This is a genomic window from Streptomyces sp. NPDC020489 (assembly GCF_044386545.1).
GTDB lineage: Bacteria > Actinomycetota > Actinomycetes > Streptomycetales > Streptomycetaceae > Streptomyces.
Genome location: NZ_JBIRUZ010000004.1, coordinates 1 through 228234 on the forward strand (window position 1 = coordinate 1; position 228234 = coordinate 228234).

General features: G+C 72.0%; 200 protein-coding genes, 1 tRNA gene and 5 pseudogenes (1 of these 206 only partly in view). 116 read left to right on the top strand and 90 right to left on the bottom strand.

Translation table 11 applies throughout. The annotated features are described in order from the left end of the window. The 3 genes and pseudogenes from ACH41F_RS10435 to ACH41F_RS10445 form a co-directional block, all read left to right on the top strand. Positions 1-205 (top strand): annotated as a pseudogene (locus ACH41F_RS10435) (formyl-CoA transferase); the annotation flags it as partial. Positions 206-309: 104 nt separating this feature from the next. After that, positions 310-846, top strand: coding sequence for a beta-class carbonic anhydrase (locus ACH41F_RS10440; protein ID WP_398834296.1), 537 nt, complete (start codon positions 310-312; stop codon positions 844-846). A 240-nt stretch (positions 847-1086) separates the two neighbouring features. Then, positions 1087-1908, top strand: coding sequence for an acyl-CoA dehydrogenase family protein (locus ACH41F_RS10445; RefSeq protein ID WP_398834298.1), 822 nt, complete (start codon positions 1087-1089; stop codon positions 1906-1908). Positions 1909-1935: 27 nt separating this feature from the next. On the opposite strand, the gene ACH41F_RS10450 is transcribed toward ACH41F_RS10445, so the two are convergent. After that, entirely contained in the window at positions 1936-2625 is a 690-nt protein-coding gene (locus ACH41F_RS10450; RefSeq protein WP_391235617.1) for an FCD domain-containing protein, read from the bottom strand. Between the two features lie 297 nt (positions 2626-2922). Between ACH41F_RS10450 and ACH41F_RS10455 the strand changes: the two genes are divergently transcribed. The 5 genes from ACH41F_RS10455 (at position 2923) to ACH41F_RS10475 (ending at position 9106) form a co-directional block, all read left to right on the top strand. Beyond that, entirely contained in the window at positions 2923-3396 is a 474-nt protein-coding gene (locus tag ACH41F_RS10455) for a formate dehydrogenase subunit gamma (protein ID WP_391235614.1), read from the top strand. A gap of 2 nt (positions 3397-3398) precedes the next feature. Further along, positions 3399-5030 carry an NADH-ubiquinone oxidoreductase-F iron-sulfur binding region domain-containing protein gene (locus ACH41F_RS10460; RefSeq protein WP_391235611.1) on the top strand — a complete coding sequence of 544 codons (1632 nt, stop codon included), beginning with the start codon at positions 3399-3401 and terminating at the stop codon, positions 5028-5030. Then, the gene (gene fdhF / locus ACH41F_RS10465; protein ID WP_398834301.1) at positions 5027-7843 is read left to right on the top strand and encodes a formate dehydrogenase subunit alpha; all 2817 of its coding nucleotides are present in this window, start codon (positions 5027-5029) and stop codon (positions 7841-7843) included. The genes ACH41F_RS10460 and fdhF overlap by 4 nt, the downstream gene beginning before the upstream one ends. 1 nt (position 7844) lies before the next feature. Then, on the top strand, positions 7845-8057 hold the full coding sequence (locus ACH41F_RS10470) for a formate dehydrogenase subunit delta (protein ID WP_391235605.1): 213 nt from the start codon (positions 7845-7847) through the stop codon (positions 8055-8057). A gap of 116 nt (positions 8058-8173) precedes the next feature. Next, positions 8174-9106, top strand: coding sequence for a LysR family transcriptional regulator (locus ACH41F_RS10475; RefSeq protein WP_398834304.1), 933 nt, complete (start codon positions 8174-8176; stop codon positions 9104-9106). A 406-nt stretch (positions 9107-9512) separates the two neighbouring features. Here the strand turns inward: ACH41F_RS10475 and ACH41F_RS10480 are convergent, their stop codons facing one another. Further along, positions 9513-11123, bottom strand: coding sequence for a FadD7 family fatty acid--CoA ligase (locus tag ACH41F_RS10480; RefSeq protein ID WP_398834305.1), 1611 nt, complete (start codon positions 11121-11123; stop codon positions 9513-9515). Positions 11124-11380: 257 nt separating this feature from the next. Between ACH41F_RS10480 and oxc the strand changes: the two genes are divergently transcribed. Next, positions 11381-13129: an oxalyl-CoA decarboxylase gene (oxc, locus tag ACH41F_RS10485; RefSeq protein ID WP_398834307.1), complete on the top strand. Its 1749-nt coding sequence runs from the start codon at positions 11381-11383 to the stop codon at positions 13127-13129. 60 nt (positions 13130-13189) lie between these two features. After that, entirely contained in the window at positions 13190-14446 is a 1257-nt protein-coding gene (gene frc, locus ACH41F_RS10490; protein WP_391235594.1) for a formyl-CoA transferase, read from the top strand. 62 nt (positions 14447-14508) lie between these two features. On the opposite strand, the gene ACH41F_RS10495 is transcribed toward frc, so the two are convergent. Next, entirely contained in the window at positions 14509-14934 is a 426-nt protein-coding gene (locus tag ACH41F_RS10495; RefSeq protein ID WP_391235591.1) for a PAS domain S-box protein, read from the bottom strand. Between the two features lie 477 nt (positions 14935-15411). Between ACH41F_RS10495 and ACH41F_RS10500 the strand changes: the two genes are divergently transcribed. Further along, complete coding sequence (locus ACH41F_RS10500) at positions 15412-16089, top strand: FCD domain-containing protein (RefSeq protein ID WP_391235589.1); 678 nt, start codon at positions 15412-15414, stop codon at positions 16087-16089. A 117-nt stretch (positions 16090-16206) separates the two neighbouring features. On the opposite strand, the gene ACH41F_RS10505 is transcribed toward ACH41F_RS10500, so the two are convergent. Next, positions 16207-16407, bottom strand: a complete 201-nt coding sequence (locus ACH41F_RS10505; RefSeq protein ID WP_398834311.1) for a hypothetical protein — start codon at positions 16405-16407, stop codon at positions 16207-16209. On the opposite strand from ACH41F_RS10505, the gene ACH41F_RS10510 reads away from it, so the two are divergent. Together ACH41F_RS10510 and ACH41F_RS10515 are read left to right on the top strand one after the other, a co-directional pair. Beyond that, the gene (locus ACH41F_RS10510; protein WP_398834313.1) at positions 16394-16645 is read left to right on the top strand and encodes a MarR family winged helix-turn-helix transcriptional regulator; all 252 of its coding nucleotides are present in this window, start codon (positions 16394-16396) and stop codon (positions 16643-16645) included. The two genes, ACH41F_RS10505 and ACH41F_RS10510, sit on opposite strands and share 14 nt — an antisense overlap. 159 nt (positions 16646-16804) lie before the next feature. Next, a tRNA-Leu gene (locus tag ACH41F_RS10515) sits at positions 16805-16892 on the top strand. A 118-nt stretch (positions 16893-17010) separates the two neighbouring features. Here ACH41F_RS10515 and ACH41F_RS10520 read toward each other — a convergent pair. The 4 genes and pseudogenes from ACH41F_RS10520 to ACH41F_RS10535 all read right to left on the bottom strand — a co-directional run. Beyond that, positions 17011-17838, bottom strand: a pseudogene (locus ACH41F_RS10520) (EamA family transporter); the annotation flags it as partial. Next, the gene (locus tag ACH41F_RS10525) at positions 17835-19205 is read right to left on the bottom strand and encodes a hypothetical protein (RefSeq protein ID WP_398834315.1); all 1371 of its coding nucleotides are present in this window, start codon (positions 19203-19205) and stop codon (positions 17835-17837) included. The gene ACH41F_RS10525 and the pseudogene ACH41F_RS10520, both read right to left, overlap by 4 nt. A gap of 4 nt (positions 19206-19209) precedes the next feature. Continuing rightward, the gene (locus ACH41F_RS10530) at positions 19210-20175 is read right to left on the bottom strand and encodes a hypothetical protein (protein ID WP_391235579.1); all 966 of its coding nucleotides are present in this window, start codon (positions 20173-20175) and stop codon (positions 19210-19212) included. Positions 20176-20241: 66 nt separating this feature from the next. Next, a complete protein-coding gene (locus tag ACH41F_RS10535; RefSeq protein WP_398834318.1) occupies positions 20242-21273 on the bottom strand; it encodes a zinc-binding dehydrogenase in 1032 nt (343 codons plus the stop codon). Between the two features lie 725 nt (positions 21274-21998). Between ACH41F_RS10535 and fusA the strand changes: the two genes are divergently transcribed. From fusA to ACH41F_RS10570, 7 genes and pseudogenes are all read left to right on the top strand, one after another. Further along, a complete protein-coding gene (fusA, locus tag ACH41F_RS10540) occupies positions 21999-24080 on the top strand; it encodes an elongation factor G (RefSeq protein WP_398834320.1) in 2082 nt (693 codons plus the stop codon). A 1297-nt stretch (positions 24081-25377) separates the two neighbouring features. Then, positions 25378-26694: an extracellular solute-binding protein gene (locus ACH41F_RS10545; protein ID WP_391235571.1), complete on the top strand. Its 1317-nt coding sequence runs from the start codon at positions 25378-25380 to the stop codon at positions 26692-26694. Next, a complete protein-coding gene (locus tag ACH41F_RS10550) occupies positions 26694-27671 on the top strand; it encodes a carbohydrate ABC transporter permease (RefSeq protein WP_398834322.1) in 978 nt (325 codons plus the stop codon). The genes ACH41F_RS10545 and ACH41F_RS10550 overlap by 1 nt, the downstream gene beginning before the upstream one ends. 31 nt (positions 27672-27702) lie before the next feature. Further along, positions 27703-28542: an ABC transporter permease subunit gene (locus tag ACH41F_RS10555; RefSeq protein WP_391235664.1), complete on the top strand. Its 840-nt coding sequence runs from the start codon at positions 27703-27705 to the stop codon at positions 28540-28542. Between the two features lie 20 nt (positions 28543-28562). Further along, positions 28563-29921, top strand: coding sequence for a GH1 family beta-glucosidase (locus ACH41F_RS10560; RefSeq protein WP_391235565.1), 1359 nt, complete (start codon positions 28563-28565; stop codon positions 29919-29921). Positions 29922-30046: 125 nt separating this feature from the next. Next, a pseudogene (locus ACH41F_RS10565) lies at positions 30047-30442 on the top strand (alpha/beta fold hydrolase); the annotation flags it as partial. Positions 30443-30605: 163 nt separating this feature from the next. After that, positions 30606-32930: a DUF4132 domain-containing protein gene (locus tag ACH41F_RS10570; RefSeq protein ID WP_398834324.1), complete on the top strand. Its 2325-nt coding sequence runs from the start codon at positions 30606-30608 to the stop codon at positions 32928-32930. A 40-nt stretch (positions 32931-32970) separates the two neighbouring features. Here ACH41F_RS10570 and ACH41F_RS10575 read toward each other — a convergent pair whose 3' ends face one another. Both ACH41F_RS10575 and ACH41F_RS10580 read right to left on the bottom strand, forming a co-directional pair. After that, positions 32971-33363, bottom strand: a complete 393-nt coding sequence (locus tag ACH41F_RS10575; protein WP_391235556.1) for an SCO5389 family protein — start codon at positions 33361-33363, stop codon at positions 32971-32973. A gap of 43 nt (positions 33364-33406) precedes the next feature. Next, positions 33407-34342, bottom strand: a complete 936-nt coding sequence (locus tag ACH41F_RS10580; RefSeq protein ID WP_391235661.1) for an ATP-binding protein — start codon at positions 34340-34342, stop codon at positions 33407-33409. 133 nt (positions 34343-34475) lie between these two features. Here ACH41F_RS10580 and ACH41F_RS10585 point away from each other — a divergent pair, with 133 nt between their 5' ends. The 4 genes from ACH41F_RS10585 to ACH41F_RS10600 are packed head-to-tail and all read left to right on the top strand — an operon-like array spanning position 34476 to position 39524. Next, entirely contained in the window at positions 34476-35012 is a 537-nt protein-coding gene (locus tag ACH41F_RS10585; protein ID WP_398834326.1) for a GNAT family N-acetyltransferase, read from the top strand. A 4-nt stretch (positions 35013-35016) separates the two neighbouring features. Beyond that, positions 35017-36507 carry an ABC transporter substrate-binding protein gene (locus ACH41F_RS10590; protein WP_398834328.1) on the top strand — a complete coding sequence of 497 codons (1491 nt, stop codon included), beginning with the start codon at positions 35017-35019 and terminating at the stop codon, positions 36505-36507. Positions 36508-36510: 3 nt separating this feature from the next. Continuing rightward, positions 36511-38301 (top strand): ABC transporter permease subunit, encoded by a 1791-nt coding sequence (locus tag ACH41F_RS10595; RefSeq protein WP_398834330.1) that lies wholly within the window; start codon positions 36511-36513, stop codon positions 38299-38301. Next, positions 38298-39524 carry an MDR family MFS transporter gene (locus ACH41F_RS10600; protein ID WP_398834332.1) on the top strand — a complete coding sequence of 409 codons (1227 nt, stop codon included), beginning with the start codon at positions 38298-38300 and terminating at the stop codon, positions 39522-39524. The genes ACH41F_RS10595 and ACH41F_RS10600 overlap by 4 nt, the downstream gene beginning before the upstream one ends. Position 39525: 1 nt before the next feature. Here ACH41F_RS10600 and ACH41F_RS10605 read toward each other — a convergent pair whose 3' ends face one another. Continuing rightward, positions 39526-40284, bottom strand: coding sequence for a CDP-alcohol phosphatidyltransferase family protein (locus ACH41F_RS10605; protein ID WP_391235542.1), 759 nt, complete (start codon positions 40282-40284; stop codon positions 39526-39528). 107 nt (positions 40285-40391) lie between these two features. Here ACH41F_RS10605 and ACH41F_RS10610 point away from each other — a divergent pair, with 107 nt between their 5' ends. The 5 genes and pseudogenes from ACH41F_RS10610 to ACH41F_RS10630 form a co-directional block, all read left to right on the top strand. Beyond that, positions 40392-41372 (top strand): zinc-binding alcohol dehydrogenase, encoded by a 981-nt coding sequence (locus ACH41F_RS10610; protein ID WP_398834335.1) that lies wholly within the window; start codon positions 40392-40394, stop codon positions 41370-41372. Between the two features lie 116 nt (positions 41373-41488). Then, positions 41489-41887, top strand: a complete 399-nt coding sequence (locus tag ACH41F_RS10615) for a 6-carboxytetrahydropterin synthase (RefSeq protein WP_391235536.1) — start codon at positions 41489-41491, stop codon at positions 41885-41887. Further along, positions 41884-43074 (top strand): glycosyltransferase, encoded by a 1191-nt coding sequence (locus tag ACH41F_RS10620; protein ID WP_391235533.1) that lies wholly within the window; start codon positions 41884-41886, stop codon positions 43072-43074. The genes ACH41F_RS10615 and ACH41F_RS10620 overlap by 4 nt, the downstream gene beginning before the upstream one ends. Continuing rightward, positions 43071-44180 (top strand): trans-aconitate methyltransferase, encoded by a 1110-nt coding sequence (locus tag ACH41F_RS10625; RefSeq protein ID WP_398834337.1) that lies wholly within the window; start codon positions 43071-43073, stop codon positions 44178-44180. Before ACH41F_RS10620 ends, ACH41F_RS10625 begins: the two co-directional genes overlap by 4 nt. Positions 44181-44371: 191 nt before the next feature. Then, a pseudogene (locus ACH41F_RS10630) lies at positions 44372-45433 on the top strand (YbhN family protein); the annotation flags it as partial. 41 nt (positions 45434-45474) lie between these two features. Here the strand turns inward: ACH41F_RS10630 and ACH41F_RS10635 are convergent. Beyond that, positions 45475-46245: a creatininase family protein gene (locus tag ACH41F_RS10635; protein WP_391235527.1), complete on the bottom strand. Its 771-nt coding sequence runs from the start codon at positions 46243-46245 to the stop codon at positions 45475-45477. 41 nt (positions 46246-46286) lie between these two features. Here ACH41F_RS10635 and ribA point away from each other — a divergent pair, with 41 nt between their 5' ends. The 4 genes from ribA (at position 46287) to ACH41F_RS10655 (ending at position 50370) form a co-directional block, all read left to right on the top strand. Next, positions 46287-46946, top strand: a complete 660-nt coding sequence (gene ribA / locus ACH41F_RS10640) for a GTP cyclohydrolase II (protein ID WP_391235524.1) — start codon at positions 46287-46289, stop codon at positions 46944-46946. Between the two features lie 64 nt (positions 46947-47010). Further along, positions 47011-48156 carry an FAD-dependent oxidoreductase gene (locus ACH41F_RS10645; RefSeq protein WP_391235520.1) on the top strand — a complete coding sequence of 382 codons (1146 nt, stop codon included), beginning with the start codon at positions 47011-47013 and terminating at the stop codon, positions 48154-48156. Further along, the gene (locus ACH41F_RS10650) at positions 48153-49223 is read left to right on the top strand and encodes a saccharopine dehydrogenase (protein ID WP_398834341.1); all 1071 of its coding nucleotides are present in this window, start codon (positions 48153-48155) and stop codon (positions 49221-49223) included. Before ACH41F_RS10645 ends, ACH41F_RS10650 begins: the two co-directional genes overlap by 4 nt. Then, the gene (locus ACH41F_RS10655) at positions 49216-50370 is read left to right on the top strand and encodes a saccharopine dehydrogenase family protein (protein WP_398834343.1); all 1155 of its coding nucleotides are present in this window, start codon (positions 49216-49218) and stop codon (positions 50368-50370) included. The genes ACH41F_RS10650 and ACH41F_RS10655 overlap by 8 nt, the downstream gene beginning before the upstream one ends. A 151-nt stretch (positions 50371-50521) precedes the next feature. On the opposite strand, the gene ACH41F_RS10660 is transcribed toward ACH41F_RS10655, so the two are convergent. From ACH41F_RS10660 to ACH41F_RS10670, 3 genes are all read right to left on the bottom strand, one after another. After that, complete coding sequence (locus tag ACH41F_RS10660; protein ID WP_398834345.1) at positions 50522-51748, bottom strand: serine hydrolase domain-containing protein; 1227 nt, start codon at positions 51746-51748, stop codon at positions 50522-50524. A 65-nt stretch (positions 51749-51813) separates the two neighbouring features. After that, a complete protein-coding gene (locus ACH41F_RS10665; RefSeq protein ID WP_398834347.1) occupies positions 51814-53121 on the bottom strand; it encodes an MFS transporter in 1308 nt (435 codons plus the stop codon). After that, entirely contained in the window at positions 53118-53696 is a 579-nt protein-coding gene (locus ACH41F_RS10670; RefSeq protein WP_391235506.1) for a WHG domain-containing protein, read from the bottom strand. The genes ACH41F_RS10665 and ACH41F_RS10670 overlap by 4 nt, the downstream gene beginning before the upstream one ends. 89 nt (positions 53697-53785) lie before the next feature. Here ACH41F_RS10670 and ACH41F_RS10675 point away from each other — a divergent pair, with 89 nt between their 5' ends. Beyond that, complete coding sequence (locus ACH41F_RS10675) at positions 53786-54235, top strand: TIGR03618 family F420-dependent PPOX class oxidoreductase (RefSeq protein WP_391235503.1); 450 nt, start codon at positions 53786-53788, stop codon at positions 54233-54235. Positions 54236-54308: 73 nt separating this feature from the next. Here ACH41F_RS10675 and ACH41F_RS10680 read toward each other — a convergent pair whose 3' ends face one another. The 4 genes from ACH41F_RS10680 to ACH41F_RS10695 all read right to left on the bottom strand — a co-directional run bounded on the left by ACH41F_RS10680 (position 54309) and on the right by ACH41F_RS10695 (position 60839). Then, positions 54309-55505: an MFS transporter gene (locus ACH41F_RS10680; RefSeq protein ID WP_398834350.1), complete on the bottom strand. Its 1197-nt coding sequence runs from the start codon at positions 55503-55505 to the stop codon at positions 54309-54311. A 273-nt stretch (positions 55506-55778) separates the two neighbouring features. Next, positions 55779-58169 carry an ATP-binding cassette domain-containing protein gene (locus tag ACH41F_RS10685; protein WP_398834352.1) on the bottom strand — a complete coding sequence of 797 codons (2391 nt, stop codon included), beginning with the start codon at positions 58167-58169 and terminating at the stop codon, positions 55779-55781. Positions 58170-58619: 450 nt separating this feature from the next. Then, the gene (locus ACH41F_RS10690; protein WP_391235494.1) at positions 58620-59963 is read right to left on the bottom strand and encodes an MFS transporter; all 1344 of its coding nucleotides are present in this window, start codon (positions 59961-59963) and stop codon (positions 58620-58622) included. A 210-nt stretch (positions 59964-60173) separates the two neighbouring features. Continuing rightward, a complete protein-coding gene (locus ACH41F_RS10695; protein ID WP_391235490.1) occupies positions 60174-60839 on the bottom strand; it encodes a TetR family transcriptional regulator in 666 nt (221 codons plus the stop codon). 145 nt (positions 60840-60984) lie between these two features. Between ACH41F_RS10695 and ACH41F_RS10700 the strand changes: the two genes are divergently transcribed. Then, positions 60985-61860 (top strand): shikimate dehydrogenase, encoded by an 876-nt coding sequence (locus tag ACH41F_RS10700; RefSeq protein WP_391235487.1) that lies wholly within the window; start codon positions 60985-60987, stop codon positions 61858-61860. A gap of 25 nt (positions 61861-61885) precedes the next feature. Continuing rightward, on the top strand, positions 61886-63706 hold the full coding sequence (locus ACH41F_RS10705; protein ID WP_398834355.1) for a bifunctional sugar phosphate isomerase/epimerase/4-hydroxyphenylpyruvate dioxygenase family protein: 1821 nt from the start codon (positions 61886-61888) through the stop codon (positions 63704-63706). Between the two features lie 78 nt (positions 63707-63784). On the opposite strand, the gene ACH41F_RS10710 is transcribed toward ACH41F_RS10705, so the two are convergent. Genes ACH41F_RS10710 through tkt form a run of 7 tightly spaced genes read right to left on the bottom strand, consistent with a single transcriptional unit; the run spans position 63785 to position 72835 of the window. Further along, on the bottom strand, positions 63785-64372 hold the full coding sequence (locus ACH41F_RS10710; RefSeq protein WP_398834357.1) for a histidine phosphatase family protein: 588 nt from the start codon (positions 64370-64372) through the stop codon (positions 63785-63787). Positions 64373-64379: 7 nt separating this feature from the next. Continuing rightward, positions 64380-65258 (bottom strand): phosphogluconate dehydrogenase (NAD(+)-dependent, decarboxylating), encoded by an 879-nt coding sequence (gnd, locus tag ACH41F_RS10715; protein ID WP_391235478.1) that lies wholly within the window; start codon positions 65256-65258, stop codon positions 64380-64382. 1 nt (position 65259) lies between these two features. Then, positions 65260-66906, bottom strand: a complete 1647-nt coding sequence (pgi, locus tag ACH41F_RS10720) for a glucose-6-phosphate isomerase (protein WP_398834359.1) — start codon at positions 66904-66906, stop codon at positions 65260-65262. Continuing rightward, entirely contained in the window at positions 66906-67832 is a 927-nt protein-coding gene (opcA, locus tag ACH41F_RS10725; protein ID WP_391235471.1) for a glucose-6-phosphate dehydrogenase assembly protein OpcA, read from the bottom strand. The genes pgi and opcA overlap by 1 nt, the downstream gene beginning before the upstream one ends. Next, the gene (gene zwf / locus ACH41F_RS10730) at positions 67829-69580 is read right to left on the bottom strand and encodes a glucose-6-phosphate dehydrogenase (protein WP_398834362.1); all 1752 of its coding nucleotides are present in this window, start codon (positions 69578-69580) and stop codon (positions 67829-67831) included. The genes opcA and zwf overlap by 4 nt, the downstream gene beginning before the upstream one ends. After that, positions 69577-70722, bottom strand: a complete 1146-nt coding sequence (tal, locus tag ACH41F_RS10735; protein WP_398834364.1) for a transaldolase — start codon at positions 70720-70722, stop codon at positions 69577-69579. The genes zwf and tal overlap by 4 nt, the downstream gene beginning before the upstream one ends. A 19-nt stretch (positions 70723-70741) precedes the next feature. After that, positions 70742-72835, bottom strand: coding sequence for a transketolase (gene tkt / locus ACH41F_RS10740; protein WP_398834366.1), 2094 nt, complete (start codon positions 72833-72835; stop codon positions 70742-70744). A gap of 146 nt (positions 72836-72981) precedes the next feature. On the opposite strand from tkt, the gene ACH41F_RS10745 reads away from it, so the two are divergent. Further along, positions 72982-73875, top strand: a complete 894-nt coding sequence (locus ACH41F_RS10745) for a helix-turn-helix domain-containing protein (RefSeq protein ID WP_391235461.1) — start codon at positions 72982-72984, stop codon at positions 73873-73875. A gap of 40 nt (positions 73876-73915) precedes the next feature. Here the strand turns inward: ACH41F_RS10745 and ACH41F_RS10750 are convergent, their stop codons facing one another. Together ACH41F_RS10750 and ACH41F_RS10755 are read right to left on the bottom strand one after the other, a co-directional pair. Next, positions 73916-75301 (bottom strand): glycoside hydrolase family 16 protein, encoded by a 1386-nt coding sequence (locus ACH41F_RS10750; RefSeq protein WP_398834368.1) that lies wholly within the window; start codon positions 75299-75301, stop codon positions 73916-73918. A 722-nt stretch (positions 75302-76023) separates the two neighbouring features. Then, on the bottom strand, positions 76024-78126 hold the full coding sequence (locus ACH41F_RS10755) for an MMPL family transporter (protein ID WP_398834370.1): 2103 nt from the start codon (positions 78124-78126) through the stop codon (positions 76024-76026). 200 nt (positions 78127-78326) lie between these two features. Between ACH41F_RS10755 and ACH41F_RS10760 the strand changes: the two genes are divergently transcribed. Further along, on the top strand, positions 78327-78731 hold the full coding sequence (locus ACH41F_RS10760) for a VOC family protein (RefSeq protein ID WP_391235451.1): 405 nt from the start codon (positions 78327-78329) through the stop codon (positions 78729-78731). On the opposite strand, the gene ACH41F_RS10765 is transcribed toward ACH41F_RS10760, so the two are convergent. The 5 genes from ACH41F_RS10765 to ACH41F_RS10785 form a co-directional block, all read right to left on the bottom strand. Beyond that, positions 78728-79390, bottom strand: coding sequence for a response regulator (locus ACH41F_RS10765; RefSeq protein ID WP_391235448.1), 663 nt, complete (start codon positions 79388-79390; stop codon positions 78728-78730). The genes ACH41F_RS10760 and ACH41F_RS10765 overlap by 4 nt on opposite strands. Next, the gene (locus tag ACH41F_RS10770) at positions 79387-80568 is read right to left on the bottom strand and encodes a sensor histidine kinase (RefSeq protein WP_398834373.1); all 1182 of its coding nucleotides are present in this window, start codon (positions 80566-80568) and stop codon (positions 79387-79389) included. The genes ACH41F_RS10765 and ACH41F_RS10770 overlap by 4 nt, the downstream gene beginning before the upstream one ends. Positions 80569-80690: 122 nt before the next feature. After that, on the bottom strand, positions 80691-81482 hold the full coding sequence (locus ACH41F_RS10775; RefSeq protein WP_391235442.1) for an IclR family transcriptional regulator C-terminal domain-containing protein: 792 nt from the start codon (positions 81480-81482) through the stop codon (positions 80691-80693). Beyond that, complete coding sequence (locus ACH41F_RS10780) at positions 81479-82858, bottom strand: alpha/beta hydrolase family protein (RefSeq protein ID WP_398834375.1); 1380 nt, start codon at positions 82856-82858, stop codon at positions 81479-81481. Before ACH41F_RS10780 ends, ACH41F_RS10775 begins: the two co-directional genes overlap by 4 nt. Before the next feature lie 86 nt (positions 82859-82944). Continuing rightward, the gene (locus ACH41F_RS10785) at positions 82945-83370 is read right to left on the bottom strand and encodes a MarR family transcriptional regulator (RefSeq protein WP_391235436.1); all 426 of its coding nucleotides are present in this window, start codon (positions 83368-83370) and stop codon (positions 82945-82947) included. Between the two features lie 227 nt (positions 83371-83597). On the opposite strand from ACH41F_RS10785, the gene ACH41F_RS10790 reads away from it, so the two are divergent. From ACH41F_RS10790 to ACH41F_RS10805, 4 genes are read left to right on the top strand one after another with little or no spacing between them, the layout of a single operon-like run. Beyond that, on the top strand, positions 83598-84515 hold the full coding sequence (locus ACH41F_RS10790) for an SDR family oxidoreductase (protein WP_398834377.1): 918 nt from the start codon (positions 83598-83600) through the stop codon (positions 84513-84515). Next, entirely contained in the window at positions 84515-85390 is an 876-nt protein-coding gene (locus ACH41F_RS10795) for an amidohydrolase family protein (RefSeq protein ID WP_391235430.1), read from the top strand. Before ACH41F_RS10790 ends, ACH41F_RS10795 begins: the two co-directional genes overlap by 1 nt. A 10-nt stretch (positions 85391-85400) precedes the next feature. Next, positions 85401-86915 carry a long-chain-fatty-acid--CoA ligase gene (locus ACH41F_RS10800; RefSeq protein WP_391235427.1) on the top strand — a complete coding sequence of 505 codons (1515 nt, stop codon included), beginning with the start codon at positions 85401-85403 and terminating at the stop codon, positions 86913-86915. Beyond that, entirely contained in the window at positions 86912-87367 is a 456-nt protein-coding gene (locus ACH41F_RS10805; RefSeq protein WP_391235424.1) for a MaoC/PaaZ C-terminal domain-containing protein, read from the top strand. Before ACH41F_RS10800 ends, ACH41F_RS10805 begins: the two co-directional genes overlap by 4 nt. Here ACH41F_RS10805 and ACH41F_RS10810 read toward each other — a convergent pair. From ACH41F_RS10810 to ACH41F_RS10845, 8 genes and pseudogenes are all read right to left on the bottom strand, one after another. Next, positions 87358-88182: a PaaX family transcriptional regulator C-terminal domain-containing protein gene (locus ACH41F_RS10810; RefSeq protein WP_391235421.1), complete on the bottom strand. Its 825-nt coding sequence runs from the start codon at positions 88180-88182 to the stop codon at positions 87358-87360. The genes ACH41F_RS10805 and ACH41F_RS10810 overlap by 10 nt on opposite strands. A gap of 178 nt (positions 88183-88360) precedes the next feature. Continuing rightward, entirely contained in the window at positions 88361-90031 is a 1671-nt protein-coding gene (locus ACH41F_RS10815; RefSeq protein WP_398834381.1) for a histidinol-phosphatase, read from the bottom strand. 20 nt (positions 90032-90051) lie between these two features. Continuing rightward, positions 90052-91875 carry a LamG-like jellyroll fold domain-containing protein gene (locus ACH41F_RS10820; protein WP_398834383.1) on the bottom strand — a complete coding sequence of 608 codons (1824 nt, stop codon included), beginning with the start codon at positions 91873-91875 and terminating at the stop codon, positions 90052-90054. A gap of 35 nt (positions 91876-91910) precedes the next feature. After that, positions 91911-92557: pseudogene (locus ACH41F_RS10825) on the bottom strand (hypothetical protein); the annotation flags it as partial. A gap of 656 nt (positions 92558-93213) precedes the next feature. Then, positions 93214-94116, bottom strand: a complete 903-nt coding sequence (locus ACH41F_RS10830; protein ID WP_391235412.1) for an ABC transporter permease subunit — start codon at positions 94114-94116, stop codon at positions 93214-93216. 14 nt (positions 94117-94130) lie between these two features. Next, the gene (locus ACH41F_RS10835) at positions 94131-95081 is read right to left on the bottom strand and encodes an ABC transporter permease subunit (protein ID WP_391235408.1); all 951 of its coding nucleotides are present in this window, start codon (positions 95079-95081) and stop codon (positions 94131-94133) included. Next, on the bottom strand, positions 95081-96367 hold the full coding sequence (locus ACH41F_RS10840; RefSeq protein WP_391235405.1) for an extracellular solute-binding protein: 1287 nt from the start codon (positions 96365-96367) through the stop codon (positions 95081-95083). The genes ACH41F_RS10835 and ACH41F_RS10840 overlap by 1 nt, the downstream gene beginning before the upstream one ends. 86 nt (positions 96368-96453) lie before the next feature. Next, positions 96454-97479, bottom strand: coding sequence for a carbohydrate kinase family protein (locus tag ACH41F_RS10845; RefSeq protein WP_398834386.1), 1026 nt, complete (start codon positions 97477-97479; stop codon positions 96454-96456). Positions 97480-97617: 138 nt separating this feature from the next. Between ACH41F_RS10845 and ACH41F_RS10850 the strand changes: the two genes are divergently transcribed. Genes ACH41F_RS10850 through ACH41F_RS10860 form a run of 3 tightly spaced genes read left to right on the top strand, consistent with a single transcriptional unit; the run spans position 97618 to position 102820 of the window. Next, on the top strand, positions 97618-98382 hold the full coding sequence (locus ACH41F_RS10850; RefSeq protein ID WP_398835350.1) for a DeoR/GlpR family DNA-binding transcription regulator: 765 nt from the start codon (positions 97618-97620) through the stop codon (positions 98380-98382). Then, complete coding sequence (locus ACH41F_RS10855; protein WP_398834388.1) at positions 98379-99716, top strand: 6-phospho-beta-glucosidase; 1338 nt, start codon at positions 98379-98381, stop codon at positions 99714-99716. Before ACH41F_RS10850 ends, ACH41F_RS10855 begins: the two co-directional genes overlap by 4 nt. Positions 99717-99766: 50 nt before the next feature. Continuing rightward, complete coding sequence (locus ACH41F_RS10860) at positions 99767-102820, top strand: alpha-mannosidase (RefSeq protein WP_398834390.1); 3054 nt, start codon at positions 99767-99769, stop codon at positions 102818-102820. A gap of 165 nt (positions 102821-102985) precedes the next feature. Here the strand turns inward: ACH41F_RS10860 and ACH41F_RS10865 are convergent, their stop codons facing one another. Beyond that, positions 102986-104659, bottom strand: a complete 1674-nt coding sequence (locus tag ACH41F_RS10865) for a carbohydrate binding domain-containing protein (RefSeq protein ID WP_398834392.1) — start codon at positions 104657-104659, stop codon at positions 102986-102988. Positions 104660-104960: 301 nt separating this feature from the next. Continuing rightward, positions 104961-106094 carry an ATP-grasp domain-containing protein gene (locus tag ACH41F_RS10870; RefSeq protein ID WP_398834394.1) on the bottom strand — a complete coding sequence of 378 codons (1134 nt, stop codon included), beginning with the start codon at positions 106092-106094 and terminating at the stop codon, positions 104961-104963. Positions 106095-106371: 277 nt separating this feature from the next. Here ACH41F_RS10870 and ACH41F_RS10875 point away from each other — a divergent pair, with 277 nt between their 5' ends. Together ACH41F_RS10875 and ACH41F_RS10880 are read left to right on the top strand one after the other, a co-directional pair. Further along, complete coding sequence (locus ACH41F_RS10875; RefSeq protein ID WP_391235389.1) at positions 106372-107280, top strand: metallophosphoesterase; 909 nt, start codon at positions 106372-106374, stop codon at positions 107278-107280. Then, positions 107228-107902, top strand: coding sequence for a 4'-phosphopantetheinyl transferase (locus ACH41F_RS10880; protein ID WP_398834396.1), 675 nt, complete (start codon positions 107228-107230; stop codon positions 107900-107902). Before ACH41F_RS10875 ends, ACH41F_RS10880 begins: the two co-directional genes overlap by 53 nt. A gap of 9 nt (positions 107903-107911) precedes the next feature. On the opposite strand, the gene ACH41F_RS10885 is transcribed toward ACH41F_RS10880, so the two are convergent. Next, positions 107912-108139 (bottom strand): hypothetical protein, encoded by a 228-nt coding sequence (locus ACH41F_RS10885; protein ID WP_391235384.1) that lies wholly within the window; start codon positions 108137-108139, stop codon positions 107912-107914. Positions 108140-108358: 219 nt separating this feature from the next. On the opposite strand from ACH41F_RS10885, the gene ACH41F_RS10890 reads away from it, so the two are divergent. Then, the gene (locus ACH41F_RS10890) at positions 108359-109381 is read left to right on the top strand and encodes an alpha/beta fold hydrolase (RefSeq protein WP_398834398.1); all 1023 of its coding nucleotides are present in this window, start codon (positions 108359-108361) and stop codon (positions 109379-109381) included. Positions 109382-109601: 220 nt separating this feature from the next. On the opposite strand, the gene ACH41F_RS10895 is transcribed toward ACH41F_RS10890, so the two are convergent. Next, positions 109602-110132 (bottom strand): toxin-antitoxin system, toxin component, encoded by a 531-nt coding sequence (locus ACH41F_RS10895; RefSeq protein ID WP_391235655.1) that lies wholly within the window; start codon positions 110130-110132, stop codon positions 109602-109604. 33 nt (positions 110133-110165) lie between these two features. After that, on the bottom strand, positions 110166-110822 hold the full coding sequence (locus ACH41F_RS10900) for a helix-turn-helix domain-containing protein (protein WP_391235378.1): 657 nt from the start codon (positions 110820-110822) through the stop codon (positions 110166-110168). A gap of 237 nt (positions 110823-111059) precedes the next feature. Between ACH41F_RS10900 and ACH41F_RS10905 the strand changes: the two genes are divergently transcribed. From ACH41F_RS10905 to ACH41F_RS10935, 7 genes are all read left to right on the top strand, one after another. Next, positions 111060-111719, top strand: coding sequence for a hypothetical protein (locus tag ACH41F_RS10905; RefSeq protein ID WP_391235375.1), 660 nt, complete (start codon positions 111060-111062; stop codon positions 111717-111719). A gap of 154 nt (positions 111720-111873) precedes the next feature. Continuing rightward, complete coding sequence (locus tag ACH41F_RS10910) at positions 111874-113064, top strand: FAD-dependent oxidoreductase (protein ID WP_391235372.1); 1191 nt, start codon at positions 111874-111876, stop codon at positions 113062-113064. Then, positions 113061-113363 carry a 2Fe-2S iron-sulfur cluster-binding protein gene (locus tag ACH41F_RS10915; protein WP_391235369.1) on the top strand — a complete coding sequence of 101 codons (303 nt, stop codon included), beginning with the start codon at positions 113061-113063 and terminating at the stop codon, positions 113361-113363. The genes ACH41F_RS10910 and ACH41F_RS10915 overlap by 4 nt, the downstream gene beginning before the upstream one ends. After that, the gene (locus ACH41F_RS10920; RefSeq protein ID WP_398834400.1) at positions 113356-114765 is read left to right on the top strand and encodes an NAD(P)/FAD-dependent oxidoreductase; all 1410 of its coding nucleotides are present in this window, start codon (positions 113356-113358) and stop codon (positions 114763-114765) included. The genes ACH41F_RS10915 and ACH41F_RS10920 overlap by 8 nt, the downstream gene beginning before the upstream one ends. Beyond that, positions 114762-115652 carry a dihydrodipicolinate synthase family protein gene (locus ACH41F_RS10925; RefSeq protein WP_391235363.1) on the top strand — a complete coding sequence of 297 codons (891 nt, stop codon included), beginning with the start codon at positions 114762-114764 and terminating at the stop codon, positions 115650-115652. The genes ACH41F_RS10920 and ACH41F_RS10925 overlap by 4 nt, the downstream gene beginning before the upstream one ends. Positions 115653-115688: 36 nt before the next feature. Next, the gene (locus ACH41F_RS10930; protein ID WP_398834402.1) at positions 115689-116690 is read left to right on the top strand and encodes a proline racemase family protein; all 1002 of its coding nucleotides are present in this window, start codon (positions 115689-115691) and stop codon (positions 116688-116690) included. Positions 116691-116799: 109 nt separating this feature from the next. Beyond that, positions 116800-117489 carry an FCD domain-containing protein gene (locus ACH41F_RS10935; protein WP_391235356.1) on the top strand — a complete coding sequence of 230 codons (690 nt, stop codon included), beginning with the start codon at positions 116800-116802 and terminating at the stop codon, positions 117487-117489. A 43-nt stretch (positions 117490-117532) separates the two neighbouring features. Here ACH41F_RS10935 and ACH41F_RS10940 read toward each other — a convergent pair whose 3' ends face one another. From ACH41F_RS10940 to ACH41F_RS10970, 7 genes are all read right to left on the bottom strand, one after another. Then, entirely contained in the window at positions 117533-118342 is an 810-nt protein-coding gene (locus tag ACH41F_RS10940) for an ABC transporter ATP-binding protein (protein WP_398834404.1), read from the bottom strand. A 20-nt stretch (positions 118343-118362) separates the two neighbouring features. Next, positions 118363-119142 (bottom strand): ABC transporter permease subunit, encoded by a 780-nt coding sequence (locus ACH41F_RS10945; RefSeq protein ID WP_391235351.1) that lies wholly within the window; start codon positions 119140-119142, stop codon positions 118363-118365. Further along, positions 119139-119912, bottom strand: coding sequence for an ABC transporter permease subunit (locus ACH41F_RS10950; RefSeq protein WP_391235348.1), 774 nt, complete (start codon positions 119910-119912; stop codon positions 119139-119141). Before ACH41F_RS10950 ends, ACH41F_RS10945 begins: the two co-directional genes overlap by 4 nt. Then, entirely contained in the window at positions 119909-120880 is a 972-nt protein-coding gene (locus ACH41F_RS10955; RefSeq protein WP_391235345.1) for an ABC transporter substrate-binding protein, read from the bottom strand. Before ACH41F_RS10955 ends, ACH41F_RS10950 begins: the two co-directional genes overlap by 4 nt. Positions 120881-121117: 237 nt before the next feature. Continuing rightward, positions 121118-122053, bottom strand: a complete 936-nt coding sequence (locus tag ACH41F_RS10960) for a 2Fe-2S iron-sulfur cluster-binding protein (RefSeq protein ID WP_391235342.1) — start codon at positions 122051-122053, stop codon at positions 121118-121120. Continuing rightward, on the bottom strand, positions 122050-122220 hold the full coding sequence (locus ACH41F_RS10965; protein WP_391235338.1) for a hypothetical protein: 171 nt from the start codon (positions 122218-122220) through the stop codon (positions 122050-122052). The genes ACH41F_RS10960 and ACH41F_RS10965 overlap by 4 nt, the downstream gene beginning before the upstream one ends. Next, positions 122217-123290 (bottom strand): Rieske 2Fe-2S domain-containing protein, encoded by a 1074-nt coding sequence (locus ACH41F_RS10970; protein WP_398834407.1) that lies wholly within the window; start codon positions 123288-123290, stop codon positions 122217-122219. The genes ACH41F_RS10965 and ACH41F_RS10970 overlap by 4 nt, the downstream gene beginning before the upstream one ends. Before the next feature lie 228 nt (positions 123291-123518). Here ACH41F_RS10970 and ACH41F_RS10975 point away from each other — a divergent pair, with 228 nt between their 5' ends. The 8 genes from ACH41F_RS10975 to ACH41F_RS11010 all read left to right on the top strand — a co-directional run bounded on the left by ACH41F_RS10975 (position 123519) and on the right by ACH41F_RS11010 (position 131026). Continuing rightward, entirely contained in the window at positions 123519-123884 is a 366-nt protein-coding gene (locus ACH41F_RS10975) for an anti-sigma factor antagonist (RefSeq protein ID WP_391235332.1), read from the top strand. A gap of 304 nt (positions 123885-124188) precedes the next feature. Further along, the gene (locus ACH41F_RS10980; RefSeq protein ID WP_045556499.1) at positions 124189-124392 is read left to right on the top strand and encodes a cold-shock protein; all 204 of its coding nucleotides are present in this window, start codon (positions 124189-124191) and stop codon (positions 124390-124392) included. A 342-nt stretch (positions 124393-124734) separates the two neighbouring features. Further along, positions 124735-126225 (top strand): DEAD/DEAH box helicase, encoded by a 1491-nt coding sequence (locus tag ACH41F_RS10985; RefSeq protein WP_391235328.1) that lies wholly within the window; start codon positions 124735-124737, stop codon positions 126223-126225. A gap of 691 nt (positions 126226-126916) precedes the next feature. Next, positions 126917-127252, top strand: a complete 336-nt coding sequence (locus ACH41F_RS10990) for a MerR family transcriptional regulator (RefSeq protein WP_391235325.1) — start codon at positions 126917-126919, stop codon at positions 127250-127252. 244 nt (positions 127253-127496) lie between these two features. After that, positions 127497-127700, top strand: a complete 204-nt coding sequence (locus ACH41F_RS10995; protein ID WP_031104458.1) for a cold-shock protein — start codon at positions 127497-127499, stop codon at positions 127698-127700. Positions 127701-127900: 200 nt separating this feature from the next. Then, positions 127901-128257 carry a PRC-barrel domain-containing protein gene (locus ACH41F_RS11000; protein WP_391235319.1) on the top strand — a complete coding sequence of 119 codons (357 nt, stop codon included), beginning with the start codon at positions 127901-127903 and terminating at the stop codon, positions 128255-128257. A gap of 50 nt (positions 128258-128307) precedes the next feature. After that, a complete protein-coding gene (locus ACH41F_RS11005; RefSeq protein WP_398834411.1) occupies positions 128308-128475 on the top strand; it encodes a hypothetical protein in 168 nt (55 codons plus the stop codon). 499 nt (positions 128476-128974) lie between these two features. Beyond that, entirely contained in the window at positions 128975-131026 is a 2052-nt protein-coding gene (locus ACH41F_RS11010) for a phosphocholine-specific phospholipase C (RefSeq protein WP_391235315.1), read from the top strand. 6 nt (positions 131027-131032) lie between these two features. Here the strand turns inward: ACH41F_RS11010 and ACH41F_RS11015 are convergent, their stop codons facing one another. Together ACH41F_RS11015 and ACH41F_RS11020 are read right to left on the bottom strand one after the other, a co-directional pair. Then, complete coding sequence (locus tag ACH41F_RS11015) at positions 131033-132073, bottom strand: hypothetical protein (RefSeq protein ID WP_391235313.1); 1041 nt, start codon at positions 132071-132073, stop codon at positions 131033-131035. Beyond that, a complete protein-coding gene (locus ACH41F_RS11020) occupies positions 132070-132885 on the bottom strand; it encodes a phosphatase PAP2 family protein (RefSeq protein WP_391235311.1) in 816 nt (271 codons plus the stop codon). The genes ACH41F_RS11015 and ACH41F_RS11020 overlap by 4 nt, the downstream gene beginning before the upstream one ends. A gap of 224 nt (positions 132886-133109) precedes the next feature. Between ACH41F_RS11020 and ACH41F_RS11025 the strand changes: the two genes are divergently transcribed. After that, entirely contained in the window at positions 133110-133724 is a 615-nt protein-coding gene (locus ACH41F_RS11025; RefSeq protein WP_391235309.1) for a TetR/AcrR family transcriptional regulator C-terminal ligand-binding domain-containing protein, read from the top strand. 147 nt (positions 133725-133871) lie between these two features. On the opposite strand, the gene ACH41F_RS11030 is transcribed toward ACH41F_RS11025, so the two are convergent. From ACH41F_RS11030 to ACH41F_RS11040, 3 genes are read right to left on the bottom strand one after another with little or no spacing between them, the layout of a single operon-like run. Next, entirely contained in the window at positions 133872-134900 is a 1029-nt protein-coding gene (locus tag ACH41F_RS11030) for a DUF2510 domain-containing protein (protein WP_398834415.1), read from the bottom strand. Between the two features lie 59 nt (positions 134901-134959). Further along, on the bottom strand, positions 134960-136114 hold the full coding sequence (locus tag ACH41F_RS11035; protein ID WP_398834417.1) for an anhydro-N-acetylmuramic acid kinase: 1155 nt from the start codon (positions 136112-136114) through the stop codon (positions 134960-134962). A gap of 4 nt (positions 136115-136118) precedes the next feature. Beyond that, on the bottom strand, positions 136119-137327 hold the full coding sequence (locus ACH41F_RS11040) for an MFS transporter (RefSeq protein ID WP_398834419.1): 1209 nt from the start codon (positions 137325-137327) through the stop codon (positions 136119-136121). Between the two features lie 244 nt (positions 137328-137571). Here ACH41F_RS11040 and ACH41F_RS11045 point away from each other — a divergent pair, with 244 nt between their 5' ends. Continuing rightward, a complete protein-coding gene (locus tag ACH41F_RS11045; RefSeq protein WP_391235301.1) occupies positions 137572-140256 on the top strand; it encodes an AAA family ATPase in 2685 nt (894 codons plus the stop codon). A 112-nt stretch (positions 140257-140368) separates the two neighbouring features. Here the strand turns inward: ACH41F_RS11045 and pcaD are convergent, their stop codons facing one another. The 7 genes from pcaD to ACH41F_RS11080 are packed head-to-tail and all read right to left on the bottom strand — an operon-like array spanning position 140369 to position 146807. Then, a complete protein-coding gene (gene pcaD / locus ACH41F_RS11050) occupies positions 140369-141484 on the bottom strand; it encodes a 3-oxoadipate enol-lactonase (protein ID WP_398834422.1) in 1116 nt (371 codons plus the stop codon). Further along, positions 141481-142815, bottom strand: a complete 1335-nt coding sequence (gene pcaB, locus ACH41F_RS11055; RefSeq protein ID WP_398834424.1) for a 3-carboxy-cis,cis-muconate cycloisomerase — start codon at positions 142813-142815, stop codon at positions 141481-141483. Before pcaB ends, pcaD begins: the two co-directional genes overlap by 4 nt. Then, positions 142812-143417: a protocatechuate 3,4-dioxygenase subunit alpha gene (pcaG, locus tag ACH41F_RS11060; RefSeq protein WP_391235294.1), complete on the bottom strand. Its 606-nt coding sequence runs from the start codon at positions 143415-143417 to the stop codon at positions 142812-142814. The genes pcaB and pcaG overlap by 4 nt, the downstream gene beginning before the upstream one ends. 6 nt (positions 143418-143423) lie before the next feature. Next, the gene (gene pcaH / locus ACH41F_RS11065; protein ID WP_391235292.1) at positions 143424-144197 is read right to left on the bottom strand and encodes a protocatechuate 3,4-dioxygenase subunit beta; all 774 of its coding nucleotides are present in this window, start codon (positions 144195-144197) and stop codon (positions 143424-143426) included. Positions 144198-144208: 11 nt separating this feature from the next. Beyond that, complete coding sequence (locus ACH41F_RS11070; protein WP_398834426.1) at positions 144209-145411, bottom strand: thiolase family protein; 1203 nt, start codon at positions 145409-145411, stop codon at positions 144209-144211. Beyond that, the gene (locus tag ACH41F_RS11075) at positions 145408-146052 is read right to left on the bottom strand and encodes a 3-oxoacid CoA-transferase subunit B (RefSeq protein WP_391235288.1); all 645 of its coding nucleotides are present in this window, start codon (positions 146050-146052) and stop codon (positions 145408-145410) included. The genes ACH41F_RS11070 and ACH41F_RS11075 overlap by 4 nt, the downstream gene beginning before the upstream one ends. After that, positions 146052-146807 (bottom strand): 3-oxoacid CoA-transferase subunit A, encoded by a 756-nt coding sequence (locus ACH41F_RS11080; RefSeq protein ID WP_391235286.1) that lies wholly within the window; start codon positions 146805-146807, stop codon positions 146052-146054. Before ACH41F_RS11080 ends, ACH41F_RS11075 begins: the two co-directional genes overlap by 1 nt. A 226-nt stretch (positions 146808-147033) precedes the next feature. On the opposite strand from ACH41F_RS11080, the gene ACH41F_RS11085 reads away from it, so the two are divergent. Beyond that, positions 147034-147498 (top strand): MarR family transcriptional regulator, encoded by a 465-nt coding sequence (locus tag ACH41F_RS11085; protein ID WP_391235284.1) that lies wholly within the window; start codon positions 147034-147036, stop codon positions 147496-147498. 86 nt (positions 147499-147584) lie between these two features. On the opposite strand, the gene ACH41F_RS11090 is transcribed toward ACH41F_RS11085, so the two are convergent. After that, positions 147585-148604 carry a DUF3048 domain-containing protein gene (locus ACH41F_RS11090; protein ID WP_398834429.1) on the bottom strand — a complete coding sequence of 340 codons (1020 nt, stop codon included), beginning with the start codon at positions 148602-148604 and terminating at the stop codon, positions 147585-147587. Between the two features lie 199 nt (positions 148605-148803). Between ACH41F_RS11090 and ACH41F_RS11095 the strand changes: the two genes are divergently transcribed. Then, positions 148804-149994 (top strand): alcohol dehydrogenase catalytic domain-containing protein, encoded by a 1191-nt coding sequence (locus ACH41F_RS11095; RefSeq protein ID WP_391235280.1) that lies wholly within the window; start codon positions 148804-148806, stop codon positions 149992-149994. A 25-nt stretch (positions 149995-150019) separates the two neighbouring features. Here the strand turns inward: ACH41F_RS11095 and ACH41F_RS11100 are convergent, their stop codons facing one another. Beyond that, positions 150020-151087 carry an ATP-dependent DNA ligase gene (locus tag ACH41F_RS11100; RefSeq protein ID WP_398834431.1) on the bottom strand — a complete coding sequence of 356 codons (1068 nt, stop codon included), beginning with the start codon at positions 151085-151087 and terminating at the stop codon, positions 150020-150022. Between the two features lie 75 nt (positions 151088-151162). On the opposite strand from ACH41F_RS11100, the gene ligD reads away from it, so the two are divergent. Continuing rightward, entirely contained in the window at positions 151163-152179 is a 1017-nt protein-coding gene (gene ligD, locus ACH41F_RS11105; RefSeq protein WP_398834433.1) for a non-homologous end-joining DNA ligase, read from the top strand. A gap of 103 nt (positions 152180-152282) precedes the next feature. Here ligD and ACH41F_RS11110 read toward each other — a convergent pair whose 3' ends face one another. Together ACH41F_RS11110 and ACH41F_RS11115 are read right to left on the bottom strand one after the other, a co-directional pair. Beyond that, entirely contained in the window at positions 152283-154439 is a 2157-nt protein-coding gene (locus ACH41F_RS11110) for an OmpL47-type beta-barrel domain-containing protein (RefSeq protein ID WP_398835353.1), read from the bottom strand. A gap of 47 nt (positions 154440-154486) precedes the next feature. Next, positions 154487-156964 carry a ThuA domain-containing protein gene (locus ACH41F_RS11115; protein WP_398834435.1) on the bottom strand — a complete coding sequence of 826 codons (2478 nt, stop codon included), beginning with the start codon at positions 156962-156964 and terminating at the stop codon, positions 154487-154489. Between the two features lie 189 nt (positions 156965-157153). Between ACH41F_RS11115 and ACH41F_RS11120 the strand changes: the two genes are divergently transcribed. Further along, complete coding sequence (locus ACH41F_RS11120; RefSeq protein WP_398834437.1) at positions 157154-158128, top strand: multicopper oxidase domain-containing protein; 975 nt, start codon at positions 157154-157156, stop codon at positions 158126-158128. A 159-nt stretch (positions 158129-158287) separates the two neighbouring features. Further along, entirely contained in the window at positions 158288-159301 is a 1014-nt protein-coding gene (locus ACH41F_RS11125; RefSeq protein ID WP_398834439.1) for a LacI family DNA-binding transcriptional regulator, read from the top strand. A gap of 43 nt (positions 159302-159344) precedes the next feature. On the opposite strand, the gene ACH41F_RS11130 is transcribed toward ACH41F_RS11125, so the two are convergent. Beyond that, on the bottom strand, positions 159345-160130 hold the full coding sequence (locus ACH41F_RS11130) for a VOC family protein (RefSeq protein WP_398834441.1): 786 nt from the start codon (positions 160128-160130) through the stop codon (positions 159345-159347). Between the two features lie 203 nt (positions 160131-160333). On the opposite strand from ACH41F_RS11130, the gene ACH41F_RS11135 reads away from it, so the two are divergent. Next, positions 160334-160618 carry a WhiB family transcriptional regulator gene (locus ACH41F_RS11135; RefSeq protein WP_391235266.1) on the top strand — a complete coding sequence of 95 codons (285 nt, stop codon included), beginning with the start codon at positions 160334-160336 and terminating at the stop codon, positions 160616-160618. 65 nt (positions 160619-160683) lie between these two features. Here the strand turns inward: ACH41F_RS11135 and ACH41F_RS11140 are convergent, their stop codons facing one another. The 5 genes from ACH41F_RS11140 to ACH41F_RS11160 form a co-directional block, all read right to left on the bottom strand. Beyond that, positions 160684-160842: a hypothetical protein gene (locus ACH41F_RS11140; protein WP_391235264.1), complete on the bottom strand. Its 159-nt coding sequence runs from the start codon at positions 160840-160842 to the stop codon at positions 160684-160686. A gap of 475 nt (positions 160843-161317) precedes the next feature. Beyond that, a complete protein-coding gene (locus ACH41F_RS11145) occupies positions 161318-161503 on the bottom strand; it encodes a hypothetical protein (protein ID WP_398834444.1) in 186 nt (61 codons plus the stop codon). An 82-nt stretch (positions 161504-161585) separates the two neighbouring features. After that, positions 161586-162560: an acyl-ACP desaturase gene (locus ACH41F_RS11150; RefSeq protein ID WP_391235260.1), complete on the bottom strand. Its 975-nt coding sequence runs from the start codon at positions 162558-162560 to the stop codon at positions 161586-161588. A 215-nt stretch (positions 162561-162775) separates the two neighbouring features. Continuing rightward, positions 162776-163552, bottom strand: coding sequence for a dimethylargininase (gene ddaH, locus ACH41F_RS11155; protein ID WP_398834446.1), 777 nt, complete (start codon positions 163550-163552; stop codon positions 162776-162778). 170 nt (positions 163553-163722) lie between these two features. Continuing rightward, positions 163723-165345 carry an ABC-F family ATP-binding cassette domain-containing protein gene (locus tag ACH41F_RS11160; RefSeq protein ID WP_398834448.1) on the bottom strand — a complete coding sequence of 541 codons (1623 nt, stop codon included), beginning with the start codon at positions 165343-165345 and terminating at the stop codon, positions 163723-163725. A 367-nt stretch (positions 165346-165712) separates the two neighbouring features. On the opposite strand from ACH41F_RS11160, the gene ACH41F_RS11165 reads away from it, so the two are divergent. Together ACH41F_RS11165 and ACH41F_RS11170 are read left to right on the top strand one after the other, a co-directional pair. Continuing rightward, entirely contained in the window at positions 165713-166372 is a 660-nt protein-coding gene (locus ACH41F_RS11165) for a GPP34 family phosphoprotein (protein ID WP_391235254.1), read from the top strand. Beyond that, positions 166369-166554, top strand: coding sequence for a hypothetical protein (locus ACH41F_RS11170; protein ID WP_398834450.1), 186 nt, complete (start codon positions 166369-166371; stop codon positions 166552-166554). The genes ACH41F_RS11165 and ACH41F_RS11170 overlap by 4 nt, the downstream gene beginning before the upstream one ends. Before the next feature lie 114 nt (positions 166555-166668). On the opposite strand, the gene ACH41F_RS11175 is transcribed toward ACH41F_RS11170, so the two are convergent. Continuing rightward, complete coding sequence (locus ACH41F_RS11175) at positions 166669-167082, bottom strand: SsgA family sporulation/cell division regulator (RefSeq protein WP_391235250.1); 414 nt, start codon at positions 167080-167082, stop codon at positions 166669-166671. Between the two features lie 236 nt (positions 167083-167318). Here ACH41F_RS11175 and ACH41F_RS11180 point away from each other — a divergent pair, with 236 nt between their 5' ends. Both ACH41F_RS11180 and ACH41F_RS11185 read left to right on the top strand, forming a co-directional pair. Beyond that, entirely contained in the window at positions 167319-168428 is a 1110-nt protein-coding gene (locus ACH41F_RS11180) for a WD40/YVTN/BNR-like repeat-containing protein (protein ID WP_391235248.1), read from the top strand. A gap of 138 nt (positions 168429-168566) precedes the next feature. Continuing rightward, positions 168567-168890 carry a plasmid stabilization protein gene (locus ACH41F_RS11185; protein ID WP_391235246.1) on the top strand — a complete coding sequence of 108 codons (324 nt, stop codon included), beginning with the start codon at positions 168567-168569 and terminating at the stop codon, positions 168888-168890. Between the two features lie 4 nt (positions 168891-168894). Here ACH41F_RS11185 and ACH41F_RS11190 read toward each other — a convergent pair whose 3' ends face one another. Continuing rightward, positions 168895-169191: a YciI family protein gene (locus ACH41F_RS11190; RefSeq protein WP_398834453.1), complete on the bottom strand. Its 297-nt coding sequence runs from the start codon at positions 169189-169191 to the stop codon at positions 168895-168897. Between the two features lie 36 nt (positions 169192-169227). Here ACH41F_RS11190 and ACH41F_RS11195 point away from each other — a divergent pair, with 36 nt between their 5' ends. Continuing rightward, entirely contained in the window at positions 169228-169965 is a 738-nt protein-coding gene (locus ACH41F_RS11195; RefSeq protein ID WP_398834455.1) for an endonuclease V, read from the top strand. A 189-nt stretch (positions 169966-170154) separates the two neighbouring features. After that, positions 170155-170301: a morphogenic membrane protein MmpA gene (gene mmpA / locus ACH41F_RS11200; RefSeq protein ID WP_391235649.1), complete on the top strand. Its 147-nt coding sequence runs from the start codon at positions 170155-170157 to the stop codon at positions 170299-170301. Position 170302: 1 nt separating this feature from the next. Here the strand turns inward: mmpA and ACH41F_RS11205 are convergent, their stop codons facing one another. Further along, positions 170303-171481: a saccharopine dehydrogenase family protein gene (locus tag ACH41F_RS11205; RefSeq protein ID WP_398834457.1), complete on the bottom strand. Its 1179-nt coding sequence runs from the start codon at positions 171479-171481 to the stop codon at positions 170303-170305. 92 nt (positions 171482-171573) lie between these two features. Here ACH41F_RS11205 and ACH41F_RS11210 point away from each other — a divergent pair, with 92 nt between their 5' ends. The 6 genes from ACH41F_RS11210 to ACH41F_RS11235 all read left to right on the top strand — a co-directional run bounded on the left by ACH41F_RS11210 (position 171574) and on the right by ACH41F_RS11235 (position 179708). Further along, positions 171574-171954, top strand: coding sequence for an MmcQ/YjbR family DNA-binding protein (locus tag ACH41F_RS11210; protein ID WP_398834459.1), 381 nt, complete (start codon positions 171574-171576; stop codon positions 171952-171954). A gap of 105 nt (positions 171955-172059) precedes the next feature. After that, a complete protein-coding gene (locus ACH41F_RS11215; RefSeq protein WP_398834461.1) occupies positions 172060-173202 on the top strand; it encodes a CaiB/BaiF CoA transferase family protein in 1143 nt (380 codons plus the stop codon). Then, positions 173199-174341, top strand: a complete 1143-nt coding sequence (locus tag ACH41F_RS11220; protein ID WP_391235235.1) for an acyl-CoA dehydrogenase family protein — start codon at positions 173199-173201, stop codon at positions 174339-174341. Before ACH41F_RS11215 ends, ACH41F_RS11220 begins: the two co-directional genes overlap by 4 nt. 62 nt (positions 174342-174403) lie before the next feature. Continuing rightward, on the top strand, positions 174404-175618 hold the full coding sequence (locus tag ACH41F_RS11225; RefSeq protein WP_391235233.1) for an acetyl-CoA C-acetyltransferase: 1215 nt from the start codon (positions 174404-174406) through the stop codon (positions 175616-175618). A 43-nt stretch (positions 175619-175661) separates the two neighbouring features. Beyond that, positions 175662-177839 carry a 3-hydroxyacyl-CoA dehydrogenase NAD-binding domain-containing protein gene (locus tag ACH41F_RS11230; protein ID WP_398834464.1) on the top strand — a complete coding sequence of 726 codons (2178 nt, stop codon included), beginning with the start codon at positions 175662-175664 and terminating at the stop codon, positions 177837-177839. 240 nt (positions 177840-178079) lie between these two features. After that, complete coding sequence (locus ACH41F_RS11235) at positions 178080-179708, top strand: thiamine pyrophosphate-binding protein (protein WP_398834466.1); 1629 nt, start codon at positions 178080-178082, stop codon at positions 179706-179708. Positions 179709-179751: 43 nt separating this feature from the next. Here the strand turns inward: ACH41F_RS11235 and ACH41F_RS11240 are convergent, their stop codons facing one another. Then, the gene (locus tag ACH41F_RS11240) at positions 179752-180474 is read right to left on the bottom strand and encodes a MerR family transcriptional regulator (RefSeq protein WP_398834468.1); all 723 of its coding nucleotides are present in this window, start codon (positions 180472-180474) and stop codon (positions 179752-179754) included. A gap of 220 nt (positions 180475-180694) precedes the next feature. On the opposite strand from ACH41F_RS11240, the gene ACH41F_RS11245 reads away from it, so the two are divergent. From ACH41F_RS11245 to ACH41F_RS11265, 5 genes are all read left to right on the top strand, one after another. Continuing rightward, positions 180695-182161, top strand: a complete 1467-nt coding sequence (locus tag ACH41F_RS11245; protein WP_391235225.1) for an amino acid permease — start codon at positions 180695-180697, stop codon at positions 182159-182161. 39 nt (positions 182162-182200) lie between these two features. Then, a complete protein-coding gene (locus ACH41F_RS11250) occupies positions 182201-182362 on the top strand; it encodes a hypothetical protein (RefSeq protein WP_391235224.1) in 162 nt (53 codons plus the stop codon). Then, positions 182359-183294: a PfkB family carbohydrate kinase gene (locus tag ACH41F_RS11255; protein WP_391235222.1), complete on the top strand. Its 936-nt coding sequence runs from the start codon at positions 182359-182361 to the stop codon at positions 183292-183294. Before ACH41F_RS11250 ends, ACH41F_RS11255 begins: the two co-directional genes overlap by 4 nt. Next, positions 183291-183704: a hypothetical protein gene (locus ACH41F_RS11260; RefSeq protein WP_391235220.1), complete on the top strand. Its 414-nt coding sequence runs from the start codon at positions 183291-183293 to the stop codon at positions 183702-183704. Before ACH41F_RS11255 ends, ACH41F_RS11260 begins: the two co-directional genes overlap by 4 nt. 86 nt (positions 183705-183790) lie before the next feature. After that, on the top strand, positions 183791-184477 hold the full coding sequence (locus ACH41F_RS11265) for a DUF6766 family protein (RefSeq protein WP_391235218.1): 687 nt from the start codon (positions 183791-183793) through the stop codon (positions 184475-184477). A 19-nt stretch (positions 184478-184496) separates the two neighbouring features. On the opposite strand, the gene ACH41F_RS11270 is transcribed toward ACH41F_RS11265, so the two are convergent. Further along, the gene (locus tag ACH41F_RS11270; RefSeq protein ID WP_398834471.1) at positions 184497-185999 is read right to left on the bottom strand and encodes a M1 family metallopeptidase; all 1503 of its coding nucleotides are present in this window, start codon (positions 185997-185999) and stop codon (positions 184497-184499) included. Positions 186000-186202: 203 nt separating this feature from the next. Between ACH41F_RS11270 and ACH41F_RS11275 the strand changes: the two genes are divergently transcribed. From ACH41F_RS11275 to ACH41F_RS11285, 3 genes are all read left to right on the top strand, one after another. Then, positions 186203-188179: a Xaa-Pro dipeptidyl-peptidase gene (locus ACH41F_RS11275; RefSeq protein ID WP_398834473.1), complete on the top strand. Its 1977-nt coding sequence runs from the start codon at positions 186203-186205 to the stop codon at positions 188177-188179. Then, positions 188176-189420, top strand: a complete 1245-nt coding sequence (locus tag ACH41F_RS11280) for a M14 family metallocarboxypeptidase (RefSeq protein ID WP_398834475.1) — start codon at positions 188176-188178, stop codon at positions 189418-189420. The genes ACH41F_RS11275 and ACH41F_RS11280 overlap by 4 nt, the downstream gene beginning before the upstream one ends. A gap of 66 nt (positions 189421-189486) precedes the next feature. Then, positions 189487-191190 carry a BCCT family transporter gene (locus ACH41F_RS11285; protein ID WP_391235214.1) on the top strand — a complete coding sequence of 568 codons (1704 nt, stop codon included), beginning with the start codon at positions 189487-189489 and terminating at the stop codon, positions 191188-191190. A gap of 10 nt (positions 191191-191200) precedes the next feature. Here ACH41F_RS11285 and ACH41F_RS11290 read toward each other — a convergent pair whose 3' ends face one another. After that, a complete protein-coding gene (locus ACH41F_RS11290) occupies positions 191201-192151 on the bottom strand; it encodes an FAD-dependent oxidoreductase (protein WP_391235212.1) in 951 nt (316 codons plus the stop codon). 67 nt (positions 192152-192218) lie between these two features. Between ACH41F_RS11290 and ACH41F_RS11295 the strand changes: the two genes are divergently transcribed. Both ACH41F_RS11295 and ACH41F_RS11300 read left to right on the top strand, forming a co-directional pair. Continuing rightward, positions 192219-193241 (top strand): oxidoreductase, encoded by a 1023-nt coding sequence (locus tag ACH41F_RS11295; protein ID WP_391235210.1) that lies wholly within the window; start codon positions 192219-192221, stop codon positions 193239-193241. A 178-nt stretch (positions 193242-193419) separates the two neighbouring features. Then, positions 193420-195063, top strand: a complete 1644-nt coding sequence (locus tag ACH41F_RS11300; protein WP_398834478.1) for an ABC-F family ATP-binding cassette domain-containing protein — start codon at positions 193420-193422, stop codon at positions 195061-195063. Here ACH41F_RS11300 and ACH41F_RS11305 read toward each other — a convergent pair. The 4 genes from ACH41F_RS11305 to ACH41F_RS11320 form a co-directional block, all read right to left on the bottom strand. After that, on the bottom strand, positions 195060-196235 hold the full coding sequence (locus ACH41F_RS11305) for a serine hydrolase (protein WP_391235206.1): 1176 nt from the start codon (positions 196233-196235) through the stop codon (positions 195060-195062). The genes ACH41F_RS11300 and ACH41F_RS11305 overlap by 4 nt on opposite strands. Positions 196236-196447: 212 nt before the next feature. Beyond that, positions 196448-198835, bottom strand: coding sequence for a helix-hairpin-helix domain-containing protein (locus ACH41F_RS11310; RefSeq protein ID WP_391235204.1), 2388 nt, complete (start codon positions 198833-198835; stop codon positions 196448-196450). An 80-nt stretch (positions 198836-198915) separates the two neighbouring features. Beyond that, complete coding sequence (locus tag ACH41F_RS11315) at positions 198916-199047, bottom strand: LPFR motif small protein (protein WP_364427154.1); 132 nt, start codon at positions 199045-199047, stop codon at positions 198916-198918. Positions 199048-199188: 141 nt separating this feature from the next. Beyond that, positions 199189-200058: a hypothetical protein gene (locus ACH41F_RS11320; RefSeq protein WP_391235202.1), complete on the bottom strand. Its 870-nt coding sequence runs from the start codon at positions 200056-200058 to the stop codon at positions 199189-199191. Positions 200059-200172: 114 nt separating this feature from the next. Here ACH41F_RS11320 and ACH41F_RS11325 point away from each other — a divergent pair, with 114 nt between their 5' ends. After that, entirely contained in the window at positions 200173-201132 is a 960-nt protein-coding gene (locus ACH41F_RS11325; RefSeq protein WP_391235200.1) for a DJ-1/PfpI family protein, read from the top strand. A gap of 205 nt (positions 201133-201337) precedes the next feature. Next, positions 201338-201973, top strand: a complete 636-nt coding sequence (locus ACH41F_RS11330) for a DJ-1/PfpI family protein (protein WP_391235199.1) — start codon at positions 201338-201340, stop codon at positions 201971-201973. Here the strand turns inward: ACH41F_RS11330 and ACH41F_RS11335 are convergent. Next, the gene (locus tag ACH41F_RS11335; RefSeq protein ID WP_391235198.1) at positions 201960-202709 is read right to left on the bottom strand and encodes an enoyl-CoA hydratase-related protein; all 750 of its coding nucleotides are present in this window, start codon (positions 202707-202709) and stop codon (positions 201960-201962) included. The two genes, ACH41F_RS11330 and ACH41F_RS11335, sit on opposite strands and share 14 nt — an antisense overlap. Positions 202710-203015: 306 nt before the next feature. Here ACH41F_RS11335 and ACH41F_RS11340 point away from each other — a divergent pair, with 306 nt between their 5' ends. Continuing rightward, positions 203016-203525 carry an ATP-binding protein gene (locus ACH41F_RS11340; protein WP_391235646.1) on the top strand — a complete coding sequence of 170 codons (510 nt, stop codon included), beginning with the start codon at positions 203016-203018 and terminating at the stop codon, positions 203523-203525. A 10-nt stretch (positions 203526-203535) separates the two neighbouring features. On the opposite strand, the gene idi is transcribed toward ACH41F_RS11340, so the two are convergent. From idi to galE, 3 genes are all read right to left on the bottom strand, one after another. Next, a complete protein-coding gene (idi, locus tag ACH41F_RS11345) occupies positions 203536-204129 on the bottom strand; it encodes an isopentenyl-diphosphate Delta-isomerase (protein ID WP_391235196.1) in 594 nt (197 codons plus the stop codon). A 197-nt stretch (positions 204130-204326) separates the two neighbouring features. Then, on the bottom strand, positions 204327-205268 hold the full coding sequence (locus ACH41F_RS11350; RefSeq protein WP_391235194.1) for a cation diffusion facilitator family transporter: 942 nt from the start codon (positions 205266-205268) through the stop codon (positions 204327-204329). Positions 205269-205400: 132 nt separating this feature from the next. Continuing rightward, positions 205401-206372 (bottom strand): UDP-glucose 4-epimerase GalE, encoded by a 972-nt coding sequence (gene galE / locus ACH41F_RS11355; protein ID WP_391235192.1) that lies wholly within the window; start codon positions 206370-206372, stop codon positions 205401-205403. Positions 206373-206650: 278 nt separating this feature from the next. On the opposite strand from galE, the gene ACH41F_RS11360 reads away from it, so the two are divergent. From ACH41F_RS11360 to ACH41F_RS11455, 20 genes are all read left to right on the top strand, one after another. Further along, positions 206651-208480 (top strand): DUF5941 domain-containing protein, encoded by a 1830-nt coding sequence (locus ACH41F_RS11360; protein ID WP_398834483.1) that lies wholly within the window; start codon positions 206651-206653, stop codon positions 208478-208480. Next, a complete protein-coding gene (locus ACH41F_RS11365) occupies positions 208477-209229 on the top strand; it encodes a sugar phosphate nucleotidyltransferase (protein WP_391235188.1) in 753 nt (250 codons plus the stop codon). Before ACH41F_RS11360 ends, ACH41F_RS11365 begins: the two co-directional genes overlap by 4 nt. Continuing rightward, a complete protein-coding gene (locus ACH41F_RS11370; protein WP_391235186.1) occupies positions 209217-210278 on the top strand; it encodes an iron-containing alcohol dehydrogenase in 1062 nt (353 codons plus the stop codon). Before ACH41F_RS11365 ends, ACH41F_RS11370 begins: the two co-directional genes overlap by 13 nt. Further along, complete coding sequence (locus tag ACH41F_RS11375) at positions 210256-211035, top strand: CDP-alcohol phosphatidyltransferase family protein (RefSeq protein WP_391235184.1); 780 nt, start codon at positions 210256-210258, stop codon at positions 211033-211035. The genes ACH41F_RS11370 and ACH41F_RS11375 overlap by 23 nt, the downstream gene beginning before the upstream one ends. A 32-nt stretch (positions 211036-211067) precedes the next feature. Continuing rightward, positions 211068-211913 carry a glycosyltransferase gene (locus ACH41F_RS11380; protein WP_391235643.1) on the top strand — a complete coding sequence of 282 codons (846 nt, stop codon included), beginning with the start codon at positions 211068-211070 and terminating at the stop codon, positions 211911-211913. 100 nt (positions 211914-212013) lie between these two features. Continuing rightward, positions 212014-212949, top strand: coding sequence for an ABC transporter permease (locus ACH41F_RS11385; RefSeq protein ID WP_391235182.1), 936 nt, complete (start codon positions 212014-212016; stop codon positions 212947-212949). Further along, entirely contained in the window at positions 212942-213718 is a 777-nt protein-coding gene (locus tag ACH41F_RS11390) for an ATP-binding cassette domain-containing protein (RefSeq protein ID WP_391235180.1), read from the top strand. Before ACH41F_RS11385 ends, ACH41F_RS11390 begins: the two co-directional genes overlap by 8 nt. Before the next feature lie 384 nt (positions 213719-214102). Beyond that, positions 214103-215005 (top strand): squalene synthase HpnC, encoded by a 903-nt coding sequence (hpnC, locus tag ACH41F_RS11395; protein ID WP_391235178.1) that lies wholly within the window; start codon positions 214103-214105, stop codon positions 215003-215005. Further along, positions 215002-215952, top strand: coding sequence for a presqualene diphosphate synthase HpnD (hpnD, locus tag ACH41F_RS11400; protein ID WP_391235176.1), 951 nt, complete (start codon positions 215002-215004; stop codon positions 215950-215952). The genes hpnC and hpnD overlap by 4 nt, the downstream gene beginning before the upstream one ends. Next, a complete protein-coding gene (locus ACH41F_RS11405) occupies positions 215952-216089 on the top strand; it encodes a DUF6380 family protein (RefSeq protein ID WP_398834487.1) in 138 nt (45 codons plus the stop codon). Before hpnD ends, ACH41F_RS11405 begins: the two co-directional genes overlap by 1 nt. Beyond that, on the top strand, positions 216086-217480 hold the full coding sequence (gene hpnE / locus ACH41F_RS11410; protein ID WP_398834489.1) for a hydroxysqualene dehydroxylase HpnE: 1395 nt from the start codon (positions 216086-216088) through the stop codon (positions 217478-217480). Before ACH41F_RS11405 ends, hpnE begins: the two co-directional genes overlap by 4 nt. Continuing rightward, on the top strand, positions 217480-218607 hold the full coding sequence (locus ACH41F_RS11415) for a polyprenyl synthetase family protein (protein ID WP_391235170.1): 1128 nt from the start codon (positions 217480-217482) through the stop codon (positions 218605-218607). The genes hpnE and ACH41F_RS11415 overlap by 1 nt, the downstream gene beginning before the upstream one ends. Before the next feature lie 121 nt (positions 218608-218728). Further along, entirely contained in the window at positions 218729-220867 is a 2139-nt protein-coding gene (gene shc / locus ACH41F_RS11420; RefSeq protein ID WP_398834492.1) for a squalene--hopene cyclase, read from the top strand. 1 nt (position 220868) lies between these two features. After that, on the top strand, positions 220869-221510 hold the full coding sequence (locus ACH41F_RS11425) for a 1-hydroxy-2-methyl-2-butenyl 4-diphosphate reductase (RefSeq protein ID WP_391235167.1): 642 nt from the start codon (positions 220869-220871) through the stop codon (positions 221508-221510). Between the two features lie 5 nt (positions 221511-221515). Continuing rightward, positions 221516-222538 (top strand): adenosyl-hopene transferase HpnH, encoded by a 1023-nt coding sequence (gene hpnH / locus ACH41F_RS11430; protein WP_391235165.1) that lies wholly within the window; start codon positions 221516-221518, stop codon positions 222536-222538. Between the two features lie 4 nt (positions 222539-222542). Then, positions 222543-223700, top strand: a complete 1158-nt coding sequence (ispG, locus tag ACH41F_RS11435; RefSeq protein WP_398834496.1) for a flavodoxin-dependent (E)-4-hydroxy-3-methylbut-2-enyl-diphosphate synthase — start codon at positions 222543-222545, stop codon at positions 223698-223700. 27 nt (positions 223701-223727) lie between these two features. Continuing rightward, positions 223728-225626: a 1-deoxy-D-xylulose-5-phosphate synthase gene (dxs, locus tag ACH41F_RS11440; RefSeq protein WP_398834498.1), complete on the top strand. Its 1899-nt coding sequence runs from the start codon at positions 223728-223730 to the stop codon at positions 225624-225626. Continuing rightward, complete coding sequence (locus tag ACH41F_RS11445; RefSeq protein ID WP_398834501.1) at positions 225623-227008, top strand: aspartate aminotransferase family protein; 1386 nt, start codon at positions 225623-225625, stop codon at positions 227006-227008. Before dxs ends, ACH41F_RS11445 begins: the two co-directional genes overlap by 4 nt. Before the next feature lie 89 nt (positions 227009-227097). Continuing rightward, the gene (locus ACH41F_RS11450) at positions 227098-227715 is read left to right on the top strand and encodes a helix-turn-helix domain-containing protein (RefSeq protein ID WP_391235157.1); all 618 of its coding nucleotides are present in this window, start codon (positions 227098-227100) and stop codon (positions 227713-227715) included. Then, complete coding sequence (locus tag ACH41F_RS11455) at positions 227712-227834, top strand: DUF6126 family protein (RefSeq protein WP_391235156.1); 123 nt, start codon at positions 227712-227714, stop codon at positions 227832-227834. Before ACH41F_RS11450 ends, ACH41F_RS11455 begins: the two co-directional genes overlap by 4 nt. 27 nt (positions 227835-227861) lie before the next feature. Here ACH41F_RS11455 and ACH41F_RS11460 read toward each other — a convergent pair whose 3' ends face one another. Then, positions 227862-228234 carry the final stretch of a tyrosine-protein phosphatase gene (locus ACH41F_RS11460; protein ID WP_391235153.1) on the bottom strand. The gene runs 425 nt beyond the window's last position, so 373 of the gene's 798 nt are visible here — the last part of the coding sequence; the start codon falls outside the window, past its right edge; the stop codon is at positions 227862-227864.

Below are 228234 nucleotides of genomic sequence, written 5' to 3' on the forward strand. Positions count from 1 at the left end.
CGCCGCGAACGGGATGATCGTCGAGGTCGACCAGCCCGGGCGTGGCACCTTCACCACCGTCGGCAACCCCCTCAAACTCTCCGACTCCCCCACCCACATCACCCCCGCCCCCCTCCTGGGCCAACACACCCACGACATCCTCACCACCGAACTCGGCCTGGACGAAGCAGAGGTGTCGCTTCTCAAGGCGCAGGGCGTGATCTGAGCCGACGGCGGCCCGCGTCGCCGCTTCCACCCTGTTCCGGGGCCGCCGCGAGTGCTGCCCGGGACGGCGTCCGTGAGCACCCTGAACCAGAGAGGCAGCCCCGCATGTCGACACACGCACCCCGCACCGCCACGACCGCCCGTGACACCGTCATCGACCGGCTCGTGGACGCCAACCACAGCTACGCCGCCGGGTTCGTGGACCCGGGCATGGATTCCCGACCTGTGCTCGGTGTGGCCGTCGTGGCCTGCATGGACGCCCGCATCGATCTGCACGCCGCGCTCGGTCTGCACCTTGGCGACTGCCACACCATCCGCAATGCCGGCGGTGTGGTCACCGACGACACCATCCGCTCCCTGACGATCAGTCAGCGCGCCCTGGGCACCCACAGCGTCGTCCTCATCCACCACACCGGCTGCGGTCTTCAGACGCTGACCGAGGACTTCCGCACCGACCTGGAGATGGAGGTCGGCCAGCGCCCGGCCTGGGCCGTGGAGTCCTTCCGGGACGTCGACCAGGACGTACGGCAGTCCATGCAGCGGGTGCGCACCAACCCGTTCCTGCTGCACACCGACGACGTGCGCGGCTTCGTCTTCGACGTGACCACGGGGCTGCTGCGGGAGACGGACCCACGGCCCTGAGCCCGACCGTACATAGCCGCTCACGGGGTCCGAGTCGCTTACGGCGTCCGAGTCGCGTACGGCGTCCGAGCTGCTCGCGACCTCCGTGGCGCTTACGGCCTGCGTGCCGCGCAGCCGAAGTCCCGGAAACTGCCGCCGCCCACCCTCTGGTGCCGAACCAACAAGGCATGCAGAATACTGTATGCAATCAACGTCGCCGCCTGACAGCGGACCGGACACAGCTCCCGAGGGGGTCTCTCCGTGTCGTACCGCACCGCTCTCGCAGAAGTCCTGACCCACGCCGTCGCACCCTGTGCCGAACTGACCGCCGCAGAGGGCCGGTTCCCCCGGGGCGCCGTGACGGCCCTCGGGGCCACCGGACTGCTGGGGCTCACTGTCTCCAACGAGTTCGGCGGCACCGGCCTCGGGCTGCCGGAAGCAGCCGAGGTGGTGGCACGGACCGCGCGGATCTGCCCGGCCACGGCCGCCGTCCTCCAGGCGCACTACACGGCGGTCGCCGTCATCGAGGCGTACGGCAGCCCCTGGGTGCGCGCCGAGATCGCCGCCGGACGCCATCTCAGCAGCCTCGCCCTCGCCGAGGACGACACCGGCGGCCCCTACGAGGAGGGTCAACTGCTCGTGTCGCACTGCGCGGTGGTCCGCTCCGGTGGAGTGGTCGCGCTGCGCGGGCGCAAGCACCGGGTGGTCGCGGCGGGGGAGGCGGACAGCTATGTCTGGTCCTCCCGGCCGCTGGGCGTCCCGGACGGGCTGAGCCTGTGGGGGGTGCCGGCGCACGCCCCGGACCTGTTCGTACCGGCCCGGCCGGATGCCGGGGGGCCGTCCGGCAGCGCGACGTCCACCGTGCTCGCCGATCCGGCGCTGATCCCCGCCGACGCGATGCTCGGCGAGGACGGGGGCGGACTCGACATCGTGCTGCGCACGGTTCTGCCCTGGCTGCTGGAACTGCGGGCTGCCGCAGGCGCGGAGGGGCTCGGCCTCACCGGGGCCGGCGTTCCTCGCGTGCCCGGCGACCCCGATGCCACGGTACCGCCGCTGGCGGCGGGCTCCCTCGCCCCGTCCTGAACTCCCGCCCGGGGACGGCCGACCGGTTCAGTCCCGGTTCGATTCGGGGCCGGTCTGCCGGCGGTAGAAGTCGGTCGTGCGCTCGGTGTGCTTACGCATGACCTCGCCCGCGCGGTCCGCGTCACCCTTGGCGATGGCCTTGATGAGCTGGGTGTGCTCGTTCCAGGCCGCCTTGCCCCGGGGTTTGGCGATGGGCGTGTAGTACCAGCGCACCTTCTGGCCCACCTGCGCGAGCAGTTCGGCCAGGACGTCGTTGGCGGCCAGGGAGGTGACGAAGGAGTGCAGAGCGGTGTTGGCCGCGACGAGACGATCGACGTCGCCCTCGGCGAGCGCGTCGACGCCGTCCTGCTGCAACTCCCAGAGGCGCTCGACGTCCTCGGGCCGTGCGTTTTGGGCGGCGAGCTGGGCCGAGTAGGTCTCCAGCACCGAGCGGACGCCGAGGAGTTGGGCCGCCTCCTCCTCGGTGGGGGAGTGCACGAAGGCTCCCTGGGCGGGGCGCAGGTCGACCCAGCCCGCGGTCTGCAACCGCTGGAGCGCCTCCCGGACCGGCTGCCGGCTGACCCCGAGGTGCTCGGCCAGCTCGGCCTCGACCAGGTGCTGGCCGGGCTTGAGGGAGCCGTTGACGATCAGCTCGGTCAGGGCGTCGTACACGGCCTGGCGCAGTGGTGCCGGACGGGCGACGCGCCGGGACGCTGCGGCCGTGAGTGCCTCGCGCATGGTTGTCCCGTTCTGCCGCCGGGTCGACGGCTGTGCCAAGTGGTAGCCGCCGAGAGGGTTGCCGACGGCGGCCTGAGCATACAGGTTTTGGTATGCAACATGGCGTCGCCTGTCGACCGCGAGGGGCGGGTGGCAGCCCTTCCGGCGGGACCCGAGGTCCCTCGGGGCGCGGGCCGCTGTGCGGATCGGTGCACGCATCCTTGCGACGGTCGTCTGTATACAGAAGCCTGTATGGGGTATTGTCTCAGTCTCCTGCAACCCTCGCCGGGGACCCGTGTGACGGAAGGCGAAGCGATCATGACGACCAGCGGGAGCGATGTGACGGTCGAGAGCGTGGTCCGGAGGGTGGTGGCCGATCACCAGGGTCAGCGCGGCGCGCTGCTGCCCGTACTCCACGCCGTGCAGGCCGAGTTGGGCCACGTGCCCCAGGAAGCCGTACCGGTGCTCGCCGACGAGCTCAACCTCTCCCGGGCGGACGTCCACGGCGTGGTGACCTTCTACCACGACTTCCGCCGCGAGCCCGCGGGCCGTACCACGGTGCGCATCTGCCGCGCCGAGGCCTGCCAGGCGCTGGGCGCCGACCGCCTGGTGAGCTATACACGCGAGGCCGGACTGACCCTGGGGGAGACGTCCGCCGACGGGGCGGTCACCGTCGAGCAGGTCTTCTGCCTGGGCAACTGCGCCCTGGGGCCGGCGGTGGAAGCCGACGGACGGCTGTACGGACGGGTGAGTCCCGCCCGGCTGGGCTCGATCCTCGACGGGACGGTCTGATCATGGACAACTCCGCTGCGCACGGCCCCTCTTCACCCGACGCGGCGACGGTCTACGTCCCGCGCGACTCCGCGGCCCGATCCGTCGGCGCCGACGAGGTGGCCGGTGCCCTCCAACGGGCCGCCACGCGCGGGGACTTCGCCATCGACGTCGTGCGCAACGGATCGCGCGGCATGCTCTGGCTGGAGCCGTTGGTCGAAGTGGTCACCCCGCAGGGCCGCGTCGGCTACGGACCGGTGGCCCCCGAGGACGTCGACGGGCTTCTGGCCGCCGGCCTCCTCGACGGCGCCGCACACCCGCTGCGTCTCGGGCTCGTGGACGAACTGCCGTGGCTGGCCCGCCAGAACCGCGTCACCTTCGAACGGGTCGGCATTACCGACCCCCTGTCCCCACGAGACTACGTCGAACACGGCGGCCTCGCCGGACTGCGCGCGGCCCTCGCCCTCGACCCGGCGGACGTGGTCGCCGAGGTCACGGAGTCCGGGCTGCGGGGCCGCGGCGGCGCGGGGTTCCCGGCCGGCATCAAGTGGAAGACCGTACTGGACTGCGCTGACGAGCTGAAGTTCGTCTGCTGCAACGCCGACGAGGGCGACAGCGGGACCTTCGCGGACCGGATGGTCATGGAGGGCGACCCGTTCCTGCTCATCGAGGGCATGACCATCGCGGCCCACGCCGTCGGCGCGAGCGAGGGGTACGTCTACATCCGCTCCGAGTACCCGGCCGCGATCGCCACCCTGCGCGAGGCGATCGAACTCGCCCGGGAACAGGGCTGGTTGGGCCGGAACATCCTCGGCTCCGCGCTCGACTTCGACCTGCATGTGCGGGTCGGCGCGGGCGCGTACATCTGCGGCGAGGAGACCTCCATGCTGGAGAGCCTGGAGGGCAAACGCGGCATGGTCCGCGCGAAGCCGCCGATCCCGGCGATCGAGGGGCTGTTCGGCAGACCGACCGTCGTCAACAACGTCCTGACCCTCACCACCGTGCCGACCGTCCTCGCGAACGGCGCCAAGGCGTACCAGGACCTCGGCGTGGGCCGCTCCCGCGGCACCCAGGTCTTCCAACTCGGCGGCAACATCGCCCGCGGCGGCATCGTCGAGACCGCCTTCGGCATCACCCTGCGCGAGCTGATCGAGGAGTACGGCGGCGGCACCCGCACCGGGCGTCCGGTGCGCACCGCGCAGGTCGGCGGCCCGCTGGGGGCGTACCTGCCGGAGTCGCAGTTCGACCTGCCGATGGACTACGAGGCGTTCGCCGAGGCCGGGGCGATGCTCGGGCACGGCGGGATCGTGGTCTTCGACGACACCGTCGACATGGCGGCGCAGGCCCGCTTCGCGATGGAGTTCTGCGCGGCGGAGTCCTGCGGCAAGTGCACGCCGTGCAGGGTGGGTTCGGTGCGCGGCGTCGAGGTGATCGACAAAATCGTCGCCGGTACGCACCGGGAGGAGAACCTCGCCCTGCTCGAGGACCTGTGCGACCTGATGACCGACGGCTCCCTGTGCGCGATGGGCGGGCTCACCCCGATGCCCGTGCGCAGCGCTCTCGCCCACTTCCCCGACGACTTCCTCGGCGGTCGCCGGCTCCTGGACATCCAACCCGTACAGGCGACTGGCCCGACGACGGAGGGCACGGCATGACACTCCTGAAGGAACCCGACTTCGGAACCCCCGAGAGGCCCGGCCCTGCCACGGTGTCGGTGGAGGTCGACGGGCTGCCGGTGACCGTCCCCGAGGGCACCTCCGTGCTGCGCGCGGCGGCCCAGGCGGGCGTCGACATACCCAAGTTGTGTGCCACCGACAGCCTGGAGGCCTTCGGGTCCTGCCGGTTGTGCGTGGTGGAGATCGACGGCCGCCGCGGCACCCCGGCCTCCTGCACCACCCCGTGCACCGACGGGATGAGGGTGAGCACGCAGACGCCCAAGGTGGAGAAGCTCCGCCAGGGCGTCATGGAGCTCTACATCTCCGACCACCCCCTGGACTGCCTGACCTGCCCGGCCAACGGTGACTGCGAACTCCAGGACATGGCCGGGGTGGTGGGCCTGAGGCAGGTCCGCTACGGCTACGAGGGCGCCAACCACCTCGACGCCGAGAAGGACACCTCCAACCCCTACTTCGACTTCGACCCGGCCAAGTGCATCGCCTGCTCCCGCTGCGTGCGCGCCTGCGGTGAGGTCCAGGGCACCTTCGCGCTCACCATCGAGGGGCGAGGCTTCGACTCCAAGGTCTCGCCGGGTGCGGGGGAGACCTTCATGGACTCCGAGTGCGTCTCCTGCGGCGCCTGCGTCCAGGCCTGTCCCACCTCCACGCTCCAGGAGCGCTCGGTCGTCGAACTCGGCATGCCCACCCGGTCCGTCGTCACCACCTGCGCGTACTGCGGGGTCGGTTGCTCCTTCAAGGCCGAACTGCGCGGCGACGAACTCGTGCGCATGGTGCCGCACAAGGACGGCGGAGCGAACGAGGGCCACTCCTGTGTGAAGGGCCGCTTCGCCTTCGGCTACGCCACCCACCCCGACCGCCGGCTCAGGCCCATGGTCCGCGAACGGATCACCGACCCCTGGCGGGAGGTCGAGTGGGACGAGGCGATCGGCACCGTCGCCCGGCGGATGCGCGAGTTGCAGGACCGGTACGGCAAGGGCTCGGTCGGCGCGATCACCTCCTCGCGCTGCACCAACGAAGAGGTGTACGTCGTCCAGAAGATGGTCCGCGCGGCCTTCGGCAACAACAACGTCGACACCTGCGCCCGCGTCTGCCACTCCCCGACGGGGTACGGCCTGAAGCAGACCTTCGGCGAGTCGGCGGGCACCCAGGACTTCCGCTCGGTCGCCGAGGCCGACGTCATCATGGTGATCGGCGCCAACCCCACCGACGGGCACCCGGTGTTCGCGTCCCGGATGAAGCGCCGGCTGCGCGAGGGCGCCGAGCTCATCGTTGTCGACCCGCGCCGCATCGACCTCGTGCGCTCCCCGCACATCGAGGCCCGCCACCACCTCCAGCTGCGGCCCAGCACCAACGTCGCCGTGGTCAACGCCATGGCGCACGTCGTCGTCACCGAGGACCTCGTGGACCGGGCCTTCGTGGACCAGCGCTGCGAAGGCTTCCACGAGTGGGCCGAGTTCGTCGCCCGCCCGGAGAACAGCCCGGAGGCGGTCGAGGAGATCACCGGCGTCCCCGCCGCCGAACTGCGCGCCGCCGCACGGCTGTACGCCGGCGCGCGCAACGGGGCCATCTACTACGGCCTCGGCGTCACCGAGCACAGTCAGGGCTCCACCATGGTGATGGGCATGGCCAACCTGGCGATGGCATGCGGCAACATCGGCCGCGACGGCGTCGGCGTGAACCCGCTGCGCGGCCAGAACAACGTCCAGGGCTCCTGCGACATGGGCTCCTTCCCCCACGAGCTGCCCGGCTACCGGCACGTCTCCGACGACGCGGTCCGTACCGTCTTCGAGAACCTCTGGGGCGGAACCCTGCTCGCCGAGCCGGGACTTCGCATCCCCAACATGTTCGACGCGGCCATCGACGGCACCTTCCGCGGTCTGTTCGTGCACGGCGAGGACATCGCCCAGTCCGACCCCAACCTCCAGCACGTCACCGCCGCGCTCGAGGCGATGGAACTGGTCGTCGTCCAGGACCTGTTCCTCAACGAGACGGCCAAGTTCGCGCACGTCTTCCTGCCGGGTGCGTCCTTCCTGGAGAAGGACGGCACGTTCACCAACGCCGAACGGCGCATCAACCGCGTGCGGGCGGTGATGCCACCCAAGACGGGCAAGCACGAGTGGCAGATCGTCAGCGAGATCGCCACCGCCATGGGGTACCCGATGGCGTACGACCACCCGGCCCGGATCATGGACGAGATCGCCTCCGTGACGCCGACGTTCACGGGGGTCTCCTTCGACCTCCTGGACAAGCTCGGCAGCGTCCAGTGGCCCTGCAACGAGCAGGCCCCCGAGGGGACGCCCGTCATGCACGTCGACGAATTCGTGCGCGGCAAGGGCAAGTTCGTGGTCACGTCCTACGTCCCCACGAACGAACGCAGCACCCGTCGCTTCCCGCTGGTCCTGACCACCGGACGGATCCTCAGCCAGTACAACGTCGGCGCCCAGACCCGCCGTACCGGCAATGTCGCCTGGCACCCGGAGGACGTCCTGGAGCTGCATCCGCATGACGCGGAGGTCCGCGGCATCAAGGACGGCGACATGGTCACGCTGGCCAGCCGGGTGGGGGAGACGACGCTGCGCGCGGAGATCTCCGACCGGATGCCGACCGGGGTCGTGTACACCACCTTCCACCACCCCGTCACCGGCGCCAACGTGGTCACCACGGAGAACTCCGACTGGGCCACCAACTGCCCCGAGTACAAGGTGACCGCCGTCCAGGTCGGTCTCGCGCGAGGGGACCGGCGCGGCGCGGGTGACGTCGCCGAGAACGACCTCGTGACGGTGGTGGACTGAGATGACCGCGACCGTGCCGTCCGAGCTGAGGATGGCGAACGACATCGCCCGCAACCTCTCCCACCTTCCCGCGGAGCGGGCCGCCGAGGAGATCGCGGGGCACATCGCCAGGTTCTGGGACCCGCGGATGCGCGCCCGGCTCCGGGAGTTCGTCGATGCCGGCGCCGAGGGGGTCGACCCGCTGGTGGCGGCGGCCGTACGGCTCCCGCGCTGACCGACCACGCCTGAGCAGTATGACGACTTCCCCCTGTACATATCCAAATACTGCATACAGTATGGAACTGTGCAGGGGGGTGCGGTCACGGCGGCCCCGGGCGGAGAGGAGTCGTCATGCTGTTCCGGCAGCTCGAGTACTTCGTGGCGGTGGCCAGGGAACGCCACTTCGCCCGGGCGGCGGAATCCTGCTACGTCTCCCAGCCCGCGCTCTCGGCGGCGATCGCCAAGCTGGAGCGGGAGTTGAACGTCACGCTCATCAACCGCGGCCACAACTACCAGGGCCTCACCCCGGAGGGCGAGCGGCTCGTCGTCTGGGCCAAACGGATCCTCGCCGAACAGGACGCCTTCAAGGCCGAGGTGGCCGCCGTGCAGTCCGGCATCACCGGGACGCTGCGGCTCGGCACCGACCCCACCGCCTCGACCACCCTGGCCCTGCCCGTGGCCGCGTTCTGCGCCGCCCATCCGCTGGCCAAGGTGCAGGTGCGCTCCCGGCTGTCGACCAAGGAACTCCACCGCCAACTGCGCGACTACGAACTCGACGTGGCCATCGCCCACTTCGACCCCGGCGACCAGGAGGGCCTCCAGGTCGTACCCCTCTACCAGGAGCGCTACATGCTGCTGGTGTCGGACGACCACCTGGCGGCCCAGTCCTCCACCGTGACCTGGGCGGACGCGGCCCAGCTGCCGCTCGCGCTGCTCACACCCGACATGCGGATCCGGCAGGTCGTCGACACCGTGTTCGCGGAGAAGGGGTTCGTGGTCACCCCGCAGGTGGAGACGGACTCGATCGCCGCGCTCTACGCGCACGTGGGCGGCGGCGGGTGGGCCAGCATCGTCCCGCACACCTGGCTGCGCGCGATGCCGGTCGTCGGCCGCACGCGCGCCCTGCCGCTGGTCGACCCCGAGGCCGGCGCCCAGGTCTCGGTGGCCATCCACGCGGCGACCCCCGGCTCGGTCGCCGCCCGCGCCTTCGTCAACGCCGCCACCGGCCTCTCCCTGGACGACTTCTTCGCCCGCCCCCTCCCACCCGGCCACGCCGTGCGCTGACCGGCACCGGCACCCGCCCGGACGACCCCGCGGCCCGGGGGCTCTCCGCGCCTGTACGACCTTCAGATGGCCGCCGCCGGGACGGCCTCCAGACGACCTCCGCCCGGACGGCCTCAGGGCCCGGGGTGCCCCGTACCGCGTGACCTCCAGGCGCCCCGTGCCCGGACGCCCTCCAGGCGAGCTCCACCCGGACGGCCTCAGCGCCCGGGGGTGCTCCGTGCCCGGGCGACCGCCGGGTGATGCCCGCCCGGACGACCGGGGCGACGCGTGCCCGCACGACATCGAGGCGACCTCCACCCGGACGGCCCCATCACCCGGGGGCGACCCGTCCCGCACGCCCCCAGGCGACCCCCCCCCGCGCCCCCAGCCGTCCGCCCGCCCCCAGGCGACGCCCGCCCGACGAGCCTCACGACCCGGCCGCGAACCGTGCCTGTACCGCCTTGCGGTCCAGTGCCCCCTTGGCCGTGTACGGCAGTGAACCGACCATGTCGAGCCGGTCCGGGACCTCGAACGCGGCCAGTCGGTCCCGGCAGTACCGCAGGATCTCGTCGGCCCCGACGCTCTCACCCTCCCGCACCACAACCGCGGCGCCCACCCGCTGCCCGTACACCGCGTCCGGCAGGGCGAACACGGCCGCCTCGGAGACCCCCGGGCAGCCCGCGAGGACGTCCTCGACGTGCTCGGGCGAGATCTTCTCGCCGCCGCGGTTGATGAGGTTGTTGATCCGTCCGGTCAAGGACAGATACCCGTCCTCGTCCAGGGCGCCCAGGTCCCCGGTGCGCAGCCAGCCGTCCACGAACGTGTGCGCCGTCAACTCCCGGTCCCCGAGATAGCCGCGCGCGACGGTCGGACCGCGCACCCACAACTCGCCCTCCACGCCCGGCGGACACGCCCCGCCGCCCCGGCCCACGACCCGGACCTCGACCCCCGTGGGGCGCCCGACCGAGCCGTGCTTCAACTTCCCCCGACCGGGCAGCGGTTCGCTGGCCGCCTGGTGCGAGGACTCGGTCATCCCGTACGCGGACAGCAGCGGCACCCCGAGTGTGCGCTCCAGCGCCCGCTGTGTCGCCGGGTTGAGCGGCGCGCTGCCACTGCGCACGAACCTCAGCGGCGGCACCTGCGCAGCCGGGTACTCGCGCTCCGAACGGTCCAACAGGATCTCGTGGATGGCGGGGGCCGCGGTGAACCAGGTGGCGCCCACGGCACGCATGTCGTCCCAGAACGAACCCGCCGCGAACCGCCCCCGCTCCGGCACCAGTACGCAGCCCCCGCCGGCGAGGGACGCCAGCAGCGCCGCGAAGAGTCCGTGCCCGTGGAAGAAGGGCATCACCGCGACCGTGGCGTCGCGCGGCCCCAACTCGTAGGTGGCGCACAGCGACTGGACGGACGCGGCCACGTTGGCGTGGGTGAGCGGCACCATCTTCGCGCGCTCGCTGGTGCCGGCGGTGAACAGGACGAGCGCGTCCCGCGTCGACAACTCGCTCGCCGCACCGCCGTCCCGGGGTGCGGCACCGGCGCCGGGCGCGAACGTGAGCGCCGCCGCCCCCGCCCGGGAGACGTCCACGCGCAGCGGCCACACCGGAACAGGCAGCGTGGAGCCGTCCGAGGTGGGGGAGGGGGCGCCGGCAGGGACCCGGCCCAGCAGGACCGCGCGGGCGCCCAACGCCCGGACGCGAGCGCTGAGTTGGGTTGTCGGCAGCGACGGGTCCAGCGGAGCCACCACCAGACCGGCCCGTGCCGCCCCGAGCAGCGCCACGACGAACTCCGCCGTGTTGGCCGACACGAGGCCGATCGCGTCGCCGCGCGACAACCCCGTACCGCCGAGCCGGGCCGCCACCCCGTCCGCCAGGGCCGACAGGCCCCGGTAGGACAGCTGCACCCGCTCGCCGGTCACGACCAGGGCCCGGGCGTAAGGGCGTTCACGCACCTGGGCGTCGAGGAGGTCGACGAGGCCCGTGACCGCCGGGGGCCGGTACCCGTTCGCGTCGCGCACGGATGCCGTGGCCGGAACGGCCATGACCCCACCCCCTCGCGCCAGGTCCCGATGCATCAGTCCTCTGCGAGCCTGCGGTGACCTGCGGGGCGCGTCCAATACCTACTGGCGAACGGCCGATAGCGGGCGTCTATCAAGACAGGTGCGAAGCCCCGCACCAGCGGTCGATAGATGCTGCTTATCGGCTGGTCGCCGATGGGTCTTGGACGCGGACGAAGACGCTGCGGATGGTGAGAGCAGTAGCCGCTCCGGCAGGACCTGCCCAAGGAGGACCTCGGACCATGACCGCTCCCTCGCCACTGGAGACCGCGGCAGCAGCCGACGTTCCGACCGAGCTCACCGACGGGTACCACCTGGTGGTCGACGCGCTCAAGATGAACGACGTCGAGACCATCTACGGCGTGGTCGGCATCCCCATCACCGACCTGGCCCGCCTCGCCCAGGCCCAGGGCATCCGCTACATCGGCTTCCGTCACGAGAGCAACGCCGGACACGCGGCGGCCATCGCCGGCTACCTCAACAAGAAGCCGGGCGTGGCCCTGACCGTCTCCGCGCCGGGCTTCCTCAACGGCCTCGTCGCGCTGGCGAACGCGACCACCAACTGCTTTCCCATGGTCCAGATCTCCGGCTCCAGCGAGCGCCACCTCGTCGACCTCAAGCAGGGCGACTACGAGGAGATGGACCAACTCGCCGCCGCACAGCCCTTCGTGAAGGCCGCGTACCGGGTGAGCCGGATCGAGGACATCGGCCGCGGCATCGCCCGCGCCCTGCGCACCGCCGTCTCCGGGCGCCCCGGCGGCGTCTACCTCGACATCCCCGCGGCCGTGCTCGGCGCCATCATGCCCAAGGCGGACGGGGACAGGACGCTGAGCCGCCTCGTCGACCCCGCGCCGCGCCAACTGCCGGCGCCGGAGGCCGTGGACCGCGCGATCGAGCTGCTGGCGTCGGCCGAACGCCCGCTGGTGGTGCTCGGCAAGGGTGCCGCCTACGCGCAGGCGGACGCCAAGGTACGGGAGTTCATCGAGTCCACCGGCATCCCCTACGTACCGATGTCGATGGCCAAGGGCCTGCTGCCCGACGACCACCCGCAGTCCGCCGCGACCGCCCGTTCGCTCGCGCTGAAGAAGGCCGACGTCGTGATGCTCATCGGCGCCCGCCTCAACTGGCTGCTGGGCCACGGTCAGACGGGCTGGAACCCCGACGCCAGGTTCATCCAGATCGACATCGACCCCAAGGAGATGGACAGCAACCAGCCCATCTCCGCCCCGCTCGTCGGCGACATCGAGTCGGTGCTCGACACGTTCGCCGAACGCACCAAGCCCGGCCAGATCGCGGCCCCTTCGGCCTGGCGCGACGAACTCGGCGCCCGTTCAGCGCAGAACGTCGCCAAGATGGCCGAGCGCCTGGCGGCCGACCCGCACCCCATGCAGTTCATGGGCGCGCTGAAGGCCGTACGCGATGTCGTGCACGCGCATCCGGAGACGTACATCGTCAACGAGGGCGCCAACGCGCTGGACATCGCCCGCAACGTCATCGACATGCACGTACCCCGCCACCGCCTCGACAGCGGCACCTGGGGCGTCATGGGCATCGGCATGGGGTACGCCATCGCCGCCGCCGTCGAGAGCGGTGCGCCGGTGGTCGCGATCGAGGGTGACAGCGCCTTCGGGTTCAGCGGCATCGAGATCGAGACCATCTGCCGCTACCAGCTGCCCGTCGTCACGGTGATCATGAACAACGGCGGTGTCTACCGCGGTGACGACACCAACCCGTACGACGACGCCCCCGCGCCCACCACCCTCATGTCGGCGGCACGGCACGACCTGCTCATCGAGGCGTTCGGCGGCAAGGGCTACCGGGCCACCACGCCCGCCGAGGTCACCGCCGCCCTCACCGACGCCCTCGCCTCCGGCGGACCGGCGCTCATCGACTGCGTGATCGACCCCTCGGCCGGCACCGAGAGCGGCCACATCTCGCACCTCAACCCCAAGGGCATCACCGTCGGCAACATCGCGCCGGCGAAGAAGTGACCCCGAACCGCACCGCGAACTCCCCTTCCGTACGCGTACGTTCAGGAAAAGGAAGCAGACATGAGTGAAAAGCCGCTCGCCGGAATCAAGGTGATCGACTTCACCGGGGTCCAGGCCGGTCCCGCCTGCACGCAGATGCTCGCCTGGTTCGGCGCCGACGTGCTGAAGGTGGAACGCCCCAACGGCGGCGATGTGACGCGTCGTCAGCTGCGCGACATCGAGGACCTCGACGCGCTGTACTTCACGATGCTCAACAGCAACAAGCGCTCCCTCGCCATCAACACCAAGACCAGTGAGGGCAAGGAGGTGTTGGAGAAGCTCATCCGCGACGCCGACGTCCTCGTGGAGAACTTCGCCCCGGGCGCCCTGGACCGGATGGGCTTCTCCTGGGAGCGCATCCAGGAGCTCAACCCGCGACTGATCTTCGGCTCGGTCAAGGGCTTCAACGACCAGTCCTCCTGGAACGACCTCAAGGTCTACGAGAACGTCGCCCAGTGCGCGGGCGGCGCGGCCTCCACCACCGGCTTCTGGGACGGCCCGCCGACCATCTCCGGCGCCGCCCTCGGTGACACCAACACCGGTATGCACCTGGCGATCGGCATCCTCACCGCGATCATCGACCGGGCCAAGACAGGCAGGGGCCAGAAGGTCTCCGTCTCCATGCAGGACGCCGTCCTCAACCTCTGCCGCGTCAAGCTGCGCGACCAGCAGCGCCTGGAGCGCGTCGGTTACCTGGAGGAGTACCCGCAGTATCCCAACGGCGAGTTCACCGACGTGGTGCCCCGTGGCGGCAACGCGGGCGGCGGCGGCCAGCCCGGCTGGGTGCTCAAGTGCAAGGGTTGGGAGACCGACCCGAACGCCTACATCTACTTCACCGTCCAGGAACAGAACTGGAAGCGCACCGCCGAGGCGATCGGCCATCCCGAGTGGGCCGACGACCCGGACTACGCCACCGCGCGCGCCCGCCAGCCGCGCATCTTCGAGATCTTCGAGGAGATCGAGAAGTGGCTCGCGGACAAGACCAAGTACGAGGCCGTCGACATCCTGCGCGAGTGGGAGGTGCCCTGCGCCCCGGTGATGAGCATGAAGGAGATCGCCTACGACGAGGACCTGCGCCGCAGCGGCACCATCGTCGAGGTCGAGCAGAAGGAGCGCGGCACCTATCTGACCGTGGGCAGCCCGGTGAAGTTCTCCTCCTTCAAGCCCGAGGTCACCGGCGCCCCGCTGCTCGGCGAGCACAGCTCCGAGGTGCTGGTCGAACTCGGCTATGACGAGGAGACCATCGGCCGGCTGAAGGAGAGCGGCGTCATCGTCTGACCGGCGACCGGAAGGGGCCGTGACCTGGTGGTCACGGCCCCTTCGGCATGTCCGGCCCCTGCTCAGACGGAAGCCTCGGCCCGCCGACGCATCAACTCCCGCTCCCGCTCGCGGCGCGCGGTCACATCCCGGATGACCGCCCCGACATACGTGCTGCCGTCGGGGCCGGGCAGCAGCACCACGCTGAACTCGATGGACAGCTTGCGGCCGTCCGCCGCCAGCGCGGGCACGTTCAGCAGATCGGCGTCCCCGTACTTGCTGTACCCCCGCTCCATGGCTTCCTCGAAGCCTTGCTGATGCCGCTTGCGGTGTCGCTCGGGGATGATGACGTCCAGGCTGCGACCGGCCACGTCGGCCGCCGGGAACCCGAAGACGCGTTCCGCGCCCCGGTTCCAGTAGCGGATCAGCCCTTCACCGTCGACGATCACGATGGCGTCGGGCGCCTGGTCGGCCATGGCCAGCACCACGTCGGGATTCAGGTCTTCCATGTCGCCTCCGAAACGGGGCCGTTGGATGCTGCGCGAATGAACTGGGCGACAGTATACCGGCGATCGTATACAGCATTCCAGGCTGGACGGCTGCAATCCGGGGTTCTGAGAGAAGACTGAGGCGGGACCTCCCCGGCGCAGGGGGCGCTCCCCGCCGGTAGAGGTCCCGCCGTCGTGCAGCGGGGGGCCGGTCAGCCGCGCCCCGCAGGGTGGTGCGGTCCGCTCCCGCGTGCACGTTCATGGAGGTGTCGCCCGTAGGTCAGGGGCGGGGAAGTCTGTCGACGAAATATTGTCTACAGGATGAGCCTGCCGCCAGCAAGGGTTTGGACCGGCCCCCGAACGGCACCCGGCGTTTCCGAGGGGGCCGCCCCCACCCGGGTGTTCAGGCGTTTGTGCGCCGTAGACTGTAGGCGAAAGACAATCCATACTTGCCTCTGCTCTCGCATACAGCGATGACGCTGCCGAGGAGGGTCCGTGATGTTGTCGACGCCAGGACTGCCGCAGGGTGCGGTGCCCAAGCTCGAACGGCCCGGTCCGTTGCGTGATCGTGTGTACGAGGCGCTGCTGGAGTTGATCACGACGCGTGCGCTGCAGCCGGGTCAGCATCTGGTGGAGAGTGAACTGGCGGGCCATCTGGGGGTGTCGCGGCAGCCGGTGCGGGAGGCGTTGCAGCGGTTGAACACCGAGGGGTGGGTGGATCTCCGGCCGGCGCAGGGCGCGTTCGTGCATGAGCCGACGGAGGAGGAGGCCGACCAACTCCTCACGGTGCGGACCTTGTTGGAGGCGGAGGCCGCCCGCCTCGCCGCGGCCAATGCGGGCAAGGAGGCCATCGGCGTACTGGAGGAGCTGTGCGCGCAGGGCGAGAGTGCGGTCGCCGCCGACGACGTGGACGCCGCCGTCGCCATGAACGCCCGACTGCACGCGAAGATCATGGAACTCGCGGGCAACGCCGTCCTCGCCGAGCTGGCGGCACAGGTCGACCGGCGTGTGCGCTGGTACTACACGCCGGTGGCGCGGCAGCGCGGACGCCAGTCCTGGATCGAGCACCGCGAGCTGATCGCGGCGATCGCCGACCGTGACGAGGAGCGTGCCACGGCGGTGATGCGGGCGCACACGGAACACACGCGGAAGATGTACCACGAGCGGGAGAAGTAGGGTCCGGCCGGCCGCGTGGCCGGGGATGGCTGCTTCCGGACGGCGTCTTCCCTCTCGCTCTTACAGTTGATCGACCCTGGGTACAGTCGCCGCATGGCCGACGACGAGGGACCCGAGCTACCGGAGGACCGGCTCGGCCACCTCCTCGAGCGGGCGCGGGCCAAGCTGGCCAGGGCGTCCGCCGAGGCCCTCGCGCCGCACGGCGTGGACGGCCATGAGCTGACGGTGCTGGCGGTGCTCGCCGACGCGCCGTCGCCGTCGCAGGTGGAGGCGGCCGTACGGCTGGGTGTGGACCGTACGAACGATGGTGGCGCTCATCGACGGCCTGGAGGACCAGGGGCTGGTCGCACGGCGTCGCAGTCCGTGGGATCGGCGCAAGAACATCGTCGAGCTGACGGCCGCGGGGGAGGACTGCCTGAGCCGGGCCGAACAGGCGCGGCGGGGTGCCGAACGCCGCTTCCTCGCGCCCCTCGTTGAGGAGACGGCCGCCTCGCTCGTACGGGCGCTCAGGACCCTCGTCGCGGAGGAACGCTCACGGAGGAACCCGCCCGCGTAATCGTTTCGTCGCTCCAGGTGAGGCTTCCGCGGGGGCACCGCCCGGCGCCACGGGACCGCTGCTCGGGGCACGGATATGCACGTGAAAGGCACTCCGAAAGCTTGGTATTGTTGTCCATGTCGCCGCGGGGAACACCCCCGGTCAGGCGGCAGACACCTAGTCCGGGTGGCGGAATGGCAGACGCGCTAGCTTGAGGTGCTAGTGCCCTTTATCGGGCGTGGGGGTTCAAGTCCCCCCTCGGACACCAGCTGAGACCCCTGTTCATCAGGGGTCTCTTGCTTTCCCCCGCCCCCGCTCCCGTCCTCGTCGTCCTGCGAGGGTTGCCGGGCCTCGCTGCGCACCGCGCCCATGCCGGCGACCGTGACCAGGACGATGCCGGAGGCCTGGGCCCACGACGGCTGCTCGGACAGCAGGACGAATCCGACGACCGTCCCGATGGCGGGTTCCAGGCTCATCAGGGTGCCGAAGACCGTGGTGGACAGGTTGCGCAGGGCAACCATCTCGGCGGCGTACGGCAGGATCGGCAGGAGCAGGGCCGCGAGGGCGGACAGGGCGAGGGCCTGCGGGGTCATGTGGCCGACGATGTGACCGGCCCCGGCGAACGGCAGGGTCACCACCGACGCCGCGACCATGGAGACCGCGAGCCCGCCCAGGCCCGTGAACTGGGCGCCGACCCGCTTGGTGAGCAGGATGTAGCCGGCCCAGCCCGCCGCCGCCCCGAGCGCGAAGCCGACCCCGGTCAGATCGACCTCACCGCTCCAGGGCCGGGTCAGGGCGAGCACACCGACCGCCGCCGTCAGCGGCCACAGCACGTCGATCCGGCGCCGCAGCCCCGCCACCGCCACGCCCAGGGGGCCGAGGAACTCCAGAGCCGTGGCCGTGCCCAGGGGGATGCGGACGACGGCCTCGAAGTACAGCAGGGTGAGCAGCCCGCTGACCGCGCCGAGCAGCAGCGCGGTCCCCGTCTGACGCCGGTCACGGCCGCGGACGCGGGGCCGGGCGATGAGCCACAGGACGACCGCCGCCCAGGTCAGGCGCAGCCAGGCGGTACCGGCGGGCGTGAACTTCTCGAAGAGATAGCTGGAGGCGCCGGCCCCGGTCTGCACACTGGCCATGGCCACCAGGGCGAGTGCCATGCCCCGGTAGCGCGGCCCGGCGTCCGGGCCGAGGGACAGCTTCGGGCCGTGGTTCATGAGACGCGCGCCCCGTCGGCCGCGAGGTCCGCCGGGCCGTCCGGGGCGGGCGGGGCGGTGACGGTGCCGAGGTCCGCCGGTACGTCCCGCACCGGCGGTGTGGTGACGACGGTGGCGATCGGGTGTCCGGTGGCGTGCCCGGCGGCCGGTGCGGCCTCCTCGTGGTGGCCCTCGGTGAGGGCGAGCAGCCACCGGCCCACCTCGGGCGCCCAGGCCACCCCCAGGGTCTCGGCGTCCCGCTTCACGCGCTCCGGACGGACCGCCGCCTGCCGGGCCAAGTAGAGCTGCGCGCGGTCCGGGTCGACGGCGGGCAGCGAGGGCAGCCGGGCGGTGACGAAGTCGAGCCAGTGCGCGTCCCCGTCCTCCAGGGCGTCGTCCAGCAACGCCCCCACGTCCTCCGCGCGCAGGCGCACCCCGCCCCGCCGGCACGCCAGCTCGACCAGCGCGCGGTCGCCGACCGAGACCCCCAACGCGTAGGCCTGCGGGGCATGGTGGGCGAGCAGGTCGGCATCATCGTGGCGCTCGAAGGCGAAGCGGACGGCGGGGGCGCTGTCCGAGGACAGCAGCCGCCGCCACAGGGGAGCGTCGAGAGACCGCCAGTCGGCATCCGCGAACACCGGGAACAGGGCCGGCAGTTCGGCGAAGCGGTCTGCGGACACCAGGCGCCGGAACACCTTCGCGAACCCCTCGATACGGGGCGGCGGACGCAGACAGGCGAGGGCCTTGGCCAGGTCGTGCAGGGTGCCGTCGGTGACCGCCTCGGCGACGGCGCGGTGGATCTCCCGGGCGTCGAGGCGGACTTCCACGTCGGCGAGGCGGGCCAGCCTGCGCAGCGGTCCGTGTCTGCCGCTGGCGAGGAGGGTGCGGATGCCGGTCGCGGCGGCCTCCGGGGCGAACCGGACGCGGACGCCGGAGAGTTGGCGCATGTAGTCCACGGCGCCGAGGCGGCCCGCGGCCACCAGGACGTCGTAGGACCGCAGGACCGTCTCCTCGTCCAGGGTGGGGCGCACCCCGGTCGCGGCGATGATCTGCTCGATGCCGCCGGCGTTGCCCCGGCGTGCGAGGCGGGCGCAGGCCCGGTCGATGCGTTCGGGGGCCGTCCGTACGGCGGCCGGCAGGTGCGCGTACAGGAAGCAGAAGTCGTCGACCACGCCCCGGTCCAGCGCCCGTTCCGCCGCACGGGCCACTGCCTCGGTGGGAAGCCCGGCCATGACGGGAACGTATTTGTTCACCTGCTCGAGGACGTATATCTCGTCCCTGTCGAGCAGCCGTCGCACCTGCTCGGTGAGGAATTCCGCCGGCAGCCGGGTGAGCTTCTCGGGGGCGTCCTCGGAGAGTTGCTTGAAGAGATTCCGGTACGCGCGCATCGTCCTATCCCGCCAGCGCCATCTGCTTCGGCACGAAGGGCAGCAGGTGGCCGAAGTCGTGGTCACGGTTGAAACGCACCATGGCCTTGCGCAGTTCGGGGTCGTACCCCTCACGGCCGCGGAAGTCGGTGCTCTCGTCGGCGAGTTCCTCGCTCCACAGACCCGTGTAGACGGGAAGCCCCAGGGCGTGACCGGCCAGGACGACCTCGAAGATGCCCTGAATGGTGGGCGGCGTCCAGTCACCCGGCTGCGTGGTCTGCTGGAGATACGACCCCTCGGCGACATAGGTGGGCGTCAGATAGATGACCAACTCGGTGCCGTGGCGGTCGCAGAGGTCCTTGAGGTACTCCATCGTCGCGACCGCCTCGCGCACCCCGTGCTCGTCCGACATCCGCGGCGCCGGCTTGATCAGGACGTACGACGTCAGACGCACCCCCAGCGCGCCCAGCAGCGCGACCCGGTCCTCCATCACCCGGCGGGAGATCTTCTTCTTCAGGACGGTCTGCCGGATGAAGTCGTCCTGCGTCTCGAACCCGACCGTCACATCGAGCCGTGGCGCGTGCGTGGTCCGGGCGATGTGCTCCAGGTAGTCCCGCTTGACGTACTCGGGACGGGTCTCGATGGACAGCACCTCGAGGTTCTCCATCTCCCGCGCGCGGTGCAGCAGATGATCGACGGACTCCCGGTGGAAGCGCCGCGGGTCGAGGGCGGAACCCTCGTTGCCGAAGCACAACTGACGGTACTCGCCCAGTTCACCGGCTTTGCTGTCGAAGACGTGGTCGATCTGGTTGTTGATCTGCTCGGCCGTCACCTCGAACGTCGCCGAGCGGGTGGGCAGAGCGCAATACGTGCACTTGAACTGGCACTTCGTCGTGTAGAAGGACAGGACGAGATCGCGCCTGCCGAGGAACTTCCGAGTGCCGACGTAGAGCGGCGTGTTCGGATCGTGGGTCTCGATGTTCTCAGACATGGTGTGGCTGCCTTCCGTCGATGTACGGCCGTTCGCATTCAGGTCGGTCGTTCGGTCGTTCGTACGTCAGCGCCACGGATACAGAACGATCTTTCCGCATTCCCTGGTGAGCTGGAGTTTCCAGGCCTGCTCGATGTCGTCGAGCGCGAAGGTGTGGGTGATGAACCGGTCGATCAGCGGGCCGGTGCGCGAAATGACGTCGAGCATTCCCGGCGCGTGCTGGAGATACAGATCGAGGCTGCCGTGGAGGGTTACACCCTTCTGGATCAGGTCCCGGTCGACGTGGAGCGCCAGCTCGCCGGACTCCCCGAGGAAGGTGACCCGCCCGCCGCGCCCCACCGCGTCCAGGCCGAACCGCTGGTGGGTGGCCTGCGCCGAACAGTCGATGACATGGTCGACGCCCCGGCCCGCGGTGAACTCCCGTACGGCGGCCAGCGCGTCCGGCGCGCCCAGGTCCACGATCGACTCCGCGCCCAACTCCCGTGCCAGTTCCCGGCGGTAGGGGCTGCGTCCGGCACAGATCACCCGGGCTCCTCTGGCCCGCCCGTTGATCACGGCGCCGAGCCCCACCTGGCCGAGCCCGGTGACGAGGACCGTGTCGCCCGCGGCGACTCCCATGTTCTCCATCGCCGTGTACGTCGCGCCCATCCCGCAACAGGCCATCGCGGCATGCTCGTACGGCATCCCGTCGGGGATCCGGAGCAGCAGACGCTCCCGCTTGATCATGTACTGCGCGAAGCCGCACTCACCGGACTCGCCGGCACACACCGTGAGCGGGTCCTCGGTGTCGGCGCAGTGCGCGTACCGTCCCGAGACGCACATCGCGCAGCGCCCGCACGGATAGCCGCTGAGCACGACCACCCGGTCACCCGGCCGGAACGGGCTGCCGGGGCGGGCCTCGACCACCTCTCCGGCCGCCTCGTGACCGAGCGAGTCCCAGCGGTTGCGGTCCCTGAAGTCCCAGTGCTCGTACGCCAGATGCTCATTGCACATCGGGGCCGCGACCACCTTCACCAGGACGTAGTCCTCGGCGATCCGCGGCAGCGGCTTGTGGATGATCCGGCTGACGCCGGGGCCGTCCAGTGCGGCGACTTTCATACGTGCCTCTTCGGGCATGGTCGGTGCTCCAGGAGGTCGGGGAGGTCGTCGATCCGGTTCCGGGGCGGCGCGGTCCACGCGGCTCGTGGCGTGCCTGGTCGAGGAATTGGGGTCGGCGCGCGCTGTGTGCTGTTCGTGGCCGGACGGCGCACCGTGGGGTGGGGGGCGCGACCGGGGCACCGCGAGGGGTGGGGGGGTGCCGCCGGAGATCGCCGCCGCACACCCGCGCGGCACACGGATCCCGACGCCTTGGCTGGACGCCGCCTCGTGCGGGGCCGCAACGCCTCGCCAGATCCGCTGGAGCGATCGTTCACAGTCTCTGCGGACCCGCTAGGGCTCCACTCGACCGACGGCGGAGCGGCCCTCCTCAAGGGGCGGCACCCTGCCCGATACGGCGATAATTCGGGTGCCCCACACCGCCGACGCTCCCTACACTCGCCACGCACCCCCGCTCAGGGCCGGTGCCCGCCATGACGAGGATCGACGAGTGAGGGGAGACCGGCCGTGCGAGACCGCGCCGCTGTAGTCGTTCCCCCGTCGTACGACGTGATCCTCGTGTCCTTCTCCGTCCGGTGCCCGCTGCGCGGCCGGTACCGGATGCCCCGGACGCACGACTGAGCCTCAACACTCCCTTGTTGTACGGCTTTTGACGCGCCGTCAGCTGATGCACTCTCTGTCCGGGAATCGCGCCGCCCTGTCACCTCGCACCCGAAAGGCCTTGGGCCGTGCGCACCCACCTCAACACCCTCGCTGTCGTCCGCAACCTCGGCATCCTCGCCCACGTCGACGCCGGCAAGACCACCGTCACCGAGCGGATCCTCTTCGCGACCGGCACCACGCACCGACGCGGTGAGGTCCACGACGGCACGACCGTCACCGACTTCGACCCGCAGGAGCGCGACCGTGGCATCACGATCTTCGCGGCGGCCGTCAGTTGTGCCTGGGACGGCCACCGGATCAACCTGATCGACACACCGGGGCACGTCGACTTCGCCGACGAGGTGGAGCGCTCGCTGCGGGTGCTCGACGGGGCGGTCGCGGTCTTCGACGCCGTGGCGGGGGTCGAACCGCAGAGCGAGTCGGTCTGGCGGCAGGCCGACCGGTACGGCGTACCGAGGATCGCGTTCGTCAACAAGCTGGACCGCGCGGGCGCCGACCTCGACACCGCCGTCGAGTCGATCCGTGAGCGACTGCACCCGGCTCCGCTGGTCGTGCAGTTGCCCATCGGCGCGGAGGACGGCTTCCGGGGTGTCGTGGACCTGGTCCGGATGCGGGCGCTGACCTGGACCGACGGCGGCGAGATGGTCGTGGGGGAGGTGCCCGGGGAACTGCGTGAGGAGGCGCTGCGGCGGCGCCGGGTCCTGGAGGAGACGGTGGCCGAACTGGACCCGGCCGCACTGGAGGAGTTCTGCGCGCGCTCGACCTCCGACGTGCAGGCGCTCGACACGCAGGCACTCCACCCGCGCACGCTCGTCCGCGCCCTGCGCGACCTCACGCGCAGCGGCGACGGTGTGGTCGTGCTGTGCGGCTCGGCCTACCGCAACCGCGGGATCGAGCCGCTGCTGGACGCGGTGGTGGCCTACCTGCCCTCGCCGCTGGACGTGCCGCCGGTGCGGGGCACGTTCGGCGACACCCCGCAGGAACGGCCCGCCGACCCGGCGGCGCCCCTCGCGGCGCTGGTGTTCAAGGTGAACGCCACCCCGACCGGGCGCCTCACCTACCTGCGGGTCTACTCCGGAACGATCGAGAAGGGAGACACGGTCATGGACACCGGCGCGCGACGCACCGAACGCGTGGGCCGCATCCTGCGGGTGCGGGCCGACCGGCACGCCCAGCTGGAGCGGGCCGTCGCCGGTGACATCGTGGCCGTGGTGGGGCTGAAGTCCGCGCGGGCCGGGGCGACCCTGTGCGCGCCGCAGGCCCCGCTCGTCCTCGAACCGCCGAGCGTGGCCGAACCGGTCGTCTCGGTGGCGGTCGAGGCGGTCCGGTCCACCGACACCGACCGGCTGGCCACGGCTCTCGCGCGGCTCGCGGAGGAGGATCCGTCGCTGGTCGTGCGGACCGACCCGGAGACCGGGCAGACGGTGCTGTCCGGCATGGGCGAACTGCATCTGGAGGTCGCGCTGGAGAAGGTGCGGCGCGATCAGGGGCTGGACGTCAACGCCGGGCGGCCGAGGGTCGCACACCGTGAGACCGTCGTGCGCGGGGTGTCAGGGCATGTCTTCCGGCACGTCAAACAGGACGGCGGCGCGGGGCAGTTCGCGCATGTCGTGCTCGACGTGGAGCCGTGGGACGGTGACGCCGGGTTCGAGTTCAGGTCGACTGTCGTAGGCGGGCGGGTGCCGCAGGAGTACGTGCGGGCGGTCGAGGCCGGCTGCCGGGACGCGCTGGCCGAGGGGCCGATCGGCGGCCACCCGGTGACCGGGGTGCGCGTCACGCTCACCGACGGGGCGACCCACGTGAAGGACTCCTCCGACACGGCGTTCCGTACGGCGGGCCGGCTCGGACTGCGGCAGGCCCTGCGCGCCTGTGCGACGGTTCTGCTGGAGCCGGTGGCCGAGGTCACGGTCACCGTGCCCGACGCCGCGGTCGGGGGAGTGCTCGGCGACCTCGCGGCACGGCGCGGCCGGGTCACCGCGTCGGCCACGCGGGCCGGCTCGGCGGTCGTCACGGCGACGGTGCCACTGGCCGAACTCTTCGGCTACGCCACCCGGTTGCGCAGCCGCACCCAGGGCCGCGGCACCTTCACGGCCCGCCCAACGGGCTACGCCCCGACACCGACAGCCACGGCAGGGGTTCTGCGGTGACGTCCAGGTGCGCGTAGGCGGGGGGGGCTTGCGGTGACGCCGGCGGGGGTGGTCTTGCGGTGACGTCGGCGGGGGTGGTTCTGCGGTGACGCTGGGCGCGGGTGGTCCTGCGGGACGCCCACACGGGTCCAGCGGTGACGCCGGGCGCGGGCGGTTCTGCGGGACGCTGACACGGGTCCAGCGGTGACGCCGGGCGCGGGTGGCCCTGCGGTGACGCCGACGGGGTGGTCCAGCCGTGACGCCGGGCGCGGGCGGCCCTCCCGGTCCGGGCACGGGCGGGGCGCCTCGCGCCGGGGCCGGGGTAGCCGCAGGGCGGCGGCCCTTCAGTACGTGGGGCGGGTGGGCGCCCGCATTCTGCACGGGTGGGGGAGTCCGTGCCTGCCCGGGTGGGGCGCCTGCACCCTGCAGGGGCGGGCCGTCCCCGCCCCGCGCGGGTGGGGGGCCACCATCCCGCGCGGGCGGCCCCACGCACCCTGCACGCGGGCCCACCCGATCCGGGCACGGGCGGCCTCGCGCGGGGCGGGGGTAGCGACTGGGCGGGCGGTCCGCCCGTACCTGAGACGCACAGGCTGCCCGCACCCCGCACCGGGGCTCGTCCGCACCCCGCGCGGCTGGGGGGCCACCACCCCGCACGGGCGGCCTCCACGCACTTCGCGCGGATAGGACGCCCGCAACCCCCGCAGGGCGGGGGTAGCGACGGGGCGGGCGGTCCGCCCGTACCTGAGACGGACGGGCTGCCCGAACCCCGCACCCCGCACCGGGGCTCGTCCGCACCCCGCGCGGGTGGGGCGCCACCACCCCGCACGGGCGGCCTCCACGCACTCCGCGCGGATAGGACGCCCGCAACCCCACGCGCGACCTTCCCGCCTCCCGCACCGGCGGCCCGCCGCCCGCCTCCTGCACCGGCGGCTCACCGCCCGCCTCCCGCACTGGCGGCTCGCCGCCCACCTCCCGCACTGGCGGCTCGCCGCCCACCTCCCGCACTGGCGGCTCGCCGCCCACCTTCCGCACCGGCGGCCAGCCCTCCACCCCCATACCGGCGGCCCACCGCCCACTTTCCGCACCGGCGGCCAGCCCTCCACCCCCACACCGGCGGCCCACCGCTCACCCCCACACGCGGGCCCAGCCCTCACACGCGGGCCCACCCCCACCCCTTCAAAAACCAAACCCCCACCCCCCCAACCCACCTCCCTCACGAACTGCGCCCGCGCAACCCCTTGACGTCCTGAAGCCGTGGCAGTTAACTCACGTCCTAAATTAAGCCGTGAGTGCATTCCCTGAAGGGACACCAGGAGCCATGCGCAGCATCCGAGCCGCGGCCGTAGGCGCCGTCACCATGTCTCTCGCCCTGGCCGCGTCGGCCTGCGGAGGCGGTTCGTCCACGGACGGCGGGTCCAACGACTCGCCGAAGACCCTCACCTACTGGGCCTCCAACCAGGGGGCGAGCATCGAGGTCGACAAGAAGGTCCTGCAACCCGAACTCGACAAGTTCGAGAAGCAGACCGGCATCAAGGTCAAACTGGAGGTCGTGCCCTGGTCGGACCTGCTCAACCGGATCCTCACCGCGACCACCTCGGGACAGGGCCCCGACGTGCTGAACATCGGCAACACCTGGAGCGCCTCGCTCCAGGCCACCGGCGCGCTGCTGCCGTGGGACGCCAAGAACTTCGCCAAGATCGGCGGCAGGGACCGGTTCGTGGACTCCGCGCTCGGCTCGACGGGCGCCGAGGGCAAGGACCCGGCCGCGGTACCGCTGTACTCGATGGCGTACGCCCTCTACTACAACAAGAAGCTCTTTGCCGAGGCGGGGATATCCGGGCCGCCCGCCACCTGGAGCGAGTTGGTCGCCGACGGCAAGAAGCTGTCCAAGGACGGCAAGTGGGGCCTGGGCGCGGAGGGTTCGAACCCCTCGGAGAACATCCACCACGCGTTCGTCTTCGCCAAGCAGCACGGCGCCGACTTCTTCACCGCCGACGGCAAGGCCGACTTCACCAACGACAAGGTCGTCGCCGCGGTCAAGCAGTACGTGGACCTGATGGGCAAGGACAAGGTCATCGCGCCGGGCAACGCCGAGTACGCGCAGAACCAGTCCGTCAGCGACTTCGCCAAGGGCAAGACGGCGATGCTGCTGTGGCAGTCGGCCTCCGCCAACCTCAAGTCGCAGGGCATGAGCGAGGACGACTACGGCATCGCCCCCGTCCCCGTGCAGTCCGGCACCCCGGGCACCGGCACGCAGGTCAACTCCATGGTGGCCGGCATCAACATGGCCGTCTTCAAGAACACCGACAACCTCGACGGTGCGACGAAGTTCGTGAAGTTCATGACCAGCGACGCGGAGCAGAAGATCCTCAACACCGCGTACAGCTCGATTCCGCCGGTGAGGACCGCCCAGAGCGACGCCACCTTCAACACCCCGGCCAACGCCGTGCTCAAGGACACCCTCGCCAAGAGCGCCGCCGCGCTGCCGCAGGTCGCCGACGAGTCGCAGTTCGAGACGGCGGTCGGTACGGCGATCAAGGACCTGTTCGCCGACGCGGCCGCCGGACGGGACATCACCACCGGCTCGGTGAAGGCGGCGCTGGAGAAGGCCCAGCAGCAGATGCCGGGCGCGTGATGACCACGACCCTGGAACGCGCCGCACCGAAGGCGCCGCCCGGCGAGAAGCGGCCGGCCCGCCCCGGCCGCATCCGCCGGATCGGACTGCCGTATCTGCTCCTCCTGCCCGCCCTGCTGCTCGAACTCCTCGTGCACCTGGTGCCGATGGCCGTCGGCATCGTGATGAGCTTCAAGGAGCTCACCCAGTTCTACATCCGTGACTGGGGCTCCGCGCCCTGGTCCGGGCTCGACAACTTCAAGGTGTCGGTGGACTTCGACGCCCCGGTCGGCGAGGCGTTGCTGCACTCCTTCCTCGTCACCGTCGCCTTCACCCTGCTGTCGGTCGCCCTGTGCTGGCTGATCGGCACCGCGGCGGCGATCTTCATGCAGGACACCTTCCGCGGCCGCGGCCTGCTGCGGGCCCTGTTCCTGGTGCCGTACGCGCTGCCCGTCTACGCGGCCGTCATCACCTGGGTGTTCATGTTCCAGCACGACAACGGGCTGGTGAACCACGTCCTGCACGACCAGCTCGGCCTCACCGACAAGCCGTCCTTCTGGCTGATCGGCGACAACAGCTTCATCGCCCTGCTGACCGTGTCGGTGTGGAAGGGCTGGCCCTTCGCCTTCCTCATCGTCATGGCCGGACTCCAGAACATTCCACGGGAGTTGTACGAGGCGGCCGCCCTCGACGGCGCCGGGGTGTGGCAGCAGATCCGCCGCATCACCCTGCCGTCGCTGGGCGCCGTCAACCAGGTGCTGATCCTGGTGCTGTTCCTGTGGACGTTCAACGACTTCAACACCCCGTACGTCCTGTTCGGCAGGACCGCCCCGGAGGCCGCCGACCTGATCTCCGTCCACATCTACCAAGCCTCGTTCGTCACCTGGAACTTCGGCACCGGCTCCGCCATGTCCGTGCTCCTGCTGCTCTTCCTGCTGCTGGTGACGGGCGCGTACCTGGTCCTCACCTCGCGCGGACGGAGGGCCCCCCGTGTCTGACACCCAGACGGCGACTCGGCACAACTCGCCGATGGCGCCCCCGCGTTCGTTCCTGTGGACCCGGCGGATCTTCCTCACCGTGCTCGCCGGCTTCGTGCTGCTGCCGGTGTACGTCATGGTCTCCAGCTCGCTGAAGCCGCTCGCAGACGTCACCGGCAAGTTCCGCTGGACACCCAGCGAGGTGACGATCCGCCCGTACATCGACATCTGGTCGACCGTCCCGCTGGCCCGCTACTTCGTGAACTCGCTGATCGTGGCGGGCGCGGCGACGGTCTGCTCGGTGGTGATCGCGGTCTTCTCCGCGTACGCCGTCAGCCGCTACGACTTCCGCGGCAAGCGGGTCTTCACGGTCACCGTGCTGTCGACGCAGATGTTCCCGGGCATCCTCTTCCTGCTTCCGCTGTTCCTGATCTACGTCAACATCGGCAACGCCACCGGCATCGCCCTGTTCGGCTCGCGCGGCGGGCTGATCCTGACGTATCTCACCTTCTCCCTGCCGTTCTCGATCTGGATGCTGATCGGGTACTTCGACTCGGTGCCGCGCGACCTGGACGAGGCGGCGCTGGTCGACGGCTGCGGCCCGCTGAAGGCGCTGTTCCGGGTCGTCGTGCCGGCCGCGATCCCCGGCATCGTCGCGGTCGCCGTCTACGCCTTCATGACCGCCTGGGGCGAGGTGCTGTTCGCGTCGGTGATGACCAACGACACCACCCGCACCCTCGCGGTCGGCCTCCAGGGCTACTCCACGCTCAACGACGTGTACTGGAACCAGATCATGGCCGCCTCGCTGGTCGTGAGCGTTCCGGTCGTCGCGGGCTTCCTCCTTCTCCAGCGCTACCTCGTCGCCGGGCTGACGGCGGGCGCCGTCAAATGACCGCCTCCGAAAGGACTTACGTGACCATCGACCTCGCCGCACTCCCGCACGACTTTCTGTGGGGCACGGCCACCTCGGCGTACCAGATCGAGGGAGCCGTGGCGGAGGACGGCCGTGCGCCATCGATCTGGGACACCTTCGCGCACACCCCCGGGAAGATCGCGGGCGACGACCACGGCGACGTCGCCTGCGACCACTACCACCGCTGGCGCGACGACATCGCGCTCATGCGTCAACTGGGCACCAACGCCTACCGGTTGTCGATCGCCTGGCCGCGCGTGCTGCCGGGCGGCGACGGCCCGGTCAACGCCAAGGGCCTGGACTTCTACGACGAGTTGGTCGACGGTCTGCTGGCGGCGGGCATCACCCCGTCCGTCACCCTCTACCACTGGGACCTCCCGCAGGCGCTCCAGGACCGGGGCGGTTGGCCCGAGCGGGAGACCGCCGAGCACTTCGCCGCGTACGCCTCCGTGGTGGCCGCGCGCCTGGGTGACCGGGTCGGCCACTGGACCACCCTCAACGAGCCGCTGTGCTCGGCCTGGATCGGCCACCTCGAAGGCAAGATGGCGCCGGGCCTCACCGACCTGACCGCCGCCGTCCGTGCCTCCTACCACCTGCTCCTGGGCCACGGGCTCGCCGTGCAGGCCATCCGGGCGGCCGTCGCGGACGCGCAGGTCGGCATCGTCAACAACCTCTCCACCGTGTACCCCGCCACCGACCGCCCGGAGGACGTCGAGGCCGCCCGCCGCATGGACGGCCACACCAACCGCTGGTGGCTGGACCCGGTCCACGGCCGCGGCTTCCCGGCGGACATGCGCGCCGTGTACGGCGTCGAACTCCCCGAACGCGCCGGGGACTTGGAGACCATCGCCGCCCCGCTCGACTGGCTCGGCCTGAACTACTACTTCCCGCAGACGGTCGCCGACGACCCCAGCGGGCCGGCCCCGCACGCCCGTGCCGTACGCCGCCCCGGCGTGCCCCGCACCGGCATGGACTGGGAGATCGACGCGAGCGGCATCGAGACCCTGTTGCTGCGCCTGACCGAGGAGTACGGCGCCCGCAAGCTGTACGTCACGGAGAACGGCTCCGCCTATCCGGACGTCGTACGCCCCGACGGCACCGTCGACGATCCCGAGCGGCAGGACTACCTGGCCGGGCACCTCGCGGCCTGCGCGTCCGCCGCCCGCCGGGGCGCCCCGCTGGCCGGCTACTTCGCCTGGTCGCTGCTGGACAACTTCGAGTGGGCCTACGGCTACGACAAGCGCTTCGGACTGGTCCACGTCGACTACGAGACCCAGGCCCGCACCATCAAGGGCTCCGGGCACCGTTACGCGGAGATCATCCGGGAGCACCGGGCAGGGGCGCGCCGCGCCGCCTGAGACGTACCGGAAGTCCCTGGAGAACGGGGTCCCAGGGCGGGGACACGCCGGCCGCCAGCCGGGGTGTCCCCGCGTACCCGTCTTATTGCGTTGCCGCAGGCAGGCCCCCCTGACAGCCTCACCCCATGCCCACCTTCACCGCCCCCGACGGCACCACCCTCGCCTACCACGTCTCCGGCGACGGCCCACCCCTGGTCTGCCTCCCCGGCGGGCCGATGCAGGACTCCGCCTACCTCGGTGACCTGGGCGGCCTCGGCGCCCACCGGACCCTGATCCGGCTGGACCTGAGGGGCACCGGCGACTCGGCGGCCCCCGAGGACCCGACGTCGTACCGCTGCGACCGTCAGGTCGACGACGTCGAGGCGCTGCGCAAGGAACTGGGCCTGGACCGCCTGGACCTGCTGGCCCACAGCGCCGGCGCCAACCTGGCCGCCCTCTGCGTCGCCCGCCGTCCCGACACGGTCGGCCGGCTCGCCCTGATCACGCCGAGCGTGTACGCGGTCGCACTTCCCCTGGGTGGACGAGGCCCGCAGCTTCGTGGCGCACACCGCGCGTTTTCTCGCCTAGTCCGCCGAGCGGCCGTCCGGGGCGGGTTGTCAGTTCGCACACCGCGCGTTTCCTCGCCTGGCCCGCCGAGCGCCCGTCCAGGGCGGGTTGTCAGTGGCGCCTGCCATGATCCCGGACATGCTCTACGACGACGTGCTCCGGGCGTTGAACGACCCCGCCTTCGTCCTCGACGTGCGCTCCGCCGATCTGGCCGGGCTGTCCGACGAGGACCTCGGCGGGCTGCTCCCGGCGGCGTACCGGTCGCGCCCCGGCGCCACGGAGGCGATGGCGCGGACACGGGTCGCGGTCCACGGGGCGGCGAGGGACCGGGCGCCGCGCTACACACCCAAGGCGTGCCGCCGGATGGTCGAGGCGGTCGCCGCCTGCGTCGAGGACCCCGACGACGTGGTGAGCCTGCGCCCGGTCGCGGACGCGCTGGCGCACTGCACGGGGCCCTGGCCCGAACTGTCCGGTCCCGCACGCGCCCTGACGGCGTTCCTGGTGCGGCGCGGCGACGTCTCCCACCCGTACACGCTCCTCGTGCTGGCCGGTCTCGCGGACCGGGCGACCCTGAGCGCGGTGGCGGATCTCCTGGGAGGCGACCAGGGAGCCATCGCCAGGGACGGCGTCGACACGGCCCTCTCCCTCACCCAGGCCGAGCAGGCGCTGCTCGTCCAGGTCGACGGGGTCAACTCCTACGAACCGCCGCCGGACGCCCCGGACCTGTGGCGCGAGGTGGCAGGGATCCCGGCGTTCGTCGCCTTCGCCCGGCGGGCCCTGGAGGCGGCGGCCGACCGCGCTGATGCCATAGGGCGCGGCGACCTGCCCTACCGCGCCGACAAGGCGTTCGCCGCCCGCGAGGTCGAGATGCTGGGACAGGCCGCGCGGGTGGCACTGCTGCGCGACGAGCCGTGGCTGCCCGGAGTTCTCGACCGCCTGCTGCCCGGCGTCGCCGTCGCCCCGACCGCCGCGAAGTCCGTACCGTCGCAGGCGCTGCTGTACGAACTGGGGCGCGCCGCGCGGGACTTCCCGACCCCGGAGGCCGTCGCCGCGCTGCGCACCGCCCGGTCCGTCACCCGGCACGCCGCGGTGCCCAAGCAGCTCGACAAGCTGCTCAAGAAGGTCGAGGCGGCCCTGGCCGAGCGGACCGAGGTGGCGCTGCGGCTGCCGAGGGCGGGCTTCGACGACGGCGGTGTCCTGCGCCGCGAGGCGGGTGGCGGCTGCACGGCCGTCGTCACCGTCGCCGAGACCGCCGAGCTGACCTGGGAGAAGGACGGCCGCCCGCTGAAGAGCGTCCCCGCGTCCGTCCGCCGCGACCAGGCCGGCCTGGTCAAAGAACTCCGCGACCTGGTGAAGCGGGTCGGCGTCCAACTCGGCACCCTGGCCAGGGCGCTGGAGGGCGGCTTCACCGTCGACACCGTCCACCCCTACGCCCGGTGGCGCGCCGAACTGGCCGACCATCCGCTCGCGCGGGCGGTCGTGCGCAGGCTGATCTGGGAGATCGAGGGCCCGCCAGGACAGTGGCGGTCCTTCCTGCCGGTGATCGAGGACCTCCCCGAGGCGCCCGACGACGCGTCCGTACGGCTGTGGCATCCGATCCGCGCGGATGCCGGGACGGTAGGGGCCTGGCGGGACCGGATCGTCGACGGGCGGATACGCCAGCCGTTCAAGCAGGCGTTCCGCGAGATCTACCGGCTCACCCCGGCCGAGGAGGAGACCGGCGACCACTCCTTCCGCTTCGCCGCCCATCTGGTGCACTACCAGAGGATGGCCGCGCTGTTCCGGGCGCGCGGGTGGCGCAGCCGGCTGCTCGGCCCGTGGGACTGCGGGGACGGGGACGCGGCCCTGCGCACCCTGGGCGCGGGGGAGTGGCGGGTCGCCTTCGCCCACACCTACGTGGACGGCGCGGACGGCGGCGGGGTCGCCTCGACGGACCGGGTGAGCTTCGAGCACCGGGTCGACGGCACCTGGCGCCAGGCACCGCTCGCCGCGGTGCCGCCCCTGGTCTTCAGCGAGGCGATGCGCGACGTGGACCTCTTCGTCGGCGTCACCTCGATCGCCGCCGACCCCGACTGGACCGAGCAGGGACCGGCCCGCGCCTACTGGGAACGGGCCGGGTTCGCCGAGCTGCCGGAGAGCGCCGAGGCCCGCCGCGACGCCCTCGCGCGCATCCTGCCGCGCCTGAAGATCGCCGACCGGTGCACGCTCGACGGCCGTTTCCTGGTCGTCCGGGGCGACCTCGGGACGTACCGGATCCATCTCGGCTCGGCGAACATCCTGATGGAGCCGGACGACTCCTACCTCTGCGTGGTTCCCTCGCGCGCCGCGGTCGGCGGCAAGGTGTTCCTGCCGTTCGAGGACGACCGGCTCACCGTGATCCTCAGCAAGGCCCTGCTCCTCGCCGCCGACACCTCGATCACCGACCCGACGATCCTCCGGCAGATCAGGAGAGGACAGACCTGACGACCCCGAAAAGACCCCCGACGGCCGCCGTACGGACGGATCAGCAGTCCCGGAACTCCGGTGACTGGTTGAGGATCTGCGAGCGCACCGAGGTGAAGCGCGCGTAGGTCTCGCTGTCCTGCGATCCCGGGCGGAAGGCCGCGACCCGGTGGCAGTTCTGGAAGGCCAGGGTCACACCGAAGTGGCGCTCCAGGCTGGTGCGGATCGCGTCGCCGGCGAGGGCGCGCAGCAGCTGGCCGCGTTCCCTCTCGGACGGCGGGGGCGTCTGGTTGTCGGTGAACTCGGCCGTGCCGCCGTGGAGTTCGGCGGCGAGGGAGTGGACGAGGTCGTAGGCGTAGGGGAGGGACGTGCGGACGGTGTCCACGAAGTCCTCCTCGCGGACGGCGCCGTTCTCGGCCTCGGCGAGGAGCTTCGGGGAGACGTCGAGAGACATGAAGGTGCTGGTCCTGTCTGTGCGTTGCGGGGGTGGTGAGGGTTCAGGTGAGGGATGCGGGGCCGGGCACGAAGTCGGGGTCGACCTGGGACGCCAGGTCCTCGCCGGCCCAGGCACGGGCGTTGCGCAGATGGAACTCCACGGCGTGGGCGTGCAGCGCCGCCCAGTCGCGGGGGCAGGCGTCCACGGTCTCGCGCAGGAGGTTCAGGGCGTGCCGGTTGTGCGCCTCCAGTTCGCCCCGCTCGCGGCCCTGTTCGGCGGCGCGGACGAACGGTGAGTGGACGAGGTGGGTCAGCAGGTCGTCGCCCACCTCCTCCTTGAGGAAGAGCAGGTCGTCCTCGCCGGTCACCTTGTTGCCGATCACGGCGATCCGGATGCCGAACTCGCGGGCGTGGTCGCGGTACTGGCGGTAGACGGAGACGCCCTTGCGGGTGGGTTCAGCCACCAGGAACGTCATGTCGAAGCGGGTGAAGAGGCCGGAGGCGAAGGCGTCCGCGCCCGCCGTCATGTCCACCACCACGTACTCGCCGGGGCCGTCGAGGAGGTGGTTGAGGTAGAGCTCCACGGCGCCGAGCTTGGAGTGGTAGCAGGCCACCCCGAGGTCGCTCTCCTCGAACTCGCCCGTCACCATGAGCGGCACCTCGCCCACCCGCCGGACGTGTCGGGCGTGCAGTTCGTCGTCGCCGAGCAGGCGCAGCAGCCGGGAGCCGCGGCCGGGCGGGGTGGTCTTGATCATGGACTCGGGGGAGGGGATGCGCGGGTTGGTGCCGCGCAGGAAGTCCTTGATGCCGGTCAGGTGGGCGCCCAGCGCAGGGGCGGCCGGTGCGGCCCCGTCGTGGCCGAGCGCCTCGGCCAGGTGCTGGTTGATGTCCCCGTCCACGGCGAGCACGGGAGCACCGGCCTCGGCGAGATGACGGGAGAAGAGTGCCGACAGGGTGGTCTTGCCGCTGCCACCCTTGCCGACGAAGGCGACGCGCATCAGCATCCCGCCCTTGCCGCACCTAAGGCCATTTTGAAAATGGATGTCATGTCGGTAGGTTCTATGCGTGTCCTCGATCACTGTCAAATCCCAAGGTGATCAACGGGTTCCGCTTAATGCATATGATGTGCAAGTGCGTGACTACAGCATCAGGGCCGCCGGCCCGGACGACCTCGACGCTGCCCGAGCGGTGATGCTCGACACCGTCTACCGCGACTTCGGCACCGGGTACGTGCCCCGCTGGCACGGTGACATCATCGACCCGGCCGCCGCCTATCTGCTGTCGGAGCGCCACACCCTCCTGGTGGCGACCGACCCGGCGGACGGCCAGGTCGTCGCCACCGGCGCCCTCGACTCCCGCGGCCCGGCCCACCCGCCGAACCCGCGCCGGATCGCCGAGAGCTACCCGTCCGGCGAGACCGCACAGCTGCGCCGTGTCTACGTCCGCCCCGAGCACCGCAGGCGCGGCCTCGCCCGGCGGATGGTCGCCGCGCTCATGGCGTTCGCCGTCGCCGACGGCGGTTACCGCTCCGTCTATCTGCACACCGACCCGGCCGTGCCCGGTGCCGAGGCCTTCTGGCGGTCGCTCGGCAAGCTCGTGCACGACGAGCGCGATGACCCCGAGGGTGCCCACGACGTCCTGCACTTCGAGATCCCGATGGGGCGATGACCGTATGACCCGACCGCGCCACCTCCTCGCCCTCCTGCTCGCCCCCGTCCTCACCGGCTGCTTCGCCTCCGGCGGTGCGGGCGGCACCTCCGACGACGCGGGCGACGGCTCCCGGCTGCGCGTCGCCCTCGCCTTCCCGCCGGCCGAGAACCTCACCCCCTACGGCGCCGACGCCACCCTCCTCAGCCGCCTCGGCGTCACCGAGGGCCTGACCGCCCTCGACGCCAACGGCGCCGCCGTCCCCGCACTCGCCGCCTCCTGGACCCGCGAGAACGACCGCACCTGGCTGTTCACCCTGCGCGAGGCCACCTTCCAGGACGGCGCCAAGGTCACCCCCGCCGCCGTCGCCGCCGCCCTCACCCACGCCACCGAGGCCAGGCCGGCCCCCGCCGCCCTCTCCGGCGTCACCCTCACCGCCAAGGCGTCGGGCGGTACCGGCGTACGCGTCAGCACCAAGGACCCCGACCCCGTGCTGCCGCTGCGGCTGTCCAGCCCGAGCCTCGCCGTGCTGTCCGCGAAGGCGTACGACGGGACGGACCGCGTCGACCCGGTCGGCCACGCCACCGGCCCCTTCCGCCTCACCAAGGTCCTGGGCGCCACCGCCGCCACTCTCGACCGCTACGACGACTACTGGGGCGGCCGCGCCCAGGCCGCGGGCATCGACGTGAAGTTCGTCGCCGACGGCACCGCCCGCGCCAACGCCCTGCGCACGGACCAGGTCGACCTCGCCGAGGCCGTCCCCGTCGCCCAGACCGCCACCCTCGACAAGGGCCTGCGCAGGGCCACGGACACCACCCGCACCACCAGCCTGTTCCTCAACACCGAGTCGGACGTGTTCAAGAACCCCGGCCTCCGGGCCGCGGCCCGGCAGGCCGTCGACACCTCCGCACTCGCCCAGGGCGTCTACGAGGGGTACGCCGACGCAGGCGCCGGTCTCTACGGGCCCGCCGTGACCTGGGCCGAGGGCCGGCGCGTCGCGCCGGTCGGCCGGGCGAAGGCGGCCGACCCCGAGGGCCGCACGATCACCCTCGCCACCTACGACAACCGGCCCGAACTCCCCGAGGTCGCCCAGGTGGTGAAGCAGCAGCTGGAGAAGGCCGGCTTCGAGGTGGAGCTGGAGGTGCGGGAGTACTCGCGACTGGAGAGCGACGCGCTGGAGGGCAGGTTCGACGCCTTCGTCGGCGCCCGCAACAGCCTCCTCGACACCGGCGACCCGGTCTCCGTCCTCGCCAGCGACTTCACCTGCGACGGCAGCTACAACCTCGCCCTGCTGTGCGATCAGGACGTCGACAAGGCGGTGAAGAAGGCCGAAGGCATCACCGACACCACGCGGCGGCAGGACGCGGCGATGGCCGCCGAGGCCGAGATCCTCGGCACCGACGCCGTCGTCCCGCTGGTCCACCAGCGCGTCATCACCGGCATCGGCCCCACGGTCAGCGGCGCGCTCCTCGACCCCTACGAGCGCACCCTCGTCGGCACCGGCACCCGGCGCTGAGGCATGCGGCAGCACGCGGCGACCCTCCTGTGGCGGGCCGGGATCGCCATTGCCCTGGTGTGCGCGGTCGGCCTGCTGCCGTGGCTGACCCGCACCGACCCGGCCCTGACCGTCCTCAGGGCCCGCTCGGCGGAACGCGACCCCGACCCCCGGGTGCTCGCCGACATCCGGGCCCGACTCGGCCTGGACGACGGCCCGTTCCGCCTCCTCGGACAGTGGCTCGCCGGACTGGGGCGCGGCGACGCGGGCCAGTCGTGGATCTCCGGCGGCGACGTCACCCCCGCCGTTCTTCAAGCCCTGGGCGTCTCCCTGCTGTTGATGGCGGCGGCCCTCGCGGTCGCCGCCGGCACCGCCGCGCTGATCTGCGCCCGCACCCTCCGGCTCGGCGCACACCGGCGGCTCGACGGGCGCCGCGCGGGCGGCGGCGGTTCCGCGGTCCTCGCCGCGCTGCCGGAGTTCCTGACCGCGTCCGTGCTCGCCACCGTCGTCGGCGTCCAGCTCGGCTGGCTGCCCGCCCTCGGCTGGTACGGGCCGCGGTGGACGATCCTGCCCGCCCTCGCCCTCGGCCTGCCCGCGGGCGCCGTGCTCGGACGGCTCCTCGACGACCTGCTGCCCGGCGCCTTCGCCGAACCCTGGGCGCTGGCCGCCGCCGCGCGCGGACTGCCCGGCCGCTCCGTCGCCCGCCAGGCGCTGCGCCGCTGTCTGCCCGGACTCCTGCCGAACACCGGCCTGTTCGCGGTCGGCCTCACCGGCGGCGCGGTCGCGGTGGAGCAGATCTTCGACATCCCCGGCCTCGGCCGCACCACCCTCCAGGCCGCCCTCGCCCAGGACCTCCCCGTCCTCCAGGCCGGCACCCTCGCCCTCGTCCTCCTCGCGGCCGCCTTCGCCGGACTCGCGGCCCTCGCCACCCGCCTGCTCGTCGGCACGGCCCTGCGCGACGGCGCCCTGCCGTCCCCGCACGGCCCGACGCCGCCCGCCCGCGGCATCCAGCCGTTCGCCTACGGTGGGCTGCTGGCGCTCGTCATCGCCCTCGGCCTGCCCCGCGACCCGCTCGCCCTCGACACCCGGCGACGCCTCCAAGCACCGTCCCCGGCCCACCCGTTCGGCACCGACGCCCTCGGCCGTGACGTCCTCGCCCGGGTCGCGCACGGCGCCGTCGAGACCCTGCTGCTCGCCCTCGCGATCGGCGCCGCCGCCCTGCTCATCGGCGTCACGCTCGGTCTGTCGCCCCGGCTGTCCGGACCGCTCGTCGACACGGTCACCGCCCTGCCGCCGGTCCTGGTCGCCCTCCTGGTCACCGCCGTCGCCGGCAGCGGCCCCGCCACCCCCGCCCTCGCCGTCGGCGCCGTCGCCTGGGCACCCCTCGCCGCCCACACCTCCGCCCTGCTGCGTCAGGAACGCGCCACCCTCCACATCACCGCCACCCTCGCCCAGGGCGCCGGCCCCTGGCACCTGCTCCGCCGCGAACTGCTGCCCGCCGTCCTGCCGCCCGTCACCCGCCACGCCCTGCTGCGGCTCCCCGGCATCGCCCTCGCCCTCGCCTCCCTCGCCTTCCTGGGACTCGGCGCCCAACCCCCCGCCCCGGAATGGGGCCTGCTGCTCGCCGAGAACCAGCCCTACGCCGAGCGCGCCCCCTGGGCCGTCCTCGCTCCCGCCGCCGCCCTCGCCCTGCTCGGCGCGCTGGCGGTGACCGCGGCGGGCGGGGTGCGCCGACCACGACGCAGGCCCCGCCCGGCCGTTCCGGAACCCCGGCAGCGGCCCCGTACCACGCCACACGAGGTGGGAACCCGATGAGCTCGATCACCACGGCCCCGCGCAAGGAACGGGGCCGCACCCGGCTCACACCGCTGCTGCGGCTGCTGATCCTCACCCAACTCGCCTTCAACCTGGGCTTCTTCGCCGTGCTGCCGTTCCTCGCCGAGCATCTCGGCACCGCGGTCGGCATGGCGGGCTGGATGGTCGGGTTCGTGCTGGGGCTGCGGACCTTCAGCCAGCAGGGGCTGTTCGTGGTGGGCGGGGCGCTCGCCGACCGGTACGGCATCCGGCCGGTCGTGCTCGCGGGGTGCGCCCTGCGCATCGCCGGATTCGGCTGGCTCGGGTACGCCGAGGCGACCTGGGCGGTCATCGGGGCCGTCCTGCTGATCGGGTTCGCCGCCGCGCTGTTCTCGCCCGCCGTCGAGTCCGAGGTGGCCCGGCAGGCCGTCGTGCACGAGGAGCGGGGCGGCGGATCACGGACCCGGGTGCTGGCGCTGTTCACCGTGGCCGGACAGGCGGGGGCGTTCGTCGGACCGCTGCTCGGCGCACTGCTGCTGGCGGTGGACTTCCGGACCGTGTGCCTGGCCGGTGCCGGCATCTTCGTGCTCGTCCTCGCCGGACACGCCTGGCTGCTGCCGCAGCGCATCCCCGGACGGCACCGAGTCGACGTCAAGGGCGGCATACCGGTGCTGCTGCGCAACCGGCGCTTTCTCGCACTGGCCTGCGCCTACGGCGCCTACCTGCTCGCCTACAACCAGCTCTACCTCGCGCTGCCCGCCGAGGTGGAACGCGTCACCGGCTCCCAGGCCGCGCTGGCCTGGCTGTTCGCCCTGTCCTCGCTGCTGGTGGTGACCGCCCAACTGCCCGTCACCCGCTGGGTCGGCGACCGGCTGGCGATGCGCCGGTCCATGGCGGCCGGACTGCTGCTCATCGCCGCCGGGTTCGCGGTCGTGGCGCTCGCCCGGCCGGCGGGCTGGACGGGGACGGCGGGGTTGCTGCCCGCGGCCGGGTTCGTCGTCCTGCTCACCTTCGGCCAGATGCTCGTCGCGCCCGTCGCCCGCGCCTGGGTCCCCGACCTCGCCGAGGAGGGCCGCCTCGGCCTCTACACCGGGGCGCTGTCCTCGGTGTCCGGCCTGATCGTGCTCGTCGGCAGCTCCGCGACCGGCACCCTCCTCGACAGCGGACTGCCGGCGGCGGTGCCATGGCTGGTGCTGGCCGCCGTACCGGCCGCGGCCGTCGCGCTGCTGCCGCGGCGCCCGTAGGTCATCCGGCGACCAGCTCGCGCACGTCCTCCAGGGGCAGCTCCATGACCCGGGAGGTGCGGAAGAGCCACAGCACGTCCCGGCCGAACGACCACACCAGCGCGGCGAGCGCCGTCGCCACCACCCCGAACTCCAGGGCGTACGGCAGCAGACCGGAGGCGGCCAGGAGGAGGAAGACGCCCTGGAGGGCGGCGACCGTCTTGCGGGCGGTGCTCGGCGGGAGCGGGGCGTTCAGCCACGGCCAGACGCGGGCGGCGGCGACGAAGGCGTAGCGCATGCCGCCGATCAGCAGCACCCACGGGCCGTGCGCCATCGACACGTACACGCTGAGCACCAGGATCAGGAACGCGTCGACCTCCATGTCGAAGCGCGCGCCGAGCGGGGTGGAGGTGCCGGTGGCGCGGGCGACCTTGCCGTCGACGCCGTCGAGGATGAGGGCGACGGCCGTCAGGCCGACGAACACCGTGATGGGCGGGGAGCTCTGGAAGGAGTCGGCGACCAGTGCCGTCACCCCGCCGACCAGGATCGAACGGCCGAGGGTCACCCGGTTGGCGGGGCCGAAGGTGCGGGACCGGGAGCGGTGCAGGGCCCGGGAGAGCACCGCCCAGGTGGCGACGGCGAAGACGAGACCGGTCAGCCAGCCCGCCGGTCCCAGGCCGATCGCCGTACCGAGCAGGGCCAGCAACAGGATCTGTACACCCGCTCCGACAGCGGTCTCCTGCTGGACCAGCCTTGCCTCGTAAGTGTTGTTCAGGGCCACCGAACATCCTCCGGCCGTGTGACAGAGTCGATCAACGCCGCGTACTGTGCGCGACCTGTGCACACCTCGGTACGTGAACCACTTCCCGATCGTTCAGGAGGACGCCGATGAAGCGCGCCGCGCGTGCGTTCTGGCTCAGCAGTCCGGGTGAGGGCGAGATACGCGAACTCACCCTTCCGGCCCCCACCGAGGGGGAGGTGCTGGTCCGCGCCCTGTACTCCGGCGTCAGCCGCGGCACCGAGACCCTGGTCTTCCGCGGTGGGGTCCCCGAGAGCCAGCACGCCGTCATGCGGGCGCCGTTCCAGGAGGGCGACTTCCCGGCACCCGTGAAGTACGGCTACCTCAGCGTCGGAGAGGTCGAGGAGGGCCCGGCGGACCTCGTCGGCCGTACGGTCTTCTGCCTCTACCCGCACCAGACGCGTTACGTCGTCCCGGTGACCGCCGTGACCCCGGTGCCGGAGAACGTGCCCGCCGAACGGGCGATCCTCGCCGGCACGATCGAGACCGCCGTCAACGCCCTCTGGGACGCGGCACCGCTCGTCGGCGACCGCATCGCCGTGGTCGGCGGCGGCATGGTCGGCTGCTCGGTCGCCGCCCTGCTGGCCCGCTTCCCGGGCGTGCGGGTCCAGCTGGTCGACGCCGACCCGGCCCGGGCGACGGTCGCCGAGGCGCTCGGGGTCGGTTTCGCGCTGCCCGCGGACGCCCTCGGCGAGTGCGACCTCGTCGTCCACGCCAGCGCCACCGAGCAGGGACTGGCCCGCGCTCTGGAGCTGCTCAGGCCGGAGGGCACGGTCCTCGAACTGAGCTGGTACGGCGACCGGCAGGTCAGCCTGCCGCTCGGGGAGGCCTTCCACTCCCGGCGGCTGACCATCCGCAGCAGCCAGGTCGGCACCGTCTCCCCGGCCCGCTCCAGCCGCACCTACGCCGACCGGCTCGCCCTGGCCCTCGACCTCCTCGCCGACCCGGCGCTCGACGCCCTCGTCACAGGAGAAAGCACGTTCGAGGAGCTGCCACGGGTGATGCCCCGGCTCGCTTCCGGGGAGATCGCGGCGCTGTGTCACCGGGTGAGGTACGGCATGAGCGCCTGACCTGAGAAAAGAGTGAGGAACGGCTGAACACGGGGAAGCGAAGAGCCGTACTACTCGGCATCCCCGCCGGCAAGCAGGGCGGGGGATCGAAGGCGCCGCACCTGGAGGGTCGTCCGTTGTTCAGTGTCACCGTCCGCGATCACATCATGATCGCCCACAGCTTCCGCGGTGAGGTCTTCGGACCAGCGCAGCGTCTGCACGGAGCCACGTTCCTCGTGGACGCCACCTTCCGGCGCGAGCAGCTGGACGACGACAACATCGTCGTCGACATCGGCCTGGCCACGCAGGAACTCGGTGCCGTCGTCAGCGAGCTGAACTACCGCAACCTCGACAACGAGCCCGACTTCGCCGGGATCAACACCTCGACGGAGTTCCTGGCCAAGGTCATCGCCGACCGGCTCGCCGAACGCATCCACAAGGGCGCGCTCGGTGAAGGGGCCCGCGGCATCGCCGCGATCGGGGTCACGCTGCACGAGTCGCACGTCGCCTGGGCGAGTTACGAGCGTGCCCTGTGACCGACGTGACCCTGGAGAAGACCCCCCAGGCCGCGCTGGGCTACGTGCCCGTGCAGCACTCCGTCCTCAAGAACGCGGACATCGTGCCCATGTCCTTGCGCACCGTGCACTTCGTCATGCCGGGCGGTGTCGACGACCCGGCCGCGCCGAGCGGCGGCAACGCCTATGACCGGCGGGTGAGTCTGGACCTGCCCGGTTTCGGCTGGCAGGTCCACAAGCACGCCGTGACCGGCACGTGGCCCCGGCCGGGCGCCGACGCCCGTGCGGAACTCGCGCGCGCCCTGCGGGAGTTGCCCGACGACACCGTCGTCCTGATGGACGGCCTGGTCGCCTGCGGAGTCCCCGAGATCGTCGTGCCCGAGGCGGAGCGGCTGCGGCTCGCCGTCCTCGTGCACCTTCCGCTCGGCGACGAGACCGGCCTCGACCCGGTCCTGGCCGCCGAGTTGGACGCGAAGGAGCGCGCGGTGCTTCGCGCGGTCCCCGCCGTGATCGCCACAAGCGACTGGGCCGTGCGCCGGCTCGTCTCCCACCACGGCCTCGCCCCCGACCGGGTCCATGTCGCCGCCCCCGGCGCCGACATCGCCCCCCTCGCCTCCGGCACCGACGGCGTCTCCCGCCTGCTGTGCGTCGCCGCCGTGACCCCCCGCAAGGGACAGCACCGGCTCGTCGAGGCGCTCGCGACGGTCCGGGACCTGCCGTGGAGCTGCGTCTGCGTGGGCGGGCTCACCCAGGACCCCCAGTACGTGGCCGACCTGCGGTCCCTGATCGCGAAGTACGGCCTGGAGCACCGGCTGGAGCTGGCCGGACCGCGGGCCGGCGCCGAACTCGACGCCGCGTACGCCGCCGCCGACCTGATGGTCCTCACCTCCTACGCCGAGACCTACGGCATGGCGGTGACGGAGGCCCTCGCGCGCGGCATCCCGGTCCTGGCCACCGACGTCGGCGGCCTCCCCGAGGCGGTCGGCCGCGCCCCCGACGGAGGGGTGCCCGGCATCCTCGTCCCGCCGGAGGACCCCGCCGCCCTCGCCGCGGAACTGCGCGGCTGGTTCGGCGAGGCGGACGTACGGCGCCGGCTCAAGGCGGCTGCCCGGGGCCGCAGGGCCGCCCTGGACGGCTGGGCGGCCACGGCCCGCAGCCTGGCCGGAGTGCTGGGCCGACTGCCGAGCGAGCCCAGGAGGGCGGCATGAGGAAGACGGCGACGACAGCGCAGCGCGGCGGGATGATCCCGGCGCAGGCGGGACCGCGGGACGTGCCGGCGGCCGACGGGGGGAAGGGCGCCGTGGGAACGCAGACCGAGGACGCGCCCGGACGGCCGGGTGCGGCGAGCGGGCCCGAGCGCCCGGAAGCCGTCGCGGCCGTGGAGGAGGCCCCGCGGGGTCCGACCCTCGCCCCGGACGCCGCGATGCCCGGCGCGGGCCCCGCCGAACGGCCCACCGTACGGCTCCGCGAGGACGGCCCCGAGGAGCAGCCGCGGTACGCGCCCGAGTGGCTGGAGCTGCGGGAGCCCGCCGACGCCGGTGCGCGCTCGCTCGACCTGCTCGACCCGTTGCGGATCCGGCTCGCCAACCTGCCGGGCAAGGCCGGGGTGGTCATCCACGACCTCGGGTGCGGCACCGGCTCGATGGGCCGCTGGCTCGCGCCCCGGCTCGACGGCCCCCAGCACTGGGTCCTGCACGACCGGGACCCCTACCTCCTGCACTTCGCAGCCGTCGCCTCGCCGCGCGTCGCCGCCGACGGCAGCCGCGTCACCGTCGAGACCCGGCGCGGCGACGTGGCCCGGCTGACCGCGGACGCCCTCTCCGGCGCGTCCCTGGTGACCGCCTCCGCCCTCCTCGACGTCCTCACCCGCGAGGAGATCGACACCCTCGCCGCCGCCTGCACGGGCGCGGGCTGCCCGGCCCTGCTGACCCTCTCCGTGGCCGGCCGGGTCGAACTCACCCCGGCCGACCCGCTGGACGAGGAGATCGTCGAGGCGTTCAACGCCCACCAGCGGCGCTCCGGCATGCTGGGCCCGGACGCGGTCACGGCCGCCTGCGACGCCTTCTCCGAGCGGGGCGCCACCGTACGGCTGAACTCCAGCCCCTGGCGTCTGGGCCCGGCCGAGTCCGCCCTCACCGCCCAGTGGCTGCGCGGCTGGGTCGGCGCGGCGGTGGAAGAGCGCCCGGAGCTGCGCGAGCGGGCCGACCGCTACCTCCGCGAACGCCTGGAGGCCTGTGCGGCGGGCGAGCTCGACGTCGTCGTCCACCACACCGACCTGCTGGCGCTGTCCCGGCCGACGGGCGGGTCGGCATGAGCGTGGAGACGGTACGGGCGGCCCACGCGGGCCGACGGGGACCGGCCCGCCGCAGGCGCTGGGCGGGGCCGGCCGGTGGGATGCGCGGCCGTGGGCGCACGGCGGTGACGCCGGTGGCCGGGATGGCATCGGTGCGGGGTGTGGCCGCGTTCGTGGCGGGGGCGCGGCTGGCGGAGCGGTACGCGGAGGCGATGGCCGGGACGGCCGAGGGGAGCCGGGTGGCCGGGGGGACTCTTCCCGAGGCCGCCGCGCTCGTCCCGCCGCCCGTCAAGGCCGTTGCGCCGCCGCCCGTGGCCGTCTCCGGTGACCGCATCGGCGTGATCGTCAGCAGGCCCCGGCCCGGGGCGGCCGCCGCCGCGGCCGGTGCCACCCGTGCCGTCTCCTGGTGGCGAAACGTTCTCTCGAGGCTCAGGTCCCCGGCCGTACGTACCCACGTCGGCAGCGCGGTCGGTGTGCTCATCCTCGCGGTACTGCTCTGGCGGCTCGGCACCGGTGTCTTCCTCGACGGACTGCGGCGCATCGACGGCGGGACGCTGCTGGCCGCGCTCGGCATCGGCGCCGTGACCACCGTCCTCAGCGCCTGGCGCTGGCAGTTGGTCGCCCGGGGCCTGAACATCCGGCTGCCGCTCGGCGCCGCCGTGGCCTCCTACTACCGGGCCCTGTTCCTCAACGCGGCCCTGCCCGGCGGCGTCCTCGGCGACGTGCACCGGGCGGTCCGGCACGGGCGCAGCACCCAGGACCTCGGCCGCTGCGTACGGGCCGTCGTCCTCGAACGGGTCGCGGGACAACTGGCGTTGGCCGTGATCGGCGCCGCCGTACTGCTCACCATGCCGTCCCCGGTGCTCACCCAGGCCCGGCATCTCGCGCCGCTGCTCCTGCTCGGCGCGCTGGGCACGCTCGCCGTCGTCCTCGCCCTGCGGACGAACCGGGCGCCCTCACGCGCCGGCAAGGTGCTGCGCGAGACCCGCGAGGGACTGCTGTCGCGGGAGAACGGACCCGGTGTCGCCCTGTCCTCGGTCCTCGTCCTCGCCGGGCACCTCGCGATGTTCGTGCTCGCCGCCCGCGTCGCCGGCTCCGCGGCCTCCGTCGCCGTGCTGCTGCCGATCGCCGTGCTCGCCCTGCTCGCGATGGGGCTGCCGCTGAACGTCGGCGGCTGGGGCCCCCGCGAGGGCGTCACCGCCTGGGCGTTCGGCGCGGCCGGGCTGGGCGCCGGCAGCGGGCTGGCCGTCGCGGTCGTCTACGGGGTGCTCTCCCTCGCGGCCAGCCTGCCCGGCCTCCTCGTTCTGCTCGCCCGCTACCCGCGCGCCGCGTCCCCGTCGGAGGTGAGCAGTGAGAAATACGCGCCGAAGGAATCCGCCAGGCTCGCCAGCAGCGCTTTGCCCTTTTCCGCCGAACCCAGTGAAGGTCGCCCGATGACACCGGAATCGGTATAGGCGGACATACCGAGGGTGAGCAGATGACGTCGGTCGTCGGCGACGAAATCGCCGGACTCATAACCGGGCCGGACATATTCGGGAGACGTGTGCAGAAGGATGGAGGTCTCGATTTCCCCCGCGTGCATGTCGGAGAGCAGCGAGGTGGTCACGCCCGCCCGCTCCCGCGCCGTCTCCCAGTCCTCGGCGGCCGGGAACAGCGCCATCTTCTCGCCGCGGGCGGAGGATTCCTGAACGACGTTGCCCAGCACGTAGTTTCCGCCGTGGCCGTTGACCACGACCAGGGCCTCGACGCCGGACCGGCGCAGCGAAGAGGCTATGTCCCGTACCACCGAGTGAAGGGTCACCGATGAGATGCTGACGGTTCCCGCCCACGCGGCGTGTTCGTGCGAGCAGGAGATCGTCACCGGAGGGAGGAGGTGCACCGGGTACGCCGCGGCGATCTCCCGGGCTACGGCACAGGCGACGAGCGTGTCGGTCGCCAGGGGAAGGAACGCGCCGTGCTGCTCGAAGCTCCCGACCGGAAGGACGGCGACCTGTCGTGAGACACCCGCGCCCCGCGTCCGTACGTCTTCCGTGGTGTCCGCCGGCAACGGACCGTATGCCGCCGACCGCATTTGCGAACCGCTCATTCTTTCACGGCCTTTCGTCTCTGCTTAGGAACTCGAGAATCATGACAGAAAAAATTGGCGTACTCGGCACGAAGTCTCCCCAGCGCACGGGTGTGGAACGCGTGGTGAATGCGCCGCTGCCCACCGTCTACGGGCAATTCCGGGCCGTCGGATACCTCGACCACGATCGCGGCGACGAGCAAGTGGCCCTGGTCTACGGCGAGATCGGCACCGACGAGGTCCTGACCCGGCTGCACTCGGAATGCCTCACCGGTGACGCGTTCGGCTCCCGGCACTGCGAGTGCGGCGAGCAACTCGACTCCGCGCTACGGGCCGTCGTCGCCGAGGGCAGCGGCATCGTCGTCTACCTGCGCGGCCACGAGGGCCGGGGCATCGGACTGCTCGCCAAGCTGCGCGCGATGGCGCTCCAGGCGGAGGGCCTGGACACCGTGGAGGCGAACCTCGCCCTCGGCCTGCCGGTGGACGCCCGCGACTACGGGGTCGCCGCCGGGATGCTGGCCGACCTCGGGGTGCGCTCGGTGCGGCTGATGTCCAACAACCCCGACAAGCGCGAGGCGCTGATCCGGCACGGCATCGAGGTCGCCGAGACCGTGCCGCTGCTGATAGCGCCGTGCGAGAGCAACATCACCTACCTGCGCACCAAGCGGGAACGCCTGGACCACCACCTGCCGCATCTGGACGCGGTGGCCCACCTGTCCTGATTACGGGAACCCGAGTCCGGACAGGAACAGGGGACCGGCCCCGACGCCCCTGGGAGGCTCGCCCGTGGACACACAGGCCAACGCCGTCGTGATCGGCGGTGGGGTGATGGGCACCAGCATCGCCTACCACCTCGCCGCCGCCGGGGTCCGCGACGTCGTGCTCGTCGAACGCGACGAACTGGCCTCCGGCTCCACCTCCAGGGCGGCCGGAGGTGTGCGGGCGCAGTTCTCCGACGCGCTCAACGTGCTGCTCGGCGCCCGCAGCCTGGAGGCGTTCGGCCGGTTCGGCGAGGAGGTCGGCCACGACATCGGCCTGCACCGCGTCGGCTACCTGTTCCTCCTCTCGACCCCCGAGGACGTCGCCTCCTTCGAGGCGGGCGTGCGGCTGCAGAACTCCCTCGGCGTGCCCAGCCGCATGCTCACCCCCAAGGAGGCCCGCAAGCTCTCCCCGCTGATCAGCACCGACGGACTGCTCGCCGCCGCCTACTCGCCGGACGACGGCCACTGCACCCCGGAGGCCGTCGTGCACGGCTACGCCTCCGCCGCCCGCGCCCTGGGCGCCCGCATCCTGCGGCACACCGAGGCCACCGGCATCACCGTCCGCGGCGACACCATCCGCTCCGTCGAGACGACCCTCGGCACCATCGCCACCGACACGGTGATCTGCGCGGCCGGCGCCTGGTCCCGCTCGGTCGGCCGGATGGTCGGGGTGGACCTGCCGGTGGAGCCGCTGCGCCGCCAGATCGCGGTCACCGAGCCGGTCCCCGGCCTGCCGCCCGGCCTGCCGATGACGATCGACTTCAGCAGCACCCTCTACTTCCACCGCGAGGGCCCCGGCCTGCTCGTCGGCATGTCCGACCCGGACGAGCGCCCCGGCTTCGCCACCGACACCCACGACCGCTGGATCCCCCGCCTCACCGCCGCGATGCACCACCGCGCCCCGTCCCTGCTCGACCTGCGCCGCACCGGCGGCTGGGCGGGCCTGTACGAGGTCACCCCGGACCACAACGCCCTGATCGGCGAGGCGACGACGGTGTCCCGCTTCCTGTACGCGACCGGCTTCTCCGGCCATGGCTTCCTCCAGGGACCCGCCGTCGGCGAGGTCGTCCGCGACCTGTGCCTGGGCCGCGTACCCTTCGTGGACGTCAGCCCGTTGCACGCCGGCCGGTTCGCGGCCGACGCCCCGCGCCCGGAGGCCAACTGCGTATGACCGAGCTCCATTTGTGGCTGCGCCACGAGGTCCGGCCCACCGAACGCCGGACCCCCCTCGTGCCGTCCGACGCCCGCCGGCTCGTGGACAGCGGCGTGACCCTGACGGTCGAGGAGGCCCCGCAGCGGATCTTCCCCGTGTCCGAGTACGAGGCGGTCGGCGCCCGGGTCGTGCCCGCGGGCTCGTGGGTGTCGGCGCCGGCCGGCGCGGTGGTCCTCGGTCTGAAGGAACTCCCCGACGACCCCGCCGAGTTGTCGCACCGGCACGTCTTCTTCGGGCACGCCTACAAGCGGCAGCCCGGCGCCGAGGCCCTGCTCCGCCGGTTCGCCGCCGGGGGAGGGGCACTGCTCGACCTGGAGTACCTGGTCGACGACCACGGGCGACGGCTCGCCGCCTTCGGGTACTGGGCGGGATACCTGGGCGCGGCCCTGGCGGTGCTCCAGCACCGGGGCCGGCTCGCCGCCCCCCTCGCGCCCACCGCGAAGGACGACCTCGACGCGATCCTCCGGCCCCTCCCCGGCGACGAGGAGTTCACCGCGCTCGTCATCGGTGCCCTCGGCCGCAGCGGACGCGGCGCCCGCGTCGCCCTGCGGGCCGCCGGGATCGACCCCGCCTGCTGGGACCTCGACGAGACCCGCGACCTGGACCGCCCGGCCCTGCTGGCGCACGACGTCCTGGTCAACTGCGTCCTGGCCACCACCCCCGTCCCGCCCTTCCTGCGGGAAGCCGACCTCGGCGACCCGGCCCGCCGACTGCGCACCCTCTGCGACGTCACCTGCGACGTCGGCTCGCCCCTGAACGTCCTGCCGGTCTACGACCGCACCACCGAGTGGACCGAGCCGGTGCGCCGTCTGCACAAGGAGCCCCCGCTCGACCTCATCGCCATCGACAACCTGCCCTCGCTGCTGCCGAGGGAGTCCAGCGCCGACTTCTCAGCTCAACTGCTGCCCCTGCTGCTGGAGTTCGGCACCGGCGGGGCATGGGGCCGCTGTCTGGACCGGTTCCGGGACGCCTCCCGGGAACTCGGTGTCCTGGATGTCGCGCAGGAGGAGGCGCGGGATGTCTGACCTGGTTCCGGCGAGCGGCACCGTCCACTGGATCGGCACCGGCCTGTCCACGGGAAGCGGACTGGCCGGGCTGTGCGAGACGGCCGCACGGGTGCGGGTCTGGCACCGCACCGAGGAGCGCGCCGCCGAGGCCCTCGACCGGCTCGCCCTCACCGGCCGTGCCGAGCCCCGCGCCTACGCCCTGCCCGCCCTCACGGCGGATCTCGCGCCCGGGGACGTGGTCGTGTCGATGCTGCCCGCGCCGGAGCACGCCGGGATCCTGGCCGCCTGTGTCTCGCGCGGGGCGCACTTCGCCTGCTCCAGCTATGTGTCGGACGCGGTCCTGGAGCAGGTGCCTGCGGCACGCGCGGCCGGGGTGGTGGTCCTCACCGAGTCCGGGCTCGACCCGGGCATCGACCACCTCTTCGCGCACAGCCTCGTCGCCCGCGCCCGGGACGCGATCGGCGCCGGCACAGCGGCCTCGTACCGTCTGACCTCCTACTGCGGCGGCATCCCCTCGGTGCCGAACGACTTCCGGTACCGGTTCAGCTGGGCGCCCCTCGGCGTGCTCAACGCCCTGCGCTCGCCCGCCCGGTACATCGAGGACGGTGCCGAGACCGTCGCCGCGCGGCCCTGGGAGGCGACCCGGCGGCACGTCGTCGACGGGGAGGCCTTCGAGGTCTACCCGAACCGTGACAGCGTCCCCTTCGTCGAGCAGTACGGGATGCCGGACGCCTGGAGGCCGCGGACCTTCGTGCGGGGCACCCTGCGCCTGGAGGGGTGGCTGCGGGCCTGGGAGGCGGTCTTCGAGGAGCTCAAGGGCGGGGACGACGACCGGATCGCCGCGCTGGCACGGGAGTTGGCGGCGGCGTACCCGACCACGGACGCCGACCGCGACCGGGTGGTCCTCGCGGTGTCGCTGGACGTCGAGGGTCCGGCGGGCCGGTCCTGGTCGGGCGCCTATCTGCTGGACCTGGTGGGGGACGAGGAGGAGAGCGCGATGGCTCGCTGCGTCTCGCGCACCCTCGCCCTCGGCGTGGGGCACATCCTGGACGGCTCGCTGCCGCCGGGCCTGAACCGGGCCGCCGAGACGGCGGCCCGGTCGGAGCAGTGGCTGCGGGAACTGGCGCTGGACGGGCTGGAGTTCACCCTGCGGGTGGACGCCTGACCGGTCGCGCCGCGACCCGGGGGCCTTGTGCGCGGCGCCTTTCCGGTCGCGCCGCGACCTGGGGGCCTTGTGCGTGGCTCCTGACCAGCCGGTCACGCGCCCTGTGCGCGGCCCCTGACACGTCGCTCGCGGCCCCGTGCGCCCGTGCGGTTCAGTCGGTGATCGCCTGGTGCACCAGGCGCCGGAGGTCCGGGTTGAGCTTCAGGGTCTTCGGCCGGACCTGCGTGTAGAACTGCACGGTCAGATCGTGGCGGGGATCGACCCAGAAGGTCGTGGACGCCGCCCCGCTCCAGCCGAAGGTGCCCTGGCTCATGGGCGCGAGGGTGCGGGCGGGGTCGATCGCCACGGAGACGCCGAGGCCGAAGCCGAGCCCGTCGTTGTTGGGTTCGTCGTGGGCCGGCTTGCTGCCGAAGGCGCGCAGGTCGACGCCGCCGGGAAGGTGGTTGCTGGTCATCAGGTCCACCGTGCTGGGAGCCAGCAGCCGGACGCCGTCGAGTTCGCCGCGGCGGCGCAGCAGCTCCATGAAGCGGTGCATGTCGTGGGCGGAGGCCACCATGCCGCCGCTGCCGGACAGGAAGCGGGGCCGGCCGGACAGCGGCAGGCCGGCGATCGGCTCGATGCCGCCGTCGTCCTTCTCGCCGTACAACTCGCCCAGCCGGTCCGCCTGGTCGTCGGGTACGCAGAAGCCGGCGTCGCTCATCCCGAGCGGTTCGAAGATCCGCTCGGCGAAGAAGGCGTCGAGGGGTTGGCCGGACACCACCTCGATCACCCGGCCCAGCACGTTGGAGGAGACCGAGTAGTTCCACTCGGTGCCGGGCTCGAACTGCAGCGGCAGGCTCGCGTACACGTCGACCGTCTCGGCCAGCGTCGAGCCCGGCACCACGGACGAGTCCAGACGGGCCTCGCGGTAGCGGGCGTCGACCGGGTGGGAGTGGTAGAAGGCGAAGGTCAGGCCACCGGTGTGGGTCATCAAGTGACGTATCAGCAGCGGACTCTCGGCGGGCCGGGTCACCATGTCGGCGCCGGAACCGCTCACGTACACCCGCGCGTCGGCGAACGCCGGCAGGTGCCGGGCGACCGGGTCGTCCAGCGACAGCCTGCCCTCCTCCACCAGGGTCAGGGCGGCCACCGCCGTGACGGGCTTGGTCATCGAGTAGATCCGCCACAACGTGTCCGTCTCGACGGGCAGTTGTGCCGCGAGGTCGCGCTGCCCGTGCGCCGTGAGGTGGGCGACGCGCCCGCCGCGGGCGACGGACACGAGGAAACCGGGCATGCGCCCCTCGTCGACGTAGTGGGCGAAGTGCTGGTCGAGGCGGTCCAACGCCTTCACATCCAGTCCGACCTCACCCGGGTCGACCTCTTGCCGCAAGCGTGCCATGGCTGTCCTCCGATCGCGTTCGTCGAGGTGCGGTCCGGCATACCCCGCCGGACCGGCCTCCGCTCTCATCGTCGCGCAGGAACGGCCGGACGTCCGCCCGGTTGACCTTGACCGGACGGCGTGGCGCGGAAACGTCCTGCCAGGACCGCCCCCGCCACGGCGAGGAGGGCGAGCAGCGTCAGCGGCACGGCCTGCCCCATGAGCGGTGTCACGACGGCCACGCCCAGGGCCGGCCCGACGTTCATCGCGGTCTGCTGGAGCCCGCCCGCCACCCCCGCCGACTCGACGGGACTCTGGTGGATCACGGCGTGGGTGGCCGCCACCATGACGGTGCCGAAACCGGCCCCGAGCAGGGCGGCCCCGGCGCCCAGGGCGAGCGTGCCGGACGCCCGCGACAGCACCAGGATCCCGGCGGCGAACACCACCATCGCGGCCACCGTGGTCCGGCGGGCCCCCGCCCGGCGCAGCGCCATCGGGCAGAGAGCGGCGGCGGCCACCATCAGCACCGCCAACGGCAGGCAGCGCAGGGCGCTTTGGAGGGGATCGAGGCCGAGCCTGTCCTGGAGGACGTAGGTGGCGACGAACAACGTGCCCGACAGGGCGGCCGACGCGGTGACCAGGACGCCGAGGGGTGCGCCGGGGACGGCACGCTGGATCAGCGGGCTCGCGGTCCGGCGCTCGTGGCGCACGAGGACGGCGCCGGCGACGGCGGCCACCGCCGGACCGGGCCACCATCGGGCGGTGGCGAGCGCGTGGACGAGGCAGCCCAGGGTCACCGCGAGCAGGACGGCTCCGGGCAGATCCAGCCGGACCCGGCCGGCGCGCTCCGGCTCCCGCACGGCGAGCGCGAGGGCGCCGAGGACCAGCGCGGGCCCGACGTTGAGGAAGAACACCGCCCGCCACCCGGCCCCGGCCACCAGCACCCCGCCCACCAGCGGCCCGACCGCGGCGGACACCCCGATGGCCGCGGTCCGCAGCGCGATGGGCCCCCGGAGCCGGTCGGCCGGGTAGGCGGCCCGCAGCATGCCGAGCGTGGCGGGTTGCAGCAGCGCCCCGAACACGCCCTGGACGACCCGCAGTCCGATCACCCAGCCGATGCCGGGCGCCAGCCCGATGCCCGCCGACGCGGCCCCGAAGCCGAGCATGCCGATGCCGAACAACCGCCGGTGTCCGTAGCGGTCACCGAGCCTCCCGGCGAACACCAACAGGCTCGCCACCGCGACGAGATAGCCGGTGCTGGTCCACTGCACCTGCGCGAAGGACGCGTCCAGATCCTTGTGCAGCGTGGGCTGGGCGATGGTCAGGACGGTGCCGTCGAGGGCGACGATCACGGCTCCGGTGACGCTGCCGACGAGGACGAGGCGGGGCTTCACGCGTCCTCCTGGCCGAGGTGGGCGTCCAGGGCGGACCGCAGCAGGGGCGCGAAGTCGGTCGCTCCCGTGGCGAGTTGGAGGCTGCCCCAGCTCCACAGCTGGGCGATGCCGTGCAGGTTCGCCCACCAGGCCCCCGCGACCAGGCGGGCGTCCGCGTCCGGGCGGGCCTGGGCGATCAGCTCCACCAGACGTCCGAAGAGCGGCAGGCTGGTGTCCCGCAGGCCCAGATGGCCGCTCTCCAGCAGGTCGTGACGGAACATCAGCTCGTACATGCCGCGGTTGTCCAGCGCGAACTCCAGATACGCCCGCCCCAGCGAGGTCAGTTGGGCCCGGGGGCTCGCGGTACCGTCACCGGCTGCCGTCGCCGCCCGCTGTGCCAGCTCGGCGAAGCCCCGGCGGGCGATGGCCGACAGCAGCTCCAGGTGGGTGGGGAAGTGGCGGCGTGGCGCGCCGTGGGAGACCCCCGCCCGGCGGGCGATCTCCCGCAGTGTCAGCGCCTGCACGCCCTCGCGGGCGACCAGGTCCACGCCGACCTCGACCAGCCGGGCCCGCAGCCCGGTCCCGGGTTCATCCATGGACACTGTCTACCAGGCGGCCGTAGACAGTGTCTACCCGTGCTCCTGGGTGGGGAATGTCCGCACCCCGTGCGCCGGTTGACCCAGACATGACTCAGGACGCGACGCAGAACGCACTGCTCGGGCTGCTCTCCGAGGGACACGGCGGGGTGCTGGTCACCCTCAAACGCGACGGCCGACCCCAGCTGTCGAACGTCAGCCACGCCTACTACCCGGACGAGCGGATCATCCGTATCTCGATCACCGACGGCCGGGCCAAGACCCGCAACCTGCGGCGCGATCCGAGGGCCTCGTACCACGTGACCGCCCCCGACCGCCGTGCCTACACGGTCGCCGAGGGCACGGCCGAGCTCTCGCCGGTCGCCCAGGACCCCTACGACGAGACGGTCGAGGAACTCGTCCGCCTCTACCGCGACGTCCTGGGCGAACACCCCGACTGGGACGACTACCGTGCCGCGATGGTCCGTGACCGGCGGTTGGTGGCGCGGGTGAAGGTGGAACGGGCGTACGGGATCCCGGCCGGGGCGAACCGGGGCTGACGGCGCGCACCTGCCCCGCCGGCGCGCACCCGCCCCACCGGCGCGACGGCCCCGGCGGGGCGAGGCGCGGGCGTCACGCGCCGGAGCGCCGGGCCGGGAAGCCGTGGACGCGCGCCCCTACGACCACCGCGAGCACCGGCAGCAGCAGCACCAGCACGCTCCACGGGAACGCTCGCGCGCCGAACAGCCCGAGCAGCGCCCCGCCGACCGCGCCGCCGCCCGCCATCGCCGCGTTCCACAGCGTCACCAGCATCGCCTGGGCGGCATCGGCCTGTTCGCCGCCCGCGTCCGCCACCGCGGTCTGGAGCAGGGTCGGGGCACCGCCCCAGCCGAGACCCCACAGCGCGGCGGCGGCGTACACGAGGACCTGGCTGTCGGCGAAGCCGGCCAGCAGCGCGGCCGCCCCGCCGATCAGCAGAGTGCTCGCCACGGTCAGGGCCCGCAGCCGCCGGTCGATGTGCGCGCCGACGACCCAGATGCTCACCAGCGAGGCGCCGCCGAACACCAGCAGCACCAGATCCGTGGCCCCGCCGAGGCCGAACCGGTCCAGGAACGTGGCGATGTAGGCGTACAGCACGGTGTGCGCGAGGACGAGGACCAGCGTCACGAAGAGGACCGGTGCCACCCCCGGCACCGCGAGCACCCGCGCCGTCGGGACCCGGCGGCCGGGCTCCTGGCCGGGCCGGTCCGGCACCAGCAGCGCGATCCAGCCGAGCAGCACCACGGCGACCGCGGTCATCAGCGCGAACGCCGTCCGCCAGCCCAGTGCCCCGCCCAGGAACGTCCCCGCGGGCACACCCACCGACAGCGCCACCGGCACACCGGTCATGACGACCGCGACGGCCCGGCCCTGGAGCGGGGCGGGGACCAGCCGCCGGGCGTAACCGGCCAGCAGCGCCCAGGCGAGACCGGCGGCCACGCCTGCGAGGAACCGGGCCGCCATGGTGAGTGCGTAGTGCGCGGAGACGGCGGTGACCGTGTTGGCCACGGCGAACCCGGCCATCGCCGTGAGCAGCAGCCGCTTGCGCCGCCAGCCGGCCGTCGCCGCGGACAGCGGGATCGCGGTGAGGGCGGTACCGACCGCGTAGACGGTCACCGCCTGTCCCGCCGCCGCCTCGCTCACCGCCAGATCCCCGCTCATCGCGGGCAGCAGCCCGGCCGGGAGGGTCTCGGTGAGGCTGGTGACGAAGACGGCGGTGGTGAGGGCGAGGAGTGCGGGCAGGGGCAGGCCGCGGGTGCGCGCGGCGGATGTGGTGTCGGTGGTTGCCATGCCGGGAGGGTCGGCCCTGACACCGGTGTCAGGTTCAAGGGCCCCTCCGCGCGCCCCGGCCGCTCCGCGCGCCCCGGCCGCTCCGCGCGCCCCGGCCGTCCCTGAATTCGGCCGGTGCGCGCGGAGCCCTCCCCTCCCCGGTTCGGGCGCGCCCGCGGCGGGGCTGTTCTTTTCTGCTCGTTCCGGCCGATGTTCTTGCCGAGAACGTCAACTGTCAACGGGATCGACGAGGTTCGCGCCGACTGCTGTCACCCGTGAGCAGGAGCGTCCCGTTCAGCCGCCGACGTACTCCGCGAGGTGCTCGCCCGTGAGGGTGGAACGCGCCGCGACCAGGTCGGCCGGGGTGCCCTCGAAGACGATCCGGCCGCCGTCGTGGCCGGCGCCGGGGCCGAGGTCGATGATCCAGTCGGCGTGCGCCATGACCGCCTGGTGGTGCTCGATGACGATGACCGACTTCCCGGAGTCGACCAACCGGTCGAGCAGGCCCAGCAGTTGCTCCACATCGGCGAGATGGAGGCCGGTCGTCGGCTCGTCGAGGACGTAGACCCCGCCCTTCTCGCCCATGTGGGTGGCCAGCTTCAACCGCTGCCGCTCGCCGCCCGACAGCGTGGTCAGCGGCTGGCCCAGGGTGAGGTAGCCGAGCCCGACGTCCGCGAGCCGTTCGAGGATCTTGTGCGCGGCCGGCGTGCGCGCCTCGCCCGCCCCGAAGAACTCCACCGCCTCCGACACCGGCATCGCGAGCACCTCGCTGATGTCCCGACCGCCGAGGCGGTACTCCAGCACGGCCGCCTGGAACCGCTTCCCCTCGCACTCCTCGCAGGTGGAGGCCACCCCGGCCATCATCGCCAGGTCGGTGTAGACGACGCCCGCGCCGTTGCACGTCGGGCACGCGCCCTCGGAGTTGGCGCTGAACAGGGCCGGCTTCACCCCGTTGCCCTTGGCGAACGCCTTGCGGATCGGCTCCAACAGCCCGGTGTACGTGGCCGGGTTGCTGCGCCGGGAGCCGCGGATGCCCGTCTGGTCCACCGTGATCACCCCGTCCCGCCCGGACACCGAGCCGTGGATCAGGGAGCTCTTGCCGGACCCGGCGACCCCGGTGACGACGACCAGCGCGCCGAGGGGGATGTCGACGTCGACGTCCTGGAGGTTGTTGGTCCCGGCACCGCGCACCGAGAGCACCCCGGACGGCTCGCGCACCGACTTCTTCAGCGCGGCCCGGTCGTCCAGGTGCCGGCCGGTGAGCGTGTCGGCGGCCCGCAGCCCCTCGACGGTGCCCTCGAAGACCACCTCGCCGCCCGCGGAGCCGGCGCGCGGGCCGAGGTCCACGACGTGGTCGGCGATCTCGATGGCCTCCGGCTTGTGCTCGACGACCAGCACGGTGTTGCCCTTGTCGCGCAGCTGGAGCAGCAGCTCGTTCATCCGGCGGATGTCGTGCGGGTGCAGCCCGATCGTCGGCTCGTCGAAGACGTACGTGACGTCGGTGAGGGAGGAGCCGAGGTGGCGGATCATCTTGGTGCGCTGCGCCTCACCGCCCGACAGGGTGCCCGAGGGGCGGTCCAGGCTGAGGTAGCCGAGGCCGATCTCGACGAACGAGTCCAGCGAGTGGCCCAGCGAGGCCAGCAGGGGTGCCACCGACGGGTCCTTCAACTCCCGTACCCAGGCAGCCAGATCGTCGATCTGCATGGCGCAGACGTCGGCGATGTTCTTCCCCTTGATCTTCGACGAGCGCGCCTCGGCGCTGAGCCGGGTGCCCTCGCACTCGGGACAGGTCTGGAAGGTCACCGCGCGCTCCACGAAGGCGCGGATGTGCGGCTGGAGGGCGTCGACGTCCTTGGAGAGGAAGGACTTCTGGATCTTGGGAACCAGACCTTCGTAGGTCAGGTTGATCCCCTCGACCTTGATCTTGGTCGGCTCCTTGTACAGCAGGTCGTGCAGTTCCCGCTTGGTGAACCTGCGGATCGGCTTGTCGGGGTCGAAGAAGCCGCTGCCCCGGAAGATCCGGCCGTACCAGCCGTCCATGCTGTAGCCGGGGACGGTCAGCGCGCCCTCGTTGAGCGACAGGCTCTCGTCGTACAGCGCCGTGAGGTCGAAGTCGCTGACCGAGCCCATGCCCTCGCAGCGCGGACACATGCCGCCGAGCCGGTGGAAGGTGGCCTTCTCCGCCTTGGTCTTGCCGCCGCGCTCCACGGTGATCGCACCGCTCGCCGAGACCGAGGGCACGTTGAAGGAGTACGCGTTGGGCGGGCCGATGTGCGGTGTGCCGAGCCGGCTGAACAGGATGCGCAGCATCGCGTTGACGTCGGTGACCGTGCCGACGGTCGAGCGGGCGTTGGCGCCCATCCGCTCCTGGTCGACGATGATCGCCGTGGTCAGACCGTCCAGGACGTCGACCTCGGGCCGCGCCAGCGTCGGCATGAACCCCTGGACGAAGGCGCTGTACGTCTCGTTGATCAGCCGCTGCGACTCCGCCGCGATCGTGTCGAACACCAGGGAGCTCTTGCCCGAGCCGGAGACGCCGGTGAACACCGTCAGCCGGCGCTTGGGGATCTCGATGCTGACGTCCTTGAGATTGTTCTCGCGCGCGCCGTGCACACGGATCAGATCGTGGCTGTCGGCGGGGTGCGGCTCGGACGACCGTCCGCTCGTCGGCTCGGCCATGCTCATCGTCTCTCCATCGTTCGGGGCGGGCCGCCCGGGCGGCCTGTCGTCGCTGTCGCCTGGTTCGATCTCACCGGCTGGGAGCATTAGGTCTGATTTCCCCGCGGGAACAAAGGGTTCCGGGGCGTTTCGCGCCTGATCAGTCGCGTTCCTGGAAACGCGCCAGGGTGCCCGCGGGGGCGCGGAAGGCGGGGGCGCGCACGCGGGGAGAGGTCCATGGACCCCACGCTAGGCGTAGGCCCGGGCCGGGCGCTTCTCGATAACTGACCGGCCGCGACCGGCCCGGCGCGCGGACCCCCAGGGCGGCGGCCGGTCCGCCGTCGACCGGCCGAGCGGTACGACACCGTACGCGCCCCGAACCGGCCGGCAGTGACGAGTGGGTCTCCCCCCGACCAGCGCGCCGAGCCCCCGGAGCCAGTGCGGCGTCCGGGGGCTCAGGGGGCCGGGAGCGGGGTGTCAGGCGGTGACGGTCTCCCGGTCGGCCGCCGTGTCCGGGGTGCGCTCGCCGAGGTGCTCGGTGGCGATCCGATGGGTCTCCCGGGCCGTGAGGGCGGCGATGACCGGCGGCACGCACAGGGCGGCCGTGAACAGGGCGACCGCCGCCCAGTCGTCACCGTCCGGTCCGGCGATCCGTGCGGCGAACGTGACCGCGAAACCGGCCACCGCGAAGCCGATCTGGGTGCCTATCGCCATGCCCGACAGACGGACGCGGGTCGAGAACATCTCGCCGTAGAAGGACGGCCAGACACCGTTCGCGGCGCTGTAGACCACACCGAAGGCGAGGACGCCCAGCAGCAGGGTGAGGGGGTAGTTGCCCGTGGAGATCGCCCACAGGTACAGGAACATCGCGATCGCACTGCCGACGGCGCCGATCAGATAGACCGGGCGGCGGCCGATGCGGTCCGAGAGCGTGGCCCACGCCGGGATCGCGCCGAGGGCGACCAGGTTGGCCAGCGCGCCCACCCACAGCATCGAGGAGCGGCTCATGCCGACCGAGTCGCTCGTGGCGTACGCCAGCGCCCACACCGTGAAGATCGTCGAGACCGAGGCGATCAGCGCGCCCGCGACGACCCGCAGCACGTCCGCCCAGTGGTGGCGCGCGAGGACCGCGAGCGGCATCTTCACGACGCCCTCGGTGGCGCTCTGCTGGGCGAAGGCCGGGGTCTCCTCCAGCCTGCGGCGGATGACGTAGCCGACGACGGCGACGGCGATGCTCAGGAAGAACGGGATCCGCCAGCCCCAGGACAGCAGTTGGTCCTCCGGGAGCGCGGCGATCGGGATGAAGGCCAGCGTGGCGAGGAGTTGGCCGCCCTGGGTGCCGCTGAGGGTGAAGCTGGTGAAGAAGCCGCGCCGGTGCGCGGGCGCGTGTTCCAGCGTCATGGAGTTCGCGCTCGCCTGCTCACCGGCGGCGGAGATGCCCTGGAGGACGCGGCACAGCACCAGCAGGACCGGTGCGAGCGAGCCGACCTGGTCGCGGGTGGGCAGACAGCCGATGAGGAACGTCGACAGGCCCATCAGGATCAGCGTGAAGACCATGATCTTCTTGCGGCCGAGCTTGTCGCCGAAGTGGCCCAGGAAGAGCGCACCGACCGGACGGGCGGCGTAGGCCACCCCGAATGTGGCCAGCGACAGCAGGGTCGCGTTGGCCGGGTCGGACTCGTCGAAGAACACCTTCGGGAAGATCAGCGCGGCCGCGCTGCCGTAGATGAAGAAGTCGTAGTACTCCAGCGCGCTGCCGATCCAGGCGGCAGTGGCCGCCTTCCTGGGCTGCCCGACGGCTTCGGCGGGGACGGACGACACGGGGTGCTCCTTCGGGGGGACTCCGACGCAGGCGGAGTGAGCGGCGGGGAGGTGGTGCCGAGTCCCGGGGGGTGAGGGGGTCGGCCGCGCCGGGCGGCGGAGCGTCCACCGCTCCGGGCCCGGCTAATTAACCCACTGGATAGTTAGTAGTGGTTGGCTACGGATGGTGCGCGCCCCTGCCCCGCCTGTCAAGGGGTTCCGTCGGCCCCCTCAGTCGGCCGCGCGGTCCGCCGTGAGATACGCGATCACCATGTCGCCCAGCATGTTCCGGTAGTGCTCGCGCTGCGCGGGGTCGACCAGGTCGCGGCCGAACAGGGCGCCGAAGGTGTGCCGGTTGGCGACCCGGAAGAAGCAGAAGGAGCTGATCATCGCGTGCAGGTCGACGGCGTCCACGTCGGCCGTGAACAGGCCGGACTCCTGCCCGGCCGCCAGGATCCGGCGGATCACGTCCAGCGCGGGCGAGCCGATCCTGCCGAGCTCCTCGGAGGCCGCGATGTGCTCGGCCTCGTGGATGTTCTCGATGCTCACCAGGCGGATGAAGTCGGGGTGCTGCTCGTGGTGGTCGAAGGTGACCTCGGCCAGCTTGCGGATGGCCGCGACCGGGTCCAGGTGCTCGACGTCCAGCTCCTGCTCGGCCTCGCGGATCACGCCGTACGCCCGCTCCAGGACGGCCGTGAAGAGCTGCTCCTTGCCGCCGAAGTAGTAGTAGATCATCCGTTTGGTGGTGCGGGTCCGGGCGGCGATGTCGTCGACGCGGGCCCCGGCGAAGCCGGCCCGGGCGAACTCGTGGGTGGCCACGTCGAGGATCTCGGCCCTGGTGCGCGCGGCGTCACGGGTGCGCCCGCCTGATGCTGCCGGTTCTTCGACGCTGGTCATCGGCTTCCTTCGGTGTGCGGCCAGTGCCGCGATTCTAGAAGCCCGCCGCCCCGCGGGACGGGGGAGGGCTTCCCAACCGCGCCGACCGGGTGCTATGACTAACTCACTAGTTCGTACATTAGCGAGCCGCTCAGGAGGTCCATCCGTGGCCAAGGACTCGTATCTCGTCGGGCTGATCGGCGCGGGCATCGGCCCCTCGCTCAGCCCGGCACTGCACGAGCGGGAGGCCGACCGCCAGGGGCTGCGCTGCCTGTACCGGCTCATCGACATCGACGTCCTCGGTGTCGGCCCCGAGGCGGTCGGCGAATTGCTGCGGTCCGCCCACGACACCGGCTACGACGGGCTCAACATCACCCACCCCTGCAAGCAACTCGTCATCGAGCACCTCGACGCGCTCTCCCCGCAGGCCGAGGCGCTCGGCGCGGTCAACACCGTGGTCTTCGAGGACGGCCGGGCCGTCGGCCACAACACCGACGTGACTGGCTTCGCCGCCTCCTTCGCCCGCGGTCTGCCGGACGCACCGCTGGAACGGGTCGTGCAGCTGGGCGCGGGTGGCGCCGGCGCGGCCGTCGCGCACGCCACCCTCACCCTCGGCGCCGGACGGGTCACCGTCGTGGACGCGCTGGGCGACCGGGCCGCGGATCTCGCCGGGGCGCTGAACCGCCGCTTCGGCGCCGGCCGGGCCACCCACGCGACCCCCGACCGGCTGCCGGAGCTGCTCAGGAGCGCCGACGGGATCGTCCATGCCACCCCCACCGGCATGGCCGCCCATCCCGGTCTCCCCTTCGCGGCCGACCTCCTGCATCCCGGCCTGTGGGTCGCCGAGGTCGTCTATCGCCCCCTGGAGACCGAACTCCTGCGCGCCGCCCGCGCGACGGGCTGCGCCACGTTGGACGGGGGCGGGATGGCCGTGTTCCAGGCCGCGGACGCGTTCCGCCTGTTCACCGGGCGGGAACCCGATGTCGCGCGGATGCTCGCGGACATCGCCGAACTGGCCGGTGCCGTCGGGACCCCGAAGTAGAGACGCAGCAGGAAGAGGTACCCACGTGCGGACATCCATCGCCACCGTCTCCCTGAGCGGCTCCCTCTCCGAGAAGCTCACGGCCGCCGCCCGGGCCGGCTTCGACGCGGTGGAGATCTTCGAGAACGACCTCCTCGCCAGCCCCCTCACCCCCGAGGAGATCCGCGCCCGCTGCGCCGACCTCGGCCTCGGCATCGACCTCTACCAGCCGATGCGGGACATGGAGGCGGTGCCCGAGGAGCAGTTCGCGGCCAATCTGCGCCGCGCCCGCCGCAAGTTCGAGCTGATGCGGCGCCTCGGGGCCGACACGGTCCTCGTCTGCTCCAGCGTCCACCCCCTCGCGGTGGACGACGACGCGCTCGCCGCCGAGCAACTGGGCCACCTGGCCGACCTGGCGGGGGAGTTCGGGATCCGGGTCGCCTACGAGGCGCTGGCGTGGGGTCGGCACGTCAGCACCTACGACCACGCCTGGCGGATCGTCCGGACGGCGGACCATCCGGCGCTGGGCACCTGCCTGGACAGCTTCCACATCCTGTCCCGCGGGTCCGACCCGAAGGGCATCGAGGACATCCCCGGTGAGAAGATCTTCTTCCTCCAGCTCGCCGACGCTCCGCTGCCCGCGATGGACGTCCTCCAGTGGAGCCGCCACCACCGCTGCTTCCCCGGGCAGGGTGGTCTCGACGTGACGGATCTCGTCCGCCGTGTCCTGCGGACGGGCTACGACGGTCCGCTCTCCCTCGAAGTCTTCAACGACGTCCACCGGCAGTCCGAGGCCGGCCCCACCGCGGTGGACGCGCACCGCTCGCTGCTGGTGCTCCAGGAAACCGTCGGCGTCTGGACACCGCCCGCCGCCGTGGTCCCCACGGGTGTGGCCTTCGCCGAACTGCTCACCCCGGACGCCGCACCCGTCACCGCGCTGCTCGGCGCGCTCGGCTTCACCCGGACCGCCCGCCACCGCAGCAAGCCGGTGGACCTGTGGGAGCAGGGGGAGGCCCGGCTGCTGGTCAACACCGGCCCGACCGGGCGCCGCGACGGCACCGGGCTCGCCGCGATCGGCCTGGAGTCCCCGGACCCCCGGGGCGCTGCCCGCCGAGCGGAGGCCCTGCTCGCGCCGGTCCTGCCACGCCGCCGCGCCGCCGAGGACGCCCCGCTGGAGGCGGTGGCGGCGCCCGACGGCACGGAACTGTTCTTCTGCGCCACCGACCGCGCCCAACTGCCCAACTGGCGGGCGGACTTCGCGGCCGTGCCGCACGAGCCGGCGGGGCTGGGTCCGCAGCAGGGACCGGGGCCGGCGTACGCGGGTGCGGTGCGGCGCATCGACCATCTCGCCCTGGTGCAGCCCTGGCACCAGTTCGACGAGGCGGCGCTGTTCCACCGCAGCGTGCTCGGGCTGCACGCCCAGGAGAGCGTGGACGTCGCCGACCCGTACGGCCTGATGCGCAGCCGTGCGGTGACGAACACCGACGGCAGCGTCCGTATCGTCCTGAGCGTCGGGGCGGCGCCCAGCGACGACACGGTGCACGCCCAGCACCTCGCGTTCGCCACCGACGACGTGGTGGCGGCGGCCCGTCGCTTCCGGGACGCGGGCGGCCGCCTGCTGCCGATCCCCGCGAACTACTACGACGACCTCGCCGCCCGCTTCGAGTTCGCCGACGGGGAGCTGGAGACCTACCGCGCACTCGGCATCCTCTACGACCGCGACGCCTACGGAGAGTTCCGCCACTGCTACACCCGCACGGTGGGCCGCGTCTTCCTCGAACTGGTCCAGCGCGACGGGTACCGGGGCTACGGCGCGCAGAACGCGCCGGTGCGGCTCGCGGCACAGCACACGGTCACGGCCGGCTGACGGCCCGGGCCACCGCGTCAACCCCCTGGCAGCGCAGGGGTGTTGGTGACGCGGTGGCCCGGGCCGTGGTTCAGTCGCTCACGGTCGCGTGTTCCACTCGGCGAGGACCGGTCGGCCGTGTTCCGTGGACAGTCGGCTGACCGTGCCGGTCGCCAGCTGGAACAGCCGTCCGTCCGCCGGGGGGAGGCCGAGCTTGCGGGCGGTGACCACCCGCAGGAAGTGGGCGTGCGCCACGAGGACCACGTCCCCGTCGGGCAGCGCCTTGTCCACCCGGGCCAGCACCCGGTCGGCGCGTGCGCCGACCTCGGCGGGCGACTCACCGGGATGCCCCTCGGGGCCGGGCGGCACGCCGTCGGTCCACAGGTACCAGTCGGGCCGGGTCCGGTGGATGTCGACGGTGGTGACGCCCTCGTAGCCGCCGTAGTCCCACTCGTGGAGCTCGTCCCAGGGCGACACCCCGGCCAGGCCCGCGAGTTCGGCGGTGCGCAGGGCGCGGCTCAGCGGACTGCTGAGCGCGAGAGCGAAGGCGCGCCCGGAGAGGTACGGGGCGAGGGACTTGGCCTGTTCCTCGCCGTGTGCGGTGAGGGGCAGGTCGGTCCAGCTGGTGTGCCGGCCCGACACGCTCCACTCCGTCTCCCCGTGGCGGACCAGCAGAAGATCCCCCACGGCGCGCCTACTTCGCGGACTCGACCGCGTGGCCGCCGAACTGGTTGCGCAGCGCCGCGATCATCTTCATCTGCGGCGAGTCGTCCTGACGGGACGCGAACCGCGCGAACAGGGAGGCCGTGATCGCGGGCAGCGGCACCGCGTTGTCGATGGCCGCCTCCACGGTCCAGCGGCCCTCGCCGGAGTCCTCCGCATAGCCGCGCAGCTTGTCCAGGTGCTCGTCCTCGCCGAGGGCGTTCACGGCCAGGTCCAGCAGCCACGAGCGGATGACCGTGCCCTCCTGCCAGGACCGGAACACCTCGCGGACGTCGGTCACCGAGTCGACCTTCTCCAGCAGCTCCCAGCCCTCGGCGTAGGCCTGCATCATCGCGTACTCGATGCCGTTGTGGACCATCTTCGCGAAGTGCCCGGCGCCCACCTTGCCCGCGTGGACGAAGCCGAAGTCGCCCTCGGGCTTGAGCGCGTCGAAGACCGGCTGCACCTTCGCGACGTGCTCGGCGTCGCCGCCGACCATCAGCGCGTAACCGTTCTTCAGGCCCCACACGCCGCCGGAGACACCGGCGTCGACGAAGCCGATGCCCTTGGCGCCGAGCTCCTCGGCGTGCTTCTCGTCGTCCGTCCAGCGGGAGTTGCCGCCGTCCACGACGACGTCGCCCGGCTCCAGCAGTTCGGCCAGCTCGTCGACCGTCGACTGGGTGGGGGCGCCGGCCGGCACCATCACCCAGACCACGCGCGGGCCGTCGAGCCGGTCCACGAGTTCGGCGAGGCTCGCCACGTCGGAGACCTCGGGGTTGCGGTCGTAGCCGATGACGGTGTGCCCGGCGCGGCGGATCCGCTCGCGCATGTTCCCGCCCATCTTGCCGAGGCCGATCAGTCCGAGCTGCATGTCAGTGCACTTCCTTGAGTTCGCGGTAGGCGGCCACGAGGGCGGCGGTGGACGCGTCGAGGCCGGGGACCTCGGCGCCTTCGGTGAGGGCGGGTTCGACCCGCTTGGCGAGGACCTTGCCGAGCTCGACGCCCCACTGGTCGAAGGAGTCGATGTTCCAGACGGCGCCCTGGACGAACACCTTGTGCTCGTACAGCGCGATCAGCTGGCCCAGCACGGACGGGGTGAGTTCCTTCGCCAGGATCGTCGTCGTCGGGTGGTTGCCCTGGAACGTCTTGTGCGCCACCAGTTCCTCGGGCACACCCTCGGCGCGCACCTCGTCGGGCGTCTTGCCGAACGCGAGGGCCTGCCCCTGGGCGAACAGGTTGGCCATCAACAGGTCGTGCTGCGCCTTGAGTTCGTCGCTCAGCTCGTCCACCGGACGGGCGAAGCCGATGAAGTCCGCCGGGATCAGCTTGGTGCCCTGGTGGATCAACTGGTAGTACGCGTGCTGCCCGTTGGTGCCGGGGGTGCCCCACACCACGGGACCGGTCTGCCAGTCCACGGGCCGGCCGTCACGCTGCACCGACTTGCCGTTGGACTCCATGTCGAGCTGCTGGAGATAGGCGGTGAACTTGGACAGGTAGTGGCTGTACGGCAGCACCGCGTGCGACTGGGCGTCCAGGAAGTTGCCGTACCAGATCCCCAACAGGCCCAGGATCAGGGGGGCGTTGGCCTCGGCGGGCGCGCGCAGGAAGTGCTCGTCGACGATCCGGAAACCGTCGAGCATCTCCCGGAAGCGGTCCGGGCCGATGGCGATCATCAGGGACAGGCCGATCGCCGAGTCGTAGGAGTAGCGGCCGCCGACCCAGTCCCAGAACTCGAACATGTTGTCCGGGTCGATGCCGAACTCGGTGACCTTGCCGCCGTTCGTCGACAGCGCCACGAAGTGCCGGGCGACCGCCTTTTCGTCGCCGCCGAGGCCCGCCAGGAGCCAGGAGCGGGCCGAGGTGGCGTTGGTGATCGTCTCGATGGTGGTGAAGGTCTTGGACGCGACGATGAACAGCGTCTCCGCCGGGTCCAGGTCGCGCACCGCCTCGTGCAGGTCGGAGCCGTCGACGTTGGAGACGAAGCGGAACGTCAGCTCGCGGGCCGTGAAGGCGCGCAGCGCGTCGTACGCCATCGCGGGGCCCAGGTCCGAGCCGCCGATGCCGATGTTGACGACGTTCCTGATGCGCTTGCCGGTGTGGCCGGTCCACTCGCCGGAGCGGACCCGGGTCGCGAAGTCGGCCATCTTGTCCAGCACCGCGTGCACCTGCGGTACGACGTTCTCGCCGTCGACCTCGACGACCGCGTCGGCCGGGGCGCGCAGCGCGGTGTGCAGGACCGCCCGGTCCTCGGTGAGGTTGATCCGCTCGCCCCGGAACATGGCGTCGCGCAGGCCGAACACGTCGGTGGCGGTGGCCAGTTCGCGGAGCAGCGCCATCGTCTCGTCGGTGATCAGGTGCTTGGAGTAGTCGATGCGCAGATCGCCCACGCGTACGACGTACCGCTGCGCGCGAGCGGGGTCGGCCGCGAACAGCTCACGCAGCTGGGGGCGCCCCTCGGCGCGGTGGTCCTCCAGCGCGGTCCACTCGGGCCGCCGGGTGAGGTGGGGGGTGTCGGACATCAGCGGTTCTCCTTGCCGGTCTGGCCCCGCAGGGCGACGGCGTACATCTCGTCCGCGTCGAGGCGCCTGAGCTCCTCGGCGATGAGTTCGGAAGTGGTGCGGACCTTCAGCGCGAGGGTGCGCGGGGGCTGGCCGGGCAGGGACAGCGTGGCCAGCGGGCCCTCGGGGCGGTCGATGACGATCTCGCCGCCCGCGGTGCCCAGACGGACGGCGGTGACAACCGGACCGGCGCTCACCACGCGTTCCACGCCGACGCCGAGGCGGGCCTCCAGCCAGCGGGCCAGCAGTTCGGCGGCCGGGTTCTCCTCCTCGGCCTCCACGGCCGCCGAGGTGATCTTCTCCTTGGCCTGGTCGAGGGCGGCGGCCAGCATCGAACGCCAGGGGGTGAGGCGGGTCCAGGCGAGGTCGGTGTCACCGGGCGCGTAGGAGTCCTTCCGGGCCGCCAGGACCTGAAGGGGGTTCTCCACGGCGTACAGGTCGGTGATCCTGCGCTGTGCCAGGGCGCCCAGCGGGTCCTTCGACGGGTTCTCCGGGGCCTCCACCGGCCACCAGACCACCACGGGGGCGTCGGGCAGCAACAGCGGCAGGACGACGGAGTCGGCGTGGTCGGACACCTCGCCGTAGGTCCGCAGCACGACCGTCTCACCGGTGCCGGCGTCGGCGCCCACCCGGACCTCGGCGTCCAGCCGCGAGGACTGGCGGTCGCGCGGGGTGCGGGCGTGCCGCTTGATGACGACCAGGGTGCGCGAGGGGTGCTCGTGCGAGGCCTCCTCGGCCGCCTTGATCGAGTCGTAGGCGTTCTCCTCGTCCGTGACGATGACCATCGTCAGGACCATGCCCACGGCCGGGGTGCCGATGGCGCGGCGCCCCTGCACCAACGCCTTGTTGATCTTGCTTGCCGTGGTGTCGGTCAGGTCGATCTTCATGGCCTGCGCCAGCTCCGTCCGTCTCGTGCGAGCATCTCGTCGGCTTCCTCGGGGCCCCAACTGCCCGACGCGTACTGCGCGGGCCTGCCGTGCTGGGCCCAGTACGCCTCGATCGGGTCGAGGATCTTCCAGGACTCTTCCACTTCCTGGTGACGGGGGAAGAGGTTGGCGTCGCCCAGGAGGACATCCAGGATGAGCCGCTCGTACGCCTCCGGGCTGGACTCGGTGAACGACTCGCCGTAGGCGAAGTCCATCGACACGTCCCGGATCTCCATCGAGGTGCCCGGCACCTTGGAGCCGAACCGGACCGTCATGCCCTCGTCCGGCTGGACCCGGATGACGATGGCGTTCTGGCCGAGTTCCTCAGTGGCCGTCGAGTCGAACGGGGAGTGCGGGGCGCGCTTGAAGACGACCGCGATCTCCGTCACCCGGCGGCCGAGCCGCTTGCCGGTGCGCAGATAGAACGGGATGCCCGCCCAGCGCCGGTTGTCGACCTCCAGCTTGATGGCCGCGTACGTGTCGGTCTTCGACTGCGGGTCGATGCCCTCCTCCTGGAGGTACCCGGGCACCTTCGCGCCGCCCTGCCAGCCCTCGGCGTACTGCGCAAGCACGGTGTGCTTGCCGATGTCCTCCGGCAGCCGCACCGACTTCAGCACCTTGAGCTTCTCGGTGAGCAGCGACTCGGCGTCGAAGGCGATGGGCTCCTCCATGGCGGTCAGCGCCATGAGTTGCAGGAGGTGGTTCTGGATGACGTCACGGGCGGCGCCGATGCCGTCGTAGTAGCCGGCCCGGCCGCCGATGCCGATGTCCTCGGCCATGGTGATCTGTACGTGGTCGACGTACGACCGGTTCCAGATCGGCTCGTACATCTGGTTGGCGAAGCGCAGCGCCAGGATGTTCTGGACCGTCTCCTTGCCGAGGTAGTGGTCGATCCGGAAGACCTGGTCCGGCTCGAACACGTCGTGCACGATGCGGTTCAGTTCCCGCGCGCTGGCGAGGTCGCTGCCGAACGGCTTCTCGATGACCGCCCGCCGCCAGGAGCCCTCGGGGGCGTTCGCGAGGCCGTGCTTCTTCAGCTGCTGGACGACCTTGGGGAAGAACTTCGGCGGTACCGAGAGGTAGAAGGCGTAGTTGCCGCTGGTGCCCCGGGAGGCGTCCAACTCCTCTACGGCGTCACGCAGTTGCTTGAACGCCTGGTCGTCGTCGAAGTCGCCCGGGATGAACCGCATGCCCTCGGCGAGCTGCTGCCAGACCTCCTCGCGGAACGGGGTCCGGGCGTGCTCGCGCACCGAGTCGTGGACGACCTGGGCGAAGTCCTGGTCGGCCCAGTCCCGGCGGGCGAACCCGACGAGCGAGAAGCCCGGCGGCAGCATGCCGCGGTTGGCCAGGTCGTACACGGCCGGCATCAGCTTCTTGCGGGACAGGTCACCGGTGACACCGAAGATGACGAGCCCGGAGGGTCCGGCGATGCGGGGGAGCCGGCGGTCCTGGGGGTGGCGGAGCGGGTTCTCCCAGTCCGGCTCGGAGGCCGCGACGGTCTCGGCGGCCGCCGCGAGGGCCTTGGCGGCGGCGTCCTCGGGGGTGGCGGCCTGCGCGTCGGGAGCCGCGGCCGCGGACGTCGCGATCGCGGAAGCCTCGGGGGCGGGAGTCTCGGTCGTGGCAGCCTCGGCCGCAGGAGTCTCGGTCGTGGAAGCCTTGGGCGTAGCGGACTTGGGCGTGTTCGGCTTGGGCGCGGGCGTCCTGGTCATGCCGACTCCACCCCCTTGGCGTCCAGCGACTTGGCGACGGCGGTCAGCAGGTCGTTCCAGGCCGCCTCGAACTTGGCGACGCCCTCGTCCTCCAGCTGCTGCACCACCTCGTCGTAGGAGATCCCGAGCGCCGCCACGGCGGCCAGGTCGGCGCGCGCCCGGTCGTAGCCGCCGGTGACGGTGTCGCCGGTGATCTCGCCGTGGTCGGCGGTGGCGTTCAGCGTCGCCTCGGGCATCGTGTTCACGGTGCCGGGCGCGACCAGCTCGTCGACGTAGAGGGTGTCCTTGTACGCCGGGTCCTTGACGCCGGTCGAGGCCCACAGCGGGCGCTGCTTGGTGGCGCCGGCGCCGGCGAGGGCGGTCCAGCGCTCGCCGGTGAAGACCTCCTCGTACGCCTCGTAGGCGAGCCGCGCGTTGGCGAGGGCCGCCCGGCCCTTGAGGGCGAGCGCCTCGTCGGTGCCGAGAACGGTCAGCCGCTTGTCGATCTCGGAGTCGACGCGCGAGACGAAGAAGGAGGCGACCGAGTGGATGGCGGAGAGGTCCAGGCCCCTGGCGGCGGCCTTCTCCAGACCGGCCAGGTAGGCGTCCATGACCTCGCGGTAGCGCTCCAGCGAGAAGATCAGCGTGACGTTGACGCTGATGCCGAGGCCGATGACCTCGGTGATCGCCGGGAGGCCGGCCTTGGTCGCCGGGATCTTGATCATCACGTTGGGGCGGTCGACGAGCCAGGCGAGCTGCTTGGCCTCGGCGACCGTCGCCGCGGTGCGGTGGGCCAGACGCGGGTCGACCTCGATGGAGACCCGGCCGTCCCGGCCGCCCGTCGCGTCGTGGACCGGACGCAGGACGTCGGCGGCCGCGCGGACGTCGGCGGTCGTCATCATCCGTACGGCCTCGTCGACCGTCACCCCGCGCACGGCGAGGTCGGTCAGCTGCTCCTCGTAGCCCTCTCCGGAGCCGATGGCGGCCTGGAAGATGGACGGGTTGGTGGTGACGCCCACGACGTTCTTGGTCGTGAGGAGTTCGGCGAGGTTCCCCGACTCGATCCGCCCGCGCGAGAGGTCGTCCAGCCAGATGGAGACACCTTCGTCGGACAGGCGCTTGAGTGCTCCCGCGGTAGCGGTCGCTTCGGTCACAGTGATCATCTTCTTTCTGGCGATCGGATCAGCCGCGCGTGGCGGCGAGGCCCGTAGTCGATTCAAGTGCAGCCCTGGCCTCCGCGACGACGTTCTCGGCGGTGAAGCCGAACTCGGCGAAGAGGGTCTTGGCATCGGCGGAGGCGCCGAAGTGTTCGAGGGAGACGATGCGTCCTGCGTCACCTGTGAACCGGTACCACGTCAGACCGATCCCGGCCTCGATCGCGACCCGCGCTCGCACGGACGGCGGAAGGACGCTGTCGCGGTACTCGCGCGGCTGCTCCTCGAACCACTCCACGGACGGCATCGACACCACGCGCGTGGCGACCCCCTCGGCCTCCAGCCGCTCGCGTGCGGCGACGGCGAGCTGCACCTCGGAGCCGGTGGCGATGAGCACCACGTCGGGGGTGTCCTTGGAGGACTCGACGAGGACGTAACCGCCCTTGGCCGCGTCCGGGTTGGGCGCGTACGTCGGCACGCCCTGACGGGTGAGGGCCAGGCCGTGCGGGGCCGGCTTGGTGGCGTGCCGCCTGAGGATCTCGGCCCAGGCGATCGCGGTCTCGTTGGCGTCGGCGGGCCGGACGACGTTCAGGCCGGGGATGGCGCGCAGCGAGGCCAGGTGCTCGACCGGCTGGTGGGTGGGGCCGTCCTCGCCGAGACCGATGGAGTCGTGCGTCCACACGTAGGTGACGGGCAGCTGCATCAGCGCGGACATCCGGACGGCGTTGCGCATGTAGTCGGAGAACACCAGGAAGGTGCCGCCGTAGATCCGGGTGTTGCCGTGCAGCGCGATGCCGTTCATCTCCGCGGCCATGGAGAACTCGCGGATGCCGAAGTGGACCGTACGGCCGTACGGGTCGGCCTCGGGCAGCGGGTTGCCGGCTGGCAGGAAGGACGAGGTCTTGTCGATGGTCGTGTTGTTGGACCCGGCGAGGTCGGCGGAGCCGCCCCACAGCTCGGGGAGTACCGGGCCGAGCGCCTGGAGGACCTTTCCGGAGGCGGCGCGGGTGGCGACCGACCCGCCCTCCTCGAACACCGGGATCGAGGACTCCCAGCCCTCGGGGAGCTGACCGGCGACCACCCGGTCGAAGAGCTTCGCGCGCTCCGGCTGGGCGTCCCGCCACTCCTGGAGCCGCTTGTCCCAGGCCGCGTGCGCCTCGGCGCCCCGGTCCAGGGCCCGGCGGCTGTGGGCGAGGACCTCGTCGGCCACCTCGAAGGTCTGCTCCGGGTCGAAGCCGAGGACGCGCTTGGTGGCCGCGATCTCGTCCTCGCCGAGGGCGGAGCCGTGGGAGGCCTCGGTGTTCCGCGCGTTCGGCGCGGGCCAGGCGATGATCGTGCGCATCGCGATGATGGACGGCCGCCCGGCCTCGGCCTGCGCCGCCTTGAGCGCGCCGTACAGGGCCGGTACGTCGATGTCGCCGTCGGCGGAGGGCTCGACGCGCTGGGTGTGCCAGCCGTAGGCCTCGTACCGCTTCAGGACGTCCTCGGAGAAGGCGGTCGCGGTGTCGCCCTCGATGGAGATGTGGTTGTCGTCGTAGAGGAGGACGAGGTTACCCAGCCGCTGGTGGCCGGCGAGCGAGGAGGCCTCGGCGGAGACGCCCTCCTCCAGGTCGCCGTCGGAGACGATCGCCCAGATGGTGTGGTCGAAGGGGGACTCGCCCTCGGGGGCCTCGGGGTCGAACAGACCGCGCTCGTAGCGGGCGGCCATGGCCATGCCCACGGCGTTGGCGAGGCCCTGTCCGAGCGGCCCGGTGGTGGTCTCGACACCGGCCGTGTGCCCGTACTCGGGGTGACCGGGCGTCTTGGAGCCGTGCGTGCGGAACGCCTTCAGGTCCTCGAGACCGATCTCGTACCCGGCGAGGTAGAGCTGGGTGTAGAGGGTGAGCGAGGTGTGGCCCGGGGACAGGACGAACCGGTCACGGCCGGTCCACTCGGGGTCCGCCGGGTCGTGCCGCATCACCTTCTGAAAGATCGTGTACGCCGCCGGGGCCAGGGCCATCGCGGTGCCCGGATGCCCGTTCCCGACCTTCTGCACGGCGTCGGCCGCCAGCAGCCGCGCGGTGTCCACGGCACGCCGGTCGAGGTCGGTCCATTCGAAGCGGTCCGGTGTCTGCGTGCTCATCTTCAAGAAGTCCTTGGTAGGAGCGGGTATCTGCTGTGACGTGTTCAAACTTAAAAGTCGGACTATTTACGGGGGAAGGTCGCGGTGTGTCAGCCTGTGGTGAAAGTGGGACATGGAGCACTCCAGGTAGGTGGCACGAGAAGGACATGGCGGACAGAACCCCTCAAGGTGTCGGCGGCGACGCGATCACAACGTTCCCCTTCCCGGTCGAGCTGAGCGTCGGCGGTGTCGGCATGCAGGTCGGTCCGATGGGCCCGCACCGCACCTGGCATGCCGATGCCCCGCTGCACCGCGTCCACCGCATCGACTTCCATCTCGTGATGTTCTTCGACAAGGGCCCGGTCCGCCACATGATCGACTTCGCCGAGTACGAGGCGTACGCCGGCGACGTGCTGTGGATCCGCCCGGGCCAGGTCCACCGCTTCTCGCAGACCAGCGGGTACCTCGGAACGGTGCTGACCATGCAACCGGGCTTTCTGCCCCGGGCGACCGTCGAGGCGACGGGGCTGTACCGCTACGACCTGCCGCCGCTGTTGCACCCGGACGCGGGCCAACTGGCGGGGCTGGGGGCCGCGCTGGCGCAGCTGCGGCGCGAGTACAAGGACACCGCGACCCTGCCCCTCGGCGTGCACACGGCGGTGCTGCGGCACTCCCTGACGGCGTTCCTGCTCCGGCTGGCGCATCTGGCGGCCACCTCGCGGGAGGGCGTGCAGGAGGCGTCGGACACGACGTTCACCCTCTTCCGGGACGCGGTGGAACGGGACTTCGCGACCAACCACAGCGTCAGCGCGTACGCCGACGCCCTCGGCTACTCCCGCCGCACCCTCGTCCGCGCGGTGCGCGCCGCGACCGGGGAGACCCCGAAGGGGTTCATCGACAAGCGGGTCGTCCTGGAGGCCAAACGGCTCCTCGCGCACACGGACCTGCCGATCGGGCGGGTGGGCGCGGCGGTGGGCTTCCCGGACGCGGCGAACTTCTCCAAGTTCTTCCACCTGCACGCCGGGCAGACCCCGGTGGCCTTCCGGGCGGACATGCGGTGAGGGGCCCCGCCGCCGCGGAGCCCCTCACCGAAAGCCCGGGTCAGTGCCCGAAGGTGAACCAGTTCAGGTTCACGAAGTCGGCCGGCTGGCCGCTGGTGAACGTCAGATAGACATCGTGTCTGCCCGTCACCGCGCTGGTGTTGGCCGGCACCGTCCGCCAGGTCTGCCAACCGCCCGTGCCCGCGAGGGAGAAGCTCCCGACGGGCGCGTTGCCCCGGCTGTCCAGGCGTACCTCGATCAGCCCGCTCACGCCCGCCGGGGCGCCGCTCGCGACCCGGGCGACGAACTGGGTGGCCGCCGCGGAGCCGAAGTCGACGTTCTGGTAGAGCGCCCAGTCGCCGTTCGCGAGGTAGCCGATGTTCTGGCCGCCACCGGTGTCCGTGGTGGTCTCTGTGCCCACCCCGCTCTGGCTGTTGTACGACTCCGCCTGGATCGTGGAGTAAGCGTCCCGGGTCCCCGTCGGGGGCGGGGTGGTGCCGCCTCCCGTGGCCGACAGCACCTGGACGTAGTCGACGACCATGGGCACCCCGGACCGGGTACCGCTGTCCAGGCCGCCGCCGAACGCGTCCGGGAAGCCGCCGCCCATCGCCACGTTCAGGATGACGAAGAACCCGTGGCGGGTGGCGTTGGCCCAGGTCGTGGCGTCCATCTGGCTCGCGTTGACCGAGTGGAACTGCGTGCCGTCGACCATGAAGCGGATCGTCTCGGGGGACACCGAGCGGTCCCACTCCATCGTGTAGGTGTGGAAGCCCGACTGGCACGTCGAGCCGGGACACGCGGTGTAACCGCCGAGGCCCGTCGTCTCGTTGCACGGGCCGCCCGGGCTGGTGCCGCAGTGCATGGTCGCCCAGACACGGTTCATGCCCTGGACGTTCTCCATGATGTCCAGCTCGCCGACGCTCGGCCAGTTCTGGTAGTTGCCCCGGTAGGGCGCGCCCAGCATCCAGAACGCCGGCCAGTAGCCCTCGGCGGCCGTGCCCGTGACGTCGGGCATCTGGATCCGTGCCTCGACGCGCAGCTTCCCGCCGGACGGGGGCTGGAAGTCGGTGCGGTTGGTCTCGATACGGCCGGACGTCCACCTGCCCGCCGAGTCGCGCAGCGGGGTGATGCGCAGGTTGCCGTTGCCGTCGAGCGCCACGTTGCTCGTGCTCGACGTCATCGTCTCGACCTCGCCGGTGCCCCAGTTGGCGGGACCGCCCGGGTAGCCGGTGCCGGTGGCGTACTGCCAGTTGGAGGTGTTGACGCCGGTGCCCGCCGTGCCGTTGAAGTCGTCCAGGAAGACCTGGGTCCAACCCGACGGCGGTGTGGGGGCGTTGGCGCTCGCGGGCAGGGTGGCAGCCGTGGCCAGAGCGGCCGCCAGGCCCAGCGTGGAGAGCACGGCGACCAGGGCGCGCCGGCGTCTGGGTGTTCCGGAGGGTGCACTCATGGGGTGTGCCTCTCGGGTACGGGATGAGATGCGCGGGTGCCCCCAGAGCGGTTGAGAGCGCTCTCAGGGTGGGGTCAATGTGCTCCTCGGCCCTGGGATCGTCAAGAGTTGAAGCAGGTAAAGTCCGCGCGTCCCGGCCGAGTTCAGCCGGTGAAGGGCGGTATGGGGCGGGGGTGGTGGCCCGCCGTGTGCGTCGGGGGTTCTGGGTGGGGAGGGCCGTTGCCGGGAGTCCGGCGGGCGGGCTCGGGCCCTGCCTGCTCGGGTGTGCGGCCGGTGCGCGGCGCTTGGCTGTACGGCCGGTGCGCGGCACCGCGCACGTGCCCGCGCCCCCGGCGGGGTGTGACCGTGGCCCGGCACCACTCACACGCCCTCGCCTCCTCGGCTGTACGGCCGGTGCGCGGCACCGCGCACGTGCCCGCGCTCCCGGCGGGGTGTGACCGCGGCCCGGCACCGCTCGCAGGGCGGCGTCCGGCCGACGTCTACGCTTCCGCCTCACCCCCGCGGGGTGTGGCCGCTGCCCGCACCGCTGGCACCGCTGGCACGGCGGCGTCCGGCCGACGTCCGTGCTTCCGCCTCACCCTTGCGGGGTGCGACCGCCCGGCACCGCTCGCACGGCCGCGTCCGGCCGCCCCCCGTGCTCCCGCCCATCGCGGCACCCCCTCCGCCAGCCGGTGACCGCGGACGAGGGGGCCCGGGCCCGCCGGACCCCCTCCCACGTGCTGTCACACCCGCATCGGTACCTGCGGCTCCGGCGCCTCCTCCTCGCTCGGTCCGAACCGGTCGTGCGCGCGCCGCAGTGGTTTCGGGGCCCACCACGCATGCCGGCCCAGCAGTGCCATCGTCGCCGGGACGAGCAGCATGCGTACGACGGTGGCGTCGATGAGGACCGCGAGGGTGAGGCCGAGTCCGATCTGGAGGACGGGCGAGAAGCCGCCCGTCATGAAGGCGCCGAAGACCACGGCCAGCAGCAGGGCCGCGCAGGTGACGACCCGGCCGGAGCGGCGCAGTCCCGTGACCACGGCCTCCCGGTCGTCGGCGCCGCGGCGCCGGGCCTCCCGCATCCGGGCCAGGATGAACAGTTCGTAGTCCATGGCCAGCCCGAACGCGATCGCGATGATCAGCGGCGGCGCCGTCAGGCTGAGCGCGCCCAGGCCCTGTGCGCCCAGCAGACCCGCCAGATGGCCGTCCTGGAAGACCCACACCACCACGCCCAGCGCGGCCCCCAGACTGAGCAGTGTCGTCGCGATCGTGCGCAGCGGGATCAGCACCGACCCCGTGAACGCGAACAGCAGGACGAAGATGCCGGCCAGGACGGTCACGGCCGCCCAGGGTGCCCGCTCGGCGAGCATCTCGCGGAAGTCGACGAGCCGCGCCGCCGGTCCGGTGACCTCCACCGGATCGCCGCTCCGCGTCTCGCGCACCCGCTTCACGAGGTCCGTGGCCCCCTCACCGTCCACGCTGCCCGGTGGCGGCAGCTCCACGACGGTGGTGCCGCCCGGCACCTCGCGGGTCTCGGCGCGGGGAGCGAGGTTCCGGATGCGCTCGACGGTCGCCTGGTCCGTGGCCGGCTTCAGGACCACCGTCACCGGCGCCACCCCGGTGCCCGGCGGGAAGTGCGATCCGACGGTGTCGTACAACTGGCGCGCCTCGGTGTTCGACGGCAGTTGCTGGGCGTCCCCGAGATTGATCCGCATCCCGGCGACGGGCAGGGCGAGCACCAGCAGGGCCGGTGCGAGCACCGCCAGGACGGCGACCCGGTTGCGGGCCGAGAAGCGGGCCAGGCGGGCGAAGACCCGGCCCTCCTCACCCTGCGGCCGCACCTTCGCCGGCGGGATCCGCCCGCCGAACCGGGTCAGCAGCGCGGGCAGCAGGGTGAGCGCCGCCAGCATGTCGACGACCACGACGGCGGCCACCGCCAGGCCCATGCTGCGCAGGAACACGCTCGGGAAGACCAGCAGCCCGGTCAGACTGACCGCCACGGTGAGCCCGGAGAACAGCACCGTCCGCCCGGCCGCGCCGACCGTGCGGTGCACGGCCTCGGCCACGTCGTCGGTGGCGCGGCGCTCCTCGCGGAACCGGACCAGCATCAACAGGGCGTAGTCGACGGCGAGTCCGAGTCCGAGCATGGTGGTGACCTGGATCGCGTAGACGGAGATGTCCGTGACCTCGCTGAACAGGAAGAGGGCGAGGAACGCGCCCGCGATGCCGCTGACCGCGACGACCAGGGGCAGGGCGGCCGAGCGCAGCCCGCCGAACACCACCAGCAGCAGGGCGAGTACGACCGGCAGGGAGATCAACTCCGCGTTCCGCACGTCCTCCTGCGCCTTCTCGCCGATCTGGAGGCCCAGCAACGGGCCGCCGCTGACATGGACCTCCGGCGCGTCGATCCTCTTGACGCGGTCGGCGGCGTCGTTGACCGTCCGTTCCTCGGCGTCGTCGTCGAGGCCGCCCTCCAGGGCGACGGGGATGATCAGCGCCCGCCCGTCCTCGGCGAGCAGCCCGGGCGTGCCGTACGGGTCCGGCACGGCCGCGACCCCGGGGATCTCCCGGACGTCGGCGACGGCCCGGTCGACCTGCGCCCGCAGGCCGGGGTCGGACACGGCGACCCCCTCGACGACGGCCGTGACGGAGTCGCCGGCCGGGTCGACGCGGTCCAGGTACCGCGAGGCCGACTCCGACTCGGTGCCCGGTACCTCGGGCACGTTGTCCGACAGGCGGCCGAAGACACCCGCGCCGAACCCGAAGCCGAGCAGCAGGAAGACCACCCAGAGGGCGATGACGGTGAGCGGACGGCGCGTGGCCGTCCGGGCGAGTGCGGTGAGCACGGTCCCTCCCGGCGGGGTGACGGTTGACGTGCCTCACAGGCTCGTGCGGGAGGGGGCGGTGCCGGATCGCCGGGAGGAGCGGTTTCCGGGGCTCCCTCGCACGGGGGAGACGCTCGCCCGGCTCACTCCTCGGAGGGAGGAATGAACCGCCCCGGAACGGGAGTTGATCACACCAGTACCCACGACCCCGAGGAGCCGACATGTCCGACGCGCCCGCCGTCCGCGAACTCCGTCTCGTCGTCACGGCCGAGGACTACGAGGAGGCTCTGCGCTTCTACCGCGACGTCCTCGGCCTGCCCGAACGCGCCGCGTTCTCCTCGCCCGACGGCCGGGTCACCATCCTGGAGGCGGGCCGGGCCACACTGGAGATCACCGACCCCCACCACGCCGCGTTCATCGACGAGGTCGAGGTCGGACACCGGGTGGCGGGGCCGATCCGGGTCGCCTTCGAGGTCGACGACTCCACCGCCGTCACCGCGAAACTGGCGCGGGCCGGCGCCCGGGTGGTCGCCGAGCCCACCCGCACCCCCTGGAACTCCCTCAACTCCCGCCTGGAGGCACCGGGCGCGCTCCAGCTGACCCTCTTCGAGGAACTCGGGGACTAACCCGGCGTCACCAGGCCCGTCTCGTACGCGACGATCACCGCCTGCACCCGGTCCCTGAGCCCCAACTTGCCCAGCACATTGCTGACATGAGTCTTCACGGTGTGCTCGCTGACGAAGAGGGTCGTCGCGATCTCGGCGTTGGACAAGCCGCGCGCGAGCATCCGCAGCGTCTCCACCTCGCGCGCGGTCAGGACGTCGAGACACTGCGGGGTGGCCTCCGCGGCGGCCTCCTCCCGGCGCCGGCGCACGAGGTCCGCGACCAGCCGCCGGGTCACCGTGGGCGCGAGCAGCGACTCGCCGGCCGCGACCACCCGCACGGCGTGCACCAGGTCGTCCCGGCGCACGTCCTTGAGCAGGAAGCCGCTGGCGCCCGCGTACAGCGCCTCGTAGACGTACTCGTCGAGGTCGAACGTGGTCAGCATGACGACCTTGCACGCGGACTGCGCACACACCCGGCGGGCCGCCTCCAGGCCGTCCATCACGGGCATGCGGATGTCGAGGAGCAGCACGTCGGGTGTGTGCCGCCGCACCGCCGCGACCGCCTCCGCGCCGTCGCCCGCCTCGGCGACGACCTCGATGTCCGCCTGCGCCTCCAGGATCATGCTGAAGCCGCTGCGGACCAGCTCCTGGTCGTCGGCGACGACCACCCGGATGCTCACCCCCGCGCCGCCTGCCGCTCCGCCACCGGAAGGCGTACGACGACCCGGAAACCGCCCCCCGGCCCACGCCCGGTGCGGGCGTCACCGCCGCAGGCCGCGGCCCGCTCCCGGATGCCGATGAGTCCGTGCCCGCCGCCCGGGACCGAGGGACCCCGCCCGTCGTCCGTCACCGTCACCGTCAACGCCTCCTCGGTCCAGTCGAGTTCGACGGTCGCGCAGGAAGCGTACGCGTGCTTGACGGTGTTGGTGAGGGCCTCCTGGACCACCCGGTAGGCCGCGACGTCGGTGTCCGGCGGCAGCGGCCGGGTTTCGCCCCCGGCCTGCAACTCGACGCGCAGCCCCGCCGATTCGGCGACCTGCCGCACGAGGGCGGGCAGCGCCCCGACCCCCGGTTGTGGCGAAGTGCCGCTGCGCTGCTCCTCCTTGAGGACGCCGAGGATGCGCCGCAGCTGTGCCATGGCGTCCCGGCCCGCCGCCGCGATCGCGTCGAACGCGGCCTCCGCACGCGCCGGATCGCTGCGCACCACCACCGGGCCCGCCTCGGCCTGCACCACCATCAGGCTCACCGCGTGCGCGAGGATGTCGTGCATGTCCCGGGCGATCCGGGCCCGTTCCTGCGCCGTCGCCCGCGCGGTGTCCGCGACTCGCTCCCGCTCCAGGCGCCGGGCCCGGTCCTCCAGTTCGGCGGTGTAGGCGCGCTGCACCCGGGCGAGCACGCCGAGGGCGTAGGCGCACGCGACACTCAGCAACTGGAAGGCGTACTCGAAGGGTTGGGTGTTGTCGTCGTGCAGCATGGTGAGCGCGACCCCGGCCATCCAGCCCACCAGCATGAACCGCCGCTGCCAGGTCCTGCCGCGGGCCGCCAGCGTGTAGAGGACGACGATGCCGCCGTACATCACGTCCGGCGGCGGGGCGTGGTAGAGGGCCTGGGCGGGCGTGGTCACCGACACCGCGCACGCCGTCATGAAGGGGGCCCGGCCGCGCCACACCAGCGGCAGAGCCGTGCCGGCGGCGAGCAGCCAGCCCACGGACGTGAGCGGATCGTCCCCCTCGTCGGGGAAGAGCCACTGGAGCGAGGCGGCGAACAGCACGAGCGCGGCGAGGCCCGCGTCGACGGCGTACGGGTTCGTCGAACGGAGTCGGGCGGCGACCGGCGCGAACCAGAACTGGGCGGACATGGCGGCTCCTCGGGGCAAGGGCCGTACCAGTATCACGACGGGGGAGGGGCCCGGCCTCGCCGGTGCGAGGGATATCCGGGACGACGGCGGTCACCCCCCACTGCCCAGCGCAGCGCCCAGCGTCACCCGTCCACCGACGGCCGCCACCCCAGTGCCCGCGATATCCCCCGGGCCGCCACCCGCACCGCCGGGACCAGCACCGGCACCTGGGCGTCGGCGTGGGGCACCACGATCGAGGCGGCGGCCCGCACCACCCCGCCCGTGCCGCGCACGGGGGCCGCCACCGAGAGCGCGTCGTCGGTGACCTGGCGGTCGCTGACGGCCACCCCCGTGCGCCGGACGTCGGCCAGCACGCGGCGCAGGCGGGCCGGGTCGGTGAGGGTGTACGGGGTGAAGGCGGTCAACGGGCCCGCGCAGTACCGCTCCTGGAACTCCGGGGTCTCGTGGGCGAGCAGCGCGAGGCCGACGCCGGTGGCGTGCAGGGGCCAGCGGGCGCCGACGCGGATGTGCACGCCGACCGACGAACGCCCCGAGAGCCACTCGATGTAGACCACGTCGGTGCCGTCGCGCACGGCCAACTGCACGTTCTCGTGGGTGGCTTCGTACAGGTCCTCCAGGTACGGCAGGGCGATCTGCCGCAGTGCGAGGCCGCGTGGGGCGAGGGCGGCGACCTCCCACAGCCGCAACCCGACGTGGTACACGCCCGACTCGTCCCGCTCCAGGGCGCCCCAGTCGGTCAGGGCGCCCACGAGCCGGTGCGCGGTGGTCAGGGTCAGCCCGGCCCGCCGGCTGATGTCCGACAGGCTCAGGGCCGGGTGTTCGAGGTCGAACGCGGCGAGCACGGACAGCAGTCGGTCCGGCGCGGTGGGGGTGCCCCCGCGCGAGCGGAGGCGGGAGGGGGGAAGGACGGTCATGGCCGCGCGTCCTTCGGGTGGGCGAGGTCGTAGGGGCGGGGATAGGGCGCGGGCCGGTAGCGCACGTACCGCGGTTCGCTCGACGGATCCGCTTGTGCGGAGCGGGAGTTGAGAGCGGCGGGCGAGGCGTCCCAGCGGCCGGTGTCCAGGCGGTGCTCCAGGGTGTGCAGGGCGCCGATCATCTCACCGGTGGTGAAGGTGCAGTGGCCGGGGCCGTCGACGTAGGCCTGGCTCAGGAGCCTGCCGGAGCCCGCCGCCGTGGCGGCCCGCTGGTAGGCGCTCTCGGCCTGGACGGGGATCAGCGCGTCGCCGGTGGTGTGGATGTCGAGCTGGGGGTCGGTCAGGCGGCCCGAGAGCGCGCTGGTCCGCCGCATCCACCGTACGGCGGAGGGGTCGGCAGAGATCCGCGGAGCCCTGTCGAGGGTCCCCAGGTCGGCGCGCAGGGAGAGCCCGGCGTCCTTGTAGAGCTCCGTCACCTCCTTGTACAGCGGGGAGCGGGCGAGCATCGCCCGGTAGTCGACGCCGGTGTTCCAGGACATGCTGCCGCCGGCGCGGCTCTCGGCCTCCTGCCGCCAGCTGAAGGCGGGCTGCTGCAACAGGCCCCTGATCGCCGCGTACTGGTTGGCCTGCTGGGCGTCCCAGTTGGTGGGGGCGGGCTCGGTCTGGGCGGGGTCGTTGTGGCCGGGGATGTCGTGCAGGGCGGCGGCGAGCGCGATGCGGGCCCGGCCCTCCGGGGTCCGCTGGGCCTCGGCGGCCTTCGCCGTGAGGGCGTTCGCGGCCGTGACCGCGGCCGACTGGTCGGCGAAACCGGTGAGGGGGATGTCCGCGTCCGGGGCGAGCAGGGTCTTGAGCGCGAACACCGGGTCCAGCGTGCTGTTCCAGTTCGCGACACCGCCCTGCACCAGTCCGCACATGGACAGCGAACCGTCGAGGCGGTCGGCGTGCCGCTCGGCGAGCGCGGTGGTGACGAAGCCGCCGTAGGAGGTCCCCCAGGCGATCGTCCGCTCGGCCGCGCCGAACGTCGCGGTGAACAGGTCCAGCGTGGCCAGTTGGTCCGGCACGGCGTCGGTGATCGCCCAGCCGTTCGTCGCGTACGAGGAGCCGATGAGCGCGTAGCCCTCGTCGAGGAGGTCGGTCGAGGTGGCCGGACCGGGTGCGTTCTGCGCGGTGACGGGGGCCGCCGCCGGTCGGTAGCCGTGGCTGTACAGCAGTACGGTGCCGTTCCAGTCGGCGGGCACGTCCATCACGTACGTGGCGCCCGAGGGGAGTCGGCCCTCCAGGTGGCTGTCCGTGGCGGTGTCGGCCTGGGCGGGGAGGGCGGTGGCCGCGCACAGGGTGGCGGCCAGCAGGGTGAGCGCGGTGGGGGTTCTCGACACGGGGTCCCTTCCGATGCGGGGGCGGGGGCGCGGGACCCGAGTGAAGCTAGGCAAGATGGATGCCGCCGTCAATCACTTGCACAACATCAGCTGAGTCCGTCCTCCGCGATCCGCAGCAGCAGCCCGTGCAGCACCTGCCGCTCGGCCTCGTCCAGCGGGCCCAGGAGATCGTTGGTCACCCGCAGGCCCGCCTCGTCGGTGTCGCGCAGGAAGGCACGGCCGTGCTCGGTCAGCACGACGATCCGGCTGCGGCGGTCGTCGGGGGAGGGGCGGCGCTCGGCGAAGCCCAGCTTCTCCAGGTCGTCCACCAGGCCGACGATCGCGCTCGGGTCGTAGCCGAGCCGGTTGCTCAACTCGCGTTGGAGCGCGCCCTCGCAGCCCGCCAGGAAGCGCAGCATCGCGTAGTGGCGCAGGCGCAGCCCCGACGCCTGGAGGAACGTGTTGAACAGCTGGCCCGAGCGCAGGCCCAGCCGGTACAGCAGATAGCCCGTGTCGGCGTGCAGCCCACGCATCCACGGCTCGTCCGCGTCGATCGGGTTGGGGTCGGTGACGTGCTGGCGTGTGATGGCGGGCTCCCTGGGTCGGACGGTCGTGCAGATTCCAGCATGACGCACCCGAAGGTCGCCAACAACTATTGACGTCAACAATTATTGCTCTTAGCTTCGGTCTCGGCAGCGGCGCTCTGAGCGGCGCCCGCATCAGCTCGTGAACCCGCATCAGCTCGTGAAGGGACCTCCCCGTGCCCAGCATCGATCTCTCCGGCAAGGTCGCCGTCGTCACCGGCAGCGGCCGGGGCCTCGGCCTGGCCTATGCGCACGCCCTCGCCGCCCACGGCGCGTCCGTGGTCGCCAACGACGTCGACGAGGCGGTGGCCGAGGCGGCCGTGAAGTCCATCGCCGAGGCGGGCGGCACGGCGGTCGCCGAGGTCGTCGCCGTCGGCACCACCGAGGCCGCCGAGCGGCTCGTGAACCGGGCCGTCGCGGAGTTCGGGCGGATCGACGTGCTGGTCACCAACGCGGGCATCCTGCGCGACAAGGTGCTGTGGAAGATGACCGACGACGACTTCGACGCGGTGATCACCACCCACCTCAAGGGCACCTTCACCTGCGCCCGCGCCGCCGCCGTCCGGATGCGCGAGCAGGGTGAGGGCGGCTCCCTGATCCTGGTCGGCTCCCCGGCCGGACAGCGCGGCAACTTCGGCCAGACCAACTACGCCGCCGCCAAGGCCGGCATCGCCGCCTTCGCCCGCACCTGGGCCATGGAACTGGGCCGCGCCGGCATCACCGTCAACGCGATCGTCCCGGTCGCCGCGACCGCGATGACCGAGACCATCCCCGCCTTCGCCCCGTACATCGACGCCATGAAGAACGGTGCGCCGCTCCCGGACTTCCTCCGCAAGGGCGAGGGCTTCGGCACCCCCGAGGACTGCGCGGCCCTCGTCCCCTTCCTCGCCTCCGAGGCAGCGCGGAACATCACGGGTCAGGCCATCGGCATCGGCGGCGACAAGGTGGCACTCTGGTCGCACCCGCAGGAGATCCGCGCGGCCTACGCCGACGGCGGCTGGACCCCCGACACGCTCGCCGACGCCTTCCCCACCTCGGTCGGCGCCGAACTCCAGTCCGTCGGCATCCCGGCGCCGAAGCTTCCGGAGGCGTGATGGACCTGAACGACCTCGTCGCCATCGACGTGCACACCCACGCGGAGGTCTCCTCCCAGGGCCACTCCTCCCTGGACGACGACCTGCACGACGCCTCCTCCGCCTACTTCAAGGTCGAGGGCAAGCGGAAGCCGACGATCGAGGAGACGGCCGCCTACTACCGCGAGCGGAGGATGGCCGCCGTGATCTTCACGGTCGACGCCGAGTCCGCGACCGGCACCGCGCCCGTCCCCAACGAGGAGGTCGCCGAGGCCGCGGCCGCCAACGCCGACGTCCTCATCCCCTTCGCCTCCATCGACCCCTTCCGGGGGAAGGCGGGCGTCCGGCAGGCCCGCCGCCTGGTCGAGGAGTACGGGGTGAAGGGCTTCAAGTTCCACCCCAGCATCCAGGGCTTCTTCCCCGACGACCGCGCGGTGGCGTACGACCTGTACGAGGTGATCGAGGAGACGGGCACGATCGCCCTCTTCCACACCGGCCAGACCGGCATCGGCGCCGGCGTCCCTGGCGGCGGCGGGATCAGGCTCAAGTACTCCAACCCCCTCCACGTCGACGACGTGGCGGCCGACTTCCCGCACCTGAAGATCATCCTGGCGCACCCGTCCTTCCCCTGGCAGGACGAGGCCCTCGCCGTCGCCACCCACAAGCCGGGCGTGCACATCGACCTGTCCGGCTGGTCGCCGAAGTACTTCCCGCCGCAGCTGGTGCAGTACGCCAACACCCTGCTCAAGGACAAGGTCCTCTTCGGCTCCGACTTCCCCGTCCTCACCCCCGACCGCTGGCTCGCCGACTTCGAGAAGCTGTCGATCAAGGACGAGGTCAAGCCGAAGATCCTCAAGGAGAACGCCGCCCGTCTGCTCGGGCTGACGACACCGTAAGGGGCCCCGCATGCGCAACGAGGGACTGGGGTCATGGCCCGCACGTCGGGCCCGCAAGACCCCGCACCGCACGGCCCTGATCCACGGCGAGCAGTCGACCGACTACCGCACCCTGCACGCGCGCACCACGCGCCTGGCGCACGCCCTGCGCGCCAGGGGCGTGCGCCGCGGCGACCGGATCGCCTACCTCGGCCCCAACCACCCCTCCTACCTGGAGACCCTGTTCGCCGCCGGCACCCTCGGCGCGGTCTTCGTCCCGCTCAACACCCGCCTGGCGGGCCCCGAGATCGCCTACCAGCTCACCGACTCCGGAGCCAAGGCCCTCGTCCACGGCCCCTCGCACACGGGCCTGGTCGCCGGGCTGCCGGGCAGCACCGACGTACGGATCTACGTCGAGGTCGGCGCCGCGTACGAGGACGTCCTGGCGTCGGCCGCCACCGAGGCCATCGACGAGCCGGTCGCCCCCGACGACACCTGCGTCATCATGTACACCTCGGGCACGACCGGCCGCCCCAAGGGCGCCATGCTCACCCACGGCAACCTCACCTGGAACGCGGTCAACGTCCTCGTCGACACCGACCTGATCGCCGACGAACGCGCCCTGGTCTCCGCCCCGTTGTTCCACACGGCCGGGCTGAACATGCTGACCCTGCCGGTGCTGCTCAAGGGCGGCGCCTGCGTCCTGGTCGAGGCCTTCGACCCGGCGGCCACCCTCGACCTGATCGAACGGCACCGCATCACCTTCATGTTCGGGGTGCCGACCATGTTCGAGCAGGTGGCCCGGCACCCCCGCTGGGCCGACGCCGACCTGTCCAGCCTGCGGATCCTCACCTGCGGCGGCTCCCCGGTCCCGACCCCGCTGATCGCCGCGTACCAGGAGCGCGGCCTGACCTTCCTCCAGGGCTACGGCATGACGGAGGCGAGCCCGGGGACGCTGTTCCTCGACGCCGAGCACGCCCTCGACAAGGCGGGCTCGGCGGGCGTGCCGCACTTCTTCAGCGACGTACGGGTCGTCCGGCCCGACCTCACCCCCGCCGACGTCGGCGAGACCGGCGAGGTGCACGTCCGAGGACCGCATGTCATGCCCGGCTACTGGGGGCTCCCCGAGGAGAGCGCCGCCTGCTTCGCGGACGGCTGGTTCCGCAGTGGGGACGCCGCCCGGGTCGACGACGACGGTTACGTGTACATCGTCGACCGCATCAAGGACATGATCATCTCGGGCGGGGAGAACGTCTATCCCGCCGAGATCGAGGATCTGCTCCTCTCACACCCGGACATCGTCGAGTGCGCGGTCATCGGCGTGCCGGACGACACGTGGGGCGAGGTGCCGCGCGCGGTCGTCGTGCCCCGCGAGGGCGCCTCGCTCGACACCGACGAGGTCCTGGCCTCCCTCTCCGGCCGCCTCGCCAAGTACAAGATCCCGAAGTCGGTCGTGCTCGCGGACGAGTTGCCGCGCACCGCCTCCGGCAAGCTCCTCAAGTCCCGTGTCCGTACCCGCTACGGCAACAGCGAAGGAACCTCATGAGCATCACCGTGAACGGCATCGACGAACTCAAGAAGCTGGCGGGCAGCGACCTCGGCACCAGCGAGTGGATCGAGGTCACGCAGGAGCGCGTCAACACCTTCGCCGACGCCACCGGCGACCACCAGTGGATCCACGTCGACCCCGCGAGGGCCGCCGAGGGACCGTTCGGGGCACCCATCGCCCACGGCTATCTCACCCTCGCCCTCTTCATCCCCCTGTTCACCGAGCTCCTCGACGTCCAGGGGGTGACGACGAAGGTCAACTACGGCCTGAACAAGGTGCGCTTCCCCGCCCCCGTCAAGGTCGGCTCGCGCATCCGGCTGCTCGGCAGGCTGACCGAGGTCGAGGACGTGCCGGGCGGGGTGCAGATCACGGTCGACGGCACGATCGAGATCGAGGGCGGGGCCAAGCCGGGAGCGGTGTTGCAGAGTCTGTCCCGCTTCTACGCCTGAGCGTCGGGGACGAGATCGAGAAGGCGTTCCGCGGAGGCCGTCGCGAGCGGGGTGAGCCGCTCGTGGACCGCCCGGAACGTCTTCTCCGCCTGCTCGGCCGGCCAGTCGTCCGGCAGATGCTTGACCGGGAGCCGCGGATCGCGGCGGATCACCCGCAGCCACTCCGCCTGCAACAGCAACCGCCGGGCCAGCGCCTCGTCCGCCTCCGGGTCCCGGGCCTCCCACGGCTGCCAGCGTCGTACGAACTGCTCGTAGCGCTCGGCCAGTTCGGCCAGTTCCCAGGTCTCCTCGATCATCGCGCCGATGTCCATGCCGGTGTCCGCGTGTGCGCGGAAGACCTTCACATGCGCCGACAGCCCCAGCTCACCGACGAGTTCGGCCACGTCGACCTCGCCGGGCGCGATCCACAGACCGCTGAACAGCGGGCCGAAGCCGCTCCAGGTGAGCTTGGAGCGCAGGTCGTGGCGCTGGCGCTGCCAGGACTCGGGCAGGGAGAAGCCGAGCAGGGTCCAGGTGCCGTCCCACTGCCGGTTGACGGCGCCGGTCTGCCAGATGCGCCGCTCGCCGTCGCGCAGGACGGCCGTCGAGTGCTCGGTCAGCCCGAAGTACATCCGCCGGCCCTCGCGCTGGCGGCGCAGCAGACCGCGGTTCACCATCCGGGTCAGCGTGGAGCGGGTCGCCTGCTCGCCGACGCCGACGCGGGCGAAGACGTCGATGACGCTGCCCGAGTACACGCAGACGTCCCGCCCGAGCACCTGATCGCCCAGGAACGTCAGCATGAGGGACTGCGGCCGCAGCGACTCTTCCGTGGTCACGCGGCCACCGTACCTCGCCCCGATCAGCCGGTGACCTGCCGGTACGAGGACCCGCCCGTGACGACCGCGCACGCGCCCGAGCGGATCACCACGCGGCGCTCCCCGGGTCCTGGCCCAGGCTCTCGGTCTGGCGGGAGCCGTCCGCCTGGCCGGTGGGACCCTGCCCGCTACGCCCCCGTCACCGGGCGCCTGCCACGTCGACGAACACCGGGTTGGAGTAGAACCAGGTGTCCGCCCACGGGTCACCGTCGCCGGGTTCGTGCGGGAGCGGCCCGTTCGGGTCGACCGAGGCGCCGAGGAGGCCCGCGCCGTGACGGTTGCCGTCGCTGCCGCGCAGCCGGACGTAGAAGGACTCGTCGCCGACGGTCAGCGGGATGCGCAGGGTGTACGTCCCCTTGCGGCCCGACACGTCCCGCGACTGGACGACCCGGGTGTCCGGGGCCCGCCAGGAGTCCCGGTCGGTCACCGGGCCGCGCACGGCGCCCCGGATCACGTCGACGTGGGCCAGCTCGGGCAGGATGCCCTCCGGGTTCGGGCGGGAGGCGGTCGTGACGGTGACGTACAGGCTGATCCGCTCGCCCGCACGGACCCGTAGCCGGCCGCCCAGCGTGACGCCCCGTCCGGCGTCGCGGTCCCGCTTGACCCGTACGTCGAGCCCGTCCAGCAGATGGCCGTGGTCCAGCCAGACGCGGCCCGCGCGCAGGCCCGCCATGACCGCGCGGTAGCCGTAGCGGGTGACGCCGACGTGGGTGCGGCTGAACTGGCCGGGCCAGAAGTCGCTGCCCGGCTGCGGGGTGTCGGTGTTGACCGGGTCGGGGAGCTTGCCGGTGGTGTCGAAGTTCTGGCCGGCCGGCCAGCCGCCGTTCCTCCAGGTGTCGAAGACGGTCCGGTGGTTGTCAGAGTTGGTGGTGATCGAGAACAGCCTGCCCTCGGCCAGCATCGAGTCCCACAGTCCGCCGACGGTGGCCGTGGCCCAGTCGAACCCGCCGTAGGTGAGGTAGGCGTCCGCCGGATAGCCGGGCCAGGACTGCGCGGACGGCTTGTTCTCGTACTCGCCGCGGATCGAGGCCGCACCGCGCAGGCCGGGGATGGCGGCGCCCTGCGCGCCGGGTGCGCCCTCCATCCCGATCATGATCTCGGGGGCCGCGTCGCGCCAGGCGCGCATCTCGTGCGGGGAGTCGATGCCGAGGCGCAGCGGGTGGTTGGCGAGCACGAGGACGTCGTCGACGTACCCGGAACGGCGTTGTTCCGCCAGCCACTTGATCGCCCTGACGGCATGCGCCTCGTTGCGGGCCGTGTCGGCCGCGCCGGCCGAGCCCTCGGTGTAGCCCAGCAGCTTGCCGTCGTAGGCCAGCTCGAACCGGGTGAGCAGGTCCACCTCGTGGGGGCCGGGTGCCGCGAACACCGTGCCGTGCTCGGCGGCCGGGATGTACCACTCCAGCCCCTGGAAGATCAGCTGACGCGGGTTCTCCGCACGGGCCTTGAGGATCTCCCGGTGCTCCAGCCTCGCACCGTGGGCGGCGTGCCCGAAGTTGGCGTGCTCGTTGAACACCATCCAGTCCAGGCCGTACCGGGCGGCGGCCCTCGCCTGCTGGGAGAACGTGTACTTGGCGTCGTGGCTGTAGACGGAGTGGACATGGTGGTCGCCCACGAGGTACGCCAGGTGCGGGTCGTCGCCGCCGGGGTGCTGCGGGGAGGCGGTGGCGGGTACGGCGGCCGGGCCGAGGGCGAAGGCGGCGCCGAACAGGCCCGCGCGGCGCAGGAGTCCACGCCGGGACAGGCCCTGGGGGTCGAGCGCCGAGGGGGAGACGGACGGGTCGGCCCAGTCGGGCAGTTGCTGCTCGGGCATGGTGATCCTCGCGAAGGGGGTCAGTGCGTCATGAAGGAGGTGACGGGCAGCGCCCGTGCGACGATGCGGACGTCGCCGAGGCGTCCGTGCAGGATCTGGTCGATCTTCCCCGCGTACTCGTAGCCGCCCAGCAGCCACGGCAGCCCGACGGAGGTGATGCCGATCGAGGTTGCCCTCGGGTTGCGCACCACCGGGCAGCCCTCGACATACAGCGTGGTGTGCCTGCCGTCGTTGACGACCGCGAGGTGCCACCAGGTCTCCAGCGGCGTCTCCTGGCCCCAGTTGGTGGCGATGCCCTCCTGGTTGAGCGGCCGCATCGCCCACTGCGGCTCACGGTCGTTGGACAGCGACAGCGTGGCCAGCGGCTCGTCGGGGTCGTCGCCCGTCTTGCCCGCGGCGCCACCCGTGCCGGTCCGGCTGACGATGCCGGACCAGGCGTGGCGGGCGGGGTCCCAGTCGGCGGGGAGGCGGTAGAAGGCCTCGATGGTGTAACCGGACCTGAAGGTCGCCGAGTTGAGGGGAGCCGCGTCGACGGTGCGCAGATAGGCGCCCTTGAGAGGGGACTTGTCACCCCGGAACTCCAGGCTGCCGTGCCCGGGCTGGTCCGGGTGATGGTCGGGCGACCAGCCGAGGGTGCCGCCGCCGATCCGCACGAGGGAGAGGTCGTTGCCGCGCCCCGACAGGTCGCGCACGGTGTCGGTGACGGCGCTGTCGAAGCGCCAGTAGGCCACCGTGCCCGGGATCAGCATCCGGGACACCGGCCGCTCCGCCCGTACGGGCACCGGGTCGAAGCCGGCGAAGCGGTCGGCGAAGTCGACCTCGACCGTGAACCGGTCGGCGTCCCCGCTGAGTTCGATCTCCTGCCGCTCCAGCTCGTTCAGGCCCTTCCCGGCCCGGCCGAGGATCCACGGCGAGACGGTCTCGACGTCGATGACGTTCCGGTCGAGGTCGAAGCGGTACAGGCGGATCATCGCCGCACCGCCGAAGTAGCGGTTCTGGTAGTTCGTCAGGTGGAGGTGCACGTCATGTCCCGCCGCGTTCGCGCGGGTCGCGCGGGCGGCGGGCCAGTAGTGGCCGCCCAGGGCGAGGAAGATCTGGTCGTGGTCCTCGATCAGCCGGTCCCACAGCTGCTGACCGTAGGCCGACAAGGTGTCGTCCGCGGCGACCAGTTCGTGGGTGGTGAGGATGACGGGTGTCCTCGGGTGCCGGGCCAGGACGTCCTTCGCCCAGGCGTACCCCTTCGCCGACAGCCGCCAGTCCAGCGCCAGGACCATCCACGTGCGGCCCGCGGCCGTGAAGAGGTGGAAGGTGTTGTAGCCGTCGGAAGAGGCGCCGCCGAAGGTCGGCCTGCCCTGGAACCGGTCGGGCCCGAAGGCGTCCAGGTACGGCGTCGGGCCGCGCTGGTCGTCCGTCGAGGACTTCACGTCGTGATTGCCGGCCAGGACGCTGTAGCCGACCCCGCGCCGGTCCAGCAGCCGGAACGCCTCGCTGATCGCGGCGACTTCGGCGGGCGCGCCGTTCTGCGTGAGGTCGCCGAGGTGCGACAGGAAGACGAGGTTCTCGTCCTTGCCGTGCTCCAGCAGATAACGCAGGGACGCCTCGACGGGCGCCTTGTCGATGCTCGGTCCGTCGAAGAGGTACTGCGTGTCGGGCATCACCGCGAGGGTGAAGCGCCGGCTGTCGGTGTCGGGCCGCCAACGGCCCGGTGCGGCGGCCTCGGCCACGCTCGGCAGCGCGACCCCGGCCGTGGCGGCGGCCCCGATCAGCGCGGTCGCCCGCAGGAAGCCACGGCGTCCGGCGCCCGCCTGGGCGTGCTCGGACCCGTGTTCAGGCAAAGTGCACACGTACGCTCCGTAAAGGGGTGAAGAGCAGGGGGAGTTCAGAGAGTGCGCAGGGTCCAGCTCCAGCGGTGGACGCCTGGCGCGACGAGCGGGGAGGGGGAGGTGTCGGGGCCGAACGACGCCGTGCCGCGCCCCCGGTGGGCCGCGTCGAGGCGCACCACGCACCGGTGAGGGGTGGTGGAGGTGAGGTTCTCGGCCCGGCAGCGGGTCACGGAGACTTGGCGCGGTTCGTCGAGCACGACCGTCAGCCCGGTCGCGTCCGGCGCCGACAGCGTGAAGCGCCGCACGCCGCACTCCTGCGGACGCGGACGGGGGGTGAACAGCGCGTCGACCGGCACGGAGTGAGGGCCCACGGGCGCGCCCGCGCTCCGGTCGGGGTACGACTCGCCCAGCGTTGCCCGGGAGCGGCGACACCGTTGCCGTACGCCCAGCGATGGCCCGGCGCGGCGACACCGTTGTCATGGAGCCCGGCGCCCCCACGCCCGACCGGTCTTCCGTCGTTCACACGCTGGACGATGCCGTGGCCCCGGAACACCGGGATGAACTCGCCCTGAAGACCTGGCGTGGACTCGATGGCCGCCTCACGGTCCGCGAGGGTGCCGTCGCTGCTGCCCTTGGCGTGCGCGCACGGGACGAGCGGCCGGGTCTGCCGCCCGGACAGGGCGTGGGCGACACCGTCGCGGAGCACCGTCCGCGAGAGGTGGTCGCCGTTGACCAGCCCGTTGACGTGCCCCCCTCGCGGCAGCGCGCCACCCGCGTCCGCCTCGGACCACTTCACGGCCGTCAGTCGTACGGTGGCCCGCCCGCCGGGGCCCACCCGCTCGGTCAGGCCGAGCCCGGCGGCGGGGTGGGAATCCCGGGAGACCCGTACGGGCCGTCCGTGCAGATAGCCCGGCGGCACGCTCTCGGCGGCGCCGACCCGGAGCACGATCCGGCGGCCCGCCCACTCGGCAGGGACGTCCACCGGCACCCGCGCCGCCGACCAGGCACCGCCGACCGGCGTGTCCGGAGTCGGTAGCGACCGCGCTGGCCAGGCACTGCCGACTGGCGCGTCCGGAGCCGGTAGCGACCGTGCCGGCCAGGGACCGCCGACTGGCGCGTCCGGAGCCGGTAGCGACCGTGCCGGCCAGGGACCGCCGACTGGCGCGTCCGGAGCCGGTAGCGACCGTGCCGACCAGGGACCGCCGACTGGCGCGTCCGGAGCCGGCAGCGACCGGGGGCGCCGGTCGCCGGCCAGGGGGAGTGCTCCGGTGCGCCGGTCGACGGCGTTCATGGGTAGCCGCCCCCAGGAGGTCACCTCGGGTGCGTCCCGGGGGTGCGGGGCCGTCAGCGGGTCGCCGGTCATCCGCGGACGGCTCCCTTGGCGAGGTCGCCGATGATCTGCTTCGCGCCGACCGCGAAGACGATGAGCAGCGGGACCAGGGCGAGCAGGGCGCCGGTCATCACGATGCCGTAGTCGGTGGTGCCGTGGGTGCCGTTGAGCTGGGACAGCGCGACCTGGAGGGTCACGTTGTCGGGGTTGGTGAGGGCGATCAGGGGCCAGGCGAAGTCGTTCCACTGGCCCATGAAGGTGAAGATGCCGAGGAAGGCCAGACCGGGTCGGACCACCGGCAGCGCCACGTGCCAGTACTGGCGCAGGAAGTTCGCGCCGTCGAGCCGGGAGGCGTCGAGGAGTTCGTCATGGATGGCGGTCCTCATGTACTGGCGCATCCAGAAGATGCCGAAGGCGTTGGCCGCGGCCGGCACGATCAGCGCGGTCATGGAACCGATCCAGCCGATCCTCGCCATGATCACGAACTGCGGGATGACCGACAGCTGCGCCGGCACCATGAAGATGACCATGAGCAGCCCGAACAGCGCGTTCTTGCCGGGGAACGCGAACTTGGCGAAGACGAAGGCCGCGAGCGAGTCGAAGAGCAGGACCAGGAAGGTCACCGACGCCGCGACCAGCAGCGAGTTCCCCATCGACCCGAAGAAGTCGATGGCGTCGAACAGGCCCCGGACGTTCTCCAGGAAGTGCGTGCCCGGCAGCAGCTTGGGCGGGTAGGAGAAGATCTCCGACGAGCTGTGCGTCGACATGATCACGGCCCAGTAGAACGGGAAGGCCGAGATCAACGTGCCGACGATCAGCGGCAGATGCAGCGCGATCCCGCTGCGGCGGACCCCCTTGACGGCGGTGTGGGACTCCTCGACGGAGGTGCGGGACTCCTCGACGGAGCTGTGGGACTCCTTGACGGATGCCATGGCGCGCGCCCTTCCTAGTCGCCCCGGCGCTGCACGAGGCGCCAGTTGATGATCGAGAAGAGGACGACGACGAGGAAGATGCCCCACGCCACCGCGGCGCCGTACCCGAAGTCGTTGTTGTCGAAGGTCTGTTGGAAGAAGTAGAGGACCATCGTCTGGCCCGAGTGGCCCGGACCGCCCGCGAACGTCGAGTCGTTGGAGGTGGTCTGGAGCAGCACCTGCGGCTCCGAGAAGCTCTGCAGTCCGGTGACCGTCGAGACGACGAGCACGAACAGCAGGGTCGGCCGCAGCAACGGCAGCGTGATCCGGAAGAAGGTCTGGACCGGGCCGGCGCCATCCATGCGCGCCGCCTCGTACAGGTCGCCCGGGACGGTCTGGAGCCCGGCGAGGAAGATGATGGCGTTGTAGCCGGTCCACTGCCAGGTCATCAGGGCCGCGATGGTGACCTTGATGCCCCAGGGCGTGTTCAGCCACGCCACCTGGTCGATCCCGACCGCGTGCAGGACCGCGTTCACCATGCCGGCGTTGGTGGAGAAGATCGAGCCGAAGACGATGGCGATGGCGACGACCGAGGTGACGTTCGGCAGGAAGTACGCGAAGCGGTAGACGTTCTTGAAGCGCACCGCGGAGTTGAGCATCACGGCCGTGACCATCGCCAGGAAGATCATGGGGAAGGTGGCCAGCGCCCAGATGACGAGCGTGTTGCCGATCGAGTTCCAGAAGTCGCTGTCGCTCAGCAGGTACTGGTACTGGGAGAGCCCGGCCCACTCCATCGGGCCGAGGCCGTCCCAGCGGTGGAAGGACAGGTAGAGGGAGAAGCCCACCGGGAAGAGACCGAAGGCGAGGAAGATCAGGTAGAAGGGGGAGATCGCGGCGTAGAGGTGCCAGTAGGCGCGCAGGCCCTTCTTGGGCGGGCTCGCGGCGGGCTGTCTCACGGCGGGCGGGGTCTGCTCCAGAACGGCCATCAGTAGCTCACCCCCAGGTGCTCGGCGATGCGACGGCACTTGCTCATGGCGTCCCTCCAGGCTGTCCTCGGGTCCTTGCCGAGGACACCGACGTTCTTGATCTCGTCCTTGAGGGGCTGCCCGAGCGCGATGTCGAACGGGCTGTTGTAGGCGACGGCGATCTTCCGCGCGGCCGGACCGAAGACGTCGGTCGTGACCTGGCCGCCGAAGAAGGCGTCCGGCTCCCGCATCTGCGCGAGGTCGTACGAGGCGGGCGTGGAGGGGAAGAGGCCCGCGTCGACGTACCCCTGTGCCTGGTTGGCCGCGTCGAGGATCCAGGTGATGATCTCGAAGGCCCGCTCGGGCTCCCGGCACGCCTTGGTGATCGACAGGAACGAGCCGCCGTTGTTGGCGGGCCGCACCGGCATCTGCGCCACCCGCCACCTGCCCTTGGTCCTCGGCACGCCGTTCTTGATGTCGAAGGCGGCCCAGGAGGCGTTCAGTTGGCTCGGCAGCGTGCCGTCCTGGATGGCCGACAACTGGTCCGGGGTGCCGCTGACCAGGTCCGAGACGATGCCGCGCCGCTTGGCCTCGACGGCGAGCGCCCAGGCCCGGCGCACGTGCTCCTGGTCGCCGATGAAGTGGCGGTCCTTGTCGACGTAGCGCTTCGCGCCCTGCTGCACCACGTTCTCGAAGACGGAGTTGACGTCGGTGAGGAGCTTGGCGCCGGGGACGCGCTTGCCGAGCCGCACGCCCGCGTCGAAGAACTTCTCCCAGGTGTCGAGCTCGTTCGTCACGTCGTCGGGCTCGTACGGGAGCCCGGCCTCGCGGAAGATGTCGTACTGGTAGTAGTGCGCGACCGGCCCGCAGTCGATCGGGAAGCCGACCATCGTGCCGTCGTCGGCGATGCCCTGGTCCCACTTCCACGACAGGTACCGGGACTTGTACGTGTCCGCGCCGAGCGTCCGCAGGTCCACGAACTGGTCCGCGTTCGGCAGATAGGCCGCCATGTCCTCGCCCTTGAGCCCGGCGATGTCGGGGATGTGGGCGCGGCCGGTGATGGTGGTGATGAGCTTGGAGCGGTACTGGCCGCCGATCTGGATGGCCTGGAGGTCGACCGAACGGTCGTAGCGGGCCTTGGCGTTCTTCACGACGGTGTCGCTCAGACCGCCGCTCCAGTACCACAGGACCATGTTCCGGCCGGTCGAGCCGGTCGGGACGGCACAGCCGGACGCCAGGCCGCCGAGGGCCGTGGCGGCCGTACCGGCCAGGCCCGCGCGCAGCAGGCCTCTTCGTGAGAGCCGCACAGCTCCCACCGCCTTTCGGGGTTTTCGGGTCTTCGCAGGGCTACGGGGAGCGGAACCGCTGTGGGGGCGGGACAGCGCACAGGGGGTCAGAGCCGCCGTGCGGGGGGTGTGACGGGGGCGTGTCGGACGGGGGGCCCGGGATCGGCCGGGATCCGGTCGGACAGGAACCCGTACGCGGTCCGCAGCTCACGGTCGGCCGGCGACAGCGACCGCCACCAGCGGTCCACGCCGTACCAGCCCGGTGCCGCGAGCGCCCCGCCCGGGTGCCGCACGGACAGTCCGGCGGCGAGCACCGCGAACCGCAGCCGCTCCTCGAGCGGCCAGCCGCCGAGGGAGGCCGCGACGAAGCTCGCGCCGAAGACGTCGCCGGCGCCGGTCGCGTCCAGGACATCGATGTCGAGCGCCGGGACGTCCGCGTACTCCCCGGTGATCTGGTCGACGGCCACCGCGCCGTCCCCACCGCGGGTGACCACCACGACCGGCACCAGCTCCGAGAGCGTGCCGAGCGCCGCGATCGCGCTGTCGGTCCGGGTGTAGGCCATCGCCTCGGCCTCGTTGGGGAGGAAGGCGTGGCAGAGCCTGAGCTGGTCCAGCAGGTCGGTGGACCACTGCCGGGTGGGGTCCCAGCCGACGTCGGCGTAGACCCGGGTGCCGTTCGAGGCGGCCTTGGCGATCCACTCGCGGGGTTCGGCCTCGAGGTGGACGAGGGCGGTGCGCGCCTCGGGCGGGTCGCCCATCAGCGTGTCCTGCGAGAGCGGGGGTTCCTGGCCGTGGGTGACCAGGGCGCGGTCGTCGCCGTAGGCGAGGGAGACGGTGACGGGGGTGGGCCAGCCGTCGGCGGTACGGGAGAGCGAGAGGTCGACGCCCTCCTGGCCGGCGAGGACGTCGTGGCAGTACGCGCCGTAGAAGTCGTCGCCGAGGACCGTGGCGAGGGAGGTGCGCAGGCCGAGGCGGGCGGCGGCGACCGCCAGGTTGGCGATGCCGCCGGGGCCGCAGCCCATGCCGCCCGTCCAGACCTCCTCGCCGGGTGTCGGCGGACCGCCCAGACCCGTGAGGACGAGGTCGTAGAAGAGCAGCCCGGTCAGCAGCACATCGGGCCGGTCGTCGTCCACGCGCACTTCCTCTCGTCGGGGCTCGTCAAAACTCGTCAATTTCGATGACGGGAATCGTGCGCCGCCCGACGACATTGGTCAATACCCAAGCAGAAGTGAGCATAGAAATGATTGGCAATGACGAGTACTGTTCACGTCGTGCTGGCAGAACGACGACATCAACTCATCCTGCGGGCCCTGCGCTCCGGCGGCCCCGCGGCCGTGACCGACCTCTCCGAGCAACTGGGCGTGAGCCCCGCCACGATCAGGCGCGACCTGGTCAAGCTGGAGGAGGACGGGCTGCTCACCCGCGTCCACGGCGGGGCCCGCGCGGAGGAGGGCGACCAGCCCTTCGCCGAGGTCGCCGAGGTGCGCGTGGCCGAGAAGGACGCCATAGCCGCCCACGCGGCGGGACTGGTCGCGGACGGTCAGTCGGTGCTGCTCGACATCGGCACCACCGCGTACCGGCTGGCCCGCCAGCTGCACGGCCGCCGCCTCACGGTGATCACCAGCAACCTGGTGGTCTACGAGGAACTCGCCGACGACGAGGGCATCGAACTGGTCCTGCTCGGCGGCATGGTCCGCCGCGAGTACCGCTCCCTGGTCGGCTTCCTCACCGAGGACAATCTCCGCCAGCTGCACGCCGACTGGCTCTTCCTCGGCACCAGTGGAGTGCGCCCCGGTGGGCAGGTGATGGACACGACGGTCGTGGAGGTGCCGGTCAAGCGGGCCATGATCAAGTCGAGTGACAAGGTCGTGCTGCTCGCCGACGCGGCGAAGTTCCCCGGCACGGGGATGGCGAAGGTCTGCGGTCCCGAGGACCTGGACGTGGTGGTGACGAACGCGCCGGTGAACGCGGCGACGCGGACCTCCCTGGAGGAGGCGGGCGTCGCGGTGGCGGTGGCAGGAAAGGTGCAGGCGTGAGGCTGACGATTCTGGGCGGCGGCGGGTTCCGGGTGCCGCTCGTGTACGGGGCGCTGCTGGGCGACCGGGGCGAGGGGCGGGTCACGGAGGTCGTCCTGCACGACCTCGACGACAGCCGGCTGCACGCGGTCGCCCGGGTCCTGGCGGAACAGGCGGCGACCGTCGAGGACGCCCCCGCGGTCACCGCCACCACCGACCTCGACGAGGCCCTGCGCGGCGCCGACTTCATCTTCTCCGCGATCCGCGTCGGCGGACTGGAGGGCCGGGCGGACGACGAACGCGTCGCCCTCGCCGAAGGCGTCCTCGGCCAGGAGACCGTCGGCGCGGGCGGCATCGCCTACGGCCTGCGCACGGTCCCCGTCGCCGAGGACATCGCCCGGCGCGTCGCCCGCCTCGCCCCCGACGCCTGGGTCATCAACTTCACCAACCCGGCCGGCCTGGTCACCGAGGCCATGTCGCGTCACCTCGGGAACCGGGTCATCGGCATCTGCGACTCGCCGGTGGGCCTCGGCCGCCGTATCGCCCGCGTGCTCGGCGCCGACCCCGACGAGGCGTGGATCGACTACGTCGGCCTCAACCACCTCGGCTGGGTCCGCGGTCTGAAGATCGCCGGCCGGGACGAGCTGCCCCGCCTGCTCGCCGACCCCGATCTGCTCGGCTCCTTCGAGGAGGGCAAGCTCTTCGGCGTCGACTGGCTCCAGTCCCTCGGCGCGATCCCCAACGAGTACCTGCACTACTACTACTTCAACCGCGAGGCCGTCCGCGCCTACCAGCAGGCCGAGCGGACCCGCGGCGCCTTCCTGCGCGACCAGCAGGCCGGGTTCTACGAGGAGGTGCGGCGCCCGGACACCTCCGCCCTCACCGCCTGGGACCGCACCCGCGCCGAGCGCGAGGCCACCTACATGGCCGAGAACCGGGAGACCGCGGGCGCCGGCGAGCGTGACGCCGACGACCTGTCCGGCGGCTACGAGAAGGTCGCCCTCGCCCTGATGCGAGCCATCGCCCGCGACGAGCGCACCACCTTGATCCTCAACGTCCGCAACCAGGGCTCGCTCGCCGTGCTCGACGACGAGGCCGTGATCGAGGTGCCGTGCCTCGTCGACGCCAACGGCGCGCACCCGGTCGCCGTCGCCCCGCTGCCCGGCCACGCCACCGGCCTGGTCTGCGCGGTGAAGGCGGTCGAGCGGGAGGTGCTCGCGGCCGCCGAGTCCGGCTCGCGCACGACCGCGGTCAAGGCCTTCGCGCTGCACCCGCTGGTCGACTCCGTGAACGTCGCCCGTCGCCTGGTCGAGGGCTATGCCGAGGTCCATCCGGGCCTGGCGTACCTTAAGTGACACCCTGCTGGTAAGCGCTTTCCCTCTCGTCCTCCTCACTGGAGCCCGCCATGCACGACGAACGCCGCCGGATCGAAGAACGCGTCGAACGCCTCCACACCCAGCGCATCAAGCCCGCGCTCTACGCGGCCACCGTCCCCTTCGAGGTGGAGGCCTGGCAGGCGCCCGGGGAGCCGGTCTCCTTCGAGGAGGCCGCGGCCGCGCGCTACACGCCCTTCGCCATGGACACCCCGTGGGGCCCGCCGTGGGGCACCACCTGGTTCCGGATGCGGGGCGAGGTGCCCGCCGAGTTCGCCGGCCGGCGCGTCGAGGCGGTCATCGACCTCGGCTTCGTCGGCGACTGGCCCGGCAACCAGGCGGAGGCCCTGGTCCACCTGCCCGACGGCCGCCCGCTGAAGGCGGTCAACCCGCTCAACCAGTACGTGCCGATCGCCAACCCGGCGACCGGCGGGGAGCGGATCGACTACCTGGTGGAGGCCGCCTCCAACCCGGACATCCTGGCGGACGGCTTCCGCGCGCCGACGCCGCTCGGCGACGTACTGACGGCAGGCGACCGCCCCCTGTACACCTTCCGCCGCGCCGACATCGCCGTCCTCGACGAGGAGGTCTTCCACCTCGACCTGGACCTCCAGGTGCTGCTCGGCGTCATGACCCACCTCGGCGACCACGAGCCGCGCCGCCACGAGATCCTGCACGCCCTGGACCGGGCCATGGACATCCTCGACCTGGACGACGTCTCCGGCAGCGCGGCGGCGGTCCGCGAGGTGCTGGCGCCGGTACTGGCCAAGCCCGCCCACGCCAGCGCCCACACTGTCTCCGGCGTCGGCCACGCCCACATCGACTCCGCCTGGCTGTGGCCGATCCGCGAGACCAAGCGCAAGACGTCCCGCACCTTCTCCAACGTCACCGCCCTCGCCGACGAGTACGACGACTTCATCTTCGCCTGCTCGCAGGCCCAGCAGTACGAGTGGGTGCGCGACAACTACCCGCACGTGTGGGCCCGCATCCAGGACTCGGTGAAGAAGGGCCAGTGGGTGCCGGTCGGCGGCATGTGGGTCGAGTCCGACGGCAATCTGCCCGGCGGCGAGGCCATCGCCCGGCAACTCGTCCACGGCAAGCGGTTCTTCATCGAGCACTTCGGCATCGAGACCAAGGGCGTCTGGCTGCCGGACTCCTTCGGCTACAACGCCGCCTACCCGCAGCTCGCCAAGCTCGCCGGCAACGACTGGTTCCTCACCCAGAAGATCTCCTGGAACCAGACCAACAAGTTCCCCCACCACACCTTCTGGTGGGAGGGTATCGACGGCACCCGCATCTTCACCCACTTCCCGCCCGTCGACACCTACAACGCCCGCTTCAGCGGCGAGGAGATGGACCGCGCGGTCCGCAACTACGCCGAGAAGGGCGCCGGTACGCGCTCGCTGGCCCCGTTCGGCTGGGGCGACGGCGGTGGCGGACCCACCCGCGAGATCATGGAACGCGCCCGCCGCCTCGCCGACCTGGAGGGCTCGCCCAAGGTCGTCGTCGAGCACCCCGACGAGTTCTTCGCCAAGGCCCGCGCCGAGTACGAGGACGCCCCCGTCTGGAACGGCGAGCTCTACCTGGAGCTGCACCGCGCCACCTACACCTCCCAGGCCCGCACCAAGCAGGGCAACCGCCGCAGCGAACACAAGCTCCGCGAGGCCGAGTTGTGGGCCACGACGGCCGCCCTGCACGCGCCGGGCTACGCCTACCCCTACGAGCAGCTCGACCGGCTGTGGAAGACGGTCCTGCTGCACCAGTTCCACGACATCCTGCCGGGGTCGTCCATCGCCTGGGTGCACCGCGAGGCGGAGGCCGAGTACGCCCGCGTCGCCGAGGAGTTGGAGGCGCTGACGGCGCAGGCGCTGGCGGCTCTGGGCGCCGGCACCGCCCGGGTCTTCAACACCAGTCCCTACGACCGCGCCGAGGTGGTCCGGGACGGCTCCGGGACCCCCGCCTATGTCGAGGTGCCCGCGAACGGCTGCGCCCCCCTCGCACCCACCGAGCCCGCGCAGCCCGTCACGGTCGAGGGCCGCGTCCTCGACAACGGCCTGGTCCGCGTGGAGGTCGCCGAGGACGGCACCCTGGCCTCCGTGTACGACGTCCGGGCCGACCGCGAGGTCCTCGCCGAGCCCGGCAACCTCCTGCGTCTGCACACCGACCTCCCGAACTACTGGGACGCCTGGGACATCGACAAGCACTACAAGAACCGCTACACGGACCTGCTGGACACGGACGGCGTCACCGTCGTCGAGACGGACCCGCTCCTGGGCGCCCTCCGCGTGGAGCGCACCTTCGGCAAGGGCTCGAAGATCACCCAGACGATCAGCGTCCGCGCCGGCAGCCCCCGGATCGACATCGAGACGGACCTCGACTGGCACGAGGCCGAGAAGATCCTCAAGGCGGGTTTCCCCGTGGACATCCGCGCCCCGCACTCCTCGGCCGAGATCCAGTTCGGCCACATCCAGCGCCCCACCCACACCAACACCAGCTGGGAGGCGGCCCGTTTCGAGGTCTCCGGCCACCGCTGGGTGCACATCGCGGAGCCCGGCTACGGTGTCGCGGTCATCAACGACTCGACCTACGGCCACGACGTCTCCCGCACGGTCCGCGAGGACGGCGGCACCACGACAAAGGTCAGCCTCAGCCTGGTGCGCGCCCCGCGCGTCCCGGACCCGGAGGCCGACCAGGGCAGGCACCGCTTCACCTACTCCCTGCTGCCCGGCGCGAGCATCGAGGACGCGGTCACCGAGGGCTACGCCCTCAACCTCCCCCTGCGGGTGGCGGACTCGGCGGGCGCCCCCGAGCCGGTCGTCTCCGTCGAGGGCGCGGGCATCACCGTCGAGGCGGTCAAGCTCGCCGACGACACCTCGGGCGACGTGGTGGTACGGCTCTACGAGTCCCGCGGCGGCCGCGCCCAGGGTGTGCTGCGCACCGGCTTCCCGCTCGCCGGGGCCGCCGTCACCGACCTCCTGGAGCGCCCGCTCGACGAGGGCGAGGCCGCCGTCGACGGCACGGTCCCGGTGACGCTGCGCCCCTTCCAGATCCTCACCCTCCGGCTGCGGCGCGGTGCCGTGAGCTGACCCGGGACCGGCCAACACGGGTTCACCGCAGCCGGGTTGGGGACGTCCGCGGGCTCGGGGAGGGCGGACTGCGGTCATGGCGCCTTCGATGACGAGCCGCCCCCACGCCTCGCCGAGTCGGCGCAGGCGTGGGGGCGTCCGGTGGGGGGAGTCGGGTCGGCTGCCTCAGCCGGTGAAGCCGGCCGTGATCGAGGTGAACTGCCAGGTGCTCTGGCTGATGCCGGAGCAGTTGCTGACCACGCCGCCGCCCGGGCACGGGCGGTCACGGTTGACCGACCAGAACGCGAGCCGTGCGATGTGGTGGGAGTTCGCCCAGTCCCGGATGGAGGTCCAGGTCGCGGGCGAGGTGAGCTCCTGCTGGTCGGAGAGACCGTTCATGCCGGAGATGCCGATGTGGGCGTAGGCGGTGGCGTCGTCCCACCCGAAGGTGGACTTCAGCTTGGCCTTGAGGCCCTCCGTCGCGTTCACGGTGTTGCCGTACATGTCGGCTCCGCCACCGAAGTCGAACGGCATGATCGTGAACACGTCGATGCCGGCGTTCAGCGCCTTGGCCTGCTCGATGAGCCGGTTGCCCCAGTAGGTCGGGCCGGTGGTGGAGGTGCCGAAGGTCAGGACGGTCCGCAGGCCGGGGTTGTTCGCCTTGACGATCTTCAGGGCGTTCAGGATCCGGTCCTGCACGGTCGCGTTCTCGAACTCGTCGGTGTTCTCGATGTCGACGTCGATCGCCTTCAGCCCGTAGGCGTCGATCACCTTCTGGTACGCCCCCGCCAGCGCCTCCGCGGTCGAGCAGTTCGGACCGAGCTTGTTGCCGCTCCAGCCGCCGATCGACGGCACGACGTCGCCGCCCGCGGCACGGATGGAGTTGATGACGCTCTGGTCGTTGCCGCCGGTCAGCGGCCTGCTGCCGTCCCAGGCCGGGGTGCAGCCGCCGGAGGACAGGATGAACGCCATCGTGAACCACTTGATGCCGGTGGCGCTCATGACCGAGGTCGCGCTCGGCGGATCGCCCCAGCCGAGGTAGAGATAGGGCGCGGCCTGCTTGAAGCCGCCGCCCCCGCCGCCCGGATCGGTGGTGACGCTCACCGCGCCGGAGGCCCCGGAGGAGTTCCCGGCCGCGTCCCGCGCCCGCACGGTGAACGTGTAGGCGGTGCTCGGGGACAGCCCGCTGACCGTGGCGCTCGTACCGGAGACGCTGAGCACCTGGTTGGAGCCGCTGAAGACGTCGTAGGCCGTGACCCCGACGTTGTCCGTCGAGGCGTTCCACGCCAGCGACACGCTCGACGAGGTCTTCCCGGTGGACCGCAGACCCGCGGGCACGGTCGGTGCCTGCGTGTCCGAACCTCCGCCCGGGCCGTCGAGGCTGATGTCGTCGGCGTGGTAGGTGCCTTGTGCGTACCACCCGTGGGTGTAGACGGTCGCGCTGGTCTGCGAGGCGCCGGTCGTGAACGACACGCTGAGCCGGCTGTACGCCGACGGGGACGAGGTCCAGGTGGAGGAGGCGCCGTCCACACCGAGGTACACATAGCTGCCGCGCACCCAACCGCTCAGCGTGTACGCGGTGTTGGGCCGTACGGCGACGGTCTGGCTGCACTTGGCGATGTCGCTGGAACTCACCGCGCCCGCGAGGGACTTGGAGCCTTCGTGCACGGGGGAGGAGACGACCGAGCCGAGGTTGCTGGTGCAGGTCCAGGGGGAGAGGGCGCCGGTCTCGAAGCCGGGGTTGGCGAGAACGTTGGCCGCCTGGGCGGTGCCGGGGAGGGCGACGGCCCCGGCGAGCGCGAGGCCCGCCGTGGCGAGGAGGGCGAGGAGACGTCTGGAACGTCCGAGTGGGTTGCGCACGCGATCTCCCTGATGGATGTGGGGTGTTCGGGAGGGCACAGAGGTGCGGTGGTGCGCAGTCCAAGTTGGTATGGACCAATCCCGCTGTCAAGCGTGTGCGCGGGATTGGTCCATACCGGTGTTCGGCTAGGGCGTGTTGTGAAAGTGGCCTCGTCGCCCGGAGGGCGGCCGCGCGGCGTTCGGTGCGTGCTCTCGGCGTGCCGCCCGGAAGCCCTCGTAGTGGGCGTACTCGGGCTTTCGGGCGGTGCGGCGAGAGTGCGTGCCGGGCGTCGCGCGGCAGAGGCCACTTTCGCAACAGGCCCTAGAGCGGCAGCGCCTGCCCCGCGGGCTCGACGACGACGGTCCCGGCAGTGGCCGGCGCGGGCACCGCGGGCAGCGGTTCCGGGGCCTCGGCGCGCTGCTGGGGAAGCGACACCGGGCGCAGCTGGCGAAGCCCCGAGACCACCGTGTAGTCCTGCCCCAGGAACGGCGGGGTCATCTCCCCGGGGTCCTCGCCCAACGCCAACTGCACCGCGGCCCAGGGCGCGTTGACCCCGCACAGCGACAGCTGGTGCAGGCCGCCCGCGGGCCGCGTGTTGACGTCCATCAGCACCGGGGTGTCACCGAACATGCGGAACTGGATGTTGGACAGGTAGTGCAGCCCGAATCCCTCCGCGATCCGCCGCGCGGGCTCCAGCCACTGCTCGTGCAGCGTGAAGCCGCGGCGACGGCCGTTCTTGGTGCGGCCCACCGCCAGCCGGATCCGGTTGTCGGGGCCGGTCAGGCAGTCCACCGACACCTCCGGCTGCTCCAGGCGCGGCATGACCAGCCAGTCCACCGGCTCGTCGGACTGCGTCAGGGCGTCCACGACCAGGTCCAGCGGCACATGGGGACCGGGGAACCCGTTGAGGTGCGTGAGCGAGAAGGGGGCGCGCGTGATCACCCGGAAGCCCACCCCGCCGGCGCCGGACGCCGGCTTGAAGCACGCCTTGTGGCCGCCCGCCTCCAACTCCTCGACCGCGACGACGAGTTCCTCCGCGGTGCGCACCCGGTACCACGGCGGTACGGGCACCCCGATCGCCTGCACGGCCTCGTAGGCGATCACCTTGTCGTGGAAGACGGCCACCGCCTCAGGCGGCGGCGCCAGCAGCGCCGTACCGGCCGCCTCGAACTCCGCGCGGTGCGCCACGACCGCCGCCTGGTGCAGCCGGGGCACGAACACGTCGATGCCGCGGCGGACGCACTGGTCGAGGGCGTACTCGACGTAGGCGGCCGGGGACAGGCCCTCCGGCTCCAGGTCGGCGGTGTCGGCGGCGGCCAGCACGGGGGAGTCCGGGTCACCGTGCGTCGCATGGATCTCGACCGCCCGGTCACTGGGATTTCGGCGGAGCTGATCCATGAAGAACACGTTCTCCGCGTACGTGCGGTTGAGCCAGACGCGTACGCGAGAGATCATGCAAGCCGCCTTTCGGGGTCTGCGGGCACGGCGCAGCAGGCCGAGCCCGGCCAGGGTGTGTGGAGGGACACCAAGACGTCCTGCGCTGAGGCAGGTTCAAGGCGTTGGTGTTGGGGCGATCATACGGCTTCCCGAGCCCCCGAATGCAACGCGCGCGTTACGGATTTGTCGATCATGAACCCTCTGCGGCGCCCGGCCGAGAGGCGCGGGGCCCGCTTGTCCGCGCGCCGCGAATGTGCTCTGGTGGTCCCATTCGCGTGCACGGAGGAGGCCAGTGGTGACGTCGAGGGCCGGTGGTGCCGGACAGCTCCTGGCCATCAGCGATCTGCACGTCGGCTACCCGGAGAACCGCGCCCTCGTCGAGCGGATGCGCCCGGAGACGGACGAGGACTGGCTGCTGGTCGCCGGTGACGTCGCCGAGACCGTCTCCGCGATCCGCTGGACCCTGGAGACCCTCGCCGCCCGGTTCCGCAAGGTCGTCTGGGTCCCCGGCAACCATGAACTGTGGACCCACCCCAGCGACGAGGTCACCCTGCGCGGCGTCGAGCGCTACGAGCACCTGGTGGCGCTCTGCCGCGAACTCGGCGTCGTGACCCCCGAGGACCCCTACCCCGTCTGGGAGGGCCCCGGCGGCCCGGCCGTCGTCGCCCCGCTGTTCCTGCTGTACGACTACTCCTACCTGCCCGCCGGCTGCGCCACCAAGGACGAGGGACTGGCGTACGCGCACCGCACCGGCATCGTCTGCAACGACGAGCACCTGCTGCACCCCGACCCCTACCCGACCCGCGAGGCCTGGTGCCGGGCCCGGGTGGAGGCGACCGCGCGCAGGCTCGCCGAACTGCCCGAGGACCTGCCCCTCGTCCCCGTCAACCACTACCCCCTGCACCGGCACCCGACCGAGGTGCTCTGGCACCCCGAGTTCGCCATGTGGTGCGGCACGGAACTCACCGCGGACTGGCACCGCAGGTTCCGCGTCGCCACCATGGTCTACGGTCATCTGCACATCCCGCGGACCACCTGGCAGGACGGTGTCCGCTTCGAAGAGGTGTCGGTCGGATACCCCCGCGAGTGGCGCACCCGCTCCGACCCGCCGGGACGACTGCGCCGCATACTGCCCAGGGAGGTCGGGCCCCGTGATCGAGGAGCTGCTGCCGGACACGGTGGTGGCCGTGGAGACGTACGGTGACGAGGACGCCGCGCCGCTCTACCCCGAGGAGGCGGCGGTCGTGGCGCGGGCGGTGGACCGGCGCCGCCGCGAGTTCGCCGCGGTACGCACCTGCGCCCGCCGTGCCATGGACAAGCTCGGCGTCCCGCCGCAGCCCCTCGTCCCCGGCGTCGGCGGCGCCCCCCGCTGGCCCGCCGGTCTGACCGGCAGCATGACCCACTGCGACGGCTACCGCGCCGCCGCCCTGGTCCGCTCCGCCGACCTGGCCGCCCTCGGCATCGACGCCGAGCCCCACGAGCCGCTCCCCGAGGGAGTCCTCGCCGCCACCTCCGTGCCCGCCGAGGTGGAGCGGCTGCGCCGGCTGACCGAGCAGCAGCCCCGGATCCACTGGGACCGGCTGCTGTTCAGCGCCAAGGAGTCCGTCTACAAGGCGTGGTACCCGCTCACCGGGAAGTGGCTGGACTTCACCGAGGCCGACATCGAGTTCCGAGTCGGCCCCGGTGACGGGTTCAGCGGCGGCCTGAGTGCCGAACTCCTCGTCCCCGGACCGATGGTGGGCGGCCGACGGCTCGGTCGCTTCGAGGGCCGCTGGACCGTACGGCGCGGGCTGATCGCGACGGCCGTCGTGGTGCCGCACCACTGACCCGGACGGTCACGGCTGCGGGAACCAGCCCTTCAACAGCCGGAAGAACTCCTCCTCGTTGCCCACGAGCCCCGCGTCGGCCAGCGCCTGCTCCGCCTCCGCGAGCACGGCGGGCGGCACCACGGGTGGTCGCCCCGGGTCGGGCGAACCGTCGAAGGCGGCGCGCACGGTGTGCAGAAGCCGCAGATAGGCCTGGACGGCGGCGCGCTCGCGGTCGGTCATCACGGCGGTGGGCATCGGTCGGCTCTCCCCAAGTCGGCTCAACGGTCGCGCACCCGTACAAGGGGTGCACCGTCCAGCTTGCCGCCCACCACTGACAATCAGGCGCGGCGGCGCCCCGGTTCGCCCGCTTAGCGGAGGTGAAACCTCACCGAAATCACCGCGGGAAAAGGCGCTCTACGCTGGGGTGAAGGGCTTTCGGTCGCCGCCCGGCGGCCAGGGAACGGGGAGGCACGCGTGGTCGACGTCCCGCACCGGCGCCCGGCGCGCACCGTAGGGCTGCGCCCGGTCGGCGACGGTGAACTCGCCGTGCGGTACCGGGTCGTGCACGGATACCGCCGTGCCTTCCGGATGGCCGGCGAGGGTCCGGCGCTGGTCCTCGTGCACGGCATCGGCGACTCCTCCGCCACCTGGGCCCGGCTCATCCCCGACCTCGCCCGCACCCACACCGTCATCGCCCCCGACCTGCTAGGCCACGGGGCCTCGGACAAACCGCGCGCCGACTACTCGGTGGCCGCGTACGCCAACGGGGTGCGCGATCTGCTGACCACGCTCGGCATCGAGTCGGCCACGCTCGTCGGGCACTCGCTGGGCGGAGGGGTGGCCATGCAGTTCGCCTACCAGTTCCCCGAGCGCACCGAACGGCTCATCCTGGTCAGCGCGGGCGGCGTGGGCCGGGAGGTGAACCCGGTGCTGCGCCTGGTGTCGCTGCCCGGCGCCCACCTGATGCTCTCGACCTTGCGGCTGCCCGGGATGCGGCTGCACGTGGGGCTCGCCGTACGGCTGATGAAGCTTCTCGGCACCGACCTCGGGCAGGACGCGCCCGAGCTGCTCCAGCTCGTGGACGCGCTGCCGGACGAGACCTCGCGCGACGCCTTCATCCGCACCCTGCGCGCGGTGGTCGACTGGCGCGGCCAGGTGGTGACCATGCTCGACCGTTGCTATCTGACCGAAGGCATGCCGACGATGCTGCTCTGGGGCGACCGCGACAGCGTGGTGCCGGTACGGCACGCGTTCGCGGCGCACGAGGCCATGCCGGGCAGCCGGCTGGAGATCTTCGAGGGAGCCGGGCACTTTCCCTTCCACGCCGATCCCGGGCGGTTCGCCTCACTGGTCGAGGAGTTCACGGCGGACACGGCTCCGGCGGACTGGAGCCGTGAGCACTGGCGCGACCTGCTGCGCGAGGGACGGCCGGGCCCGCCGCCCGGCCGCGTCACGAACAGCGACCTGCGCGAGGCGAGCGAACGCAGCGCGACGTGAGCGGTGGTTGTGCGAGGCGGGCGAGTGCGGCGCGACGTGAGCGGCGCTCGGGCGAGGCGGGCCAACGCGGTGCGACGTGGGCGGTGGTTGTGCGAGGCGGGTGAACTCGGCGCGACGTGAGCGGCGGTTGTGCGAGGCGGGCGAACTCGGCGAGAGGTGAACGGCGCTCGCGCGCGAGGCGAGCGAACTCGGCGCAACACGAACGGCGTTGCGTCACCGCTCAGTTCTGCGGACCGAGGTATCCCAGCGACGCCTCGATGCGGCCGGCGAGGCGGTCGCGCCGCACGGGGCCGCGCACCGGCGAACCGTCCAGCCAGGTGGTGCACCTGCTGGCCAGAAGGAGGCCGAAGCGCTCGGCCTCCTTCTCCTCGGCCTCGTCGAAGCGGGTGCGGGCGGCGACCTTCAGCACGGCGGCCCGCAGGTCGGCGTCGTCACTGAGCAGCCGGGCCGCCACGGCGGCGCCCTCGACGTGGTGGCTGCAGTGACCGGCCTGCATGTGCCACAGCTCGTGCCCGAGGATCACCAACTGGTGCCCGGGCGCGGTGCGTTCCTCGACGACCACGAGATCCTGGTCGGCCATGTCGAGCCACAGCCCGCTCGCCGTGCCGGGCGGGAAGGCGGCCGTGCGGAAGTGGACAGGGCGGCCGCGGCGGCGGCTCATCGTGCCGCACAGGGCGCTGTACAGGTCCGTGGGGCGGGCCGGCGCGACGAGGTTCAGCTCCGCCACCAGCTCGCCGCACAGGCGGCGCATGTCCCTACCGATGCCCACAGTTGTCCCCTCGGCTCACGACTCGGGCCGTTTGACGCTCTCCAGGAGCATGTCCAACCATTCGGCGACCTTGTCGCGGTGCTGGTCGGTGGGCAACTGCGCGGCCCGCCAGGCGATCCCGCGGACGCCGTGATCCTGTAGCAGCCGCTCCAGCGGGTCACCGGCCGCCGCGGTCGCCTCCTTCTCACGGTCGGCCAGCTTCTGCAGCAACTCCTGTTCGGTGCGCTGCAACGCGCCGGCGAGCGCCTCGGGATCCTCGGCCGTCAGGAAGCCGGCATGTACCCGGAAGAAGCGCTGGATGGCGTCGCAGTGCTCCATGGTGGGACGCCGGTCGCCGTTGATGAGGGCACCCGCCTGCTGCCGGGACATCCCGGCGCCGTCGGCGATCTCCTGCTGGGTGTACTTGCGGCCGTTGGGCTTGAGCCGGGTGCGGCGCAGCAGGTCCAGGCGTTGCAGGAAACGGGCCTGGACGTCGGGCTCGCCCGCGGGGCGGCCGCTCAGCAGCGCCTTGACCACGGGCTCGGGGACGCCGGAGGCCACGGACAGGCGGCCGGTGTGGAAGACCTCCGCGTGCGGCACGCCGAGCCGGTCGGCGAGTACGGTGACCCGGGCGACGACGGCCGACAGCGCGGCCGGCACCGCGGCGGCGGGACTCGCGAAGCCCTCCGTCACCGACAGATCTCCTACGTCTCTCACTGGCTTCTCACAAGCACATCGTCACAAGCGGTTGCCGTGAACTCCGGGGAGAGTAGCCCCTTGTTCGAACTCACGACCAGGTCTCGCCACAACTGTGGCCAATTTCAGCCGTCAACAGGCACGAAATGCCACGATAGTTGACACGCCTTGTGTGCGGGCAGCAGGATCAGGGCGCCGCGTGAAGGCCGCATAGGCAAGAGGGGTGACCTCCCGATGGCACAACAGGCAGGAGGGCAGCGGACGAAGCCGCGGCCCGCCCCCGACAGTCTTGAGGCCCGGGCGTATCTGGAGGACTACACCACCCTTCTGGAAGCGGTTCCCTTTCCCTCGGTCGTCCTCGACCACCGATGGGACGTCGTGTTGTCGAACACCGGTTTCGCGACACTTTTCCGCGAGGTGGGCCCGCATCCCACCGCCATGCCCGACGACAACTTCCTCCGGTTCGTCCTGTTCCATCCGGACGCGGGCCTGGTCCTCGGTGAGCACGAGTCCCGTTGGTGCCTGCCGATGCTCGCGCACTTCGCGGCGGCCGTGGAGCGCCACGGCCACGATCACGGGCTCCAGGCGATCCGCCGGGACATCGCCCAGGACCCCATCATGGAGGCCGCCTACCGGCACGGCCTGCCGCACTGGATCCGCGCGGTCGGCGAGCGGGCCTTCGCCCTCGACGGGGCGGTCCGTCCCGTCCTGCACCCCGACCCGCGCTGGGGCGCCACCGACTGCCGTGTGGTCGACGAGACACCGGCGACCTTGAAGGAGCTGGGCTACACCCGGCTGACCCTGGTGCTCCGCGAGACCCGCCGCACGTCGTCCAGGTCGCGTGCCGCCCGCCGTTCCGCCGCGCACCTCAGGGTGGTCGCCGCGGCCGAGTGAACGGCGGGTGCGTCGCACCCGGTCACTCCAGTTCCGGCCGCCCGCACGCCGTCGAGCGTGCGCGCCCTTGCCACATCGCTTCCCGCTGGTGCGCCCGGCGCCACTCTCGGGACGCACCATTCCCAGAAGGTGCGACATGTGACATGGTACTGGCGTGAGCGAGCGACCGACCTGCGACGTCGTGGTCGTCGGAGCCGGAATGGTGGGCGCGGCATGCGCCCTCTACGCGGCCCGGGCGGGTCTCGACGTGATCGTGGTGGACCGCGGCCCGGTGGCCGGCGGCACCACCGGAGCGGGCGAGGGAAACCTGCTGGTCTCCGACAAGGAACCCGGACCCGAGCTGGACCTCGCCCTGCTGTCGGCACGCCTGTGGTCGGACCTGGCCGAGGAGTTCGGGGAGGCCGTCGAGTACGAGTCCAAGGGCGGCGTGGTGGTCGCCTGGACGCCGGACGGGCTCGACGCCCTGGAGCGGTTCGCGCACGGACAGCGCGCCGCCGGGGTCGCCGCCGAGACCGTCGTGGGGGAGCGGTTGTACGACCTCGAACCGCACCTCGCCCCCGGCCTGCCCGGCGGTGTGCTGTATCCGCAGGACTGCCAGGTCATGCCCGCCCTGGCCGCCGCCCACCTCCTGCGGGCCGCAGGCGCCCGCCTGTTGACCGGCCGGCGTGTGACCGACGTCCTGCGCACACCCGCGGGCGCGGTGCGCGGCGTGCGCACCGACCGCGGCGACATCCACGCCCCGGCGGTCGTCAACGCGGCCGGCACCTGGGGCGCCGAACTGGCCGTACTCGCGGGAACACACCTCCCCGTCCTCCCGCGGCGCGGCTTCGTCCTGGTCACCGAGCCGCTGCCGCGCCGGGTGCGGCACAAGGTGTACGCCGCCGACTACGTGGCCGACGTGGCCAGCGACTCGGCCGCGCTCCAGACCTCAGCCGTGGTGGAAGGCACCGCGGCCGGGCCCGTGTTGATCGGCGCGAGCCGGGAACGGGTCGGCTTCGACCGGTCGTTCTCGCTGCCGGTGCTCCGGGTCCTGGCGGCCGGCGCGACGCGGCTGTTCCCGTTCCTCGCGGACGTCCGGGCCCTGCGCGCCTACGTCGGCTTCCGGCCGTACCTGCCCGACCACCTGCCCGCGATCGGCCCCGACCCCCGCGTCCCGGGCCTGCATCACGCGTGCGGCCACGAGGGGGCTGGCATCGGACTCGCCACCGGCACCGGGCACCTCATCGCCCAGGCGCTGTCCGGCAAGACACCCGAGCTGGACCTGGCGCCGTTCCGCCCCGACCGCTTCCCCGACCCCGGCCCCACCCCTGTGCCCGGGTGCGGCCCTGACGAGGAGTCCGTGTGAGATCCCCTCTCGACCTCGCCGACGCCCGTCCCGGCCCGGCGTTCACGGTCACCCTCGACGGCCGGGAGATCGAGGCCCTGCCCGGCCAGACCGTCGCCGCCGCGCTCTGGTCGGCCGGCGTCACCTCCTGGCGCGCCACCCGCGGCGAGGGCCGCCCGCGCGGGGTCTTCTGCGGCATCGGCGTCTGCTTCGACTGCCTGGTGACCGTCAACGACCGCCCGAACCAACGAGCTTGCCTCGCCCCCCTGCACGCCGGGGACGCCATCCGTACGCAGGAGGGGACGGGGCACGATGAGTGAGCGGCCCGGCCTCGCCGTCGTCGGCGCCGGCCCCGCGGGCCTCGCCGCCACGATCGCCGCCGCCTCCCGCGGCGTACGGGTGACGCTGCTCGACGCGGCCCCGGAAGCCGGCGGACAGTTCTACCGCCAGCCCGCCTCGGGCCTCGACGCCCGCCGCCCGCACGCCCTCCACCACCAGTGGCGCACCTGGAAGCGGCTCCGCGACGGACTGCGCGCCTACGTCGAGGCGGGCGCGGTACGGCACTTGACGGAGCATCACGTCTGGTTCGTGGAACGGCTGGACGGCGGCTTCGTCGTGCACGCGCTGTGCGGCGCCGGGGAGGAACCCGTCGAGGTGTGCGCCGACGCCGTCCTCCTCGCCACCGGAGGCTACGAGAAGGTGCTGCCCTTCCCCGGCTGGACCCTCCCCGGGGTCGTCACCGCGGGCGGTGCCCAGGCCATGCTCAAGGGGTCCCTCGCGGTGTCCGGACGCACCGCCGTCGTCGCCGGTACCGGCCCCCTGCTGCTCCCCGTCGCGACCGGCCTCGCCGCGGCCGGGGTACGGGTCGCCGCACTGGTCGAGTCCGCCGACCCGAAGACCTGCGCACGGTACTCCCGCGCACTGGCCGCCCAGCCCGACAAAGTCGCCGAAGGGGCCTGGTACGCCGCCCAGTTGCTCCGGCACGGGGTGCGCACCCTCGCCCGGCACACCGTCGTGGAAGCGCACGGCGCCGAGCGCCTGGAGGCGGTGACCGTCGCCGCCCTCGACGCCGACGGACGGGTCAGGGCCGGCACACACCGCCGCATCGCCTGCGACACGCTGGCCGTCGGCCACGGCATGCTCCCGCACACCGACCTGGCCGAGGCGCTGGGCTGCAGCCTTGATGGCATGGCCGTCCATGTCGACGACGAGCAGCGCACCGGCGTGACCGGCGTCTGGGCCGCGGGCGAGGCCACCGGCATCGGCGGCGCGACGCTCTCCCTCGCCGAGGGGCACATCGCGGGACGGTCGATCGCGGCTCGCCTGCACGGCACCGCACCCGACCCGCGCGCGTGGGCCGCCGCCGCGAGGTCCCGTACCCGGCTGCGCGCCTTCTTCGCCGCACTCGACGCGATCTGCGCGCCGCCCGCCCACTGGACCGAGCAGATCACCGACGACACCGTCGTGTGCCGGTGCGAGGAGGTCGCCGCCGGGACGGTCCGCGAGGCGGTGCGCGCACTCGGCGCCGGTGACGTACGGACCGTGAAGCTGCTCACGCGGGCCGGGATGGGCTGGTGCCAGGGGCGGGTGTGCGCACCCGCGGTCGCGGGCCTCGCCGGGTGCGAACTCACCCCCTCCCGGCGGCCGTTCGCCCTTCCTGTGCCGCTCGGCGTCCTCGCCCGAGAACCGGAAACGCCCCCGAACGAGAGAGAGCCCTCATGACCGGCCACCGCCCCTGGCGCGGCGTCCTCGTCGCCACCGCCCTCCCGCTCAACGACGACCTGTCCGTCGACCACGACCGATACGCGGAGCATTGCGCCTGGCTGGTCGAGAACGGCTGCGACGGCGTCGTACCGAACGGGTCCCTCGGCGAGTACCAGGTCCTCACCCCCGAGGAGCGGGCCAGGGTCGTGGAGACGGCGGTGGGCGCCATCGGGGGCGGGCGCGTGATGCCCGGCGTGGCCGCCTACGGCTCCGCCGAGGCCCGCCGCTGGGCCGAGCAGGCCGGGGAGGCGGGCTGTGCCTCCGTGATGCTGCTGCCGCCCAACGCCTACCGTGCCGACGAACGGTCCGTGCTCGCCCACTACGCCGAGGTGGCGCGGGCCGGGCTCCCGGTCGTGGCGTACAACAACCCCGTCGACACCAAGGTCGACCTCGTCCCCGAACTGCTGGCCGAACTGCACGCCGAGGGGTACATCCACGCGGTCAAGGAGTTCTCCGGTGATGTCCGCCGCGCCTACCGGATCGCCGAACTCGCCCCGGAACTGGACCTGTTGATCGGCGCCGACGACGTCCTGCTGGAGCTGGCGATCGCCGGCGCCAAGGGCTGGGTGGCCGGTTACCCGAACGCGCTGCCCAGGGCGAGCGTGGAGCTCTACCGGGCGGCGGTCGCGGGCGACCTCGGCACGGCGAAGAAGCTGTACGAGCAGCTGCACCCGCTGCTGCGCTGGGACTCCCAGGTCGAGTTCGTGCAGGCCATCAAGCTGTCGATGGACCTCGTCGGCCGGTACGGCGGCCCCGTACGCCCGCCGCGCGTCCCGCTGCTGCCCGCGCAGGAGGCCGCGGTCCGGGCGGCCACCGAGCGGGCCGTCGCCGCCGGACTCGCCTGAGCGGCGCCCCTCCCCGTCCCGAGCCCCAGGAGCGTCATGCGCAGCAAACTCGTCCTGCACGCCGTCGACTCGCACACCGAGGGCATGCCCACGCGGGTGATCACCGGTGGTATCGGCACGATCCCCGGCGCGACCATGAACGAGCGGCGGCTGCACTTCCGCGAGCACCGCGACGACATCAAGCAGCTGCTGATGAACGAGCCGCGCGGGCACGCGGCGATGAGCGGCGCCGTCCTCCAGCCGCCCACCCGCCCGGACTGCGACTGGGGCGTCATCTACATCGAGGTCTCCGGCTATCTGCCGATGTGCGGCCACGGCACCATCGGGGTGGCCACCGTGCTGGTGGAGACCGGCATGGTCGAGGTCGTCGAACCGGTCACCACCATCCGGCTCGACACCCCGGCGGGTCTCGTGGTCGCCGAGGTCACCGTCGAGGACGGCGCCGCGAAGGAGGTCACCCTCAAGAACGTGCCGTCCTTCTCCGCGGGCCTCGACCGTGAGATCACACTCGCCGACGGGCGCACGGTGACATATGACCTGGCATACGGCGGCAACTTCTACGCCATCCTGCCGCTGGAGGAGTTCGGCCTGCCCTTCGACCGCTCCCGCAAGGACGACATCCTCCAGGCCGGTCTCTCCCTCATGGCGGCGATCAACGCGCAGGAGGAGCCCGTCCACCCCGAGGACCCGTCGATCCGCGGCTGTCACCACGTCCACCTCCTCGCACCCGGCGCCACCGCCCGCCACTCCCGGCACGCGATGGCCATCCACCCCGGCTGGTTCGACCGCTCACCCTGCGGCACCGGCACCAGCGCGCGCATGGCCCAGCTGCACGCGCGCGGCGAACTGCCCCTGCACACCGAGTTCGTGAACGAGTCCTTCATCGGCACCCGGTTCACCGGACGGCTGCTCGACACCACCGAGGTCGCCGGCATCCCCGCCGTCCTGCCCAGCTTCACCGGCCGGGCGTGGATCACCGGCACCGCCCAGTACCTGCTCGACCCGACCGACCCGTTCCCGGCGGGATTCGTCCTGTAGGGCGGGGCGGGGGACAGGAACGGGACCCGGCATCGCACGGTGTCCGGTCCCGGACACGCGGCCCGATAATGGGCCGATAGCGCGTGACATAGCACCCGTAGGAGAGCCCATGCCCGCCGCCCGCACCAGCTCGCCCGCCGCCGCCCCGGCCCTTCCCAGCCTCGGCGGCCAGAAGCGCAGCTACCGGGAGCGGGTCGCCGACGCCCTGCGGGCCGCGCTGATCGCCGGGGAACTGCTGCCCGGCGAGGTGTACTCCGCGCCGACGCTCGCCGCCCGCTTCGGCGTCTCGGCGACCCCGGTCCGCGAGGCCATGCTGGACCTGGCCAAGGAGGGGCTGGTCGACACCGTTCCCAACAAGGGCTTCCGGGTCACCGCGGTCTCCGAGAAGCAGCTCGACGAGTACACCCACATCCGTGCCCTGGTGGAGATCCCGACGGTGGTGGACCTGGCCAGGGCCGCCGGACCCGTCTCCCTGGAGGCGCTGCGCCCGGCGGCCCGGGAGATCGTGCAGGCGGCGGCCAACGGTGACCTCGTCGCCTATGTCGAGGCCGACACCCGCTTCCACCTCGGCCTGCTCGCCCTCGCCGGCAACGACCACCTCGTCGAGGTCGTCGGCGAGCTGCGCGGGCGCTCCCGCCTGTACGGCCTCACCGCCCTGCTGGAGTCGGGCCGCCTTCTGGCCTCCGCCGAGGAGCACCTGGAGCTCCTGGACGCGCTCATCGCCCGGGACGAGGACGCGGTCCGCGAGGTGATGACCCGTCACATCGGGCATGTGCGGGGTCTGTGGGCCGCCCGGTAGGCGGACCTCGACGCCGACCCCCGGGTGCGCCCCGCGGTCCGGTTCAACGGGGTGGAGGCGTATCGGCCTTGAGCACGTCCTGAGGTGTCCCGCGTTTCGCCGCCTGGATCTGCTCGTACACATGGGTCCGCAGTTCGGCGAAACGCGGCGCCACCCGCGTGTGCAACTGGTCGCGCTCGTCGGGGAGATCGACCTTGAGCTGTTCCTGGACGACGGTGGGGGAGGCCGACAGCACGATCACCCGTTGGCCGAGGTACACCGCCTCGTCGATGTCGTGGGTGACGAAGAGGATCGTGATGCCGCGCTCGCGCCACAGCCGCCGTACCAGGTCCTCGAGATCGGCGCGGGTCTGGGCGTCCACCGCCGCGAACGGCTCGTCCATGAGCAGCACGTCGGGCTCGTACGCGAGCGCCCGGGCGATCGCCACCCGCTGCTGCATACCGCCGGACAGCTGCCAGGGGTACGCCCCGGCCGCGTCCGATAGCCCCACCGACTCCAGCGCGTCGGCGACCAGCTCCCGGCGCCGCTGCCTGGACAGGTCCTTCTGCCTGAGGGGGAGTTCGACGTTCTCGCCGACGCGCTTCCAGGGGAACAGGCTGCGGCCGTACTCCTGGAACACGAAGGCCATCCCGGGCGGCGGACCGGTCACCTTCTTCCCCGCCAGCAGGACTTCGCCGCCCGTCGGCGTGAGCAGCCCGCCCACACACTTCAGCAGGGTGGTCTTGCCGCAGCCCGACGGGCCGACCAGACAGACGAGTTCGCCCGCCTCGACGGTGAAGGTGAGGTCGCGCACCGCCTCCACGCGGCGCCCGGACCCCTCGTAGACCTTGTTCAGGCCGCGTACGTCGAGCATGGACCGCCCTTTCGTGAGCGTCACGGGGACCGCCGGGTCTGGGCCCGCAGGCCGTGGTACCAGCCGAGCACGCGCCGCTCGACCAGCTGGAAGACGACGGAGAGCAGGAAGCCGAGCAGGCCGAGGACGAGGATGCCGGTCCACATGTCGGGGACGGCGAAGCTGCGTTGGAACTGCACGATGGTGAAGCCGAGTCCGTCGCTGGCGGCGAACATCTCGCTGATGACCATGAGGATGATGCCGATCGACAGGGCCTGACGCAGGCCGGCGAAGATCTGCGGGCTCGCCGAGCGCAGCACGACCTCCCGCAGCCGTGCGAGGCCCGTGATGCCGTACGAGCGGGCCGTCTCCGCCATCACCGAGTCCACCGCGCGCACGCCTTCGACGGTGTTGAGCAGGATCGGCCAGACGCAGCCGCTGGCGATCACCAGGATCTTCATGGTGTCGCCGATGCCGGCGAACAGCATGATGACCGGCACCAGCACCGGCGGCGGCACCGCCCGCAGGAACTCCAGGACCGGCTCGCACACCGCCCGCACCCGCCGGTAGGAGCCGATGACCGTGCCGAGCGCGACACCCGCGACCGCGGCGACGGCGTAACCGGCCGTGAGACGCAGCAGACTGGGCAAAACGTCGTTCCTGAGCCGCTCGCCCGTCCACACGTCCGGGAAGGTCTCGAGGATGGTCCGCAGGGGTGGCCAGAACACGTTCGTGCTGTCGGCGGAGGCGAACCACCAGGCCGCGGTCAGCAGCAGCGGCAGGGCGAGCACGAAGAAGACCCGCAGCAGGAGGCCCCTCACACCGCCACCTCCCCGCGCACCGACTGGTGCCACGCCAGGGCCCGCCGCTCCACGGTACGCGCGCCCACGTTGACGACCAGCCCCAGCACACCGGTCACCACGATCAGCGCGTACATCTCCGGCACCGCCTGGGAGTTCTGGGCGACCGCGATCCGAGCACCCAACCCCGGTGCGCCGATGACGAGTTCGGCGGTGACGGCGAGGATCAGCGCGACCGCGGCGGCCAGCCGGACGCCGGTCATGACGTACGGCAGCGCGGTCGGCCACAGCACGTGCCGCACCCGCGCCCAGGTGCCCAGACCGTATGACCGCGCGGTCTCCTCGGCGACCGGGTCGACGTCCTGGACGCCGTACAGGACCTGGATGAGCACCTGCCAGAACGACGCGTACACCACGAGCAGGAGCACCGACTTCAGCTCGCTGCCGTAGAGCAGCACCGCCAGTGGGATCAGCGCGACCGAGGGGATGGGGCGCAGGAACTCGATGGTGGAGGCCGTGACGTCGCGCAGGTGGGGCACGACCGCGATGAGGACGCCGAGCACGATCCCGGCGCAGGACGCGATCGCCAGGCCCAGCGCCCAGCCGGTGAGGGTGTCGCCGAGCGCGGTCCAGAAGGTGTCGTCGGAGAGTTCGGTGCCGAGGGCGTCGGCGATGCGGCTCGTGGGCGGGAAGTAGTCCTCCTCGACGAGGCCGAACCGTGGCACCGCCTCGCCCAGGGCGAGGAAGGTCGCGAGCCCCGCCGCGCCGAGCGCGAGGTTCAGTCCCCTCACGGCAGCAGCTTGTCCAGGTCGGGGGCGGTCTGGAAGAGGCCGTCGTCCTGGCCGAGCTTCTCCAGCGCGTCGAGCGAGGCGCGGTTGGGGTCGGCCGGCCAGGCGGGCAGGGTGACCTTCGCCAGGACCGCCGCCGGGATCTTGGTGTAGGTGGTGACGATCTGGCGGGCCTCGTCGGGGTGGGCGTCCGCGTAGGAGAGGGACTCGGCGAGGGCGTCCTTGAACTTCGTCACGAGGGCCGCGTTCTGCCGCTCGTACGAGGCGGAGGTGAAGTACATCGCCACCGTCAGGTTCGGGGCGACGTCCACCAGCGGCGAGGCGATCTCACGACCGCCCTGGCTCTTGACGGTGGCCAGCGCAGGCTCGACGACCATGGCCGCGTCGACGTCACCGCCGTCGAGGGCGGCCGGCATCTGGTCGAAGGCGAGTTCCACGAACTTCACCTCGTCCGGGTCGCCACCCGCCTTGCGCACCGACGCGCGCACCGCGGTCTCGTTGATGTTCTTGAGGGTGTTGATGGCGATCTTCTTGCCCTCGAGCTGGTCGGCCGTCTTGATCGGGCTGTCGCCCTTCACGGTGAGCGCCCCGAAGTCCTTGCCCTGGACGCCCGTCGAGGCGATGCCGTTGGAGACGACCTTCACCGGCACGTTGTTGGACTGGGCGATCATCAGTGACGTGGAGTTGGAGAACCCGAACTGATACTGCCCGCTGGCCACGGCGGGCACGATCGCCGCGCCGCCCTGCGCGAGCGAGATGTCCAGTTCCAGGCCCCGCTTCTTGAAGAAGCCCTTCTCCTGCCCCAGATAGAGCGGGGCGACGTCGACGATCGGGATGACGCCGACCTTCACGGTGGTGGTGCCGCCGGGCGACGACGCCTTGTCCGACCCCGAGTCGTCCCCCGACGAGCCACAGGCCGACACGGTGACCAGGAATGCTCCGGCCGCTAAGGCGGCGAGCACACGACGCATGGCTCCTCCTGCACAGACTTCGTGGTTCCGACAGGGTGTGCGCATAGCGCACAGTGGTGCACAGCGCGAAAGGTAGAGTCTTTGGCCGCCTGCGGTCAATGGCTTTTGCTGACAATATTGTTGACAGTTGTCACGATATGCGGACGGACCCGCGCGGCGGCCCGCCGCTTTCTGCTGACCCCGCGCACGATCGTTCTGCCGGAGTCCGCGCGGGGATCGAGACGGACCTGCGGATGGCTACAGGTCGAGGACGAGCCGCCCGCCCCGGCACCGGGACACACAGATCATCATCGTCTCCCCGGCCTCCCGCTCCTCGTCCGTGAGGACCGAGTCCCGGTGGTCCGGATCGCCCTCCAGGACATCGGTCTCGCAGGTCCCGCAGGTGCCCTCGGTGCAGGAGAACAGCACCTCGACACCGGCGGCGCGCACCGCGTCGAGCACGGTCACCTCGGGCGGGACCGTGACCGTACGGCCGCTGCGCGCCAACTCGACCTGGAACGCGGTGTCCTCGCCGGACACCTGCTCCTTGGGCGTGAACCGTTCCAGGTGCAGCAGCCCCGCCGGGCAGCGTGCCTCCACCGCGTCCAGCAGCGCGGCGGGCCCGCAGCAGTACACGAGCGTGCCCTCGGGGACGTCGTCCAGCACCGAGGCCAGGTCCAGCAGCCCCGTCTCGTCCTGGGGCGCGACCGTGACGCGGTCACCGTAGGCGCTCAACTCCCGTGTGAACGCCATGGAGTCGCGGGTGCGGCCGCCGTACAGCAGGGTCCACTGCGCGCCCCGGGCCTCCGCCTCGGCCAGCATCGGCAGGATCGGTGTGATGCCGATGCCGCCGGCGATGAACCGGTAGCGGGGCGCGGGCCGGAGGGCGAAGTGGTTGCGCGGTCCGCGCACCCGGACCTTGTCGCCCTGCCCCAACTGCTCGTGCACATGGGCGGATCCACCCCGCCCGGCCGGCTCCCGCAGCACGGCGATCCGCCAGGTGTCCCGGTCGGCCGGGTCGCCGCACAGCGAGTACTGCCGCTCCAGGCCGGGGCCGAGCACGACGTCGAGATGGGCGCCCGGCTCCCACGCGGGCAGCCGCTCGCCCAGCGGGTGGCGCAGGGTGAGGGCGAGCACCCCGTCGGCCACGGACTCCCGCCGCTCGACGACGAGTTCGGCTTCGTAGACCGTCATGAACTGCTTCCTCGCGGTTCGTGTCCCTGCGGATGGGCCAGCATCCACTCCCACATCTCGACCGGATCCTGCGAGGTGTGTTCGCGGCCGCAGTGGCAGGTGCCGTGCAGCACGTCCGTGCCCGGCAGCCAGTCGATGCGGTAGATCTCTCCTGTCCGGCCGTTCACCGGACCTTCTCCACGGGCTTCGCGCCCTCCTCGACCAGCCGGGCGAGGATGCGGCGGGCGGCCAGACCGCCGGTGTCGATGTTGATGCTCAGCTCCTGGTACCCCGTCCGTTCGGTACCGAGCGTCTTCTGGAGCAGGTTGAGCGCGTCGACGTCCTGCATGACGACGGTGTGGTTGTTCTTCCGCAGGAACTCGGTGACCTCGTCGTCCCCGGTCGCCCAGTCCCGCGAGACCATCCAGAAGTCGTACACCTTGCCGTCCGAGGAGGGGGTGATGGCGTACGTGACCTCGGTGTGGAAGCCGTTCGGGTCGCTGCCGTCCGCCTCGGGCACCACCCCGACCGGGGCGACGCGGCTGTGCAGCAGGTACAGGCACGGCGCGTGGTACTCGATGTCCTGCCAGCGGGTGATCCGGCCGGTGATCCCGGTGGACTTGGCGTAGAACGGCGGGCACTCGGCGTCGTCCATGTGCCGGCTCACCCGCACGATCCCCGCGCCCTCGTCGACCTCGGTGGTGATCGGCGTCTCGGCGACCTCGGGGGTGCCGATGTAGCCGCCGTGCAGATAGGTCTCGTGCGACAGGTCGAGCAGGTTGTCGACGAGCAGCCCGTAGTCGGCGTCGATGGGCTCCATGCCGCGCACGGTGACCCAGCCGGGGGAGTCCAGGTGCCGGGCTCGGGGGATGGTGCCGGTGTCGGCGAGGGCGGGGTCGCCGATCCACACCCAGATCAGGGAGTCCTGCTCGACGACCGGGTACGAGGCGACGCGCGCCGTGCGCGGCACGCGTTTCTGCCCCGGCACGTACACACAGGTGCCGGTCGTGTCGTAGGTGAACCCGTGGTACCCGCACACGATCCGGTCGCCGTCCAGCCGGCTCGGCTTCTCGTGCAGCGGGAACCTGCGGTGCACACACCGGTCGGCCAGCGCGACCGGTGTGCCCTCCTGCTCGGTCCGATAGAAGACGAGCGGTTCACCGAGGATGGTCCGGCCGAGCAACTCCTCGCGCCCCACCTCGTGGCTGTACGCGGCGACGTACCACTGGTTCCTGGCGAAAGCGGTCATGTGAGGCATGGGGCTGGCTCCCGTCTCTCTGTGATGGCGTCATCGTCGGGAAGCGCGTCAGGGAGGCGCAATAGCGCTTCCGCCTCACGGAAAGGTCGATTCAGATCTGCTGGTCAGAGGGGTGAGCGAGATGGGCGTAGCGGACCGCACGCTTGTTCGCCGTACCATCGATGCTGGCTGCCGGCGCAGATCAGGCCGGGGCCTTGAGTCCCATCAGCGAGCACAGTCGAGGAAACGGTGACAGACACCCACGGAGCACCCCGGTCCGGCCAGCTGTCGATCGACCGCACCAGCGTCGACGGCGTCCGGGTGGTCACCCTGCGCGGCGAGATCGACCACACCGTCAAGGACATGCTCAGCGAGGTCCTCCTGCCCGGCGAGGGGGCGGCGCCGCCGCGAACCGTGGCGGACCTCAGCGGTGTGTCCTTCATGGACTCCAGCGGCATCAACGTCTTCGTCGCCGCCCACCAGGCCGCGAGTGACGGTCAGGGGTGGCTGCGTATCGCCGCCGCCCAGGAGTCGGTGCTACGGCTCCTCGAGATCGTCGGCCTGGACGAGGTCATCGGCTGCCATCCCACCGTCGAGCAGGCCCTGACCGCCTGACGGGGACGTCCTCTCCGGGCGAATCAATATCTGTTCCCGAGGGATCAGTTTTTGAGTTGTCGTGCTGCGGGAGTTTTTGGCACGAAGAGCAGAGGGCGATTTTCTCACCCGCACGGGCCGCTCGGGCGTGCTAGTGTCTATCTCAGTTGCAGTTGTGGTTCCCAAAACTTCAAGTGCCCCCACCGGCTTCTGCCGGTCGGGAGCACTTTTGTATTTCCGGTCATTTCCGGGCGGGGTAATCAACGCAGCGACACGGCGTCCGCAGGGTGTGGACGCCGACGCACTGCCCCGAAGGAGATATGACATGGCTGCTGGTACCGTGAAGTGGTTCAACGCGGAAAAGGGCTTCGGCTTCATCGAGCAGGACGGTGGCGGCCCCGATGTGTTCGCCCACTACTCGAACATTGCCGCGCAGGGCTTCCGTGAGCTGCTCGAAGGCCAGAAGGTGACCTTCGACATCGCCCAGGGCCAGAAGGGCCCGACGGCCGAGAACATCGTTCCGGCCTGACGCTCACACGCAATCCGTAGCTGGGGCCCGCATCCTTCGGGGTGCGGGCCCCAGCTGCACGCGTATCCCGCGGCGGTTTTCACCCGCGGGACGCACCCGAGAAATCCGCGGTGCCACCGCAAGCGGTTCCTCCTTCAGGACACGAACGCATCCTGAAGTGCCGCACCGCAGTCGGCGCCCGGATCGCAAGATCTTCACCGCGTCACCCCATTCAGTACCTGTGCCCACGGAGATGCGTTCCCGGCCAGATCTGTTTTTTCCATCGGTCCATACTTGTAATTCTCCACGCCATTCATCGCGGCCAGAATTCCTTGGTATGTGCCACATCGAGGAAGGTTCCGCATGAACCGCACGTACACGAACGACCGCTCCGCCCGCTCCCGTGACGGCCGCGCCGACGCCGGAAGGGGCGGCGGCTACCGCTCGCAGGCACCGCGTCGTACCGGCGCGCCCGTCCGCTCCGGCGGTTACGGCCGTCGGCCCGCCGCCGTGCAGGGCGAGTTCGCGCTGCCCAAGACGATCACTCCCGCCCTGCCGGCCGTCGAGGCCTTCGCCGATCTCGACATGCCCGAGCAGCTGCTGGCCGAACTCGGCAGGCAGGGTGTGACCGCACCGTTCCCGATCCAGGGCGCGACGCTGCCGAACTCCCTGGCGGGTCGTGACGTCCTGGGCCGCGGCCGCACCGGGTCCGGCAAGACCCTGGCCTTCGGTCTCGCCCTGCTCGCCCGCACCGCCGGACAGCGTGCCGAGCCCCGCCAGCCGCTGGGGCTGATCCTCGTACCCACGCGCGAGCTGGCGCAGCAGGTGACCGACGCGCTGACCCCGTACGCCCGCTCCATGCGGTTGCGGCTGGCCACGGTGGTGGGCGGCATGTCCATCGGCCGGCAGGCCAGTGCGCTGCGCGGTGGCGCCGAGGTCGTCGTCGCGACGCCGGGCCGGCTCAAGGACCTCATCGACCGCGGCGAATGCCGGCTGAACCACGTGGGCATCACGGTGCTGGACGAGGCCGACCAGATGGCCGACATGGGCTTCATGCCCCAGGTCACCGCGCTGCTCGACCAGGTGCGCCCGGAGGGGCAGCGGATGCTGTTCTCCGCCACCCTGGACCGGAACGTCGACCTGCTGGTGCGCCGCTACCTGACCGACCCCGTCGTGCACTCCGTCGACCCCTCGGCCGGTGCGGTCACCACGATGGAGCACCACGTCTTGCACGTCCACGGCGCCGACAAGCACGCCGCCACGACCGAGATCGCCGCCCGCGACGGCCGCGTGATCATGTTCCTGGACACCAAGCACGCCGTCGACCGGCTGACCCAGGACCTCCTCAACAGCGGGGTGCGGGCCGCCGCGCTGCACGGCGGCAAGTCGCAGCCGCAGCGCACCCGCACGCTGGCGCAGTTCAAGACCGGGCACGTCACCGTGCTGGTGGCGACCAACGTCGCCGCGCGCGGCATCCACGTCGACAACCTCGACCTGGTCGTCAACGTCGACCCGCCGACCGACCACAAGGACTACCTCCACCGCGGCGGCCGTACCGCCCGCGCCGGCGAGTCCGGCAGCGTCGTCACCCTGGTCACGCCGAACCAGCGCCGAGGCATGGTCCGTCTGATGTCGGACGCCGGGATCCGGCCGCAGACCACCCAGGTCCGCTCGGGCGACGAGGCCCTGAGCCGGATCACCGGAGCCCAGGCGCCGTCCGGCATCCCCGTCGTCATCACCGCGCCGGTGGTCGAACGCCCCAAGCGAAGCGCCACGTCCCGAGGCCGCCGCCGCCCCGCCTCGGCGGCCAGGCGCACCTCCGCCCGCCAGACCGGCTTCGGCCCGGTGGCCTAGAACCGTCTGACCGGGTGAGCGGACGCCACCCGTAACCCGACTCCTCGTGTGGGCCCGACCGGTATGCCGGTCGGGCCCACAGTGCTTGGGCCGTCCGTGGACCGTGCGGGCAGCCGGCCGAGGCGGACTACCTCCTCTTGGAGCGCGCGGAAATCTATGCCCGCCACAGTAGACATTCGTCGGCGATGTGGTTATGGTTTCTCTCGTAGTCGAGATCTGACAGGGCCCGGCAGAGACGAACTGCCGGGCAGCAGTACGCAGTTGCAGTACGCAGGACGGTGCGGTGGTGGAGTTCCGGCGCCAGAGCGGTTGCAGGACGGCGACGGGACTGACGACCGGACCGGGTGGCCCGCAGTGATCAGGGGCCGCCAAGAGCAGTACCAGGCAAGTGAGGTTCGCAGTACCCCGCAGTTTCCGTAAGTGAGTTGATCAAGAGGAAGAACGGAGGAGCGGAACACCATCAGGATCGCCCGGGCGGACATCTTGGACCCGGGTACCGCAGGACATCGATAGTGAGGTGGTCTCCGGTCAAGCAACCGCGATCCCCGCGCCCCCGACGGCAACTCGGTCGGGTCCGCGGCAACACAGGGCCGGTGCAGTATCAGGGCCGGCAGATGGTGTAGTAGTTCCTTCGGGGCCCTGGCGGCAGTACGGCGTCAGGGCCCCTCCACGCGTTCCGCAGAGAGGTGCGATGACAGCAGACGACACATTCGGCCGTCTCGATGACGACGACTACCCCGCCTACACCATGGGCCGAGCCGCCGAACTGCTCGGCACCACCCAGGGCTTCCTCCGCGCCATCGGTGAAGCCCGCCTGATCACCCCGCTCCGCTCCGCGGGCGGACACCGCCGTTACTCCCGCTACCAGCTGCGCATCGCCGCCCGCGCCCGGGAACTCGTCGACCAGGGCACCCCCATCGAGGCCGCCTGCCGGATCGTCATCCTCGAGGACCAGCTCGCGGAAGCCCAGCGCCTCAACGACGAATACCGCCGTGCCGCCGAATCGGCGAACCCCACGGCAGCCTGAGACGAGCGTGCCCGTCAACGTCGGCGGGCACCGCACACACGATCCAGGTGTGTGGTGTGATCATTTTCTCTGGTGACGCGGCATGCGGGCGTGTAGCGTCTGCGTCAGCTGTCGTGGTTCGGAATTCCCTCTTGCCCACGCCTTTGGCGTGGGCGTTTTGCTGTGCTGTGCCGCAGGGACCAGGGCGACCACCTCCGTCTCCCGCATCGAGCGGGAGGCGTTCATCGACTGGAAGGCATGAGACATGGCTACGGGAACTGTGAAGTGGTTCAACGCGGAAAAGGGCTTCGGCTTCATCGCCCAGGACGGCGGCGGCCCGGACGTCTTCGCGCACTACTCCGCGATCAACTCCACCGGCTTTCGTGAGCTCCAGGAGGGCCAGGCCGTGACGTTCGACGTCACCCAGGGCCAGAAGGGCCCGCAGGCCGAGAACATCAACGTGGCCTGACCTCGCAGGTCTGCCCGAAAAAATCGCCCACGAGCGGCGGCCGTCCGGCCGCCGCTCGTGTGGTTTTTCCCGCTTTGCCGGACACGCCCGTGTGAAAGTCGGCTGCTCTGCGGGGTGTGACGCCCCGTGGGCAGGTAAGGAGGAAGGAGCGAAGGAAAGACGACAGCGGTCTTCAGCCGATCTGAGACAGAGGGGACCCCGTGTTCGAGGCGTACGACATCAGGGAATGGCGAGGCCACGACGTGGTCGACCACGAGGGACACAAGATCGGCGCCCTGGAGGCGATCTATGTCGACACGGCCACGGACCAGCCCGCCTTCGCGACGGTGACGATCGGCCTGCCGACCCGGCACCGCCTGGTGTTCGTCCCCCTGGGCGACGCGACGGTCGGTCCCGGCTATCTGAAGGTCGCCTACGACAAGAAGCAGGTCAAGGAAGCGCCCTCGATCGGCACGGACGGCGAACTGCTCGCGGAGGACGAGAAGACGGTGTTCGCGCACTACGCACTCGACTACCGGACCGGTGCGGGCGGCGAACGTCGCCTCGCCCGCCGCTGACGTCCCCGGACAACGCCCGCCGCTGACGCCCTCCACCCGAGGTGACACCCATGGCTCTCTTCCTCCTGCTGCTCCTCGTGGCCCTGGTGCTCGGCATCATCGGCGTGCTGGCGAATGGCCTGTTCTACCTGCTGGTCATCGGCGTGGTGATCGTGATCGCCGACCTGGTCCTCGTCGGCCTGCGCCTGGGCCGCCGCCGCAGGCGCCTCCCCCGATGACGCGCGCCGGGGACCATGGCTGACGTCGGCGATCGCCGACCCCGCTACGACGGCGTCCGCCTCAGCGGGACGGAATACCTCGCCTGACGGGTAGTCGTCCGGTCGTCACGGGCCGGGCGGGCCCTCGTAGCCTCCCGGCGGAGGGCCTCGGCGGCCGAGAGTCCGGCGGCCGAGGATCCGACGACGATCCGCCTCGCTGCTCGACCAGCCGGACGGGCCGCCCCGCGTGCGTGCCCCGCAGCAGGACCTGCCCTCGGGCCGGCGCGTCCCCCAACCCGGGTCGCCCACGCCGTCGTACGCAGGGTGACGAACCAGCGCCCCCGCAGGGCCGCATGGTCCGGGTGACACGTGATCGGAGCGGCACCGTCCGTACCGCCGACTTTCACATCGGCGCCACCGGACCCTTCCCTGACGTTTGGTGCCCTTGGAACACTCGCTGCGCGCGCACTCCGTCACGTTCCGGCCATCCGCATCCCTGGATGAGAGGCAGCACCCACCCATGCCCGAAGTCAACCGGCGCAGATTCCTCCAACTCGCGGGCGCCACCTCGGCGTTCACCGCGCTGTCGAGCAGCATCCAGCGGGCCGCCGCGCTCCCGGCCAACCACCGCACGGGGTCGATCGAGGACGTCGAGCACATCGTCGTGCTGATGCAGGAGAACCGCTCCTTCGACCACTACTTCGGCAAGCTCCGGGGCGTACGCGGGTTCGGCGACCCGCGTCCGGTCAAGCACGAGAACGGCAAGTCGATCTGGCACCAGTCGGACGGCACCAAGGACGTCCTGCCGTTCCACCCGACCGCCGACGACCTCGGCATGCAGTTCCTGGAGGGCCTGCCGCACGGCTGGACCGACGGCCAACAGGCCTACCACGGCGGCAAGTACGACCAGTGGGTGCCCGCCAAGGGCACCACGACGATGGCGTACCTGACCCGCGAGGACATCCCGTTCCACTACGCGCTCGCCGACGCCTTCACCGTCTGCGACGCCTACCACTGCTCGTTCATCGGCTCGACCGACCCCAACCGCTACTACATGTGGACGGGGTACACGGGCAACGACGGCACCGGCGGCGGCCCGGTCCTCGGCAACGACGAGGTCGGCTACGGCTGGACGACCTACCCGGAGCGTCTGGAGCAGGCCGGCGTCTCCTGGAAGATCTACCAGGACATCGGCGACGGCCTGGACGCGGCGGGCTCCTGGGGCTGGATCGCGGACCCCTACCGGGGCAACTACGGCGACAACTCCCTGCTGTACTTCGACAAATACCGTAACGCCCAGCCCGGCGACCCCTGGTACGACAAGGCCCGCACCGGCACCGACGTCAAGAACGGCGACGGCTACTTCGACCGGCTGCGCGCCGACGTCAAGGCCGGCAAGCTGCCGCAGATCTCCTGGATCGCCGCCCCCGAGGCCTTCTCCGAGCACTCCAACTGGCCCTCGAACTACGGTGCCTGGTACATCGCCCAGGTCCTGGACGCCCTCACCTCCAACCCCGAGGTCTGGTCCAGGACAGCCCTGTTCATCACCTACGACGAGAACGACGGCTTCTTCGACCACGTCGTGCCGCCGCTCGCGCCCACGTCCGCGGCGCGCGGCAAGTCGACCGTCGACGTCTCGCTCGACGTCTACCCGGGCGACAGCAGGCGCCCGGCGGGCCCCTACGGCCTCGGCCCGCGGGTGCCGATGCTGGTCGTCTCGCCGTGGAGCAAGGGCGGTTACGTCTGCTCCGAGACCCTCGACCACACCTCGATCCTGCGGTTCATGGAGCGCCGCTTCGGGGTGCGGGAGACCAACATCTCGCCCTGGCGCCGGGCCGTGTGCGGCGATCTGACCTCGGCCTTCGACTTCTCCCGCAAGGACAGCCGGCCCGCCGCGCTGCCGGGGACGGACGAGTACGAGCCGCAGGACCGCCAGCGGCACCCCGACTACCGGCCGACGCCGCCCGCCGACGCGGACATGCCCCGGCAGGAGCGCGGCCTGCGTCCGGCCCGCCCGCTCAAGTACGCCCCGCGCGTGGACGGTTCCGTCGACGCGGCGGCCGGCAAACTCACGCTGACGTTCGCCTCCGGCGCCAAGGCGGGCGCCGCCTTCCACGTGACCTCGGGCAACCGCACCGACGGCCCGTGGATGTACACCACCGAGGCCGGCAAGTCCGTCGCGGACACCTGGAACTCGGCGTACTCGGGCGGCTCGTACGACCTGACCGTGCACGGTCCGAACGGCTTCGTGCGCTCCTTCAAGGGCGCGAACAGGAAGGCCGGTCCCGAGGTCACCGCGCGGCACACCGGCGACGACGTGGAGCTGACCCTCACCAATTCCGGCACCGCCACCGTCCGGCTCAAGGTCGTGAACGGGTACGGCGGCCGGGCCCGCACCGTCACCGTGCGGCCCGGCGGCACGGTCCGCCACTGTGTCGACCTCGCCGCGAGCCGGCGCTGGTACGACCTGACCGTCACCGCCGACGGCGACCCGGCGTTCCTGCGGGGGTTCGCCGGGCACGTGGAGAACGGGCGCCCCGGGGTGAGCGACCCGGCGATCATCACCGAGTAGCCCGGCCTACAGCGGCGTGAGGTGTCCCGGCCCGGGCTGCCGGGGCATCCACGCCGGCTCGGACGAGGCGCGCGCCGGCTCCAGCGCGAGCACGGCGGCGACGGGGTGGTCGTGGTCGGCGGCCACCAGCACACGGTCCCGCGGCCGTTCCGCCGCGGCGGAGTCCTCGTACAGCTGACCCACGGCGACGACGTCGTCGTACCGCTGCTCCGCCGCCACCGCCACCACGTCCGGCGTCACCCGGCTCAGCAGCACCACACCCCAGGCCGACAGCGCGGCCCCGGCCAGCGCCAGCAGCACGCCCGCCGGGCCGCCCTGGAGGCCCTCGCCCAGCAGCGACAGCCCGATGACCGCGGCCGCCACCGGGTTCGCCAGGGTCACCACCGCGAGCGGGGCGCCGAGGCCCCCGCGGTAGGCGACCTGGGACAGCAGCAGACCGCTCGCCGCGAACGCCGCGACCAGCAGGGCGACTCCGACGACCTGCACGCTCAGCAGGGAGTGCGAGCGGTCGGTCGCGGCCACCGTCACGGTCTGGGTGAGCGCGGAGGCGACTCCGGAGGCGAGACCGGACGCGGAGGCGTGCCGCAGTCCGGGCCGGGTGCCGCGCCGGGCCAGCAGCCCGATCACCGCGGCCGTCACCCCGGCCACCGCCAGCGCCTCCGGCACGCTGAGCACGTCGTCGGGCGCGGCCCCGGACGCCGTGACGAGGATCGCGGCCAGCCCGATCAGGGTGTACGCCGTGCCCCGCCACTCCGTCGCGCTGACCCGCCGCCCCGCGACCCGCGCGCCCATGGGCACCGCGGCGACCAGGGTGAGCGCGCCGAGCGGCTGCACCACGGTCAGCGGACCGTACTTCAGGGCCACCACGTGCAGCAGCGCGGCGGCGGCGTTGAGCCCGACGGACCACCACCAGGCGCCCGAGCGCAGCAGCCGCAGCATCCCCGCACCGGAGTCGCGGGAGGCCAGGCGCTCCTGGGCGACGGCCGCGGCCGCGTAGGCGACGGCGGAGAACAGGGACAGGACGACCGCGAGGACGGTGGCGCTCATCGGTCCGCTCCGACCAGCACGTTCTTCTCCTCCGCGGTGTCCTCGACGAGGGGTTCCGGCTGCCGTGCGGCCCGGGTGGCGGTGCTGTCGGCGCGGTGCGGCGGGCGGAGCAGCGCGAGGGCGACGCCGAGCATGGCGGTGGCCACGATCGCGTCGAGCCAGTAGTGGTTCGCGGTCCCGACGATCACCATCAGGGTCACCAGCGGGTGCAGCAGCCACAGCCACCGCCAGCGGGTGCGGGTGGCCGCGATCAGGCCGACCGCCACCATCAGGGCCCAGCCGAAGTGCAGCGAGGGCATCGCCGCGAACTGGTTGGAGAGGTGGTCCGAGGACGGCGGTCCGTAGACCGACGGCCCGTACGCGCGCGCGGTGTCGACGAGCCCGGTGGCGGCCAGCATCCGCGGCGGGGCGAGCGGGAACACGAAGGGGAGCACCAGCGCCGCGGAGGTGACCGCGGCCAGGACCCGGCGGGCCCACACGTAGTGCGCCGGGCGGCGCAGGTAGAGCCAGACCAGGAAGGCCACGGTGGCGGGGAAGTGCACGGTCGCGTAGTAGGTGTTCGCGAGGCGCACGAGGGTGTCGCCGTGCAGCAGCACCGTCTGCACGGCGCCCTCGCCGGGCAGCCGGAGGAGGCGCTCCAGGTCCCAGACGTGGTGCGCGTTGCGGAACGCCTCGCCGGTGTGGCCGGTCGCCAGCTGACGGCCGAGCTTGTAGACGAGGAAAAGTCCTACGACGAGCAGGAGCTCACGGACGAGCGGAGGCCGCGCTGACGCGCGGGTCTCCGCTTCGGAAGGCTCGGTGCGGGCATTCATCCCCCGGCCCCTTCGCTGACGGTGGTGCGGGCTGAGCTGGTGACTCGTCGGGTGCGGCGAACTCATCGCTCTCATCGATACGGGTGCGTACCGATACGATAGTGTACCGATACGGCCGTGTACCGGTACACTCGCGTATCGATAGAGATACGCCACACTGGAAGCGGTCCCTCATCACCTTGTATGAAGTCGCTCAAGGCCCACTCGAACGAGGAGAAGAGCTGATGACGTCGCAGGCAGCGGACGGACCGGAGACGGTCACCGCCTCGCGCCGCTCCAAGATCACGCCCGAGCGTGAGCAGGAGTTCTACGACGCCGTGCTCCAACAGATCCGCGAGTGCGGATACGAAGCCGTGACCATGGAGGGCATCGCCGCCAGCACCCGGTGCAGCAAGTCCACGCTCTACCGACAGTGGAAGACCAAGCCCCAGTTCGTGGTGGCCGCGCTGCGCTCCCGTCGCCTGTCGAAGTTCGACGGCATCGATACAGGAACGCTCGCGGAGGACTTGCGAGAGGTGGCGCGGGCCGCGGGCCGCTGGTCGAATAACGACACCAAGCTCCTCCAGGCCCTCGGACACGCCGTCACGCAGGACCCGGAGCTGGCGCAGGCACTGCGGGAGGCGCTCGTCGACCCGGAGATCGCGTCGCTGAAGGAGATCCTCCAGCGCGGGGTCGACCGGGGCGAGGTCGCCGCCGGGAATCCGGCGCTGGAATACATCCCGGCCCAGATGTTCGGCGTGATCCGGGCGCGGCCCATCCTGGACGGGGAGTACGCCGACCCGAACTATCTGGTCTGTTTCGTGGAGGCCGCGGTGCTCCCCGCACTGGGGCTCACCTGAGACCCAGGCCGCCGTCCACGGGATGACTGGACGGTGACCTGCTCGCGCCGCACCGTGGGGACGGGGGCGGCGCGCACCCCCCGGCCGGGTGGGGTTCCTCTTGAGCGGAGAGGTGCCCCACCCGGCCGACTGCCGTCCTCGGGGCCGTCAGACGTCCTGGCCGCTGCCGCCGCCCTTCGCCACCTTGATCCCCTTGGTGATCTCGTCGATCACGTCCTGCTTCTCCCCGACGTCGACGCCGAAGCGCACCACGACGATCTGCCCCGTGTTCGCGGGGGAGGGGAAGGCCAGTGACTCGACATAGCCGTCGGCGCCCTTGCTGGTGACCGCCTTCCAGCGGACCAGGTAGCCCTTCTGCCCGGCGACGGTCACCGCCTTGGACTCCAGCACCTCGTGCGAGGTGATGGCCCCGTAGGTCTTGCCGCCGTAGGACTGCTCGGCGTTGGCCTTGATGTCGGCCTTGGCGACCTGCTCGGCCGTCGTGCCCGAGGTGCCCAGCAGCATCGCGGGCGCCGAGTAGGCGCCGCCCTTGGTGCAGGTCTGGGCGGTGTCGCCAGGGCACTGGTAGGAGTCCTCGGAGGTGACCGAGGCGCCGGCCTGGATCTGCTGGCCGTACCAGTCGTCCGGGATCGGGATGCTGATCCCGCTGACCGCGTCGGTCACCGAGCCGCTCTCGATCTTCGGCGCCTCGGACTGCTCGGGCGAGGGCGAGGCCCCACCGGAGCCACCAGAACCACCGGAGCCACCGGAACCGCCCGGGCCCCCGGAACCACCGTTCCCGCCGGGCCCGCCCTGGCCGCCCGTGGAGCCGCCGGGGCCGCCCGGCCCCTGCTGTGAGGTCGCGGTGCCGCCGGAGTCGTCCCGGGCCAGCGCCCACACGCCCACACCGATGCTCGCCAGGACCGCCGCGGCCACTGCCACGGCTATGCCCGTGCGCAGACCGCGCCGCCCGCCGGCCGGCGGCTGACCGGGATGGGCCGGGTAGGCCGGGTAGGCCGGGTGCGCGGGATACGCGCCCGCCGCGGGGCCCTGCGCCGGGGGACCCCATGCGGCGGCCGACCCCACGGGGCGCGTCTGGTCGGTCCATGCCTTGCCGTCCCACCAGCGCTCGGTGGCGGGACCGTCACTTGTCTGTCCGGGATCGGGGTACCACCCGGGAGGAGTCGCCTGCGTCATGCCACCACCGTATGAGGCGTGGGTGAAAGGCGGATGAGAGGGCCGGAGCGCATTTCCGCTCACTCCAGGACGAGTCGCACCGGGCGTGTGGTCGCGGGCGGTGGTAGACGCAGTCCGTCCCGTCCGGGGGTCAGCGAACCCAGCACGCGCGCGTGCCGGGCGCCGGTGCTCGCGGGTACGGTCCCGGGCAGGCCGTGCGCGGTGAGGAACCCCAGAACGGCGAAGGCGTACGCCTCCTTCGCGGCCGAGGGCAGCCCCAGCTCGTCGGAGGTCCGCAGCGTGATGTCCGCCAGCCGCTCGGCCAGCAGACCCATCAGCGTCGGATTGCGGGTCCCGCCGCCCGAGGCGATCACCTCCGTCGCCCCGACCGCCCGCACCGCGTCGGCGACCGTCCGGGCGGTGAGCGCGGTCAGTGTGGCGACGACGTCCTCGGCCGCCAGCGTCCCGAGCCCGGCCAGGGCGTCCCGCAGATGCCCGAGGTGGAAGAGCTCCTTGCCGGTCGTCTTGGGCGGCGCCAGCGCGTAGTACGGGTCGGCGAGCAGCCGCTCCAGCAGCACCTCGCGCACCGCCCCGCGAGCGGCCAGCGCCCCGTCGGCGTCGCAGGACAGGCGTCCGCCGCTGAAACCCCGGGCCGCCGCGTCGATCAGCGCGCACCCCGGGCCGGTGTCGAAGGCGGTGCCGTCGGGGGCGGTGAGGTTGGCGATGCCGCCGAGGTTGAGGGCGACCGGTCTGCCCGGGCGGCCGCGCAGCCACAGCAGGTCGACCAGGCTGACCAGCGGCGCGCCCTGGCCGCCGGCGGCGATGTCCCGCGGTCGGAAGTCGGCGACCACGGGCAGTCCGGTCGCCTCGGCGATCCAGGCGGGCTGCCCGATCTGGAGGGTGCCGTGCACCCGGCCGTCAGCGGCCCAGTGGTACACGGTCTGGCCGTGCGAGGCGACCAACTCGGCTCGCCCCGCGCACAGTTCGCGATTGGCCCGGACGGCCGCCGCCGCGAAGGCCTGTCCGACGAGGGTGTCCAGCCGGCACACCTCGGCCAGGGTCGTCGTCCCCGGCGGAAGCGCCGCCCCCAACGCCTCGCGCAGCGCCTCGTCGTACGGCGCGCTCACCATCCCCAGCGGTCTCAGCACCAGGCCGTCGCCGACGAGCTCCAGCTCCGCAGCCGCCGCGTCGATGGCGTCGTACGACGTGCCGGACATCAGGCCGATCACCCGCATCCGCTCAACCCGCTTTCCTCGAAGGGGACTTCGCGAGGGCCAGTACGCTCACCGCACAGGTCGCCGCCGCGTAGTACCCGGGGATGTCCACGTTCCCGGTCCGCTCCACCGTCTTGGTGATGATGAGCCCGGCGCACCCCGAGAACACCGCATTGGACAGCGCGTAGGCGAGTCCCAGACCGGTGTAGCGCACGTTCGTCGGGAACAGCTCCGCCAGCATCGCGGGCCCCGGCCCCGCCATCAGCCCCACCACGCCGCCCGCCGCGCACACGGCGACACCCTTCACGGTGGTCGACGTCCCGGAGTCCTGGAGGAGGTTGAGCAGCGGGACCGAGAAGACCGCGACGAGCAGCGCCCCCGTCAGCATCACCGGGATGCGGCCCACCCGGTCGCTCAGCAGCCCCGCCGGCAGGATGGTCGCCGCGAAGCCCAGGTTGGCCAGCACCGTGGCGGTCAGCGCCTGCTGGAAGGACGCGTCGAGGGTGCTCTGGAGATAGGACGGCAGCACCACCAGGAAGGTGTACCCGGCCGCCGCCCAGCCCATGATCCGCCCCGCGCCCAGCGCGACGGCCCCCACCACTCGGCGCGCGGGCGGCCGTTCGGCCTCGTGGTCCTGGCGGAACGCCGGCGTCTCGTCCAGTCGCAGCCTCAGCCACAACGCCCCGAGCCCCAGCGGCAGCGTCAGCAGGAACGGCAACCGCCAGCCCCAGTCGCCCAGTTGCTCCGCGCTCAGCACGGTGGCCAGGAGCGCCGCGGCACCCGCCCCGGCCAGCAGCCCCAGGGCCACGGTGAACGACTGCCACGAGCCGTACAGACCTCGTCGCCCCGGCGGCGCGAACTCCGTCATCACCGACACCGCCCCGCCGAACTCCCCGCCCGCGGACAGCCCCTGAAGAACCCGCAGGAAGGTGAGCAACCAGGGTGCCAGGGCGCCCACCTGCGCGTACGTGGGCAGCGCGCCGATGAGCGTCGTCGCGCCCGTCATCAGGGCGATCACCAGGATCAGCACCGGCCGCCGTCCGATCCGGTCCGCGAGCCGGCCGAACAGGGCCGCGCCGACCGGCCGGAAGAAGAACGCCAGCGCGAACGAGGCGTACGTCCTGACCAGCGCCTCGGCCGAGCTGCCCCCCTCCGGGGTGAAGAAGCGAGCCGCGATGATCGTGGCGAAATAGCCGTAGACGCCGAACTCGTACCACTCGATGAAGTTGCCCACCGACCCCGCGACCAGCGCGCGACGGGACCGGTCGGCCTTCCGATCTTTGAGAATGCCTACCTCCCAAGCTTTTTGACCATCGGTCAGACGACAGGACGGGGCAGGTCACGGGCCGGGTGCGTCGCCCCCGCGAAGGCGCTGTCACCCGCCACGGCAACAGGTGCCCGGACCGCCCTCCACACAGGCAATCGGACGGCTACGCTCGAGGTCTGTACGTCGTTCGGGCGACTTGGGGAGGTACGGGATGACGGAGGCACGGCCCACGCAGGCCGCCTCGGCCTCCCTGTGGGAGCGCGAGGGGGAGGTCGCCGCCGTCGAGCAGGCGATCGACGCGCTCTGCGCGGACAGCTCGTCCTCGGGCAGTGTGCTGGTCTTCCGGGGCGAGGCGGGACTCGGCAAGACCGCGCTGCTCACCGAGACCCGCCGGATCGCCGAGGCCCGCGGCTGCGCCGTCTGGTCGGCCCGCGGCGGCGAGACCCTCAGGTCCGTCCCCTTCAACGTGGTGCGCCAGCTCCTTCAGCCCGCCCTGCTGAACCTGATGCCGGAGGAGGCACGCGAGTACCTGGGCGACTGGTACGACATCGCGGGCCCCGCCCTCGGCATGACCGAGCCCGGTGAGCGCCAGGCCGACCCGCAGGGCGTGTGCGACGGTCTGGTGGCCGCCGTACGGCGCCTCGCCCGCCGCGACTGGCCGCTCGTGCTCGTCATCGACGACGCCCACTGGGCCGACCAGGAGACCCTGCGCTGGCTCGCCGCGTTCACCGAGCGTCTCGACGACCTGTCCGTGCTGGTCGTCGTCGCCCGCCGCCCGGGAGACGTCAACGGCGAGAGCGCCCGCCTCCTCGACGCCGTCGCCGCCACCGCCTCCGGCCCCGTCGCCACGCTCAGCGCCCTCACCCCGGACGCCACCGCCGGCCTCACCCGCGCCACCCTGGGCGCCCACGCCGACGCCCCGTTCTGCCGCGAGGTGTGGGCCGTCACCGGCGGCAACCCGTACGAGACCGTCGAACTCCTCGCCAAGGTCCAGGACAGCGAGCTCGAACCCGTCGAGGCCCAGGCACCCGAACTGCGCGCTCTGAACCGCTCCGCCCGCGGCGGCGGCCTCGTCGCCCGCCTGGAGGGGCTCGGTATCGAGGCCACCCGGTTCGCCTGGGCAGCCGCCATCCTCGGCACCGGCATCTCCGTCGACCTGGTCGCACAACTCGCCACCATGGGCCGTGAGGACGCCGTCCGCTGCGCCGAACTGCTGCGTACCGCCCGCATCCTGACCGAACCCGACCCGGCTGCCGCACCGGCCGGCGACGGCGACCTGGAGTTCGTGCACCCGCTCATCGCGACCGCCGTCTACAACTCCATCCCGCCCGCCCTGTGCACCGCGATGCACGGCATCGCCGCCCGGGTCGTCGCCGACTCCGGACTCGGCGCCGCCATGGCCTCCCGCCACCTGCTCCAAGTGCACCCGGACGACGACGAGGAACTCGTCGAGCAGCTGCGCGAGGCCGCCCGCGAACACCTCGCCGTCGGCGCCCCCGACGCGGCCCGCCGCTGTCTGGAACGGGCCCTGAAGGAACCTCCCGTGCCCGAGAGCCACGCGCGCGTGCTGTACGAGCTGGGCTGCGTCACCCTGCTGACCGCCCCCGCCACCACCGTCGAACACCTCCAGTCCGCGCTCGCCATGCCCGGCCTGGACGGTGCCGAACGCGTCGACGCGGTCTTCCGCCTCTCCCAGGCACTCATCCACAACGACCAGTTGGAGGACGCCGTCCGCACGGTCGAGGCGGAGGCCGCCCGGCTCGAACCAGGCCCCGCCCAACTGCGGCTCCAGGCCGTGCAGTACATGTGGGAGGGCATCCACGCGGGCGAGACGGGCTCCCCGGACCGCTCCGAGCGGCTCGCCGAACTCGCCGCGACCTGCACCGGCCGCGACAACTCCGAACGGGCCCTGCTCATCCTGCGCGGCTTCGACGCGATGACCCACGGCGAGAACGCGGAAGTCGTCGTCGAACTGTGCGACCGGGCCCTCGTCAACGGCCGCCTGGCCCCCGGACTCGGCTGGACCGACACCGAGTGGGGCCTGGAGATCCTCATGATGCTCGCCAGCTCCTACACCTACACCGACCGGCTCGACCGCGCCGAGAGCATGTTCACCGAAGCCCTGCGCACCTACGAGTCGGCCGGCTGGAGCGGCGGTCAGCTGGCGCTGGCCCACGCCTTCCTCGGGTTCTCGCACCGGCGGCGCGGCCGTCTCAGGGAGGCCGAGTCCACGCTGCGCGAATCGCTGCGCATCGCCGAGCGCGTGGGCCGCGGACTGCCCCTGTACTGGTCGGCGACCTGCAACCTGGTTGACACGCTGCTCGCCCGCGGCCATGTCGAGCGGGCCTGGGAGGTCGCCGAGCAGTACGGCTTCGCGCCGCCCTACCCGTCCACCATCGTGCTGCCCGACCCGCGCTCCGTCCGCGGCCGCCTGCTGCTGGCGGTCGGCCGCACCCAGGAGGCGATCAACGAACTGGAGGCCGCCGAGAAGGCGGCGACCGCCCGCGGCCACCACAACCCGGTGATGGTCCCCTGGGCGCTCGACCTCGCCCGCGCCCTCGCCACCGAAGACCCGAGCCGCGCGGCCCGGCTGGTCTCCGACGCCCGCCGCCGCGCCGAGCGCTTCGGCACCGACACCGCGATCGGCGAGGCGCTGCGCTGTGCCGCCGCGCTGGAGACCGGCCAGCGCGCGGTGCGGCTGCTGTCCCAGGCGGTCACCTATCTGGAGGCGTCACCCTGTCAGTACGAACACGCGGCCGCCCGCGTGGAGTACGGCATCGCCGCCCGCTCGGTCGCCGAGATCAACCGTGGCCTGGCACTGGCGCGTTCCTGCGGAGCGGACGGGCTGGTCAACCAGGCGCGCGAGGTGCTGGAGACCGGACGGGGCCTGCGCTAGCGCGTCGCCGGCCGATCGACGACCGCCGACGGCCGCTCCTGTACGCCCTGGCCGCCGACGGCACCTGTGGTGCGCCCCCGGCACCCTGACCGGCCCTGCGTCGCGGGCGAGGTCACCCCTCCTCCTCCAGCACCCGCTGGGCCGTGGCGAACGCCGAGTTGGCCGCCGGGACCCCGCAGTACACGGCGGTCTGGAGCAGCACCGCGCCGATCTCGTCCGGGGTCAGGCCGTTGCGCCGGGCCGCCCGGACATGCATCGCCAGCTCGTCGTAGTGGCCGTGCGCGACCAGGGCCGTCAGCGTGATCATGCTGCGTTCGCGGCGGCTGAGCGTCGGGTCGGTCCAGATCTCGCCCCACGCGTAGCGCGCGATGAAGTCCTGGTAACGCGCGGTGAACGGCGACTGCCGGGACTGCGCCCGGTCCACGTGGGCGTCACCGAGCACCTCGCGCCGCACCCGCATGCCACGCCTCGCGCCGCCGTCGAAGTGGGCGCGCAGGGCGGTCAGTACGGCCTCCGGGCACTGCGCGACCGCCAGGTGCGAGGCGCCCGGGATCTCGACGAGCGCGGCGTCCGGCACCACGTCGGCGATCTCCCGCAGATGCGCGGGCGGGGTCGCCGGGTCCTGCCGGCCCGCGACGAGGAGGGTCGGCGCGGAGATCTCCGCCAGCCGGTCCCGGATGTCGAAGGCGGCGAGCGCGTCGCAGCAGGCCGCGTACGCCTCCGGGTCGGCCTCCCGATGGTCCCGGACCAGCCGGGGCACCGTGAACCCGGGGGTGAACCAGCGGGCGTCCGCGCTCTCCACCAGCCAGTCCATGCCCTCGGCCCGGACGCGCGCGGCCCGCTCCCGCCAGGCCTTCGCGCCGCCGAAGTGAGCCGACGAGCAGAGCACCGCCAGCGCCGAGACCCGCTCCGGGTGGTGCGCGGCCAGATGCAGTCCGACCGCCCCGCCCAGCGACACCCCGGCGTAGGCGAACCGCTCGACGCCGAGCGAGTCGGCGAGCGCGAGCACCAGGTCCGCGAGGTCACCGACCCTCGCACCGGGACCGATCAGGTCGGCCGCGCTGCCGCCGTGACCCGGCAGGTCCCAGCGGACCACCCGATGGGTGACGGACAGCTCCGGCGCGACTTGGTCCCACAGGGCGTAGGAGGTCCCGAGCGACGGCCCGAGCAGCAGCGGCGGGGCCAAATCGGGCCCCTCGATGCGGTGGTTGAGAACAGTGTCGGTCAACGTCGCTCCAGAGCACGGTCGGTGAGGGCGGCGGCGGCGCCCGTGTACCGGGTGGGGTCGGTGAGGCTGTCGAGGTCGATGCCGCTCAACTCAGGCTCCTGGGCGAGGAGTTCGCCCAGGCTGCGTTCCTCCGCGTAGGTGCGCCGGGCGAGTTCCGTCAGCAGGGCCTTGGCGCGGGCCCGGCCCAGCACGGGTGCCAGTTCGGCGGAGAGCCGCTCGGACACGATCAGCCCGTGGGTGAGGTCCAGATGGGCACGCATCACGTCCGCGTGCACCCGCAGCCCCTCGGACAGTTCCGCGGCGTCCCGGGCGGCGCCGCCCACCAGGCGCAGCAGGTCGCGCAGCGGCTCCCACTCGGCGTGCCAGGCCCCGGCGGGCCGCTCGTCCTCGGCCGCCAGCGCCCCGTGGAGCACGGCCGCGAGCTGCGGCGCCCGCCGGGCCGCGGCGGCGATCAGCGTCGACCGTACGGGATTGGCCTTGTGCGGCATGGCCGACGAGCCGCCGCCGCTGCCCTCGGCGACCTCGCCGATCTCGGTACGGGCGAGCGTGAGCACGTCCGTGGCGAGCTTGCCGAGCGCGCCGGCGGTGAGGGCCAGGCAGCCGGCGAGGTCGGCGATCGGGGTGCGCAGAGTGTGCCAGGGCAGGTCGGGTGCGCGCAGACCGAGTTCGCGCGCGTACGCCACCGGCAGCGCGGTCGGGTCCGTGGCCCCGTAGACGGTGAACGCGGCCAACGTCCCAGCCGCGCCCCCGAGTTGGGCGGGCAGCGTGTCGCGTACGGCGGTGATCCGGTCCCGGGCGTCCAGGACCAGCGAGCGCCACCCGGCGGCCTTCAGACCGAAGGTCGTCGGCACGGCGTGCTGGGTGAGGGTGCGTCCCGGCATCGCGGTGTCCCGGTGCTCGGCCGCGAGCCGGGCCAGCGCCGCCTCGGTGCGCCCGAGGTCGGCGCGGACCAGGTCGAGGGTGCGCACCGCGACCAGCATCGTCGCGGTGTCCAGGATGTCCTGGCTGGTCGCGCCCCGGTGCACGTACGGGCCGTGCTCCGTCCCCACCGCCTCCGTCAGGTCGGCGACGAGCGGGATCACCGGATTGCCGCCGCCACGCGCCCGTACGGCGATGTCCCGGGCGTCGAAGCGTCCGGACCCGGCGGCCGCGGTCACCGCGGCGGCGGCCGCCTCGGGGGCGAGCCCGAGCGTGGCCTGGGCTCGGGTCAGCGCGGCCTCCGCGTCGAGCAGCGCCCGCAGATACGCGGCATCGCTCGTCGCGGTGGCGGCGGGGGAGCCGGCCCACCCGGGGGCGAGCAGACCGGCGTCGGGCTCCGGGGCAGATGTCACTGGAACTCCAGGAAGACCGTCTCGCCTTCGCCCTGAAGGCGGATGTCGAAACGGTACGTCCCCGGGGCCCCCTCGGTCGCGATCAGCGTGCCGCGCCGCTCGGGGTCGACCCGGGCCAGCAGCGGGTCGGCGGCCAGCGCCGCGTCGTCGCCCGGCAGGTAGATCCGGGTGTACAGGTGCACCAGCAGTCCGCGCGCGAAGACGCAGACGCTGAGGTAGGGCGCGCTCCGACCGCGCGCACCGGGGCGCAGGGTCCGTGCGGACCAGTGCCCGCTCGCGTCCGTCTGGCTCCGTCCCCATCCGGTGAACTCCACGCCCGTGCGGCCCATGAAGCCGCCGCTGGCCCCGTCGCGCCGCATCGAGCCGTCCACCCGGGGGATCGTGCCGTCCGGGGCCGCGCCCCACAGCTCCACGAACGCGTCCGGCAGCGGGTCGCCCGCGCCGTCGCGGATGACGCCGTGCACGGCGATGGTGTCCGGGTGGCCGACGGGCGCGATGTCCTCGCCGCCGGGGAAGGGCAGGGCGTGCCCGTAGAAGGGCCCGACCGTGTGCGACGGCGTGGGCAGCACCGTCTCGGGACGACTGGTGTCGATCTTCGTCATGGCAGGTCAGCGCCCTTCTTCGAGCCAGGTGGCGTGCGGGCCGTCGAGCACGATGTCCCAGTGGTAGCCCATCGAGAACTCCGGCACCGACAGGTCGTGGTCGTACGTCGCGACCAGGCGCTGGCGGGCCGCGTCGTCCGTCACCGACTGGATGATCGGGTCGTAGGGGAACAGCGGGTCGGCCGGGAAGTACATCTGCGTCACGAGCCGCTGGGTGAACGCCGAACCGAACAGCGAGAAGTGGATGTGCGCCGGCCGCCAGGCGTTGAGGTGCTGACGCCAGGGGTACGGGCCCGGCTGGACGGTGGTGAAGTGGTACTGCCCCTGGTCGTCGGTCAGGGTGCGGCCGACGCCGGTGAAGTTCGGGTCCAGCGGGGCGTCGTGCTGCTCGCGCTGATGGGCGTACCGGCCGGCCGAGTTGGCCTGCCAGATCTCGATCAGCTGACCGCGGACCGGACGTCCGTCGCGGTCCAGCAGCCGCCCGGAGACGGTGATGCGCTCACCTATCGGCTCGCCGTCGTGCTGCCGGGTGAGGTCGTTGTCGACGTCGGTGATGTCCCGCTCGCCGAAGGCGGGGGAGTGCAGCTCCACCAGTTCCGGGTCCTGGGACACGTCGATGGCGATCGGCGGCTGCTTGGGGTGGCGCAGCACCGAGGAGCGGTACGGCGCGTAGTCGCGGCGCGGCTGGTGCTCGACCGGGGCGCCGTCGGCGAGGCGCTTTTCGTACGCGGCGCGCTCGGCGGCGATCTCCCGGTCGATGTCGGCTTGCGTGAGAGTCATGAGGGCATCCCTTAACGTTCGAGGACGAGGGCGAGGCCCTGGCCTACGCCGATGCAGAGGGTGGCGACGCCGACTCCGCTGCCCCTGCGGGCCAGTTGGTGGGCGACCGTGCCGGCGAGCCGGGCGCCGGAGGCTCCGAGGGGGTGGCCGAGGGCGATGGCGCCGCCCTGCGGGTTGAGGATCGCAGGGTCGAACTCGGGCCATTCGGCGACGCATCCGAGGACCTGCGCGGCGAAGGCCTCGTTCAGCTCCAGGACTGACAGATCGTCAAATCCCTTACCCGCCTTGGTGAGGGCCCGGTTGACGGCCTCGACGGGGGCCAGTCCGAAGTAGTCCGGGTCGAGGGCGTGGACGCCGGTCGCGGAGATCCGGGCGAGCGGTTCGCGGCCGGTGGCCCGCAGGCCCTCCTCGTCGACCAGCAGCAGCGCGGCGGCACCGTCGTTGAGGGGCGAGGCGTTGCCCGCGGTGACCGTGCCGCCCTCCGTACGGAACGACGGCTCGAGCCTGGCCATGGCCGCGAGGGAGGCGTCCGGCCGTACGCATTCGTCGGCGTCGAACACCACCGCCTCGCCCTTGTGCCGGGGAATGCTCACCGGCGCCAGCTCGGCGTCGAAGAGCCCGGCCTGCTGGGCCCGTGCCGCCTTCTGGTGCGAGGCCAGCGCGAACTCGTCCTGCCGCTCCCGGGTGATCTTGTGCTTGTCGGCGATCAACTCCGCGCTCTCGCCCAGCGGGATGGTCCACTGCGGGTCCATCCTCGGGTTGACCATGCGCCAGCCGAGCGTGGTCGAGTACAGCTCGGTGTGGCCGGCGGGGAAGGCCCGGTCGTTCTTGGGCAGCACGTACGGCGCCCGGGTCATCGACTCCACGCCACCGGCCACGGCGATCGAGGCGTCCCCGGCGGCGATGGCACGGGCCGCCTGGATCACGGCCTCCAGGCCCGAGGCGCACAGCCGGTTGACGGTCACGCCCGGCACCGAGGTGGGCAGGCCCGCGAGGAGCGCGCCCATGCGGGCCACGTTGCGGTTCTCCTCGCCCGCGCCGTTGGCGTTGCCGAAGTAGACGTCCTCGATCCGGGACGGGTCCAGGTCGGGGGTGCGGGCGAGGAGTGCGCGCAGGGCGTGCGCGGCGAGGTCGTCCGGGCGGACCGGGGCGAGGGCGCCGTTGTAGCGGCCGATCGGGGTGCGGACCGCGTCCACGATGTACACGGGCTTCACAGCAGGTCCTCCGCGACCGTCAGCTTGGCGTCGGTTCTGGCGATGACGTCGTCGACCGTGACCCCGGGGGCGACCTCGGTCAACACGAGACCCTGCGGCGTCACGTCGATCACGCCGAGGTCGGTGATGACCCGGTTCACACACGCCTTGCCCGTGAGCGGCAGCGCGCACTCCTCGAGGATCTTCGCCGACCCGTCCTTGGCGGTGTGGGTCATGATCACGATGACCGTGCGGGCGCCGTGTACGAGGTCCATCGCGCCGCCGATCCCGGTGATCATCTTGCCGGGGACGGCCCAGTTGGCCAGGTCGCCCTTGGCGGAGACCTGCATGGCCCCCAGGACGGCGACGTCGATGTGGCCGCCGCGGATCATCGAGAACGACAGCGCCGAGTCGAAGAAGGAGGCGCCGGGCAGGACCGTCACGGTCTCCTTGCCCGCGTTGATCAGGTCCGGGTCGACCTGTTCCTCGGTCGGGTAGGGCCCGGTGCCCAGGATGCCGTTCTCCGACTCCAGGATCACCTCGACGCCGGGCGGGAGGTGATTGGGGATCAGCGTCGGCAGGCCGATGCCGAGGTTGACGTAGGCGCCGTCGGTGAGTTCCCGTGCCGCGCGGGCGGCCATCTGCTCGCGTGTCCAGGCCATCAGCTGCTCACCGTCCGCCGCTCGATCCGCTTGTCGGCGGCCTGCTCCGGGGTCAGGGCCACCACCCGCTGCACGAAGATCCCGGGCAGGTGCACGGCGTCGGGGTCGATCCCGCCGGGCTCGACGAGCTCCTCGACCTCGGCGATCGTCACCCGTCCGGCCATCGCGGCCAGCGGGTTGAAGTTGCGGGAGGACTTGTTGAAGACGAGGTTGCCGTGCCGGTCGCCCTTCCAGGCCCGCACCAGCGCGAAGTCCGTACGGATGCCGCGCTCCAGCACGTACTCGGTGCCGTCGAACTCCCGCACCTCCTTCGGCGGCGAGGCCAGGGTGACGCCGCCGGCACCGTCGTAGCGCCAGGGCAGACCGCCGTCGGCGACCTGGGTTCCGACACCGGCCGGGGTGTAGAAGGCGGGGATGCCCGCGCCGCCGGCGCGCAGCCGTTCGGCGAGCGTGCCCTGAGGGATCATCTCGACCTCCAGCTCGCCGGACAGGTACTGCCGGGCGAACTCCTTGTTGGCCCCGATGTAGGAGCCGGTCACGCGGGCGATCCGGCCGGCGGAGAGCAGCACGGCCAGCCCGGACTCCATCGCCCCGCAGTTGTTGGAGACGACGCCGAGGCCGCCGACCCCGTGCTCGTACAGGGCCTGAATCAGCACGTTGGGCACACCGCTCAGCCCGAAGCCTCCGACGGCGAGTGTCGCGCCGTCCGGCACATCGGCCACCGCCTCCGCGGCGGTGGCGACCACCTTGTCCATGCGTGAAGCTCCATCCCGCTGTTTAGTCAGGGCACTGAGTATCTCGGTGAAGTTTCCTTCACGCTGCCACCGGACGGGGAAGCGCGTCAAGACCTGGGAGAAGTGGGAGGTCATCCGCATGGGCGGTCGGGCAGACAGCTCCGCGTCCGCCCGGTATCGTTCAGCGCACTGACGAAATCGTGCACCTATGCACCGTGCACTGACGAATCCGATCTCAGGAGCGCACATGGCCGCGGTGGATCTGACCACCCACCCCGGGCACCTGGCCCGGCGGCTCCAGCAGGCGCACTACCTGCTGTGGAACACGATGGTCTCGGAGGAGATCACCTCTCCGCAGTTCGCGGTCCTCAACGCGCTGGTCGCCGAGCCGGGCCTGGACCAGCGCACGGTCGGGGAACGCGTAGGGCTCGACCGGTCCACCATCGCCGAGGTGATCAGCCGGCTCGGCCGGCGCGGGCTGGTCGACAAGGTGCGCGACCCGCAGGACGGCCGGCGCTTCCTGCTGCGCCTGACCGAGGACGGGACGCGCACCCACCGCAAGCTGACCGTGCGCACCGCCCGGATGAACCAGGTCTTCCTGGCCCCGCTCTCCGCGGCCGAGCAGTCCGTCTTCTTCGACCTGATCCAGCGCGTCTGCGACGCGGCGGAGGGGCTGCGCAACCCCGCGGAACCCCTCGCCGCCCAGCGCTGACCCGGCTTCCGGCACCCGGCCCCGGCTTCCGGCACTCGGCTCCCGGCTCCCGCCTTCCGGCACCCAGGACCCGCTCCCGGGGCCCCTCAGGAGGCCTTGGCGAAGACCACCCACACCTGGCCCTCGGCGAAGTTCACCGGGTCGCCGCCGTCCGTCGTGAACGTCGTGCCGTCCCTGGCCGACCCGCGCTCCCAGGTGACGTCGTACGCCTTCCCGTCGCGCAGCACCTTCGCCTTCCCGGAGCCCACGGTCTCGGTGTAGGGCGTGTTGTTGCCCAGGAAGTCGTAGAAGTCGGACTTGCGGACCTTCACGTACTGCACCACGACCGTCGCCGGTGCGAGCCGCTTGCCCGCGGTCGTCACGGCCGGGGTGCCGTCCATCGAGACCAGATAGCGCTCGCGGCTCGACGACCAGGTGAAGGTGAACGAGGCCGCCGGGTAGCGCACGGTCTCGGAGGTGTCCCTCGTCCCGCCGGCCGGGGCGCTGCCGAAGGTGAACCCGGTGGTCAGGGCGTCCGGGCCCGGAACCGTGGGCGTCACGCGGTCGGGGCGCAGGTAGAGGTTGTGCGGCGCGGGCCGGGTGGCGCCGCGGTGGTAGGCGCCGGACGTCTTGCCGGGCGTCTGCGCGTTCAGCGGCGCCTTGTCGATCAGCGGCAGCAGCTTGCCCTGCGCCCCGGAGAAGGCGAGCGTGGGGTTGTCGAACTGGCGCAGCAGCTCCAGATCGGACTCCCGTGCGCTGCGCACCGGTCCGACGATCTTCGGGAGCTTGGTGGCGTACACCGCCATCAGCCGGCTCAGACCGCCCTCGACCTGCTCGGCGTAGACGACGTCCGCGGAGTCGGTGCCGGTGTGCGGCCGGGCCGCCCGGGCGTTGTCGATCTTCACGGCGAGCACCGACGCGCCGGTCAGCCCGCTCGGCGGCGGCCATTGGTCCTCGCCCTGGTCAGGTGTCCCGCTCCGGCCCTCGTCGTGTCCGGTGCCCCTTCCGTCCTCGACCGGTCCCGGCCGGTGGGTGCCCGTGCAGCCCGCCGCCAGGGAAACCGTCAGAGCGGCGGCCAGGAGTGCCGCCGCCGTCGTGGCGCGCCGCGTGCGCGCCCTTCGCCCCATGCCCACCGTCGCCACCCAAGAGTCGTTTCACTGATTGTGCGCTTATGTGTTCATTGCTGGCCATACCCGGTCCGGATCGGTGGCGGGGGCGAATACCTCCGACGGAGCGGCTGCCTACGCCGAGCGGCCGAAGAACGCGGTTCGGCGCGGTGCGCCCCGGGTACCCGGGGCGCCTCCACCGCACGGAAGGGAGCCCACGATGAAGGCAGTGACCTGGCAGGGCAAGCGGGACGTACGGGTGGAGGACGTGCCCGATCCACGGATCCAGGAGCCGACGGACGCGGTCATCCGCATCACCTCCACCGGCCTGTGCGGCTCCGACCTGCATCTCTACGAGGTGCTCACGCCGTTCATGACACCGGGTGACATCCTCGGGCACGAACCCATGGGCATCGTCGAGGAGGTCGGCGCGGGGGTCCAGGACCTCAAGGCGGGCGACCGGGTCGTGGTGCCGTTCCAGATCGCCTGCGGCAACTGCTGGATGTGCCTGAACGCGCTGCCGACCCAGTGCGAGACCACACAGGTCACCAGCGAGGGCATGGGCGCGGCCCTGTTCGGCTACACGCGTCTGTACGGCGCGGTCCCGGGAGCCCAGGCCGAGTACCTGCGCGTCCCGCAGGCCCAGTACGGGCCCATCAAGGTGCCCGAGGGCCCGCCGGACGACCGGTTCGTCTACCTGTCCGACGTGCTGCCGACGGCCTGGCAGGCGGTCGAGTACGCCGACGTCCCGCAGGGCGGCAGCGTCGCCGTACTGGGCCTCGGGCCCATCGGGGACATGGCCTGCCGGGTCGCTCAAGTGCGGGGCGCCGGGCGGGTGTTCGGGGTGGACCTGGTGGGCGATCGGCTGCGCCGGGCACGCGCGCGGGGCGTCGAGACGTACGACCTCCGCAGCTTCGACAACGAGAAGGAGCTCGTGCAGGCGATCCGTGACGAGACCGACGGCCGCGGCCCCGACGCCGTGATCGACGCGGTCGGCACCGAGGCGCACGGCAGCGCGGCGGCCCGGCTGGCACAGCAGGCCACGGCCGTGCTGCCGCGCCGGATCAGCGGCCCGTTCGCCGAGCGCTTCAGCATCGACCGGCTCGCCGCCCTGCACACCGCCATCGAGCTGGTACGGCGCGGCGGCACCCTCTCGCTCGTCGGCGTCTACGGCGGGATGGCCGACCCCATGCCGATGCTCACCCTGTTCGACAAGCAGATCCAGATGCGGATGGGGCAGGCGAACGTGCGCCGCTGGAGCGACGCGATCATCCCCTACCTCACCGACGAGGACCCGCTCGGCGTCGACGACTTCGCCACCCACCGGGTGCCGCTCAGCGACGCCCCGCACGCGTACCAGATGTTCCAGCGCAAGCAGGAGGGCGCGGTCAAGGTGCTGATGCAGCCCTGAGCCCGACCACCCCGGCGGCCCCCGGTCAGGGGCCGCCGAGGATCTCGTCCAAGTCGTACCGGACCGGCTCCTCCAGCTGCGCGAAGGTGCAGCCGTCTGGGGTCCGGTCCGGGCGCCAGCGGCGGAAGCGGGCGGTGTGCCGGAAGCGTGCCCCGTTCTCCATGTGGTCGTACGCCACCTCGGCCACCCGGTCCGGTCTGAGCGGCACCCACGACAGGTCCTTCTTGCCCGACCAGCGGCTCGGCGCGCCGGGCAGCCGGGCCGTCTCGTGCGCGGCCTCGTCCGACCACGCCGCCCACGGATGCCCGCTGACGTCGTCCATGCGCAGCGGCTCCAGCTCCGCCACCAGTTCGGCGCGCCGCTTCATCGTGAACGCGGCTGACACGCCCACGTGCTGGAGCACACCCTGGTCGTCGTGGAGGCCGAGCAGGAGCGAGCCGACGACCGGGCCACTCTTGTGGAAGCGGTAGCCGGCGACCACGACATCCGCCGTGCGCTCGTGCTTGATCTTGAACATGGCCCGCTCGTCCTGGAGATAGCGCAGGGTGAGCGGCTTGGCGATGACCCCGTCGAGCCCCGCCCCCTCGTACTGGTCGAACCAGCCCCGCGCCACCTCGATGTCGGTGGTCGCCGGCGCCAGATGGACCGGCGAGGTGACGCCCTCCAGGGCCCTCTCCAGCAGCGCGCGCCGGTCGGTGAGCGGGACGTCCAGCAGCGACTCGTCCGCCAGGGCCAGTAGGTCGAAGGCGACGAAGGACGCCGGGGTCCGCTCGGCGAGCGTGCGCACCCGGGAGTCGGCCGGATGGATGCGCTCGGTGAGCGCGTCGAAGTCCAGCCGCCCGTCCCGCGCGATGACGATCTCCCCGTCCAGCACGCAGCGCTTCGGGACGCGCTCCCTCAGCGCCGCCACCAGCTCCGGGAAGTACCTGGTCAGCGGCTTTCCGGTACGGCTGCCCAGCTCGACGTCGGTGCCGTCGCGGAACACGATCGCCCGGAACCCGTCCCACTTCGCCTCGTACTGCATGTCCGGCGGGATCTTCGCCACGGACTTGGCGAGCATCGGCTTCACGGGCGGCATCACCGGCAGATCCATGCTGCCGATTCTGCACCCGTAGGCCCTTGAATGCCCGGTGTGCGAGGTATGCGTGGTGCACCTACCGTGGCTGGCATGGGAGACGCGGTGGAACTGGAGGTGGGCGGCCGGACCGTACGGCTGTCCAGCCCGGACAAGATCTTCTTCCCGGAGCGCGGCTTCACCAAGCTCGACCTCGCCCGGTACTACCAGGCGGTCGCCCCCGGCATCCTGCGCGCCCTGCGGAACCGCCCCACCACCCTGGAGCGCTATCCGGACGGGGTGGCCGGCGAGTCCTTCTTCCAGAAGCGCGCGCCGAAGAACATGCCCGACTGGATCCCGACCGCGCACATCACCTTCCCCAGCGGCCGCTCCGCCGACGAGATGTGCCCCACCGAGGAGGCCGCGGTGGTGTGGGCCGCCCAGTACGGCACCCTCACCTTCCACCCCTGGCCGGTACGCCGTGACGACGTGGACCGCCCCGACGAACTCCGGATCGACCTCGACCCGCAGCCGGGCACGGACTACGACGACGCCGTGCGCGCGGCCGGCGAACTCCGTGCCGTACTGGCGGAGTTCGGCGGACTGCGGGGCTGGCCGAAGACCTCCGGCGGCCGGGGACTGCACGTCTTCGTGCCGATCGAACCCCGCTGGACCTTCACGGAGGTCCGGCGGGCCGCCATCGCGGTGGGCCGGGAGATGGAACGCCGGATGCCGGACCGGGTGACGATCAAGTGGTGGAAGGAGGAGCGGGGCGAGCGCATCTTCATCGACTACAACCAGACCGCCCGGGACCGCACCATCGCCTCCGCCTACTCCGTACGGCCCCGCCCGCACGCCCCGGTCTCCGCGCCCCTGCGCTGGGACGAGGTCGGCGAGGCGCACCCCCAGGACTTCGACCTCGCGACCATGCCCGCGCGCTTCGCCGAACTCGGCGACGTGCACGCCGACATGGACGACCACGCCTTCTCCCTGGACGCGCTGCTGGAGCTGGCCCGCAAGGACGAGCACGACCACGGACTGGGCGACCTGCCGTACCCGCCGGAATACCCGAAGATGCCCGGGGAACCCCGGCGGGTGCAGCCGAGCCGGGCCCGGCACGAGGACAGTTGACGGCCCGTCGCGGACGACCGGGTCTGCACGTCAGACGGGTGCGGCCCGCCGCCACCGCGACGGGCCGCACTCGTCGATCACCCGAGGGACTCGGGCGTCCCGCTCACAGCTCCTTGATCCGGATGTCCCGGAAGGAGACGACGTCCGTCGTGCCGTGCACCTGGAGCCCGAGGTAGCCGGTGGCGAACCGCCGGCCGTCCGTGCCAGGGTCGTCCGATCGGGGCGGCACGAAGTCCTGACCGCCGATGTTGTCGAACTCGTTGATCAGCACGCCGTTGCGGTAGATGGAGTAGTGCTGATCGACCACCCGGATCTCGTAGTCGTTCCAGGTGCCCTTCTGGGTCACGCCCGCGCCGGCCAGGCCCACGCGGTCGAACCCGTAGATCGAACCCGTCTTGTACATGTCGCCGTCGGGCCGGTCCAAAATCTGCACCTCGTGTCCGTACTTGATGGCGGCCCACTCCGGCCGGGACTCCTCAGGATGGTCGTGGATCCACGGGAACCGCACGAACACACCGGAGTTGGCGTTGCCGGTGCCGGGCGCGTCGTCCCGCCACTGCAGGCGCAGCGAGAAGTCGCCGTACTTGCGCTCGGGGAACCACAGCATGCCGAGACCGGACCTCGTCGTCCCCGAGGTGATGGACCCGTCGGCGTTCAGACCGAACGAGCCCCCGCCCACGTGCTGCCACTTGGCGAAGGACTCCGCACTGCCGTCGAGGATGGTGCGGTAGCCCTCGGTCTGCCCGGGCTTGCCGATCCCGGACTGCCGGGCGGCCTTCTGGATCGCGTTGTACTCCCGCTGGTCGACGACCCCTTCCCTCAGCAGTTTGTCGAGGACGGTCTTCACGTGCTTGAGGAACAGGGCGTGGGAGGTCCACTCCTTCTCGTCCTCGATCAGCTCGTTGATCCGGCACCGGCTGTTGGTGAGCCGGTTGGGCACCCCGGAGTCGACCTCGCCGACGATCACCGTCAACCGCTCGTCGAACTCCGGGCAGTTGGGCGCGGGCACTTGGCTCGACACCACGGTGAAGGTCACCGTCCGGGCGGTGGCGGTGTTGCCCGCCTTGTCGCTCGCCCGGTAGGCGAGGGTGTGGGTGCCGGCGCGGTCGACGACCACCGGCGCGGTGTACGCGAGGTAGGGTCCCCCGTCGATCGAGTACTCGATCCGGTCGACACCGGAACCGCCGTGCTCGTCCGCCGCGCTCACCGTCACCCGGGCGTTGCCGACGTACGCTCCGCTCGAGTTCCTGGTGCCCTCGACGGTCACGCCCGTCACCGGCGGCGTGGTGTCCGGCGTCGGCGTCGCGACCACCGTGAACCGCACGCTCTTCTCGGCGGCGACGTTGCCCGCCTTGTCGGTGGCCCGGTAGCGCACGGTGTGGGCGCCGACCTGGTGCACCATCACGGGCGCGGTGTACGGCTGCCAGGCACCGTCGCCGATGGCGTACTCGATGGTGTTGACCCCGGAGCCGGTGTCCGAGGCGGACACGGTCACCGTCGCCATGTCGAGGTAGGCGCCGGTGGCGTCCTGCTCGCCGGTCACCGTCGCGGAGGTGTCCGGGGCGGTGGTGTCGTCGGAGGCCGGCGGGACGACCGTGAACTGGACGCGCTTCTCGGCGGAGACGTTGCCCGCCTTGTCGAGCGCCCGGTAGCGGATCGTGTGGCCGCCGACCTGGTCGACGACGACCGGGGCGGTGTACGGCAGCCAGGCGCCGGTGTCGCCGACCGCGTACTGGATGCCGTCGACCCCCGACCCGCCGGCGTTGTCCGTCGCGCTGATCGCGACGCTCGCCGAGCCGACGTACTCGCCGCGCGCGTTCTGTGTTCCGGTGACCTGCGCCGCCGCCTCGGGCGGAGTGGTGTCCTCGCCGGTGCCCTCGGTCACCACGAGGATGCCCTGCATCTGCCCGTGGCCCGGGATCGTGCAGTGGTAGAAGTAGCGGCCCGGGGTGAGGGTGACCTCGGCGGTGTGACGGCCGCCCATGTCGTCGTTCGGGTTGGCGAGGATGTTCAGCGTGACGTCGCTGTTGAACTCGGGGTCGCTCGTCACGAACGTCAACGTGTGCGGCATCCCGGTGGTGTTGCCGGTCGCCGTGCTGTTCTCGAAGACGATCGTCGCCGCTCCCGCCACCGCCGTCGCCGGTGCCGAGGTGTACTTGGTGATGTCGTCACCGGCCGTCCAGGTGAGTGTCTGGGCGGCGGCGGTGGCCCGTTCCACGGGTTGCCGGGCGGAGACGGGGGCCGTCTGGAGGCCGAGCATGATCAGTACGGCGGCCAGCAGGGCGGTCAGCACTCTTCGTCGCTGTCTCACTGGGCAGCCCCCCTCGCCAGCCGGTCGGCGGCCGGAGTGGCGCCGCCGCCCGTGTAAGTGACCCGCCACAGGGCCGACTTGGCGTCCGAGGTGAAGAACCCGCGGCCGTAGTCGAGGACGTACAGCGAGCCGTCCGGACCGAACTTCCAGTCCATGAGGTTCTTGATGCCGTCGTTGCCGATCGGCACGATCTTCTTCAGCGACTCCGAGTGCACCGGCAGGCCGCCCTCCCCGTGCGTCTTGGGGTCGGTGATGACCGCGTTGCGCGGCTGGTCGGCGTCGTAGAAGTCACCGACGAACCACTTCCCGTCCCAGTAGGCGGGCCAGGCGGTCGCACCCGCGCTCGCCGCGTCGTAGCGGTAGACCGGGCCGTTCATCGCGGCCTGACCGCCGCCCTTCAGCCACGGCAGCAGATACGTGGACTCCTCCTGCTTGTAGGAGGGGATGCCGTCCGCGTCACGCGGGAAGTCCGGTGCGCCGCCCTGGGGCGAGTACCAGATGTTGTTGCCGGTGACCGGCGGGAGGTTGACGAGCCCGTCGTTGTTCGGGGACTCGTTCTTCGGGTGGTCGCAGTCGTACCAGCCCAGCGGTTTCGTCGGATCGGGCAGGTTGCGGTCGCGGTAGGGCTGCTTGTTGCCCATGCAGTACGGCCAACCTCGGTTGCTCGCCTTGGTGATGACGGCGAACGTGTCGTACTTCGCCGGGCCCCAGGTGGTCGAGGGCGCCGAGGCGTCCGGGCCGACCCAGCCGGCGTACAGGATGTCGGTCGTGCGGTCGACGAAGATGCGGGCCGGGTTCCGGACCCCCATCACATAGATCTCGCCGCGGGTCTTCCCGCCGCCCTCGTCGGTCTCCTGGCCGGTGAAGAGGTTCCCGGCGGGAAGGGTGTACGTCCCGTCCGGCTCCGGATGGATGCGCAGGATCTTGCCGTTGAGGTTGTTGGTGTTGCCGGCGGTGCGGCGCGCGTCGGCGAAGGAGACGCCCTTGAAGTTCGGCTCCGGGTTGTTGCCCGAGTAACCACCGCTGAAGCCGCTTGAGTTGTTGTCACCGGTCGCGATGTACAGGTTGCCCTTGGAGTCCCAGGCCATCCCGCCGCCCGCGTGGCAGCAACTGTGGATCTGCACCGGCCACGCGAGCAGCACCTTCTCGCTGCCCAGATCCAGCTTGTTCGTGGCGAGGTCGAGCGTGAAGCGGGAGACCCGCCGCTCGGCCATGCGGGTGTCGCGGTTGATCCGGGAGTGCGGGGTGTAGTGCAGGTACACCCACCCGTTCTCCTCGAACCGCGGATCGAGCTCGATGCCGAGGAGCCCTTCCTCGACCTTCACGAGCTCGTCGCCGCCGCCCTTGTTGCCGAAGACCGTCAACGCCCCCGCCAGGGTGACCTTCTTGGTCCTCGGGTCGTAGACGTGGACCTCGCCCCTGCCCTTGCCGATGTCGGGGTTGTTCCAGTCGGTCACGACGGGCCGCGAGGAGTCCGCGCCGCCGCGGCCGATGTAGAGCACCCGTCCGTCGGGCGCGGCGACCAGGCCGTGCGGCTCGCCGATCTGGTCGTTCTGGCCCGGCTGGTTGGGCTGGGTGAGGCGCTCCGCCTTGTAGTTGCCGGTGATGGTCGCCTTGCAGTCGGCCTGCGCCAGCCGGGTGGTCCACATCAGGGCGCCGCGCAGATGCGCGCGGAAGTCGCTCTCGTCGTACGACGACACCGTGCCGCCCATGCCGGTGTAGAAGGAGCGGCCGCCGTCGTAGTCTCGGCACCAACTCACCGGGTGGTCCCAGCCGTTCCCTCCGGTACCCGGCTGGTACGACGACTCGCGGACCCGGGCGACGGTGTGCACCTCGCCGGACGGGTTCTTGGCCCAGTTGAACCACTGATCGGGTCGCTTCCACTGCACCGGCAGGTCCTTCGTGGCCGGATGGCGGCGGTCCCCGACCTCGACGACGGCTCGCTGCACGGCCGTTGGGCCGCCGGCTGCGGGGCGGGCGCCGACGAGACCGGTGAACCAGTCCGAGTACGGCTCCGCGCGGGCGGCGTCATGGATGCCGACGAATCCGCCGCCGGCCTCCATGTAGGCCTCCAGACCGGCCTCCTGCTCCGGGTCGAGGACGTCACCGCCGCCGGTCAGGAAGACGATCGCGTTGTAGCGGCCGAGCTTCGTCTCGTCGGTGAACACCGAGGCGTCATCGGTGGCCTCGGTCCGGAACCGCTGCTCGGCGGGGCCCGTCAGACCGATCGTCTCGATCGCCGCGATGCCCGCGTCGACCACCGGCGACTCCTCCCCGGCGGCGGAGCCGTGGAAGAGCAGCACGCGTACGTTCGCGCCGCCCGGAGGCGACTTGATGGACATCGTTGTCAGGGGTGGTTCCGGGGCCGGACGCGCGCTGGCGGCGGGACCCGCCAGCAGTCCGGCGACGACGACCCCGGCGGTCACACCCGCCACGCCGACCCGTCTCCTCGTGCTCAACCCTCGTAAGTGCATGGGCACCTCCTCGGTCACAGCGACAGCGCGATGGAAACTAGACCTCTTTGCGCACCTCGCCAATAGCTATGACCGAGTTGGGGCCAACTTTGTCCTGAGTGTGGATAAACAGCGGAAGCGCCGGTACCGTCTCACAGGTTCATCACAGGTACGCCTCCGCAAATTCCTTATCAGGGTGGGGAGTTCCGCATGGACAGACGCGGTTTCAACCGACGGGTGCTGCTCGGCGGCGCGGCGGTGGTCGGCACCGGCGCCGCGGCGACATCGTTGTCGCTGGCGCCGGACGCGGCGAGCGCCGACGGTGCGGCGCGGACCGCGCCGGCCGGGGGCGAGGTGAGACGCATCAAGCTGTACGCCGAGAAACTCGCCGACGGGCAGATGGGCTACGGCTTCGAGAAGGGCGCCGCGACGATCCCCGGCCCGCTCATCGAGCTCAACGAGGGCGACACGCTGCACATCGAGTTCGAGAACACCATGGACGTCAGGGCGAGCCTGCACGTCCACGGCCTGGACTACGAGATCACCAGCGACGGAACCGCGTTGAACAAGAGCGACGTGGAGCCCGGCGGCACCCGCACCTACACCTGGCGCACCCACGCCCCGGGCCGCCGCAAGGACGGCACCTGGCGGGCGGGCAGCGCCGGCTACTGGCACTACCACGACCACGTGGTGGGCACCGAGCACGGCACGACCGGTATCCGCAAGGGCCTGTACGGCCCGGTGATCGTCCGCCGCAAAGGCGACGTCCTGCCGGACGCGACCCACACGATCGTCTTCAACGACATGCTCATCAACAACAAGCCGGCGCACTCCGGCCCCGACTTCGAGGCCACGGTGGGTGATCGCGTCGAGTTCGTGATGATCACGCACGGCGAGTACTACCACACCTTCCACATGCACGGACACCGCTGGGCCGACAACCGCACCGGCATGCTCACCGGCCCCGACGACCCGAGTCAGGTCATCGACAACAAGATCGTGGGCCCGGCGGACTCCTTCGGCTTCCAGGTGATCGCGGGGGAGGGGGTCGGGGCGGGCGCGTGGATGTACCACTGCCATGTCCAGTCCCACTCCGACATGGGGATGGTGGGCCTGTTCCTGGTGAAGAAGGCGGACGGGACGATCCCGGGGTACGAGCCGCACGAGCACCGGCACGGCCACTGACGGGCGGGGTCGGCCGGGGCCCCGGGCGTTCGCGGCGTCACACGGCGGTGCGCACGCCGCTCCCGTCCGCCGCGCAGGCTCGTTCCCGGCGCCGGAGAGCGCTCTCACCCGCGGTCGGCCAGGGCTATCCTGATCCGCAACCGCGAGGAGGGCCCCGAAGTGACCGAGACAGCACCGCGTCCCACGCTGGAGGCCGTGGCCGAGCGGGCCGGGGTCTCGCGGGCCACCGTGTCCCGGGTGGTGAACGGCGGTGACGGGGTGCGGGAGCCGCTCGTCGAGCGGGTCCGGCGGGCGGTGGAGGAGCTGGGGTACGTGCCCAACCAGGCGGCCCGCAGCCTGGTGACGCGCCGGCACGACGCGATCGCCGTGGTGGTCGCCGAACCGGAGAGCCGGGTCTTCGCCGACCCGTTCTTCGCACTGCAACTCAGGGGCATCAGCAAGGAGTTGACGGCCCACGACAACCAGCTGGTCCTGCTGCTCACGGAGGGCCGCGACGACCACGCCCGGGTGGGCCGGTATCTCGCCGGGGGCCATGTCGACGGGGCGCTCGTCTTCTCCCTCCACCTGGACGATCCGCTGCCCGGCCTGATCCAGGGCGCCGGCATCCCGACCGTGTTCGGCGGGCGGCCCGGCTGGAACGGCGGCACCGGGAGCGACGTCGTGTACGTCGACAGCGACAACCGGGGCGGGGCGCGGGAGGCCGTACGCCACCTCGTGGGCCTCGGCCGCACGCGCGTCGCGCACATCACCGGCGCCCTGGACCAGACGTCGGCGGTGGACCGGCTGGAGGGGTTCCGGGACGTCCTGGGGGACACCGACCCGGGGCTGGTCGTCGAGGGGGACTTCACCCCGGGCGGTGGGGAGCGGGCGATGCGGGAGCTGCTCGAGCGGTGCCCGGACATCGACGCCGTGTTCGCCGCGAACGACCTCACCGCCACCGGCGCGCTGCGGGTGCTGCGCGAGCGGGGCCGCCGGGTCCCGGAGGACGTCGCCGTCATCGGCTTCGACGACATGCTCCCGATCGCGGAACAGACCGACCCGCCCCTGACGACCATCCGCCAGGACATCGAGGAGATGGGGCGGCTGATGGCACGGCTGCTGCTGGGCGGGGCGGGGGAGGCGTCGTCGGGGGTGATACTGCCGACGACGCTGGTACGCCGGGCCTCGGCCTAGACCGGCCGGCGGTCCCCCTCCGCGCGGCTCCTGCCGGCCCTCGTCACCCTTCCATCGGCGCGCTCTTGATCACCGCGAACCTGGCCCCGTACGGGTCGGCCAGGCGGGCCACGCTGCCGACGCCCTCGATGTCCGTGGCGGGCATGCGGACGGTGCCGCCGAGTTCCGCCGCCTTCGCGGCGACCGCCTCCGTGTCGGAGACCTCGAAGTACGGCAGCCAGTACGGCTCGCTCTCCTCGGCGGACTCGGCCAGGGGGATCAGGCCGCCGAACATCCCGTCCTCGGAGGTGCCCGCCGGGTTGAGCGTGGTGTAGGTGCCGCCGGGGAAGTCGACGCCGAAGGTCTCCAGGCCGAGGACGGCGTTGTAGAAGAACGCGGCGGCGGGCTGGTCCGGGGTGTAGAGCTCCAGCCAGCACAGCGAGCCGGGTTCCTGGACGACGTCGAGGCCCTTGTTGCGGCCGGGCTGCCAGATGCCGAAGGAGACGCCCGCCTTGTCGGCGAGGATGGCCATGCGGCCCTGGTCCATGACGTCCATCGGCTGCGCCAGCACCGCGCCGTGCGCCTGCTCGGCGGCCTTGGCCGTGGCGTCCGCGTCCGCGGTCTGGAAGTACACCGTCCACGACGGCGGGCCCTGCTCCGGGGTGGTCTGCATGCCGGCCGCGGCGGTTCTGCCGTCCAGCTCGAAGAACCCGTAGCCGCCGACCTCGGGCGGCCCGGGCCGGAACCGCCAGCCGAAGAGGGCGCCGTAGAAGGACGCGGCGCCGTCGATGTCGGGGGTGCCGAGATCGATCCAGTTCGGAGCGCCGGTGACATAACGGGTCGTGAGCATCGCTGCCCCTCCTCATCGGGGTCCCGTTGCCTGTAGTGCCGAGTCTCGCACCGCCCACTGACAATCGCCCCGGGCAGTGACCTTCCGTGACCGTCAAGCCTCTCCCAGTTTTCCCCCGATGCCGCGCGCCGCCGTGCGCCACGCCGTGCCGCGCAGGAGCATCAGGGTGGCCGGAGGCCCCTGAACGTGGCGTTGATCCCGCGTTGATCGAACGTTTTTCGCCGCCCGGCACGATCCTCGGCATGCTCATCGAAACGATCACGCCGCCCGGCCTCGACTGGCAGGACGAGGCGTTGTGCGCGCAGACCGGCGGTGACTTCTTCTTCCCGGAGCCGGGCAGCTCCGTACGGGAGGCGAAGCGGATCTGCGGTCTGTGCCCGATCCGCTCCGCCTGCCTGGAGTACGCCCTCGACAACGACGAACGCTTCGGCGTCTGGGGCGGCCTGTCGGAGAAGGAACGCCTGGAGATCAGGCGCACGCCCCGTTGACCCCTCCTCCGGTCACCCGTCGATCTCTCGTCGGGCCACCCGTTGATCCCTTTCGGCCATGCTGATCACGCGTACGTCACGCTGAACCGCCACGTCCCCGCCGGCACCCGCACGTCCTGGCCGGTCACGGGGAGCTCCCGGCCGTTCGCCTCGGCCGACCGCACCGCGCCGAACCGGCAGGGGTGGACGAACCGCACACCCTCCGGCGCCTCCGTGATGTCCACGGTCACCGTCCGGGGCGCCGGGTCGCCGGCGAGCCGGTAGCCGACCGTTCGTCAGCTGGACCGGAACCGCCCACGCGTCCTCGCGGTCGCCCAGGTGGTCCCGGACGAATCTCGCCCGCACCGAGGGCGGGCAGTCCGGGCGTACGGACAGTGCCCAGCGTGCGTACCCGGGCAGCGCCCGCTCGGCGTCCGCCGCGCCGACGGTGCGCCAGTCGTCCCGCGTCAGCACCATGGACGCGGCGGCACGTCCGGTCTTCATGGAGCGGACCTCGCGCAGCGCGCCGACGAGGCCGTGACGGACGTAGGCCTCGGGGACGTCGGGTTCCTGTCCGCGGAGGGCGCGGTCGACCGTGAGGGTTCCGGTGCGACCGGGGCCGAACGGCACACCGCGCGCGACGGCCCTGCGCAGTCCGGGGTCGGTCAGGCTGTGCGTCCAGACGGCGGCGTTCAGGTGCGGATCGTCGTTCTCGAGGATTCACAGGGCCGTGGAGGCCGGCAGTCGTCTCGCCCAGGTCCACGTCCGCCGCAGCCGTTCCGCGGTGGTCTCGGGGCGCTCGGGCGCCGGCAGTCCCGTCCGGGCCCGGATCCGCTCGGCGCTCTCCCCGTCGATCAGGCCGAGCAGGAAGCCGGCCGCCTGGTGTGCCCTGCTGTGCTGCCGCATGGCCGCATGATGCGGCAGGCCGGAGCCGGCCCGCACCGGAGATTCGCTCCGCGCGGGCCGGCTCTCGTGCTCGTCGGTGCCGTCAGCCCGCCGCGCGGGCCGCCATCCGCGCCTTGCGTGCCGCGAGCTTCTCGTCGAACTTGAGGGCCTCGGCGTCCAGGCCGCTCATGAACATGCCCAGTTCCTCCTGGGCTTGCAGACCCTCGGGGCCCAGGCCGTCGATCTCCAGGACGCGCAGGTGGCGCAGGACGGGCTGGAGGACGTCGTCGTGGTGGATGCGCATGTTGTAGACCTCGCCGATCGCCATCTGGGCGGCGAAGCGCTCGAAGCCGGGCATGCCGTGGCCGGGCATCCGGAAGTTCACGACCACGTCGCGCACCGCCTGCATGGTGAGGTCGGGGGCGAGTTCGAAGGCGGCCTTGAGCAGGTTCCGGTAGAAGACCATGTGCAGGTTCTCGTCGGTCGCGATGCGCGCCAGCATGCGGTCGCAGACCGGGTCGCCGGACTGGTGGCCGGTGTTGCGGTGCGAGATGCGGGTCGCGAGCTCCTGGAAGGCGACGTAGGCGACCGAGTGGAGCATCGAGTGCCGGTTGTCCGACTCGAAGCCCTCGCTCATGTGGGCCATGCGGAACGCTTCCAGTTTGTCCGGGTCCACCGCGCGGGAGGCCAGGAGGTAGTCGCGCATCACGATGCCGTGGCGGCCCTCCTCGGCGGTCCAGCGGTGCACCCAGGTGCCCCAGGCGCCGTCGCGGCCGAAGAGCGAGGCGATCTCGTGGTGGTAGCTGGGGAGGTTGTCCTCGGTGAGGAGGTTCACGACGAGTGCGATGCGGCCGATCTCGGTGACCTTGGACTGTTCCTTGTCCCAGGCCTCGCCGTCCTCGAAGAAGCCCGGGAAGTTGCGGCCGTCCGACCACGGGACGTACTCGTGGGGCATCCAGTCCTTGGCGACCTTCAGATGCCGGTTCAGCTCGGTCTCGACCACTTCCTCCAGGGCGTACAGCAGCTTGGCGTCGGTCCAGACGGAAGGGCTGCCGAGGTGAGGGGTGGTGATCGTCACGGAAACTCCAGGGGGACGCATAACAGGGCGGAACGAACCGGCGAGCGGGTGCCGGGCTACCGGGAACTTACGAAAGCGTAGGCTACGAATCCGTAGGTTACGAGACCGTAGGTTAAGTGCGGAGTAAAGATCGCAGATCAGGCCATCTTGCCGGGCATACGACAAAGCCCCAGGACCCGCAGGTCCCGGGGCCTGGGCGGGTCCCGTTCACTCGGTCAGGCGTACAGCTCCCGCATCCGGACCGAGAGACATGTCACACAGCCCTCGAGCTTCTCGAACTCGCTGATGTCGACGACGACCGGCTCGTGTCCGAGATCGGCGAGCAGTTCCGTGGTCCTCGGCGCGCTCGCCGAGATCAGCAGCTGGTGCCCGCCGAGCAGCACCACATGGCCACCGGCCTCCTCGGGCACCGACAGGAAGCGCGGGAAGAGCGAGGGCCGGTCCACCTTCGGGATGTGCCCGATCACCGTCCCGTCGGGCAGGGCCGTGACCGCCGACTTCAGATGCAGCACCTTGCTCACCGGCACGGCGACGACCCGCGCCCCGAGCGGCTCGAAGGCCGCCCGCAGCTGCTGGACGCCGGCCGCGTTGGTACGGCCGCCCCGGCCGACGTAGATCGTGTCACCGACCTTCAGCACATCGCCGCCGTCCAGCGTCCCCGGCTCCCAGACCCAGTTGACCGAGCAGCCGAGGGAGGCCACCGCCTCCTCGACCCCGGCGGTCTCCGGGCGCCGGGGCTCGGCGCCCGGCCGCGTGATCAGGGCGACGTTCTTGTACATGACGACCGTGTCCTCGACGAACACGGCGTCCGGGCAGTCGTCGGCCGGTTCCACCTCGACGGTCTCCCAGCCGTGCGCACGCAGGGTCTCGACATACGCCTCCCACTGCTCGAGCGCGAGATCGACGTCGATCTTCTCGCGCTCGATGTGCGTCACCAGGCCTTCGGCGAGGCGCGGGCTCGGGCGGCGGACGAGGGCCTTCTTGCTGGGCACGAGGAACTCCGTAACGGCGGCAGGGACGGCGCCCCGGAAAAGCGGCACCGGCCGCCATCATGCAGGGCGGGCCCGCGCACACAAAACCCCCGTCGCCAGGCTGTGGCCCTCCTGAGATACGCGCCGGTAACCGGGCCGGGCCGCGCGGGGACACGCGGCCCGGCCCGGCTCTAGGCGGGATCGACGAGGGCCTGCGGCGTGGTCTCCCGCAGCTCCCCGTCCAGCAGCAGCCAGCGGGTGATGCCGATCGACTCCAGGAACGGCAGGTCGTGGCTGGCCACGATCAGCGCCCCCTCGTACGACTCCAGCGCCGTGGTCAGCTGGCGGACGCTCGCCATGTCGAGGTTGTTCGTCGGCTCGTCGAGCATCAGCAGCTGCGGCGCGGGCTCGGCCAGCATCAGCGCCGCCAGCGCCGCCCGGAAGCGTTCGCCGCCGGACAGCGTCGCCGCCTTCTGGTCGGCCCGGGCACCCCGGAACAGGAAGCGGGCGAGACGGGCCCGGATCCGGTTGTTGGTGGCGCCCGGCGCGAACCGGGCCACGTTCTCGGCCACCGACAGCTCGTCGTCGAGCACGTCCAGCCGCTGCGGCAGGAAACGCAGCGGCACATGGGCCCGCGCCTCGCCCGCCACCGGCGCCAGCTCCCCGGCGATCGTCCGCAGCAGCGTCGTCTTGCCCGCGCCGTTGCGCCCGGTCAACGCGATCCGCTCCGGACCGCGCAGGTCGAAACCGCCGCCCACACGGGCGCCGTACGCCAGCTCCAGGTCCATCAGCGTGAGGATTTCACGGCCCGGTGGCACGGCCGTGTGCGGCAGGTCGACACGGATCTCGTCGTCGTCCCGTACGGCCTCCACCGCGTCGTCGAGCCGTTCCCTGGCCTCGGCGAGCCGCTCCTCGTGCATGATGCGGTGCTTGCCCGCGGACTCCTGCGCCGCGCGCTTGCGCGCCCCCATGACGATCTTCGGCTCCCGCTTCTGGTCCCACATCTTCTGCCCGTACCGCTTGCGACGCGCCAACTTGACCTGGGCGTCCACCAGTTCGCGCTTCTGTTTCTTCAGGTCCGCCTCGGCGACCCGCACCATCCTTTCCGCCGCCTCCTGTTCGACGGCGAGCGCCTCCTCGTACGCGGAGAAGTTCCCGCCGTACCAGGTGACCTCCCCGGCGTGCAGATCGGCGATCTGGTCGACCAGGTCCAGCAGTTCGCGGTCGTGGCTGACCACGACCATGACCCCGGGCCAGGACGCGACGGCGGCGTACAGCCGCCTGCGGGCGTACAGGTCCAGGTTGTTGGTCGGCTCGTCCAGCAGCAGCACGTCCGGGCGGCGCAGCAGCAGCGCGGCCAGCCGCAGCAGTACCGACTCGCCGCCCGACACCTCGCCGATGGTGCGGTCCAGGCCGATGTCGCCGAGGCCGAGTTCGCCGAGCGTGGCCAGGGCGCGCTCCTCCACGTCCCAGTCGTCGCCGACGGTCTCGAAGTGCTCCTCGGCGACGTCGCCCGCCTCGATGGCGTGCAGCGCGGCGCGCCGGGCCGCGATGCCGAGCGCCTCGTCGACCCTGAGGCCGGTGTCGAGGGTGACGTTCTGCGGGAGGTAGCCCACCTCGCCCGCGACGCGCACGGCGCCGTCGGCCGGGGCGAGTTCACCGGCGATGAGTTTCAACAGGGTGGACTTGCCGGACCCGTTGGCACCGACGAGGCCGGTGCGGCCCGGACCGAAGGCCACGTCCAGGCCTTCGAAGACGGGGGTGCCGTCGGGCCAGGTGAAGGACAGGGACGTGCAGGTGAGGGAAGTAGACATACGGGCCTCGCGGTTGCTCGATGCGGCTGGGGGCACACGCGTATCGAGACACCTGCGACCAGGGAGAGGCGAGGCTCCGTGAGCGAGATCCGTGAGCGGGATCCAAGGGCGGGGCCCATGGACAGGATCCGCGAGCGGGATCCGTGGGCATGAGAAGAGCCCTGCACCGGAGGACGGCTCGGACGCCGAGGTCGCACGCAGCGCACCCACACGTGACGTGTGCGGTGACGCGGTGTCTCAGGACCTCAGACGAGCAACGTCCTTCTCCGATCGACGGCAACAGAACCGTCATACACCGTACGAGGGGGCGCGTGGGCTGTCAACGAAATAGCGTGGCGCCCGTCCGCACCGCCCCGAAGGAGGCCCCGTGCCCATCGGCTCGCTGTCGCTGCCGGCCCGGCTCTACCTGCTGGCGTGGGACACCACGAGGAACGAGCTGGCCGACACCACCCACCTCCACCACCTGGTGCGGGCCGGCGCCCTCACCGAGCTGGCCCGGCACGGGCTGCTCGTCGACGACGACGGCATCGCCACCCCCGTCGACCTGGACTCCCGCGTCGGGGACACCGTCCTCGACGGCCTCCTGGAACTCGTCCGCGAGTCCCGCCCGCACCGGTGGCGCAGCTGGGTGCCCCTGCACGCGCGCGTGACGTTCGAAGCCGTACGGGAGCAGCTGGCCGCCGAGGGCTACCTGCGCGCGGAGAAGCGGCGCGCCCTGGGCCTCTTCCCGACCGTGGAGTACGCCGTCGAGCGGGTCGCGGTCGTCGAGGTGCTGCGCGAGGAGGCCCGCCAGGTCCTGACCGGGCCCGTGCGCGCCACCGACGTCTCCGACCGGGACGCGGCCGTCACGGTCCTCGCGACCGCCGCGGAACTGCGCACCCTGGTCTCCCGCGGGGCGTGCGGCCGGTACAAGGAACGCCTGACGGAGCTGACCGAGAGCAGCGGGACGGCGGCGCCGGTGCTGCGGAAGGTCGTACCGGAGCTGTGCGCGGCGCTTGCGACGGTGGAGGCGCCCGCGGGGGCGTGACGGTCCCGGAACTGGCCGCGCTCGGCGTCGCGCGCGTGAGCGCCGGTTCGGGCGTCGTCCGGGCAGCGCACGCACTGGTCCACCGCGCCGCACGGGAGCTGTCGGGGGCGGGAACGTACGAGGAGCTGAAGGACGGCCTCGACCACGGCAGGCTCGACGAGTCGCTGAGGGCGGCAAGCTGAGCCATCCAGGGACGGTAGGACCCGCGCGACCGGCCACGACGCTGCCGCACGCCGTAACTGCTGGGCGCCGTACGCGCCACCCGCCGAACCGCCTCCGAGGCCCCGCGGGGAGCGCTACGCGTCCCGCATCAGCTCCGCCAGCTGCTGGTCCAGGTCGAGCTGGAGGTGCTCCAGCCCCACCGGCACCAGGTCCGCCGTGGCCTCCAGGAACCGCCGAACCTCTCCCGAGCGGACGTGCACCACGGCGGTGCCCTCGGGGGCGTGGAACTCCAGGACGGTGCGGTCGTACCCGTACGGCCGCACCCGCACGTCGCCGTGGCCCTCGGCGGTCTCCAGACCCGCGGTGAGAAGCTCCCGCGCGAAGGTCCAGCAGACGTCCACGCCCTCCAGGGTGGCCGGGGCCGGGAAGGTCATGCGGACGGCGAAGGGATCGCGCCGGTCGTAGTGCAGCGTGGCGGGAATGCTCGGCATCCGCGGCGCGGCGGCGACGAGGCGGGCCTCAACGGGCTGCTCGATGACAGTGGACAACGCGTTGCTCCCTTGTGGCGGCTGGACTGACTTCCGGGCGGAAGAGGCGGGCACTGGAAGAGACGACGGAATCGGCCAATCCGTGTACACGAAAGGCGAGTGACCTCGGTCACCGTTTTTCATGCGCGCACGTGGCGCAGACCACCTCCCGTGGCCCACGGGGCACGTGCGGCGAGCACCGCCCCACGTGAGGGCGGTCTGGACGGGCACGGGCGCGTGGGCTAGCTTCGCCCGCCATGAGGCGCTTGGGGAGCACGCGACGCACGGGGCACAGGGGACGTACCGGCAGGCGGGTCGCCGCGGGGGTGGCCTGCGCGGCGGCGCTGGCCGCGCTGACGGCCGTACCGGCACAGGCAGGGCAGCCGCACCGGGCGCCGCACTGGGAGCTCAAGGACAGCGGGACCCCGGACGTGCGGTTCCGCGGGCTGGCGGCCGTCAGCCGGACCACCGCCTGGGTCGCGGGCACCCGGGGCACCGTCCTGCGGACCACGGACGCGGGCGCGACCTGGCGGAACGTCTCGCCGCCCGGCGCCGGTGAACTCCAGTTCCGGGACGTCGAGGCGTTCGACGCACGGCGGGCCGTGGTCCTGGCGATCGGCGAGGGCGAGGCGTCCCGGGTCTACCGGACCGACGACGGCGGGGCCACCTGGACCGAGTCCTTCCGCAACACCGACGCCCGCGCCTTCTACGACTGCCTCACCTTCTTCGACCGCCGCCACGGGCTGGCGATGAGCGACCCGGTGGACGGCAGGTTCCGCATCCTGTCGACGAGCGACGGGGGCCGCTCCTGGAAGGTTCTGCCCGACCGGGGCATGCCGGCCGCGCAGGAGGGCGAGGCCGGGTTCGCGGCCAGTGGCCAGTGCCTGGTCAGCTCCGGCCCGAAGGACGTCTGGCTGGCCACCGGCGGAGCGGCACGCGCACGCGTGCTGCACTCCTCGGACCGCGGCCTGACCTGGACCGCCACCGACACACCGATCCCGGCGGGCGACCCCGCCAGGGGCGTCTTCGCGCTCGCCTTCCGCGACCGCACGCACGGTCTCGCCGTCGGCGGCGACTACCGCCCCGACCAGGCCTCCCCGAACGCGGGCGCCGTGACCCGTGACGGCGGCCGCAGCTGGGGGCTCGCCGCCACGCCCCCGCCCGCCTACCGCTCGGGCGTCGCCTGGCTCCCGCACAGCCGCACCGCGGCCCTCGCGGTCGGTCCCACCGGCACCGACCTGACGACGGACGCCGGACGCACCTGGCACACCGTCGACACGGGCTCGTACGACACCGTGGACTGCACCCCGGACCTCGGCTGCTGGGCGGCCGGCGAGAAGGGCCGCGTGGCCCGCCTGGAGCCCTGATCCGGGAGCGCCACGCCTCCGTCCCCGGGTCCAGGCCATCGCCCCCGCCGCCGGTGATCTGGATCCGGACCGGCCCGCGGGGGAGAGCCGGCTCGGAATGTGGGTACCCGGCCGCCGAGCGCGGAAGGAGGAACCCCTATGCCACGCGGTTCGAGCCCGAAGAGGGAACGCCAGTACGAGCACATCAAGGAGAGCGCCCAGGACCGGGGTGAGAGCAAGAAGCGCGCGGAGGAGATCGCCGCCCGCACGGTCAACAAGGAACGCGCCCGCTCCGGCGAGTCCAAGACCGCCAGTCGCAGCTCCACCGAGGACATGTCGTCCGGCAAGAGGGGCGGCCAGCGGTCCGGCAAGGGCTCCGGCGGCCCGACCTACGACCAGCTCTACGCGGAGGCCAAGCGCCGCAACATCAGCGGCCGTTCGGACATGAACAAGAGCCAGTTGCAGCGGGCGCTCGGCAAGTGACGCCTCAGGAGGGCGTCTCGCGGTACCGCTCGAGCTCCGGCGCGGTCTTCGTGGCCGCGAACTCGGTGATGCGGTAGGCGCAGACGCCCGCCGTCACGAACGGGTCGGTCGCCGCGATCGCCTCGACCCGCGCGCGGTCCTCCGCGACGGCGAGTATCACCCCTCCGTCGCGGGGGTGCTTGCGGCCGGAAGCGAGGAACACCCCCTCTTCGTACCGGGCGTCGAGCCACGCCACATGCGCTTCCAGGGTGGCGTCGACCTGGTCGAGCGGGGCGGTGTAGGTCAGCTCCAGTACGAACATGATCGCGAGCCTACGCCGACGTACGCTCGTCCCACCATGACGACCGTGAGAATTCCCGTGGGCTGGCCCGCGGACGAGCAACAGGCCCGCGCCCTCCAGGACGAGTTGCGCACGAAGGTGGTGCTCGACGAGCCGGGCCCGCCGCCCGGCACCGGGCACCTGACCGGGGTGGACGTGGCGTACGACGACGAGCGGGACGTCGTGGCGGCCGCGGCCGTCGTCCTGGACGCGGCGACCCTCGACGTCGTCGCCGAGGCCACGGCGGTCGGCCGGATCTCCTTCCCGTACGTCCCCGGCCTGCTCGCCTTCCGGGAGATCCCCACGGTCATGGCAGCCCTGGAGTCCCTGCCGTGCCCGCCGGGGCTGGTCGTCTGCGACGGCTACGGCCTCGCCCACCCCCGCCGCTTCGGTCTCGCGAGCCACCTCGGCGTCCTCACCGGCCTCCCGACGATCGGCGTCGCCAAGAACCCCTTCACCTTCACCTACGACGACCCCGGCGCCGCGCGCGGCAGCGCCGCCCCGCTCCTCGCGGGTACCGAGGAGGTCGGCCGCGCCCTGCGCACCAGGGAGGCCGTCAAGCCGGTCTTCGTCTCCGTCGGCCACCGCGTGAGCCTCGACAACGCCTGCGCCCACACCCTGGCGTCGACCCCCCGTTACCGCCTCCCGGAGACCACCCGCCGAGCCGACGCGCTGTGCCGGGCGGCACTGAAGGAGGCGACAGCGGCCCGCAACCCGCGGGCGGAACGGGCGGCGGCGGATTCCGAGCCGAGCTGAGGGCACACGGTTCGACCACCCCGCCGGCTGGCGGATCGCCCCTCTCGCCCACCTGGCCACCGCCGGCGACCCCGAAGGGCGCGGGCGCGTGGACGCCGTGCTGGATGGCTGAGTACGCGAACTGAGTATCTGTACGGATGCGGGTGCGCCGTCCCGATCGGCAGGCTGGGCCGCATGACGACGCACCGTATGCCCAGGCACCGCTCCCCGAAGCCGCTCGCCGACCCCGACCGGCCGGTCGAGCGCGCGGTGACGGCCGCGCTGGTGCTCGCCGTGCTGGCCGGGCTCGGCTGGATCTGCGGGATGATCTACACGGTCGCCACCTGGCCGCTGTAGGTCAGCGGCTCCTGGCCACCCGGAAGACGATCCCCGCGCGCGTGAGCCGCTCGGTCAGCGCGTCGCCCATGGCCACCGCCGTGGTGACCTGGCCGGAGGTCGGCGGGAGGTCGTCGAGGGCCAGGGAAAGTGCCGCCTCGGCGAGGATCTTCGCCGTCTCGTCGTAGCCCGGGTCGCCGCCCGACACCTCGGTGAACACCTGGCGGCCGCCGCCCTCGCCCACGAAGCGCACCGAGAACCAGCTCTTCGCGCGCTTCTCGGCGCTCGGACCGTCCCCGGGCTTGAGCCGGTCGGACAACCAGCGCCGCGCGGGCGGCAGTTGAGCCGCCGCGAACAGCGCGCCCACCGCCGCGACCCCGCCCACGGCCATCGGCAGCCGGCGTACGGCCGCGTAGTGGCGGTAGCGGAAGTCGGGGCCGAAACGTTCCAGCGCCCGGGCCGAACGCCCCACGATCTGCGCGTCGATGGTCGGCAGCGGCAGGGCCCAGGCGCCGACCTCCCCGGCGAACCGCGGGGCACCGTTCGGGGTGGAGGCCCGCCGTCCCACCAGCCGCGGTTCGTGCCGCGCGCGGTCCCGTGCGGCGGCGATCATCTGCCGACCGCGCGCGAACTGGTTCAGCGCCGAGGCGAACGTGCCGCCCGAGAAGGTGGCGTCCGCCGTCACGTACCCGTCGACCGTGAGCGGGACGCCCTCCGGCAGCTGCCGCACGGTGAAGTACACGCCCAGGTCGTGCGGCACCGAGTCGAAGCCGCAGGCGTGCACCAGCCGTGCCCCGGTCTCCCGCGCGCGTGCGTCGTGCCGGACGTACATCCGGTCCACGAACTCCGGCTCACCGGTGAGGTCGAGATAGTCCGTCCCGTGCTCCGCGCAGGCCGCGACCAGCTCCTCGCCGTACGTCACATAGGGGCCCACCGTCGTGGCCACCACGCGCGCGTGCTCGGCGAGCGTCCGCAGCGAGGCCGGGTCGGACACGTCCGCGCGCAGCACCCCGACCTCGGCACCGCCCGGCAGCCGCTCCCGCAGCGCCCGGAGCTTGTCCTCGCTCCGCCCGGCGATCGCCCAGCGCAGTCCCTCGGGGGCGTGCGCGGCCAGGTACTCCGCGGTGAGGGTCCCCACGAACCCGGTGGCTCCGAAAAGCACGATGTCGTACGGACGGTCCGCCCTGTTCAGCCTGCTCATGACACCCCTCGGTTCCGCACCACGCGCCGTTGTCGGTGGCCGAGGCTAGCGTGAGGGGTGCGGTGCCGGGACGACGAGGTCGGAGGTGCGCGGTGGCCGTGCCCAGGAATGCCCTGAAGAAATGGGAAAAGGTGCGTGCCTTCGCGCTCGCGATGCCGGGTGCCGTGGAGGAGTTCCCCTGGGGCGAGTCCGTCGCCAAGGTCGACAAGAAGGTGTTCGTCTTCCTCGGGGTCGCCGACGGCACCTGGCCGCTGGGCCTCACGGTCAAGCTCAAGGGCGACGAGGCGCACGCCCACGCGCTGAGCTGCCCGGGTGCCGAGCCCGCCGGGTACGGCCTGGGCAAGGCCGGCTGGGTGCGCGTGCCGCTGGCGGAGGCGGGCGCCCCGGCCGCCGGGCTGCTGTGCGAGTGGGTGGAGGAGAGCTACCGCGTGATCGCGCCCAGACGGCTGACAGCGGAGCTGGACGGACGGTGAGCGCGATGATTGTCCAAGCGCTTGCTCGCCCAGGTCTTGAATCCAGTGGAACGTGTTCTTAGCATCACTGGTGTTACATCAGTTGTGTCACGCCAAGGGGGCTGGATGACGACGGCGACGACGCCGGGGCAGGGCCCGCTCACCGGCGTGCGCGTACTGGAGCTGGCCGGTATCGGGCCGGGCCCGTTCGCCGCCATGCTCCTGGCCGACCTCGGCGCCGACGTGGTGCGCGTGGACCGGCCCGGCGGTCCCGGGCTCGCCATCACGGCCGAGCACGACATCACCAACCGCAACAAGCGCTCCGTGGTCGTCGACCTGAAGGCCCCGGACGGCCCCGCCCGCGTCCTCGACCTCGCCGCCCGCGCGGACATCCTCGTCGAGGGCTTCCGCCCCGGCGTCGCCGAGCGGCTCGGCATCGGCCCCGAGACCTGCCACGCCCGCAACCCGCGGCTCGTCTACGGCCGGATGACCGGCTGGGGCCAGGACGGCCCGCTCGCCCCGCGCGCCGGCCACGACATCGCGTACATCGCCGTCACCGGCACCCTCGGCATGATCGGCAGCCCCGGCGAGCCCCCGCCCGCCCCCGCCAACCTCCTCGGCGACTACGCGGGCGGCTCCCTCTACCTCGTCGTCGGTGTCCTCGCCGCCCTGCACCACGCGCGCGCCACCGGCACCGGCCAGGTCGTCGACGCCGCCATCGTCGACGGCACCGCCCACCTCTCGGCGATGATCCACGGCATGCTGGCCGCCGGCGGCTGGCACGACCGGCGCGGCGCCAACCTCCTGGACGGCGGCTGCCCGTACTACGGCACCTACGAGACGGCCGACGGGCGGTACATGGCGGTCGGCCCGCTGGAGCCGCAGTTCTACGCCGAGTTCACCCGCCTCCTCGACCTCGCCGAGCACGCCGACGCCCGCACGGACTGGACCCGCTGGGGCGAGCTGCGCGAGGCCGTCGCCGCCCGCTTCAGGTCCCGTACGCGGGACGAGTGGACGGCCCTCTTCGACGGCACGGACGCCTGCGTGGCCCCCGTGCTGTCCCTGCGCGAGGCACCGCACCACCCGCACCTCGCCGCCCGCGGCACCTTCACCGACCACGACGGCCTCACCCAGCCCGCGCCCGCCCCGCGTTTCTCCGCGACCCCGACGAGCGTGCGCACCGGACCCGCACGGCCCGGCACCGGCACCGCCGACGTGGCGCGCGACTGGGACGTACCCGACCTCCTGAAGGGCCTCGACACCCCATGAAGCGGCAGATCTTCGCCCCCGAGCACGACGCGTTCCGCGAGACGGTCCGCGCCTTCCTGGCCAGGGAGGTGCTGCCGTACTACGAGAGCTGGGAGAAGGACGGCATCGTCTCCCGCGACGCCTGGCGGGCGGCCGGCAAGCAGGGGCTGCTCGGGCTCGCCGTGGACGAGGAGTACGGGGGCGGCGGCACCGCCGACTTCCGCTACAGCGCCGTCCTCGCCGAGGAGTTCACGCGCGCGGGGACGCCCGGACTCGCCCTGGGGCTGCACAACGACATCATCGGCCCGTATCTGACCGGCCTGGCCAGCGAGGAGCAGAAGCGGCGCTGGCTGCCCGGGTTCTGCGACGGCACCCTGATCACGGCCATCGCCATGACCGAGCCCGGCGCCGGGTCCGACCTCCAGGGCATCCGCACCCACGCCGAGGACCGCGGCGACCACTGGGTGCTCAACGGGTCCAAGACGTTCATCTCCAACGGGATCCTCGCCGACCTGGTGGTCGTGGTCGCCAGGACCACCCCCGAGGGCGGCGCGCGCGGCCTGTCGCTGCTCGTCGTCGAGCGCGGCATGGACGGCTTCGAACGGGGCCGCAACCTCGAGAAGATCGGCCAGAAGGCGCAGGACACCGCCGAGCTGTTCTTCCACGACGTGCGCGTGCCCAAGGAGAACCTGCTCGGCGAGCTGAACGGGGCGTTCGTCCACCTCATGACGAACCTCGCCCAGGAGCGGCTGAGCATCGCCGTCTCCGCGATCGCCGCCGCCGAGCACCTGCTGGAGATCACCACGGAGTACGTCAAGGAGCGCGAGGCGTTCGGCCGGCCGCTGGCCACCAAGCAGCACATCCGCTTCGAGGTGGCGGAGATGGCCACCGAGTGCGCCGTCACCCGCACGTTCCTCGACCGCTGCATCGAGGATCACTCGAAGGGTGAGCTCGACGCGGTCCACGCCTCCATGGCCAAGTGGTGGGCGACCGAACTCCAGAAGCGGGTCGCCGACCGGTGCCTGCAACTGCACGGCGGCTACGGCTACATGAGCGAGTACCCCGTCGCCCGGGCCTTCACCGACGGCCGTATCCAGACCATCTACGGCGGGACGACCGAGATCATGAAGGAGATCATCGGGCGTTCCCTGCTCGGCTGAAGGCACTCCCGCCCGGCCAAAGGCTCTTCCCGCTCGGCCCACCCTCGTTGAAAGGCGTCTTTGTGAGCACCGAAGCGTACGTGTACGACGCGATCCGCACCCCGCGCGGCCGCGGCAAGGCGAACGGCGCCCTGCACGGCACCAAGCCCATCGACCTGGTCGTCGGACTCATCCACGAGATCCGCGACCGCTTCCCCGGCCTGGACCCGGCGGCCATCGACGACATCGTGCTCGGCGTGGTCGGCCCCGTCGGCGACCAGGGCTCCGACATCGCCCGGATCGCCGCCGTGGCCGCCGGACTGCCGGACACGGTCGCGGGCGTCCAGGAGAACCGCTTCTGTGCCTCGGGTCTGGAGGCCGTCAACATGGCCGCCGCCAAGGTCCGTTCCGGCTGGGAGGACCTCGTCCTCGCGGGCGGCGTGGAGTCCATGTCCCGCGTGCCGATGGCCTCGGACGGCGGGGCCTGGTTCAACGACCCGATGACCAACCTGGCGGTCAACTTCGTGCCCCAGGGCATCGGCGCCGACCTCATCGCCACCATCGAGGGCTTCTCCCGCCGGGACGTCGACGAGTACGCGGCGCTGTCCCAGGAGCGCGCGGCGACGGCCTGGAAGGAGGGTCGCTTCGACCGGTCCGTCGTCCCCGTCAGGGACCGGGCGGGCCTCGTCGTCCTCGACCACGACGAGCACCTGCGCCCGGGGACCACGGCGGAGTCGCTGGCCAGGCTCAAGCCGTCCTTCGCGGACATCGGCGACCTGGGCGGCTTCGACGCCGTGGCACTCCAGACGTACCACTGGGTCGAGAAGATCGACCACGTCCACCACGCGGGCAACTCCTCCGGCATCGTCGACGGCGCCTCGCTGGTGGCCATCGGCTCGCGCGAGGTCGGCGAGCGCTACGGCCTCACCCCGCGCGCGCGGATCGTTTCCGCCGCCGTCTCCGGCTCCGAGCCGACCATCATGCTCACCGGCCCCGCGCCCGCGACCCGCAAGGCCCTCGCCAAGGCCGGGTTGTCGATCGACGACATCGACCTGGTGGAGATCAACGAGGCCTTCGCGGCCGTGGTCCTGCGCTTCGTGAAGGACATGGGCCTGTCCCTGGACAAGGTCAACGTCAACGGCGGCGCGATCGCGCTCGGCCACCCGCTCGGCGCGACCGGCGCCATGATCCTCGGCACGCTCGTCGACGAACTCGAGCGCCAGGACAAACGCTACGGCCTAGCCACCCTCTGCGTCGGCGGCGGCATGGGCATCGCCACCATCGTCGAGCGCATCTGACCCCCTCCCGACGGACACGACGGATCACACGGAGCACCTCCACATGAGCACTCAGTCCACGACCATCCGCTGGGAGCAGGACCGCGAGGGCGTCGTCACGCTCGTCCTCGACGACCCCCATCAGTCCGCGAACACCATGAACCAGGCGTTCCGCGAGTCCCTCGCGCACGTCACCGACCGCCTGGAGGCCGAGAAGGACTCCATCCGCGGCGTCATCATCACCTCCGCCAAGAAGACCTTCTTCGCGGGCGGCGACCTGCGCGACCTCATCCGGGTGACCCCGGAGACCGCGCAGGAGCTGTTCGACGGCGGCATGGCCATCAAGCGCGACCTCCGCCGCATCGAGACCCTCGGCAAGCCGGTCGTCGCGGCGATGAACGGCGCGGCCCTGGGCGGCGGTTACGAGATCGCCCTCGCCTGCCACCACCGCGTCGCCCTGGACGCCCCCGGCTCCAAGATCGGCTGCCCCGAGGTCACGCTCGGCCTGCTGCCGGGCGGCGGCGGTGTGGCCCGCACGGTCCGCCTCCTCGGCATCGCCGACGCCCTGCTGAAGGTCCTCCTCCAGGGCACCCAGTACTCCCCGCGACGCGCCCTCGACAACGGCCTGATCCACGAGGTCGCCGCCACCCAGGACGAGCTCCTCGCCAAGGCCCGCGCCTTCATCGAGGCCAACCCCGAGTCGCAGCAGCCCTGGGACAGGCCCGGCTACCGCATCCCCGGCGGCACCCCGGCGAACCCCAAGTTCGCCGCCAACCTGCCCGCCTTCCCGGCCACCCTGCGCAAGCAGACCAACGGCGCGCCCTACCCGGCCCCCCGCAACATCCTCGCCGCGGCGGTCGAGGGCGCCCAGGTCGACTTCGAGACCGCGCAGGTCATCGAGGCGCGCTACTTCGTCGAACTCGCGGCAGGCCAGATCTCGAAGAACATGATCCAGGCGTTCTTCTTCGACCTCCAGGCCGTCAACTCCGGCGCCAACCGCCCCCAGGGCATCGCACCGCGGCCGGTGCGCAAGGTGGCCGTCCTCGGCGCCGGGATGATGGGCGCGGGCATCGCCTACGCGTGCGCCCGCGCGGGCATCGAGGTGGTCCTGAAGGACGTGTCGGAGCAGGCGGCGGCCCAGGGCAAGGCGTACTCCGAGAAGCTGTGCGCGAAGGCGGTGAGCCGGGGCCGTACGACCCAGGAGAAGGCGGACGCCCTGCTGGCCCTCATCCGGCCGACGGCCGACCCCGCCGACGTGGCGGGCTGCGACGCGGTGATCGAGGCCGTCTTCGAGAACCCGGAGCTCAAGCACAAGGTGTTCCAGGAGATCCAGCACCTCGTCGAGCCGGACGCGCTGCTGTGCTCCAACACCTCCACCCTGCCGATCACCGTGCTCGCCGAGGGCGTGGAGCGGCAGGCCGACTTCATCGGGCTGCACTTCTTCTCGCCGGTCGACAAGATGCCGCTGGTGGAGATCATCAAGGGCGAGCGCACCGGCGACGAGGCGCTGGCCCGCGCCTTCGACCTGGTCCGCCAGATCAAGAAGACCCCGATCGTCGTCAACGACTCCCGCGGCTTCTTCACCTCCCGCGTGATCGGCCACTTCATCAACGAGGGCGTCGCGATGGTCGGCGAGGGCATCGAGCCCGCGTCCGTCGAGCAGGCGGCGGCGCAGGCGGGCTACCCCGCCAAGGTCCTGTCCCTGATGGACGAGTTGACCCTCACCCTCCCGCGCAAGATCCGCAACGAGTCCAAGCGGGCCGTCGAGGAGGCGGGCGGGGTGTGGCCCACGCACCCCGCGGAGGCCGTCATCGACCGCATGGTCGACGAGTTCGGCCGCACCGGCCGCAGCGGGGGAGCGGGCTTCTACGACTACGACGACAGCGGCAGGCGCACGCGCCTCTGGCCGGGCCTGCGCGAGCACTTCACCCGCGAGGGCGCACAGATCCCCTTCCGGGACATGCAGGAGCGCATGCTCTTCTCCGAGGCCCTCGACACGGTGAAGCTCCTGGAGGAGGGCGTCCTGACGTCCGTCGCCGACGCCAACATCGGCTCCGTCTTCGGCATCGGCTTCCCGGGCTGGACCGGTGGCGTGCTCCAGTACATCAACGGCTACGAGGGCGGCCTGCCGGGCTTCGTGGCACGCGCGCGTGAGCTGGCGGAGCGGTACGGGGACCGGTTCACCCCGCCGGCCCTGTTGGTGGAGAAGGCGGAGAAGGGGGAGCGGTTCGCGGACGCGTGACGCCGGGCCGGTACGGGCAGGGGCGGCGGGGGCGAAGGCCTCCCCGCCCGCCCCGTACCGCCGGGCGCCGCCACGGGCTTGCTCCCCGGGCCCGGAACGCCCCCACGGGCTTGCTCCCGGGTCCGCAACGCCCCCACGGGCTGGCTCCCCGAGCCCGGAACGCTCCCACGGGCTTGCTCCCCAGGTCCGCAACGCCCACGCTGGCCTGTGAACCGGTCCCCTCCCCGCCGAGGAGCCCTCATGGGAACGCGCCCCGCCCTCGCCCTGGTGGACATCCTCCGCGACGAGGGCGTGGACCGGATCTTCGGAAACCCCGGAACGACCGAACTGCCCTTCCTGGCCGCGCTGTCGGAGACCGAGGGCGCCCCCGAGTACGTCCTCGGCGTGCACGAGGGCGCCGTCGTCGCCATGGCCGACGGATACGCCCGCGCCACCGGCCGGCCCGCCTTCGTCAGCCTGCACGCCGCTGGTGGCCTGGCGAACGCGCTCCTCGGCCTGCTCAACGCCCGCCGCTCCCGCACCCCCCTAGTGGTGACCGCCGGCCAGCAGGACCGCCGCCACCTCCAGCAGGACCCCATGCTCTCGGGCGACCTCGTCGCCCTCGCGGCCCCCGCCGTGAAGGCGGCCTACGACATCCAGCACGCCCACGACCTGCCGCTCGCGTTGCGCCGGGCCTTCGCCCTCGCCGTACGCCCGCCCGCCGGGCCGGTGTTCCTGTCCGTCCCCACGGACCTGCTCGCCGAGGACACCGAGGTCGAGGTCCCGGCCCGCACCCCGACGCCCCCGCCGGGCCCGGCCCCCGGCATCGAGCACGCCGCCGTCCTGCTCGCCGGCGCCGCCCGCCCCGCCGTCGTCGCCGGGGACGGCGTCGGCCGCGAGGGCGCGGTCGCCGCCCTGGTCCGTACGGCGGAGGCCTGCGGCGCGACCGTGCACCACCAGCCCATGGCCGACTGCCTCGACTTCCCGACCACGCACCCCCTGTACGCCGGGATGCTGCCGCCCCGCCACGACGCCATCCGCGCCGCCCTCGCCCCGCACGACGTGCTGCTCATCGCCGGCGCCCACGCCTTCACCCCGCACCAGTACACCCCCGGCCCCGCCCTGCCGCCCGGCCTCACCGTCGTCCAACTCGACTCCGACGCCGACGAGATCGGCCGGAACTTCCCCGCCGAGGCCGGACTGGTCGGCGCCCTCGAACCCTCCCTCGACCGCCTCGCCGGACTCCTGCGCGAACGCGTCCCCGCCCACACCGCCAAGAGCCGCACCCTGCGCGCCGGCGAGCGGCACGGCACCGCCCGCGACCGTGCCGAGTCCGCCGCCCGCGCCGCCTACTCCGCGGCCCCACTGGACCCGTGGGCCGCCGCCCACGCCGTGGCCCACGGCCTGCCGCCGGGCACCGCGGTCGTCGAGGAGGCCATCACCGTGGGCCTGTTGCTGCGCCGCCTCGTACGGCTGGAGCGGCCCGGCAGCTACACCCACACCGTCGGCGGCGGGCTCGGCTGGGGGATCGGCGCCGCCGTCGGCCGTGCCCTCGCCGAACCCGGGCGCCCCGTGGTCGCCGTACTCGGCGACGGCTGCGCCCTGTTCGGTCTCCAGGGGCTGTGGAGCGCCGCCCGGCAGTCCGCCCCCGTCCTGTTCGTCGTCATGGGCAACGGCGCCTACCGCACGGTCCAGGACACCTACGAGGCGATGGGCGGCCGGGGCAGGTGCCCGGGAACCGAACTGGGCCCGCTGGACTTCACCCGCGCGGCCGGCTTCTTCGGCGTCGACGCGGTCCGTGCGCACAGCGCCCGGCACCTGCGCGAACTGGTCTCCGGAGCAGCCGAGTTGACGGGCCCGCTGCTGGTCGACGTACCCCTGCGGCCATGAACCGCCCCTGACCGCCGCGCACCGTGCCACCCGCCTCGACGCGTCAGGCCGAGCCGTCCACCTGTGAGGAGGCCACCCATTCCCGCAGCTCTTCCCTGAGCGAGCGCTGAAAGGTCGTCAGCAGCGCCTGCACGACGATCGGATGCATGTGGGCGGACAGCGACTTCACGTCGTGCGCGTCCCGCTCCGACACCTCGCCGCGGAACAGCTCGGCCAACTCGTGCGCCGCGGCACGGGAGTGCTCCACCAGGACGTTGCGCGCGGCGAGGATCGACTCCGACGACAGCGGGACGTCGAGCAGTTGCACCCCGAGGCGCAGCAGCCCCGAGTCGAAGTGGAAGGTCTCCCCGTCCGGTCGCAGCACGTTCATGGCCGTCAGCCGCTCCACGTCCTCGTCGCTCAGCGCCCGGCCGGCCCGCCGGTCCAGCTCCGCGCGGGTGGCCGTCCGGGCGGTGTCCGGCGCCCAGGAGGCCACGACCGCGCGGTGGATGGCGAGGTCGTGCGGGCTCAGGTCCGGCGGCAGCTGCCGCAGATAGCGCTCGATCGCCGCCAGGGTCATCCCCTGGTGCTGGAGCTCCTCGATCAGCGCGAGCCGTGAGAGGTGCTCCTGACCGTAGTGCCCCACCCGCCGCGGACCGATCACCGGTGGTGGCAGCAGCCCCTTGGTGCCGTAGAAGCGGACCGTGCGGACCGTGACGCCCGCCCGCGCGGCCAGCTCGTCGATCGTGAGGGGCATCGCGTCGGCCTCGGGGGGTTCGGTCGTCATGTGCAGCAGTATCGCTGTCCCACCAGTGCTGTGAAACCTCGTGGGCACCCCGGTCCGATCATGTGAGATGTCCCGCTGTGTGAAGTCCGCCACCGCGTGACCGGCCCGGTGCGGGGGAAGGTGGCCCCCTGGTCCGTGCCTCCACCGAGCGCGCGGGCCATACGTACGTCCGGACACCCGAGCGCGATCCGCTCGGGCGCACCAGAGAGCGGTACCACTCGTGAGCAAGGACGCCGTGGACACGGCACAGGCCGCAGCCCCCACTCTCGCGGCCCAGGCGCCCGCGGACGCGGGCGACGCCGGTTACAGCAAGGACCTCAAGGCCCGCCACGTCAACATGATCGCCATCGGCGGCGCGATCGGCACCGGCCTCTTCCTCGGCGCCGGAGGGCGCCTGAGCAACGCGGGCCCGGCACTCGCGATCGCCTACCTGGTCTGCGGCGTCTTCGCCTTCTTCGTGGTCCGGGCGCTCGGCGAGCTCGTCCTGTACCGCCCCTCCTCCGGCTCCTTCGTGTCGTACGCGCGCGAGTTCCTCGGTGAGAAGGGCGCGTACGTCGCCGGCTGGATGTACTTCCTGAACTGGTCGACCACCGGCATCGCCGACATCACCGCGATCGCGCTCTACACGCACTACTGGAGCCTGTTCACCGACATCCCGCAGTGGGTGCTGGCCCTGATCGCCCTGGCCGTGGTCCTCGTGGTCAACCTGATCTCGGTGAAGATCTTCGGCGAGATGGAGTTCTGGTTCGCGATCATCAAGGTCGCCACCCTGGTCGCCTTCATGTGCGTCGGCATCTTCCTGCTGGCCACCCGGCACGAGGTCGGCGGTCAGACCCCGGGCCTGGGCGTGATCACCGACCACGGCGGCGTCTTCCCGCACGGCCTGATGCCGGTCGTCCTGGTCATGCAGGGCGTGATCTTCGCGTACGCCGCCCTTGAGCTGGTCGGCGTCGCCGCGGGCGAGACCGCCGAGCCGGAGAAGGTCGTCCCGCGCGCGGTGAACTCGATCATGTGGCGGGTCGGTCTGTTCTACGTGGGCTCGGTGGTCCTGCTGGCCCTCCTGCTGCCGGGCTCGGTGTACTCGGCCGACGAGAGCCCGTTCGTGACGGTCCTGTCGAAGATCGGCGTGGAGGGCGCGGGCGACGTGATGAACCTGGTGGTCCTCACGGCCGCCATGTCCTCGCTGAACTCCGGCCTGTACTCCACGGGCCGCATCCTGCGGTCCATGGCGATGGCGGGCTCCGCCCCGAAGTTCACCGCCCGCATGAACCGCAGCCAGGTCCCCTACGGCGGCATCCTGCTCACCTGCGCGGTCTGCGTGCTCGGCGTCGGCCTGAACTACCTCATGCCCAGCCAGGCCTTCGAGATCGTCCTGAACGTGGCCTCCCTCGGCATCATCTCCACCTGGGTGATCATCATGGTCTGCCACCTGGTCTTCGTCCGCCGCGCGCGGGCCGGCCTGCTGACCCGCCCCTCCTTCCGTCTCCCGTTCAGCCCGGTCACGGAGATCACCACGATCGCCTTCCTGCTGGCCTGCCTCGGCATGATGGGGAAGGACCCCGAGGTCGGCCGCAAGACCCTCCTGCTGATCCCGGTGATCGGCGTGATGCTGGTCGCCGGCTGGTACGCCGTCCGCCGCCGGGTCACCGCGACGACCGACCGGGAACTGACCGACCTCACGAAGTAGCCCGGGCCGGCTGTCAGTGCCGGCCTCTACGGTGGCGTCATGTCGGAGATCACGTACATCCCGGGTGACGCCACCGTTACGTCGCTGGAGCGCGTCGAGACGGTCACCCCTGTCTGCGACGACCTCGTGCGCCTGGCCGGCAGGGTCGACCGCCGCGGGATCGCCGTCACGGCCCACGACCACCGGGAGGGCCGGAAGTGAGCACGGACATCGACGTCCTGGTCCTGGGCGGCGCGGGCGTCGACACCATCGTCCACGTGCCGCAGCTGCCGCTGCCGTACGCCGACAGTTACATGATCGACTCCGGGATCCGCACCCGCGCGGGCCAGACCGGGGACTTCGTCGCCTTGGGCCTGAGCGCCCTCGGCCTGCGCACCCACCACATCGACATGCTCGGCGACGATCCGGAGGGCGACCTCGTCCGCGCCCTGCACCACGAGCGGGGCATCGGCCTCACCGCCGTCCCGCAGCCGGCCGGCACCAAGCGCGCCGTCAACCTCGTGGGACCCGACGGCCGGCGCCTGTCCCTGTACGACGTCAGCCGCTCGCACCCGGACGACCGGCTGCCCGAGGCCACGGTCCGGGCGCTGGCGGCGACGAGCCGGCACGCGCACGTGTCGATCACGCAGCCCTGCGCCCACGCCCTGCCCGCCCTGCGCGAGTCCGGGGTGAGCATCTCCACGGACCTGCACGACTGGGACGGTGAGAACCCCTACCACGAGCCGTTCGCCCACACCGCTGACGTGGTCTTCCTCTCCGCCGCCGCCCTGCGGGACCCCGAGCGGACCATGCGCCGGATCGCCGACCGCGGCCGGGCCGAGGTCGTCGTCGCCACCGCCGGGGCCGAGGGCGCCCATCTCCTGGCCGACGACATGCTGACCCGGATCCCCGCGGTCCCGCCGCCCGCCCCGGTGGTGGACTCCAACGGCGCGGGCGACGCCTTCGCCGCCGCCTTCCTCTACGGCCGGCTGGCCGGCGAGCCCCCGCTCCGGTGCGCCCTGTACGGCGCTGTGGCCGGCGCTTATGCCTGCACGGTCCCGTCGACGCGGACGGACGCGATAGGACGGGACGCACTCCACGCGCGCGTGGCCCGTCTTTCGCATGCGGAGGATGCGGGTACCCGGAGCGGGTGAGAAAGGTGCGCTGGATCGGCACGCTGGCCGTCCTGTCCCTCTGCGGACTGGGACTCGGCGGTTGTGACAGTGTCGGAGAACGTGACTCGGCGGCCTCCGCCGCCGCCCGCGGGTTCGAGCGCGCGCTGCGCTCCCACGACGCCGAGGGCCTGTGCGCGGCCCTCGCTCCGGAGACCCGCAGCGAGGTGGAGGAGTCCGAGAAGAAGTCCTGCGAGCAGGCGATCGCCGCCCAGGACCTGCCCCTCGGCGGTGGCGTCCGCGGCACCGACGTCCACGGCCGGCAGGCGCGCGTGGTCCTCGCCTCGGACACGCTGTTCCTGTCCCGGTTCGCGGACGGCTGGAAGGTCGTCGCGGCCGGCTGCGTGCCCCGCCCGGGTCAGCCCTACCAGTGCGTGATCAAGGGAGGGTGAGGAGCCGTGCGGATCATGTTCACGCTCTGTCTGGTCCTCGTCCTGAGCGGCCTCTTCTACTTCACCGCCGTGGGGCTGATGCAGCGATGACCACGAGAACGCGCGGATTCCTCCGCGACAACGGACTGGGCCTGGGATTCGGTGTCGCCTTCCTGCTGGCCCTCGTGGGCCAGGCGATCGCCGGACACGCGGACTTCAACAACCAGTTGGCCGCCGACGGGCTCGCCCAGGTCGGGTTCGGCGAATACCTGATGTCGTCCGATTTCGCCGTCGACGTGACGGAGAACTGGCAGTCCGAGTATCTCCAGTTCTTCCTCTACATCACCGCCACCGTGTGGCTCCTGCAACGGGGTTCGCCCGAATCCAAGGAAATGGACAAAGCCGGGACGGAGTCGGACCAGGACCAGCGGGTGGGCCGTCACGCCCATCGGAACTCGCCGCGCTGGGCGCGGGGTGACGGCCTTCGCCGGCACGTCTACTCGCACTCGCTCGGACTGGTGATGGGCACCCTGTTCGCCCTGTCCTGGCTCGCCCAGTCGATCAGCGGTGTCGCCGCGTACAACGAGGAGCAACTGCGCGGGCTCCAGGCGCCCATGAGCTGGAGCGGCTACATCGGCTCGGCGGACTTCTGGAGCCGGACCCTGCAGAACTGGCAGTCCGAACTGCTGGCGGTCGCCTCCATGGCCGTCCTCTCCATCTACCTGCGCCAGCGCGGCTCACCGGAGTCCAAGCCGGTCGGGGCGGCCCACACCTCGACCGGGATCGAGGGCTGACCACCCCGCCGCCTTCCTCCTAGTGCCCGTGCCCGTGCACGTCGTTCGTCGCGGCGATCTTCTTCCACGACTTCGGCTGCGCGGGCAGGGCCGACGACCTCGTGATGGAGGCCTTCGCCGCCGCACCGGCGGCCGGCTTCGACGGCTGGAACAGCCAGGTGTCGAAGAGCGCCGACAGCGACCGCCCGGACACCTCCTCCGCGTACGCCCGGAAGTCGGCCACCGAGGCGTTCCCGTACGCGTACTTCTGCGGCCACCCCTTGAGCACGCGGAAGAACGCCTCGTCGCCGATCTCGTTGCGCAGGGCCTGGAGCGTCAGCGCCCCACGGTCGTACACGGCGGAGTGGAACTGGTTCTCCGGCCCCGGGTCACCCGGCTTCACCGTCCAGAAGGGATCGTCGGCCGGACGTGAGGCGTACACGTAGTCGGCGATCTCCTGCGCGGTGCCCTCGCCCTCGTGCTCGGACCACAGCCACTGCGCGTAGCGGGCGAAGCCCTCGTTGATCCAGATGTCCTTCCAGCCCTTGACCGACACGTCGTCGCCGTACCACTGGTGGGCCAGCTCGTGCACGACGACGGACACGTTCGACCCGTTCGCGAACTGCCGGGGGCTGTAGAACGGCCGGGTCTGGGTCTCGAGCGCGTACCCGACCTGCGGGGTGTTGGGCACATAGCCGCCGACCGCGTTGTAGGGATACGGCCCGAAGTACTCGCTCAGCCAGTCGGTGACCTCCCCGGTCCGCTCCAGGCTCGCCCGCGCCGAACCGGCGTTGTCGCCGAGGTCCTTGCTGTAGGCGTTGATGACCGGAACGCCGCCCTCGGAGGTACCCGTGGTGACGTCGAAGCGGCCGGCCGCGAAGGTGGCGAGATAGGTGGCCTGCGGCTTGTTGGAGCGCCAGTTGTAGCGAGTCCAGCCCAGGCGCGAAGTCGTCGACTGGAGCGTGCCGTTGGAGACGAACTGGGTGCCGTTCGGGACCTGCACCGACACGTCGTAGGTCGCCTTGTCGAGCGGGTGGTCGTTGCTCGGGAACCACCACCAGGCCCCCTCCGGCTCGCCCGCGGCGACACCCCCGTCGGGCGTGCGCAGCCAGGCGTTGAAGCCGTACGCCTCCTTCGAGGACGGCACCCCGCTGTAGCGCACGACGACGGTGACGGCGGTGCCCTTCGCGAGCGGTGTCCTCGGGGTGATCTCCAGCTCGTGCTCCCCGGAGGTGGCGAAGGACGCCTTCGCGCCGTTGACCCGCACCTCGGAGACGTCCAGCAGGAAGTCCAGGTTGAAGCGCGACAGGTCCTCGGTGGTGCGGGCGAGCAGGGTGGCCGTGCCCTCCAACTCGTCGGTCGCGGGCTGGTACTTCAGCCGCAGGTCGTAGTGGGAGACGTCGTATCCGCCGTTGCCGTAGGCCGGGTAGTAGGGGTCGCCGATGCCCGGAGCGCCGGGGGAGTGGCTCGCGGCCGATGCCGGGATCGCCAGCAGGACGGACGCGGCGGCCAGTGCGCCGGGCGCGATGAGTCTGCGGTGCACGAAAGCTCCAAGTCGTAGGGGCACGAAGTCTGTTCGGAGCCTATTCATCACCTGTGGGCCCGTGGGTGTCCACGGCGGCAGCCGTCACACGATCGCCATTCGGCCGTCACGAGCCATCCCGTCCCACGCACCTTTCCGGCCACTCCTGCGTCGCCCCGATGGGCCCTCTTTTGCACGGGAGTTGACCGCTGTACCGTCCGCGCATGCCGATAAGCACGCGCTTCACGACCTGGGGACCGTCGAGCGGGGCCCGGACCCGCTTCGCGACGGCGGCCACCGCCGCCCTGCTGGCCACGTTCCTCACGCCCGCCGCCGCACAGGCAGGCCCGCGCGAGAGCACACCCGTCTACTCCTACGACAACGCCGTCCGTGAGGCCGTCTGGGTGGACACCGGACTGGACGGGGACGGCGACGGGAAACACGACCGGGTGGCCGTCGACATCGTCCGTCCCCGCGAACTCGCCCGGCAGGGCCGCAAGGTTCCGGTCATCATGGACGCCAGCCCCTACTACTCCTGCTGCGGGCGCGGCAACGAGAGCCAGAAGAAGACGTACGACGCGAACGGCCACGTCGTCCAGATGCCGCTCTTCTACGACAACTACTTCGTGCCGCGCGGCTACGCCGTCGTCGGCGTGGACCTCGCCGGCACGAACCGCTCCGACGGCTGTGTCGACGTGGGCGGCCGCTCGGACATCCTCTCCGCCAAGGCGGTGGTCGACTGGCTGAACGGCCGGGCCACCGCATACACCAGCCGCACCGGCACCGAGCGCGCCAAGGCGACCTGGACCAACGGCAGGACCGGCATGATCGGCAAGAGCTGGGACGGCACCATCGCCAACGGCGTGGCCGCCACCGGCGTCAAGGGCCTGAAGACGATCGTCCCGATCAGCGCCATCTCCTCCTGGTACGACTACTACTTCCAGCAGGGCGCCCCGCTCTACGACTCCGGCCCCGACTGGCTGTCCGACTACGTCAACAGCCCCGACGCCCGCGCCAAGTGCGACGCCGTCCAGCAGCGGATCGTCGCCGGCGCCCCGCGCACCGGTGACTGGACCGGCCTGTGGACCGAGCGGGACTACGTCAAGGCCGCCTCCAAGGTGCGGGCCAGCGTCTTCGCGATCCACGGGCAGCAGGACCTCAACGTCCGTATGAAGCACCTCGGTCAGTGGTGGGACGCCCTCGCGAAGAACGGCGTCGAGCGAAAGCTCTGGCTCTCCCAGACCGGCCATGTCGACCCCTTCGACTTCCGCCGGGCCACCTGGGTCGACACCCTGCACCGCTGGTTCGACCACGAACTCCTCGGCTACGACAACGGCATCGACCGTGAGCCGATGGCCGACATCGAGCGCCACCCCGACCAGTGGGTGACCTCCAAGGCCTGGCCCCCGCGCGGCACCTCCACCGCCACCCTGCGCCCCGCCCCGGGCACCGCGCCCGGCGTCGGCACCCTCGGCCTCACCCGCGGGCGCGGCACCGAGACCTTCACCGACGACCCGGCGCTGAGCGAGACCGACTGGGCCGCGCGGATCGACACCGCCACCCCCGAGAAGGCGGGCTTCACCACCGGCGTCCTCACCAAGGACCTGCGCCTGGCCGGTTCCTCGAAGGTCACGGTCACCGCCACCCCGACCACCGCCACGGCCCATCTCTCCGCCGTGCTCGTCGACCTCGGCCCCGACACCATCCGCGACTACGCGGCGAGCGGCGAGGGCATCACCACCCTCACTGACCGCACCTGCTGGGGCGCGAGCACCGCAGGGGACAGCGCCTGCTTCAAGGAGACCAGGGCCAGGACCGCCGACGTCGAGTACAACGTGGTCAGCCGCGGCTGGGCCGATCTCGGCACCTACGCCGACCCCGGCAAGGGCGTCCCGCTCACCCCGGGGACGGCGTACACGATCACGCTCGACCTGGCCGCCACCGACCATGTCGTCCCCGCCGGTCATCGTCTCGCGCTGATCGTCGCGGGCACCGACAAGGACCTGATCGACCCGCCGTCGACGAAGCCGACGCTCACGATCGACCTGTCGCGCACCAGGGCGAGTGTCCCGCTGGTCGGCGGCGCCGCGGCCTTCGCGCACGCCACCAAGGGCGCCGGGGCAGCCGTGGCGGAGGCCATGACGCTCGACGGCGTCCAGGCCCCGCGCTCGGTCCACCGGGTGCCGGGGGCGGAGCGTTGATCCGAGCCCTCACCCTGTGCACGGCGGCCCTGGCAGCGTCCCTGGTCGCCGTGCCGGCCCAGGCGGCCGACTCCCCGCCGCGCACCGGCTTCGAGCAGTCCGACGGTGCCCGGTGGACCGGTGAGAGGGAGGAACAGGACTTCCTGGCGGCCGTCGACGCGGCGAGCGGCCGGGTCTCGGTCGCCCGCATCGGTACGACGAAACAGGGGCGTCCCCTCCAACTGGTCCGGCTGGGCAGGCCGGACGCCCCGCTCAAGGTCCTGCTCGTGTGCAGCCAGCACGGCGACGAGCCGTCCGGCCGCGAGGCCTGTCTGTCCTCGGTCCGCGACCTGGCGTACGCGAAGGACGCCGGCACCCGGCGCTTGCTCGACCGCGCCACGCTGCTCGTCGTGCCCACCGCCAACCCCGACGGCCGGGCCGCCGACACCCGCGGCAACAGTGACGGCGTCGACGTCAACCGCGACCATCTCGCCCTCGCGACCGCCGAGGCGCGGGCCCTGGCCGCGGTGCTCCGCGACCGGCGCCCCGACGTGGTCTACGACCTGCACGAGTACTCGCCCACACCGCCCTACTACGACAAGGACCTCTTCGACCTCTGGCCCCGCAACCTCAACACCGACGAGCAGGTCCACGACGAGGCCGAGACCCTGTCCCAGGGGTACGTCCGCCCCGCCGCACGGCACGCCGGGTACACCACCGGCACCTACGGCATCTGGACCGACCCCGTCACGGGCGACCCGATCCGGCAGACCGCCGGCGACGGACAGGAACGCATCCTGCGGAACATGTCCGGCGTCAAGCACGCGGTCGGCCTGCTCATCGAGAGCCGCGTCGACGCACTCGCCGACGTGGACGAGGCGACCAACAACCGGCGTCGGGTGAACTCCCAACTGGCCGCGCTGAAAGGCCTGTTCCGGTTCACCGACGACCGGCGCGGCCGGATCGAGGCGGCGACGACCACGGCTCGCCACGCGGGCTACGCCGACACCGGCCCCGTCTACCTCGGCGGCGCCGACAACGACCCGCCCGAGCCCGCCGAGGTGATCGGGGACCCGCCCTGCGGCTACCGGCTCACCGCGGACCAGTACCGGCAGGTCAAGGACGAACTCGCCCTGCACGGCGTGCGGACCAAGGGCACCTACGTCCCGCTCCGGCAGCCGCTGCGCGCCCTCGTCCCGCTGCTCCTCGACGAACGCGCGGCATACCGTCTCACGGTCGGGGAACCCGACACTGACTGTTGAAAGAGTGACGATCCGCGACACCTGTGGTAGGTCGTAACCACGACTTTCAGGAAAAGGTGCCGCAAAATGACAGAAGACCTGATGAAGAGGGGCGGTCGGGAAGGTCCTTCGGACGTTTCCGACCGCCACGCCACGGACTGGGTGGTGTTCGGGGTCACCGCCGTGATCACCCTGGCCTTCGTGATCTGGGGCTCGACGGCGACGGACTCCCTGGAGAGCGTCTCCACCAAAATGCTCAACGGCCTCATCCACAACGGTGGTTGGGCCTTCATGCTGGCAGCCTCCTGCTTCGTGGTCTTCGCCCTCTGGCTCGCCGCCAGCCGCTACGGCCGGATCCACCTCGGCGCGGAGGGCGAGGAGCCTGAGTTCAAGACCGTGTCGTGGGTGGCGATGATGTTCAGCGCCGGCATGGGCATCGGCCTGATGTTCTACGGCGTCAGCGAGCCGCTCTCGCACTACACCACGCCACCCCCGGGCACCGACCCCGTCAACTCCGGCGAGCGCATGGAGACGGCGATGGCCACCACGCTCTTCCACTGGACGCTCCACCCCTGGGCGATCTACGCGGTGGTCGGCCTCGGCATCGCCTACAGCACCTTCCGCAAGCGCCGCCGCCAGACCATCAGCGCCGTGTTCACCCCCCTGATCGGGGAGAAGAACGCCAACGGCACCGCAGGACGGGTGATCGACATCCTCGCGATCATCGCCACCGTCTTCGGCTCCGCGGCCTCCCTCGGACTCGGCGCGCTCCAGATCGGCTCCGGCTTCCAGGAGCTGGACTGGATGGACGACGTCAGCGAGGGACTGCTCGTCACCATCATCGCCGTGCTGACCCTGGCCTTCGTCCTCTCGGCCGTCTCCGGGGTCGAGCGGGGCATCCAGTGGCTGTCCAACACCAACATGGTGCTCGCCCTGATCCTCGCCGTGTTCGTGTTCGTCGCCGGGCCCACCATCATCGTCCTGGACCTGCTGCCCACCTCGATCTTCGCCTACCTCGGCGACCTGCCCCAGCTCGCCGGCCGCACCGAGGCCAGCGGCGGGGAGGGCGTCGCGGACTGGCTCGGCAGCTGGACCGTCTTCTACTGGGCGTGGTGGATCTCCTGGACGCCGTTCGTCGGCATGTTCATCGCCCGCATCAGCCGCGGCCGCACCATCCGCCAGTTCGTCGGCGGCGTCATCCTCGTCCCCAGCACCGTCAGCCTGGTCTGGTTCGCCGTCTTCGGCGGTACGGCGATGAAGCTCAAGGAGGGCGGCGCGCTCGGTGGTGAGGACACCCCCGAGGGTCAACTCTTCGGCGTCCTCCAGGAGTTCCCCATCGCCACGGCCACCAGCCTGCTCGTGATGATCCTGGTCGGCATCTTCTTCGTCTCGGGCGCCGACGCCGCCTCCATCGTGATGGGCACGCTCTCGCAGCGGGGCGCCCTCGAACCCGGCCGTTTCGTCGTGGTGTTCTGGGGCGTGGTGACCGGCGCGGTCGCCGCGATCATGCTGCTCGTCGGCAGCGGCCAGGGCGACGCCCTCACCGGCCTGCAGAACCTCACGATCCTCGCCGCGGCCCCCTTCGTCCTGGTGATGATCGGCATGTGCGTCGCCCTCATGCGCGACCTGCGCCGCGACCCGGTCATCGTGCGCGGCGAGATGGGCTCCGAGGCCGTCGAACTCGCCGTCATCGAGGGCCACAAGAAGTACGACGGCGACTTCGAGATCAAGGTCGGCCCGGGACCCGGAACGGAGACGGAGGGCGACCCCCTCGGCCACGACCACGGCTGAGCCGAGGAGTTCAGGGGGAGGCGAGCCCCGCCGCCTCCCCCGCGCACCCCCACGCCACGGTCACCCCGGCCCCGCCGTGCCCGTAGTTGTGCACCAGCACCCGCCCGCCCGGCAGCGCCTCCCGCTCCAGGCGCACCGCGTGCCGCGCCGGCCGCAGACCCACGCGATGCCCCAGCACCCGCGCCCCGGCGATCTCCGGCCGCAGCGCCGCACACCGCCGTACGATCGCCTCGGCCACCGCCGGATCCGGCTCCCTGGACCAGGCGTCCTCCTCGGCCGTGCCGCCGAGCACCAGCCGGTCCCGGTGCGGGAAGAAGTACGCCATCCCGCCGTCCCCGCCGGTCGAGACGACCCAGGTGCGCACCCCCGGGTTCTCCACCACGACCACCTGTCCCCGCACCGGCCGCACGGACGCGTCCGGCACCAGCTCCCGCGCGCCCAGCCCGGTGCAGTTGACCACCACCGGCGCCGCCACCGCCGCGAGGTCGGCCACCGCGCGGGACTCCACGACCCCGCCCGCCTCGCTCAACCGCCGCCGCAGCCAGGGCAGATGGACGCTCATGTCGACCAGCGGCAGCCGCGCCCAGAGCCCGCTCCCGGCGTACTCCGCGCCCGTGGCCGCCCGCAGACCCGGCACCCGCTCGCCCAGCCAGGCCCGGGTCTCGTCCAGGTCCCCTTCGCCCAGTACTCCTTCGACCATGCGTACGCCGGTCCGGTCGGGGTCCGCCGCCAGCGCCTCGTACACCTCCAGCGAGCGCAGTGCCCACGCCCGCGCCGACGCGGCCGGCTCGATCCGGTAGGGCCACCACAGCGCCCCGGCAACCGCCGAGGTGGTGCGCTCGACGGGGTCCCGGGTCCACACCCGGACCCGCCTGCCGCGTTCCGCGAGAACCACGGCCGTCGTCAGCCCGATGACCCCGCCGCCGACCACGACGATCTCGCTGCTCAGCTCACTGTCCACGCCCGGACGGTAGCGGAATGTCCCATTGCCGTGCTCAGAGGGCGCTTGCTGCGGGAATACTCGCAGCATGTCTGCCGCGTACGCGACCTTCGGCCTGGCACCGGCGATGCGTGCCGGTGGAGTCCTCGTCAACGGTGACTACCAAGTCCACCGGGACTTCGTGGACTTCATCGTCGACGGGCGACCGCTGCTCTTCCAGCTCGCCGACCTCGACGCCGTCTCCCCGCTGGCCTCGGACGTCCCGCCCGCCATCTTCGCCGCCCAGGTCCGCAGCCTGCTGCTGGAGACGGACGCCCCGCTGCGGGACGGCCGCTACATCATCTACGGCTGTCCCGAGTGCGAGGACCTCGCCTGTGGGGCGGTCACCGCCGTCATCGAGCAGGAGGACGGCGACTTCATCTGGCGGGACTTCGCCTGGCAGACCGACGAACACGCCGACCTGGAGCTCAACGGCTACCACGGCATCGGGCCCTTCCGCTTCCACGGCCCCGGGTACCGCCGGGCCCTGGACTCCCTGCTCGCCCCCGACTCCGCGAGCCCGCGCCGTCGCGTCCTGCTGATCGGCGCCCGGGTCGCGCTCCTGGCCAAGCTCGCCGCCGCCCTGCGCAGCATCGGCATCGGCGCCGACATCACCCAGGACGCCGCCGGCGTCCCCGCCGACGAACTGCGCGCCTACGGCGCCGTCGCCTTCGGCCGCGCGGTCGGTCAGCAGGAACGTGCCGCCGTGCGCCGCTCCTTCGAAGCCGCCGACGTCGAGGTGACCTACGTCGACGGCCTCGCCCCGATCGTCCCGCTCCTCGTCGCCCAGATAGAACACGCCCTCGACCGCAGCCCGCAGGAGCAGCGTCGGCTGACCCGGCTGGTCGCCGCCGACGGCGAGGCGGGCATCGAGGTCACCTCGCCGTGCCGGGTGCGCCTGACGGCCTACCGCCTCGACCGGCTCTGGCGCACCCACGCGGCGGAGGTCTTCGACGGCGTCCTGGAGGCCGGCCGGCACCGCATCGCGCTGGACGCCAAGGCGGTGAAGGGAGAGTCGTTCGTGGTGGCGCGGACCGCGGACAGCGTCCTGGTGGAGGCGATGGCGCACTGAGGTCGGGCCGAGCGCCAGCGTCCTGGTGCAGGCGATGGCGCACCGAGGTCGGGCCGAGCGCGTCAGCCGAACAGCAGGCGGCCGAGCCACCGCCCGCGACACCGCGGGACGCCGGCCCATGGCACCCGGCCGGAACAGGGAGGAGACCCGCCCGCGGCCCTGGCTAGGATCACCCCTGATGACTGCAACCCTCGTCGCCAAGAATCTCGCCGCCGGCCACGGCGACCGCGCCCTGTTCACCGGGCTCGACCTCGTCGTCGCGCCCGGCGACGTCATCGGGCTGGTCGGAGCCAACGGCGCGGGCAAGTCCACCCTGCTCCGGCTGCTCGCCGGGCTCACCCCGCCCGAGTCGGGCGAGCTGCGGCTCTCCCCGCCCACGGCGAGCGTCGGCCACCTCCCGCAGGAGCCGGAGCGCCGGCCCGGCGAGACGGTCCGGGACTTCCTGGCCCGCCGCACCGGCGTCGCCGAGGCCCAGCGGGTCATGGACGAGGCGACCCAGGCCCTGGTCGACGGGGCGCCGGGCGCCGACGACGCGTACGCGACCAGCCTGGAGAGCTGGCTCGACCTCGGCGGCGCCGACCTCGACGAGCGCGCCGAGGAGGTCGCCGACTCCCTGGGCCTGGCGGTCGACCTGGACCAGCCGATGACCTCCCTGTCCGGCGGCCAGGCGGCACGGGCCGGGCTGGCCTCGCTGCTGCTCTCCCGCTACGACGTCTTCCTGCTCGACGAACCGACCAACGACCTCGACCTGGACGGCCTGGAGCGCCTGGAACGCTTCGTCAGCGGCCTGCGGGCCGGCACGGTCGTCGTCAGCCACGACCGCGAGTTCCTCACCCGCACCGTCACCAAGGTCCTCGAACTCGACCTCGCGCAGAACCAGATCAACCTCTACGGCGGCGGGTACCAGGCCTATCTGGAGGAGCGCGAGGTGGCCCGCCGGCACGCCCGCGACGACTACGAGGAGTACGCCGACAAGAGGTCCGCCCTCCAGGACCGGGCGCAGACCCAGCGCTCCTGGATGGACAAGGGCGTGAAGAACGCCCGCCGCAAGGCCGGCAACGACAACGACAAGATCGGCCGCAAGTTCCGCAGCGAGGCCAGCGAGAAGCAGGCCGCGAAGGCCCGCCAGACCCAGCGCATGATCGAACGCCTGGACGTCGTCGAGGAGCCGCGCAAGGAGTGGGACCTGCGCATGGAGATCGCCTCCGCCCCGCGCTCTGGGTCGGTCGTGGCGACCCTGCGGGAGGCGGAGGTCCGCCGCGGCGACTTCGTGCTCGGCCCGGTGACCCTCCAGATCGACTGGGCGGACCGGGTGGCGGTCACCGGCGCGAACGGCGCAGGCAAGTCGACGCTCCTCGGCGCCCTGCTGGGCCGCGTCCCGGTCGACGCCGGCAGCGCGGCGCTCGGCTCGGGCGTCCTGATCGGCGAGGTCGACCAGGCCCGCAAGCTGTTCCACGGCCCGGAGTCACTCCTGGACGCCTTCGGTGCCGCGGTACCCGACACCGAACCGGCGGAGGTGCGCACCCTCCTGGCCAAGTTCGGCCTGAAGTCGGAGCACGTCCTGCGCCCGGCGGCGACCCTCTCGCCCGGCGAACGCACCCGCTCGGCGCTCGCCCTGCTCCAGGGCAGGGGCGTCAACCTCCTGGTCCTCGACGAGCCCACCAACCACCTCGACCTCCCCGCGATCGAACAGCTGGAGTCGGCCCTGGAGGCCTACGAGGGCACCCTCCTGCTGGTCACCCACGACCGCCGCATGCTCGACGCCGTCCGCGTCACCCGGCGCCTGGAGGTCGCGGACGGCAAGGTGACCGAGCGGGGCTAGGAGGCCCCGTGGCGCAGCAGCGCGCAGACGAAGTTCTCCTGCACGGCCCGCATCCGGCGCAACAGGTCGGGCTTCTGGGCCTGGTTGACCTGGGTGGTGACGGAGAACGTCAGCGACCGGTGGCCGTCCGGTGTGGCGGCGATCAGCTGGGTGTAGCCGAGGGTGTTGCCGGTGTGCCCCAGCACCACGCCGCAGCGGGTGGTGTACCGGAAGAGGGCGAGCCCCGCGTCGTTGCGCCCGGGGCCCTTGGGCTCGGACGCACCGGGGATCCAGGCGCGCTGCTTGCGCACGACGTGGGGGCTGTACAGCCGTCCACCGGCGTAACCGCGGATGAAGCGGGTCATGTCCGCGGGCGTGGAGACGATCCCGCCCGAGGCCCACACACCGGACATGCCGAGAACCTCGCTCACGTCCTCCGGCGGCTCGGGCGGGCTCACGTCGTAGCCGTGCAGATACGGCTCCGGCATCCGGTAGCCCTGCGGCAGGCTGGTCTCGCGCAGGTCCAACGGCCGGTACACCAGCTTGCGCAGCAGTTCCTCGTACCGGACGCCGGTGGCCGCCTCCGCCATCAGGGCCACGGCGATGTTGTCGGAGTTGGAGTACCGGTACCGGGAGCCGGCCCGGAACTCCAGGGGTTCGCCCGCCACGAAGTCCAGCAGGCGGCGCGAGTCGAAGCGGTGCCGGGGGTCGGCGAGGACGATCTTCAGGAACCCGGGGCTGCGCGAGTAGTCGGGCAGGCCGCTGGTGTGCTGGAGCAGCTGGCGCAGCGTCACGGCGTGCCAGGCCTTGGGCAGGTGGGGCAGCCGCTTTCCGATCGTCTCGCCGAGGCGCAGGGCGCCCCGGTCGACCAGGGTGAGCGCGACCGCGCCGCTGAACGCCTTGGCCGTACTGGCGATCCGCATGTGGTCGTGCGGTCTGGGCGGGCGACGGGACTCCAGATCGGCGACACCGGCCCGGACGACCCGGGTGTCCCCGCCGTCGCGGAGCACGGCGATGACCCCGGGCGGCCCACCGGGCGCGGCGACGAGCTCGTCGAGCTGCCGCTGGAGCCCGTCGTCGGCGTGCGGCCCGGGAGGCGTCGCGGCGTCGGCGGCCGGTGACAGGGCGGCGAGAGAGGCCGCGACCAGGGCCACGGCGGTGAGCCGACGGGATCTGACGGATCGGACAGGCATGGGCGCTCCCAGGCAGGTGGGACGGGGAACTGACCCGCCCAGCTTCGCCCGGCCCCAATCGGGGGAGCCGCTCGAGCTACTGCACCTGGCTCAATGCGAGGAGGCGCGAAGCGAGCCCTCCCAGGGGCGCGGGGAACCGCGCGACCGGCCCCGCCGGACCCACGGCTCCCCACGACCTCGTACGACCTGTCAGCACGACCTCGTACGACTGGTCAGCGCCGTCCCTTCTTCGCGTCGAGCAACCCGGCCTTGCGCAGGGCGTCGGCCATCGCGCTGTTCGCCGGCGGCGGCGCCTGACGCGACGCGCCGCCCTGGCCCCCACGGCCTCCGGCCTGGCGCTGCCGGCCCTGCTGCCGCTGCTGAGGCGGCCGCCCGCCCCGCTGCTCCCGGCGCTCACCGCCGGAAGCCTGCGCCTCGTCGTCCAGCCGCAGCGTCAGCGAGATCCGCTTGCGCGGGATGTCGATGTCGAGGACCTTCACCTTGACGATGTCACCCGGCTTCACCACGTCCCGCGGGTCCTTCACGAACGTCTTCGACAGCGCGGAGACGTGGGCGAGACCGTCCTGGTGGACACCGATGTCGATGAACGCCCCGAACGCCGCCACGTTGGTGACGACACCCTCCAGGACCATCCCGGACTCCAGGTCGGAGATCTTCTCGACGCCCTCCTTGAAGGTGGCCGTCTTGAAGGCGGGCCGCGGGTCGCGCCCGGGCTTCTCCAGCTCCTTGAGGATGTCGGTGACGGTGGGCAGACCGAACGTCTCGTCCACGAACGCCTCGGGCCGCAGCGAGCGCAGCACACCGGTGTTGCCGATGAGCGAGGCGACCTCCTGGCCGGACGTCTTCACCATGCGCCGCACCACCGGGTACGCCTCCGGGTGCACGCTGGACGCGTCGAGCGGGTCGTCGCCGCCGCGGATGCGCAGGAAGCCCGCGCACTGCTCGTAGGCCTTCGGGCCGAGGCGGGCCACCTTCTTCAGCGCGGTGCGCGAGGTGAACGGGCCGTTGGCGTCGCGGTGCGCCACGATGTTCTCGGCGAGCCCGGAGGTGATGCCGGAGACCCGGGACAGCAGCGGGGCCGACGCGGTGTTGACGTCCACGCCCACGCCGTTCACACAGTCCTCCACGACCGCGTCCAGGGAGCGCGACAGCTTCACCTCGGACAGGTCGTGCTGGTACTGGCCGACACCGATGGACTTCGGGTCGATCTTCACGAGCTCGGCGAGCGGGTCCTGGAGCCGGCGCGCGATGGAGACGGCGCCGCGCAGGGAGACGTCCATGTCGGGCAGTTCCTGCGAGGCGAAGGCGGAGGCCGAGTACACGGACGCGCCCGCCTCGGAGACCATCACCTTGGTGAGCTTCAACTCCGGGTGCTTGGTGATGAGTTCACCGGCGAGCTTGTCGGTCTCACGGGACGCCGTGCCGTTGCCGATCGCGATCAGCTCGACCGCGTGCTCCTTGGCGAGCCGCGCCAGCTTGGCGATGGCCTCGTCCCACCTGTTGGCCGGGACGTGCGGATAAATGACGTCGGTCGCGACGACCTTGCCGGTGGCGTCGACGACGGCGACCTTCACGCCCGTACGGAAGCCCGGGTCCAGGCCCAGCGTCGCGCGCGTGCCGGCCGGGGCGGCGAGCAGCAGGTCGCGGAGGTTCGCCGCGAAGACGTTCACCGCCTCGTCCTCGGCGGCCGTCCGCAGCCGCAGCCGCAGGTCGATGCCGAGGTGCACCAGCAGACGGGTGCGCCAGGCCCAACGGACGGTGTCCGTCAGCCACTTGTCACCGGGGCGCCCGCGGTCGGCGATGCCGAACCGGTGGGCGACGATCCCCTCGTACGAGGACGGCCCCTCGGTCGGCTCCTCCGGCTCCAGGACGAGGTCGAGGACCTCCTCCTTCTCGCCGCGCAGCATGGCGAGGACGCGGTGCGAGGGCAGGTCCGTGAAGGGCTCGGCGAAGTCGAAGTAGTCGGCGAACTTGGCGCCGGCCTCCTCCTTGCCGTCCCGCACCTTCGCGGCCAGCCGCCCCCGCACCCACATCCGCTCGCGGAGTTCGCCGATCAGGTCGGCGTCCTCGGAGAACCGCTCGGTGAGGATGGCGCGGGCGCCGTCGAGCGCGGCCTGCGGGTCGGCGACGCCCTTGTCGGCGTCGACGAACGCGACGGCCGCGGCGAGCGGTTCGACCGTCGGGTCGGCGAGCAGCCCCTCGGCGAGCGGCTCGAGCCCCGCCTCCCGGGCGATCTGCGCCTTCGTCCGCCGCTTGGGCTTGTACGGCAGGTAGATGTCCTCGAGCCGCGCCTTGGTCTCGGCCCCCCGGATCCGTGCTTCCAGCTCCTCGGTGAGCTTGCCCTGCTCGCGCACCGACTCCAGGATCGCCGTCCGCCGCTCCTCCAGCTCCCGCAGATAGCGCAGCCGCTCCTCGATCGTGCGCAGTTGCGCGTCGTCGAGCATCTCGGTCGCTTCCTTGCGGTAGCGGGCGATGAAGGGAACCGTGGAACCACCGTCGAGCAGTTCCACGGCGGCCTTGACCTGCCGCTCCCGAACGCCGAGCTCCTCGGCGATCCTTCCTTCGATGGATCCGATGTCGATGGGCTCGCGTGTCGTCACGATGCCGTACCGCCTTCTCACAGAGGTTGCGCGGCAATTGTGGCAGGTGGCACCGACAGTCGGGGATCAGGGCGCGGACATCAGGCCCGGCGGCCGCGCGTCGAGCCGGAGGCCCCGCCGAAGAGCCGGGCCAGCGCGCGGAAGGGCAGCGTCACGACGGTGGCGATGGCGCCGCCGATCTGGCGCAGGACGTCTGCGATCGCTCGGAACACGAACTTCCCCTTTCGTCAGCCGACCGTGGTGGCCGGGAGGTGCGGGTACCTCGACGAGACGGTGTCATGCGTCCGAAGTGCGCGGATGCGGCCGGGGGTTCGGCTCAGCCGCCCGGAGCGGCCGCCGGGCGGGCCCGCCGCTCACCCCTTGCCGATCAGGTCCGCCGGGTAGGCGCCCGCCGCCAGCGCCGCCCGCGCGTACCCGGCCCCGAGTTCGGTCAGCCGGGCCACGCCCTCGGTGCCGAGGTGCTCGTACGGCGCCCGGTCCAGGCGGTCCGTCATGTCCTCGATCTCGGCGCGCAGCGCCACGCCCCGTTCGGTCAGTTCGCCGTCCCCGTCCAGCAGACCGCGCTCCCGGAGCCGTCCGGTCGCCGCGTCCCACTCGTCCTGGGTCCAGCCGCGCGTGGTGAGCACCCACTTCGGGGTCATGCCCCTGCCGGTCGCGGTGTGGGTCACCATGGCCTCCAGGCCGTCCAGCTCGGCCGCCGTCAGCGCGGCGAGGTGGCCGTCGCCCCGGTGCTCGCGCAGCAGTGTCGTGGCGTGGAAGTACGCCAGGTGCGGTTCCTCGGGCACGGGCAGGTCCGCGTGCGCCGCGTAGAGCGGGCGGGCACCGCGGGAGCAGGCCTCGGTGGCCCGCAGCGCCAGCTCGGCGGCCTCGGCCATCTCCGGGGACGTCAGCGTGTCCGCGCCGAGCAGCCGCCGCAGTGCCGCGTCCACGCCCCGCACGCGTGCCGCGAGGACGGCCTCGGGCGACGCCTGGTCCCACACGGCGGGGACGAACCGGGCCACGAGGCTGTGCTTGTAGTTGTAGAAGGTCGCCGTGACCGTGCCGGCGCCCACGGCTCCCAGGGCGGCCGCCCGCACCGCGAAGTTCGCGGCCCGGGGATGCGTGATCCCGATCGCGGCCAGCTCCTCGCCCAGCTCGGGCGCGAAGTACGAGGTGGCGTGCAGGGAGTTGAGCGCGTTCGCGCAGCGGCGGGCGGCTTTGGGCGCAAGGGAGGCGGTGGTCATGCCGGGCAGGTTACCAACCGCTTGGTATGTCTCCTAGAGGGCGGGAGGCCAGGGCAGAAAAGGTGGGCTGCTCGTCATTGCGGCCATCCGAGGGGCCCACCCAGAATCGGGTGCATGACGCAGCGAACCGTTCTCGTCGTCCTCTTCGACGACGTGCAGAGCCTCGACGTCACGGGCCCGCTGGAGGTGTTCGCCGGGGCAGAGACGCACACCCCGGGCACGTACCGTATCCGCGCCGCCTCCCTGGACGGCGCCCCCGTCAGGACCTCCAGCGGCCTGCGCCTCGTACCGGACCTGGCCCTCACCGACGCGCCGGAACCGCACACCCTTCTCGTCCCCGGCGGCCAGGGCACCCGGTCCCCGGATCCGCGCCTGACCGACTGGCTGCGTGCGCACGCCCCGGCCGCCGAGCGCCTGGTCTCCGTCTGCACCGGTGCGATCCTGCTCGCCCGGGCGGGCCTGCTCGACGGCCGCCGTGTCACGACGCACTGGGCGTACGCCGACAAGCTCGCCCGGGACCATCCGGAGATCGACGTCGAACCCGACCCGATCTACATCCGGGACGGTCGCGTCGCCACCTCCGCGGGCGTCAGCTCCGGCATCGACCTCGCCCTCGCGCTGGTGGAGGAGGACCTGGACCGGGACGTCGCCCTCGCCATCGCCCGTCATCTGGTGGTCTTCCTGCGCCGACCGGGGAACCAGGCCCAGTTCAGCGCCCAGTTGGCCGGCCAGACCGCCCGCCGCGAGCCCCTGCGGGAGGTCCAGCGGTGGATCACCGAGCATCCGGACGGCGACCTCGGCGTGGAGTCCCTCGCCGCCCGCGCCCGACTCTCGCCGCGCCACTTCGCCCGCGCCTTCCGGACCGAGACCGGCATGACCCCCGGCCGCTATGTCGACCGGGTCCGCCTGGAACACGCCCGCCGCCTCCTGGAGGACACCGCCGACGGCATCGAGGAGATCTCCCGGGCCAGCGGCTACGGCACCCCGGAGGCGATGCGCCGCGCCTTCATCCGATCCCTCGGCACACCACCGGCCGAGTACCGCCGCAGATTCCGCCCGACACCGGCCCACTGAACGCCGCCGCGGGTTCCCGGCGGGCTGAGCCCCCGCACTCGGGGCGTGCACGCCCGCTGACCGCCGCCCGCAGCCCCCATCCGCCGATCCTCGCCGCACCCACCCGCGGCTACCCGCCCCGCACCCACCCGCCTGAGTCCCGGCTGCCACCCGCCCGGCACCACCGCCTGAGTCCCGGCCGCCACCACCCACCGAAAGGCATCCGATGCAGATCGCCATCCTCCTGTTCGACCGGTTCACCGCCCTCGACGCCGTGGGCCCGTACGAGACCCTGGGCCGTCTCCCGGACGCGGACGTGGTGTTCGTGGCCGAGCGGACGGGCCCTGTGCGCACCGACACCGGCGCCCTCGCGCTCACCGCCGACCGCTCGCTCGCCGACGTGCCGCGCCCCGACATCGTGGTCGTGCCCGGGGGGCCGGGCCAGACCCCGCAGATGGAGAACGAGACGCTCCTGGACTGGCTGCGCGCCGCCGACGCCACCAGCACCTGGACCACGTCCGTGTGCACCGGCTCCCTGCTGCTGGCCGCCGCCGGACTCCTTCGGGGACGCCGTGCGACCTCCCACTGGCTCGCCCTGGACCTCCTCGGGCGGTACGGCGCCGAACCGACGGGGGAGCGGGTCGTCCTCGACGGCAAGTACGTCACCGCGGCCGGTGTCTCCTCCGGCATCGACATGGGCCTCACGCTGCTCGGCCGCATCGCCGGCGACGAACACGCCCAGGCCGTGCAGCTGTTGACCGAGTACGACCCCCGACCGCCCTATGACGCGGGCTCGCCGGAGAAGGCCCCGGCCCACCTCGTGGAGGAGTTCCGCGGCAGGAGCCGGTTCATCCTGACGTAGTCCAGGTGAAGCGCGGCTGCCTGCGCTCCAGAAACGCGGCGACGCCCTCCGCGGTGTCGCCGTTGCCGTGCGCCTGCCGCGCCCAGTGGCCGTCCCGGTCCGTGCGCCCGTCCGCGAACTCCTTCGCCGCGGCCTGGGTCAGCTGGGACCGGGACACCAGGGTCCGGGTGAACTCCGCGACCCGCTTGCCCAGTTCGCCCTCCGGCAGCACCTCGTCGACCAGCCCGGTGCGCAGCGCCCGCCCGGCGTCGATCAACTCCCCGGAGAACAGCAGGTACTTGGTGGTGGCCGGCCCCACCAGCGCCACCAACCGCCGCGTGGAGGACGCCGGATACACGATCCCCAGCTTGGCCGGGGTCACCCCGAACAGCGCCCCCTCCTCCGCGAACCGCAGATCGCAGGCCGCCGCCAACTGCGCCCCACCGCCCACGCAGTGCCCGCGGATCGCCGCCAGCGTCGGCTTGGGAAAGGCCGCCAGGGCCTCCTCGGCCGCCATCGCGAGCCCCCGCGCCTCCTCCGGTGAGCCCTGGAGCGTGGAGATGTCGGCCCCGGCGCAGAACGTGCCCCCGGCCCCCGTCAGCACCAGAGCCCGTACGCCCGGGTCGGCGGCCAGGGTGTCGAGCAGCGGCGGCAGCGCGCGCCACATCGCGGCGGTCATGGCGTTGCGCTTGGCCGGACGGTCGATGACGACGGTGGCCACCGAGTCGGTGACGCTGTGCTGCACCTGCTGCTCCATGGGCCGGATGCTAACGGCACCCGCCGCCCGCACCTCGGGGAGGGGTCCAGGTGCCGAGGGCGGCTCGCGGCCGGGGGCGACACACGTAGCGAACCGGACGAGGCGGCCACCAAACCCGTACAACCCGAATAGTTCGCGAACCGGACACGGGTGGAGCAAAGGCGATCGCGCTGTCGATCATCTCGTTCAGGTGCGGTCACAAGCGCTCGATATTTGCTGACTTCTGTTCAGTCATCCGGTGCGGAGCGACTCGTTGCCAACACTCGAGGTGTGGTGACAATCGAGCGCGAGGGTGGCGACCGGACGATGGAGAACCATGGGCGAGGGTCAGGCCCACGCCCAGCGGCAGACGAGGTCGAGGGACCGGCTCCCGGCCCGGCCGGGCCACTGCCGTACGAAGGCGTCTGGCGGTTCACCGCCCCCGCCGTGGACGCCTCGGTCCCGCAGGCGCGGCACGCCGTGCGGGACCTGCTGCTGCGGCAGGGCGTACCCATCCCGGACGACCTGGTGCAGGGGCTGCTGCTGATCGTCTCCGAGCTGGTCACCAACGCGGTGAAGCACGCGGCCCTGCTGTCGCCGACGCTGGCCGTGGAGGTCGCCGTCGGGGCCGAGTGGGTGCGGGTGTCCGTGGAGGACGACCACCCCTACCGTCCCACCGCCCTGGAGGCCGACCACGGCCAGACCGGCGGGCGCGGACTGCTGCTGGTGCGCGAGGTCGCCCGGGAGGCGGGCGGCGTCTGCGACGTCGAGCACACGGCGAACGGCGGGAAGGTGATCTGGGTCGCCCTGCCGTTCGCCCCCGCGCGGCTGACCTGACAGACGACCGTCACCAGCCGGCGGACGGGCCCGTCAGCTCCCTGACCGCCGGGCGGGCCGCGTCCAGCACCGTCATGAACCAGGACGAGAAGGTGTCCTTCGCGTGCCGCTCCGCGAGCTCGGCGGGGGTCACGAAGGCCGTCGCGCCCACCTCCTCGGTGTCCGGACGCGGCGGCGACTGCACCAGTCCCACGAAGAGGTGGTTGTACTCCTGCTCCACCAGGCCCGAGTCCGGGTCCGGGTGGTTGTAGCGGACCGTGCCCGCCTCGGCGAGGAGCGACGGTGAGACGCCCAGCTCCTCGTAGGTGCGCCGGGCCGCCGCCGCGAACGGGGCCTCACCCGGGTAGGGGTGCCCGCAGCAGGTGTTGGACCACACACCGGGGGAGTGGTACTTGCCCAGGGCGCGCTGCTGGAGCAGCAGGCGGCCCCGTTCGTCGAACAGGAACACGGAGAAGGCGCGGTGCAGCTGCCCCGGGGGCTGATGGGCGGCGAGCTTCTCCGCGGTGCCGATCGTGACGCCGTTCTCGTCGACCAGTTCCAGCAGGATCGCGTCAGCGGTGCCGTTCGACGTACGGTGCGTCGCGGTGGCAGGTGTGATCGGCATACCCATCCTTCGCATCGGTTTTTCGCGCCCCAAGTGTGCCGCACGAAAACGGCACTCCCGGCAGTTGATCGTGCCCGGCGCGGCGGACGGGGAACCGTCCGGGGCGGCGCTGTGCGCAGGAGGACGCGACCGCGCACCGGATCGCTGCACTCCGCCCGAACCACCCGTACGGGACGTCCGGGGGCGCTCGCGGACGGTCAGTGACAGAGCCTCGCCTCGTGCTCCGCGTGCCCGCCCGGCTCCAGCTGGAAGGTGCAGTGCTCCACGTCGAAGTGGTCGCCCAGGCAGCCCTGGAGCTCGTGGAGCATCTTCTCGTGCCCGATGGTGTTCAACGCGTCCCCGCTCACCACCACGTGCGCCGACAGCACCGGCATCCCGGAGGTGATCGTCCAGGCATGCAGGTCGTGGACGTCCTCCACGCCGTCGAGGGCGAGTATGTGGGCGCGTACGTCGTCCATGTCGACGTCCTTCGGGGCCGCCTCCAGCAGCACGTCGAGGGTCTCGCGCAGCAGCTTCCAGGTCCGCGGCACGATCATCAGGCCGATGACCAGGGAGGCGATCGGGTCGGCGGCCTGCCAGCCGGTGGTCAGGATCACCACCGCGGAGATGATCACCGCGAGCGAGCCCAGCGCGTCCGCGGCCACCTCCAGGAACGCCCCGCGCACGTTCAGGCTCTCCGCCTGGCCGCGCACCAGCAGCGACAGCGAGATCATGTTGGCGACCAGGCCGATCGCGCCGAACACGATGGTCAGCCCGCCCTCGGTGCCCGCGGGTGTGAGGAACCGCTGGATCGCCTCGTAGAGCACGTAACCGCCGACGCCGAGCAGCAGCAGGCAGTTGGCGAGCGCGGCGAGGATCTCCGCGCGGGCGTAGCCGAAGGTGCGCTTGCCGCTCGGCGGGAGGCTCGCGAAGTGGATCGCCATCAGGGCCATGCCGAGGCCCAGCGCGTCCGTCGCCATGTGCGCCGCGTCGGCGACCAGGGCGAGGGAGTCCGCGAGGACGCCGCCGACGATCTCGACGACCATGACGGTGAGCGTGATGGACAGCGCCACGCGCAGCCTGCCGCGGTACGCCGCGGTGGCGGTACCGCCGGTCGGCGCATGCGAGTGCGTGTGCCCGTGATCGTGCCCAGCCCCCATGAAGGCCGCCTCCTGTGGTTCGTCGGGATCACCAGTGAACTACGGGTGGGGGGTATCGGGCAACGCGGCACTGAACACCGTTGTCATGTGCCCTGACCTGCGCAAACGATCCGCAGGTCAGGGCGGTTCGGTTCAGCGGGCGTGGTGCAGCCGCCAGCCCTGCCACGCCGACTCGACCATGGCGCGCACGTCCCGGCGGGCGGTCCAGCCCAGCTCCTCGGCGGCCAGGTCGGCGGAGGCGACCGAGACCGGGGCGTCGCCCGGGCGCCGCGGTTCCACGACGGGGGCCCGCCGGTCGCCGGTCACCTCGCCGATGACGGTGACCATCTCGCGCACGGAGACGCCCTCGCCGCGACCGATGTTGACCGTCAGGTCGCCCACCGGGCCGCCCTCGGCCAGTCGCCGGGCCGCGGCCAGGTGCGCCTCGGCCAGGTCGGCGACATGGATGTAGTCCCGCACGCAGGTGCCGTCGGGCGTCGGGTAGTCGTCGCCGAAGATCCGCGGGGCCTCGTTGCGGGTGAGCCGGTCGAAGACCATCGGCACGATGTTGAAGACACCGGTGTCCGCCAGCTCGGGTGCCGCCGCGCCCGCCACGTTGAAGTAGCGCAGGCACACCGTCGAGATGCCGTGCGCCCGGCCCGCCGCCCGCACCAGCCACTCCCCGGCGAGCTTCGTCTCCCCGTAGGGGTTCACCGGGGCGCACGGGGTGTCCTCGGTGATCAGCCGCACCTCGGGGTTGCCGTAGACGGCGGCGGAGGAGGAGAAGACGAAGCGCTCGATCCCGGCCTCGGCCACCGCCTCCAGCAGCGTGGCCAGTCCGCCGACGTTCTCCCGGTAGTACCGCGTGGGCTGCGCCACGGACTCGGCGACCTGCTTGCGCGCCGCCAGGTGCACCACCCCGCTCACCTCGTGCTCGGCGAGCACCCGCTTCAGCAGAGCGGCGTCCAGCGACGAACCCCGCACGAGCGGGACGTCGGCCGGCAGTCGGGCCGGGACCCCGGCCGACAGGTCGTCCAGCGCCAGGACACGCTCCCCGGCCTCCGTCATGGCCCGCGCCACATGGGCCCCGATGTATCCCGCTCCGCCTGTGATCAGCCATGTCATGGTCGCCCACCCTATGCCGAGCCCGGAATGGTCACCGCTATGTCCGAGATGCCCCCTGCGCCCGGGGCGCGGTTTGTGGGCGGGGCCCGTGATCACCCATGATGATCGCGGCAAAGGCCGGGGGAGACACCGTTGATCGGCCCGTGAACGGGCGGTGAACGAGGGCCTCCCGGCATCCGATAGCCTCTGCCGACATGCCGCCCGACCGCATCGGTAAGGGGCGCCCCCACCGTGTACCGACCGGCGCCCAGGCGCCGGCACCCAGGGAGTGAGTTCGGTTGCCGACCGCCATCCTCACCGGTCAGCCGGTCCCCGGATCGTCGATCGAGAGCGATCTGCGGTCCCTCGGCTTCGACGTCCGGATCGCCTCGGACGCCACCGACGCCGAGACGCTCCTCGCCCAGGTCCCCGGTGACCAGCGGGTCGCCGTGGTCGACGCCCGCTTCGTCGGCCATCTGCACGCCCTGCGCCTCGGCCTCACCGACCCGCGCTTCCCGCTCGCCGCGGTGCCCGGCGCCGTCACCGCCCAGCCGGCCGGCCGCCAGGCCCTGACTCGCGCGATGGCCCGGGAGAGCAGCGCCGGCGGCGGTACGGCGGACGGGGGCGCCCCCGGGCACACGAAGCTGGGCGTGAGCACCGTCGACAACCTCGCCGACCGCGTCGTCACCGCCCTGGACGCCGACGACGCCGGCGTCCACCGCCCCGAGCTCGGCAGCCTGGTCGCCGTCGTCCCCACCGATCCGCAGGCCCGCAACGAGGCACGGCAGGCCGTCGCGGACGTCGACGACGAAGCCGTACGCCTGAGGTCGGCCGTGAAGTCCCGGGACGGCTTCTTCACCACGTACTGCGTCAGCCCGTACTCCCGCTACATCGCCCGCTGGTGCGCCCGCCGGGGTCTGACCCCGAACCAGGTCACCACCGCCTCCCTGATCACCGCGCTGATCGCGGCGGGCTGCGCGGCCACCGGCACGCGCGGCGGGTTCGTCGCGGCCGGCGTGCTGCTGATCGCGTCCTTCGTCCTGGACTGCACCGACGGCCAGCTCGCCCGCTACTCCCTCCAGTACTCCACGCTCGGCGCCTGGCTCGACGCCACCTTCGACCGGGCCAAGGAGTACGCCTACTACGCGGGCCTCGCCCTCGGAGCGGCCCGCGGCGGCGACGACGTGTGGGCCCTCGCCCTCGGCGCGATGATCCTCCAGACCTGCCGGCACGTCGTGGACTTCTCCTTCAACGAGGCGAACCACGACGCGACCGCCAACACCAGCCCCACGGCCGCCCTCTCGGACAAGCTCGACAGCGTCGGCTGGACGGTGTGGGTCCGGCGGATGATCGTGCTGCCGATCGGTGAGCGCTGGGCGATGATCGCGGTCCTGACGGCGCTCACGACTCCCCGGATCACGCTCTACGCGCTGCTCATCGGCTGCGCGTTCGCGGCGACGTACACCACGGCGGGCCGGGTGCTGCGCTCGCTGACCCGCAAGGCCAAGCGGACGGACCGGGCGGCGCAGGCGCTGGCGGACCTCGCGGACAGCGGTCCGACGGCCGAGGCGATCGCGCGCGTCCTGCCGGGCCCGGCCCGTCCCACCGCCCCCCTCAGCGCCGCCGCCGGCGCGGTCCTGGTGACCCTCGGCGCCTGGGCGTGGGGACCGAGCTGGTGGGTCGTGCTGATGGCCGGCGGCTACATCATGCTGTCCGCGGAAGCCGTCGAGCGGCCCCTCAAGGGCGCCCTCGACTGGCTGATCCCTCCGTTCTTCCGGGCGGCCGAGTACGGCACCGTCCTGATCCTCGCCGCCAAGGCGGACGTGGACGGGGCCCTTCCTGCGGCTTTCGGGCTGGTGGCCGCGGTCGCCTACCATCACTACGACACGGTGTACCGCATCCGCGGCAACGCCGGCGCGCCCCCGGCCTGGCTGGTGCGTGCCATCGGGGGGCACGAAGGGCGGACGCTGCTCGTCACCGTCCTGGCCGCCGCGCTCACCGCCTCGCAGTTCACGGTCGCGCTCACGGCCCTCGCCGTGGCCGTGGCCCTGGTGGTGCTCGTCGAGAGCATCCGCTTCTGGGTGTCCGCTGGGGCGCCCGCCGTACACGATGAAGGAGAAACCGCATGATCGGCCTCGTGCTCGCGGCCGGCGCCGGACGGCGTCTGCGCCCCTACACCGACAGCCTTCCCAAGGCTCTGGTGCCGGTGGGCCCCGCGGGCATAGAGGGCGAACCCACGGTTCTCGACCTGACGCTCGGCAACTTCGCCGAGATCGGGCTGACCGAGGTCGCGATCATCGTCGGCTACCGCAAGGAGGCCGTCTACGAGCGCAAGGCGGCCCTGGAGGCGAAGTACGGCCTCAAGCTCACCCTCATCGACAACGACAAGGCCGAGGAGTGGAACAACGCCTACTCCCTGTGGTGCGGCCGGGACGCCCTCAAGGACGGCGTGATCCTCGCCAACGGCGACACCGTGCACCCGGTCTCCGTCGAGAGGACGCTGCTCGCCGCGCGCGGTGAGGGCCGCCGCATCATCCTCGCCCTGGACACGGTGAAGAGCCTGGCCGACGAGGAGATGAAGGTCGTCGTCGACCCCGCCAAGGGCATGACGAAGATCACCAAGCTGATGGACCCCGCCGAGGCGACCGGCGAGTACATCGGCGTCACCCTCATCGAGGGCGACGCCGCCCCCGAGCTGGCCGACGCGCTGAAGACGGTGTGGGAGACCGACCCGCAGCAGTTCTACGAGCACGGCTACCAGGAGCTCGTGAACCGCGGCTTCCGGATCGATGTCGCGCCGATCGGCGACGTCAAGTGGGTCGAGATCGACAACCATGACGATCTCGCCCGTGGACGGGAGATCGCGTGCCAGTACTGACGAGGCTCATCCCCTCACCTGTCGTCGTCGACATCCGCGCGGGTGCCCTCGACGACCTGGCCGCCGTGCTCGCCGACGAGCGGGTCTCGCACTCGGGCAAGCTCGCCGTCGCCGTCAGCGGCGGCTCCGGCGCCCGGCTGCGCCAGCGGCTGGAGCCCTCCCTGCCCGGCGCCACCTGGTACGAGGTCGGCGGCGGCACCCTCGACGACGCCGTGCAGCTGGCCAGCGACATAAAGGCCGGCCACTACGACGCGGTCGTGGGCCTCGGCGGCGGCAAGATCATCGACTGCGCCAAGTTCGCCGCGGCGCGCGTCGGCCTGCCCCTGGTCGCCGTCCCCACCAACCTCGCGCACGACGGCCTGTGCTCGCCGGTCGCGACGCTCGACAACGACGCGGGCCGCGGCTCGTACGGCGTTCCGAACCCGATCGCGGTCGTCATCGACCTGGACGTCATCCACCAGGCCCCGGCCCGGTTCGTGCGCGCGGGGATCGGGGACGCCGTCTCCAACATCTCCGCGATCGCGGACTGGGAGCTGGCCAACCGGGTCAAGGGCGAGAAGATCGACGGCCTCGCCGCCGCGATCGCCCGCCAGGCCGGCGAGGCCGTGCTCAGGCACCCCGGTGGCATAGGGGACACCGACTTCCTCCAGGTGCTCGCCGAGGCGCTCGTGCTCAGCGGCATCGCCATGTCGGTCTCGGGCGACTCCCGCCCGTCCTCCGGCGCCTGCCACGAGATCAACCACGCCTTCGACCTGCTGTTCCCCAAGCGGGCCGCCGCCCACGGCGAGCAGTGCGGCCTCGGCGCGGCCTTCGCGATGTTCCTGCGGGGGGCGCACGAGGAATCGGCGTACATGGCCTCGGTGCTGCGCCGGCACGGCCTGCCGGTGCTGCCGGAGGAGATCGGCTTCACGGTGGACGAGTTCGTCCGCGCCGTGGAGTTCGCTCCGGAGACCCGGCCCGGCCGGTACACGATCCTCGAACACCTCGACCTCAAGCCCGACCAGATCAAGGATCTCTACGTCGACTATGTCAAGACCATCGGTAGCTGAACTCCGTCCGGTCGTCCACCCCGTCGGGGTGAAGGACCGGCGCAGCGGTGAGCACTGGATGGGGCGCCTCTACATGCGCGAGGTGTCCCTGCGGGTCGACCGCTATCTGGTCAACACCAGGGTCACGCCCAACCAGCTCACGTACCTGATGACCGTCTTCGGCGTCCTCGCGGCCCCGGCACTACTCGTGCCGGGGATCTGGGGGGCCGTGCTCGGTGTGGTCTGCGTGCAGATGTATCTGCTGCTGGACTGCGTCGACGGCGAGATCGCCCGCTGGAAGAAGCAGTACTCGCTCAACGGCGTCTACCTCGACCGGGTCGGCGCCTACCTCACCGACGCCGCCGTGCTCGTCGGCTTCGGGCTGCGCGCCGCCGACCTGTGGGGCAGCGGCCGCATCGACTGGCTGTGGGCCTTCCTCGGCACCCTGGCCGCGCTCGGCGCCATCCTGATCAAGGCGGAGACCGACCTCGTCGGTGTCGCCCGCCACCAGACCGGCAAGCCGCCGGTCCAGGAGTCGGCGGCCGAGATGCGCTCCTCCGGCATGGCGCTGGCCCGCAAGGCCGCCTCCCTGCTCAAGTTCCACCGGCTGATCCTCGGCATCGAGGCGTCCCTGCTCATCGTGGTCCTGGCGGTCGCCGACCACCTGCGCGGCGACCTGTTCTACTCCCGCCTCGGTGTCGCGGTGCTGGCCGGCATCGCGCTGCTCCAGACCCTGCTGCACCTGGTGTCCATCCTCGCCTCCAGCAGGCTGAAGTGAGTGGCCTGAAGGTCGGCGCGGTCGTCATCACCATGGGCAACCGCCCGGACGAGCTGCGCGCCCTGCTCGACTCGGTCGCCAAGCAGGACGGCGACCGGGTCGAGGTGGTCGTCGTCGGCAACGGCTCGCCCGTCCCCGACGTCCCGGAGGGCGTGCGGACCGTCGAGCTGCCGGAGAACCTCGGCATCCCCGGCGGCCGCAACGTCGGCATCGAGGCGTTCGGCCCCAGCGGTCGCGACGTCGACATCCTGCTCTTCCTGGACGACGACGGCCTCCTCGCGCAGCACGACACCGCCGAGCTGTGCCGCACGGCGTTCGCCGAGGACCCCGAGCTCGGCATCATCAGCTTCCGCATCGCCGACCCGGACACCGGCCTCACCCAGCGCCGCCACGTGCCCCGGCTGCGCGCTTCCGACCCCCTGCGCTCCTCGCGCGTGACCACCTTCCTCGGCGGTGCCAACGCCGTCCGCACCCAGGTCTTCGCCGAAGTCGGCGGCCTGCCGGACGAATTCTTCTACGCCCATGAGGAAACCGACCTGGCATGGCGGGCTCTCGACGCGGGCTGGATGATCGACTACCGGTCCGACATGGTGCTGTACCACCCCACGACCGCGCCCTCGCGGCACGCGGTCTACCACCGCATGGTCGCCCGCAACCGGGTCTGGCTGGCCCGCCGCAACCTCCCCGCGCTCCTGGTCCCGGTCTACCTCGGGGTCTGGATGCTGCTCACCCTGGTGCGCCGCCCCTCGCGGCCCGCGCTGAAGGCGTGGTTCGGCGGGTTCCGGGAAGGCTGGACCACATCGTGCGGCCCACGCCGGCCCATGAAGTGGCGTACGGTGTGGCGGCTGACCCGACTGGGCCGCCCCCCGGTCATCTGACAAGCTCGAACCTGAGAGCGGCACCCGGGCCCCGCCCCGGCCCCCGGCTCATGCCCAGGCCCGCACGGGCTGTGCATCTCGAAGACGAAAGTTTCCACTAGTGAGTGAGACAACGCACGACGGCCAGATCGCGGTGACCGCGCCTCCGTCGCCCGACGAGGGCCTCACGGCGGCGCAGCTGGCCGACAAGTACGGGCTGTCCGTGAGCGGTGCCCGCCCCTCGCTCGTCGAGTACGTCCGTCAGCTCTGGGACCGCCGTCACTTCATCCTCGCGTTCTCGCGGGCGAAGCTGACCGCCCAGTACAGCCAGGCCAAGCTCGGCCAGCTGTGGCAGGTGGCCACCCCGCTGCTGAACGCGCTCGTGTACTTCTTCATCTTCGGTCTGCTGCTGGGCGCCCGGAAGGGCATCCCGCACGACATCTACGTGCCGTTCCTGGTGACGGGCGTCTTCGTCTTCACCTTCACCCAGAGCTCGGTCCTCGCGGGCGTGCGCGCCATCTCCGGCAACCTCGGTCTGGTCCGGGCGCTGCACTTCCCGCGCGCCTCGCTGCCGATCTCCTTCGCGCTCCAGCAGCTCCAGCAGCTGCTGTACTCGATGATCGTGCTGGTCGTGGTCATGGTGGCGTTCGGCAGTTACCCCGGCCTGTCCTGGCTGCTGGTGCTGCCCGCGCTGGTCCTGCACTTCGTCTTCAACACCGGCCTCGCGCTGATCTTCGCCCGCATGGGCAGCAAGACCCCGGACCTGGCCCAGCTGATGCCGTTCGTGCTGCGCACCTGGATGTACGCCTCGGGCGTCATGTTCAGCATCCCGGCCATGCTCGCCGACAAGGACATGCCGGGCTGGGTCACCGAGGTCCTGCAGTGGAACCCCGCCGCGATCTACATGGACCTGGTCCGCTTCGCGATGATCGACGGCTACGGCTCCGGGTACCTGCCCCCGCACGTGTGGGCCTTCGCCGTGGGCTGGGCGGTGCTGGCCGGTGCGGTCGGCTTCGTCTACTTCTGGAAGGCGGAAGAGAGGTACGGCCGTGGCTGAGCAGCAGACAGACATCCGCCCCACCGTCATCGCGGACGATCTGCACATCGTCTACCGGGTGAACGGCGCCAAGTCCGGCAAGGGCAGTGCCACCGCGGCCCTCAGCCGCATCGTCAAGCGCGGCGAGGAGCGCGGGGTGCGCAAGGTGCACGCCGTGCGCGGTGTCTCCTTCGTCGCCTACCGCGGCGAGGCCATCGGACTGATCGGCTCCAACGGCTCCGGCAAGTCCACCCTGCTGCGGGCCATCGCCGGACTGCTGCCCGCCGAGAGCGGCAAGGTCTACACCGACGGCCAGCCCTCGCTGCTCGGCGTCAACGCGGCACTGATGAACGACCTCACGGGTGAACGCAACGTCATATTGGGCGGTCTCGCCATGGGGATGACCCGGGAGCAGATCAAGGAGCGCTACCAGGAGATCGTCGACTTCTCCGGCATCAACGAGAAGGGCGACTTCATCACCCTGCCGATGCGCACGTACTCCTCCGGCATGGCGGCCCGGCTGCGCTTCTCCATTGCCGCGGCCAAGGACCACGACGTCCTGATGATCGACGAGGCCCTGGCCACCGGCGACCGCAAGTTCCAGAAGCGCTCCGAGCAGCGGATCCGCGAGCTGCGCAAGGAGGCCGGCACGGTCTTCCTGGTCAGCCACAACAACAAGTCGATCCGGGACACCTGCAACCGGGTGCTGTGGCTGGAGCGCGGCGAGCTGCGCATGGACGGACCCACCGACGAGGTCCTCAAGGAGTACGAGAAGTTCACGGGCAAGTAGTCCACCCGCCCCTGGACGCACCGGGGCAGGAGGCTTCGCGGGGCCCCGCCGGAACTGCTCCGGCGGGGCCCCGCGTCTGCAAAGGAAACGTCAACTTCGGTACGGCGTAGGAATCTTGAAGTCAATCGGTGTGTTCTTGTGATGTCCAGGACACCCCGGCTGCCCACGCCGAGTTGTACAACGTAAGCTGTACCGGTCCCGAATCGCGGCAAGTGGGGCGATAATGCCCGACACCCTCAGTCAGGGCCGCTCCTCGGAAGGCTGGGCGGCGTGTCCGAAATAGTGCGTGTTGGGTCTGCGGTGTAGAACGGGAGATGTGACGGCCATGGCTACGGAAACTCCCCAGCTCCAGGCAGTTGCCGTCCCCGCCCCGGGCGGTTCGCGGTGACGGGAACCGACACGGCGCGCGCCCCCGATCCGGAGCGCGGAACGCTGGACAAGGCCGCGGGTGAGAACTTCCCCGTGGCTCCCTTCTTCCTGCCCCGGGCCTGGCGCACCGATCTCATGGCGGTGTACGGCTTCGCCCGTCTCGTCGACGACATCGGCGACGGGGACCTCGCCCCCGGCGGCGCCGACGCCCGCCTGCTCGGCGTCGGACCCGAGGACGCCGAGGACCGGCTCCTGCTGCTGGACGCCTTCGAGGCCGACCTGCGCCGGGTCTTCGACGGCACTCCCCGCCACCCCCTGCTGCGGCGCCTGCAACCGACGGTCCGCCGCCGCTCGCTCACCCCCGAGCCCTTCCTCGCCCTGATCGCCGCCAACCGCCAGGACCAGCTGGTCCAGCGCTACGAGACCTACGACGACCTGCTCGCCTACTGCGAACTGTCCGCCAACCCCGTCGGCCGCCTGGTGCTCGGCGTCACCGGCACCTCCACCCCCGAGCGGGTCCGGCTGTCGGACGCGGTCTGCACGGCGCTCCAGATCGTCGAACACCTCCAGGACGTCTCCGAGGACCTCGGCCGCGACCGCATCTACCTGCCCGCCGAGGACATGAAGCGGTTCCATGTCCAGGAGGCGGATCTCGCCACGGGGACAGCGGGCGCATCGGTGCGCGCACTGGTCGCGTTCGAGGCACAACGCGCCCGCGATCTCCTGAATGAAGGCGCCCCCCTGGTGGGTAGCGTCCACGGCAGGCTGAAGCTGCTGCTCGCGGGGTTCGTGGCGGGAGGAAGGGCGGCCGTCCAGGCGATCGCCGCCGCCGAATACGACGTACTTCCCGGCCCGCCCAAGCCCGGCAAGCTCCGGCTGTTGCGCGAGGTGGGCCTGACTCTGCGAGGAGAGGGGTGATCCGGACCGTGGAGGCCGAACCACGCGTGTCCGCACCGGTACTCGCCGCCTACAGCTACTGCGAGACCGTCACCGGACAGCAGGCCCGTAATTTCGCGTACGGCATCAGGCTGCTGCCGACGCCGAAGCGGCGTGCGATGTCCGCGCTCTACGCGTTCTCGCGCAGGGTCGACGACATCGGAGACGGCGCGCTGGGCGACGACATCAAGGCGGCCAGACTCGACGACACCCGGGCGATGCTGGCCCGGGTGCGTCGCGGCGAGGTCGACGAGGACGACACCGACCCGGTCGCGGTCGCCCTCGCCCATGCCGCCGAGACCTTCCCGATCCCGCTGGAGGGCCTGGACGAGCTGATCGACGGCGTCCTGATGGACGTACGCGGCGAGACCTACGAGACCTGGGACGACCTGAAGGTCTACTGCCGCTGTGTCGCCGGTGCCATCGGGCGGCTCTCGCTCGGGGTGTTCGGTACCGAACCGGGGGCGCGCGGCGTCGAGCGCGCGCCGGAGTATGCCGACACGCTCGGACTCGCACTCCAGCTCACCAACATCCTCAGAGACGTCCGCGAGGACGCGGAGGACGGACGCACCTATCTGCCCGCCGACGACCTCGCGAAATTCGGCTGCTCGGCCGGGTTCGACGGGCCGATCCCACCGGAGGGCTCCGACTTCGCGGGCCTCGTCCACTTCGAAGTGCGACGGGCCCGCGCCCTTTTCGCCGAGGGCTACCGGCTGCTCCCGATGCTCGACCGGCGCAGCGGCGCCTGTGTCGCCGCCATGGCCGGGATCTACCGACGGCTGCTCGACCGCATCGAGCGCGACCCGCAGGCGGTGCTGCGCGGGAGGGTCTCGCTGCCCGGACGCGAGAAGGCGTACGTCGCCGTGCGCGGTCTGTCCGGACTCGACGCCCGGCATGTGACGCGGCAGACCGTCAGGAGGCGCGCCTGATGGGCAACGCGGGCCAGGGTGACGCCGCCGGGGAACACTGCCACGCAACCCTCCGCTCAGGGGCAGCGTCCCTGACTGCGACGGCCGGCCGTGCATCGTTCACACACGGCGGCCGGGCAGGGGAGGGCGCACGATGACCGACGGCAAACAGCCGGGGCGGCACGCCGTCGTGATCGGCGGCGGGCTCGCCGGCATCACCGCGGCGCTCGCCCTCGCCGACGCGGGCGTCCGCGTCACCCTCCTAGAAGGCCGGCCGCGGCTGGGCGGGCTCGCCTTCTCCTTCCAGCGCGGCGATCTCACCGTCGACAACGGACAGCACGTCTACCTGCGCTGCTGCACCGCCTACCGCTGGTTCCTCGACCGGATCGAGGGGACGGCGCTGGCACCGCTGCAGAGCCGTCTCGACGTGCCCGTGGTCGACGTCGACAAGCCCGAGGGGCGACGGCTCGGCAGGCTGCGGCGCGACCCGCTGCCGGTGCCCCTGCACCTGGGGCGCAGTCTGGCGACGTACCCCCACCTCTCGCTGGCCGAACGGGCCAGGGTCGGCCGCGCCGCGCTCGCGCTCAAGGGGCTCGACCTCGCCGACCCGAGCCTGGACGCGCAGGACTTCGGCAGCTGGCTGGCCGCGCACGGTCAGTCGGCACGCGCCGTCGAGGCGCTGTGGGACCTGGTCGGGGTCGCCACCCTCAACGCGGTCGCCGCCGACGCCTCGCTGGGGCTCGCCGCGATGGTGTTCAAGACCGGTCTGCTGTCCGACCCGGGCGCGGCGGACATCGGCTGGGCGCGTGTCCCGCTGGGCGACCTGCACGACCGGCTGGCCCGCAAGGCGCTCGACTCCGCGGGCGTGCGCACCGAGGTCCGTACCCGCGTCACCTCCCTGGCCGCCGGCGAGGACGGGACCTGGAGCGTCCAGGTTCCCGGCGAGACGCTCCACGCCGACTGCGTGGTGCTCGCCGTACCGCAGCGCGAGGCCCACGACCTGCTGCCCGCGGGCGCGCTCGACGCCCCGGAGCACCTGCTCGCGATCGGCACCGCGCCGATCCTCAACGTGCACGTCGTGTACGACCGCCCGGTGCTGAACCGTCCCTTCTTCACCGCCCTCGGCACCCCGGTGCAGTGGGTCTTCGACCGCACCGACGCCTCCGGGCTCACCGAGGGGCAGTACCTGGCACTGTCCCAGTCGGCCGCGGCGGACGACATCGACGAGCCGGTCGCCGCGCTGCGGGAGAAGTACCTCCCGGAGCTCCAGCGGCTGCTGCCCGGCGCGCGCGGCGCCGAGGTGAAGGACTTCTTCGTGACCAGGGAGCGGACGGCGACGTTCGATCCCGCCCCCGGCGTCGGACGGCTGCGGCCCGGCGCCCGCACCAAAGCCCCCGGCCTGTACCTGGCCGGATCGTGGACCGCCACAGGGTGGCCCGCGACGATGGAGAGTGCGGTCCGCAGTGGCGTGAGTGCGGCGGACGCCGCGCTGGGCGCCCTGGGCCGGCCCCGCCCCCGTCACCTCTTCGAGTTCGAGGAGGCGGCGTGATGCTGGACCAGCGCGCGGCAGGCCCCCGCACCCCCGGCACCGCAACAAGAGGAGAGACTGTGCCCACTGTGCCCCCGGCCTCGACGGCTGCCGAGGCGGTGGACGTGACCGCGCTGCTGGAGCGTGGCCGAACCCTGGCCACTCCGGTACTGCGGGCGGCGATCGACCGCCTCGCCCCTCCCATGGACACCGTTTCCGCCTACCACTTCGGCTGGATCGACGCCGCGGGCAACCCCGCGGACGGCGACGGCGGCAAGGCCGTGCGTCCCGCGCTCGCCGTGCTGTCCGCCGAGGTCACCGGTGCCGCGCCCGCGACCGGCATCCCCGGCGCCGTCGCCGTGGAGCTGGTGCACAACTTCTCGCTGCTGCACGACGACCTGATGGACGGCGACGAGCAGCGCCGCCACCGCGACACGGTCTGGAAGGTGCACGGCCCGGCCCAGGCCATCCTCGTCGGCGACGCCCTCTTCGCGCTCGCCAACGAGGTCCTCCTCGAACTCGGCACCGTCGAGGCCGGCCGCGCCACCCGCCGGCTGACCGCCGCCACCCGCGCCCTGATCGACGGACAGGCCCAGGACATCTCCTACGAGCACCGCGACCGCGTCAGCGTCGAGGAGTGCCTGGAGATGGAGGGCAACAAGACCGGTGCCCTGCTGGCCTGCGCCAGCTCCATCGGCGCCGTGCTCGGCGGTGCCGACGACCGCACCGCCGACACCCTGGAGAAGTACGGCTACCACCTCGGTCTCGCCTTCCAGGCCGTCGACGACCTCCTCGGCATCTGGGGCGACCCGGTCTCCACCGGCAAGCAGACCTGGAGCGACCTGCGTCAGCGCAAGAAGTCCCTGCCGGTCGTCGCCGCGCTCGCGGCGGGCGGTCCCGCCTCCGACCGGCTCGGTGAGATCCTCGCCGCGGACGCCAAGAGCAGCGACTTCGAGAACTTCTCCGAGGAGGAGTTCGCGGCCCGCGCCGCCCTCATCGAGGAGGCGGGGGGCCGGGACTGGACGGCCGGTGAGGCCCGCCGCCAGCACGCCATCGCCGTCGAGGCGCTCGACGCCGTCGACATGCCCGATAGGGTGCGGGCCCAGTTCACCGCGCTCGCCGACTTCGTCGTCGTACGAAAGAGATGAGCGCCATCGGCCGAATAACCCTCGCTTAGTCGCCGGCCGGTGCTGCGAGGAGAGGACAGGCACCGGCCGACGGCGGACCCACAGCAGAGCACCGCATTGCACACTGCACGAAGGGGAAGCCATGACAGCGACGACCGACGGAAGCACCGGGGCCCTGCCGCCCCGGGCTGCCGCGGCCAGCGAAACCGACCTCGACACCCCCGTGGCGGTCGGGGTACAACAAGCCGCCGTACACGCCGTGCAACGCGCCACGGCGTACCTGCTGGCCCGGCAGGACGCCGAGGGCTGGTGGAAGGGCGACCTGGAGACCAACGTCACCATGGACGCCGAGGATCTGCTGCTCCGTCAGTTCCTGGGCATCCAGGAGGAGTCGATCACCCGCGCGGCCGGTCTCTTCATCCGCGGCGAGCAGCGCGAGGACGGCACCTGGGCCTCCTTCTACGGCGGACCCGGCGAACTCTCCACCACCGTCGAGGCCTACGTCGCCCTCCGGCTGGCCGGGGACGCCCCCGACGAGCCGCACATGGCGAAGGCCTCGGAGTGGATCCGCGCCCAGGGCGGCATCGCCGCGGCCCGGGTCTTCACCCGGATCTGGCTGGCCCTGTTCGGCTGGTGGAAGTGGGAGGACCTGCCCGAACTCCCGCCCGAGCTCATCTACTTCCCCCAGTGGATGCCGCTCAACATCTACGACTTCGGCTGCTGGGCCCGGCAGACCATCGTCCCGCTGACGATCGTCTCCGCGAAGCGGCCGGTGCGGCCCGCGCCGTTCCCGCTCGACGAACTGCACATCGACCCCGCGAACCCCAACCCGGCCACGCCCCTTGCCCCGGTGGCCAGTTGGGACGGCGCCTTCCAAAGGCTGGACAAGGCGCTGCACCAGGTGCGCAAGGTCGTGCCGCGCCGGCTGCGCAGGGCGGCCATGAACACCGCCGCCCGCTGGATCATCGAGCGGCAGGAGAACGACGGCTGCTGGGGCGGCATCCAGCCGCCGGCCGTGTACTCGATCATCGCGCTGCACCTGCTGGGCTACGACCTCCAGCACCCCGTGATGCGCGAGGGGCTGGCGTCCCTGGACCGCTTCGCCGTCTGGCGCGAGGACGGGGCCCGGATGATCGAGGCCTGCCAGTCGCCGGTGTGGGACACCTGCCTGGCGACCATCGCGCTCGTCGACGCCGGGGTGCCCGCCGACCACCCGCAGGTCGTCAAGGCGGCGGACTGGATGCTCGGCGAGGAGATCGTCCGACCCGGGGACTGGGCCGTGAAGCGGCCCCGACTCCAGCCGGGCGGCTGGGCGTTCGAGTTCCACAACGACAACTACCCCGACATCGACGACACCGCCGAGGTGGTCCTGGCGCTGCGCCGCGTCCGGCACCACGACCCGCAGCGGGTGGAGAACGCCATCGGGCGCGGGGTGCGCTGGAATCTCGGCATGCAGTCCAAGAACGGGGCGTGGGGTGCCTTCGACGTCGACAACACCAGCCCCTTCCCCAACCGGCTGCCGTTCTGCGACTTCGGCGAGGTCATCGACCCGCCCTCCGCCGACGTCACCGCGCACGTCGTCGAGATGCTCGCGGTCGAGGGGCTCGCCCATGACCCGCGCACCCGGCGCGGCATCGAGTGGCTGCTCGCCGAACAGGAGGCGGACGGCTCGTGGTTCGGGCGCTGGGGCGTCAACTACGTCTACGGCACCGGGTCCGTCGTTCCCGCGCTCGTCGCCGCCGGCATCCCCGGCGCGCACCCGGCGATCCGGCGGGCGGTGGCCTGGCTGGAGTCCGTCCAGAACGACGACGGCGGCTGGGGTGAGGACCTGCGCTCCTACCAGGACGCGACGAAGTGGAGCGGCCGCGGCGCCTCGACCGCCTCGCAGACGGCCTGGGCGCTGATGGCGCTGCTGGCCGCCGGTGAGAGGGAGTCCAAGGTGGTCGAGCGGGGTGTGAAGTGGCTGGCCGCCACCCAGCGGGAGGACGGCTCCTGGGACGAGCCCTACTTCACCGGGACCGGCTTCCCGTGGGACTTCTCCATCAACTACCACCTCTACCGGCAGGTGTTCCCGCTGACGGCGCTCGGCCGGTACGTGTACGGGGAGCCGTTCGCCGACAAGGGCAAGCCGTCCGTCGAGGCCCGCGAGCCGTTCGCTGACGGGGGGAAGTCCTTCGTCGACACGGGGAAGCCGTCCGCCGAGGTCCGCGAGCCGTTCGCTGACGCGGGGAAGTCCCTCGTCGACACGGGGACGCCCTTCGCCGAGGCGGGGGAGGCGTGAGATGAGCGCCGGACCGGTCCCCGCACCGCTGCTGATCGCCTGCGCGCTCGGCATCGAGCACCTCGCCCTGCGCAGCGGCGACCGCGGCGGCGCCGACGGACCGGTCACCGTCCTGCGTACCGGAATGGGCCCGAAGGCGGCCGAGCGGGCCGTCACCCGGGCCCTCGCCGACCCGGCCCTCACCGGCGCCGCGGTGCTGGCCACCGGCTTCTGCGCCGGGCTCGCCCCCGGGATGCACCCCGGCGACCTCGTCGTCGCCGAGGAGGCCCGGGACCCGGACGGAACCGTTCCGTGCGTGGGGACCGACCTACTCGTCAAGGAGCTGACCCGGGCCGTCCCCGGACGAACCGTCCACACCGGACCGCTCACCGGTTCCGACCACGTCGTCCGTGGTCATGAACGGTCCGACCTGCTCGCGACCGGCGCGATCGCGGTCGACATGGAGTCCGCGGCCACGCTCCACAGCGCGGTACGGACGGGCGCGCGCCCCGTTGCGGCCGTACGGGTGGTCGTGGACGCTCCAGAACATGAACTCGTCCGGATCGGCACGGTGCGCGGTGGAATATCAGCCTTCCGCGTTCTTCGTTCCGTCCTTCCCGCTTTTTACGAATGGCACCGTTCCTTGCTGCTCCCCAGGAGGTGAGCCAGATGGCCATGCCGCTGCGTCAGTCCATCAAGGTCGCTACATACTTGGCCGAACAGAAGCTCCGCAAGCGGGACAAGTTCCCGCTGATCGTGGAGCTGGAACCTCTCTTCGCGTGCAACCTCAAGTGCGAGGGCTGCGGCAAGATCCAGCATCCGGCGGGGGTGCTCAAGCAGCGCATGCCGGTGGCGCAGGCCGTCGGCGCGGTCCTCGAGTCCGGTGCCCCGATGGTGTCCATCGCCGGGGGTGAGCCACTGATGCACCCTCAGATCGACGAGATCGTGCGGCAGTTGGTGGCGAAGAAGAAGTACGTCTTCCTCTGCACCAACGCCATGCTGCTGCGCAAGAAGATGGACAAGTTCACGCCCTCTCCCTACTTCGCCTTCGCCGTGCACATCGACGGGCTGCGGGAGCGGCACGACGAATCGGTTGCCAAGGAGGGCGTGTTCGACGAGGCGGTGGCGGCGATCAAGGAGGCCAAGCGGCGCGGCTTCCGGGTCACCACCAACTCGACCTTCTTCAACACCGACACCCCGCAGACCATCATCGAGGTGCTCAACTTCCTCAACGACGACCTCAAGGTCGACGAGATGATGATCTCGCCCGCCTACGCCTACGAGAAGGCCCCCGACCAGGAGCACTTCCTCGGCGTGGAGCAGACCCGCGAACTGTTCAAGAAGGCCTTCGCGGGCGGCAACCGGCGCAAGTGGCGGCTCAACCACTCCCCGCTCTTCCTGGACTTCCTGGAGGGCAAGGTCGACTTCCCGTGCACCGCCTGGGCGATCCCCAACTACTCCCTGTTCGGCTGGCAGCGGCCCTGCTACCTGATGAGCGACGGCTATGTGCCGACGTACCGCGAACTCATCGAGGAGACCGACTGGGACAAGTACGGCCGCGGCAAGGACCCGCGCTGCGCCAACTGCATGGCGCACTGCGGCTACGAGCCGACCGCCGTCCTCGCCACCATGGGCTCGCTGAAGGAGTCGCTGCGGGCCATGCGCGAGACCGTCAACGGAAACCGCGAGTAGTGCCGTGACGGCCATTTCCCTCGGCGTCCCCGAGGTACCGGTCCGGCCGATCGCCGAGCGGCGCGTGTCGCGCCAGATCATGGTCGGGCCGGTGGCGGTCGGGGGCGGGGCCCCGGTCTCGGTGCAGTCGATGACGACGACCCGTACGTCCGACATCGGCGCCACGCTCCAGCAGATCGCCGAACTCACCGCGTCCGGCTGCCAGATCGTCCGCGTCGCCTGCCCCACGCAGGACGACGCGGACGCGCTGGCCACCATCGCCCGCAAGTCGCAGATCCCGGTGATCGCGGACATCCACTTCCAGCCCAAGTACGTGTTCGCCGCCATCGAGGCGGGCTGCGCGGCCGTACGCGTCAATCCCGGCAACATCAAGCAGTTCGACGACAAGGTCAAGGAGATCGCGCGGGCCGCGCAGGACCATGGCACCCCGATCCGGATCGGGGTCAACGCGGGATCGCTGGACCCGCGGCTGCTGAAGAAGTACGGGAGGGCGACCCCGGAGGCGCTCGTCGAATCGGCGCTGTGGGAGGCGTCGTTGTTCGAGGAGCACGGCTTCCGGGACATCAAGATCTCCGTCAAGCACAACGACCCCGTGGTGATGGTGGGGGCGTACACGCTGCTCGCGGAGAGGTGCGACTACCCCCTGCATCTCGGGGTCACGGAGGCCGGCCCCGCCTTCCAGGGCACGATCAAGTCGGCCGTGGCCTTCGGCGCCCTCCTCAGCCGGGGCATCGGCGACACCATCCGGGTCTCCCTGTCCGCGCCGCCCGCCGAGGAGGTCAAGGTCGGCATCCAGATCCTGGAGTCGCTGAACCTGAGGCAGCGGCGCCTGGAGATCGTGTCGTGTCCGTCCTGCGGGCGCGCCCAGGTGGACGTCTACAAGCTGGCCGACGAGGTCACGGCGGGCCTGGAGGGCATGGAGGTGCCCTTGCGCGTCGCGGTCATGGGATGTGTGGTCAACGGACCCGGAGAGGCGCGGGAGGCCGACCTCGGGGTCGCCTCCGGCAACGGCAAGGGGCAGATCTTCGTCAAGGGCCAGGTCGTCAAGACCGTCCCCGAGTCCAAGATCGTGGAGACCCTCATCGAGGAGGCGATGAAGATCGCCGAGCAGATGGAGCAGGACGGCGTCGCGTCGGGGGAGCCGGCCGTCACCGTGAGTTGAACAGCACGGACCGAAGGGGGCCCGAGCGTGACCATTCTGGAGACCATCCGGGGACCACGCGAGCTACAGGCGCTGTCCGAAGCGGAAGTCGGCCAACTGGCCGAGGAGATCAGGGAGTTCCTGGTGCAGGCGGTCGCCAGGACCGGCGGACACCTCGGGCCCAACCTGGGGGTGGTGGAACTGTCCATCGCGCTCCACCGGGCCTTCGAGTCGCCGGTCGACCGCATCGTGTGGGACACCGGCCACCAGAGCTATGTGCACAAGCTGCTGACTGGGCGTCAGGACTTCTCCAAGCTGCGCGGCAAGGGCGGCCTGTCCGGCTACCCCTCGCGCGAGGAGTCCGAGCACGACATCGTCGAGAACAGCCACGCCTCCACCGCGCTCGGCTGGGCCGACGGGCTCGCCAAGGCCCGCGACGTGCGGGGCGAGCAGGGGCACGTGGTCGCGGTCATCGGCGACGGGGCGCTGACCGGCGGCATGGCCTGGGAGGCGCTGAACAACATCGCGGCGGCCAAGGACCGGCCGCTGATCATCGTCGTCAACGACAACGAGCGGTCGTACTCGCCGACCATCGGGGGCCTCGCCAACCACCTGGCCACCCTGCGCACGACCGACGGCTACGAGAAGTTCCTCGCCTGGGGCAAGGAGGTCCTGCTGCGCACCCCGGTCGTGGGCAACACGGTCTACGAGTCGCTGCACGGCGCGAAGAAGGGCTTCAAGGACGCGTTCGCGCCCCAGGGCATGTTCGAGGACCTCGGGCTGAAGTACGTCGGCCCGATCGACGGCCACGACATCGGCGCCGTCGAATCGGCGCTGCGGCGCGCGAAGCGTTTCCACGGGCCCGTGCTGGTCCACTGCCTCACGGAGAAGGGCCGCGGGTACGAGCCCGCCCTGGCCCACGAGGAGGATCACTTCCACACCGTCGGGGTGATGGACCCCCTCACCTGCGAGCCGCTCTCGCCGTCGGGCGGGCCGTCCTGGACCTCGGTGTTCGGCGACGAGATCGTCGCGATCGGGGAGGAGCGCGAGGACGTCGTGGCGATCACGGCGGCCATGCTGCATCCGGTCGGGCTCGGCAAGTTCGCCGCGCGGTTCCCGGACCGGGTGTGGGACGTCGGCATCGCCGAGCAGCACGCGGCGGTGTCCGCGGCGGGGCTCGCGACCGGCGGTCTGCATCCCGTCGTCGCCGTGTACGCGACCTTCCTCAACCGGGCCTTCGACCAGCTCCTGATGGACGTCGCGCTGCACCGGTGCGGGGTGACGTTCGTCCTGGACCGGGCCGGCGTCACGGGCGTGGACGGGGCCTCGCACAACGGCATGTGGGACATGTCGATCCTCCAGGTCGTCCCCGGACTGCGGATCGCCGCGCCCCGGGACGCCGACCAACTGCGGGCGCAGCTGCGGGAGGCGGTCGCCGTGGACGACGCGCCGACGCTGGTGCGGTTCCCGAAGGAGTCGGTGGGGCCGGTGGTCCCGGCCGTGGACCAGGTGGGCGGGATGGACGTGCTGCACCGGGGCGAGCGGCCCGAGGTGCTTCTCGTCGCGGTCGGTGTGATGGCGTCCGTCTGCCTCCAGGCCGCCGAGCTGCTTGAGGCGCGGGGCATCGACTGCACGGTCGTGGACCCCCGGTGGGTCAAACCCGTCGACACCGCGCTGCCGGGCCTCGCGGCGGAGCACCGGCTGGTGGCCGTGGTCGAGGACAACAGCCGGGCCGCCGGAGTGGGCGCCTCGGTGGCGCTGGCGCTCGGGGACGCCGAAGTCGACGTACCGGTACGGCGGTTCGGGATCCCGGAGCAGTTCCTCGCGCACGCCAAGCGTGGTGAGGTGCTCGCCGACATCGGTCTGACGCCGGTCGAGGTGGCGGGACGGATCAGTGCGAGCCTGGCCGTGCAGGCACAGGCGGAGGTCAAGGAGACTGCTGGATGACCACGGAGTTCGACCTCGGCAGACTCCTGGCCGAACGCGGCGCCGAGCGCTACGAGTTGCACACCAGGTACCTCAACCACCAGCTCCCACGCATGCTGCACACCATCGGCTTCGACAAGGTCTACGAGCGGGCCGAGGGCGCGTACTTCTGGGACGCGGAGGGCAACGACTACCTGGACATGCTCGCCGGGTTCGGGGTGATGGGCCTGGGGCGCCATCACCCCGTGGTCCGCAAGGCGCTGCACGACGTCCTCGACGCCCAGCTCGCCGACCTCACCCGCTTCGACTGCCAGCCGCTGCCCGGACTCCTGGCGGAGCGGCTCCTGACCCACAGCCCGCACCTGGACCGGGTGTTCTTCGGCAACAGTGGCACGGAGGCGGTGGAGACCGCGCTGAAGTTCGCCCGGCGCGCCACCGGCAGGCCGCGCGTCCTGTACTGCGAGCACGCCTTCCACGGGCTGACCACGGGCTCGCTGTCGGTCAACGGTGAGGACGGCTTCCGTGACGGCTTCGCCCCGCTGCTGCCCGACACCGCCGTACCCCTCGGCGATCTCGACGCCCTGGCGCGGGAGTTGCGCAAGGGAGACGTCGCCGCCCTGATCGTCGAGCCCATCCAGGGCAAGGGCGTGCACGAGTCCCCGCCCGACTATCTGCGCGCCGCCCAGGAACTGCTGCACCGGCACAAGGCGTTGCTGATCGCCGACGAGGTCCAGACGGGACTCGGCCGGACCGGCGACTTCTACGCCTACCAGCACGAGGACGGCGTCGAGCCGGACCTGGTGTGCGTCGCCAAGGCGCTCTCCGGCGGCTATGTGCCGGTCGGCGCCACGCTCGGCAAGGACTGGATCTTCAAGAAGGTCTACTCGTCGATCGACCGCGTCCTGGTGCACTCGGCGAGCTTCGGGTCCAACGCGCAGGCCATGGCGGCCGGGTTGGCGGTGCTGTCCGTCATGGAGAACGAGCAGATCACCGCCAACGCCCGCGCCACGGGCGACCTGCTCAGGTCCCGGCTCGCCGCCCTGGTCGACAAGTACGAGCTGCTCGCCGACGTGCGCGGCCGAGGGCTGATGGTCGGCATCGAGTTCGGCAGGCCCAGGTCGCTGGGTCTGCGCAGCCGTTGGACCATGCTCCAGGCCGCCCGCAAGGGACTGTTCGCGCAGATGGTCGTCGTCCCGCTGCTCCAGCGGCACCGGATCCTCACCCAGGTCTCCGGTGACCACCTGGAGGTGATCAAGCTGATTCCGCCGCTGACGATCGGTGAGCGGGAGGTGGACCGGTTCGTGGACGCCTTCACCGAGATCATGGACGACGCGCACGGTGGTGGCGGGCTGATGTGGGACTTCGGGAAGACGCTGGTGAAGCAGGCGGTGGCCAATCACTGACTCGGACAACCGTCGAACTCCCGGCAGGCGCTTTTGCCTCTGAGGCAAGAAATTTGCCGCAGAGGCAAGCCTGCGGCTGAATGGGGAGCATGAGCTCTCCCGAGAACGAGCCCCCGGCGGGCGGGGCCCTTCCCGCCGTCGCGCCGCAGCTCCGTGCGCTGCGCCGCCGGGCCTCCCTCACCCTGGAGGCAGCGGCCCGGGCGGCGGGGTCGTCCCCCGCCCACCTCTCCCGCCTGGAGACCGGGCAGCGCCAGCCCTCGTTGCCGATGCTGCTCGCGCTCGCCCGCGTCTACGGTACGACGGTCTCGGAGCTGCTCGGCGAGACGGTCGCCGAACGGGACGCCGTCGTGCGCGCCGCCGACATGGAACCGACCGCAGCCGGCGGCTGGACCTACCGGCAGGCGGGCTCCCCCGGACGCGGCATGCAGGCCCTGCGCCTGCACGTCCCGTACGGCTCCCAGGGCGACATCGTGCGCGTGCACCCGGGCGAGGAGTGGCTGTACGTCCTCACCGGGCGGCTGCGGCTGCGCCTCGGGGACGCCACGCACCGGCTCACCCCCGGGGACAGCGCGCACTTCGACTCGCTGACCCCGCACCGGATCGCGGCCGAGGACCCCGACGGGGTCGAGCTGCTGTTCGTCCACACCCTGTTGCAGAGCCCCACGGCCGCGCTGTGCCTGGGCCCCACTCCTGGAGAGATGCCATGAGGGACATGGAGGAGAAGTTCCCGCGCGCCCTGTGGGTGCGGCTGCTCGTCTACATCGCGGTGGGGCACGTCTTCGCGGCGTTCATCTACCTGCTGTTCGAACTCGGCGCCAAGCAGTAGCCGGGCGGAGGCCGGGACGAACCGACGTCAGTCCAGCAGGCGCTCGCGCAGTCGCTCCCGGAGCTCCGGGGTGACGCCGAGGCCCTGCTCCAGGTAGGTGTCGACGTCGCCCCAGGTCTCCTCGATGGTCTCGAAGGCGGCCAGCAGATAGTCGGCGCGCGCCTCGAAGAGGGGGCTGAGCAGCTCCATGACCTCGGGGGAGTAGCCGGCGGACGAGCTGCTGCTGCGGTGCACCTTGTAGCGGCGGTGCTTGGCGTTGGACTCCAGGTAGTCGGCGAGGATCGCCTCCTGCTCCACGCCGAGGGCGAGCAGCGTCACCGCGACGGACAGACCCGCGCGGTCCTTGCCCGCCGCGCAGTGCATCAGCACGGGCACGCTCTCCTCGGCGAGGGAGCGCAGG

Bases quoted from the DNA above. Each gene is read 5' to 3' on its own strand.
- ACH41F_RS10625 (WP_398834337.1), top strand. From the start codon at position 43,071: ATGAGGAAGACGGCGACGACAGCGCAGCGCGGCGGGATGATCCCGGCG.
- mmpA (WP_391235649.1), top strand. From the start codon at position 170,155: ATGCCCAGGCACCGCTCCCCGAAGCCGCTCGCCGACCCCGACCGGCCG.
- ACH41F_RS10870 (WP_398834394.1), bottom strand. From the start codon at position 106,094: ATGATCTCTCGCGTACGCGTCTGGCTCAACCGCACGTACGCGGAGAAC.
- idi (WP_391235196.1), bottom strand. From the start codon at position 204,129: ATGCCGATCACACCTGCCACCGCGACGCACCGTACGTCGAACGGCACC.
- ACH41F_RS11075 (WP_391235288.1), bottom strand. From the start codon at position 146,052: ATGGCCTGGACACGCGAGCAGATGGCCGCCCGCGCGGCACGGGAACTC.
- ACH41F_RS11015 (WP_391235313.1), bottom strand. From the start codon at position 132,073: ATGAGCGCCACCGTCCTCGCGGTCGTCCTGTCCCTGTTCTCCGCCGTC.
- ACH41F_RS11450 (WP_391235157.1), top strand. From the start codon at position 227,098: ATGAGCTCTCCCGAGAACGAGCCCCCGGCGGGCGGGGCCCTTCCCGCC.
- ACH41F_RS11235 (WP_398834466.1), top strand. From the start codon at position 178,080: ATGGGAACGCGCCCCGCCCTCGCCCTGGTGGACATCCTCCGCGACGAG.
- ACH41F_RS11025 (WP_391235309.1), top strand. From the start codon at position 133,110: ATGACGTCGCAGGCAGCGGACGGACCGGAGACGGTCACCGCCTCGCGC.
- ACH41F_RS10580 (WP_391235661.1), bottom strand. From the start codon at position 34,342: ATGCGCGTCGCCTTCGTCGGCAAGGGTGGCAGCGGCAAGACCACCCTG.
- ACH41F_RS11230 (WP_398834464.1), top strand. From the start codon at position 175,662: ATGAGCACTCAGTCCACGACCATCCGCTGGGAGCAGGACCGCGAGGGC.
- fdhF (WP_398834301.1), top strand. From the start codon at position 5,027: ATGACACTCCTGAAGGAACCCGACTTCGGAACCCCCGAGAGGCCCGGC.
- tal (WP_398834364.1), bottom strand. From the start codon at position 70,722: ATGATCACTGTGACCGAAGCGACCGCTACCGCGGGAGCACTCAAGCGC.
- ACH41F_RS11250 (WP_391235224.1), top strand. From the start codon at position 182,201: ATGTCGGAGATCACGTACATCCCGGGTGACGCCACCGTTACGTCGCTG.
- ACH41F_RS11185 (WP_391235246.1), top strand. From the start codon at position 168,567: ATGCCACGCGGTTCGAGCCCGAAGAGGGAACGCCAGTACGAGCACATC.
- ACH41F_RS10495 (WP_391235591.1), bottom strand. From the start codon at position 14,934: ATGGAAGACCTGAATCCCGACGTGGTGCTGGCCATGGCCGACCAGGCG.
- gnd (WP_391235478.1), bottom strand. From the start codon at position 65,258: ATGCAGCTCGGACTGATCGGCCTCGGCAAGATGGGCGGGAACATGCGC.
- ACH41F_RS11090 (WP_398834429.1), bottom strand. From the start codon at position 148,604: ATGGGGCGAAGGGCGCGCACGCGGCGCGCCACGACGGCGGCGGCACTC.
- hpnH (WP_391235165.1), top strand. From the start codon at position 221,516: ATGGCCATGCCGCTGCGTCAGTCCATCAAGGTCGCTACATACTTGGCC.
- ACH41F_RS10785 (WP_391235436.1), bottom strand. From the start codon at position 83,370: ATGCGTGGGCTGCACGCCGACACGGGCTATCTGCTGTACCGGCTGGGC.
- frc (WP_391235594.1), top strand. From the start codon at position 13,190: ATGAGTGAAAAGCCGCTCGCCGGAATCAAGGTGATCGACTTCACCGGG.
- ACH41F_RS11275 (WP_398834473.1), top strand. From the start codon at position 186,203: ATGCCGATAAGCACGCGCTTCACGACCTGGGGACCGTCGAGCGGGGCC.
- ACH41F_RS11195 (WP_398834455.1), top strand. From the start codon at position 169,228: ATGACGACCGTGAGAATTCCCGTGGGCTGGCCCGCGGACGAGCAACAG.
- ACH41F_RS10470 (WP_391235605.1), top strand. From the start codon at position 7,845: ATGACCGCGACCGTGCCGTCCGAGCTGAGGATGGCGAACGACATCGCC.
- ACH41F_RS11350 (WP_391235194.1), bottom strand. From the start codon at position 205,268: ATGGGGGCTGGGCACGATCACGGGCACACGCACTCGCATGCGCCGACC.
- ACH41F_RS10920 (WP_398834400.1), top strand. From the start codon at position 113,356: ATGAGTGAGCGGCCCGGCCTCGCCGTCGTCGGCGCCGGCCCCGCGGGC.
- ACH41F_RS10795 (WP_391235430.1), top strand. From the start codon at position 84,515: ATGGACCTGAACGACCTCGTCGCCATCGACGTGCACACCCACGCGGAG.
- ACH41F_RS10985 (WP_391235328.1), top strand. From the start codon at position 124,735: ATGAACCGCACGTACACGAACGACCGCTCCGCCCGCTCCCGTGACGGC.
- ACH41F_RS10935 (WP_391235356.1), top strand. From the start codon at position 116,800: ATGCCCGCCGCCCGCACCAGCTCGCCCGCCGCCGCCCCGGCCCTTCCC.
- ACH41F_RS11295 (WP_391235210.1), top strand. From the start codon at position 192,219: ATGTCTGCCGCGTACGCGACCTTCGGCCTGGCACCGGCGATGCGTGCC.
- ACH41F_RS10675 (WP_391235503.1), top strand. From the start codon at position 53,786: ATGACTCAGGACGCGACGCAGAACGCACTGCTCGGGCTGCTCTCCGAG.
- ACH41F_RS10760 (WP_391235451.1), top strand. From the start codon at position 78,327: ATGTCCGACGCGCCCGCCGTCCGCGAACTCCGTCTCGTCGTCACGGCC.
- tkt (WP_398834366.1), bottom strand. From the start codon at position 72,835: ATGAGCACGCAGACACCGGACCGCTTCGAATGGACCGACCTCGACCGG.
- oxc (WP_398834307.1), top strand. From the start codon at position 11,381: ATGACCGCTCCCTCGCCACTGGAGACCGCGGCAGCAGCCGACGTTCCG.
- ACH41F_RS10885 (WP_391235384.1), bottom strand. From the start codon at position 108,139: ATGCCCACCGCCGTGATGACCGACCGCGAGCGCGCCGCCGTCCAGGCC.
- ACH41F_RS11335 (WP_391235198.1), bottom strand. From the start codon at position 202,709: ATGGAGCAGCAGGTGCAGCACAGCGTCACCGACTCGGTGGCCACCGTC.
- ACH41F_RS11365 (WP_391235188.1), top strand. From the start codon at position 208,477: ATGATCGGCCTCGTGCTCGCGGCCGGCGCCGGACGGCGTCTGCGCCCC.
- ACH41F_RS10655 (WP_398834343.1), top strand. From the start codon at position 49,216: ATGTCTGACCTGGTTCCGGCGAGCGGCACCGTCCACTGGATCGGCACC.
- ACH41F_RS11110 (WP_398835353.1), bottom strand. From the start codon at position 154,439: ATGCTCGGCCTCCAGACGGCCCCCGTCTCCGCCCGGCAACCCGTGGAA.
- ACH41F_RS10745 (WP_391235461.1), top strand. From the start codon at position 72,982: ATGGCGGACAGAACCCCTCAAGGTGTCGGCGGCGACGCGATCACAACG.
- ACH41F_RS11305 (WP_391235206.1), bottom strand. From the start codon at position 196,235: ATGCCTGTCCGATCCGTCAGATCCCGTCGGCTCACCGCCGTGGCCCTG.
- ACH41F_RS10635 (WP_391235527.1), bottom strand. From the start codon at position 46,245: ATGAGCGGTTCGCAAATGCGGTCGGCGGCATACGGTCCGTTGCCGGCG.
- ACH41F_RS10530 (WP_391235579.1), bottom strand. From the start codon at position 20,175: ATGTCTGAGAACATCGAGACCCACGATCCGAACACGCCGCTCTACGTC.
- ACH41F_RS11340 (WP_391235646.1), top strand. From the start codon at position 203,016: ATGGAGAACCATGGGCGAGGGTCAGGCCCACGCCCAGCGGCAGACGAG.
- ACH41F_RS11220 (WP_391235235.1), top strand. From the start codon at position 173,199: ATGAAGCGGCAGATCTTCGCCCCCGAGCACGACGCGTTCCGCGAGACG.
- ACH41F_RS10805 (WP_391235424.1), top strand. From the start codon at position 86,912: ATGAGCATCACCGTGAACGGCATCGACGAACTCAAGAAGCTGGCGGGC.
- ACH41F_RS11455 (WP_391235156.1), top strand. From the start codon at position 227,712: ATGAGGGACATGGAGGAGAAGTTCCCGCGCGCCCTGTGGGTGCGGCTG.
- ACH41F_RS10450 (WP_391235617.1), bottom strand. From the start codon at position 2,625: ATGCGCGAGGCACTCACGGCCGCAGCGTCCCGGCGCGTCGCCCGTCCG.
- ribA (WP_391235524.1), top strand. From the start codon at position 46,287: ATGACAGAAAAAATTGGCGTACTCGGCACGAAGTCTCCCCAGCGCACG.
- ACH41F_RS10960 (WP_391235342.1), bottom strand. From the start codon at position 122,053: ATGACGGTCTACGAAGCCGAACTCGTCGTCGAGCGGCGGGAGTCCGTG.
- ACH41F_RS10925 (WP_391235363.1), top strand. From the start codon at position 114,762: ATGACCGGCCACCGCCCCTGGCGCGGCGTCCTCGTCGCCACCGCCCTC.
- ACH41F_RS11010 (WP_391235315.1), top strand. From the start codon at position 128,975: ATGCCCGAAGTCAACCGGCGCAGATTCCTCCAACTCGCGGGCGCCACC.
- ACH41F_RS10770 (WP_398834373.1), bottom strand. From the start codon at position 80,568: ATGTCCGCCCAGTTCTGGTTCGCGCCGGTCGCCGCCCGACTCCGTTCG.
- ACH41F_RS10670 (WP_391235506.1), bottom strand. From the start codon at position 53,696: ATGGATGAACCCGGGACCGGGCTGCGGGCCCGGCTGGTCGAGGTCGGC.
- ACH41F_RS10575 (WP_391235556.1), bottom strand. From the start codon at position 33,363: ATGTCTCTCGACGTCTCCCCGAAGCTCCTCGCCGAGGCCGAGAACGGC.
- ACH41F_RS11265 (WP_391235218.1), top strand. From the start codon at position 183,791: ATGACCACGAGAACGCGCGGATTCCTCCGCGACAACGGACTGGGCCTG.
- ACH41F_RS10555 (WP_391235664.1), top strand. From the start codon at position 27,703: ATGGCGCCCCCGCGTTCGTTCCTGTGGACCCGGCGGATCTTCCTCACC.
- ACH41F_RS10550 (WP_398834322.1), top strand. From the start codon at position 26,694: ATGACCACGACCCTGGAACGCGCCGCACCGAAGGCGCCGCCCGGCGAG.
- ACH41F_RS11100 (WP_398834431.1), bottom strand. From the start codon at position 151,087: ATGGATCTGCCGGTGATGCCGCCCGTGAAGCCGATGCTCGCCAAGTCC.
- ACH41F_RS11215 (WP_398834461.1), top strand. From the start codon at position 172,060: ATGACGACGGCGACGACGCCGGGGCAGGGCCCGCTCACCGGCGTGCGC.
- hpnE (WP_398834489.1), top strand. From the start codon at position 216,086: ATGACCGACGGCAAACAGCCGGGGCGGCACGCCGTCGTGATCGGCGGC.
- ACH41F_RS10440 (WP_398834296.1), top strand. From the start codon at position 310: ATGTCGACACACGCACCCCGCACCGCCACGACCGCCCGTGACACCGTC.
- ACH41F_RS11120 (WP_398834437.1), top strand. From the start codon at position 157,154: ATGGACAGACGCGGTTTCAACCGACGGGTGCTGCTCGGCGGCGCGGCG.
- ACH41F_RS11285 (WP_391235214.1), top strand. From the start codon at position 189,487: ATGACAGAAGACCTGATGAAGAGGGGCGGTCGGGAAGGTCCTTCGGAC.
- ACH41F_RS10595 (WP_398834330.1), top strand. From the start codon at position 36,511: ATGCGGCAGCACGCGGCGACCCTCCTGTGGCGGGCCGGGATCGCCATT.
- ACH41F_RS11030 (WP_398834415.1), bottom strand. From the start codon at position 134,900: ATGACGCAGGCGACTCCTCCCGGGTGGTACCCCGATCCCGGACAGACA.
- ACH41F_RS11020 (WP_391235311.1), bottom strand. From the start codon at position 132,885: ATGAATGCCCGCACCGAGCCTTCCGAAGCGGAGACCCGCGCGTCAGCG.
- ACH41F_RS10995 (WP_031104458.1), top strand. From the start codon at position 127,497: ATGGCTACGGGAACTGTGAAGTGGTTCAACGCGGAAAAGGGCTTCGGC.
- ACH41F_RS10775 (WP_391235442.1), bottom strand. From the start codon at position 81,482: ATGACCGTCCTTCCCCCCTCCCGCCTCCGCTCGCGCGGGGGCACCCCC.
- ACH41F_RS10750 (WP_398834368.1), bottom strand. From the start codon at position 75,301: ATGAGTGCACCCTCCGGAACACCCAGACGCCGGCGCGCCCTGGTCGCC.
- ACH41F_RS10610 (WP_398834335.1), top strand. From the start codon at position 40,392: ATGAAGCGCGCCGCGCGTGCGTTCTGGCTCAGCAGTCCGGGTGAGGGC.
- ACH41F_RS11080 (WP_391235286.1), bottom strand. From the start codon at position 146,807: ATGGACAAGGTGGTCGCCACCGCCGCGGAGGCGGTGGCCGATGTGCCG.
- ACH41F_RS11205 (WP_398834457.1), bottom strand. From the start codon at position 171,481: ATGAGCAGGCTGAACAGGGCGGACCGTCCGTACGACATCGTGCTTTTC.
- shc (WP_398834492.1), top strand. From the start codon at position 218,729: ATGACAGCGACGACCGACGGAAGCACCGGGGCCCTGCCGCCCCGGGCT.
- ACH41F_RS11330 (WP_391235199.1), top strand. From the start codon at position 201,338: ATGCAGATCGCCATCCTCCTGTTCGACCGGTTCACCGCCCTCGACGCC.
- ACH41F_RS11130 (WP_398834441.1), bottom strand. From the start codon at position 160,130: ATGCTCACGACCCGTTATGTCACCGGCGCTCCGAACTGGATCGATCTC.
- ACH41F_RS10660 (WP_398834345.1), bottom strand. From the start codon at position 51,748: ATGGCACGCTTGCGGCAAGAGGTCGACCCGGGTGAGGTCGGACTGGAT.
- pcaH (WP_391235292.1), bottom strand. From the start codon at position 144,197: ATGACTCTCACGCAAGCCGACATCGACCGGGAGATCGCCGCCGAGCGC.
- ACH41F_RS11240 (WP_398834468.1), bottom strand. From the start codon at position 180,474: ATGACGACCGAACCCCCCGAGGCCGACGCGATGCCCCTCACGATCGAC.
- ACH41F_RS10695 (WP_391235490.1), bottom strand. From the start codon at position 60,839: ATGACCAGCGTCGAAGAACCGGCAGCATCAGGCGGGCGCACCCGTGAC.
- ACH41F_RS10680 (WP_398834350.1), bottom strand. From the start codon at position 55,505: ATGGCAACCACCGACACCACATCCGCCGCGCGCACCCGCGGCCTGCCC.
- ACH41F_RS10685 (WP_398834352.1), bottom strand. From the start codon at position 58,169: ATGAGCATGGCCGAGCCGACGAGCGGACGGTCGTCCGAGCCGCACCCC.
- ACH41F_RS10940 (WP_398834404.1), bottom strand. From the start codon at position 118,342: ATGCTCGACGTACGCGGCCTGAACAAGGTCTACGAGGGGTCCGGGCGC.
- ACH41F_RS11005 (WP_398834411.1), top strand. From the start codon at position 128,308: ATGGCTCTCTTCCTCCTGCTGCTCCTCGTGGCCCTGGTGCTCGGCATC.
- ACH41F_RS10830 (WP_391235412.1), bottom strand. From the start codon at position 94,116: ATGGCATCCGTCAAGGAGTCCCACAGCTCCGTCGAGGAGTCCCGCACC.
- zwf (WP_398834362.1), bottom strand. From the start codon at position 69,580: ATGACCAGGACGCCCGCGCCCAAGCCGAACACGCCCAAGTCCGCTACG.
- ACH41F_RS10460 (WP_391235611.1), top strand. From the start codon at position 3,399: ATGGACAACTCCGCTGCGCACGGCCCCTCTTCACCCGACGCGGCGACG.
- ACH41F_RS11380 (WP_391235643.1), top strand. From the start codon at position 211,068: ATGGGCAACCGCCCGGACGAGCTGCGCGCCCTGCTCGACTCGGTCGCC.
- ACH41F_RS11160 (WP_398834448.1), bottom strand. From the start codon at position 165,345: ATGTCTACTTCCCTCACCTGCACGTCCCTGTCCTTCACCTGGCCCGAC.
- ACH41F_RS11190 (WP_398834453.1), bottom strand. From the start codon at position 169,191: ATGTTCGTACTGGAGCTGACCTACACCGCCCCGCTCGACCAGGTCGAC.
- ACH41F_RS10505 (WP_398834311.1), bottom strand. From the start codon at position 16,407: ATGAGCGCCACCATCGTTCGTACGGTCCACACCCAGCCGTACGGCCGC.
- ACH41F_RS10955 (WP_391235345.1), bottom strand. From the start codon at position 120,880: ATGCGTCGTGTGCTCGCCGCCTTAGCGGCCGGAGCATTCCTGGTCACC.
- ACH41F_RS11095 (WP_391235280.1), top strand. From the start codon at position 148,804: ATGAAGGCAGTGACCTGGCAGGGCAAGCGGGACGTACGGGTGGAGGAC.
- ACH41F_RS11320 (WP_391235202.1), bottom strand. From the start codon at position 200,058: ATGACCACCGCCTCCCTTGCGCCCAAAGCCGCCCGCCGCTGCGCGAAC.
- ACH41F_RS10590 (WP_398834328.1), top strand. From the start codon at position 35,017: ATGACCCGACCGCGCCACCTCCTCGCCCTCCTGCTCGCCCCCGTCCTC.
- ACH41F_RS11425 (WP_391235167.1), top strand. From the start codon at position 220,869: ATGAGCGCCGGACCGGTCCCCGCACCGCTGCTGATCGCCTGCGCGCTC.
- ACH41F_RS11405 (WP_398834487.1), top strand. From the start codon at position 215,952: ATGGGCAACGCGGGCCAGGGTGACGCCGCCGGGGAACACTGCCACGCA.
- ACH41F_RS11445 (WP_398834501.1), top strand. From the start codon at position 225,623: ATGACCACGGAGTTCGACCTCGGCAGACTCCTGGCCGAACGCGGCGCC.
- ACH41F_RS10570 (WP_398834324.1), top strand. From the start codon at position 30,606: ATGCTCTACGACGACGTGCTCCGGGCGTTGAACGACCCCGCCTTCGTC.
- ACH41F_RS11180 (WP_391235248.1), top strand. From the start codon at position 167,319: ATGAGGCGCTTGGGGAGCACGCGACGCACGGGGCACAGGGGACGTACC.
- pgi (WP_398834359.1), bottom strand. From the start codon at position 66,906: ATGTCCGACACCCCCCACCTCACCCGGCGGCCCGAGTGGACCGCGCTG.
- ACH41F_RS11115 (WP_398834435.1), bottom strand. From the start codon at position 156,964: ATGCACTTACGAGGGTTGAGCACGAGGAGACGGGTCGGCGTGGCGGGT.
- ACH41F_RS11325 (WP_391235200.1), top strand. From the start codon at position 200,173: ATGACGCAGCGAACCGTTCTCGTCGTCCTCTTCGACGACGTGCAGAGC.
- ACH41F_RS10905 (WP_391235375.1), top strand. From the start codon at position 111,060: ATGGCACAACAGGCAGGAGGGCAGCGGACGAAGCCGCGGCCCGCCCCC.
- ACH41F_RS10970 (WP_398834407.1), bottom strand. From the start codon at position 123,290: ATGCCTCACATGACCGCTTTCGCCAGGAACCAGTGGTACGTCGCCGCG.
- ACH41F_RS11045 (WP_391235301.1), top strand. From the start codon at position 137,572: ATGACGGAGGCACGGCCCACGCAGGCCGCCTCGGCCTCCCTGTGGGAG.
- ACH41F_RS10930 (WP_398834402.1), top strand. From the start codon at position 115,689: ATGCGCAGCAAACTCGTCCTGCACGCCGTCGACTCGCACACCGAGGGC.
- ACH41F_RS10480 (WP_398834305.1), bottom strand. From the start codon at position 11,123: ATGGCCGTTCCGGCCACGGCATCCGTGCGCGACGCGAACGGGTACCGG.
- ligD (WP_398834433.1), top strand. From the start codon at position 151,163: ATGGGAGACGCGGTGGAACTGGAGGTGGGCGGCCGGACCGTACGGCTG.
- ACH41F_RS10455 (WP_391235614.1), top strand. From the start codon at position 2,923: ATGACGACCAGCGGGAGCGATGTGACGGTCGAGAGCGTGGTCCGGAGG.
- ACH41F_RS10815 (WP_398834381.1), bottom strand. From the start codon at position 90,031: ATGCCCGAGCAGCAACTGCCCGACTGGGCCGACCCGTCCGTCTCCCCC.
- ACH41F_RS11035 (WP_398834417.1), bottom strand. From the start codon at position 136,114: ATGCGGGTGATCGGCCTGATGTCCGGCACGTCGTACGACGCCATCGAC.
- ACH41F_RS10535 (WP_398834318.1), bottom strand. From the start codon at position 21,273: ATGAAAGTCGCCGCACTGGACGGCCCCGGCGTCAGCCGGATCATCCAC.
- ACH41F_RS10650 (WP_398834341.1), top strand. From the start codon at position 48,153: ATGACCGAGCTCCATTTGTGGCTGCGCCACGAGGTCCGGCCCACCGAA.
- ACH41F_RS10475 (WP_398834304.1), top strand. From the start codon at position 8,174: ATGCTGTTCCGGCAGCTCGAGTACTTCGTGGCGGTGGCCAGGGAACGC.
- ACH41F_RS10510 (WP_398834313.1), top strand. From the start codon at position 16,394: ATGGTGGCGCTCATCGACGGCCTGGAGGACCAGGGGCTGGTCGCACGG.
- pcaG (WP_391235294.1), bottom strand. From the start codon at position 143,417: ATGACGAAGATCGACACCAGTCGTCCCGAGACGGTGCTGCCCACGCCG.
- ACH41F_RS10990 (WP_391235325.1), top strand. From the start codon at position 126,917: ATGACAGCAGACGACACATTCGGCCGTCTCGATGACGACGACTACCCC.
- galE (WP_391235192.1), bottom strand. From the start codon at position 206,372: ATGACATGGCTGATCACAGGCGGAGCGGGATACATCGGGGCCCATGTG.
- ACH41F_RS10600 (WP_398834332.1), top strand. From the start codon at position 38,298: ATGAGCTCGATCACCACGGCCCCGCGCAAGGAACGGGGCCGCACCCGG.
- ACH41F_RS10980 (WP_045556499.1), top strand. From the start codon at position 124,189: ATGGCTGCTGGTACCGTGAAGTGGTTCAACGCGGAAAAGGGCTTCGGC.
- opcA (WP_391235471.1), bottom strand. From the start codon at position 67,832: ATGAAGATCGACCTGACCGACACCACGGCAAGCAAGATCAACAAGGCG.
- ACH41F_RS11300 (WP_398834478.1), top strand. From the start codon at position 193,420: ATGACTGCAACCCTCGTCGCCAAGAATCTCGCCGCCGGCCACGGCGAC.
- ACH41F_RS11415 (WP_391235170.1), top strand. From the start codon at position 217,480: ATGCTGGACCAGCGCGCGGCAGGCCCCCGCACCCCCGGCACCGCAACA.
- ACH41F_RS10545 (WP_391235571.1), top strand. From the start codon at position 25,378: ATGCGCAGCATCCGAGCCGCGGCCGTAGGCGCCGTCACCATGTCTCTC.
- ACH41F_RS10835 (WP_391235408.1), bottom strand. From the start codon at position 95,081: ATGGCCGTTCTGGAGCAGACCCCGCCCGCCGTGAGACAGCCCGCCGCG.
- ACH41F_RS10800 (WP_391235427.1), top strand. From the start codon at position 85,401: ATGCGCAACGAGGGACTGGGGTCATGGCCCGCACGTCGGGCCCGCAAG.
- ACH41F_RS11375 (WP_391235184.1), top strand. From the start codon at position 210,256: ATGTCAAGACCATCGGTAGCTGAACTCCGTCCGGTCGTCCACCCCGTC.
- ACH41F_RS10500 (WP_391235589.1), top strand. From the start codon at position 15,412: ATGTTGTCGACGCCAGGACTGCCGCAGGGTGCGGTGCCCAAGCTCGAA.
- ACH41F_RS11145 (WP_398834444.1), bottom strand. From the start codon at position 161,503: ATGCGGCAGCACAGCAGGGCACACCAGGCGGCCGGCTTCCTGCTCGGC.
- ACH41F_RS10895 (WP_391235655.1), bottom strand. From the start codon at position 110,132: ATGCGCCGCCTGTGCGGCGAGCTGGTGGCGGAGCTGAACCTCGTCGCG.
- ACH41F_RS10860 (WP_398834390.1), top strand. From the start codon at position 99,767: ATGCACGACGAACGCCGCCGGATCGAAGAACGCGTCGAACGCCTCCAC.
- ACH41F_RS10525 (WP_398834315.1), bottom strand. From the start codon at position 19,205: ATGCGCGCGTACCGGAATCTCTTCAAGCAACTCTCCGAGGACGCCCCC.
- ACH41F_RS11085 (WP_391235284.1), top strand. From the start codon at position 147,034: ATGGCCGCGGTGGATCTGACCACCCACCCCGGGCACCTGGCCCGGCGG.